This is a genomic window from Burkholderiales bacterium, assembly GCA_035518095.1.
Classification (GTDB): domain Bacteria; phylum Pseudomonadota; class Gammaproteobacteria; order Burkholderiales; family JAHFRG01; genus JAHFRG01.
In genome coordinates this window covers 1-194,458 of sequence record DATIXX010000005.1, presented here as the reverse complement: position 1 = coordinate 194,458, position 194,458 = coordinate 1, and the positions used below count along the sequence as shown (strand labels likewise).

The following is a 194,458-nucleotide window of genomic DNA, read 5'->3' as shown; positions in this document are numbered from 1 at the left end:
AACGGCGGCAGTTAGATGAAATCCGAGCTAATGCGAAAGCCGATTTCAAGGGAGAGCTAAGCGACCTGGAATCGGCGTTGGGTATGCTGGATATCGGCCACGATTTTGGCTGGAAAGTCCTCTACATCATCCATAGCAAGCGCACGATCCGCAAATACGAGGAAATTCTCGGCAACATCAAGATTCGGGAAATCTTCGACGAAACGGGGCCGAGCTCGGCAGATTATGGCAATGAGCTGGTTGTGCTCGACTACGTCGAATCCATGCCGCCCGAAATTCTTGAGTGGATTCTTGCTAAGCATCCGCAATTTGAGAATAGGGAATCGAAAACTGCCGAGGCTAATTACTACATGAACACTTGCTTATGCGGGGCGCATTTCGGTGATTTTTTCTTGCACCACGAGCCAGGTGGAGCGTTCTTCCCCAATACTGAGAAAGAGGCAGGCTTGATTAGTATTGAGGAACTGCCGCTAAAAGGGGTATTCGACTTCGACTGTGGGTATGGAGTCGGTATTGGTTATTTTATTTTTGAGCATGCTAGACGGCTTCCTTAAGTTTAGGCGCGTAAAAACTGGGTAATTGGCGAGAATATTGGGCAGGTCGCCGGATATTAGGCAGTGCCATTGGCTGCTATCACGTAACTAATTCAATTTTGGTAGGTCGTGGCGGATTCGAACCGCCGACCAACGGATTAAAAGTCCGCTGCTCTACCAGGCTGAGCTAACGACCCGAATAATGAAACGTTGGATTTTATATTTACGGCCCTCTAACCGCAAATCGAATTGTTCCCCAAAATCGTGCCGAATCCGCGAATCAGGATTCGTGCGGCATTTTCCAGTATTGGTATTTCATCGTCAGTGCAGCACCCGTGACGATGGCGAAGAACGTGATGATCGAGCCCAGCGCCAGCGTGGAAAAGCCGGTGATTCCCTGCCCTATGGTGCATCCCAAGGCCGTCACGCCGCCAAACCCCATAAGCACTCCTCCCAGCATGTGGTTGGCGGTGTCCTTGGCGTCGCGAAAACCTTGCATGCGGAAATTCTTGCTAAATGTGGCGTGCGCGAAAGATCCGGCAATAACGCCTGCGACTGCTGCAATTCCAAAGCTAACGTGCAAAGAACTGTCGCTCCAAAGCATCAGCAGTTCAAGGCTGTATCCCAGCGGCGCGACAAACGTCAACGATTCGGCCGCACGCGTGTTGGTGCCGAAGAAAGTCATCTCCAGCGTATCGGGATTCTCTGCATAGCCGATATGACCGGTTACATACCAACCGCCCACCACGACCAGGCCCACGGCCAGCCCGGCAAAAACGTAATTGCGGTTGCTACGGAAGCGATAGTCCTTGAAAACGAAGGCAAGAATCACCGCGGCAACAATTCCCGCTACTGCAATTTGCAGCGTTTGCTTGCCGATTCCGATCACTCCAGACAATAGTGTCGGCAGATCCTGCCCGTTTATTCCGTAAGCAAGAAAATTGACCGCCACCGGTTCGATGTAACCCGTCCGCCACACGCCGAACAGCCCTTTCAGCGTCATGTACGAGGAAATTCCCAGGAACGCAAAAACAACCAAAGATCTCAAATCGCCAGCGCCTAGGCGTATCAGGGTCTTGCTGCCGCAGCCGGAAGCAAGCGTCATTCCGACGCCGAAGACTAGGCCCCCGAGAATATGCGCGAGCCAGGTGAAATCAGGTGCGAGGTAAATGGACTTGGACAAATCGATGTACCCCAGCGCCTGCAGCCCGTTGGCGCCGAGAATAGCGATCGCGATGGACAAGAGCCACATGCGCATGCGCGACCAATCGCCCATGTTGACCATGTCGGATACGGCGCCCATGGTGCAGAAATTGGCCTGGTGTCCGACTGCGCCGAAAATAAACGCCAGCACAAAGCCGCCCCACGCAACGATATTTGCCAGATGAGCGCTTGATTGCACAACAAGGAATTCTAAAGCAAATGCTGCGTGCTTGAGAGATCTTTAGCGTGCATTCCGGTAGCGCGCAGGATCATTCAAGCCGGCGGCCGCAAAACCATCGCGTCTTAAGCGGCAGGAATCGCACTGGCCGCATGCGAGCCCGTCGTCCGTTGTCTGGTAGCATGAGACAGTCAGGGCGAAGTCCACGCCCAGCCTCAGACCCCGGCGGATAATCTCAGCTTTGGACAAGGCGATAAGAGGCGCATGAACGGAGAGCTTGCTGCCCTCGACTGCCGCCTTGGTCGCAAGATTTGCCATTTTCTCGAAGGCGGCAATGTATTCGGGCCGGCAATCCGGGTAGCCGGAATAATCGACCGCGTTCGCGCCGATGAAAATATCGCTACTTGAGATTGTCTCGGCCCAAGCCAGGGCCAGCGACAGCATTATGGTGTTGCGCGCCGGCACATACGTTGCCGGAATCCCGGTTGAAGGCGCAAGCGGAACATCGATCGTCCTATCAGTCAGCGCCGAGCCACCGAATACCGTCAGATCAACCTGAAACACCCGGTGCTCGAACACTTGCAGCGCTTTGGCAATGCGTTTTGCCGCCTTTAGCTCCACGCGGTGGCGCTGGCCATAATCCACGCTGAGCGCATAGCACTGGAATTCCTGATCTTGGGCGACGGCCAGCGTGGTAGCCGAGTCCAGCCCGCCAGACAGAAGGACTACCGCTTTTTTCATTGGAATATTGGGAACCGGAGATCAAAAAAAAGTGATTGTAAAAATGAGAATTTGACTTTGAGGCGAGGCGCGAGCTTTGATCACCGCGGAGAGTATATGATCAATATATAAGCATTCGAGCGAATCAAGCAACAAAGTATCGGAGCCAAGGATGCAGCTTTGCTCAATGCCCCGGCACTTCGCCCCACAGGTATTTATGCAATTGAATCTGCATCCGCACCGGAAGTCGGTCGCGCAAAATCCAGTCTGCCAAAGTTTTTTCGGCCAGTTTCTTATAAGCGGGAGAAAACAGAACCGGGCAGACATTCGCGAGATTGCGTTTGCGTACCTGTTCCACCGCCCAAAGATAATCCGGCGCATCGCATATTACAAACTTAATTTCATCCTGTCGCGTGAGATGCGCAAGATTGCTCCACAAATTCTTCCCGACTTCTCCCGAGCCGGGCGTCTTGATGTCAAGGACTTTCGCCACCCGGACATCTAACCCGGAAACATCCAGCGCGCCGCTGGTTTCGAGCGACACTAAATAACCCGCGTTGCAAAGTTCATGCAGCAACTGGGGGCAATTTTTCTGCGCCAATGGCTCGCCGCCGGTGACGGTCACGAACTGCGCATGGTGCGAGGCGACCTGCGCCATGATTGCAGCAAGCGACATGGTCTCGCCCCCGTGAAACGCGTACTCAGTGTCACAATAGTCGCAGCGCAGCGGGCAGCCGGTCAGACGGATAAAAACCGTCGGCATACCTACTCGACTGGTTTCGCCCTGCAAGGAATAGAAAATTTCGGTGACCCGCAACCGCGTTTCCAGCAGGCGCGCATCGGAAATGGAATTCATGACAGAGATTACTTGATCGCGCTGAGCCGCTTCTTCGCCTTGTCCGCGGCGTCGCTTACCGGATATTTGGCAATCAGTTCCTTGAGCGTTTTTTTTGCCGCCGTGTCATTCCCGAGTTCCTGCTGTGAGCTCGCTATATTGAGCATTGCATCAGGCGCCTTCGAGCTGTCAGGGTAGACATCTAGAAGTTTCTGCTGGCTGGCAATTGCGTTCTTGAAGTCGCGCTGCGCAAAATAGGCATTGCCGATCCAGTACTGTGCGCTTGAAGCAAGATTGCTTGAAGGGTACTCCTTAATGAAATTCTGAAACGCCGTTACGGCTCCCGCGTAATTCCCAGCCTTGAAAAGATTATAAGCGGTCTCATAACTCTTGGTTTCCGTTTCAGCATTGGCGCCGCCCGGTTTTCCAGGCTTCGCACCCCCGGTCTCCGGCGCCGGCGCGAGCGTCTGCGAACTCTGTTCCAAGCGGCGTAGCCGCGTGTCCAAGTCGACGTAAAAGTCCTTTTGTCGCTTTTCAATTGATTCAATATCGTTCGCCTGGACTTCGATTTGACCCCTGAGCTTGTCGAGATCGACTTTTAACGCTTGTATTTGCGTGAGCAGGTCGAGAAGACCCTGGTTTTTCGCGGCCTGCTCGAGCCTCATGACGCGCGTTTCTAAAGCATGATTTTGAGTCTGCAGCTCAACAATCTGCTGTTGTTGCTGATCGATTCTCCTGCGCGCTTCGTCGTCCGTTGTTAAACCGGCACAACCCGCCGCAGCCGCGACGAGCGCGGCGCTAAACAAAACCGAGAATCGCAAAACGGGTTACTCGCCTTGATAGACGATGTCGGCCCGGCGATTGCGCCACCAGCACTGCTCGTTATGCTCGGTGCAAACCGGTTTTTCCTTGCCAAAGCTAACGGTCTGGATGTTACTTCCAGAGGCACCCGCCGCTATCAGCGCTTGCTTGACCGAATCGGCGCGGCGCTGGCCGAGCCCCAAATTGTATTCGCGGCTGCCGCGCTCATCGCAATTACCCTGTACGGTGACTCGGGCAGAGGCGTTACCGGCCATATATTCCGCATTTGTCTGCACCACCAGTACGTACTCCTGCTTGATGTTTGACTTATCGAAGTCAAAATGAACGCTGCGGTCAGTCGGCATGCCGGGCGCTTGAGCTACGGGCTGGGCCGCTGGCTGCTCGCCAAAGGTCTGGGTTGTGCCCTTGGCAACGCCCATCTCGGGTTGTGTTTCCTGCGATTCTTGTTTCGCTTCTTTGCTGGCGCAAGCGGCAAGCAGGCCCGCCAGCAATATAATGAACACGGATTTCTTCATTTTGTGTCTCCTTTCGTTGATTTAAAACGGGAAGTTGCTATTGCGCTTTCAAAAAAGGGCCCCACGAGGGTTCGCGTATGTCTCCAGTCTGAACAGTGAGACGTTCTTTCACTCTACCATCACTTGAAACCGCTGCCAATATACCACGCCCGTTGTTTACCGTTGCGTAAAGGATAATTTTGCCGTTCGGAGCGTAGGTCGGCGATTCATTGAGCAAGGAATTCGTCAGCACCTGCACTTGACGCGTCGCCAAATCTTCTACCGCCACATTGAAACGCCCATCAGTGCCTTCCTGGATAAAGACAAAACTTTTCCCATCCGGGCTGAAGCGCGGAGACACGTTGTAATTGCCTTCGAAAGTAAGGCGCTCAGGTGTCCCGCCGCCTGCGGTCATACGGTATATTTGCGGCGATCCACCGCGGTCCGAGGTGAATATGATCCATTTGCCGTCGCTTGAAAAATTGGGCTCGGTGTCAATTGCGTCGCTGTACGTGATGCGCCGCAAACCGCTGCCATCGGGATTCACCAAATAGATTTGCGACGGGCCGTCCTTGGTGAGCACGATCGCGAGACGCTTGCCGTCTGGAGCCCAAGCCGGCGCGCTATTGCTGCCCGGATAATTCGCTATCAATGTACGTTGTCCCGTTAAAAGCGATTGCACGTAAACGATCGCCCGTCCGCGCTCGAACGACACATAGGCGATCCGCGTGCCATCAGGCGACCATGCAGGCGAAATGATGGATTCGTGCGAAGTGACTATAGTCTGGGAATTGTAGCCGTCAGCATCGGCAATTTGCAGTTCGTACTTATTGGGCTGTCTTAGCACATAACAGATTTTGGTGCTGAAAACGCCCGGATCCCCGGTGAGTTTCTCATAAACCACGTCGGCGATTTTGTGCGCCGTAAGACGCAATTGCGCAACGACGACGCTGTAGCTGTATCCCGCGAGTTGCACTTGCTTGGTCACATCCAAAAGACGGAATCGCACTTCCAGCTTGCCGTCGGGCTGCGGTCTGACCGAACCGATGACCAACGCATCTGCGTTCCGCGCCTTCCAGTCGGAAAAATGTACATCGCTGAATTCCGCCGGCAACGGGGTGATGCCGCCCGTGTCCACTAGCTTGAACAGCCCGCTGCGCACCAGATCGGCACCGACAACTTGGGTAATGTTTTGTGGCAGCCCCTGTTCTCCCGCAAACGGGACTATCGCGATTGGAATCTGCGTCGCCCCACCACCGATGATCTCAATGGTGAGTTCCGCGCGAAGCGGGCCCGCGCAAAAAAACAACAGTGGGAAAATTATTATTGCCAAAGCGCCACTCAGCGCGGACCTCGCATGAATGCGCTTGATGGTTTTAAAGGTCATTGCGCGCCATTATAGCGTAGAGGAACAGCCTCTGACACACTGAAACGGATTTGCCCTACAGGAAAGCAATGGACGCGCAACGCCAAGCGCGTTTTATGCTGGAACATCGATCGAGCCAAGTAACAAAGCAAGCGCGCTTTTTTTGCCGCAACCCTGCGGAGCGGCACGGTTTTCACCCCGTGCCCCAGCCGCTTGGCGCTTGTTGGAGAGCAATCCAACTTCGCCGCCCGCTGCGCAGCCTGTACCCGAAACCGACGCCGTGGCACGATTCGCTTCACCGTGTTAGAGGCTCTCAATCGTTGGGGCGGAACCGCAAATCAAGGACACGGAAATTTGGGAACTGGGTAGGATCGGAAGGAAGCGGCAGCGGCTGCGCATTATATATGGCGCGCTCAATCGAGTTGTCATACGCGGGGAAACCGCTGCTTTTCTCCATTTGCGCGCTTAATACTTCGCCGTCCGGAAGCAGAACCACCTTGTATACTGCCTGTGGGTTGCCTTTCATGTCGGGCGGCACCACGACATAGCTTCGAATCTTGGCCTGGATTTTATTTATGTAGTCTGCAATCAGGCGACTTTGTGCGGCTTGTTGATCGGCCTGCAGTTGTTGAATTGCATTCTCCTTATCCCGCTGCAACTGCAAAGCCTCATCTTCCTTGGCCAACTGCTCTTTGACAAAGCTTTGTTGCTCAGCTTCGATCTTGCGCTTGTTTTCGGCGATTTTCTGCTGCTCGAGCTTAAGTTTCTCCGCTTCTTCTTTTTCCGCTTTTTCCTTTTCGGCCTTTTCTTTTTCAGCTTTTTGTCTTAAAAGAATATCTGGATTGATCGGTTCCGGCTTCGGCTCCGGTTTTGCTTCCGGCTTTGCCTCGGGCACAGGTTCAGGCTTCACTTGCGGTTTTGGCGGAGGAGCAGCTTCGATTTCATGAGGAGGTTGCGGCAGCACGACCGGCCGGGGCGGCGCAGGAAGATTGCTCCATAGATCAACGGTGGTCACTTGTGGATATCTGCTTTGCCAGCTCAGGCCGAATACCAGCAATCCTAGAAACAGGACGTGCATGAGTATCGCGAGAAAAGCTGCGGCGCCCCGACCCGGCTCCGGCTCGCCAGTGAAACGCATCACCCAGACCTCGGCTTTACCAACAGTCCGATTTTTTTCACCTGATTTTGCTGCAACATATCCATTACCTTTAATACGTCTTCGTACCGCACGTTCTTATCCGCTGCGATTACCACCGGCTGGTCGGGATTTTTGCTCTGCTTCACTTTGATCGCCTGAATCAGTTCTTCCCTGGACACCACGCGTTCCGATGGAGAAATCGACCGGTCGCGCAAAAGTAGCGTGTTATTGGCCTTAATGCCAACTTCCAATGGCGCGACCGGCGGAGTCAGCGATTTGCCGATTTGCGGCAGGTCGATTTCCCCGGGATTGATGAGCGGCGCGGTAATCATGAAGATGACCAGCAGGACCAGCATCACATCAATATAAGGGACGACGTTAATTTGATTCATCAGGCGGAGTCCCTGGCGACGTTCCCTCATACGTGCGTCTGCCTCTGCAGAATATTCGAAAACTCTTCCATGAAGCTTTCAAAGCGGATCGCAAGGCGTTCAATGTCGCGCGCATAGCGGTTGTAAGCCACCACCGCAGGTATCGCGGCGAACAACCCCATGGCGGTGGCCACAAGCGCTTCCGCTATCCCGGGTGCCACGTGCGCAAGTGTGGCTTGCGCCACATTGGAAAGACCACGGAAAGCGTTCATGATTCCCCACACAGTGCCAAACAGCCCGACATAAGGGCTCACCGATCCCACCGTTGCGAGAAACGACAAATGGGTTTCCAGGCGGTCTATCTCCCTTTGGTAGGTTGCGGTCATGGCGCGCCGCGTGCCGTCCATCACCACGCTGATGTCCACGCCCCTCTGGTGCTTGAACTTGGCAAATTCGCGGAAGCCCGCTTCAAAGATTCTTTCCAGGCTGCCCGCGCGGCGCCGCGCGTTCACTACGGCTTGATATAGGCTGTTCAAGTCCTTGCCGCTCCAGAAGTCCTTTTCGAAATCCTCGGTGCGCCGGATAGCGCGACTGATGACGAACATCTTGATGAATATGTACCACCAGGATATCAGCGACACCAGCAGCAGTAGCAGCAAGACCAGCTGTACCAGCACGCTGGCGTTAGCAACCATTCCGAATAAAGTCAAATCCTGAGTAATATTGAGTTTCACAGGTACATTCCAAGTTTTTCGATTATGGCGGCCGGTATTTTAACGGGCTTGAAGGAAGTGGACCCTACGCATGCCAGCCTTACGCGCGCGTCTGCCAGCAACACCTGCCCGCGGCGCACGCTTTGCGCCAGCGCGATCTGGCCTTTTCGGATTTCTTCAAGTTCTACCGTTACCCCAAGCAAGTCGTTGAACAGCGCGGGCTTGAGATAATCCACAGTGATTGCCCGCACTACAAAAATCACGCCTTGTTCATGCAGCAAGTCAGTTTGTTCGAAACCAAATGAGCGCAGCCACTCGGCGCGGGCCCGCTCAAGAAATCTGAGATAGTTGGCGTAGTACACCACGCCGCCGCTGTCGGTGTCCTCGTAATAGACCCGTATCGGCCAACTAAATGTCCCGCTCGGCGTCACTCCTTCCACAGCTCGCCGGTCGCATTATTTGTGGGCCTTGCCAGGCCGAAGTGCCGGTATGCGATGGCGGTCGCCATGCGACCGCGCGGCGTGCGCTGCAGATAACCCTGCTGGATCAGATACGGCTCCAGCACGTCTTCAATCGTGTCGCGCTCCTCTCCTATAGCCGCGGCAAGATTATCCACCCCAACCGGGCCGCCGGCGAATTTCTCCATAACCGCGAGCAGCAGTTTGCGGTCCATCACATCGAGCCCAATGGCGTCCACGTCCAACATTCTCAAAGCCGCGTCGGCGATTTCGCGGCTGATTGCTCCCTTGGCCTTTACTTCCGCATAATCGCGTACTCGGCGCAGCAGCCGGTTGGCAATTCGCGGGGTGCCCCGCGCGCGGCCGGCGATTTCCTGCGCGCCGTCAGCGCTGATTTCCACGTTCAGCAGCCGCGCGGAGCGAACTACGATCTGCATCAATTCCTCGGCCGAATAAAATTCCAGTCGCGCCACGATGCCAAAGCGGTCACGAAGCGGATTGGTCAGCATGCCCGCTCGGGTGGTGGCCCCGATCAAGGTAAATGCCGGTAAATCAAGTTTCACCGAACGGGCCGCCGGGCCTTCACCTATCATAATGTCTATCTGGTACTCTTCCAGAGCCGGGTAAAGAATCTCCTCGACCACAGCACTCAAGCGATGGATTTCATCGATAAACAGAACATCGTCCGGCTCAAGATTGGTAAGTATCGCTGCGAGATCGCCAGCGCGTTCTAGCACTGGGCCCGAGGTGTGGCGCAGGTTTACTCCCATTTCCCGCGCGATAATGTGCGCGAGCGTGGTTTTGCCCAGTCCGGGCGGTCCAAACAACAAAACGTGATCCAGCGACTCGCTGCGCTGGCGTGCAGCCTTGATGAAGACTTCCAGTTGCGCGCGGATTTTTTCCTGGCCGATATATTCGCTTAAGCTTTTAGGGCGAAGAGTTCGCTCCAGCGCTTCTTCCTGGGGAGACAGGGGTGCAGCGGTAATCAGGCGGTCGGTCTCGATCATTCCGCAAGGGGTCTGGCGTAAGGGGTGGGTGGCAAAAGCATCTGCGGGTGCATTTGTATTCTGCTCCTTGACTCTTTGCTCGTTGCGTCTCACCCCTTCGACAATAATTTCAGCGCCTGGCGTATGCCATCCGCGACCGGCAAATTGTCGGACAATTGCTCGATTGCCCACCCAGCTTCGCGCTCATTATAGCCCAACGCCAGCAGCGCATTGAGAACATCCTGGCTTCTGATTACTGGCGGAGCACCTTCGGGGCTTAGGATAAATTCCAGTTTTCCGCGCAATTCCAGAAGCAGTCGCTCCGCCGTCTTTTTGCCGATGCCCGGAATCTTGGTGAGCCGCGCGCTGTCTTCCGCGCGAACCGCATGCTGCAAATCGGCCACGCTCAAGCCGCTTAAAACCGCGAGCGCAGTGCGCGCGCCCACTCCGGATATTTTAAGCAACTGGCGAAAAGCGGTGCGCTCCGCTTCGCTGCCGAAACCAAATAGCAAATGCGCGTCTTCGCGCACCAGCAAATGCGTGTGCAGCGTTACCTCGCTGCCGATCGAGGGCAATTGGTAAAAGGTGCTCATCGGCACGTCAATTTCATAACCCACGCCCTGCACGTCAAGCAAAACCAAAGGCGGGTGCTTTTCGATTAATGTACCGGTGATGCGTCCTATCACACCAACCTCCCTTTTTTGATTCTGTGACCCGTGGCCCCAAGTTTGCCGAAACCCGCATGCGCATGACAAATGGCGCAAGCTAAAGCGTCCGCCGCGTCGAGACTGGGGATGCCGGTCAGGCGTAGAAGCCTGCTTACCATTTCCTGAACCTGTTCTTTTTTAGCATGGCCCGTACCGACCACCGCCTGCTTAACCTGCAAAGCCGTGTATTCCGACAACGGTAAATCCTTTTCCACCACAGCACAGATCGCGGCGCCGCGTGCTTCGCCTAAAAGCAGCGTTGATTGCGGATTAGCGCTGACGAATACTTTTTCCACCGCCACCTGATGCGGTCGGTATTGGGTAATTACCTCATTCACGCCGTCCAGTATGGTCTTGAGGCGTGGGGCGAGTTCGCCTGCCGCCGTTTTGATGCGGCCGCTGGTAACATAATTGAGCTTTGCTCCGCATTTATCCAGTATGCCGAAACCGGTGGCTCTCAATCCCGGGTCAATGCCCAGAATACGTACGGACTGAGCGGAGAGCAGTAAGGCGTTCTGCGTGACTGGATTTTTCGGTTTCATCTTCGGTTTCCGCGTACTCCTTACTGCTCACTGATTACCGCGTTCGTATAAACCTCCTGCACATCGTCGAGAGCCTCGAGCGCTTCTAGAAGTCTTTGCATGCGCGCTGCATCGCCTCCTTTAAGCGGATTTTCATTGAGCGGCTTCATGATGATCTCGGCCAGTTCCGACTTGAAGCCGTGCTTTTGCAGCTTATCCTTGACCGTGGCGAAATCTTGCGGTGCACTGATCACTTCGATGCTTCGGTCGTCATTGGTGATCACGTCCTCCGCTCCGGCATCCAGCGCCGCTTCCATCAGTTTGTCTTCATTGGTGCCGGGCGCGAACACCAGCTGCCCGCAATGCTTGAACAGATACGCGACGGAGCCGTCCGTTCCCAGATTTCCGCCATTCTTGGCGAACGCATGGCGCACGTCTGCCACAGTGCGCACCCGGTTGTCAGTCATGCAGTCCACGATAACCGCAGCGCCTCCCGCGCCATAGCCTTCGTAACGCACCTCTTCGTAATGCACGCCTTCCAGATCGCCGGTGCCGCGTTTGATAGCCCGCTCGACGTTATCCTTGGGCATGTTATTTTCGCTGGCCTTGTCAATCGCCAGGCGCAGCCTTGGATTCATCGCGGGGTCACCGCCACCAAGCCGCGCCGCCACCGTGATTTCCTTTATCAGGCGCGTGAAAATTTTGCCGCGCTTGGCATCTGCAGCAGCTTTTTTATGCTTGATGTTCGCCCATTTGCTGTGGCCAGACATGGTTACCTCGATCCCGTCTTTCTCCTTCTAAACCGGGTAATGGTAACATTGCGACCAACCTTTTTAAAATTACTGCGGAGGCTGCCATTAAATCCATCCCCAGCGGGTCTATTACGCAGGAAATATCTACGGGCTCGAAGGGTAACGTGGGCAAGCCGGCGGCCGGAAAATCGATACTCACGCTGATTGAATACGGCGCCGACAATTGCCGAGAAGAGCAGCTCGCGTCCATTGCGCAAGTTTCCGTAACCTCCGATCGGACGTTCTGGCTAAACCTGTATGGCCTGAACGATCCTGTGCTGCTAGACGAAATCGGTAAGCGCTTCAACCTGCACCCGCTGGTGCTCGAAGACATCGTCAACACTGACCAGCGGCCGAAAATGGAGGATTACGGCGCTTATCTTTTCTTCGTCGCCAAAGCTGTTGAATACGACGCTGCAAGCCATATCATTACGACAGATCAGGTAAGCATCGTGCTCGGCACCGGATATGTGCTTTCTTTTCAGGAAAAACCGACAGGTACCTTCGCCACATTGCGCGAGCGGTTGAAAAATGCCAAGGGTCAGATCCGCAAAAAAGGCGCGGACTATCTCGTTTATGGGCTGCTCGACTCCGTTGTCGACCGTTATTTCGCCTGTGTCGAAGGACTGGCGGAACACGCGGAGGCGCTGGAAAGCTTGGTGGTCACGCGCCCCACGCAGAAGCTATTGAGGGAATTGCACGGCATTCGCAGAAAAACCTTGTTTCTGCGCCGCGCGGTGCTGCCACTGCGGGAAGTGGCGGCCCAGCTTGCGCGCGGCGAGAACATGCTGATTGCACATGATACCCTGCCTTTCCTGCGAGATATCTACGACCATACCGTTTACGTCGTCGAATCTCTGGACGCGATACGCGATCTGCTCGCGGGGCTGATGGATATTTACGTCACCAGTCTCAGCAACCGCATCAACCTGCAAATTCGTCTCTTAACCGTAATTACCACCATCTTCATGCCGCTGACATTGCTGACCGGCATCTTCGGCATGAACTTAAAGCACATGCCGTTCCTGGAATGGGAGGGCAGCTTCTATGTGCTAATGGTATTCATGCTCGCCATCGTACTTGGCCTGCTTTTCGTGTTCTGGCGAATCAGATGGCTGCGCTAAAGGCTTTTCGCGCGGACATATGAAAAGAAAACAACGGCGGCTCAACGGCCTTCAATCCAAGCTGCAATTTTTTCGACTACTTCGCTCTCCAAGCCGTTAAATCCATGATGGGCAAAAGCTTCGCAAGGATCGCCGCGATCATCGCCGCCGTGCATGGTGATGAGTTCTTTCCTGTTGCCGGAAGGCAGTTTGTCCATGAGGCGCGGTATATTAGAATAAGCGCAAAGCTTGCAACCGTCTTGCTCATGATGCACAACCAAGACGGGTATCGAGATTTGTTCAAGCGCCATATCCGTGACCGGACGACTTTGGTTGTCTGTCAAAATCGTGGAGGTGAGCACCAATCCGTCGGGGCCGCCGTTAGCGGGGCTGAGTTGAGTGGCAATATACGCAGCCGATTGGGTTCCACGGCTTGTACCGATCAGCCATACCGGGAGATTGTTTTGCTGCTTCAGCCAAGCGATGACGGCCTTTATGTCTGCAACATGTTCCGGTTTCTGGCGAAATCCGGTGAGGTAAGGGTAGCTTTGGCGGTCGGAAGGAGCATCGACGACAGCGACGGCCAGCCCCTTGTCGGCGAACAGCTGGCGCGTACGAACCAAAAAATTGCCTGCTCCCCACTTCAAGGTGCCTTCCGAAGAAATCCGTAGTCCGCCGTCTCCGCCGGCGAAAAGTACAACCGCAGCTTTGGGGCTGGCGGGCGAGATGTAAATAAATCTTTGCGTTACACCGGGGCGAGTTGAAATATCAACTACTCTCGACGCTGTTTCCCCATGGGCCGGTTGGACCAAACCGATTTGAACAGCAAATAATAAATAAGCAAGCCGCAGTCTCACATGGCCTCCCCTTTGAAGAAATTGTTGCTAAGCCTGACTACGGTCAGCAGCGTCTCATGTAAGTGAGCCAAACGCTGCTTGCACGAGTCGGCTGGGTAGTTAATTTATGTTTCATAGACCGATGATCCGCACACGCTTTCCAACTGTTGACGGATGCCACGAGTGTACGAGACCCTTCCGATGTTCGGTCGGCTCAGAATAAGTGATATTTACGGCAATGCGCCCGACATAGTAAAACCACCCCGCATAGACTATCTGGCCGTTGAGGGAGGCAGTCTTCACGTAAGTTCGGCGTACACGCTTTCGCGACGGTTCGTTGAGTTCATTGTAATACACGAGGTGTACCTTTGGATGAGGTACCTCGTGAAGAATAGCGCTGGAGAAAACTGAAACGTCAAGCGGGATTGAATGTTCGACGATGAGGCACCCGAAAAGCTTCAGGAAAAAAAGGTGCACTCCGAGCATCGACCGTCTTATGGACCCAGGGAACACTTTTTCTAGATGAATAAGGGTACCGTGCCGAATTGGCGGGTTCCTAGACCGCAAATAGCCCGAAAGCCGTTCCCATGCACGGTCATGTGGCTGGGTTCGTTCGTTGTTGCAGCTTCTGCAAATTCGGGCGTTGTATTTTAGTTTATCCGATTTGATACCTACGATAGGCTGATTTCTGTGATCACTGGCATGGAAATAGAAAGGCTTCTTCTGGGTGACACTCCCGAACACCGACCTTAAATCCGACGCTTTGATCAAGTGTTCGCGTGAATCGGCCTCGTCACCGCAGATCCAGCAGTTCATGGGCTGACGTGAAACGTGCCTTTAAAATCGGAAGTACATGTGGGGTAAACATTACCCAGAAATGGAAGTTAATTCTTAAGCGGTAATTTAGCACACTGCGGGTCTATGCAAAACGTTGCGAGCAGGCCGAGATGCTAGGCGCGGGCGAGCGAAAGGCGAGACAGTACAAGGAAAGTACGGCGAGCCTTGAGCGAGCGCGCAACACCGCAGATCGGCCGCGCAGTAGTTTTGCTAAACATTAAATCGGAAGTAAATGACGTCTCCATCTTTTACCACGTAATCCTTGCCTTCCAGACGCATTTTTCCCGCCTCGCGCGAACCGTGCTCGCCTTTGCAAGCGACATAATCGGTATATGCAATGACCTCGGCGCGGATAAAACCTCTTGCGAAGTCGGTGTGAATTTCGCCCGCCGCCTGTAATGCGGTGTCACCCTTGTGGATGGTCCAGGCGCGCACTTCCCGTGGGCCGGCGGTGAAGAAAGTATGCAGACCCAGTAAATCAAATGCGGCGCGGATTAAGCGGTTCAATCCCGGCTCCTGCATGCCCATGTCCGCAAGAAAAACCTTCTTGTCTTCCTCGCTGAGATCGGCAATCTCGGCTTCCAGCTCCGCGCAAATCGCGATCACCGGGGCGTTCTCCGAATTGGCATGCGTGCAAACTTTGTCCAAAAGCGGGTTATTCTCGAATCCATGTTCCGCGACATTGGCCACATACATCGCCGGTTTCGCCGTCAACAAGAACATCGGCTTCAACATCGCCTGCTCTGTTCTGGCCAGCGGCACGCCGCGCGCGGGCCTACCTTGATTCAAGGCCGGTTCAATCTTGTCGAGCACGGCAATTATGTGCTGCGCTTCCTTGTCGCCGCCCGCTTTCGCTGCTTTGGCATAGCGCGCGTACTGTTTTTCCACGGTCGCCAAATCGGCGAGCGCAAGTTCAGTATTTACGATCTGGATGTCGGCAACGGGGTCGATCTTGCCCGTTACGTGCACCACGTTTTCTTTCTCGAAGCAGCGCACCACATGAACGATGCCGTCGGTTTCGCGGATATGAGCGAGAAACTGGTTGCCCAATCCTTCGCCTTTGGATGCACCTGCGACCAGCCCCGCAATGTCGACGAATTCCGTGAGCGCGGCGTGGACCTTTTGCGGCTTGGCAATGCCGGCTATCACCTTGAGCCGCGGGTCGGGAACCTCAACGACTCCGACATTGGGTTCAATGGTGCAGAATGGATAGTTTTCCGCAGCGACGCCGGCGCGGGTTATGGCATTGAACAGCGTGGATTTGCCGACATTGGGAAGCCCTACGATTCCGCACTTCAGGGACATAAGTCGGCTGCCTGCGAAACCTGAAGCTTGTGCTGTGTTCTATTATGTCTCACTCCTCGCCCCTTACCCCTCCCGCGTTTGTGTGCAGTTTGAGCATTGCAGCCTGATGCTTGTTCTCCGCCAGCAGCGGCCAAATTGCAAGGCTTCGCTGGATAGCCTGTTCGATGAGGCTTGCCTCTTCTTGTCGCGGCTTGTCCAGCACGTAATCGACGACCAGCAATTTTTCTCCGGGATGCCCGATTCCGAGGCGCAACCTCCAAAAATCGTGTGTACCCAAATGCGCCGCAATGTCCTTCAAGCCGTTATGTCCTGAAACCCCGCCGCCCAGTTTCAGACGCGCCACGCCCGGCGGCAGGTCGAGCTCGTCGTGCACTATGAGAATGTCCTGCGCGGGAGTTTTGTAAAACTTGACGAATGCTCCGACCGCGCGCCCGCTTGCGTTCATGAAGGTTTGCGGCTGCATCAGCCAGCATTCATTGCCATCGAGCATAAATTTTCCCAGCAACGAATGGAAGCGCGCCTCGACCTTGAGCGTAACTCGCGTCTCTTTGGCGAGCTGCGCAAGCCAGCGGTAACCGGCATTATGCCGGTCGGCCGCGTGTTCCCTGCCTGGATTCCCCAATCCGACGACCAGTTTCACGTTTTTCTCCGGACGAGTCCCGGACAAACAAAGCCCGCCAAGTTCAGAGCTTCGTTAACCGGCGGGCTGCGCAAGATCAAACGGCAAGGATTATTTCTTCTCCGGCTTGCCGCCTTCCTTCTTGCCGGCTTCAGGCGCTTTTGCCCCTTCTTTCTTGACTGCTTCACCCGTTGCGGCCTTTTCGCCCTCTTTCTTTTCACCGGCGGCCGCACCGGCTTCAGCCGCAGCCCCTTCCGCCGCCGCCGCCTCTTCAGCCGCTGGCGCAGCCACTACTTCTTCAACCACGACCACCTTCGGTATTTGAACGGTCGCCACTACCGCGTCGTTGCCTTTCGCCAAGGCCGGCGACTCCGTACCTTTAGGAAATTTGAGCTCCGATAAGTGCACCGAGTGGCCGAGCGCAAGGTCCTTAAGATCGACCTCGATATATTCCGGCAAATCGGCGGGCAAACAGGAAACTTCAACTTCGGTCATGACATGGCTAATGATGCCGCCGCCGACTTTCACGCCGGGCGCAATTTCCGCATTGAGGAAGTGCAGCGGTACTTTTATGTAAATTTTCTTGTCCTTAGCAACCCGCTGGAAATCTACGTGCAATACTTGCATTTTGAAAGGGTGCATGTGCAGTTGCCGCAGCAACACCTGTTGTTTTTTGCCGTCCAGGTTCATATTGAGAATCGAAGCATGGAACGCTTCAAGCTTAAGAAGGTGGTACAACGCATTATGATCCAGTTCGATTGCCTGCGGCTCTTGTTTTCCGCCGTACAGTATTCCGGGCACGCGCCCGTCACGCCGCATGCGGCGGCTTGCACCGGTTCCGTGCATGGTACGCGACGTTGCGTTCACTTCAATTTGCATTTTGCTCTCCAGATGTCCGGCCTGCTCCAAGTCACAGACCAAGAAATATTATTCCATAAACAACGAACTCACCGAGCTTTCGTTGCTGATGCGCAGCATTGTCTCGCCCAAGAGTTCCGCTACGCTCAGGCAGCGAATGCGTTTGCATTTCATTGCGGCTTCGCCCAGAGGGATGGTATTGGTCACCACCACTTCGTCCAGCACCGATTTATCAATGCGCTCGACTGCCTTTCCCGAAAGCACTGGGTGCGTGCAGTACGCCACCACTCTCTCTGCTCCTTGCGCTTTTAGCGCGTCGGCGGCCTCGCACAGCGTGTTTGCCGTATCCACCACATCATCCATGATGATACAGGTCCGGCCTTCGACTTCGCCGATAATGTTCATCACCTTTGCCACGTTCGGCTTGGGACGGCGCTTGTCGATAATCGCCAAATCCGCTTCCAGAGGCGTTGCCGCCGCGCGCGCGCGCACCACCCCGCCGACGTCGGGTGAGACCACCACCAAATTCTGATGATCATGTTTCCAAATATCTCCCAGCAAAAGCGGCATGGCGTAAATATTATCAACCGGTATATCAAAGAATCCCTGGATTTGTTCTGAGTGCAAATCCATGGTGAGCAACCGGTCCAATCCCACACTGGTAAGCATGTTCGCTACGACCTTGGCGGTAATCGGCACCCGCGCCGAATGCGGTCTGCGATCCTGCCGCGCGTAGCCGAGATACGGGATCGCTGCCGTGATGCGTCCTGCCGATGCGCGTTTCAGCGCATCGATCATCACCAACACTTCCATCAGGTTTTCGTTGGGCGGAAAACATGTGGACTGCAGTACGAAGACATCCTTGCCGCGCACGTTTTCCAGTATTTCCACCATCACTTCGCCATCGCTAAAGCGGCCGACGGTGGCACGCCCGATATGGATGTTCAGATGCTTTACCACCTGCTCAGCGAGCTTGCGGTTGGCGTTGCCAGTGAACACCATCAGATTCTCATAAGCCACTCCGCTGCCCCCGATCGTTCAGTATTATGCAAAAATCTGGCTGGGGAGGTAGGGATCGAACCTACGAATGCCGGAATCAAAATCCGGTGCCTTACCGCTTGGCGACTCCCCAAAGTGCTACTGTGCAAGATCCCGCAAGGGGTGCCGGTCCAGGCCCCGCGCCGCAAAACCGTTCATCTGCCTCGGTAACTGCGCGAGCACTTCGCGCGCTTCCCTTTCTGTCGCATATTCTGCGAAAACACAGGCACCGGAGCCGGTTACTCTGGCGTCGCCGAACCGTTTCAGCCACTCCAGATGTTGCGCCACCTGCGGGTATTTGCGGCAGACCACAGGCTCAAGGTCGTTATGAACTTGCCCTATGGAAAAGGCGGTTATTTTGATGCGATTCGTGTTCCGTGTCAATTCAGGATCAGCGAAAATCTCGGCGGTTGAGACGCTGACATTGGGCACCAAAACTACATACCAGGCCGGCGCCAGGCTGACGGGCTGCAGTATTTCTCCTACCCCTTCAGCAAACGCATTTTGACCGAAAACAAATACCGGAACATCGGCGCCCAGTTGCAAACCCAGCTCCTGCAGTTCCTCCCTCGGGAAACCCAGCTTCCATAAGCGATTGAGCATCATGAGCGTGGTCGCAGCATCCGAACTGCCGCCGCCCAACCCGCCGCCGAGAGGCAGCTTTTTTTCCAGGATGAGATCTGCGCCGAGCCGACAATCTGCTGCCCGCTGCAGCAGCCTTGCGGCGCGCACGCACAGGTCTTGTTCCTCCGGGACCCCTGGCAACTGGTAAGCACGCCGGATAATACCGTCTTCGCGCACCCGGAAGCCCAGGTAGTCGTAATAGTCCAAAAAGCGGAACACGCTTTGCAACAGGTGATAACCATTTTCCTTGCGCCCGACCACATGCAAGAACAAATTAAGTTTGGCGGGCGCCGGATAGCTCTGCAGGCTGCTCATTGCGCGAGCGGGGGAATTACCCAATCGTCGATAATCAAGTTGATTTCCAAATCGCCACGGGTCAACCTCATGCGTGCGGGCATCCCGCTTTCCTGTTCCGGCTTGTAGCGCAGATAAGCGATTTCCCAGGAATCCTGGTTTAAGCTTGCCAGGCGCTGCTGCGAGTCGCGTTGTGCGTGCGCTGCGCCTTGTGGCGCGGCGATTCCCAACACCCAATACTGCAATCCCGAAAGCGGCAAGCTCCAACCCAATACTTCGTGCGTCAGAGTCTGCGCATCTTGCGCGCGGTAGGTTTCTCGCTTTTCGGTCGTAAGGCTGACCCCGTTGACGTCGCGCACGATGCGCGCAACGCCACTTCCGAGCGGTGTAAGGATCCAGATTTCATCATCCCCCCCGTTATGCGTCCAGCGCACACCACCGGAATAATTTTTCTCATCAAATTTGACGGCTACTCTTCCGGAGAGTTGAAAACCACTGCTCTGAGCTAGCGCCAGGCTCTGGGCCCGCGACGGGGGTGTAGAACCGGGTTTAGGGGCAGGCGCAGCGCACGCGCCCAGCAGCAATAACAGCGCAAGCCAGCGCGCGCGGGAATCCCCGATGAGATTCCTCATTACTTGTTGACGAATTTCTTGATGACATTCTGCAACGCCTCGTTGCCGGGATTTTCCTTGAGAGATGCATTCCAGATCGTTTCCGCTTCCTCGTGCTTGCCTTGAACCCACAGCACTTCACCGAGATGCGCGGCAATTTCCGGATCGGGCCGGTCGGCGTAGGCGCGCCGTAAGTAAGCTGTTCCTTCCTTGAGATTCCCCAGCCGGTACTGCACCCAGCCCATGCTGTCTATAATGAACGGGTCTTCCGGAGCAAGTTTCAACGCCTGCTCGATGTATTGCTCGGCCTCGTTCAGACGGTTGGTGCGGTCAGCCAGAGTGTAGCCCAGGGCATTGTAAGCGTGCGCGTAATCAGGCTTCAGCTTGATCAGCTTGCGCAAGTTTTCTTCGAGCACGTCCAGCCGATTGAGTTTTTCGGCCGCCATCGCATAGTCATATAGCAGGTCCGGATAATCTGGATTTTTCTGTAGGGCGCGCCCGAGCAAATCAAATGCTTCCTGGTAATGCCCCGCTTCGCGCAGCAACTGCGCGTCGGTTAGAATTATCTGGATTCTTTGCTGGTTGTCCTGCACCGGAATCTGATGCAGGTACTTGCGCGCCTCCGCGAGCTTGCCTTGTTTCGCGAGCACGCTCGCATAACGCATCTGCGCGGGAAGGTATTGCTCGCCCCGTTCAACGCTGCCATACCAGTACAGCGCCTGGTCATAATGTTTGCGCTCTTCGTAAGCCTCGCCCAAATAATAACGAACACTGTCGCGGTCCTTGTAATTCTGACTTAACGCCTGTTTGAAGCTTTCCTCCGCGGCATCGAAATCATTGAGCTGCATCGACAGCAAACCTACAGCCAGGGAAACCTCCGCGTTATTCGGGAAATCCCTTCGCAGCCTCTGAAATTCGCTGCGCGCCTGAGGGTAATCTTTTTCCACAACCAGCAGTCTCGCATAATTCAAGCGTACCTCCTTCGCCTTGGGATAGCTGTTGAGGTAGTCGTGAAAATAGTCAGCGGCGAGCTTGTTGGACGTGTGCTGCAGGATCTGCCCTTGAAACAGCGCCGCCAGTTCCCATTCGGGACGCAGGTCCAGTGCCTTGCGCACCTCGCTCAGCGCCAAATCATACTCCCCGGCGCTCCAGGCCGCGTGGGCTACTGCAAAATGCGCTTCAGCAAGCTGCGGATAGGGTTGCGCGAGGCTCTGTACCAAATTCAGCGCTGCGGCCTTGTCCGGATACTTAGCCAGCAGCCCGTTCAATTGCATGAAACCCTGGCCCACATTTTGTCCTTCCGCGGAGAGCAGCTTTTCAATATGAGGACGGGCTTCTTCCAGTTTGTGCTCGTTAATCAGTAGCGCCACAAGTGTCTGCCGTGCCGGAGTCGAGTTTGGATCCACTTCGGCCCATACCCTCGCCGCCTGTAGCGCGGCCTCGGGCTGCCTAGCGTACAACGCTATTTCAGTGGCGCGTTGCGCAACCCGCGGGTCCCGAGTTGTTTTGGCCAAATCCACGTACGCCTTAGTCGCCACATCAAGCTGCCCGCGTTGGCCGGCTATCTCGCCCAGCAAGAACTCGTACAGCATTTTTTCCGTCAGTTCCTCATTGGGCAACTTTTCGGTCGCGACCGCGCCCGCGGACTGTTCCTGCTGCTCGTCTTCATTTACGGCGGGAACGTCGCTGGCAGATTTGTGCGGTTGTTGGGCACATGCCAAAAGAAATGCCGGCATGGCCAAGATCAGTAATTTACGGTTCATGGTTTTGCTGATAACTCAAGTACAGGGAATCATATACTCAGAACAGCGTCAAAGCGCATAGTTCTTCAAAATTACCCACATATTATGTATATTTTGGTTACACTACAAGAGAAATTGGACACATCCAACTGATCCAGCAAATGGCGCAACAAAATTCAACAACAACGGTTATTGCGCATCAGTTATCACGGTGGTTCGGCGCGCGCGGCGCGGTGCTGGAAATCAATTTAGAACTTAAAAAGGGCGAAGTGCTCGGTTTTCTCGGGCCAAATGGGGCCGGGAAAACCACGACCATGCGCATGCTGACCGGCAATCTGGCGCCCAGTGCTGGCAGCATCAAAATCTGCGGCATTGATTTGCTGGACCGACCGAAAGCCGCGAAGCAGCTGATCGGCTATCTTCCGGAAAGCCCGCCGCTGTACCGAGAGCTTAATGTCGATGAATATCTGTTGCTCGCCGCGCGACTGCATCGCGTAGCCAAATCCGCACTGAAAGTTAGCGTGGAGCAAGCCAAACAGCGATGTGGCCTGAATGAGGTCAGCAAGCAGCTGATCGGCAGCCTGTCGCGCGGCTATCAACAGCGCGTCGGCATTGCCCAGGCTATCCTCCATAAACCGGAAGTAGTGATCTTGGATGAGCCTACCGTGGGCCTCGATCCGATTCAAATGCGCGAAATCCGCATTTTGATTCGGGAGCTCGGCGGCACGCACAGTGTGATCCTCTCCACACACATACTGCCAGAAGTGGAAAGTGTGTGCGATCGAGTAGCAATCATGCACCTGGGAAAGAATGTGTACAGCGGCAGCATCGAAGCCTTAAAACACATACGCGAAGGACATTCGCTGCAGCTTGGTTTGCGCAATCCCCCGGAACTTGCACAGCTTCAGTTGCCCGGAGTAATTACCGTGGATAAGCTTAATGACACCTTGTTTAACATACAATTTGTCGCCGACGCCGACCCAAGCGAGGAATTGGTTAAAGCGGCAGCGGCGCAAGGCTGGGGGTTGTACCAGATAAATCGGCAGCAAGCGAGTCTCGAGGATGTATTCGTGCAACTTACGCAACAGTAACAAACGGCATGATCCTTACTCTTGCCGCTAAGGAACTGAAGTCGCTGTTTGCCGCCCCCCTTGCGTGGCTTGTTCTTTGCATCGTGCAGCTGCTCCTGGCATGGATTTTTCTGTCGCGCCTAGATACTTTTCTTTTGTTGCAACCACAACTCGAGCAGCTTGCCCAACCGCCCGGCGCCACTGAAGTGATCCTCGCTCCGCTTTTTGGCAGCGTTGCAGTGTTGATAATGATGGCGGTACCGCTTCTCTCGATGCGCCTGATCGCCGAAGAACGGCGCAATCAGACCATGCCTCTTCTGATGTCGGCACCACTATCCATGACCGAAATCGTGATCGGCAAATTCCTCGGTTTGGTGCTGTTTCTCGCCGCGTTGATAAGCCTTAGTGGGTTCATGGCAATTTCCTTGTATGCGGGCACCTCGCCCGATTTCGGCGTGCTGGCATCGAACCTGCTGGGGCTGTTACTGCTTAGCGCTTGCTACGCAGCGCTGGGATTATATATTTCATGCCTCACCTCGCACCCGGTGCTGGCAGCTGTCGGTACGTTAGGCGCGCTGCTCGGTCTTTGGGTTCTCGATGTCTCATCAAGTAATCCCGAAAGCCTGTCAAACTGGTTTTCACTGCTCAGGCATTTTGAAAGTTTCAACCGCGGCTTAATTGACAGCGCCGATGTTGCCTTCCTAGTGCTTTTTACTTTGACCTTTGTGGCGCTGGCAATCAGGCGTCTCGACGCCGACCGTCTGCGCGGCTGAAATTCATGCAAATTAATAAAAAGTTGCGCGTCCAGATGTTGCTGCAAAACAGCCTTTTCTTTGTGCTGCTGGTCGCCGCAGTTGTCCTGCTGTCACTGGTGGCGCGCGATCACCGCAAGCAGTGGGATGTGAGCCAGAACCGCCGCAACTCGTTGACTCAAGCCAGCCTGAATGTGCTTAACCAATTGCACGGACCGGTGATCATCACCGCGTTCGCAACGAAGCAGGATCCGCGGCTCGGGGACATACGCAAGTTGATCAGGGATTTTATGCAACCCTATGTTCGCGCCAAACCCGATATCCTTCTGGAATTTGTCGATCCTGCAGAGCAGCCAAAACTCACTCGAGAGGCCGGAGTGCAGGTCAACGGCGAAATGGTGGTCAAGTTCGGGGCTAAATCCGAGCATCTCACCACGCTCAACGAACAAACATTCACCAATCTGCTCATGCGCCTGGCGCGCACGCGACAACGGCTGGTAATGCAGATTGAAGGACACGGAGAAAGAAAAATCGATGGAAAAGCCAACTTCGACTTCGGCGACTTTGGAAAACAGCTCGCGGCCAAGGGATTTCAGACCACGAGCTTGAATCTGGCATTGGCACAGCAAGTTCCCGAGAATGCCAGCGTAGTCGTCGTCACGCAGCCACAAGTGGATTACTTTCCCGGTGAAGTTGCCAAACTCATATCCTATGTCGACAGAGGCGGCAATCTGTTGTGGTTGATCGACCAGGAACCGCTGCACGGACTGGAATCGCTTGCCGATTTGCTCAAGCTTAGGCTCACCCCCGGTGTCGTGATCGACCCGGCGGCGCAAGAACTTAACGCGCCCGCCACTTGGGCACTGGCAACCAGCTATGGCAAGCACCCAATTACCAATGACTTCAAACTCATCACGGTATTTCCTTTCGCCCGCGAGGTGAGCGTTGGTCAAAACCAGGATTGGCAGGTCATCAAGCTCATAGAAGTAGCTCAGCGCGGCTGGGTGGAAAACGGCAAACCGGACGAAACGGCGCGCTTCGACGAAAAACGCGATACCCGGGGACCGGTCACTATAGGCGTTGCGCTAACCAGGCAACTTAAAGGCCGCGAGCAACGCGTAGTTATAATCGGCGGCGGCGACTTTCTCGCGAACAGCTACCTTGGCAACGCCGGCAACCTGGATCTGGGCGTCAACATAATCAATTGGCTGGCGCAGGATGAGGATTTGATTACCATTCAACCTCGCGCCACTCTCGACAGCAATTTGTATCTTGGTCGGTCCGCGCTGACTATGATCACCTTTGGTTTTCTGATTGCGATGCCGCTGATCTTCCTGGTGACAGGCGCAGTGATCTGGTGGCGGCGTCGTAAACTATGAAATCGAGAATTTGGCTTAACACGGCACTTTTGCTTGCGGTCGCTGGCCTGGCTTCCACACTTTATTTCAAATTGCTAAACAACGCGTCGAGCGAATACCGGCTCTCAACACAGAAGGCAGAGGAAATCAACAGCATCACCGTAGACAAGCCTGCGGCGCTTACCCTAGTAAAACGCGGCCATGACTGGTTCATCACCCGTCCGCTTGCGGCGCGCGCCAATGCCTTTCAGGTGGATCAACTATTGGAAATTCTCTCCGCCACCAGTAGGCAGCGTTTCCCGGCGAATGATTTGACGCGCTTCGATTTGGACCGGCCGCAGGCGCTTTTGACACTGGGAAAGCAGACGTTCGGCTTTGGCGCGCTGAATCCATTGACCGCGGAACAATACGTGACGACGGCAGATAATGTCTATCTGGTGCCACCGCGTTACGGGGCTGCGGTTGCGATGCCCCTCAATGCTTTCCTTAATCACCTGCTGCTCGCGGAAAACGAGATACCGACCGGTTTCGATTTGCCGGGATACAAATTAAGACGAGTAGATGGGGCGTGGAACGTGTCGCCCGCACCGGCTGAACTTTCTCAAGATCAGTTAAACCGCTTTGCCGATGAATGGCACTATGCTTACAGCATCGCCAGCGTGCCCGCAAAACCCGCGCCTTATGCCGAGGCGATCAAAATTGCGCTTAACAACGGCGGCAGCGTAACGCTGCATATATTGCAGAAAAAACCGGAACTGATACTGCTGCGCGATGATGAAATGATTGCCTACCGCTTTCCGGAAGATGTGGCAAGACGTTTGCTCGACCCGTTTGCCGAAGCCCCTAAAACGGAGAAGTGACTGGCTTTAAATCATGCCTGAACTTCCGGAAGTGGAAATAACGCGCCGTGGTCTTGGTCCGCGCTTGCGCGCGAGGCGTATCGTGACGCTGGTCATTCGCAATCCGCAACTGCGGTGGCATGTCGCTGCGAATTTGCCGTGCTTGGTCAGCGGTCAAATAATCCGTAACGTCTCGCGGCGCGGCAAATACCTGCTTATTGGCTGCGGCGGGGGCACGTTGATCATGCATCTTGGAATGTCGGGCAGCCTGCGCTTCCTTGATCAGTCCGTCCCGGCGCAAACGCATGACCATTTTGATTTACTGCTGGATAACGGCAAACTGCTCAGAATGCGCGACCCGCGCCGTTTCGGCTCAGTACATTGGACCAGCAGCGAGCCACTCTCCCATCCGCTGCTCAGCAAACTCGGGCCTGAGCCATTGACTCACGCTTTCAGTGCCAATTGGCTGTACCGCGTTACGCGCAGCCGCGCTACGAGCATAAAGCAAGTTTTGATGGACAGCCACGTGGTAGCGGGAATTGGCAATATCTACGCGAACGAAGCGCTGTTCCGCGCTCGCATTCATCCCAAGCGAGCCGCATTGCGCATTGGTCACGAACGCTATGAAAAGTTAGTGCAAGCCTTGCGTAATACGCTGCGCCGGGCGATTAAAGCGGGCGGCAGCAGCTTGCGCGACTTTGCCAATTGCGACGGCGTCCTGGGAGATTTCCAACTGCACTGCCAGGTTTACGGTCGCGCCGGCAAACCCTGTAGAGTTTGTGGCACCCGCATCAGGCAGTTCAAGCAGGGGCAGCGCTCAAGTTTCTATTGCCCGCATTGTCAGATGTAGATAAGCGTGCGGTTGAGACGCAGGCCGCGACGGACCGACTAGGATGTCGGTACGCCTTTTTGCACGGTGAGCGCAAGGAATTTCTGTTGCAGTTGTTCCCTGCTTTCGACAAAATCCGGGTTTAGCGGGATGCAGTTCACTGGACACACTTCGACGCATTGCGGGCTGTCGTAATGTCCTACGCATTCGGTGCAAAGAGCAGGGTTTATAACGTAGATCTCTACGCCCTGCGAAATTGCGCCGTTGGGACATTCCGGTTCGCATACATCGCAATTAATGCATTCATCCGTGATCATCAGCGCCATCGCTGCATACTCACCCATTTACCTTTTTTTCATTTTGACATTCAGCTGTTCGGCAATCAAGGGCTGTACGAATTTTCCGACATTGCCGCCGAGAACCGCTATCTCGCGCACCATACTCGCTGAAATAAACATGTATTGCTCCGATGGCGTCATAAAAATCGTTTCCACATCGGGATGCATGTTACGATTCATCCCAGCCATTTGAAATTCATATTCGAAATCGGATAGGGCGCGCAGACCCCGCACTATGATGTTTGCACCCTGACCCCGCACAAAATCCATGAGCAATCCGGAAAATCCGATCACATGCACTCTCTCATAATCCGCTAACACCCTTTCCGCCATCTTTATCCGCTCTTCCAGCGTAAAAAAAGGTTGCTTACCGTGGCTGTCCGCAACCGCGACAATTACCTGGTCGAAGATGTGCGTGGCACGCCGCACCAAATCTTCATGGCCGCGTGTAATAGGATCGAATGTACCGGGATACACCGCTTTATTCATGTTATTTTCCATTTCAGCAGCCGATAATGAACTTTCCCCGCCCTGCCTTCGCGCCACACCTCCCAGTCCGGCGCGTCAAAAGCATTTCCGCTCTCAACATAAACCAGCCCTCCCTCTTCAAGGCGCCGCGGCATTTCCGCCAAAATGCCGCCAAGACCATTCTTGCGAAACGGGGGATCGAGAAAAATTACATGGTACGCGTTTCGGTCGACACTCAAGAATTGTAGCGCATTCGCGTGCACCAGTTCCAGGTTCTGCGCCCGAAGCTTCAGCGCATTATCGCGCAGCGCTTGGAATACATCGCGGTTTTTTTCCACCATCACCACCTTGCGCGCGCCACGGGATAGCGCCTCGAATCCCAATGCACCGCTCCCCGAGAACAAGTCCAGGCAGGTTTTGCCACTGAGATCCTGGCCCAGCCAGTTAAACAGGGTTTCCCTTACGCGGTCCGGAGTGGGCCGCAGGTCGGCCGCCGGCGGAAAGTGGATAATGCGGCTGCGCCACGTTCCTCCAATGATCCTGAGACGTCCGCGAGTCCGCATCAGGTTTCAGCTTGCGCCCGGTGCTCCTACAATTACGGTGACCATGTTGTCCGGGTCGATACGCCGCTGAAACGCGTTTTTAATCTGCGCTACGGTAACGCTCTCGACGTTAGGTATGAAGTCATCAAGATACGTAAGCGGCAAGCGATAAAAGCCGATTACCGAAAGATACTCGAGTATCTTCTTATTGGTATCTATGCGCAGCGGAAAACCGCCGACGAGATGCTGCTTGGCCGCTTTGAGTTCTTGCTCAGTCGGCCCGTTGGCTATGAAGTTGCGCAGCGTTTCGCGAACCACATTAATCGCCTCCTGCGCCTGCTCCTTTTTGGTTTGCAACCCGATTTGAAACGGGCCTTTCTGCTGCAGTGGATCAAAATAACTATAGACGCTATAAGCGAGTCCTCTCTTCTGCCTCACCTGCTCGACGAAGCGGGAAGAGAACCCTCCGCCGCCAAGGATGTAGTTACCGACAAAAAGGGCAAAATAGTCAGGGTCAACGCGCTTTATTCCCGGATACCCCATAAGAATGTGGCTTTGCGTCGCCGGATGTGGAATTTCGCGATCCTGCGCCTTTGCCGGAAGCGCGACTTCGGGCAGCACGGGTAAGGGCGATGCCTGTCGAGGCAGTTTCGCCGTAAGGTTCTCAGCGATTTCACGTGCCGCGTCGCGGCTTACATCACCAATGATGGCCACTACAGCATCATTTGCGGTGTAATAAGTGCGGTAAAACGCCTCTAGATCAGAGCGCTGGAGCGGCTCCACGCTGTCCACTTCTCCGGATATGCGCCGAGCGTATGGATGGCTGCCATAGAGAAGCGTGTAAAAGGCGCGCTCCGCGATGCTTTCGGGTTTGGTGGCCGAATCCTTGAGAACTGCCACGATGCGTGCTTTCTCCCGCTCCAGCACTTTTTCGGGAAATTCCGGCTGTTGCACGATGCGCGATAATATGTCGAGCGCCTGATTGCGCTCGCGCTCGCTGCTCAGCGTTCTCACGGTCACTCCGGCGCGGTCCTGATCGATGCGCCCGCCAAGCTGCGCTCCGACATCGGCTAGTTTTTCGCCGATTTCGTCCTCGGAAAGCCCGCCTGCGCCAAGGCTCAGCATATGCCGTGTGAGATTCGCCAGGCCGGATACAGCGGGCGAATCGCGGCCGCTGCCAGCCGCGAAATCAATGCTCACGTCAAGCATCGGCAGTTCGTGGCGTTCAACGAAATAGACGCTGGCCCCGCTCGAAGTCTGCCAATGTTGTATCGGCAATATGCCAAATGCAGGTCCTGTGCCTGCGAATAATCCAACCAAAGCCACGCCGCACCCCCTAACGACGCTAATCATGCCGTAACCCTGCCGGCGCCTTATGAGACTTTTCCTGATCAAGGGGCTGCGGGTCGAGCACAGCGATTGTAAGGCTGTCGTCTTGGAAATATTTTTTTGCCACAGCCTGCACTTGCGCAGCGCTTACCGCTCGCAACTTGCTCACTAAATTATCCAGTGATTTATATGACAGTCCGGCCATTTCCCACCCCCCGATCTGATGGGCTTGGGCCATTACTGAATCACGCTCAAATACTTTGTTGGCAATGACTTGGGCCTTCACCCGTTCGAGTTCGTCGTTGGTCACGCCGTCAACGATAATTTTTTGCAACTCACCACGCATGGCCGCTTCCAGATCTGCAACAGTTTTGTTTTCGCTGGGAACGCCTTCCAGGTAAAAGAGCCCGGGACCGCGTCCCGTAATGTCGTAATCCGCCCCAGCGGAAGAGGCAACCTGCGTTTCCCGCACCAAATTGCGGTTTAACCGAGCAGATTCGTTGCCGTCGAGCACGCCGGCAAGAACCTGGAGCGCGTAAGGTTCCCAGTCGCGTTCGGCGTCGCGCAACACCGGCGCATGGTAACTCATCATGACGTACGGCAACTTGGCCGGTGCTTTCACCGTCACGCTGCGGCTGCCACGTTGTTGCGGCTCTTCCTGCGGTTTCCGTACCGGTAATACTTTGGATTTAATTGCGCCGAAATAACGTTGAGCAAGTTTAAATACTTCTCCGGGCGTCACGTCTCCCACCACCACCAGCGTGGCATTATTCGGCGCATACCAGGTGTGGTACCAGTGCTCCAGATCTTGCGCGCGCATATTCACCAGGTCATTCATCCAGCCTAGGACGGGTCTGCGGTACGGGCTCGCTTCGAAAGTGGTTGCCATTAATTGCTCGTACACCAGCGCTTGCGGGTTATCGTCGGTACGCCAACGCCGTTCTTCCATTATTACCTTCATTTCCTTTGCAAAGCCATTTTGGGAGAAATTCAGGTTTTGCATGCGATCTGCTTCAAGTTTCATTGCCAGCGGGAGCTTCGACTTGTGCAGTAATTGGAAATACGCGGTGAAATCCCTACTGGTAAAAGCGTTCTCCCGGCCGCCGGCCTGGGCAATGATTTTGGAAAACTCTCCCTCTGGCACCTTTTTGGTGCCCTTGAACATCATGTGTTCCAGCGCGTGGGAGACACCGGTCGTGCCGTTCTCTTCATCTAAGCTCCCGACCTTGTACCACACCATCGACACGACAACGGGTGCACGGTGGTCCTCCTTGACAATCACCCGAAGCCCGTTGCTCAGCGTATGCTCGCTGGTCGACGCCCGAGCAACATGCGAGAGCGAACCAGACAAAACAACAGCGAGAAGAACATTTGGTTTTGCAAAAAGCCTAAAGATTGCCATCATTCTTTTAGCCTGGATCCGACGAATTGGGAATAGAATTATACCCGCAACGAATCGCAAATACGCGTTTTGTGACAGCACATCGCCATGTTTAGTTTCTTGAAGCAAGACCAGAACACGCGCACTGAAGATGCAGCAAACTGGGCGGCACGGCTAAAGCAAAACCTGTCGCGCACCCGCAATCAGTTGGGCGGACAACTGGCAAACCTGCTGCGCAGCGGCAAGATTGACGAGACACTTTATCAGGAATTGGAACACACGCTGCTCAGCGGCGACGTGGGCGCAGCAGCCACCGAGTATCTGCTGGAAATGTTGCGCGCGCGCGCCAAGCGTGAAAACCTGCAACGAGCGGAAGAGCTGCAAGCAGTTTTGCGGCAGTGCTTGCTGGATTTGCTCGCACCGCTGGGCAAACCCGTTGACATTGGCGCGATACGGCCGTTCATTATTATGTTGGCAGGGGTAAATGGCAGCGGCAAAACCACCAGCATCGGCAAGCTTGCAAGATATTTTCAGAAGCAGGGAAAATCGGTTGTGCTCGCGGCGGGCGATACGTTCCGTGCGGCGGCGCGCGAGCAGCTGCAGGCGTGGGGCGCAAGCGGCAGTGTCACCGTCATCTCCCAGGAACGCGGGGATCCCGGGGCTGTAATTTTCGATGCCATACATGCAGCCAAGGCGCGCTCCATCGATATCGTGCTGGCTGATACTGCAGGCCGGCTTCCCACGCAATTGCATTTAATGGAAGAGATCAAGAAAGTAAAACGCGTGATCGCCAAGGCGGAACCCTCGGCACCGCATGAAATCCTGCTGGTACTTGATGCCAACACCGGACAAAACATGGTGAATCAGGTTAAGGCGTTTGATGATGCTTTGGGTTTGACCGGACTTATTATTACCAAGTTGGACGGCAGCGCCAAGGGCGGGGCATTAGCCGCTATTGCCAGGGCGCGGCCGGTTGCGGTCCGTTTTATCGGCATTGGTGAGAAACCCGATGACCTACGACCGTTCGATGCCGTGGAGTTTGTGGAGACCGTGCTTGCATGATTAGCTTGAGCCAAGTCGGCAAGCGCTATCCGGGGGGCTACGATGTCCTCAGAAACATTTCGTTCACCGTGCAGCCGGGTGAAATGGTTGCCGTAACCGGTCATTCCGGCGCCGGCAAAAGTACCCTGCTTAAATTAATTGCCGCCATCGAGCGCCCCACCCGCGGCAGCGTTGTTGTAAATGGCCAAAATACCAGCAAACTGCGCGCTTCAGCAATTCCGTATCTGCGTCGCAATTTTGGCCTGGTGTTTCAGGATCACAAGCTGCTGTTCGAGCGTACTGTATTTGAAAACGTGGTGTTGCCTCTTCAAATCACCGGTTATGAACGCAAGGAGAGCGGTAAACGGGTACGCGCAGCGCTCGACAAGGTGGGTTTGCTGGATAAGGAAAAGACGTATCCGATCACACTGTCTGGCGGAGAGCAACAGCGTTTGTGCATCGCGCGCGCTATCGTTAACCGGCCGGCAATTTTGCTTGCCGACGAGCCCACTGGAAATTTGGACGCGGCCTATGCCAGCGACATCATGGGGCTGTTCAAATCATTCAATCAGGTGGGGGTGACGGTGATCATCGCCAGCCATGATAATGCAATGTTGCTGCGATTAAATCCGCGTCTGCTGAGGCTCGACCACGGGGAACTGGCTTCGTGAAGTATTGGCTTGCGCATCATGTACAATCCATGCGGCTTGCCCTGAGACGTCTTCGGCAAAACCCGTTTGCCAGCCTACTCAATATCAGCGTCATCGGCATTGCAATAAGCTTGCCCAGTGGACTTTACGCTCTGCTCAGAAACCTCGAAAGCTTGTCCGGACAAATCGGCGGCGAACCCCAGATAAGCCTGTTTTTGGGTACGCAGGCGACCCCAGCGGATGTCGCCCAAATACAGTTGCGGCTTAAAAACAATCCTTCAGTGCGTAATTTCCAATTCGTGCCACGTGACAAGGCGCTGCGTGAGCTCCAACGGTCAACCGGTATCGGCGATGTGGTGCAAAGCCTGACGCAAAACCCTTTGCCCGATGCATTTATAATTCACGCGAAAAATTCCTCTGCGGATGCCTTGGAAGCATTGCGAAACGAGATCAGTTCTTGGCCCAACGCCGCGCATGTGCAGCTGGACTCGCTTTGGGCGCAGCGGCTGGATGCGTTGTTGCGGCTTGGCAAACTGATCATATTGCTGTTGGCTATGTTGTTAAGCTTCGCCTTGGTGGCAGTGACGTTCAATACGATAAGGCTTCAAATTCTCACCCAACGCGACGAAATTGAGGTGGCGAAACTGATCGGCGCAACCGGCCGTTTCATTCGCCGACCATTCCTGTATATCGGAACTCTGCAGGGGTTGGCGGGCGGGGCGGTCGCCTGGGTCATCGTGGCGGGAAGCATTGAAGTGCTGAATAAGGCTCTCGCGGATTTGGCCCGGCTATATTCGATAAATTTCCAGTTAAATCACTTAGATATGAAAGACAGTGCAATCTTGATTTTATTTTCAGCATGGCTTGGCTGGCTGGGCGCTTGGCTATCGGTAAGCAGGCATCTGCGGCAAATCGAACCGCGTTAGCCAGAACTTTCCCTATGCTTGGCACTCTGAGATGGAGAGTGCTAAAATATTTTTTTGAGGGATTTCGAATGACGCAAACTATGGCTTTGCCTATCCCGTCGGTGACGGGAAGCCTGGAGAGTTATATCCAGGCGGTAAACCGCTTTCCTATACTCACGCAAGAGCAGGAGACGGAATTAGCACGACGCTGGCGCGCGGATAACGACCTGGAAGCAGCCAGACAGTTGGTGCTCTCACACCTGCGCGTCGTGGTCGCTATCGCTCGCGGTTACATGGGTTATGGGCTGCCGCAGGCAGACCTGATCCAGGAAGGCAACATCGGGCTCATGAAAGCAGTTCGACGCTTCGACCCGGAGCGCGGAGTGCGCCTGGTGTCGTTCGCCGTACACTGGATACGCGCCGAGATCCACGAATTTATCCTTCGCAATTGGCGCATCGTGAAAATCGCCACGACCAAGGCGCAGCGCAAGCTATTTTTCAATTTGCGCAGCCTGAAACAGGGGCTGGAACCTATGCGTCTTAAGCAAACAATGGATGTGGCCAATCTGCTTGGCGTGAAAAGTTCAGAGGTATCTGAAATGGAGACGCGCTTGAGCGGGCATGATGTCGCGTTAGAACCGGCGGTCGATGACGACGAAGCATATAGCCCGATCGCATACCTCAGCGATCCGGAAAATGAGCCATCGCTTATCCTGGAACGCGAACAGGACAGTCGTTTGCAAACCACGGATCTCAAGCGAGCGCTTGAGAGTCTCGATCCGCGCAGCCGCCGCATCATCGAAGAACGCTGGCTTCGGGAAAAAGATTCGGCGACACTGCACGATTTGGCTGCAGAGTTCAAGGTCTCGGCCGAACGCATCCGGCAGCTTGAAGAAAAAGCGTTCGCCAAAATGAAAGCGGCAATGGTGGCTGGTTAATTCTCGGCAAGCAGGAGTCTGACGTCGTGCAGAAAAACCGGCGCCCCCTGCCCATAGCTTACAAACAAGCGCAGTCTTCCTTTCTGATCGAATACATAGGTGCCGGCCGAATGGTCCATGGTGTAATCATCGGGACCACTGCCGGCAACTTTCTGGTAGACGATTTTAAACTCCTTTGCGGTTCTGGACGTCGCTTCGGGGTCACCGTACAGACCTAGAAAACTGGGGTAGAACGAGGGTACGTACTTCGCCAGCACTTGCGGTGTGTCGCGCTGCGGATCCACAGTCACGAACAATACTTGCACGTTCTCGGATTCCGGGCCCAATTGCTTCATCACCGTTGCGAGTTCAGCGAGTGTAGCCGGACAAACATCGGGACAATGGGTATAGCCGAAGAATAGCACCACCACTTTGCCTCTGAAATCCTCAAGGCTTCTGGACTTGCCATTGTGGTCCGTCAAATGAAAATCTTTTCCGAAACTTGCGCCAGTAATGTCAGTAGATTGGAAGTGTTCTACTTTGGCTGTTGTATCACATCCGACAAGCGCGCCCAAAATACCAGATAGCAGACCGGCCAGCAGAAATTTGGTCATAAGACGCAAGAAAAGTTGGCTTCAACGCCAGTGATCTAATAGTAGCGCGGCGAATAGCGCCGCGAGGTACACGATGGAATATCGAAACGCGCGCTGCGCCAGCGCGTCGCTGTAGTCCACAAAGATTCTCACTCCATAATATAAATAAATCCCTCCCAGCGCGCAGGCGCTTAATAGGTAGAGCCAGCCGCTCATCTTGGTTACAAACGGCAGCAGGCTCACGGCAACGAGAATCAGCGTATACAGAAGTACGTGCAAGCGAGTGTACTTATCGCCGTGGGTGACCGGCAACATGGGTAATCCTGCTTTGGCATACTCGTGTTTGCGATACAGGGCGAGAGACCAGAAATGCGGCGGAGTCCATGCAAAAATGATCAGAAACAGCAACAACGCATCGTAGGAAATTTCCCCGGTTACCGCGGTCCAGCCCAGCACGGGCGGCATTGCGCCGGATGCGCCTCCGATGACAATATTTTGCGGCGTCATGGGCTTGAGAATCACGGTGTAAATAACTGCGTATCCCAGAAAAGTCGCAAGGGTCAGCCACATGGTAACCGGATTGATGAATCGGTCAAGCAACCACAGCCCCGCGCCGCCTAGCGCGCCGGAAAAAACGAGTGTCTGCAGTGAAGTCAACTCCCCGCGCGGCAGCGGGCGGTAACGAGTACGTGCCATAACTGCGTCGATTTTTTGCTCAATCAGGCAATTCACTGCTGCCGCGGCGCCGGCTACCAGTGCAATTCCCGATGTGGCGAAGAGCAGCGTATTGAACTGGACCATGCCCGGCGTTGCAAGGAACATTCCAATAACTGCGGTAAATAGGATAAGCGACACCACGCGTGGCTTGCACAATTTGAAATACTGGTGAACGCGGGTACCCGCTCGCTCCCAGGTTAAGCTAAAGGCCATCGTCAACTCCCGAACTCGATAAATTAAAGTTTAACACCACCATGACGACCAGTAATAGCGCAGCAGCGGCATTGTGGGCCACCGCCAACGGCAAAGGCCGGCTTAACAAAACGTTGCCAATTCCAAGCGCGACCTGCAGGCAGACGATGGTCAGCAGCAACACCCCGTATTTTTGCAACCGTTTGATGCGCAGAACCGCAATTGCCAGAGACGCGAGATAACACAAAACAATTAACGCGCCGAGTCGATGTGTCCAATTTATGGACGCGAGCGCCAAATTGGACAGTGTGTTGCCGCTCGTCGTTCCCTCACTGCCAACCAGCTGAAAGCCTGCCGAGAAATCCATCTTGGGCAACCAGCTGCCGTTACATAGCGGAAATCCGCCGCAAGCGAGAGCTGCGTAATTGGCACTCACCCAGCCGCCCAGCGCGATCTGCACCGCCAACAGCCCAAGTCCCAGCCAGCCCCAGAATTTTAGCGAGTCCCGACTCACGGCATATACGGTTGGCCGCGCATATTGCCGCAACGCCAACCAGCACAGCAATGCCAGGGTGACCATGCCCCCCAGCAGATGCAGGGAAACCACAACCGGTTTCAATAACAAAGTTACAGTCCACATTCCAAGCAGCGCTTGCAACGCGACCAGCCCGGCAAGTAACAGTGACAGTAACGGCGATTGCTGCAACTCAGCGCGCTTGCGTGAAGCGTAAACGGCAATTGCCACTATCAGCAAAGCCAGCGTGCCTGCCAGATATCGATGCGTCATTTCAATCCATGCCTTGGCGTTATCGAGCGGCTTGTTCGGAAATTCTAAATGAGCAATACCGCGTGCTGGTGCGCTTTGAGGCACGGCGAGACGGCCGTAACAACCAGGCCAATCCGGGCAGCCCAGTCCGGCGTTTGAAAGACGCACGAAGGCTCCAAACACCACTACTGCATATGCGAGAATTGCGGCGGTTAAGACAAGTTTTCGAAACATCATCCGATCTGGGAGGCCATGAGCAGTCGGCTAATATCCTTGATCATTTTTCTGGGGTCCGCATTACGCGGAAAGCGCAACATCAGATTACCTCGTGGATCGACGACGTAAATATGGTCTTGTGGCGAATTGGCCGAGGGAAACACAGCGAGCAACGCGCCACTCGTATCCCGTATCAACCAGGTGCCGGCATATTCTTTTACCAGCTGTTGCTGCGGCGTACCACCGTCGTCAATTACCCATACGCGCTCGATGCGGTCCATGTCCTTACCCTGCGTGAGACGCAACTGCCGTAAAAAATACAATTTCTTGCGGCAGCTCTGGCTGCACGCGGCGGAATCCACTTGCAGCAGCAGCCATTTTCCACGAAGTTCGCTGATGCGAAATGGTCGCCCGTCTAGCGATTGCAATTCAGCGTCCGGTAATAGACGCGGCGGCAGAAGTTCACCGTAGTTCATGGTTCCCTGACGCGGCTCCCAGAAATAAAACGTGATATATGCTGCCGCCACTGGTGTGGCGCACAGTAGCACGATCAAAAGCAGCTTAATCCTTCCGCGGTGATACTCGTTTGACATTCAGCACCAAATATAAAATTATGATCGCTGTAGCCAGCATGAACCACTGGAACGCATAGCCGCGGTGCATGTTAACACCCACGTCCGGACGTTCCCAATCCCTCACCAATCCATCTGCAGTGTCATTTTCCTGTTCAATCACAATCGGCTGAATTTCGAACGGTACCGCTTTGCGATAGCGCTTCAGCACGAGGTTTTCCCAGATTTTTCCTTCCACCGTTTGCGAGGAGAGCTCGAGTATTTTCTTGCTGGGAACCACCGCAATGCCGCTGATTTTCACTGGCTGCCGCGGCGTCGGTATTACGGGCAAATCCAGACGTTCCGCGGCTCTTGGCACCCAGCCACGGTTAATCAGAATGTAAGTCCGGCTGCCTGCAATTTGCAGAGGCGTTATCACCTGGTAACCCGCAATACCATGATAAATGCGGTTGTCCAGATAAATGGTGTAGGAATCGGCATACCGTCCCTGCACTTCGACATTGCGAAACCGATATTCATCAGGATTGACCTGGGTCGCGGGAACGCTGACCGGCGGCTGCTTGGCCAGCTCCTCGAAGCGGTCTTCAAGTTTCTGCTTTTCACCCGCGCGCTCAAGCTGCCAGTGCCCGAGCCAGAGGGTCAGTAACAATACCGCGCCGGCGGCAATACTGGACCACAGCCTGGGCTTGAATTCAAAACCATAAAGCATCCCTGTTGGCAACGAAGTGGCGAATCGTCTAAACTGAATTTTTTACAAGGAAATGCAGCGTGAGAATCATCGTCTTCCTCTTCATCGCGATCATACTTATCAGCCTCGGTTCTGCGCTGTATTACCTGATCAAGGACAAAGGCAAATCCGAACGCACCGTTAAGGCGCTTACCGTGCGCATTACCTTTTCCATAGTGCTGTTCCTTATCCTCATGCTGGGCTTTTACTTCGGCCTCATTCCGCCCCAGGGGTTGTAATTCCTGCTTAAGAAAAAAAGGCGCCGCACAGTGATACCATGCGGCGTCAGTGTCCCTCTTTTTATTTGCATGGGGTTCCTCCTCCTTGTTGTTACTTGTGTGCTGCGTTTTCCTCCTTGAGCAGAATATGCCCGCGAGTTATAGCCAATAGACCAGAATAAACAGCAGCAGCCACACCACGTCAACAAAATGCCAGTACCACGACACCGCCTCGAATCCGAAGTGGTGCTCAGGCTTGAAATGTCCGGCTATGCAACGGCCCAAGATAGTGACCAGCATAATGGTACCGATGGTTACATGCAAGCCGTGAAAGCCGGTCAGCATAAAGAAGCTTGCACCGTAGGCACCCGTGGTAAGGTTAAGATTCAATTCTGTGTAGGCAAGCCAGTATTCATGCGCCTGCAGTGCCAAGAAGGTCCAGCCTAACAGGATTGTCAGTATAAGCCCGATGATAAGCTGTCTGCGGTCGTTGCGCTTCAATCCCCAGTGAGCCCAAGTGACGGTGGCGCCGGAGGAAAGAAGGATCAACGTGTTGATCGCGGGTATGCCCCACGCCGCCATGGGCGTGAACTGTTCCTTGAGTCCGGGCCCCGCTACCGGCCAGTGAGCGGTGAAATCCGGCCACAGAATCTTGTTTTCGAAATCCCCGAGCCAAGGTATCGCCAGCACGCGCATATAAAATAGCGCGCCAAAAAATCCCGCAAAGAACATGACTTCAGTGAAGATGAACCAGCTCATACCCCAGCGAAAGCTGAGATCAACTTGATTATTGAATTTTTCGCCTTCGCTTTCGCGGATCACGGTACCGAACCAGCCGAACAGCATAAAGATCAAAATGGAAAGGCCACCCACCAACACCCATGGCCCGATATTCGCATGATTGTTTATCCACAGCGTTGCGCCGATCGCCATGCAAAACAGTGCTAGCGAACCGAGAATCGGCCAGTGCGATGGCGATGGCACGTAATAATGTCGAGGCTGTTGCGTCATGAAGTCCTCTCTTTTTAGTGTACCCTGATTCCTACTTCTACAACTCGCTAAAAAGCATCTAGCTGGTCACAAAGTGCACCAGCAGCAGCAAACACAACACAAGCAACGCGGCACCGATGAGACCGGCAACAATTGCCTGCAAGGGCGTAATGCTCACTGCATCGGCGTCGCGGTCCGTTCCTTTGCGGACGCCGAAAAAAGCCCAAAATACCGCCTTTGCAGCTTGCAGCGCCGTGGCTTTCTTCCGCTCGCCCGCTTCCTGATGCATTGCATATCCGTCTAGCCCGTTTTTCCGCGGCTGCCGTCCACTTCAAAGAAAGTATAGGACGGTGTAGTGGTGCTTACGTCCCTGGGTAACTGCGGATCAATTACAAATACCACGGGTATTTTCCCTACTTCATTCGCTTTCAGGGTCCGCTGCGAGAAACAAAAGCATTGCACCTTCTTAAAATACAGCACCGCGAGCTGCGGTCCGTAACTCGGTATCGCCTGCCCGGTGACAGAATAGGGCAAGGTATTCTTAGCCTCATAAACCACGTGCGTCATATCCCGCAGATGGACTTTCACGCCGCCCTGCGACGGCTGGAAGTTCCAGGACAGCGAGTGGTGGGTATTCGCGTCGAATTCAACGGTGACGGTGCGCGAATAATCCACTTGGGAGTTCTTTGCCACTTCATCAGCCTTGAGGGTATTATTAAATCCGGTGACGTCACAGGTATTCTTGTAAAACGGTACCAGCGCAAACCCAAAGCCGATCATCGCCACTGAGACAATTACCAGTTTCCTGAGCATCGTACTTTTAGACCGGTTTACGCTCATCGCCAATGACTGATAATGAAACCAATTAGAAAAGCTGCGGCGATCGAAAGCATGATCAAAGCGGTTCGCACCCTGTTCTTCTGCGAACCCGGTTCAGCATGTCGCATCATCGCCGGTTCACCTCTCCTATTTGACCACGGGTGGCGTCTCGAAGCTGTGGTAGGGAGGAGGTGACGGCAGCGTCCACTCCAGCCCATGCGCGCCTTCCCACGGTTTGGCGGGCGCTTTTTCCCCGCTGCGGATGCATTTGATGACGAGATACACAAACACCAGCTGCGACAGGCCGAAGCCGAAAGCGCCGATGCTGGAGATCATGTTGAAGTCGGCAAATTGCGGCGCGTAATCGGGAATACGGCGCGGCATTCCCGCCAGACCCAGAAAATGCTGCACAAAGAAGGCGACGTTGAAAAAAATCATCGATAGCCAAAAATGCCATTTGCCAAGCGTTTCGTCATACATTTTGCCGGTCCACTTCGGCAGCCAGTAGTAAACGCCGCCGAAAATGCTGAACAGCGCGCCTGCCACCAGCACGTAATGGAAATGCGCGACCACGTAATAGGTGTCCTGCAGCTGAATGTCCACGGGCGTAATAGCCAGCACCAGTCCGGTAAAACCACCCAGGGTAAACAGGAAAATGAAGCCAATGGCGAAAAGCATCGGAGTCTCGAAGGTCATTGAGCCGCGCCACATGGTCGCAACCCAGTTGAAAACCTTCACGCCCGTCGGCACCGCAATCAGCATGGTTGAGTACATGAAAAACAATTGTCCCGCCGCCGGCATGCCCACGGTAAACATGTGGTGCGCCCAGACACAGAAGGAGAGAATCGCGATCGAGGCGGTGGCGTACACCATTGAGGTATAGCCAAACAGAGGCTTGCGCGAGAAGGTCGGAATGATTTGCGAAACGATGCCAAAGCCGGGGAGAATCATGATATACACCTCGGGATGGCCGAAGAACCAGAATACGTGCTGGAACAGCACCGGGTCGCCACCTCCGGCCGCGTTGAAGAAATGGGTGCCGAAATGGCGGTCCGTTAGCAGCATGGTTACCGCGCCGGCCAGCACTGGCATTACGGCGATCAGCAAATATGCCGTTATCAGCCACGTCCATACGAACAACGGCATCTTCATCAGCGTCATCCCGGGCGCGCGCATGTTGAGGATGGTAGTAATGATGTTGATCGCGCCCATGATGGAGGACGCGCCGAGCAAGTGGATGGCGAAAATAGTCAAATCCATGCCGGGACCCAACTCCACAGACAGCGGCGGGTAGAGCGTCCAGCCTCCGGCCGCGGCGCCGCCCGGCACGAAGAACGAAATGAGCAATAGAGACGCGGCGAACGGCAGGAGCCAGAAACTCCAGTTGTTCATGCGGGCAAACGCCATATCCGGCGCGCCGATCATCATCGGCACCTGCCAGTTCGCGAAACCTACAAATGCCGGCATGATTGCGCCAAAGATCATGATGAGCCCGTGCAAGGTGGTGAGCTGGTTAAAGAAGTCAGGTCGCAGGAATTGCAACCCCGGCTCGAACAGCTCGGCGCGAATGGTCATCGCCATGGTGCCGCCGATGAAGAACATGATGCAGCTGAAGGTCAAATACAGCGTGCCGATGTCCTTGTGGTTGGTCGTCATCACCCAGCGCATGATGCCGCTAGGATGATGTGCGTGATCGCCGTGGGCGTGCGTTGCTTGTGCTGCGTCCATGATGCTGTTCTCCTTATCCTCTTGGTCTGTTACTTACGCAATGCTTTGATTTGGCTCGGCTGTATCACGTCTCCCGTCTTGTTACCCCAAGCGTTGCGCTCATAGGTGATTACCGAAGCAAGCTCAAGGTCCGAAAGCTGCTTGCTGAACGCAACCATCGCCGTGCCCGGTTTTCCGTTCATCACAATATTCAAATGATCTGCTTTGGGGCCGTTGACGATTTTTGAGCCGTCCAGGGCTGGGAAGGTGCCGGGAATACCCTTGCCGTTGACCTGATGACAGACAGCGCAGGTTGTATTAAAAACCTTTTCCCCCTGAGCTTTCAACTCATCCAAGGTGAAAGTCTTGTTGATATTGACCGTCGTTGCCGCCTGTGCCTGCTTTTGCTCGGCGAGCCAAGTCTCATAATCTTTTTGTTCCTTCGCTACCACTACGATAGGCATGAAGCCGTGGTTCTTGCCGCACAATTCCGCACATTGGCCGCGGTAAATTCCGGGTTTCTCAACTTCGAACCAAGCGTCACGGATAAAACCGACGATCGCGTCCTGCTTCACTCCGAAGGCGGGTACCCACCAAGAATGAATCACGTCATCAGCCGTGATAAGCACGCGAATTCTTTTGTCAATCGGGACCACCAGCGGATTGTCCACTTCCAACAGATAATGTTCGTCCCTGGGCGCCCGGCCGTAAATCTGGTCCTCCGGCGTGGAAAGCGTACTGTAGAAACTGATGCCGTCTTGCAAGTAATCATACTTCCATTTCCATTGATAGCCGGTGACTTTAATGCTTATATCCGGATTGGAAGTATTTTTCATCGCCAGAACGGTTTTCGTGGCGGGATACGCTATAGCTACCAAAATGAAGAAAGGAATAATGGTCCAGATGATCTCGACGGTAGTATTTTCGTGGAACTGGCTGGCTTCATGGCCAAGCGATTTACGGTGCTTGAATATCGCATAAAACATCACGCCAAACACCCCGCAGAATATGACCACGCACACCCAAAGAATCAGGGTGTGCAAATCGTAAATTTGCTGGGCGATGGGCGTTTCAGGTTGTTGCAGGTTTAATTCATAGGCGCTTTGCGCCGCTCCGGCATAGAACATTGGAAGCAACAGCCCGATCCAGCACAGTAGTAACTTTTTTGCCATATTCACCCCAGGAAAGCACGAAGTTTAGCTTTTTTTGCCCTAAGAATCCGACGCCGCATCAAATTGATCGAAGCCATTAGCGCTGCCGGATTCTATCTTTAAGCTGCCGCGCGAGCTTTACACGTTCTTCTTCCGTCAGGTAAAGCCCGAATTCCACCTCTCGGCCGTGCGAACGCAGCGCCAAGCGACTTCCTTCGGTGTCGCACACCACCTGTGCCCAGTATCGGTTGAACTCGAAGTGCCCGAGCCTTCCGTGTTCCATGCGCTCGAGCACGAGTCGGTCGCCGTTCAAGGTGAGACGCTCATAATCGTCCGACCGACGCCCGATAAAGTAGAAAGCCAGAAACAAAACCAGCATTTCGAGGCCGGCGAATGGCAAAACCAGCCACGCTCCAAAAGCCGCAAACGCCGTGGAAATGCCGAATGAAACGACAAAAATAAAACCAAAAACCAGATACCGGCCCGACGTGCTAAGCGAGTTGTTGCGTTTTGCGGTAAGCGTGTAAGCCCCCGCATCATCCACATCTGCAAACTGCATGCTTGTGGCTCCCGACCCGCTCGGCCCGTTTTTCGCCAAGCGCGTAAATTAGCATACGGATAACAGCAAGGCAAGAATAAGCACTGCGTCTGCGTCCGGTGTTTGAATTCAGATCAAGGATTGTACAGCGAGCTCACGCGCCAGTTTTTCCGGCCGCGGATCGGGCTGAAACGCGAACACACTCAGTGGAGGTCGGTTAATCCGTTCCTCAAGCGCGAATAAATTCTCTCGCAGCGCGGCCATGTGCGGATCAATGCAGTTTGCGACCCAACCCGCGAGTTTCAGGCCGCGAGAGTGAATTGCGGCTGACGTCAGCAACGCGTGGTTGAGACACCCCAACCGCATACCCACCACCAGAATGACCGGCAGATCGAGCAAGCTGGCAAGATCGGCCGTGTCCTGCCGATTATTAAGCGGCACTTTGAAACCACCCACTCCTTCAACCACGACCACATCGGCCATTTTTTTCAACTGCTCGAACGCCTCTTTAATTAACTCCGTCTTGATTTCAATCCCGGCCTGTCGCGCGGCGATATGTGGCGCAATTGGCGAATTGAGCGCGTACGGATTCACAATATGCCGCGGCGCCTTGATTGTGCTCGCCGCAATCAGCTGTTCTACATCATGGTTACGCGGACCTTCAAGGCTTGCCTCGCAGCCTGTGGCCACTGGTTTCATTCCCACCACGCTAAATCCGCGTGACGCAATAGCGTGCAGCAATGTGCACGCAAGTATTGTTTTGCCGACAGAGGTATCGCTGCCAGTTACAAAAAAACCGCGCCTCATGAACTCTTGGCTTCCAGCCGGATAACTTTTTTTCCATCATCCATACGCGGGGATTCGGGTTTCCAGGCGTGTCCGTACACCACTTCAAAAGTCGCCGGTAGCCGCCCTTCACGACGAAACTGCTCGTAATTGCGAGCGACAGCCTGAAACTGCGTTTTTCCGGTTAATCCGCGGCGCCTGCCGCGGGACACGTTATGCGCGCCAATGCTCTTTAGGTCACGCATCAGCGAAGTGAGGTCGGAATAAGTCATGCTAATCCGTTCCATTTCCATGACTGGGTTGACAAACCGCGCAGCAACCAGCATGTCGCCGAGATCATGCATGTCTGCGAAGCGATGCACATGGCTGTAACGATCTATCCCCGTATACGCCTCGCGCAATTCTTTCAGCGTATCCGGGCCAAACGTACTGAACATGAACAAACCTTCGGGCCGCAATGCGCGATGCATTTCGACAAATACTCGGTGTGGATCATTTAGCCATTGTAGCGTCAGGTTGCACCACACCATGTCTATGCTTGAGCTTTTAACCGGCAGGCGTTCAATGTCTGCGCAAACGTGAGCGATGGTTCGGAAGAAAAATGGCAGCCAGCGCCTCGGCAGGTGCTTTTGCGAGCGCTGCAGCATGCCACGCGCGATATCCAGCGCCAGCACGCTTGCCTTGGGAAAGCGTTGCAGGAGTGCGCGGGTGCCCTCTCCGGTGCCGCTGCCGGCATCGAGTATCGATCGCGGAAGATATTTGATGTAGTCTAGGCGGCCGAGCATACGAGCGCCCACTTCGCGCTGCAATACTGCGGCTTCATCGTAAGTCGCAGCCGCGCGCTCGAAAGCAAGCCGCGCAAGGCGCTTGTCTATCGCGAATGGATCTTCATCATTCATTGATAAATTCTGAAACCACTTTCACAAATCTGGTGCCCTGGTCCAGGAACGGCACATGGGCGCAGTCCTCGAACATTTCCAATCGCGCCCGAACGAGAAGGTGCGCCAACCGGTATGCAGAGATTTCGGACACCAGCCGGTCTTTCTGCCCGTGCACCAGTAATGTCGGTTGACTTATTTCGCGGATTTCTCGGCGCAAATCGGTATCCAATAGCATTTGCAGGCCCGCTTGCAATGCCTGGAGGTTAGCGCCTTCGAATATGCGTTCGCAGAGCCAAGCACATTGCCTGCGCGCGTTCTTCGCCCCGCGCAATTGCAGTGATGCAAAGCGTCTGAGCGAGCGTTGCGCATCGCGCCGTAAATCTGCGGCGAAATCCTGCAATACCGACCCTTCAATTCCACTCGGCCAGCTGTTATCGCGCACAAACCGCGGTGTCGCTGCAACCAGCACCAGGCGCGTCACCTGTCCGGGAAAATCGTGGGCCCAACGTAGCGCTACCTGCGCACCCAGTGACCAGCCGCAAACACAAACGGATGTAGGTATCGCTATTGCCAGGCCTTGAGCAATTTTTTCAAGCGTATATGGCGAACAGGCCGGACTGTGGCGGTAGCCGGGCAGATCTACGAGATGAACGCGGAAACGGTTCGCCAAGTCCGCGCGCACTCCGTCCCACACGCCACTGTGCGTGCCCCAGCCGTGGAGAAGCACCAGATCCCGTCCGTTGCCTATGGTTTCGATATGCAATGACAATTCAAAACCCGTTCAGCACAGAGCGCAGAGGAATTCCAGAAAATTCTTAAAGACACGATAGCTACGACCATAAAAATTTACGCCGCGAGCGCCACCGTTAAACTGTTCTTTCCAATTCATGCAAAGCGTTTGCAAGCCGCTCTACGTCTTCTGCCGTGTGGGTGGCGGACAGCGAAATCCTCAGTCGCGCTGTGCCCGGCGGCACGCTGGGCGGTCTAATCGCAGGAACCAGAATTCCCATTTCCGCCAGCGCCGCGCCCACCTTTAGCGCCATGCGGTTCTCGCCGATAATTAAAGGCTGGATCGGGGTTTGCGAGGGCAGCAGTCGCCAACGCTCGAGGCGCAGGCAATTATTGAAGCGCGCAATCAAATTCGCAAGATGTGTTCTGCGTAGATCTTCAGCGCAAATCAAATCCAGGCTTTTGAGCAAGGCATGCGCAAGAAGCGGTGGTGTCGCAGTTGTGTAAATGTAGCTGCGGGAGCGCTGCATCAGTGTTTCGACGATTTCTTTTTCGCCGGCAACGAACGCGCCAAATACGCCGGCGGCTTTGCCCAGGGTCGCCATGTAAATGATGCGCGGCGAACTCACGTTGCAATGCGAGAGTACGCCCCGGCCCTGCGCGCCCAGCACGCCAAAGCCGTGCGCGTCGTCTAGTAAAAGCCAAGCATTATGCCGCTCGCACAAGGCAAGGAGTTCCGGCACAGGCGCAATGTCACCGTCCATGCTGAACACTGCATCACTCAACACAAGCTTGCGGTTGTTAGGCGACGCAGCGAGCAGCTTTGCCAGCGCTTGAATATCAAGGTGCGGATATCGCCGAAGTTTCGCTCTTGAAAGCAGCGCCGCGTCATTAAGCGACGCGTGGTTCAGCCGGTCGCCAAACAGTACACCGTCGCGGCCGCTAAGTACGGTCACCACCCCGAGGTTCGCCATATAACCGGTGGAAAATAACAACGCTTGAGGCTGTCCGACAAATTTTGCGAGTTTTTCCTCGACCGAGTGATGCGCGATATTGTGTCCGCTTACCAAGTGCGAGGCTCCGGCGCCGACTCCGTATAATTCTGCGCCTTCGCGTACAGCCGCGACCAGCGCCGGATGCGAAGCGAGCCCAAGGTAATCATTGCTGCAGAATGAAACGAAGTCGCGCCCGTCAAGTTTTACGTGAGAGTCGTGAGGCCCTGCCATCATCTTGCGGACGCGTAGTAGACCTTCACTTTCGAGGCGTTGAAGCTGATCGCGCAGGTGGGTAAAAAGCATCTGTACCAATGACAAGCCTGTCCCAGGCTTGTCCTCGGTTTATTGAAGAAAAATTACATCGGGCGCATGCCGAGCTTAAGCAACAATGCTTTATCCTGCGCCGCTTTTGGGTTGCCGGTAGTCAGCAGCTTGTCGCCGTAAAAAATGGAATTTGCGCCCGCGAGAAAACATAATGATTGAAGTTCCTCAGTCATGGATTCGCGTCCGGCAGAAAGCCGCACCATGGCCTTGGGCATGATGATGCGCGTAACGGCAATGGTACGCACAAACTCCAGTGCGTCCAGCTTCTCGGTTCCAAAGAGGGGCGTGCCTTCGACCTGTACCAGGTTATTGATCGGTACGCTTTCAGGATAAGGATCAAGGTTGGAAAGTTGCGCAATCATCGTGGCACGTTGGCGACGTGTCTCGCCCATACCTACGATGCCGCCGCAACACACCTTGATGCCGGCGCCACGAACCCGTTGCAGCGTCTCCAGCCGATCCTGGTAGTTGCGTGTGGTGATGATTTCTCCGTAATAGTCTGCTGAAGTATCGAGGTTGTGGTTATAATAATTTAGTCCGGCCTCGTGCAACTGTTCCGCTTGGCCCTCCTTAAGCAGCCCCAAGGTTGCACAGGTTTCCAGTCCCATGTGCCGCACCACCCTAATCATTTCGACTACTTGATCCAGTTCTTTCTGCTTTGGACCACGCCATGCAGCCCCCATGCAAAACCGCGTCGCTCCCTCTTTCTTTGCGGCGTTCGCCGCAGAAATCACCGCGCTCAGCGGCAGCATTTCGTGGTTTTCTACACCAGTGTGATAACGTGCCGCTTGCGGACAATAGGCGCAATCCTCGGGACAGCCTCCAGTTTTGATCGAAAGCAACGTCGACAACTGCACCGCATTGGCATCGAAGTATTGACGATGTATTTGTTGCGCACGGAAAATTAGATCGTTGAACGGCAGTGCGAATAAGGCTTCAACCTCTGCCGTGCTGTTCGCTCGCGGCGGATTGCCACGCTTTTTCTGATCGAGTGCGGACGGGGTCATGTTTCGATTATGTCAACATAGAATACGATGGGGTAACGCTTAAAATTGCATGCATCATCAAGTATTTCTATTGAGTTGTCAATTTCGGCAATGAATATTTTAAACAACTGCCTGGCGTTCGCGCACCGCATCCTGCAAAACGAATGCGTGCTTTGCGGCGCCGCAGTCCGTACCCAAAGCTTATGCACGGGCTGCCACGAACACCTGCCGCACCTGCGCCAGCCGCGTTGCAGGATATGTGCGCTGCCAATACCTGTTGGAGATCTGTGCGGCAGCTGTATGAGCGACCCTCCGGCATTTCAATGTACACGCGCCGCTTTTATTTACAGTTTTCCGGTTGACGCTTTGGTACAGTCGCTCAAGTATCAGGGAAATCTGGCGCTTGCTCCGGTTCTCGCTGTGGAGTTGCTGCGCAATTTAGACGACCGGCCTGATTACCTGATCCCCGTGCCGCTCTCTACTGCAAGGCTGCGCGAGCGCGGCTTTAATCAAGCGCTCGAGATCGCGAGAGTTATTTCAAAGAAGTTGGGCGTGCGTCTATTGACTGATGCGTGCCGCAGGGTTCTCGACAACCCGCCGCAAGCGGGCCTGCCTTGGAAAGACCGCGCCAAAAACGTGCGCGGCGCCTTTCTGTTTACTGCAGAACTTCGCGAAAAAAAAATCGCGCTGCTTGATGACGTGATGACTACAGGCGCGACGCTCAACGAGCTTGCCAAGGCGGCGCGCAAAAAGGGAGCGATTGAAATCAGTGCTTGGGTCGTGGCTCGTACTCTGCCGCCTTAGGCAGCTACTTTTTGGCGATCGCTATTTGCTTCAACTGCTGTTCGACAAACGCCTGCAATTCGCGAGTAATCCCGCCGGCTGTTATCACTTGTTGAAAAGCATACGCGCCCCGGCTAATTGTTGCACCGCCTGCAATGAAATCCTAGGCCCATGTACCACACCCATACCGGCCTGAGCCTCGACATCGTGTGAGGATGCCCGACTCCTTCGCGACGCCATGTCTGCCGCAATAGTGGTACCGAAATGCGAACCTGCCTTTCGCGTTGCGCGTCGCGAACGAGAGCGTTTCTTCGAAATTTCAACCACGTCGCCAATATTCGTTCTTTCCAGACCGAACGCACACGGCCGTGTCCCCGAGCTGACCTATTTTCGAGGTAAGGAACAGAGTGCCGTACGGGCGCAGGATTAGGTTTGGAGACATCCGAAATTCAAATCGGATTTTGGCCTGATCGGCGCACTTCGACTCCGAGCAGTTTGCACCGGAGGTTAGCGTTGGCATAGAAATATTTGACGTAAGTGGTGTTGAGCTGCTTGGCCACGCCTTCCGTTCTCTGCTCTTCGCCCGCAATGGAATCGCCAAGTAAATCTACCTCAGGGTTCGTGCTTTGCATTTGCTGCTCAAGCGCAATTTTAACCCGGTTCTGCTTGGCTGGTTAGAAGGCCGACTCGATTTCGCGTCTGCGGTTTCTTCCAGGCTTTGCCATAAAATAATTTTATAAATAGATAAAAGCGCTTTTGTAGCAAGCGTGCTGGGCGACCCCGAACGGCTCAATATATTTTTTTCTTATATGATACGAGGCGTATGTTCGATCTAGTCCTGTATCAGCCCGAGATTCCTCCGAATACCGGAAGCATCGTGCGCCTTTGCGCAAATACCGGCGTGTCGCTGCATCTGATCAAGCCGTTGGGCTTCAAACTGAACGACCGCCAGTTGCGTCGCGCAGGTCTTGATTACCATGAATTCGCGCGTGTTACGTTGCATGAAAGCTGGGACAGCTGTAAAGAATCCTTGTCCGGGCGCCGTCGGTTTGCCGTCACTACCCGTGGCAAGCGACGCTACGATCAAGTCACATTTTGTCCCGGCGACGTATTCGTTTTCGGCCCGGAGACACGAGGATTGCCGCAAAACCTTCTGGAAAGCTTTGCCGAGCCGAACCGAATCCGGTTGCCAATGCTAGCGCAAAGCCGCAGCCTGAATCTGGCGAATGCGGCGGCGGTGGTGATTTACGAAGCGTGGCGGCAGGCAGGTTTTAAAGGAGGTCAGTAGCTTTCAGCTTTGGGATCACGGTCCAACAGCTCCTGCAGCGCCACTTTTGCAGGAACGTCCTCATACAGCACACGGTGCACCGCGCGTGTGATGGGCAAATCTACTTTCAGTTCACTTGCGAGCTGTTGTACCTCACGCGCCGTAGTCACGCCTTCCGCGACATGGCCAAGCTTCCCGAGTATCTGTGACAGCGGTTGCCCGGCGGCCAGCATCAACCCGACTTGTCGATTGCGCGAAAGATCGCCAGTGCAAGTGAGAATCAGATCGCCTGCACCGGCCAAACCCATGAACGTTTCCGGCCTGCCGCCCATTTTCATGCCCAACCTCGTAATTTCCGCCAATCCCCTGGTGATTAGCGCAGCCCTCGCGTTGTGGCCTAAGCCCATGCCATCGGCAATGCCAGCCGCAATCGCCATTACATTTTTCACCGCGCCACCTACCGCCACGCCAATCACGTCGTTGCTTGAGTAAATACGCAGTTTCTGGCTGTGCAATTCCTTTGCTGTACTTTGCGCAAAGGTCTTGTCGGAAGAAGCAAGGGTAAGCGCAGCGGGCAGGCCTTGCGCCACTTCCTGAGCGAAGCTGGGTCCCGATAGAATTGCGTAGCGGGTTCCTTTTGCAAGTTCCTCCGCTGCGACTTGATTCGGCAAACATTGGCCGCCGGGTTCGAAACCTTTGCAGGCCAAAATTCCCGGCACGCGGCTGGACGTCATCGCCCGCATAGTCTGCCGCAAGCCCTGCATCGGCACTGCGATCAGCGCCAATTCGGCGCGCGCCAGCGCGTCAGTGATGGCCGAATGAAATTGTATTGTTTCCGGCAGGGAAAAACCCGGCAAGAAGCGTGAACTACGATGCGTTCGGAGGTGGGTAAAATGCGCAATATCGTGTTCCCAGAGGCCGACGTCGTAGCGCGAAGAAAAGGTGATGGCAAGCGCAGTGCCCCATGCGCCCGCGCCGAGAACCGCGAGCCTCATACGCCCCACACTTGATTGGTGCGTATATAACCGGTTTGTCCATCGCGATGCCGCACCTTGATCCAACCCGGATCTGACGATTCCACAAATTCCAGCAACACCGACTGCTCTGCCTGAAACACCACGGGAGCATTGTCATTTGGAGCCTGACGTATGTCGGCGAGGGGCACATTAACCATCACGCTACGCTTATCGCTTAGAGATTGTTTTTCCACCCAAGCAAGATCTCCGCTGGCATCGCGCACCTTGATCCAGTTCTCCAGCACCACCACAACTTCCACCGGGTAATTACGGCCGAGCACGTAAAGCTTTTGAGCTTTAAGCGACGGCGCGTCGTATAGCACTACCGCGTCTTCGTCAACAGTGCGGAATTCCGTCGCCCAAAGCGGCGGAACAGCCAAACACATTAAAACAACAATTAAGCAGTAACGCATGACTGAAAAGTTCAATGAGTAGTTGGCGCGTTCACCTGAGGCTGCTGCTGGCGATGCTGATACAGGGCTTCGAAATTCACCGGGTTAAGGATCACCGGCGGAAAGCCGGCGCGGCTGACAACATCAGAAATTACCTCGCGGGCAAATGGAAAAAGAATATTCGGGCAAGCGACTCCCAGAATTGGTTCAATTTCCTCTTTTGCCACGTTTCGGATGTTAAAAATTCCGGCTTGGGCCGCCTCCACCAAAAACAGGGTCTTGTCCTTGAGCTTGGCGGTAATAGTGACGGTCACGACGACCTCGAAAACCCCTTCATCAATCGGGTTGCCCTCAGTATGGATCTGCACATCCACCTGAGGTGCTTCGCGTTCCAGGAAAATGCGCGGTGCGTTGGGAATCTCTAGAGATAAATCCTTTACGTAAAGCTTTTCAATCGAAAATACCGCCTGCTGTTTTTCGCTCATTGCGTGTGCCTGTTTTCAAAAATTAAGTATTGCCGCCGCCGCACAGCATTTCGCCAAGCTTGCCGGAGTGTTCCAGTGCTGCGAGCTCTTCGTATCCGCCAACGTGACGGTCATTGATGTAAATCTGAGGCACGGTGCGGCGGCCGGTCTTTTGCACCATCTCGATACGCTTTTCCGGGTCGAGATCAACGCGAATCTTGGTTATCTGTATAACTCCTTTGGCGCGCAATAGACGTTCCGCCATCATACAAAACGGACATATTCCCGTTGCATACATGCGCACTGTAGACATCTCACGAGCCTTTTTCCACCGGCAAGCTCGCTTGTTCCCATGATGAGATTCCACCTTTCAGCCTGAATACCTCATTGAAACCATTTTTACGGAGAAGTGCGCAGGCTTTTGCAGCCACGGTGCTATTTTGGCAACTCACTAAAACCGGGCGCGCTTTGTACCTTTCAAGTTCACGCACGCTCTGATTTAACCGCGCCAAGGGGATATGCTTCGCATTCGGAATGTGCCCTGCCGCAAACTCAGTGCCCTCCCCCACATCCAGCACCACCGCATCACGGCGATTAATCAACTGTACCGCTTCCAGCGTGTCTATCTCGCTTCCACCGTAGACGCGGCCGGAAATTATCGGCCAAACCAGCATCGCCCCGCTCACCACTGCGAGTAGAATCAACCAAATATTATTTTGTACAAACTCCAATGTCTTTCGCCTTGATTTTCTGGTCAGACAATTTTAGCAGAGGCTCAAGGTTTGCGGGGTGCCGAGCTGTGAAAGTCGGTATATAAAATTCGCCGTTGGCCCGGGTAATCAAACATAGTACGCATAAACTACGTTATCGCTGGCTGCACTTGAATGTGGAATACCAGTAAAAATGCGGATTAATAAGCTTTTATGCTCAGCTAAACAAAATTCATCGCCATGCTTTTCTATTCGAGCTCATAAAGCGGTCGCTATAAATCAACGAGAGCGCTAGGGCCAAATTCGTCTTGAATTCTGCCCAGGCGGGGAGAAGGCCAGCGCGATACGGTTGCGCGCAAATCAAGTTCCGGGCCGCGAAGCATCTATTGTCAGAATTGCCACTTGAGGTCGTCCGCCACCGGTCTGAGGATACGGGTGGAAACGGCGCCACCCACTTCAACCCGGCATTCATTCGGTCACGCTTGTGTTGATATGCGGAAATTTGAGGAGTGCAACGGGGTGTTTTATCGTCAAGAGAAGTTGCCTAAGAAATGTAATAAAATAATACCGCATTTTCAATTTCTGACAAGTTTGTTTCTTTATGAAAAGATTGGTCCTGTTGCGCCATGGCGAGAGCACCTGGAACAAGGAAAACCGTTTTACCGGCTGGACCGACGTTCCGTTGTCGGACAAAGGAGTGCATGAAGCGAAGACGGCCGCGCTGCTACTCAAGCAAAAAGGTTTTGTTTTCGATGTCGCTTACACGTCGTTACTCAAGCGGGCCATCAAGACATTATGGATCGTGCTTGAGGACATGGAGCTGATGTGGATACCCGTAAACCTTTCGTGGAGACTCAATGAGCGCCATTACGGCGCCTTGCAGGGACTAAACAAAGCGGAGACCGCAGCAAAGTTCGGGGAGCGTCAGGTGCTGCTTTGGCGCAGAAGTTATGACGTACGCCCGCCGGCGCTTGAACAGGCCGACAACCGCAATCCGAGAAATGACCCGAGGTATCGTGGTATTCCGGGAAAAAACCTTCCTTTGACCGAATGTCTGAAAGATACAGTCGACCGGTTTCTGCCTTACTGGAACGACACGATTGCCCCTGCGATATTGTCCGGCCAAAACGTGATCATCTCGGCACATGGTAATTCTCTCAGGGCGCTGGTCAAACATCTCGACCATATCGACGATCACGAGATTGTGGAACTCAACATCCCCACCGGCATCCCGCTGGTGTACGAACTCGACGACAATCTGCAGCCGTTCGCGCATTTTTATTTAGGAGACGAGAAAACGGTAAGCGAAGCCATGCACGCGGTCGCCAATCAGGGAAAAACCGGAGCATAAATTTGCAGCTTAGGCGCTACGGTGCTTTCCTTCCAGCAAGCCCCAAAATTCAGACTTTCTGAACATCCCCGCCAATTGAACAAGGCTACCCACCGCGCGCGTGAACATCGACTCTTGATTTGTGCAGGCTTGGCCGTCCTATATTTTGCCCTCGTCGGAATCATCCACGCAGCACCCAAAGAAGAGCTCAAACAATTGCGCAGCCGCATAGAAGGGCTGCAAAAAGAACTCGCCGAATCTGAAGAGTCAAAATCAGAGGCAGCCGATGCGCTGCAAGAATCAGAACGTGCTATTTCAGATGCGAATCGCAAGCTCTACGAACTGAGCCGCAAGCAACGCGACGTCAACACCCAGCTTACCAGCCTGCAGGCGCAAAGCGCGCGGGCCCAAACCGGCATCCGTAATCAGCAAGCATTGCTTGAGAAATTATTGTATCAGCTTTACCTCGGGCAACAGCCTGATTATTTGGTGTTAATTTTAAACGGCCAAGATCCCAATCAAATCGCGCGCCAACTTTATTATTACAGCTACATCTCACGGGCGCGGACCGATTTCATCACAAAACTTCGCGACAATCTTAATGAACTCGACACGCTCACGTCCGAAGCGCGAAAAAAAGGTGACGAACTCAAGGAAATCCAGCTCGAGCAGGCTGGCGAGAAACGTGTTCTGGAAAGAGAAAAGCACACACACCAACAAGTGCTTGCCAGCATTTCCAAGCAAATTTCCCAACAACGCCGCGAGATTGGAACCTTGCAGAACAATGAACGCCGCCTCACGCGCCTGGTGGAAAAACTCGCGAAAATCCTCTACGAGAAAAAACCGCCGCCCAGACTCAGCAACAACCAGCTTCCCGATTCCTCGCTCGATGCCAACCCGTTCCAACAACTCAAAGGCAGACTGAATTTGCCGATCAAAGGGGAACTCATAAACCGTTTTGGCAGTCCACGTGCAGATAGTGGCTTAACTTGGAAAGGGCTGTTCATACTCTCGCCAAGCGGGCAGGATGTTAAAGCCATCGCGGCCGGGCAAGTGGTGTACGCCGACTGGCTGCGCGGGTTCGGCAACCTGATCATTGTAGACCACGGGGCGGGTTACATGAGCCTGTACGGCAACAACGAAACGCTTTACAAACAGGTCGGTGATTACGTCCACGCCGGGGACACCATCGCCGCGGTAGGAAACAGCGGCGGCAATGCCGAATCCGGTTTATACTTTGAAATGCGTCACCAGGGCAAACCGTTTGACCCTTTAACCTGGGTCACAGTAAAGTAGTCGCCCGGACAATCTTTGCAGACGTAAAGGAGAATTTTGATGGGCAACAAATTAGGGCAAATTGGGCTGATTGCGCTGGGCGCGGTACTCGGCGTGGTGCTGAGCCTAAACTATTCAGCCGTAGCGCAAAAGGAGGCCAGCGCGCCTTTGCCCGTTGAGGAGTTGCGCACCTTCACCGAGGTATTCGGGCGTATCAAGAACGACTATGTCGAACCTGTAGACGACAAGACGCTTCTCACCGACGCAATCAACGGCATGCTGACCGGGCTGGATCCTCATTCAGCGTACCTCGATGCCGAAGCATTCAAGGAGTTGCAGGTGGGCACCCAGGGTGAGTTCGGTGGCTTGGGTATTGAAGTTGGCATGGAAGACGGGTTTGTCAAAGTGATCTCGCCGATTGAAGACACACCGGCTTTTAACGCAGGAATTAAAAGCGGCGACCTCATCATCAAACTTGACGATACCGCGGTAAAGGGCATGACCCTCAATGACGCGGTCAAGCGCATGCGTGGCAAGCCCAATACACAGATCACGCTGACTATTGTACGCAAGGGCGAACCTAAGCCCTTGGTTATCACTCTTACCCGCGCGATCATCAAGGTACAAAGTGTCAAATCCAAGATGGTTGAGCCGGGCTATGGCTACATCCGAATCACTCAGTTCCAGGAACACACCGGTGAATCGCTGGCAAAAGCCATCGACAATCTATACAAACCCGGACCGCTGAAGGGCCTGGTCCTGGATCTACGCAATGATCCCGGTGGTTTGTTGAACAGCGCAGTCGCGGTGTCTTCGGCTTTTCTGGAACCGAATTCACTTATTGTTTACACCGATGGCCGCACCGAGGATTCAAAGATGAGGTTTAGCGCGAGTCCGGAAAACTACCTGCACGGCGATTTCAAGGACGATTATTTAAAAAGTCTTCCATCCGCGATAAAGACCGTGCCAATGGTGGTGCTGGTCAACAACGGCACGGCTTCGGCTTCGGAAATCGTGGCTGGCGCACTGCAGGACCACAAACGCGCAGTCATCATGGGCACTCAAAGCTTCGGCAAAGGTTCAGTGCAGACCATCTTGCCGCTGGGAAATAACACGGCCATCAAGCTGACCACCGCGCGCTACTACACGCCAAAGGGCCGATCAATTCAAGCCAAGGGCATCACTCCCGACATTGTAGTGCAAGAAGCAACGGTGAGCGGCATTGACGAAGGTCCGCAGTTGCGGGAAGCGGATTTGGAACACCATCTCTCCAATGACAAGCCGTCGGGCAACGAGAGCCCGACCTCAAAAGCGGTGCCATCCCAAACCATCCCTAAGCCCAAGAGCGGGGATGGGGGACAAGCTGGGCTTCCGGAGTTCGGCGGAAAAAGCGATTACCAATTGAACCAGGCGGTCAACTTGCTCAAGGGCCTGCAAATCCTGGAAGGGCAAAAATAAGCCTGCACGGGTGGCCGGCGTTTTTCCGTGGACGACAATCAGCTAATTCGCTACAGCCGGCACATCCTTTTGCCGCAGATCGGTATTGAAGGACAGGAAAAACTCCTCAATTCACACGCCCTGCTTATCGGCGCGGGGGGTCTTGGCTCGCCAATTGCGCTTTACCTTGCCGCAAGCGGCTTGGGTAAAATCACCGTCTGCGACGGTGAAACCGTAGACCTCACCAACCTACAACGGCAAATCGTGCATTACAGCTCTGCCGTGGGGACATTGAAAACCCAATCCGCGCACAAAACCATGGCGCTAATTAACCCTGAAGTGACCGTAATCGAGGTTCCAAAACGCGTTTCCAGCGACGATGTGATGGATCTAGTAAAAACTGCCGACGTGGTACTCGATGCGAGCGACAATTTTGCAACAAGGCACGCCGTTAACCGTGCTTGTGTTTGGCACCGCAAGCCCTTGGTTTCCGGGGCCGGCGTGCGCTTCGACGGCCAAGTCGCGGTATTCGATTTACGTGACAGTGCGAGCCCTTGCTACCACTGCCTGTTTCCCGAAAATGGCGAACCCGAGGAAACGCGCTGCGCGGTAATGGGTGTATTCGCACCGTTAACCGGCATCATTGGAACAATCCAGGCGGCAGAAGCGCTCAAGCTATTGACCGGCGCGGGGGAAACACTCAATGGCCGCTTACTCGTGCTTGACGCGCTGTTGATGGAATGGCGCGCTATCAAACTCTCCAAAGACCCGAAATGCTCCGTTTGCAGTGAAAGAACGCAAGCGGAAATCGCTTAACTTCTGATCAATTCCCGCCATTGGCCGGCCCAATGCTCCATCGGTTCGCGCTTGAACCCGCTTTTTGCATACTGGTGCCAGCGTCCCGTCACATAGCACATAAGCAGATTCGCCTGCGCCGCGGCATCCGTGTCGGCGGGTAACTCATTCTGGTTAGAAGCGAAGCGCAGCGCCTGTCTGATCGATGCTTCCAGGCGGTCGTGCAGTTGATTGATGCGCAACTGCAGTCGAGCGTCCTCGTTCACCAGCGCATCGCCAATCAGCACCCGCGTCATGCCCGGGTTCCTCTTCGCAAAGCTCAGGAGCATGGAAAGCATCGCCTCCAGTTGCTTCACTCCGCTTTTTTCGTCACTGGTGATTTTATTGATCAGGCCAAAGATCGATTCCTCGATGAATTCAATAAGTCCCTCGAACATCTGGGCCTTGCTGGCGAAATGGCGGTACAAAGCGGCTTCGGAAACATCGAGCTTCCCGGCCAGAGCGGCCGTGGTTATTTTTTCCCCGCGCGGATTTTGCAGCATTTCCGCGAGCGTCTGCAAAATCTGTAATTTGCGTTCACCGTGCCGGGCCGGCATAGCTCAATATCACGCTAAAGTTACGGCGCTCATCGCGCACCCGCACGAATCAGCGTACCCACGCCTTCGTCGGTAAGGACTTCGAGAAGAAGTGCGTGCTCCACACGACCGTCTATAATATGGCAAGTTTTCACACCGTTACGCACCGCCTCAAGTGCACAGTTCACCTTGGGCAGCATGCCGCCCGAGATCGTGCCGTCCTCGATTAAACTTTTCACCTTGGCCGCGTTTAAACCGGTTAGCACGTTTCCCTTCTTATCCAGCACTCCGGGTGTATTGGTAAGCAAAATCAGCTTTTCGGCTTTCAGCGTCTCGGCGATTTTGCCGGCCACCAAGTCGGCGTTGATATTGTAGGATTCGCCGTTGTCGCCAACACCGATCGGTGCGACGACGGGAATAAAATCCTGGCTATCGAGCAATGTAACTATTTGGGGATCAATTCCAACCACTTCGCCAACATGCCCCATATCTAGCCATTCTTCATGGTTCGCGCGGCTTCTCAACTTCAATTTTCTTGCGCGAATAAAATCTCCGTCCTTGCCAGTCAGGCCTATTGCTCTGCCGCCATGCCGGTTGATAAGGCTTACGATCTGCTTGTTGACCTGTCCACCCAATACCATTTCCACGACATCCATGGTTTCGCGGTCGGTAACCCGCATTCCCTGGACAAACTCACTTTCTTTTCCGACACGCTTCAGGAGTTCGTTGATGTGCGGCCCGCCGCCGTGCACCACCACCGGGTTCATGCCGACGAGCTTGAGCAGGACTACATCGCGGGCAAAGCCGTGCTTGAGGAATTCGTCGGTCATGGCATTGCCACCGAACTTGATGACAATTGTCTTGCCGTGGAAACGCTGAATGTACGGCAGCGCTTCGGCGAGGTCGTTGGCCTTCTGCCTTACATTGGTTGAATTGAGAGGCATGGATATTCTGCGCGGACGGGAAGAGCGTTATTCTACACTTTGCAGGCAAAAAAAAGGCGGCACTGGGCCGCCTTTTTTTCAACGCACATCCGTGTTAGCTAATGGTGAGCCTTTTTGCGGAAACCGCGGCTTTCTTCGGCAGTACCAGTTGCAATACGCCGTCAGTATACTTGGCCTCAGCCTTGCTTTCATCTACGTCCTGATTAAGCTGAAAGCTGCGCGAGAATTTCCCAAAGTACCGTTCGCTGCGTAGCACTCGCTGGCCGTCCTTTTCCTCGTGCTCCTTCCTCACTTCAGCATTGATGGCGATTCGATTGCCATCGATTGACACGTTAATGTCCTCTTTCTTCACACCTGGGAGTTCGGCCTTCACCTTGTACGCCTTGTCATCTTCAGTCACATCGACCTTGAGCGCCGGTTGCGACTGACCTTCAAAACTCACGGGCCGCACGAAGAAACCCTTCAAAAGATCGCCAAACACGTCGTCAAACGGGTCATAACGCGTGATGTTTGCCATAAATTGCCACCTCCATATTGGTTGATAATCAAATCGGCGCCTGTTAAGCGCCGTTTGCTTTAATATAGGTCTCCATCTGTGCTTTTCAAGAGCCCCGTCCCCTTGTATTTGCGACCGGAAGCGTCTAAATTTACTTAACTTTTTAACTGAGCCGCTTTTCCTCGTGGCGAAAAACGAGACTACATCGGGCGCGCTTTCGCTCGCGCTGCTTGAAGAATACCGCCCTTATCTGCTGCGTTATGCGCTGCTGCAATTACGCGATAACCCATCGGCAGAAGACGCGGTGCAGGAAACACTGCTCGCGGCGCTGGAAAACCGGGCCACATTCTCTGGCAAATCGTCGGCAAAAACATGGCTGACAGGCATCCTCAAACATAAAATTCTCGATCTGTACCGCAAACAGGCGAAAGAGGCAGGACAAGTCAGCCTTGAAGCCGAGTTGGATAGCGGGGCAGGTGACTTCGATACGCTTTTCCAGCCCGACGGCCATTGGCAGACGTGGCCGCAAGCTTGGGCCGACCCACTCAAAAATCTGGAGAACAAAAGATTCTGGGAAATATTTGAGATTTGCACGAAATTGATGCCGGCCCATACCGCGCGGGTATTTATGATGCGCGAGTTCCTCGGATTAAGTACCGAGGAAATATGTAAGGGCATGCAGATTACTGCGACCAACTGTTGGGTTATGCTGTACCGCGCGCGCATGAGCTTGAAATTATGCTTGGAGCATAATTGGTTCGGCGGTAAATTCGAGGGAACGTAATGCTCACCTGTAAGGAAGTTTCAATGCTGGTTTCGCAATCCCTGGATCGCCGCCTGAATTTGCTAGAGTGGGCGGGATTGAGAGTGCACCTCTTACTTTGCGACGGCTGCAGACGCTTTCGTCAACAAATGGCGTTTATTCGGCGCGCGTGCCGCCATTTCCCGGGTTGAAGTTTTGCAGACTTCGCCGCGAATAGCGGTGAAGTTAAATCAAGACATCAGTGCCGGCCCGGCTGCTGTGATTGCTGTTGGCATGGCTCGGTTGTTTCTCAGCAAAGGACGCGTATAGTATAATTTCGCTGATGCGAACGGCAAAACCTCTGTTACTGCTTTTTCTTCTGTTTCCATCCCCGCTTTTCGCCCAGCAATTGCCTGTCCCGCAACCGCCCTCAATTGCGGCAAAATCGTACCTGCTGACTGATTATTACAGCAAACAAATATTGGTCGGGCAGAACATAAACACAAGGATCGAGCCGGCATCGCTTACAAAGCTTATGACGGCTTATCTGACGTTTGCGGCACTCAAGCAGAAACAAATCACGCTCGAGCAGCAATTCGCGGTTTCAACCCACGCCTGGCACGCCGAAGGCTCGCGCATGTTCATCGAACCGGGCAAACCGGTAAAAGTGGAAGATTTGATACGCGGTATGGTCGTGGAATCAGGCAACGATGCCTGTATAGCGCTTGCGGAAGGTATTGCGGGAAGCGAAGAAGCATTTACGCAAATGATGAACAGTGAGGCGCAGCGTCTTGGAATGAAAAACACGCACTTCATGAATTCCACCGGCTTGCCCGATCCGCAGCATTATTCCACCGCGTATGACCTATCTTTGCTGGCCGCGGCGGTCATACGCGATTTTCCAGAATACTATTCGCTATATTCAATCAAGGAATATAAATACAACAATATCGAACAATTCAACCGTAATCGTCTTCTTTGGACCGATCCCTATGTGGACGGACTGAAAACCGGTTATACAGAAAATGCGGGTTATTGCCTTATCTCCACCGCCAAAAGAGGATCACGACGCCTCATTGCGGTGGTCTTGGATACTGCATCCGACAATCTACGGGCCACGGAAAGCCAGAAGCTTCTTAATTACGGGTTCCAGTTCTACGACACGCTGCACCTTTATACAAAAGGTCAACCCGTGACCACTTTCACCGTATGGAAGGGCGCTGAGAATACGGTCGAAGCTGGATTCCCGGAGGATGTTTATTTAAGCCTGCCCAAAGGCCAATCGCAAAGTTTGAAAGCGACCATGGAAAGCCGGCAACCGCTGATTGCGCCAATCAGCACGGGACAGACGATCGGGGTCGTGAAACTAACGATAGACGGCAAACCCGTAACACAACATCCGTTGGTCGCACTTGATAACGTGGAACCTGCCAATATCCTGGTTCGAGGGTGGGACAGCTTGCGGCTGTTGTTTAACTAAAGCGGCTTTTCAGTTGAACACGGTTTACTTAAACGGCAGATTCATGCCTCTCGACGAAGCACGTATCCCGGTGCTCGACCGCGGATTCATTTTTGGCGACGGGGTATATGAAGTCATTCCCTGCTACTCGAGAAAGCCATTCCGGCTCAAGGAGCACCTCCGGCGTTTGCAGTCGAATCTGGACAACATCTTCCTCAAAAATCCCTACCCGGATGTTCAATGGGCGGGATTATTCGCGCAACTTGTTACGCAGAACGAGGGCGAAGATCAGCATATTTATTTGCATATAACGCGTGGAGCCGCGAAACGCGACCACGCCTTCCCAAAACAGGCGCAGCCCACCGTATTCATGATGAGCATGCCGCTGCAAGCCACTTCTCCGGAAATCTTGAGAACGGGGGTAGTCGCCATTTCTGCTCAGGATAACCGGTGGCTGCGGTGCGACATCAAGGCCATTTCGTTATTGCCCAACGTACTGCTGCGGCAGTTGGCGGTGGACCGCGGTGCCGCAGAGACCGTCCTGCTCCGCGACGGTTTTCTAACCGAAGGTGCCGCAAGCAATATTTTCGTGGTCAAAAACGGCGTGCTGCTCGCCCCGCCGAAAAGCAATTTAATCCTTCCTGGAATAACCTATGATGTAGTCTTGGAACTTGCGCGGGCCCATGCCATTCCCCACGAGGTGAGAGCAGTTTCGGAAACCGAAGTTCGCACGGCGCAAGAACTCTGGATGACCTCGTCCGGAAAGGAAGTGTTGGCCATCACGACTCTGGACAAGCGACCGGTTGGTGACGGTAAACCGGGGAAGCTGTTCTGGCGCATGTATGACTTATATCAAGCTTATAAAGCGGCGGTCATCCGGCAAAGCGAGGCGCAACCCATATAAATCCGCGAGAGTAAATGGGCATTGAGATTTCATCAGTAGAATACCCATGTGCTTTCCCTATCAAGATCATGGGCAAGAGCGAAGCGGGATTTGCCCAGGCAATCCTGCAAATCGTCATGCGTCATGCTCCCGACTTCGATCCTGCTAGCATGGAAATGAAAACAAGTAAAAAAGGCAAATATCTGAGTCTCACCTGCATTATTCAGGCCAATTCGCAAGACCAACTGGATGAGCTCTACCGAGAGCTGTGTGATCACCCGATGGTGGTGATGGTTCTTTGAGCGAGGCTTAAGGCGTGGGACTTGAGGCCTATAAATACGAAGCAGCGTACGGTGCGGCGAAATGGTCGCGTGCGGCGTCTTGCATGTCATTGCGCGTCAGGCATATGGGCCTTACGGATTACGTCGACATCTGGCGAGCGATGCAGGTGTTCACTCAGCGGCGCAATGCCGAAAGCGAAGACGAGGTCTGGCTTCTGCAGCACCTGCCGGTTTACACCTTGGGACTGAACGTAAAACCGGAAAATCTACCTCAAGACGGCACCGTACCCATAGTTAAAACCGACCGCGGCGGTCAGATCACATACCACGGGCCCGGGCAGATCATCGCCTATGTGTTGCTCGATTTGCTGCGCTTGAGGATCGGCGTGCGCGGGCTGGTGAAGCGCTTGGAAGAATCGGTGATCGATTTGCTTGAAGCTTACCAAATAAATGCGGAAACCCGAATCGGGGCTCCGGGTGTATACGTTAACGGCGCAAAAGTCGCCGCGTTGGGATTGCGTGTAAGAAAAGGCTGTTGCTACCACGGTCTTGCGCTCAACGTCGACATGGATTTGCGGCCGTTTCGCACGATCAAGCCCTGCGGCTATCCGGGATTGCGGGTGACTCAGCTGCGCGACCTGGGGATTGACGATTCGCTGGATTGCATAACCAAGAGGCTGTCCGAAATGCTCACTTACCGCTTGCGCAAAATATGAACTCCGAATCCGCAGGTTTCAAACAGAAAGGAGCGGCTAAATTTGCGCGCATGCCAATCAAGATTGTGCCGCAGGAGAGGCTTAAAAAGCCAGCATGGATTCGCGTAAGGTCTGCGAGCAGCGCCCGATTTTACGACATCAAGCGAACGCTGCGCGAACACAATCTCCACACGGTCTGCGAGGAAGCTTCCTGCCCCAATATCGGCGAATGTTTCGGAAAAGGCACTGCGACGTTCATGATTCTCGGGGATCTGTGCACACGACGCTGTCCGTTCTGCGATGTGGCGCACGGTAAGCCGCTGGCTCCCGATTCTGAAGAACCGATCAATCTCGCCACAACCGTGGCTGCATTAAATCTGCGCTACGTAGTAATCACCAGCGTGGACCGGGACGATTTGCGCGACGGCGGCGCGCGCCATTTTGCAAATTGCATCCGCAGTGTGCGCGAATTATCGCCGCAGACCCGCATTGAAGCCTTGGTGCCCGATTTCCGCGGGAGACTGACTATAGCTCTGGATATATTAGGCACTTGCCCGCCGGATGTATTGAATCACAACCTGGAAACCGTGCCGCGGCTTTACAAGCATGTGCGGCCGGGCGCCGACTACTGGAATTCGCTTAAACTGCTCAGCGACTTTAAATCACGTTTTCCAGGCATTCCAACCAAATCGGGTTTGATGCTGGGATTGGGTGAATCCGACGACGAAATCATGGAGGTCATGCGCAATTTGCGTAATCATGGTGTAGAAATGCTCACGCTTGGCCAGTACCTGCAGCCGAGCAGCCACCATCTTCCGGTCATGCGCTACGCGGACCCGGAGCTTTTCAAGATGTTCGAAAGTTGCGCGCTGGAAATGGGCTTCACGCACGCCGCGTGCGCCCCGTTGGTGCGCTCCAGCTACCATGCCGATCAGCAAGCCCATGACGCGGGCCTAGCGAACGTACTTTAGCCGAACTTCGCAGATTGAAGAATTTTTGTTAAGCGCCCACTCGCGCCGCAAGCTTGTCCTCGATTAACCGGTCCAGCTGGGCGAAATCCGGCTCGCCGACGATGCGTTTGACGATGTTGCCGCGCTTGTCGATGATAAAGACAGTTGGAGTGAGCGTCACATCGCCGAATGCCCGCGCAATGGTTCCCTGCACATCCAGCGCAACATTGAAGGGCAACGAATTCTTTTCGGCGTAGTCAAGCACATAGTTGGGCGGGTCGTAGCTCATCGCAACAGCGACGGTTTCGAACCCCTGCGCCTTGTACTTGCGGTAGGTATTGATCAACTGCGGCATCTCATGCATGCACACGCTGCAGTCGGTAGCCCAGAAATTTACCAGCACCACCTTGCCGTGCAGGCTCTCGAGCGCGATTTTTTTGCCTTGGAGCGATGTAAATGTTACCCGGGGCGCAGGGGACCCGTGCGACAGACCTTGTGCAAACAGCAGAATCAGCACTGCAGCCAGCGCGAGTAATATCAAAAAACGTTTGTGTTTGAGCTTTTCCACGGTTCAACGGTTGGGCAGGTTAACCAGCCTGACTTGTGCGACTATGAGTCTGAGCTTTTTTGCCGACGTTGTCACCTGGGCTTCAATGCGCCTTCTCCCAGTTCGGTCCTGTCCCGACGTGTACCACCAACGGCACTTCCAATTTCGCAACGCTGCACATGAGATTGGGCAACTCAATCCTCAGCAACCCGAGTTCATCATCAGGTACCTCGAGTACCAGTTCATCGTGCACTTGCATGATCAGCCTGGCCTTGAGATTTTTGTGCTTAAGCCACTCGTGGACCGCGATCATGGCGAGTTTGATAAGATCTGCGGCGGTACCCTGCATCGGTGCGTTGATTGCAGCGCGCTCGGCGCCCTGCCGACGCGCATTGTTGGAACTATTAATGTCGGGAAGCCAAAGTCTTCTGCCAAGCACAGTTTCAACGAAACCTTGTTGTTTGGCAAGTTCGCGGGTGCGTTGCATGTAATCCGCAACCTTCGGGTAACGGGCGAAATAGCGTTCCATGTAAAGCTGCGCCGCGCCCCGATCAATGCCCAGCTGGCTCGCCAAGCCAAAAGCCGACATGCCGTAAATCAGGCCGAAGTTGATCACCTTGGCATAACGCCGCTGTTCAGCCCCGACTTCATTTGGCGCAATGCCGAATATCTCGGCTGCCGTAGCACGGTGGATGTCTTCGCCTTCGGCGAAGGCTTTAAGCAAGCTCGCATCGCGTGAAATATGCGCCATGATGCGAAGTTCAATCTGCGAATAATCTGCCGAGACGATCTGACGACCGGGGGCTGCTATAAATGCCTCGCGGATCCTGCGTCCTTCCTGGGTGCGCACCGGTATGTTTTGCAAATTCGGATCATTGCTGGCGAGTCTGCCGGTCACCGCGATCGCCTGGGCGTAATTGGTGTGCACACGTCCTGTCCCGGCGTTCACCATGCGCGGTAACTTGTCCGTGTAGGTGGATTTGAGTTTCGCCAATCCGCGATAATCGAGGATCAGCTTGGCCAAAGGATAATCCAGCGCGAGCTCCTGCAACACGTCTTCATCGGTGGAAGGCGCGCCTCCGGGTGTTTTCTTCACAACCGGGAGCTTGTGGCGCTCAAACAGGATTTCCTGAATCTGCTTGGGCGAATTGATATTGAACGGTTGCTCTGCGAGCCGGTAAATTTCGTTTTCGAGTTCGACGAGCCTGTTTCCCAATTCGCGGCTTTGCTCCTCCAAACGTTTTACATCCAGCAGCACGCCGTACCGTTCCATGTCGAAGAGCACATCGATGAGCGGCATTTCGACCTGCCGGTAAACTGCTTCTAGTTTGGGTTCGCCCGCAATCTGCGGATAAAGATTTTGATGCAGCTGCAGGGCGATGTCCGCGTCCTCCGCCGCGTAATCGGTTGCTTGCTCCACAGCCACCTGCTCAAAACCGATGCGGCCCGGACCTTTCCCGGTCACTTCATCATAAGTGACGGTTTTGACGCCGAGATGGCGCTGCGCCAGAGTGTCCAAGTCATGCGGTCGGTGGCTTTCCAGAACATAGGATTGCAGTAAAGTGTCATGCTCGATACCGCGCAGTGTGACACCGTGATTGGCAAATATATGCTTGTCATACTTGAGGTTCTGCCCAAGCTTGGATTTCCCGGCATCTTCCAGCCAGGGCTTGAGCTTCTGCAAAGCCCACTGCAAATCGAGCTGAGGCGGTGCCGCGGAATAGCGGTGTGCGAGGGGAAGATAAGCGGCATGATGCGCCTGCACAGAGAACGAGATGCCGACCAGCTTGCTCTGCAGCGGATCGAGCCCCGTGGTTTCGGTGTCTACTGAAACCAGGGCCGCGCTGTTAATTTTTTCCAGCCATGCGCTCAGCTGGTCAGCGGTAAGCAAAGTTTCGTAGGTCCTGGGTTGAGTGCCCAGTGCTCGAGGTTCAATACTAAAGTCGATGCTCTCCGAAACGTCGGCTGCCAATCCTGAACCCTGAGCTTTTGCTCTTGACGCACGGATCTCTTCGAGCCATTTTTTCAAATCGAAACGCTCGAACAACATAGTGAGCTTTTCAGTGTCAGGCGATCGCGGGGTGAGATCATCGAGACTTACAGGCAAAGTTACGTCGCATTTCACGGTAAGCAGCTGTCGCGCCTGCGGCAGCCAGTCGAGAGATTTGCGCAAATTCTCGCCGACGACGCCGGGAATTTCGCTTGCATGCGCCATCAGGTTGTCGAGCGTTTGATACTGTGACAGCCATTTCACCGCGGTTTTCGGCCCAACCATTTCCACGCCGGGCACGTTATCCACGCTGTCGCCAATCAGCGTCAGATAATCCAAGATGCGTGAAGGCTCAACACCAAACTTGGCAAGCACTCCTTGCTCGTCCAATTTCTCATTGTTCATAGTGTTTATCAGACTAACCTGACGGTTCACTAATTGCGCAAGATCCTTGTCACCGGTGGAAACAATGCTGTTGATGCCCTCGCGCGCGGCGTGCGTCACCAGCGTGCCGATGACATCGTCCGCCTCAACGCCTTCAATGATAAGCAATGGCCAACCCAGGGCACGAATACATTGCTGTAATGGTTCGATCTGAATTGCCAGATCCTCCGGCATCGCAGGCCGGTTGGCTTTGTATTGAGGATAACGTTCTTCGCGGAAGGTTTTGCCTTTCGCGTCAAACACGCAGGCGATATAATCGGCGTTGTACTCTCTGCGCAGGCGGCGCAGCATATTGAGCACGACGTGAATTGCGCCCGTGGGCTCGCCCCGGCGGCTGCGCAAATCCTTCTGCTCCATTGCGTGAAATGCGCGGTACAGGTACGAAGAACCGTCGACCAAAAGCAGCGTCTTACTTCCGCTTGACTGCGGTTCGGTGCCGGAATTTGCGGGCGCACTTTTCATTTCGGCACACCGCACCAGCTAAACTTTAAATTCACTAAACGGATTTCTAACATGGACCTTCCAGAAAAATTGCAGCAATCCATAACCCCGGAGTTTCTTGAAAAAACATGGTCAGCCCGCGAATCCTGGCGCGTAATGGCGATTATGTCAGAATTTGTGGAAGCGACCGAACGCCTGAGGGCGGTCCGCCCTGCCGTAAGCATATTCGGCAGCTCGCGTTGTACGCAAGACCACCCCTATTACAAACTTGGCGAAGCGATCGCACGCCAGCTGTCTGATGCGGGTTTCAGCGTGATATCGGGCGGCGGGCCCGGCATTATGGAAGCCGCCAATAGGGGCGCTTTTTTCGGTAGCAGCCCCAGCGTCGGTTTGAATATCCAGCTACCGCATGAGCAACGTAGTAACGCCTACCAGGACATCAGCCAGACATTCCAGCATTTCTTTGCACGCAAGGTAATGTTTGTCAAGTTTGCCAGCGCTTATGTGGTGCTGCCCGGCGGGTTCGGCACGCTGGATGAACTGATGGAGGCGCTCACTCTGGTGCAGACCGGCAAGACGCGTAAAATGCCCATCATTTTAGTGCACGAACCATTTTGGCGCGGTATGCTGGACTGGTTCAGGCACACCCTGGTGGCTGAAAAGATGATTGACGCCGAGGATATGCATTTAATCCACGTAATAAATGAACCCAAAGCGGTTGTAGATGCGATTTTCAATCATTACGAAAAGCGCGGCTTCGAGCCTTCCGCGAAAGAGAGGGAAATTCAACTTAACCTGTAATCGCTGGTCCAATGGTAAACTAATGCACTTTCGTTTGCGGGCTGTTAATTCAGTAAATATGCGATTGCTGGCTATTGCCATGTTATGTTTTGCGCTGACCGCGTTTGCACAGAGCGATCGGCCTAAAGATTTGCAGCCTGTACCAGAGGCGGCTCCTCCTCCACCGCCACAAGGGGACCAGTCGCTGGAGCCGGAAGTGACAATCAAAAAGCGTGGCAAAGAGACTATTGAGGAATACCGGGTGCACGGCAGACTCTACATGGTCAAAGTCACTCCAGCCACCGGTGTTCCTTATTACTTGATTGATGAGAACGGCACCGGCACGTTCGTGCGCGACGACACGGCTAATCCCGTCAAAGTGCCGATGTGGCTGATATTCCAGTTCTAGAGCGTTACCTGTCAGGCGTTACAGGATTCGATCCGAACAGAATGCCGCCGCCAGAATTCTGATTTGCCGCGGCTGACTCGCATAGTCTATGTCCGTTTTCACCACCGTTACCCCGGATCAGCTTTCGGCATGGCTGAAAAATTACTCGCTGGGCACCCTTACCGCTCTGCACGGCATTGCCGCCGGCATCGACAACACCAATTATTTTGTGGATACGACCCACGGCCGATACGTGCTCACTTTATTCGAGAAGCTGCACGCCGAAGAGTTGCCGTTTTATCTCAACCTGATGTCACATCTGGCGAGCCATGGCATACCGTGCCCTGACCCGATTGCCAACCTTCAGAATTGCTTCTTAGCGGAACTCAACGGCAGGCCGGCGTGCATTGTCACTCGACTTGCGGGAAGTGATCTGGACAAACCCACCCCGGCGCATTGTGCTGAAGTCGGCGAGTTGCTTGCAGACATGCATCTTGCGGGTCAAACCTATGCGGCGCGGATGGATAACCCGCGTGGTACGCGTTGGTGGAATGCAACTGCTCCGCAGCTTATGCCTTTCCTGTCGCCAATTGAAGCCGAAATTCTCAGGGAAGAGCTGCGCTTTCAGTCTCTCTACCGTTACCAGGATCTGCCACGCGGCGTGATACACGCGGACTTGTTCCGCGATAACGTGCTTTTTCGCGGCGACGCAATCAGTGGAGTTATCGATTTCTATTTCGCTTGCAACGATGTATTGCTATATGATTTGGCCATTGCGGCCAATGATTGGTGCATCGATACGGACTTTAAACTGGATCCCGGACGCACCTTGGCGTTGCTTACAGCGTATCATGCCGGCCGTTCTTTCACGTCAAACGAGCACAAGGCTTGGCCGGTGATGTTGCGCGCCGGCGCACTGCGCTTCTGGGTTTCGCGTTTGTACGACTTCCACCTTCCGCGGCCGGGAGAGTTGACGCACGCAAAGGATCCCCATCATTTTATGAATATCCTCAAGCAGCACGTCAACGGCAAATCAGACTTCGTCTGGCCGTAAGCCGTGCAGCATGGCTTCAAATCTTGTGCAAATCGGTATAATTTATAGCCCTAAATAACGATTTTTCTAGGGAGCGTGTCATGGAGCCGCGTCAGGTTGCCGTCGGCCAAGGTTGGCAATGGATCGTGCAGGGATTTGATCTCTTTAAAAGAAGCCCGATAATCTGGGTGGTCCTGATCATTATTCTGTTCTTGATAGCATTTGCGCTGCATTATATCCCGATACTTGGGCCCCTGATATTTTATATACTCTCGCCCGTTTTTCTCGGCGGATTGATGATCGGTTGCCAGGCACAGCAGAGAGGCGAAGAACTGGAAATCGCGCACCTATTTGCCGGCTTCACGAAAAACACTAACTCGCTTATCGCACTGGGCGGCGTCTATCTTGTTGGACAAATCATTATACTCGGCGTGATGTTCCTGCTCGGGGGCGGCGCCCTGTTCAACCTCATGACAGGGAACAAGCCCGACATTGCCGCGATGAGCGCGACGCTGAGCGGTACTATGCTTGCAATGCTGGTCGGTCTTGCACTCTACGTGCCGCTTGCGATGGCTCTGTGGTTCGCCCCGGCGCTTGCGGTGTTAAACGACATGCCGCCTTTCGCCGCGCTGAAATCAAGCTTTGACGCCTGCATGAAAAACGTCGTCCCGTTTTTGATTTATGGCATCGCGTTGTTCATATTATCGATAATTGCCAGTATCCCGCTGCTACTTGGTTTCCTGATTCTGGTCCCGGTTACTCTTGCATCCATGTATGCCAGCTTCCGGGATATTTACGCCGGCGCTTAGGCATATCAACGAAACTTCACTTCAAGCTGGAATCAGCTTAGCGTACTCCAGAGCCAGCCATTTCACTCCAGCTTTGTGAAAATTGACCTGTACCCGGGCGTCCGACCCGCGCCCTTCGGCATTAACGATTACTCCAGCGCCGAATTTTGGATGCAGCACATTTTGCCCTACATGCCACGATGACGGCAGCTCAGCGCTAAAATTTAAGGGTTGAGGGCTCAGACCCCGCGCAGTCTTGTCTTCAATGCTAAGCACTGAATTTCCGACACCCGATTTCGGGTTGACCCGCTTAATCAGCTCGATCGGAATTTCTCCCAGAAAGCGCGAAGCGATGCTGTAGCGCGTTTGCCCATGCAGCATTCGGTTCTGCGAAAAGCTCAGGTACAGCCTGCGCCGGGCGCGGGTAAGCGCTACGTACATCAGCCTCCGCTCTTCTTCCAGTCCACCGGGTTCGATCAGACTTTGTTCGTGCGGAAATAATCCCTCTTCCAACCCGCTGATGAACACCGTGTGAAACTCCAGGCCCTTGGCGGAATGCGCGGTCATCAGTTGCAAAGCGTCCGCGCCTTCCCCCGCTTGGTGTTCGCCGGCTTCCAACGCGGCATGTGCTAGAAATTCCACCAGCATGTTTTGCACGCTTGATTCAGCGCTTTCAATAACGAAACCGGCCGCGGCATTACTGAGTTCCGCCAAATTTTCCAGACGATCAGCGCCGTCCTTCTGCCCCTGGTAATGTTGTTTGAGACCGCTTTGTTCGATGACGTGTTCGATTACTTCCGGCAAGGCCAGCGCGGTGCAGGTTAAGCGCAGCGATTCGACCAGGGCGACAAAACTTTCGATGCCTCTTTTCTGTGGAGGGCCGCTTCCCGGCGCTTTAGCTCGCGCTTTGCGCAGCGCCGCTTGCCACAAACTGCAGTGCTGCTCCAGCGCTTGTTCCTGCATTTGCTCCAGGCTGCGGCTGCCTATGCCGCGCGCTGGAAAATTGATCACCCGCAAAAGCGCGCCGTCATCCTCGGGATTTGCCACGAGTCGAAGGTAAGCAAGCGCATGCTTGATTTCCTGGCGCTCAAAAAAGCGCAGGCCTCCGTATACCCGGTATGGAACTGCAGCGGAAAATAACGCGTGCTCCAGCAATCTGGACTGGGCGTTGGAACGGTACAGCACCGCCATGTCCGAAAGTTTACTGCCCCCGGCGGCCAGCGCTTTCACCTCCTCCACGATATGTCCTGCTTCCTCGAGATCAATTGCGGCTTCATAAAGGCGCAGAGGTTCGCCGTGCCCCTCGGCAGTCCACAGATTTTTTCCGAGGCGCGCTTGGTTGTGGCGAATCAGCGCATTTGCGGCATCCAGGATATTTGCATGCGAGCGGTAGTTTTGCTCGAGTTTGATTACGGTGGCCGCCCCGAAATCCTGCGCGAAACTCAGCATGTTTCCTGCGCTTGCGCCGCGGAAAGCGTAAATTGACTGGTCGTCATCTCCGACAGCAAAAACCGAATTTTTTGGACCGGTGAGAAGCCTGAGCCAAAGGTATTGCAAGCGGCTGGTGTCTTGCAATTCATCTACCAGAATATGCTGAAAACGAGCGCGATAATGCTCGCGCAGGAATTCGTTGCGCGACAGCAATTCATATGAGCGCAGCAGCAATTCGGCAAAGTCCACTACGCCCTCGCGCTGACACTGCTCGTCGTACGCTTGGTAAAGCTCATTGAGCTTGCGCGAATAATCATCCGCAGTTTCAACCTCGGCAGCCCGCAAGCCTTGTTCTTTTGCGTCGTTGATGAAGTACTGCAGCTGTTTCGCCGGGTATTTCTCATCGTCCACATTAAGGCTTTTCATGAGGCGCTTAATCAATGCCAGTTGATCCGCGCTGTCAATTATCTGGAAAAGCTGCGGCAATCCCGCATCGCGATGATGCGCGCGCAGCAGGCGATTGCATAACCCATGAAATGTGCCGACCCACATGCCACGAGTGTTGATCGGCAGCATGGCCGAAATGCGTGCCAGCATCTCCTTCGCCGCTTTGTTGGTGAAGGTAACCGCCAGGATGCCCATTGGCCCCGACTGGCCGGTCTGAATCAGCCAGGCAATACGTGTGGTGAGCACGCGCGTTTTGCCGCTGCCCGCACCGGCAAGAACCAGCGCCGACTGTTTGGGAAGCGTGACAGCTTCCAGCTGCTGAGGATTTAACCCTGAGAGGATGGACATGCAGAACTGCTCGGCGCTTGTTCGCTAAATAAATTATTATATGCGATCGCCGTTATTTGACCGAAACGGAATCAGGCAAGCTTCTTCTTTTCCATCAGTTCGAGAATGAGCGGAGTTAAGATGAGTTGCATCGCCAGGCCCATTTTGCCGCCGGGCACTACAATGCAGTTGGGCCGCGACATGAACGAATCATGGATCATGGCCAGCAGATACGGAAAGTTGACTCCCTTGGGATTGCGGTAACGGATTACCACGAAGCTTTCATCCGCCGTAGGAATATCGCGCGCGATAAACGGATTGGAAGTGTCCACCGTCGGCACGCGTTGGAAATTGATGTGGGTGCGGGAAAACTGCGGCGTGATGTAATAGACGTAATCATGCATTCGCCGTAGGATCGTGTGCGTCACAGCCTCGATCGAGTAGCCGCGGTCCTTCATGTCGCGGTGAATCTTCTGTATCCATTCCAGGTTGACAATCGGCACCACGCCGATAAGCAAATCGACATATTTGGCGGCATTGACGTTTTCGGTCACGACCCCGCCGTGCAAGCCCTCGTAAAACAAAAGTTCACTGCCTTCCGGCAGCGGCCCCCATGGCGTAAAGGTACCGGGCGCTTGGTTAAACGGCGCGGCTTCTTCCTCGTTGTGCAAGTAGCGCCTCACCTTGCCGGTGCCGTGCTCGCCGTACTGCCGGAACAATGTCTCCAGTTCAGGAAATAGGTTCGCCTCCGGGCCGAAATGGCTGATTGGATGCTGGCCGTTTTTTTCCGCCTTTGCGATCTCCAGCTTCATTTCCTCGCGGTCATAGCGATGAAAGCTGTCGCCTTCGATCGTAATGGCGTTAATCGACTCACGGCGGAAAATGTGCTGGAAAGTTTGTGTGACCGAGCTGGTGCCGGCGCCGGAAGAGCCCGTTACCGCGATGACTGGGTGTTTGCGAGACATTGAGATATTTATCCGGATAGCGACCCAAGTTATTCTAGACGTTATGCCGCGCGTATAGTACAAAATTATAAGCGATTGTTACATTATTTTATTTACGCAATTAGTGATTCTTACGCAGCGCAAAAATTGCTTTTGCTTCATCGATAAAAACTGGCGCACGAGACCGGAGTGCAACAAAAAACTTTCGCGCATCGCTAGCTACGTGTTGTCACCCCGTTTTCCGGCACGTGATCGGGTATACTTTCAAAGGTATACACTGCGGAAAATTAAGACCTAAATTCTTTTTTATGCAAGCGCAATATCAGCCCCAACAAATAGAGCGGGACGCACAGCAAATCTGGGAAGCGCGCAAGGCATTCCGCGCCGAGGAACGCTCTGACCTGCCGAAGTATTACTGCCTTTCTATGTTTCCCTATCCTTCAGGCAAGCTGCACATGGGGCACGTGCGCAATTACACGATTGGAGATGTCCTTAGCCGCTACCACCGCATGCGAGGTTACAACGTGCTGCAGCCGATGGGTTGGGATGCGTTTGGCCTGCCGGCGGAAAATGCGGCAATGGCGAATAATCTTCCACCCGCGAAATGGACTTACGACAACATCGCGTACATGAAAAAACAACTTCAGTCATTGGGTTTCGGCATCGACTGGCAGCGCGAGTTTGCCACCTGCAAGCCCGATTACTACCGTTGGAACCAGTGGTTGTTCCTGCGCATGCTGAAAAAAGGGCTCGCCTTCAAAAAGTCCGGCATCGTCAATTGGGATCCGGTGGACCAGACGGTGCTCGCAAATGAGCAGGTTATCGACGGGCGCGGCTGGCGCACCGGCGCACTCGTTGAAAAACGCGAAATACCGATGTATTACCTGAAGATCACCGCGTACGCCGACGAATTGCTCGAAGCATTGGAACAACTTCCGGGCTGGCCGGAACGAGTGAAGACCATGCAGGCGAATTGGATCGGTAGGAGCGAAGGCGTCGAGATCGCGTTTCCCTACGCCGACGATCCCGGCCAGACACTCAAGGTATTCACCACGCGCGCTGATACTTTGATGGGTGCAACCTATTGTGCTGTCGCCGCAGAACATCCGCTGGCAAACCGCGCAGCAAAGAATAATCGGCAGCTTGCAGCATTTGTTGAAGAATGCAAGCGCGGCGCAGTCATGGAAGCCGAACTCGCAAACCAAGACAAGATCGGCATGGCTACAGGCCGGTACGTCATTCACCCGCTCTCGGGGGATAAACTACCGGTATGGGTGGCGAATTACGTATTGATGGGCTATGGCGAGGGTGCGGTCATGGCGGTTCCTGCGCACGACCAGCGTGATTTTGAATTTGCCACTCGGTATCAGTTGCCCGTTAAGCCCGTAATCAAGCCCTTCGGGGCTCCATTCGCGCTGCCGCTTGCAGAAGCTTATGTCGAGCACGGTATCACGTTTGATTCGGGCGAATTTTCAGGACTCAATTATCAGCAGGCGGTCGATTCCATCGCAGCGGCGCTGAACAAAAAGGGCTTGGGCCGAAAGCGCGTCCAGTACCGCCTGCGCGATTGGGGAATTTCTCGCCAACGCTACTGGGGCTGCCCGATCCCTATAATTCATTGCGAAAACTGCGGCGATGTGCCGGTGCCCGATGATCAGCTGCCTGTGGTATTGCCGGAAGACTTGGTGCCTGACGGGACCGGTAATCCGTTGACCAAGACACCCGCATTTTACGATTGCCAGTGCCCTAAATGCGGAAAGAAAGCCAAGCGCGAAACGGATACGATGGATACATTTGTGGATTCATCCTGGTACTACATGCGTTACGCCTGTCCGGACCAGAACCGTGCGATGGTTGATGAGAGGGCCAGCTATTGGCTACAAGTAGACCAATACATCGGCGGCATCGAACACGCCATTTTGCATCTTCTGTACTCGCGTTTCTGGACCAAAGTCATGCGCGACATTGGTATTATCAAGATCGACGAGCCGTTTGCCAACCTGCTCACCCAGGGCATGGTGCTCAATGAAATTTTCTTCCGTAAAAGTGCGAACGGCCGCATCGTTTACTTCAGTCCTGCGGAGGTTGAAATCGAGTTTGATAAGAACAACTCCAGGACGGGCGCGAGACTCAAGTCGGACGGGAGACCGGTGGAATCCGGCGGCATGGGTACCATGTCCAAGTCCAAGAACAACGGCGTCGATCCACAGGCACTGATTGAAGAGTACGGCGCCGATACCGCAAGGCTATTCGTTATGTTTGCGTCTCCGCCGGAGCAAACACTGGAATGGTCTGATGCCGGAGTTGAAGGCGCGAGTCGGTTTCTTCGCAGGTTGTGGTTGTTTGCTGCGGGACCGGGGAGGGACGCTCTCAAGCACGCCTCGATTTGCCCCGGCAATCCGATTAAGGATTGGTCTACGCAACCGCCTCGGATACGCGAATTTCGCAGGGGCATCCACCTTGCATTGAAACAGGCATCCTATGACTACGAGCGAATGCAGTTTAATACCGTCGTATCCGCCTGCATGAAAATGCTCAATCTGCTTGAAGGCTTTTCCGGAGGACCCGGAGTCGCCGACGTAAACGCGCTGTCACAGGTTACTTCGGAATCGTTGAGTATCTTGTTACGCGTGCTCTATCCGGTGACGCCACATATTACCTATGCGCTGTGGAAGGAGCTGGGCTATGACGCCCAGCATGGCGATTTGATTGACGCGCCTTGGCCTGCCGTCGACGAGACGGCGCTGGAACTGGAGGAGATTGAGCTCGTGTTGCAGGTCAACGGCAAGCTGCGCGGCAATATGCGCGTTCCACGGGACTGCGCGCGCGAAGCTATAGAAAAATTAGCGGTGTCACATCCCTGTGTGCAAAAATACATAAATGGCCAACCCGTTAAGAAAGTGGTCGTCGTGCCTGGACGATTGGTCAATGTAGTGGTGTAACAATGTTCACTCCGGTCAATAGAGTCCTGCTCGCCGTATTTTGCCTCGCGGTTGCGTCATGTGGCTTCCATTTGCGCGGACAAGCTACCCTGCCCTTCGATACCGTTTATGTCAACGCCGACACTGATCCTTCGTTTGCCGCGGAACTGAAGCGCGCATTGCTTGCCGGCACCAACGCCCGTGTAAGCGATAATCCCAACAACGCAGACGCCATTTTTCAGCTCCTGGGCGAGACCAGGGGAAAGGATATCCTTACCGTGAATACCGGCGGCACTGTGGCCGAATATGAACTGCAGTTACGCGTCGTGTTCCGCGTGTACAACAACAAAGGCCGCAACTGGGTGCCGCAAACCGCAATCGTTCTGAAGAGGGTCCTTTCATACAGTGATACGGCCGTGCTGGCCTTCAACGACGAAGAAGCACAGATGTACAAGGACATGCAAAGCGACGCGGTGCAGCAGGTGGTGCAGCGCATGAGCGGGGCCAACGCCCCCGGTTGACGATGCGGGTCGCGGCCGAGCAAATCAAGCTGCATTTGCAGCGCGGACTCGAATCGCTGTACACGATTTACGGCGACGAACCGCTGCTGGCACTGGAGGCCGCCGACTCCATACGCGCGGCGGCAAAGCAGGCGGGATTTGCCGAGCGCGAAATACTGACCGCGGATGGCGGATTTGACTGGCAGCGCCTGACAATGAGCAGCCGAAGCCCCTCGCTGTTTGCCGACAAAAAACTGATCGATCTGCGCGTCCCCTCGGGTAAACCCGGCGTTGAAGGCGCACAGGCAATTGAAGCTTTCTGCTCCGCGGTGGGACCTGAACTCCTGGGCTTGGTGCAGCTTCCGAAGCTGGACCGGCAAGCGCAGGGGTCAAAATGGTTCGGGGCCCTGGCTCACCGAGGTATAGTGGTTAGCGCCAAGGCGGTGGAGCGCGGGCAACTTCCACAATGGTTAGCTCGACGACTCGCGGCACAGAAGCAAAGCGCAGATCCTGATACGTTGCAGTTTATTTCCGACCGGGTTGAAGGCAACTTGCTCGCCGCGTTTCAGGAAGTGCAAAAACTTGCGCTGCTGTTTCCGCCTGGGAAACTGAGCTTCGAGGACGCCAAGCAATCGGTGCTGGAGGTCGCGCGCTTCGATGTATTTAAACTCAGTGAAGCGATTTTGAGCGGAGATGCGACTCGTTTGGCCCGGATTGTCGAGGGTCTGCGCGGCGAGGGGGTGCCGCCACTGCTCGTTCTCTGGGCGGTGAGCGAAGATGTCCGGGCATTGCTTAAAATCGTTAGCGGTATGGAGCAGGGCAGGACGTTCCCGCAACTGTTTCGCGACGTGCGGGTGTGGGGCGCGCGCCAGGACCTCATGCAGGCGGCCGCCAAGCGAACGCGCAAAAGTATGCTCGAAGACGCGCTTTTGCATTGCGCGCGCCTTGACCGCATGATTAAAGGCTTGGGTTCGGGCCAAATATGGGACGAGTTCCTGAACTTGGGATTGCGATTCTGTTCCGGCTCGGTCGGAGTTAAAATGCACTGATATGGATATTCTCGACATCAAAAAGTATATGCAGGGCGTTGGGCGCGAAGCGCGCGCCGCGTCCCGGTTTATGGCCCGCGCCAGCACTGAATCCAAGAACCAGGCGCTCACGTCCGTGGCGCAGGCGATAAGGCGCGAAGTCAAGGGCCTGCTTGCTGCAAACAACAAAGATATGGAATCGGCTCGCGCTAACAAGCTGGATCACGCACTGCTGGATCGTCTTGCACTAACTGCAAGAGCGATAGACGACATGGCCGAGGGCTTGCTGCAGATAGTGCAACTGCCTGACCCGGTAGGCGAAATAAGCGAACTCCATTACCGCCCTTCGGGAATCCAGGTTGGGAAAATGCGCGTGCCGCTGGGCGTGATAGGGATTATTTATGAAGCGCGCCCCAATGTAACCGCGGATGCGGCCGCGCTATGCCTCAAGGCCGGAAATGCGGCTATCCTGCGTGGCGGGTCGGAGGCAATGCATTCCAACCAGGCCATTGCGGCACTGGTGCGCGAAGGTTTAAGAGCTGCGGGACTGCCGGAAACCGCAGTACAGGTAATTGAAACCACCGACCGCGCAGCGGTCGGCGAATTGCTTACCATGAAGGATTTTGTCGATGTCATCGTTCCGCGCGGCGGCAAAAGCCTGGTTGAGCGCATTTCAAGCGAAGCGCGCATTCCGGTTATCAAGCATCTGCACGGCGTCTGCCACGTCTACATCGACGAGCGGGCCGATTTGGACAAGGCGGTGCGCATAGCCGATAACGCCAAGACGCAGCGCTACGGGACGTGCAACACTATGGAAACACTGCTGGTAGCGGAAGCGATCGCGCCCAAGGTTTTGCCAACACTTTGCAAAATTTATGTGGAAAAAGGCGTCGAGCTGCGCGGCGATCCGGCTGCGTGCGGGCTGGTGCCGCAAATGAAACCTGCGACCGAGGAAGACTGGTATACGGAATACCTGGCCCCGATCTTGAGTGTGCGCGTGGTGAAAAGCCTCGATCAGGCAATCGAGCACATCGCGACTTACGGATCGCAACATACCGACGCAATCGTAACCGAAGACTACAGCCATGCCATGCGTTTTCTGCGTGAAGTGGATTCAAGCTCGGTGATGGTTAATGCCTCGACCCGATTCGCGGACGGCTTTGAATACGGGCTGGGCGCTGAAATCGGGATTTCCACCGACAAGATTCACGCGCGCGGCCCGGTAGGGCTGGAAGGACTCACTTCGCAAAAGTTCATCGTGCTCGGCGACGGACAAATCCGGCAATAGACTTTAAGGCAGCAACGCGAAACACAATATAGACAGGAGCAACAGGATGTCTCAGGTTTCACTTAGTTCGTCCTGTTAATTGGCTGTTATGCTAGGCCGCCTCTCTACGTGACTAATCTAGGCTTCTATGAACCAGCTTGTTGAAGTCAAAATACCCGATATCGGCGATTTCAAAGATGTGCCGGTAATCGAAGTCCTGGTGAAACCCGGCGACAGCGTAGCCCAGGAAGATCCGCTGGTCACGCTGGAATCTGACAAGGCGACCATGGATATTCCCGCTCCGCAAGCGGGAGTGGTGAAAGAGCTCAAGATTAAAACCGGCGATAAGGTTTCGGAGGGTTCACTGATTCTCACGCTGGACGCTTCGGTTTCGGCTAAATCGCCCCCAACACGTCAGGTCTCGCCCGCCGTTCCGTCTACAGGGAGCGGCGCCGACCTCCGCGCAGAAGTTGTGGTGCTCGGTTCCGGCCCGGGCGGATACACTGCGGCATTTCGCGCTGCCGATTTGGGCAAACAGGTCATTTTGATCGAGCGCTATCCCGATTTGGGCGGGGTTTGCCTCAACGTCGGTTGCATTCCATCGAAGGCATTACTACATGTCGCCAAGGTCATGAGCGAAGCCGAGGAGATGGCCCGTTACGGCGTGACTTTTAGCAAGCCGACAATCGAAACCGAGAAACTTCGCACCTGGAAGCAAAGCGTGACCGGCAAACTGAGCAAAGGCCTCGCGGGACTCGCTAAACAGCGCAAGGTGCAGATCGTGCAAGGTGTGGCCCGGTTTGCCTCACCCAAAACGATGCAGGTGGATACGCGCGATGGCAGAAAAACTGTGTCCTTCGACTACTGCATCATAGCAGCGGGGTCGCAAGCGACCAAGATTCCGGGCTATCCCGACGACCCGCGCATCATGGATTCAACGAGCGCATTGGAGATCCAGGATATCCCACAAAGATTGCTGGTAATAGGCGGCGGTATTATCGGTCTGGAATTGGCGTGCGTGTACGACGCGTTGGGCTCAAAAATTAGCGTGGTGGAATTGCTGGACGGATTAATGCTCGGTGCGGATCGCGATCTTGTCAAGCCTCTGCAAAAACGCGTTGAAAAACGCTACGAGGGAATCTATCTTAAAACCAAAGCTGCAAAAATCGAACTGCAAAAGGACGGATTGAAAGTGCATTTCGACGGCAGCAACGCGCCCAAGTCGCAGCTTTTCGATCGTGTCCTAGTGGCGGTTGGAAGGCGGCCCAACGGCAACACGATCGGCGCGGAGAGCGCCGGTGTTCAAGTGACTGACAAGGGGCTCATCCCGGTGGACAAGCAGATGCGCACCAATGTGCCGCACATTTTCGCAATTGGCGACATTGTTGGAGAACCGATGCTCGCACACAAAGCGACGCATGAAGGCCGGGTCGCCGCGGAGGTTATCGCGGGACACAAAGTGGCGTTCGACGCGCGTAGTATTCCATCGGTGGCCTACACCGACCCGGAAGTGGCGTGGATGGGGCTGACCGAAACTCTAGCCAAGGAACAAGGCACCGAATTTGAAAAGGCAGTGTTTCCCTGGGCGGCGAGCGGGCGGGCGCTCGCGCAGGGACGCGACGAAGGCATGACCAAGCTCTTGTTCGACAAACGCACCAACAGACTGCTCGGCGCCGGCATTGTAGGACCGAACGCCGGCGAACTCATTTCCGAAACCGTACTCGCACTGGAAATGGGAGCCGACGCGGAGGATATCGGGCTCACTATCCATCCCCATCCTACCCTTTCTGAAACTGTGTTCTTCGCCGCAGAGATGGCGCAAGGCACCATCACTGATCTTTACATTCCGAAAAAGTGAATGCCTTAGCGTGGAGCAGCAGGCTGCTGCAATAAACCTGCAAACTGCATCAGCTCGGTCGCATTTAGGTCGGACACGGCCCAAAACTGCATTCCCGAATTGCGCCAGTGGATCAGACTATAGCCCCGCTCGCTTTCGCTTCGCGCCACGCTATTCTCGCCTGACTCTACGGGCCAAACGAAAAGATTAATGTAATGCTTGCGGTGCCTGTAGACTAGCGCCGCCACCGGCCTGTCGTTGATGTAATCGAGCCGGCCGCCGACCAGCGGAAAATCTTGCGCGGTCAAATCGAGGACCTCCGGTGAAAAATCCAGCTTGCCGTTGAACCAGGGCTTTACCGTATGCTGGTCGGATGAAGCCACATCTGCCAAATGATCCCCCATGAGCGACCGCACATGGCCTGAGATGATTTCATCGGTAAGGCGCTGCTCTTGATTAGCTGCATTAAAATGCAGTGCCACGCCCCAAGTAATTACCGCGGCAAATGCCATTGAAGCGGCAAATCGCAGCCAGCCTAAGCCGGGTTGTCCGAAAACAATTGTTTTTTTGCGGGGTTTTGGCAGCGCAGCGCGTATACGCGCTTCAAGATATTTCGGCTCAGCATAATAGCTCGCGCGCTCGCGAATAGCCGATCGCATAGCGGTTCCTTGAGAGTAAAGCGCTTTGCATTCAGCGCAGTCCTCAAGATGTTTTTCAATTTCCACAGCACGCACTAAGTCGATTTCCTTATCAAGATGGCCGTGTATCAGATACCGGGTTTCATCGCAATTCATTTCACTTCTCCTGCATAATCCGTTCAAGCGAGCGGCGTAGCATGTCCCTCGCGCGGGCGAGCCGTGACATCACCGTGCCCAGCGGAATGTCGGCTACCGTCGCGATTTCCTTATAGGAAAGATCCTCAAGCTCCCGCATAATCAGTATTTCTCTGAACTCGAGCGGCAGCGCTTCAAGCGCACTGTCAAGCAGCCGCTTATCCGCATTTTGCAGCATCGAGACTTGCGGGTCGCCGCTGCTGTCCGCCTCGGCATGCACCTGCTCGTCAAAAGAATCATTCAGCTCCTGGACACGATTCTGCTTCAACCAGCTATAACAAGTATTGCGCACGATGGCGAGCAGCCAGGCGCGTCCGTCTTCGCCCCGGAAGCTGTCGAAAAACTTAAACGCACGCAAGTACGCTTCCTGCACCATATCCTCCGCGTCGTGATCGTTGCGGGTCAGCCAGCGCGCCAAATTATAGGCGGCGCTAAGATGCGGCAGTGCTATTTCTTCAAAGCGCCGGTTCTTATCAGCCAAGGTTTTTCCTATATTGTGTTACCGGGTATCGGCCCATTTTATTCCCGAAACTAAATAAAATGAATTTTGGGAATATTCCTCACGCCTCCTAGGTTATGCAGGGTGTAGACGGTTTGATTGGCAAATCGTCTCGACCAACCTTCATATAGGAGATTCAAAATGTTTACAAACAGAAATAAGTTATCGGCTCTTGCATTAGGCACCCTGCTTTCGATCGCTGCACTTCAGCCTGCACTAGCGGCGAACAGCACCGAGCGCGCGGATAACGATGCAAGCAAGTGGTTTGAGCAACAGCTGGGCAGCGATGGCTTCCCTGCATCTGCGTTTGAGGACCGTTCTAGCTCTTATAATCAGGGAACCGGCATGACTGTCCGCCAGCCCGTAGGTATCGAATCCAACAAGTGGTTTGAGCAACAGCTGGCAAGCGATGGTTCCCCCACGCCCGTATTTGAGGACCGTTCTACATCTGTTTATCAAGGTGTCAGCATGACTGCCCCGCAAGGCGTGGATACCAACGCAAATACTTGGCTTGACCGGCAATTGCGGTCTAGCGACGGCAACCCTGACGGCCAGTAATACCTTTCGTTTGGATGTTTTTTCCTGAATTCCCCGAAGGCACCTTCGGGGAATATTTCGGCTGTGAATCCGGTAATACAAGTCAACGACCCCTAACCTTGATTCAAGGAGACCCAAATGAGCAAATTCAGCCCCGCCGACCCTAGCCACAATCCCGCGCGCCGCCAGGCATTGAGCTGTCTCGCCGCCTGGACCGGCGCCGCCGTCGTCTGGACGGTGGCCGGCGGCGTACCGCGCGCGCTTGGCGCGACAAACGCGGGCACCCTCACAGCGGCCGCGCAGAATGCGCTGACGTTTGTGCAGATTAGCGATACCCATGTCGGCTTTCACAAAGCGGCCAATCCCGACGTTGTCGCCAGCCTGCGCCGTGCGATCGCCGATATCAACGCACTATCGCAAGCACCTGCCTTCGTGGTGCATACCGGCGATGTGAGCCATTTGTCGAAGCCCGAGGAATTCGGTCGGGCGCGTGAAGTGCTTCAGGAAATCCATGTTGATCGCGTGCACACGATTCCAGGCGAACACGACACGATCGATGAAGGCATGAAAGGCTATCTCAAGTTTTTCGATCATGACGGCAATGGCAAGTCCTGGTACAGCTTTGACCAGGGCGGCGTGCATTTCATCGGTTTGAACAACGTGCTGAACTTCAAGATGGGCACGATGGCGGCGCTCGGCGACGAACAAATCGCCTGGATGAAAAGTGACCTCGCGCGCGTCTCGCATTCAACACCCATCGTGGTGCTCGCGCATATTCCGCTGTGGACGATTTGGGAACCCTGGGGTTGGGGCACGGCCGATTCCGCGCAGGCGGTCGCGCTGTTGCGTCCGTTCGGATCGGTCACAGTCTTGAACGGACATATTCATCAAGTGCTGCAGAAGGTCGAAGGCAATATCGCGCTGCACACCGCAATGTCGCTAGCCCACCCGCTGCCCACGCCCGGACAGGAAGGCATCGGCGAACCTGGTCCGGTAACAGTGCCCGCCGGCGAACTCGGCAAGCTGCTCGGCACGCGCCAGCTCAGCGTGGTCCGCGGACAGCAGGAACTTGCGCTGATCGACAGACCCCTCGATCGCTAATTTGCATACGACCGGTTCGTAAATCTGCACCGGCTGTTACGCTATGCTGTTACATCAAGCTCAAAGGTGGTCAATGCATTACGAACCGCAGCACGATGCCCAAGTTTGCGAAATTTGTCATACCTAAATGGAGACTGCCATGAGCTACGCTTTTTCTTGCAACGCCACTTATCCGCTTCGTGTCCGCGCCGTTCTCGGGCTGGTCTTGTGCGCAGCCCTTATAATGCCTGCGACTTTCGCAGCGGCGGCTCCACCCGTGCCGACCGTCGATGTCAATATCGCGAAGTTCGCGTTCGTACCGAAGGAAATTACGATTGCGCCCGGCACCAAGGTGATTTGGACCAATCGCGACGAAACGCCACATACTGTGACCAGCAACGACAAGAGTTTTGCCTCGAAAGGCTTGGATACCGATGACAAGTTCGAGCATACTTTTGCCAGCGAAGGTGACTTTAGTTACTTCTGCACCTTGCATCCGTTCATGACGGGCGTCGTGCACGTGCGCCAGCAATAGCCGGAGTTCGGGCACTTTGGGGCATAGCATCGAGATAAGGAGTCAAAGACGCGACAGCGGACTGATTCCCGTGGTTAAGCTCGATGCCTCATCCATATCCTTTCGGGTGATCGCCGAATCGACCGGATCCATGTCCCGCTCGACTACGCGATTTTCGGAATTACGCCTGTATAATGGCGGCCTTTAACGCAAAGACAAGCGATGCAGGCATTTCTCGCCTCGGTGGGACTGGTCGCAGCGGCGGAAATGGGCGACAAGACACAGCTCCCTTCTTTGGTGCTGGCAGCGAGGCTGCACCGCCCGTATCCCATTATCGCCGGAATAATATGTGCAACACTCTTGAACCACACACTTGCGGGCTCGCTGGGTGTGTGGTTGGCACAGTGGGTTCCGCACACCGTACTCTACTGGATCGCGGCATTTTCATTCATCGTTTTCGGCATTTGGGCCTTGCGCGCCGACTCCCTGGTAAAAGATCCGCGGGTCTATCCAACTGGCGTATTTGTCACGGCGTTCGTTGCATTTTTTCTTGCCGAGATGGGCGATAAAACGCGGCTTGCCACTGTGGCACTTGCCGCCCGTTTCGATGCGCTTGGCGAAGTCGTCCTGGGTACCACCCTGGGAATGCTCATTGCGGATTTGCCTGCCGTATTTTTCGGCGAGGTGCTGGCAAAACGCATTCCCACGCGCCCGATACGATGGCTGGCCGCTTTGCTTTTCGTCGCAATGGGTATCGCAACGTTTTTAGGAAGACTTGCGCCGTCCGTCTAGTCACAGGTCGGATCATTCAAGCTCAACCCGGTCCGAATCAGGTATGCTAAATGTCTCTGGAGTTTTAATGAAACCGTTTATCAGAACTGCACTTCTTTCCGTCGTGCTGGCGTGCTTTTCATCCCCCACGTTTGCCGCAAATGAGACCGAATTGTTGCTCGACCAAGCAATTGCGGGCAACCAGCGCGACGCAAAAAGCAAGGCGCGCGATAGATATCGTCATCCCAAGGAAACCTTGCTGTTCTTTGGGCTTAAATCCAACATGACAGTTGTGGAAATCTGGCCGGGGGCGGGTTGGTACACTGAAATCCTCGCGCCGGTTTTGCGCGATAGAGGCAGGCTGTATGAGGCAACCTACGCCTTACAATCGAAAGCCACGCCTGAAATTCGCAGGGAAATCGGGCGGGAATACCTAAAAACACTCGCGCAACATCCCGGAACTTACGACAAGATCATCCTGACCGAGCTGCAGGCGCCCGAATACACTTCGATTGCCCCGCGCGGCTCGGCCGACATGGTGCTCACATTCCGCAACGTGCACAACTGGGCAAAAGACGGCAACGCCGAAGCTACTTTTAAGGCATTTTATGAAGCATTGAAGCCGGGCGGCATTCTCGGCGTCACAGATCATCGCGCCAAGCCGGGCACAACTCTGCAAGACATGATACGCAGCGGCTATGTGACCGAAGACTATGTGATCGAGCTTGCCCAGCGCGCCGGATTCCGCCTGGTAGCAAAATCGGAAATCAACGGCAATCCTAAAGACAGCAAAAACTACCCCAAAGGCGTATGGACTTTGCCGCCGACGCTGCGCCTCGGTAATCAGGATAGGGAAAAATATCTCGCGATCGGCGAATCAGACCGCATGACGCTGAAATTCGTCAAGCCGAAATAGCTGGAGAGCCTCTGATTAAGTCCTCCACTGATTGCATACCGTCGCAAACGTGCGGCACTTAATCTAAGGTTCCCTGTCGCAATCCGGCGGGAATCAACCAGCGATCGAGCAGTTCAAATCCACCTTGCAGCACGAGCGCCAGCACCGCGGCGGGAATCGCCCCGGCGAGCATGGTTGCGGCATCATTTAAGGCCAAGCCCTGGACAATGCGTTCGCCGTAACCGCCCGCGCCCACAAAAGCGGCAATAGTCGCCGTTCCAACATTTATCACCGCGGAGGTTTTAATGCCGCCAAGGATGGCCCGCGAGGCGAGCGGCAGCTCTATCAATCGCAGGCGCGCGAAGAAGGGTAACCCAAGCGATTGCGCTGCTTCCTTGAGCGAGGGCTGAATATCGCTAATGCCAGCAAATGTATTTCGCACAATCGGCAGCAGCGCATATAGAAACAGCGCAATCAGCGCCGGGATGACACCGATCGTCCCGAGCATGCTAATCAGGAACGCGAGCAGCGCCAGTGACGGCAGCGTCTGTATCACGCCCACCAAGGACAGAATCGGTTGCCTGAACGCAGGCAAGTACGCGGCGCAGACGCCGAGCGGCAGGCCCACCACGATCGCTCCGCCGAGTGACACAAATACCAGCAGCAAATGTTGAACCGTCAATCGCCAGAAGTCCGAGCCAAAGGTAAGATCCAGCAGATTTCTGCCGGAACTTGCGCTCCGCTTTTGCGCCGTTCCCGAAGCGAGGAAATCGGCCGCGATGGCGGCAAAAGACCTGCCTTCAAGCTCAGCTTCAGCATTCATCCGCGCCATCTGCTTTTCAGAAATCCGGCCCTCCAGCTTGTGCAGCGCCGCCCAGGTTTCTGGAAAGCGACGCGGCACATCGCTGCGATAAAGAATTAGCGCATGGTAAGCGGGGAAAGCGTGCTTGTCATCGCGCAGCACGCGCAAACCATACTTGGCAATTTTGGCATCTGTGGAATAAATATCCATGACATCGATCTTGCCTTCGGCCAGTGCCTCATAAGCCAGACCGTGATCGATGCCCATCGGCTCAAACGCTAGCGTGTACACGCTTTTGACCAGCGGCCATCCATCCTTGCGGTTCAAAAATTCCTGCGACAATCCTAATTTCAGTTCAGGCTCGTGAGCAAGATCGCTGATACTTGAGATGCCGAGCTGCATCGCGCGCGCGTCGAGCATCGCGAGCGCATAGGTGTTGTTGAACCCCAGCGGCAACCCGGCCGTCAGACCCAGGGGAGCAAGCTCGCGGTTGAGCGCCGCGAGATCGCCAGCCGTGTTTTTTTTCAGCAGCTCGAACCAGATAGTCCCGGAATATTCCGGATATAAATCGATATCGCCGCTTCGCAACGCCGCAAACAGTATCCCGGTATTACCCAGTCCCTGATGGTAATCAACCGTCGTTTCATGCGCACTTCTTGCGGTCTGATCCAGGATTTCGCCGAGGATGTAGGATTCAGTGAAGCGCTTGGAGCCAATGTTGAGCGTAGCGTCGGCGGAGACTGCGGGCGCAAGCAGCGGCAAACAGATCCACAGTACTCCATTTTTCATCACCGCAACTCCGCGACCATCGGGCGCTGCACCTGGATGAACTGCTTTACGTACGGTTCGGCCGGATGACGCAGCAGTTCGCCGAGCGCACCGCGCTGCACTACCCGGCCCTCGCGCAGCAGCACAATGTCGGACGCCAAGTACGCTGCCTCGTTGATATCGTGCGTCACCAAAATGACTGTCTTACCGAGTTGGCTAAATATGCTCTTCAGCTCGGCTTGTAATGCACTGCGCACGACCGGGTCGAGCGCGCCTAATGGCTCGTCGAGCAGCAGCACATCGGGATCAAGCATCAACGCGCGCATTAATCCGACGCGCTGGCGCTGGCCTCCGGAAAGTTCGCGCGGAAAGCGAGCAAGCGCCTCGCGCGGAAGCCGCACGAGCTCCGCCAAATTATTCACCCGCTCGTTAATCCACGACGCGTTGCGCTTTAAGAAGATCGCGAGCAAAACCACGTTCCCGCGCGCTGTCAAATGAGGAAACAAGCCCGCGTCTTGTATTACGTATCCGATGGCATGACGCGCACTTTCTACGTTACTGGCGGTCATATGTTCGCCGTTGAAAATCACCCGTCCCTCGTCGGGCTGAATCAAACCCAGCATTAAGCGAAGCAATGTGGACTTTCCGCAACCGCTTGGACCGATGAGCGCCGTAATGCCGCCCGTTGCGAAGGTAAGGCTGGTACGGGCGAGAGCCAGCTGTTTTCCATAAGTTTTGGAAACGTTTTCCAGGGCAATCATCTGATTAGCACATATTGATGACGCGAGGTAGCCTAACATTACAATGACGGTTACGCCACTGCCGTTCACGGCATTAACAGGTTAGAATGACAGCGCCGATTTTTACGGGGAGTTTCAAATGGACTCGCATTCGTTGAGCTTTAAGGCCAAAACCGAATTCACCCGCCGCGAGTTTGTGGCAGGTATGTTGGCCACCGGTTTTGCCCTCGCTGTGCAGCCCGTATCCGCGCAAGCCATTCACACCGATGACAATGGATTAACCGCCGGCGAAGTGAAGATTCCGGTGCCGGACGGCGAAATTCCAGCATATCGCGCGATGCCCGCCGCGGGGGGCCGGTTTCCCGTGGTCCTGGTCGTTCAGGAAATTTTCGGCGTGCATGAGCACATTAAAGATGTCTGCCGTCGGCTCGCCAAAATCGGCTACCTGTCAGTCGCGCCGGAACTCTACGTACGCCAGGGTGACGTATCGAAACTCTCGGACATTCAGCAAATAATCGATCAAGTGGTATCCAAGGTTCCGGATGCCCAGGTCATGTCGGATCTTGATGCGAGTGTGGCCTGGGCGGAAATATCCGGCAACGGCAATACCGCGAAGCTTGGAATCACCGGTTTTTGTTGGGGCGGGCGCATCGTCTGGTTGTATGCCGCGCACAGCAATAAGCTTAAAGCGGGTGTAGCCTGGTATGGACCGCTCGCCGGCAATACCAGCGCATTGAAGCCCAAGAATCCGCTAGACCTTGTAGCATCGCTTAAAGCTCCAGTACTGGGTCTGTATGGCGGGGCTGATCAGGGTATACCGCTGGAAACCATAGAGCGCATGCGCAAAGCGCTTAAAGAAGCGGGCAGCAAGTCGGAAATCGTGATTTATCCGAATGCGCCCCATGCCTTTAATGCCGATTACCGCCCGAGTTATCGCAGAACTGAAGCGCGGGATGGATGGCAAAAATTGCAGGCCTGGTTCAAGACGCACGGCGTGGCATAGGTATGGGAATTGTGATGCGGCCGGTTCCCATCCTTATCCTCGGGTTGGCGTTGAGCCTGCCCGTATACGCCGTTGATCTAAGCACCCTCAGCAACAAGGACGCTGTCGGCGGACTAAAAGAAGCCTTGGACGAAAGTTGCCGCGCCGCAGTGGGAAAACTGGGTATCAAGGACGGCTTTCTCGGTAATCCGCGAGTCAAGATTCCTTTGCCGGGCGAACTGCAAAAGGCCGCGAATGTAATGCACAAATTTGGCCTCGGCAGCTATGCGGATGAACTGATTGTCACCATGAACCGTGCCGCGGAAGCTGCGGTCCCCGAAGCCAAACCGATACTCCTGAATGCCGTAAAAAAGATGACCGTGCGCGATGCCAAGGGAATACTCGCCGGGGGCGAGGACGCAGCCACGCAGTATTTCCGCAAAACCACTGAAAACTCGCTGCACGCCAAATTCCTGCCGATTGTCAAGGAAGCGACGCGCAAGGTAGGCCTGGCGGAAAAATACAATGAATTCGCCGCCAAAGCGACGCAATTCGGATTGACCCGCGCACCTGACCTGGACCAATATGTGACGCAAAAAACGCTCGACGGCCTGTTTCTGGTGATGAAGGAGCAAGAAAAAGCGATACGGGCGCATCCCGCCGCATACGGCGGCAAGCTGCTGCATGAGGCTTTTGGCGCCGTAGCGCGCTAGTTGGATTTATGGCCTGTGAACTCGACAAGAACAGGGCTGCGCGAGCAAGCGGATCCCCACCGGACCAACCTGGCCGAATGGGGCGAGATTGCTGTTTACCCGCTCAGGCAGGCGGGCGTTATCACAACGATTGGCATTTTTTGCAACCGAATCGGTAGAACAAAGCATGGCACTACGGCACGGCACCCGTTACTGGCTTTCAACACAGAACTGCATTCATCTGTGCAAATTGCGCTTGTCGCGCATTGAAGAGGCGATACTCAATGCTGCCCATGCCACTTCCTGAGATACGGTCCGGAACCACTACGACGTTGAAGGATGCCGCGTCCTGCAGACGCTGGATTGAGCAATTACCGCTTACCAACTCAATGCAAGTGCAGCAGCAATTGACCTCGGAACTTAAGCGACTCCTGCAATTCCGGGCAGTTCCCCTGGAGCGACTCAAGACGCTTGAGGAGTTGCGCGAGACAGTGGAATTGATACAGAGCGAGTGCTCGAGGAAATACGCCGGGAAACCAGTGCCGCCGACCGCAGCGGAGGTGGCGCTGTGGAAGCAGGTGCTGGAACTGTGGCAGACTCTTCGGGCGACTTATCAGCGTTGCCTGCAGGATGCTGTCGAAAGCGGTGGAGAAGCGAAGAAAGACTTCGCGCTCATATGCCAGCGCTGCATTCGGTATACGGCCTTGTCCATTTTGGAGTACTACCTTACCAGCCAGGAAGTGTTCCCGGATTTGTGGCGGCACCTGCACGCGCTATATCTGTTTGCCGAAAAACACGGTTGCGCCGACGCCCCGGTGCAAGACGGCATCGACCACGAGCCAAATAACACAAGCTGTGCGGCAACCTATGCCCAAGCCCTGTTGCTCGGTCTCGGCAATCCGTATTCGCTCACTCCCAAGCAACTCGAACTCGCCAAGCGCTGGGTGGGGAAATGGGGTGGCAAAATAAACATCGTAGCAGAACCGTCAGAGGGCGCCTTTGTAGTCGCAGTAGATCTTGAAAGCAGTCAAGGCGCGATGCCTGTGTTGCGTGAAAGCAATTCCCCATCGACCCGCTACCTTGTTGTTGATGACCTTGCGAAAAACCTGCTGAAACGAATCCTGCTGCTCGAACAAGGCCAGCAGCCCACGGATATCGGTCTTGGCACGGACTTCACGCAGCCCGGAGGTGAAACTCTTCTCAGGCTGCTCTACCAACAGTGGTGCAAGCCGGGCACTGGAGCGGTAAGTTCCCGCCGTCAGGTAGAAAATGTAATGCAGGTTTGCACCGGCATTCCGGCCATTCATTATCATATTACGGGCAAACCGTTCAAGCAGCCCGGAGCTCCGCGGCTTTCTCGTGAAGAGGAAGAAGAGCTTGCAACGTTTGGCCACCTAAGCAAGCAACGCGAAGAACAGCGGGCTTCGCAAATGGGTTTTGCATTGGAATCATGGAAAACGATCAATGAGGGAGCCGACGGTTTCGGCTTGGTGCGCGCATCGGACGGCGGCGCGTCGCGAATGCATCTTCGCCAGCTCATCGGAACCTGCCCGCCAGGCGCAAAAACTTTTTTATTGTGCGTTGTGCAATGGCTTACTCTTAAGCAGGACGGGCAGTTGCGCATGGGCGTGCGTACTTTGCCCGGAATTCCAGAGCCCGTTTCGGTACGGCCAGCAGGGGGAGGTATGCCTCCTCCTTATGTGCAGGCCTTTCTGCTGCCGGACGTGGCGGACCAGAACATCGAGCCTTCGCTTATTCTTCCGGGCGGATTGTTTCAGACGGGACGCGTGATAGAGGTATTCACCAGCGAGCCGCAGCGCGTCAAACTCACGAGGCTAATGGAAAAAGGCAGCGACTTCGAGCAGGTCGACTTCAGCAGTGCATGAACATCGGCAACGCCAGCTCAGAAAAACCATTCCGTCAACATTAGTTTTTGTTTTTTCCCAACTCGGTTATGATGATTTTCCGAAATCGACGGCAAATTCTGTGCGCATAGATCATGGCAGAGCACGGCAAAGTAGTTCCTACCCCGACTGAAATCAAGCTGCATCAGAAATCGAGGGTACTGGAAATTTCATTTTCAGACGGAAAAATCTTCCAGCTTTCGTACGAATTTCTGCGCGTATTTTCTCCTTCGGCCGAAGTGCGCGGCCATGGGCCCGGCCAGGAAACACTTCAGGCCGGTAAAAAAAACATTGAAATTACCGCGCTTGAGCCGGTGGGCAGCTACGCGGTGCAGCCGCGTTTTTCGGATGGACATGACACCGGCATCTATTCGTGGGATTACCTTTACCTGCTGGGGGAAAACCAGGAACGGATGTGGCACGAGTACTTGACGCGCATCGAAGCCGCAGGTGCAAGTCGCGAGCCGGTTGCCGGTGCGTATGAGTCGCGCCCCAAATCGAAATAGGCGTTTCGGGAAAAGCTATTTAGACGGGGGCTTTTTGGCGCTCATGGAATGCTTGAATATCATTGCCTCAAAGCCTTTTTCGCGGAGTCGATTGATTAAGGTCTCGCTATGAACCCATCTACCGATTTCGGTTTTCAAAGAGTTGCCGAAGAGGAAAAAACCTCGCGGGTTGCAGGCGTATTCAACTCGGTCGCGAACCGCTATGACCTGATGAACGATTTGATGTCGCTGGGCGCGCACCGGCTGTGGAAGCGTTTTGCCGTCGAACTGAGCGCAACCCGGGTGGGCGATCATGTGCTCGATATCGCCGCAGGCACCGCCGATATGAGTTTGCTCTTTGCTAAGCGTATGGGCAAGAACGGCACGGTCTGGTTCACTGATGTAAACAACAGCATGCTCAGGCTCGGCCGCGACCGGCTGCTCGACCGCGGCTTGACGTTGCCGACCGCACAATGCAATGCGGAAAAGCTTCCTTTTCCAAGCGATTGCTTCGATTGCGTGAGCGTGGCATTTGGACTCAGGAACATGACCCGCAAGGATTTGGCGTTGCGTGAAATGCTGCGCGTGCTGAAACCCGGGGGACGGCTTTTAGTGTTGGAATTTTCCAAAATCTGGAAGCCGCTGCAGCCAATTTACGATGCTTATTCGTTCAACGTTTTGCCGGCCCTGGGTAAGCTCGTGGTCAACGATCCCGACAGCTACCGCTACCTTGCAGAGTCCATCCGTGTGCACCCCTCACAGGAAGAACTCAAGCAGATGATGGAACAGGCCGGTTTTGAGCGCGTCGAATACTTTAATCTCAGCGCCGGCGTAGTGGCGCTGCATCGCGGCTATAAATATTGACTCATGCTAGCTACTGTTGCCTTCAGCCCGCAGGGCTCACAATCGCGTTCCGCACGCGGATTCAAGATCATTCTGATCAACCTGTACGAGCTGGGGCGGCAGCCCTTCGCCCTGGCCGAATCCGCGGCCTGGCTGAGGCGCGCGGGATTTGAAGTACGCTGTATAGATCTGTCCCTGCAAAAACTCGACGCGCACGAGCTGGCGGAATCTTCGCTGGTCGCCGTTTACGTTGGCATGCACACCGCAACACGCATCGCTCTGGACGCATTGCCGCGCATCAAGCAACTCGCGCCCAGGGCGCACCTGTGCGTGTATGGTTTGTACGCGCCCATGAACGAAATGCTCTTGAGAAGCCTGGGTGCGCAAAGCGTGCTCGGCGGTGAATTTGAGCCCGGGCTGCTGAATCTTGCACAACGGCTTAAAAACGGGCGCGCATCGGCGAAGCAAGCCGAGCCGGTGGTTAATCTCGACAAAATTAGATATATGGTGCCCGAACGTTCACTGCTTCCCGGCCTGCACCGATACGCGCGGCTGGAGCTGCCCGACGGGAGCACGCGAGTGGTCGGCTTTGCCGAAGCCAGCCGCGGCTGCAAGCATTTATGCCGTCATTGCCCCGTGGTGCCGGTGTATCAAGGCAGGTTTCGCGTCGTGCAGGCGGAGGTCGTGCTTGCGGACATCCGCCAGCAGGTGGCGATGGGCGCGCAACACATTTCTTTCGGGGATCCCGATTTCTTCAATGGGCCGACACATGCGCTCAAAATTGTGCGCGCGCTACACGATGAATTTCCCGAAGTCACTTACGACGCGACCATTAAGGTGCAGCATCTTATCAATAATGCTGCGCTACTTCCGGAACTAAAAAGATGCGGATGCCTGTTTATCACCTCGGCAGTGGAATCGGTGGATGACCGCATTCTCGAATATTTGGCGAAACACCACTCCAGCGAGGATTTCGATCGCGTGGCGGTGTTGCTAGGTAACGCCGGCATCGCTTTCGCCCCGACTTTTGTCGCGTTCACTCCGTGGACCACAGTAGAAGGTTATATCGATCTGCTGCGGCGCATTGCAGATCTCGATCTCGTGGAGAGCGTGCCACCGGTGCAGCTGTCCCTGCGATTGTTGATTCCCGAAGGCTCACGCTTGCTGCAATTGCCGGAATTTCGCGATCGGGTCGAAGATTTTGACCCGGTTCTCTTGGGTTATCCCTGGCGGCATCGAGATCCGAAGGTGGATCTGCTGCAAGCTGAGACACAGTCGCTGGCCGAACAATCCAATACGCTTGACCGCAGCGAGGTTTTTGAGCGCATCTGGCGGCTGGCGCACGGCATGCAGGGGGTTACAGTTCCCGCGTTGCCCCGATCAAAAAGCCCGAAATCGATTCCCCGATTGTCCGAGCCTTGGTATTGCTGCGCTGAGCCCACGCGCCAGCAGTTGCAGAGTTTCTAGAGCCTGACCCGGCGTCTATGTAGCTGGGCAGCCGGGGATTGAAAACGTGCGGCGCATACTGCTTCTTCTTCCCACCACCTCTTACCGCAACAGCGATTTTCTCGCGGCTGCCGAAGCGCTTAAAATTGAAATTATCGGCGCGGCGGATTACTGCCATCAGCTCGCACCACATTGGGGATTAACAGCGATCATGTCGGTGCATTTCGATATGCCGGAACAGGCGGCGCAAACCATACTACAAGCACTCGCGTGCAGGCCCGATGCCGTGTTGGCCGTGGACGATCACGGACTTGAGCTGGCGGCATTGCTCAATGAGCGACTTGGACTGAGCGGAAACCGGCCAGAAGCGGTCCGAAGACTGCGCGACAAACTGGAATTCCGCAAGCTATTGAACGCCCACGGTTACAACTGCCCGGAGTTTCATCATTTGCAGGACGGCGCAGACCCCGCCGGCCTGATTCCAAGTTTGCGTTTTCCGGTAGTGGTCAAAGCAAGACGGCTTTCCGCGAGCCGGGGCATAATCCGTGCCGACCATGCGCAGCAATACCTGCAGGCCGCTATCCGGGTGCGCGCGATCCAGAGCAAAGCCGACCGCGATGCCGCGGGGCTCGGCCTGGTGATCGAAAGCTTCGTTCCAGGAATGGAATATGCGCTTGAAGGCGTACTGCAAAATGGTCGTCTCAAAACCCTGGCGCTATTCGACAAGCCTGATCCGCTGGACGGCCCTTATTTCGAGGAGACGCTTTACGTCACGCCGTCCCGTCTTGCGCAAGAAACCCAGAAGCAGATAGAGCATACGGTTCAGGACGCCTGCCGGCTCGCGGGCCTCGCGACCGGTCCGGTGCACGCCGAAATGCGCTTGAACGGCTCGGGCGTTTGGCTGCTGGAGATTGCGGCGCGTTCAATCGGCGGGTTGTGCGGACGGGTGCTGCGCCATGCGCTGGGCATGAGTATCGAGGAACTGATTTTGCGCCAAGCGATGGGTGAATCGCTGCCAGCGTTTCGCGGTGAGACATCTGTAGCAGTAATGATGATACCTATTCCCCGGCGCGGGATTTACCAAGGTGTGCGCAATCTTGACCTTGCGCGGAAATCACCCGGGATTACCGATATCCGGATCACTGCCGAAATCGGACAGATCATCCTTCCACCGCCGGAAGGCGCGAGCTACCTTGGTTTTATTTTTGCCAGGGGCGCGAACTCCATGGAGGCGGAATCTGTCATAAGGTCGGCACACCGGCTTTTGCAGTTCGATATTCAGCCCGAATTCCAGGTGATAGAATCTTGAACATGAATCAGAGCGCCTTAAATAAATCTTTCCTGCTGCTCGTGCTGGTCTTGTTTAGTTTCGGACAGACTGTTTTTGACGTACAAGCCGCCAAACACCGCGGCCACGGGAGCAGCATCGCCAAGCGGCATGATTCGACAAGGCAGCAGACTCCGCCCAGCGCCGCCCAGCGACCGGCTCAACAGACCATGCCCTCGCCTGCAGCGGCCATTGAAACCAGGCCTGCCGCAGCATTGACTGCAGGCGGACTTCTGGCAGCCGTGTTCACCGGGACCGCTTTCGACGGAATCCGCTTGGCCGACATCGCGATGCTTGCGCTGCTGTTCGGCGCCGTTTATTTCATCTTCCGCATGCTGCGGAAAAAGCCGGCAAATAATGCGATGCAGTACGCGGTGCTGGGGGCTGAAACCACGCCCTCGCTGCCACCAAGGATGTTCGGCGGCACGGCACAACCCGCTCCGTATCCGCTTGGTTTCGAGATCGAACCTTTTCTGCGCAGCGCCAAGGAAGGCTATTTCCGTTTGCAAGCGGCGAATGCTTACAAGGACCTCGATGTAATCCGCGATTACACGACGCCCGAAACATTTCAAGAGCTGAGCAAACAGATCGCGGCGCGCGGCAACGAGCGGCAAGAATGCGATATCATCACCCTGGATGCCGAATTGCTGGAGCTCGCAATCGAGCACAATATCGCCCATGCCAGCGTCAGGTTCAGCGGGCTGAGCCGTGAACCCGCCGGTGCTCCGGCCCGGCCGTTCTATGAAATCTGGGACGTGCAAAAATTCCTGAATGACTCCGACTCGGTCTGGCTGCTTGCCCGCATCAAGCAGGTTGGATGATCCCTAAACATGTTCGACGCCGCATTGAACCATTTACTGCGCGGTGAGTCGTGGTCGCGCGAGCGCCTTAAGCCTTTTGCCGGCAAGACCGTGCGATTCCAGGTGCCGCCGTTTTGTTTGTCTCTTACCGTTACTTCCGGCGGCGAAGTGACCTCTGCGGCCGCTGAATCGGCGCCGGACGCGAAATTTTTCCTCACTCCTCCGCTCCTGCTGCGCCTTTTAGTACGCGACGAGGCGGCATACAAGGACGTTGAAATCACCGGGGACAGCGAATTTGCCGGAGAAATCGCATACGTCGCGAAAAACCTGCGCTGGGATGCAGAGGAGGATCTAAGCCGTTTCGTCGGTGATATCGCTGCCCGGCGCCTAGTCAGCGCCGCTAGAAGTTTCAGCACCTGGGGCAGGCAGACGTTCGACGGCTTTAGCCGCTCTTTTTCGGAATATTGGACTGAAGAGCGGCCGCTGATCGCCAAATCCGAGCACGTCAGGCAATTTATCGCGGAAGTTGATGCCCTGCGCGATGATGTCGAGCGTCTGGAAAAGCGGCTGCAAGACATCTCTCCTCGCTGACAACTAGCCGGTACCGCATCTGGCGGTTACAATCCGCGCATGCGGTTTTTCCGCCTTCTTAAAATCACCAGCATCAGTCTGCGCTTCGGACTCGACGAGTTCGTTCTTGGGCACGAGCGTGTGCGTGCCCTGCGCGTACTGCTTAGGATTTTTCTGTTTTGGCGTACGCTCAGAAAGCCACGCGCCGAACGGCTGCGCCTGGCACTGGAAGCGCTGGGGCCAATCTTCGTCAAATTCGGACAGGTACTGTCTACGCGGCGCGACCTGCTACCCGCGGATATTGCGGATGAGTTGGCGAAACTTCAGGACCAAGTTCCTCCATTCCCCTCTGCGCAAGCCATTGCAACATTGGAGAGAGTTTACGGCAAACCTCTGGACCTGGTGTTTGAGAAATTCGACTCGCAACCGATTGCAAGCGCGTCCGTCGCGCAAGTGCATCTTGCTGTACTCGATAACGGGACCGAGGTCGCGGTCAAAGTCCTGCGCCCCGGCATAACTGAAGTGATTGCCAAGGACTTGGCCTTGCTGGATATCGGCGCGTCGCTCATCGAAACGCTGTGGGCAGACGGGAAGCGTTTAAAACCGCACGAAGTGGTGGCGGAATTCAAGAAACATCTATATAACGAGTTGGACCTTTTGCACGAGGCGGCCAACGCCAGTCAACTCCGCCGCAATTTCGAAAATTCCCCTCTGCTGCGGGTTCCCGAAGTATTTTGGGATTACTGCTCGACCGAAGTCATGGTCATGCAGCGCATGCGCGGTACGCCGATCAGCCAGGTCGAAGCGTTGAGGAAACAAGGCGTGGATATTCCCAAACTGGCTCGGGCCGGTGTTGAAATATTTTTCACGCAGGTCTTGCGCGACGGCTTTTTTCATGCCGACATGCATCCGGGGAATATTTTTGTAACACCGCAAGGGCAATATGTCGCGCTCGATTTTGGAATCATGGGCACGCTTGACGATGTTGACAAGAATTACCTTGCGCAGAATTTCCTTGCGTTTTTCCGACGCGACTACAAGCGGGTGGCGCAGGCCCACATCGAGTCAGGCTGGATCCCCAAGGATACGCGGGCAGACGAGTTCGAGGCCGCGATCCGGGCCGTATGCGAACCGATTTTCGACCGGCCGCTCAAGGACATTTCCTTTGGCAAACTGTTGTTACACCTGTTTCAGACTTCGCGTCGCTTTAACGTCGAAATCCAGCCGCAGCTGGTGCTGCTGCAAAAGACTTTGCTAAACATAGAGGGGTTGGGCCGCGAGCTTGATCCCAACCTGGACTTGTGGAAAACCGCCAAGCCGTTCCTCGAGCGCTGGATGAGCGAGCAAGTAGGCTGGCGCGGTCTTTTGCGCCGCATCCGCCAGGAAGCGCCGTTCTGGAGTACGCTGCTGCCGCAACTGCCCCGCCTCATGCACCGCGCGCTTACTGAAGATCGCACGCAAACACTGAAGCAGGAACTGGAGCAGTTGCAGGTTGAGCACCGGGAGCAGACCATGTGGCTGGTCGCTATCGCTGCTTTGCTCGCCACCCTGCTGGCTCTCCTTGTTTTGCACACCTGAATGCTGGCCTGGCCGCTGGGTCAACAACGCTTCTTTGACGGAAATCATCGTCGCCAATCCGATTCGATGCTTCCACATATTTGTTAGAATACCCCGTTTTTTATCGGCTTGAGCGTACATGGCGCTACTCGAAATCCGCAACGTTACCCGCCGCTTTGGCACTCTGGTCGCGGTGGACAATGTAAGCGTCAACATCGAGGCCGGAGAATTTTTTACCCTGTTAGGGCCCTCAGGTTGCGGCAAAACCACCTTGCTTCGGATGATCGCAGGATTCGACCTGCCGGACGCCGGACAAATCTTGCTTGACGGCAAGGACCTTGCCGGCACGCCGCCCGAGAAACGCCCGATACACACTGTTTTCCAGAGTTACGCGCTGTTTCCGCACATGACCGTCACGGGGAATATCGCTTTCCCCCTCAAGATGGCGGGAAAAAGCCCGGACGAAACTGCGGTCAAAGTCAGAGAGGTGTTGGAGCTGGTTCACCTCTCAGATAAAGGCGAAAGTTTTCCGCATGAGCTTTCCGGAGGCCAGAAGCAGCGCGTTGCGCTTGCTCGCGGACTGGTCAACCGTCCGCGGCTGCTGATGCTCGATGAACCACTCGGCGCACTGGACGCCAAACTGCGCGAGGAGATGCAAATTGAGCTCATAACGTTGCAGCGCGACGTCGGCATTACGTTCGTATTTGTGACGCACTCGCAGGCTGAAGCGCTTGCGCTTTCACATCGCATCGCGGTGATGAATGCCGGCAGGATCGAGCAGGTAGATGTGCCCTCGAAAATTTACAGTTTTCCCGCAAACCGTTTTGTTGCGGACTTCATCGGCCGTATCAACATGCTGGAAGCGGAAGTACTGGAGACAGACTCTGATTATCTGCGGGTTCGCATCCCCGGCATGGGCGAGGTTCGGGCGCCGGTCAAAATCGGCGCAGCGCGCGGACAGCGAGGTGTGCTGGCTCTGCGCCCGGAGCAAGTGCGAATCGCCGCAAAAATTGAGGAGGCGGCAGGTGAGAACCACTTTCCCGGAAAAGTGCGCGATTTATTGTACGTAGGCGATATTACCACTTACATCGTCGACCTCACAAACGGGGCCCGCATTGAAGCGCTGCTGCCTAATTCGGCTCCGGGGCGCGGCAAGTTTTTCGAAAGCGGAGATAAAGTCGAAGTGGCATGGTCAAAGGACGCAGGACTATTTCTGCATGAATAAATTTCTGACTTCTGCGCGTGTCACCAAGTGGCTGGTGAGCGGGCCGCCTTTTCTTTATTTGGCAACATTTTTCCTGCTTCCCAGTATCATCATTCTGATTGCCTCCTTCCGCTATCCCGGCGACTACGGCGGGCTCGCTCCGATATTCGGAGCCCAATTCGGAAAGCAATCCGGGCTGACGCTGGAAACGTACAAATTTTTCTTCAGCGATTTCATCTACACGCAGGTATTCATCAAATCCTTTGGCGTAGCAATGGCCACGACATTGATCTGCCTGCTAATGGCTTATCCGCTGGCTTTGTTGATTGCCCACAGCCCGAAAAAGCACCGGGACTTCATGGTATTGTTGGTAATATTGCCTTTTGCCAGCAACTTCCTGATCCGGGTTTATGCCTGGATGATCATCCTGGGTCCACAGTCGGCTTTCAGCCTCGCGGTCAACAATTTCCTCGGATGGTTTGGCGTTGCGCCTGTGCCGCTGCTGTTTTCGCCGTTCGCGGTCCTGGTGGGTATGGTATACGTACATTTGCCGTTCATGGTGCTGCCGCTGTACACCAATCTGGAGAAACACGACCCGGTATTGCTTGATGCCGCCCAAGATCTCGGCGCAAATGCCTGGAATAGATTTTGGAAAGTCACCTGGCCATTGTCGCTGCCCGGCGTGTACTCCGGCTCCGCTTTGGTATTCATTCCGGTGCTCGGCATGTTTGCTATTCCGGATATCCTTGGCGGCACCGGCGATATCCTGATCGGTAATCTTATTAAAGACCAGTTCCTTGGAACTCGCGACTGGCCTTTTGGCAGCACGCTTTCGATCATGCTCACTATCGCGGTACTGTCGCTTGCAGGCATTACGGCGCTGATCAGCCGTCGAGGTGTTAGAAATGCGTAGGCGCTCCTGGCTGTGGTCGGTCTCAGTCCTGGTGTATGCGTTTCTCTACGTGCCGCTTATCATCGTCGTGGTGTATTCTTTTAACGACTCGCGGCTGAACGCGGAATGGGTGGGCTTCACGCTCAATTGGTATCGCGTGCTGTCCCACGACAATCAGATGATCAGCGCCGCGGTCAATTCGCTTACCATTGCAGTTGTTTCCAGCTTGGTCGCCACGGCTTTGGGCACCATGGCGGGTATCGCCATCCACCGCTACAAACCGAAACTGCTTCCATTCATGGTCATCACACCGGTGGCGATGCCGGAAATCCTGTTGGGCGTTTCGCTGCTTTTGTTTTTCATACAGGTGATGAACCTCACACTAGGCATGCTGTCGATCATGATAGCTCACATCACGTTCTGCATCGGCTTTGTCGCCATCGTGGTGCGCGCGCGGTTGGCAGGAATGGATGAAAGCATATTTGAGGCGGCGCGCGATCTAGGCGCCACACCGTGGCAAACCTTCAGGCTCGTCACATTCCCGCTGATCATGCCTGGCGTGATTGCCGGCATGCTGATGTCATTTACCCTTTCGATCGATGATTTCGTTATTACTTTCTTTACCGTAGGCGTCGGGGTGTCAACTCTCCCGTTGCAGATTTACTCGATGATCAAGATCGCGGTAACGCCCGAGGTGAACGCTGTCTCCACCCTGCTCATGGCGCTGACGCTGACGACCATTATCGTCGCCTCCAGATTCGCGCCCGATGCTCTGCGGGGAGCTATGAAATGAAGCGCTGGCTTTTTATCTGGGGGTTGCTCATCAGCGCCAGCGCTTTTGGCGAAGACGTGTTGCATCTCTACAACTGGAACAACTACATCTCGGACGACACGGTGGAGCGGTTTGAGAAATTCTGCAATTGCAAGCTGGTGCAGGATTATTACGGGGATAACGAGGAAATGCTGGCAAAGCTTGCCGCAGGCGCTACCGGCTACGATGTCATCGTGCCGACCCAGAATGCCGTGGATTCCCTGATCAAACAAGATGCGCTGCGCCCACTCGACAAATCACTTCTGCCTAATCTCAAGAACATAAAACCGGAGTACCTGAACCGCGATTTCGACCCCGGCAATAAATACTCCGTACCCTATGCATATTCGACCACGGTGATAGGCTACAACGAGCAAAAAATGCAGGAACTCGGTCTGCCCACCGATACCTGGGCGGTGATTTTCGAGCCGAAATACCTAAAAAAGGTAAAGGGCCGGGTCACCGTGCTTGATTCGCAACGGGAGCTGATGGCGGCTGCCATGAAATACCTCGGCTATTCGATCAACGACACGGACGAGGAAAAATGGAAGCAGGCGCGCGATCTGATCATCCGTGCCAAACCGTACTGGGCCGCATTTAACGCGCAGAGCTATATCAAGGAGCTCACGGTCGGCAACATTTGGCTTGCGCACGGCTACTCCAGCGATTTTTTCCAGGCCGCGCAGGACGCGAAAAAGGCGCATCGCAATTTCACCATAAAGTGGACAATTCCCAGGGAAGGTGCGGTGATAGGAATGGACAGCATGGTCATACACAAATCCGGACCGCGGCCGGACCTTGCGCATAAATTCATCAATTTCATGCTCGAAGGCCAAAATTCTGCGGAGCTGACCAATCTTATTGGCGCCGGCAATCCCAATGCCGCGGCACTTCCGTACATCAGGCCGGAGATTGCGCAAAACCCGGCGATCTTCCCTGACCCGGAAACGATCAAGCACCTGGAATACATGAAAGATCTCGATCGAACGCACCGGCGGATCATGTCCAGAATGTGGACCGAGATCAAGTTGAAGCAGGGCGAAAGTGACGGTCTGTTTTGGAAAGTATTAGCGGCGCTGCTGGGCGTAATCGCCTTGTTGGTACTTGCGCGCTCCGCTTATCGCCGGTTCAGAGCGGCGCGGTTTCCTAGCGGCGCAAAATCCACAGTATCAACGTAAGCAACGCCGAGACAATCAGCCCGCTGGTGAGCGGGAAATAGAACACGAAGCCCTTGCGTTCGATGCGGATATCCCCGGGAAGATGGCCCAGTCCCACTTTTGCAAGCCACGGCCAGAGCAAGCCTGCGACGACCAGAATCAGACCCAGAACGACCAACCAACGTCCCATACCCAGTGTCATTCCACTTCGATGGTGCCGCTGATGACAACGCTAATCTGGCTGGTGCCTGCCTCCACATTAGGCGCTGAGACCTCCGGCGAGGCCATTGCGCGGGCAAGCATTGGGCGCGGATGAAACGCGCTGGTATTGATGCTCATTTTTCGCAGCTTGTAGCCGCGTCCGTTAAGCGAGTGCTTAATGATATCGGCACGTTCGCGAAAATTGGAAATGGCTTGGGCGATCAGCTCGTTCTCCGCCTGCCGCCTCGCATCAGGAGATACCGTAAAAACAAGAGAAGAAAGACGCATCGTAGACTGCAGCTTGCCGATGAGATTGGAAGCGGCGCTGAAATCCCGACTCTCAATGCGGATCTCGGAGCGCACTCTCCACGCTTCCAATCTGGCAGTCTTGCTGTAAACCGGATAAGTCTGATAGCCTTCTGTGCTCGCCTTCACGCTTTTAACCTCCTGCGCGGCGCGCAATGCTTCATTCACGATTTTATTCACCGCATCGGAGACTCGCGCGGGATTTTCGCCGCTTTGTTCAACGTATAAGGATGCGGTCATCAAATCGTTCTGGACATCGCGCTGCGCTTCCGCCTGCAACTCCACCATGTTATAGCTCGGGGGCTCCTCCGCAGCGCGAGCGAAGTCGGTGGCGGCCAGGACAGCCAGTGTAAAAAGCGAAGCAAGCTGAACCGTTTTCATCCCGGGGCTTTCAAATCTGTGAAGTACAATTCGGACACCGTTTGGCTTTTATCGGGATGGTGGAAAAGCATTGCGGGCATTCTTTGGTCGTCGGCGCAGCCTGTTCCTTGCGCTTCAACTGATTGATGGCGCGAACCAGCATAAAAACCGCGAACGCCACAATAACAAAGCCCACAACCGCGTTAAGGAACTTGCCGTAGTTTATGGTGACCGCGCCTGCTTTCTGCGCTTCCGCCAGACTTGCATAAGGCGCGGCCGCAGCGCCTTGTTTGAGCACAATAAAAAGATTGGAAAAATCCACATTGCCGAGAATCAACCCAATCGGTGGCATGATTACGTCGGCCACCAGTGATTGAACGATGGCACCAAAGGCGGCGCCGATAATGATGCCCACGGCCATGTCCACCACGTTGCCGCGCATCGCGAACTCCCTGAACTCCTTAAGCATAACCCTGGCTCCTTTCAATTCTGGGCTACCCGGTTTCATCCTGCTTCAACAGGTCTCCCACCGCAGATGGTAATTTTCCCTGAAAACAGCGCGACGTCCTCAGCTGAAATCTACACCGTCGCCTTATGCAGCGTTCTTTTGAGGCGATGGATCGTACGCCGGATGCTTTTGAGCTGCCCGTGGTCATGCGCCGCAAGAAACTCATCGCGTCTTTTCTTCAATGCCCGGATTTGGGTCTTGATGGCCGTTTTGTTGACCCCCACCACCTCGTGATGCCCGTGCGTAGGGATATTCAGGGCCTTGCACAAGGCGACCAGCAGATGGTCCTTGTTCAACTGGGAATAGCCCTTCACCGCCTCGTGTTCGACGCCTTTGGCGATTTCGCGAAGCTCAACCACGGTTTTGCCTTTCAGCTCTTCAAAAGTGTAAGCCATAGCTTTGTTCCTACTTGGTGAATACCCCTCATATTATGCCTCAAGTGCCCGTGGTCATAGTTAATCGACCTTGACCTCGTATTTGCGAATTTCAATTCTTTTCTGCGCCGCCGAGCAATGAGGTCAAATCCGGGAATCCGTGCCAGAACAGGCTGAGCGCGTGGCGCGAGCCGCCCGGCCGACCGCATTGCAACGCTAGAGCAGAATATCCTTTACTTTGCTTTCCTTCCTTTCGGCAAGCAAAAGAAAGAAACGCGCTTCTGGTCCGCCCCCGGCTATCTATCGTAACCCAAAACCGGCGCAAGCCATTTCTCAACGACCGCCAAACTCAGTCCTTTTCGTCGAGCGTAGTCCTCCGCTTGGTCCTTGCCGATTTTGCCGACTGCAAAATATCGAGACTCTGGATGAGAAAAATAAAAGCCGCACACCGCCGCTGCCGGAAGCATAGCGAAGTTTTCAGTCAGGATAATGCCCACTTCGGTCGCTTTCAACAGAGCGAATAATCCCCCTTTTTCGGTGTGATCCGGGCAAGCAGGATATCCCGGCGCCGGCCGGATGCCTCGGTATTTTTCGGCAATCAAGGCGTCACTATCCAGGTTCTCATCCGCCGCATAACCCCAGAATTCTTTCCGCACACGCAAATGCATGCGCTCGGCGAAGGCCTCGGCAAGACGGTCGGCCAGCGCCTTCAGCATAATGGCGTTGTAATCGTCGTGCTTTTCTTCAAATGCCTTCACTCGCGCATCGATACCGATACCGGCCGTCACGGCGAATGCCCCGATATAATCCCGTGACCCGGAATCCACGGGTGCAATGAAATCGGCAAGACAAAGGTTGGGATTGCCTTGCGGCTTCATGTTTTGCTGGCGCAAGTTATGAAGAACCATGGCGGTCTTGCCCCGCGATTCATCGGTATAAAGCTCGATGTCGTCGCTATTCACCGAGTTGCAGGCAAACAAGCCGATCACCGCATTCGCCTTGAGCCAGTTCTCCGCGATGATGAGCTTGAGCATCGCCTGCGCGTCCTGGAAAAGATTGCGCGCGGCTTCGCCTATGACTTGGTCCTGCATGATCGCCGGATAGCGCCCCGAGAGCTCCCAGGTCTGGAAAAACGGCGTCCAGTCGATGCATGGGACCAGTTCCTGCAATGAATAATCCTTAAACGTTTTTAAACCTATCAAGCGGGGTTTTGGCGGAATATACTGCTTCCAATCCGTTTTCAACCCGTTTTTTCTAGCTTCGGCAAGCGCGAGCAGCGGTTGGCCTTTCTTCTCCCGGTGCTGCACACGCACCGATTCATATTCCTGCTTGATGCTTGCTATGTAGCCCGTGCGCTGTTCCTCGGAAAGCAGGTTGCTACATACGCTCACGCTGCGCGACGCATCGGGCACCCAGATGGTGGCGCCGTTATACCCGGGTTCGATTTTCACCGCGGTATGCACTCGCGACGTGGTTGCTCCGCCGATCAGAAGCGGAATGGTAAGACCCTCGCGCTGCATCTCCTTCGCCACGTGCGCCATTTCTTCAAGAGAAGGCGTAATCAAGCCCGACAGCCCAATGATGTCGGCTTTTTCGTCCCGTGCCGTATCCAGGATTTTCTCGCACGGCACCATCACTCCGAGATTAATGACCTCGTAATTGTTACACTGCAACACCACCGCAACGATGTTTTTGCCGATGTCGTGCACGTCGCCTTTAACCGTCCCAATTACGATCTTACCTTTGGGCTTTTGTATTTCCCCTGATTTCTGTTTTTCCGCCTCAATGTAAGGCACCAGATGGGCCACTGCCCGCTTCATAACGCGCGCGGACTTCACAACTTGTGGGAGAAACATCTTTCCCGAGCCGAACAAGTCGCCCACGACATTCATGCCATCCATCAGCGGGCCCTCTATTACCTGGATCGGGTGCTGGTATTTGCGGCGCGCCTCCTCGGTGTCCTCGATAATAAATGCGTCAATACCTTTCACCAGTGAGTGGGTAAGGCGCTGTTCGACGCTGCACTTGCGCCAAGACAGGTCTTCGGCCAACACTTTGCCTTGTCCCTTTAGTGTTGCCGCGAATTGCACCAGGCGCTCCGCTGCATCGGGACGGCGGTTCAAAACAATATCCTCGACCCGCTCCCGCAAGTCGTTGGGAATTTCTTCATACACTCCGAGCTGTCCTGCGTTGACAATACCCATGGTCATGCCGGCTCGAACGGCGTGATAAAGGAATACGGTGTGAATCGCTTCACGCACTGCATCATTGCCACGGAATGAGAACGAAACATTTGAAACGCCGCCGCTTACTTTCGCATGCGGCAGGGCGCGCTTTATTGCACGCGTCGCTTCGATATAATCCACCGCGTAGTTGCTGTGCTCCTCAATCCCCGTGGCAATCGCAAAGATGTTGGGATCGAAGATAATATCTTCGGGCGGTAAGCCCGCGTCTTTTACCAGGATGTGATAGCTGCGCGTGCATATTTCAGTTTTGCGGGCCAGCGAATCGGCCTGGCCTTTTTCGTCGAATGCCATCACCACAATCGCCGCGCCGTAACGCCGCGCCAGCCTGGCGCGTTTGATGAATTCCGCGTCGCCTTCTTTGAGGCTGATGGAATTTACAACGCATTTCCCTTGTACGCATTTCAGTCCGGCTTCGATCACGTCCCATTTTGAGGAGTCGATCATCACCGGCACGCGCGAAATATCGGGCTCGGACGCGATGAGGTTTAAAAACTTCGTCATTGCCTGCTTGGAATCAAGCATCGCTTCGTCCATGTTCACGTCTATTATCTGCGCGCCGTATTCCACCTGCTGGCGTGCGACGCTCAGCGCTTCCCCGAAATTGCCATTGAGTATCAAGCGCGCAAAAGCCTTGGAGCCGGTGACGTTGGTGCGCTCGCCGATATTGACGAAAAGCGAATCGTCCCCGATGTTGAGCGGCTCCAATCCGGACAGGCGCAGTTTCTTTTCGATTTTTGGAACGGCGCGCGGCGCTATGTCCTGCACCGCGTCGCGAAGGGCTTTGATGTGCGCCGGTGTGGTGCCGCAGCAGCCGCCGACGATGTTGATAAATCCGCTGCGCGCGAATTCCTGAAGAAACCCTGCGGTATCTTCAGGCCCCTCCGGAAAGCCGGTGGGAGAAAGCGGGTCTGGAAGTCCGGCGTTGGGGTAGGCGCAAACATAAGTGTCTGCTATGCGCGACAGCTCTTCAATATACGGGCGCATCAGTTTCGCGCCGAGAGCGCAGTTAAGCCCAATGGAAAGCGGCTGTGCATGACGCACCGAGTTCCAGAAAGCCTCGGTGGTCTGCCCGGTAAGCGTGCGCCCTGATTGGTCGGTAATGGTCCCTGAAATCATTACCGGTACACGAATCCGATGCGTATCAAAAAATTGCTCGACGGCAAATATCGCCGCTTTTGCGTTAAGCGTGTCGAAAATGGTTTCTATTAGAAGAATGTCGACTCCGCCGTCAAGCAAGCCGCGCACCGCCTCGCTGTAAGCCGCGACCAGCGCCTCGAATGTGATATTGCGGAAACTCGGGTCGTTGACGTCCGGCGAGATGGAGGCGGTCTTGTTCGTAGGTCCCAAGGCGCCCGCAACAAAGCGCTGCCACCCCGGGATTTTGGCAGTGAATTCGTCCGCCACTTCCCGTGCCAGCCTGGCCCCACTTAGATTCAGTTCGTAAACCAGATGCTCCAGATGGTAATCCGCCTGCGAGGGCGCATTGGAGTTGAAGGTATTGGTTTCAATGATGTCCGCCCCGGCCTCCAGGTACGCGATATGAATTCCGCGGATTATCTGCGGCTGGGTCAGGTTGAGTAAATCATTGTTGCCCTTCAAATCATGCGGAAAATCGGCCAAGCGTGTACCTCGATAATCCTTTTCGTTGAGTTTGTAACTCTGGATCATCGTGCCCATTGCGCCGTCCAGAATTAGGATGCGCTGCTTAAGCAATTGTTCAATGGTCTGGGCTCGTGAGGCTGGCATGTTTGAATCACCGCATTAGAAACAAAAAAACCCGTACTGCTTGCGCGGACGGGTTGTGTCTCGCTTTAGCAGAATTTTTTATGCGCCCGCAAGCTGAATATCAAATCGGCGCAATCGGGCGACAAGTTACCCTGTAGTCTCGAGCTTGTCAACACTCATATAGCCCCGCTGGCGGAGCGCTTTTTTGAAAATCAATCGGCGCTACGCAAGACTCACGCCCAAGGCTTTGCCAATGAGGTAGGTTGCGCTGGCCGCAGCTGCGCCAATTACCAGCATGCGCAAACCGCTGTACAGCGCGCGGCGTCCCGTAAACAGGCTCAGTATTGCGCCAACAGTGAAAAGGGCGATCGCGCTAATCAGGGCGCAAAATAACAGGATCTCGTCAGCCGCGGCAAACGTAAAAGGAAAAAGTGGAATGGCACTGCCAAATGCAAAAGAAAAGAACGAAGAAAGCGCCGCGCCTTGCGGCGAGCCGAGTTCTTCCGGGTTGAGCCCAAGTTCCTCGCGCGCCAGCGTGTCCAGTGCCTTTTGTGGATCGGTCAAAACACCCTGCGCAAGACGTTGCGCTTCGCCTTTCTGCAAGCCTCGCGCCTCGTAAATCAGCGCCAATTCGGCCGCTTCCTCCTCTGGGTATTGCTGAAGCTCTTCGCGCTCGAGCCCGATCTGGTACTCGTACATTTCGCGCTGCGAGCGCACCGAAACGTATTCGCCGGCCGCCATGGAAAATGCGCCCGCGAGCAACCCCGCAACTCCGGAAAGCAAGACCACGGCGTTATCCGCGGTCGCACCCGCCACGCCCATGATCAGACTGGCGTTAGATACTAAGCCGTCATTCACTCCGAAAACCGCCGCACGTAGATTCCCACCGCTTTGCACGCCGCGATGGCGGCGCCCGACCTCTTCAAGGCTTAGCGGAATTGCATGGCCCGGCTGCTCCTTGGTGTACAGCGACATTCCACGCACTTTCATTGCCGCAAGTGCCGGGCGCATGCGGCGCGGACCAAATAAATTCAACAAAAAAGCTACTACGCGCGTGCGTAAGTCGGGGGCATATTCTTGCGGGACGCTCGCGCCACATTCGCGGATTTTTTTTGCCCAAATTTCAGCCTGCTTTTCCGCCGCCGCTGCAAGTTCCAGAAATAGTCCGTGCCGCGCGTTGCCTTTCTCGGCTGCGGCAACCAAACGGTAAAGATACGCGGAGCGCTTTTCCTCGCGCCAATTTTCAATCTCGCCTGAAGCATTCTTGACCATTTATTCTATCCAGGGTGTGGTAAGAATTTGGATCTTACCGACAGGCGCATTTTGAATTGGATAATGAGTTTCAACCACCTGCCCAACCAGTGTGGTTTTGAGCACATTCAGAGCTGTCATTTCATTGAGCAAGGCCGCAGTAGTATAGATAACCATGAATCTTTCATTAGCCGTACGCGGGTTCACCTTGATGTCGAATTCGATGCTGGCGTGGTTCATGCTGTTGCCCGACGGAATGGGCTTTACCACACCCTGTTCAAGCTTGCGCGTGACACGATATTCCGCATCAAGCAGCATTATCACAGGACTGAATACGTACGGCGAACGGGAAAGGTTATCCTTGTCCACGAAATGGCTGCTGACAACGATAAAATAGGACCGGCTCTGCACGGGGAGGCGGAATGCCTTGAAATAGCTTTTGCCGCTATCGAAGCTAAACACCGGGCTGCTTGTGTCTATTGTAATATCTTGAGTGCTTTCGAACTTGAGCGGCTGGAAATCAAAGTTTTCATAACCCGCGCAGCACACTGCCGCTTTTTCGAGCTCGCGTGTCGCCGGTCCCATGGGTTTGTTCGTTGCGCAGGAAAATATCAAAACGGCTACCGGCAACAACAAGGTGAGATGGGCTTTTTTCATTGCGCCAACTTTAGGCGGATATCAGGTCTGCAGTCAAATCAAGCACCGGTCCGGTCAAAGTAACGGCGGTATTGCACGGCTTCCGCAATGTGTGCGGCAACGATCTTCGGCGCTTCTGCCAAATCGGCGATGCTGCGCGCGACCTTCAATATCCGATGATAGGCGCGTGCCGAGAGACTCAAACGGCTGATGGCCTGCTTTAATAGGTCTAGGCCCGCAGTGTCCGGTATACAAATGCCGTCGATTTCTTGTGTAGTCAGCTGCGCATTTGGTTTGCCTTGCCGTGCCAGCTGCTGGCGATACGCAGATTCGACGCGCGATCTGATTTGACTTGAAAGCTCTCCGCTCGCATGACGGGTCAGCTCCTCTTCCGGCACTGCAGGGACTTCGATTTGAATATCTATGCGGTCGAGCAGCGGCCCGGATATTTTGCTGCGGTAACGCACAACTTGATCCGGCGTGCACTTGCACTTGCCGCTGAAGTGTCCGAGATACCCGCAAGGGCACGGATTCATCGCCGCAAGCAACTGGAACTGTGCGGGAAAATCTGCTTGGCGGGCGGCCCGCGATACGGTGATGTGCCCCGACTCCAGCGGTTCGCGCAGCACTTCTAATACTTTTCTGTCAAACTCCGGCAGCTCATCGAGGAACAGCACGCCGTGCAGCGCAAGCGAAATTTCGCCCGGACGCGGGTTCCCGCCTCCACCCACCAAGGCAACGGCCGAAGCAGTGTGGTGCGGGGCACGGTAAGGTCGTTTTTTCCAATGTTGTATTTTAAATCCGCCACTCGCCAGCGACTGAATTGTCGCCGATTCAAGCGCCTGTTCTTCGGTCATCTCTGGAAGAATGCCTGGAAAACGTGCAGCCAACATGCTTTTCCCGGTGCCGGGCGGTCCCACCATCAGTACGCTGTGGCTTCCGGCTGCAGCGATTTCCAGCGCTCGCTTGGCGTGCGCCTGGCCTTTTACCTCCTGCATATCGTCATAGCTCGGTGAGACAGTCCGCGGTTTTTCCAGGTATCGTTTGAGCGGCTCATGCCCATTGAAATGCGCGCATACCTGCAGCAGCGAAGTTGCCGGATATACTTCGGTCCCTTCAACCAGCGCAGCTTCTCCCGCATTCTCCAACGGCAGAATAAATGCGCGCCCCGAACGGGAAGCTGAATACGTCATGGCCAGCGCGCCCCTGATCGGCCGAAGTTCGCCGGTTAATGCGAGTTCCCCCGCAAGTTCGAAACGGTCGAGCTGGCTGGAAGGAATTTGTTTGGACGCAGCAAGTATTCCCAAGGCAATCGGCAGGTCAAAACGCCCGCTCTCCTTGGGAAGATCCGCCGGTGCAAGATTTACCGTAATGCGCCTTGCCGGAAAGTCAAACCGGCAGTTCACGAGTGCCGCGCGCACGCGGTCCTTGCTTTCCTTCACTTCGGCTTCTGGAAGTCCAACGATGGTAAAACTTGGTAAACCCGCGCCAAGATGCACTTCCACGGTAACCAAAGGTGCTTCCATGCCGGCAAGCGCGCGGCTATAGAGGACGGCAAGCGACATCAATTAAACGCCAATGAACAAGGATTAGGATTCCACCCGGCTACAATAAAATTGCCTGATCCCGCGAATCCTGAAATATCCTGTCAACCCTGTCTATTGTTTTTCTGCGTCAAGGCCCTCTCCAGCTCGGCCACGCGCTTTTCCATTTCGGTAAGTTTCTCGCGGGTGCGCTTCAAGACGTTCTGTTGCACTTCAAATTCTTCACGGGTAATTAAGTCGAGGCGTGCAAACAATGAAGCGAGCAAAGCGCGCGCATTTTTTTCGATGTCCTTGACCGGACTTTGCGCGACGACTTCGCTCAATTTTTTACTCATCTCATCGAGCATTTTTGGACTCAGCATTTTTTTCCTGTGCCTTCTGAGCAAGAGTGTAGCAAATTTGCAGCGACATGCGCACCGTATCTGTGCGCAACTGGATTAACCGGCTTTAAAGTGGTGCACCGGATTTTTGTAACGACCCCAGGCCAGCGCATAACTTTCTGATTCCCATGATGATTAAATCTGGCACACGGCGTGCTAATAAGAACCTGCATTTTTACGTTCCTATTTTAGAAAGGGAAAGAAAATGAGAAAACTCACTCAAGCTTTGATAACAGCAAGTTTGCTGGGAATGCCGGCATTGGTTTTCGCGGATGAAGCAGCCGCTCCTGCAAAACCGAAAATTCCGATACCCGAGCTGCAGGACGTGTTGGACGCATGGGGTCTTACGCTCAATGGCTACATTGACGCTTCTTATTCGCATCTCAGCGGCAGCGGTACCTTCGTCAGCGGCACAAACGACCGGGTGTTTGATTTTCAGCATGATGCATTCACGCTGCATCAAGCGGCATTCACTCTCGCCAAGCAGCCGAAAGAAGGGTTTGGCGGACTGGTCAATGTCACTTTTGGCCAGGATGCCGATACGATTGCGGCGTACAACCAGAATCCGGGCAGCACCAGCAAAGTGGATCTGACTCAAGCGTTCGTGCAATACGCCAGGGGTGCGTTTACCGGCATTGGCGGTAAATTCGTAACGCTTGCCGGGGCGGAAACGATCAATCCCACGACAGATACCAACTTTTCGCGTTCGATCCTGTTTGGCTACGCGATTCCGTTTACCCATACCGGAGTGCGCGGAACCTACGCGGTCAACGACAAGTTGAGCCTGATACTTGGCCTCAACAACGGTTGGGATGACATGCAGGATACCAACGGCAACAAGACTATTGAAACGGGCGCTTCGTATGCACCACTCAGTAATCTCAGTTTCTCAGCTGCCGGCTATTTCGGTAACGAGAAACTCTGCGGCAGTTCCTGCGGCGGCGCAGGCGAGCCTAGTGCGGCTGCCTCTCCCGGCGGCTACCGTGGCTTGGTGGACTTAATTGGAAATTACAGCGCCACCGATAAGCTGAGTTTCGTGCTGAATTACGATTACGGCTGGCAAGATAATGCGGGTTCCATAAACCCCGTCACCCTCGCCCCGTTCGATGCGAATGGCAATGGCGTTGCCACATGGTATGGCATTGCGGGCTACGGCAATTATCAATTCACCGACCAATGGCGCGGCTCGGTACGGTTCGAGTACTTCGACGACAAAGACGGCTACCGAACCGGCGTAGTCCAGCAATGGAAAGAAATGACCTACACCGTGGCCTATATGCCGTACAAAAACATAGAGCTGCGCGGCGAATACCGTTATGACTGGTCGAACGGACATCTCCCTGCTCCCACCGGTGGTCAGTTCGACGCGTTCAATAACAGTAACGGGGGAACGAGCAAAAACCAGTACTCGTTCGGTCTGGAAGCGCTGCTCAAGTTTTAATCAGCATCTACCTACTTCAAGGAGTCAACATGAAATTAGTTACAGCCATCATCAAGCCGTTCAAGCTTGACGAGGTGCGGGAGGCCCTGTCCACCATCGGTGTGCAAGGCATTACCGTCACCGAAGTCAAGGGCTTCGGGCGGCAAAAAGGGCACACCGAGCTCTACCGTGGCGCGGAATATGTCGTGGATTTTTTGCCCAAGGTAAAAATCGAGGCGGCTATCAAAACGGAAATGCTCGAGCAAGTGATCGAGGCCATCGAGAAAGCAGCCAACACCGGCAAGATCGGTGACGGCAAGGTATTTGTCTTCGATCTTGAACAAGTAATTCGCATCCGCACCGGTGAAACCGGCGCTGATGCGCTATAAGGAGAACAGAATGAAACGTATATTTACTTCGCTGCTCTTATTTGCAGCGCTCGGCTTCAGCGGACTGTCGCTAGCGGATGAACAAAAGGCGCCTGAAGCCGCGCCGGCTGCGGCCCCTGCTGCGGCGCCTGCGGCACCCACGGCACCGACGGTTGTTGACGTTTCCAAAATCAACTCAGGTGACACAGCGTGGATGCTGGCTTCAACGGCCCTGGTGCTAATGATGACCGTTCCCGGGCTCGCACTCTTTTACGGCGGCATGGTGCGCAAGAAAAACGTGCTGGCAACGGTCATGCAAAGCTTTGCCATTACCTGTTTGGTAACCGTAGTGTGGATGGTTATCGCCTACAGTCTTGCCTTCACACCCGGGAGCACGCCTTATTTCGGCAGTTTGAGCCGCTTATTTCTGAACGGCATGATCTTCGTGAACGGCTCTAAGGTCGCGGTCTCGCACTTGGGAGTCACGGTTCCTGAGTCGGTGTATATGTGCTTCCAAATGACTTTTGCCATTATCACGCCGGCGTTGATCTGTGGCTCATTCGCCGACCGCATGAAATTCTCGGCCCTGCTGTGGTTCATGGGCATCTGGCAGATAGTCGTATATGCGACCGTCGCACACTGGGTGTGGGAGCCCTCGGGTTGGCTTGCGCAGCTGGGCGTGCTCGACTTTGCGGGTGGCACGGTGGTGCATATCAATTCGGGCATTGCGGGTCTTGCTGCCGCGCTGGTGCTGGGCAAACGCGTGGGTTATGGCAAGGAAGCCATGCCGCCGCACAATTTGGTGCTCACCGTCATCGGTGCGTCGTTATTGTGGGTCGGCTGGTTTGGCTTCAACGCCGGTTCTGCGGTGGCGGCTGACGGCCGCGCCGGCATGGCTATGGCTGTTACCCAGATCGCAACGGCCACTGCCGCACTTGCCTGGATGTTTGCAGAGTGGATCGTCAAAGGCAAACCCTCCGTTCTCGGCATCTGCTCGGGTGCGGTAGCGGGACTGGTTGCCATCACACCCGCGTCGGGCTTCGTGGCTCCGATCGGTTCTCTTTGGATCGGCGCTGCTGCCGGTGTGATCTGCTTCTGGGCCGCGACCTGGCTTAAGAATACGCTGGGTTACGACGACTCCCTGGATGCCTTCGGCGTGCATTGCATCGGCGGCTTCACCGGCGCGCTGCTCACCGGGGTGTTCGCGGTAAAGGATATCGGCGGGACTGCCGGCGTGCTGGAAGGGAATCCCCATCAGTTCCTGATCCAGTTCATCGGTGCGGCCTCGACCCTCATTTTCAGCTTCGTCGTGAGCTACATCATCTTCAAGGTGCTCGATATGGTTATGGGTATAAGAGTCACTGAAGAACAGGAACGCGAAGGGTTGGATATCGCCCTGCACGGCGAGCAAGTATTGTAATCGTCATACCGGAAACTTCTCCTCCTAGGGGGGCGCGCGAGCGCCCCTTTTTTTCGTCCGCGCGAGGCCGCGGTTTCCGTTACAATAGTCCTTCCTTTTTCAATTCCGCTCCCCCATGGCCGTTCCCCATTTAACCGCCGCGCTTCCCGGGCATGCGCCCAAACTGGAAATTAAACTCGTGGAGAAGGTCTCTGCCATAGAACACTGGCTGCGCAGTCAGTGGCAGGAGCACAGCGTGCCGTTCTACGCTTCGGTGGACTTGCGCAACAGCGGCTTCAAGCTCGCGCCGGTGGACACCAATTTGTTTCCGGGCGGGTTCAACAACATCAAACGGGATTTTCTGCCTTTGTGTGTGCAGGCAGCGATGGTCGCGGTGGAAAAAGTCTGCCCCGACGCGAGAGGCGCGTTATTGATTCCGGAAAATCACACACGCAATGATTATTATTTGCAAAACGTCGTGGCTCTGCAGTCTATCCTACGCCAGGCTGGAATGAACGTGCGAATTGGCAGCTTGCTGCCTGAAATCACCAAACCTACCGAGCTAAAGCTCGCGAACGGCGAGACTCTCACCCTGGAGCCGCTGCTGCGCAAAGGCAACCGCCTCGGGCTTGCCGATTTTGATCCGTGTGTCGTGATCTTGAATAATGATTTATCGGCGGGCATTCCGGAAATTTTAAAAAACTTGGAGCAATCGCTACTGCCACCTTTGCACGCCGGCTGGCCAAATAGACGCAAATCGAACCATTTCAGCGCTTACAACCGGGTAGCCGAGGAATTCGGCGAACTCGTCGGCATAGATCCATGGCTGATCAATCCCTATTTTGCGACCTGCGGAGAAATCAATTTTCAAGAACGCCGGGGCGAGGAATGCCTGGCGACGTGGGTGGAGCAGATCCTAAGCGACATCCGCGCTAAGTACCGGGAATACGGAATCGAGGAGCAGCCTTTCGTTATCGTCAAGGCGGATGCCGGCACGTACGGCATGGGCATTATGACGGTGAAGAGTGCGTCCGACGTACGGGACCTCAACCGCAAACAGCGCCAGAAAATGGCCGTGATCAAGGAAGGCTTAGTGGTTACCGAAGTAATGGTGCAGGAAGGCGTGTACACCTTTGAAAGCATCGAGGATGCAGTAGCCGAACCGGTTGTGTATATGATCGATCATTTCGTGGTTGGCGGCTTTTACCGCGTACACACCAGCCGCGGCACGGACGAGAATCTCAATTCGCCCGGAATGCATTTTGTTCCGTTGGCCTTCGAAAGTCCCTGCTCGCTTCCCGACCCGACACAACCCGGCTGTGTGCCCAATCGATTTTATGTCTACGGTGTCATAGCACGGCTCGCGCTGCTCGCGGCTGCCATCGAGCTTGAGCAAACCGAAAAAACGTTTGAGAAAGCGACTGCCTGACGCTGTTCCATGAAATTTGCCTTTATTCTCGACCCGCTCGATTCAATCCATACATATAAAGACTCAAGTTTTGCCATGATGCGTGAAGCCGCGGCACGCGGCCATGAGCTTTACGTCATGGAGCAGCAGGATGTCGTGCTGCAACTGGGCAGGGTGCTGTGTCAGGCACGCAAGCTTGCGCTGACCGGGGACGAGGATGATTGGTACCGTGCCGGCGAAATTGAGGTGATGCCGCTCGAGCGCTTTGAAGCCGTGCTCATGCGCAAAGACCCACCCTACGATATGGAATATATCTATAGCACTTATTTGCTCGAACTTGCGGAAACACAGGGAGCCAGGGTTTTCAACAAGCCGAGGGCATTGCGCGATTTCAATGAGAAACTCGCCATCGCCAAGTACAATTCGTTTACCGCGCCGAGCCTGGTAACGCGCCGGGCGGAACTAATTCTAAAATTCCTCGCGCAGTATCATGACGTGATTCTCAAACCGCTCGACGGAATGGCAGGCCGGTCGGTGTTCCGCATACGTGAACAGGACGTGAATCTAAATGCAACCATAGAAACGCTTACCCAACACGGAACCCGGACAATTATGTCGCAACGCTATATCCCCGAGGTTGTTAACGGTGACAAGCGCATTCTGCTAATTGATGGAAGACCGGCGCCTTATGCTCTGGCACGCATCCCGAAACCGGGAGAAACCCGCGCAAATCTTGCCGCCGGAGGTAAAGGAGTGGCGCGCCCGCTTTCGCCGCGCGACCAGGAGATCGCCGATGCTCTGGGACCACAACTTGCCAAGGAAGGCCTGATCCTGGTGGGGCTTGATGTGATCGGCGATTACCTCACTGAAATCAACGTAACCAGCCCTACCTGCATGCGGGAGATTACCGACCAGACGGGCTTCAATGTCGCAGGGATGATGATAGACGCGCTGGAGAAAACCGTCACACGAAGAGCGTAACAACGGGGGCAATTCCATCGTAACGGCCCCACGGCTTACTGTTTCCGGTATAAGGCACCGGTTTTCCTATTGCTGCTTTGTTGAAAATCGCGGAGTAAAATCAAATTAAGATCTACTTGTTATTCGAGGAGGGAATATGGTAGGTATTTTGATCGTTGCGCACGGCACGCTGGGTGAAAGTTTGATTCACTGCGCAAGCCACGTGATGGGCAGCCGCCCGTCGCAGCTCATGCAAATCGGAGTGACGGTACATGATGACCCGCAGGCAATCCTGCCGCAGGCGCTCAAGCTACTGAAACAGCTCGACCAGGGACAAGGCGTGTTGGTGCTATGCGATATCTATGGGGCGACACCGTGCAACCTTGCTTCCAAGCTGTTAATTCCCGGAAAAGTGGAGGGCGTGGCGGGCGTCAATTTGCCGATGCTGATTCGCGCGCTCACCTACCGCAACCAGCCCCTGAACGTAATGCTGGAAAAGGCACTGTCGGGCGGCTGCGAAGGCGTTCTGCACATCAGCACGGAAGGCTATGATGCGGCAACGGGAAGCTGAAATCATAAACAAACTTGGGCTTCACGCGCGCGCGGCTGCGAAGCTCACGCAACTCGCCGGCCGGTTTAAATGCGATGTTTGGCTATCGCGAAATGGCCAGCGGGTCAACGCAAAAAGCATCATGGGCGTGATGATGCTGGCCGCCAGTAAGGGAAGTTCGATAGGCATTGAAACCAGCGGCGAAGACGAAAACGAAGCACTGCAGGCTATTTTAGATTTAATAAGAAATTATTTCGGGGAAGAGGAATGAGCTTCACCATGCACGGCATTGGCGTATCCGAAGGCATCGCCATCGGGCCGGTGCATTTGCTTTCGCACGATACGCTAGAAGTCGCGCATTATACCGTGCGCGAGCACGAAGTGGCGGACGAAATCGCTCGCTTTGCTTCAGCGATCAAGGAAGTGCAGGCGGAACTGCAAACCGTGCGCGAAAATATGGCAGCTGACGCGCCCGCGGAACTCTCGGCTTTCCTCGATCTGCATCAGATGATTCTCTGTGATCCTATCATTTCTAAAGACGCGCCGAAGCGCATCGAAGAACAGCATTGCAACGCCGAGTGGGCGCTGAAACAACAATTGGATGAACTTCTCGAGCGGTTTAACCAAATCGAGGACAATTACCTGCGCGAGCGCAAGGCTGACGTAATCCAGGTCGGTGAGCGGGTATTGAAGTCACTGCTGGGCCACCCGGGACATATGCCTTCGCCCACGGACCTCGAGCAGAATAATATTCTCGTCGCACACGACCTGAGCCCGGCGGAACTCATACTATTCAAGCAGCATCGCTTTGCGGCTTTTATTACCGATATCGGCGGACTGATGTCGCACAGTGCGATCGTTGCGCGCAGCCTGAACGTACCCTCAATTGTGGCGCTGCACCAGGCACGGCAGCTGATGCGCGAACAGGACATGCTTGTAGTCGACGGCAGTCAGGGCGTGGTAATTGTTAATCCTGACAATCAGATACTTGCAGAGTACAAGCTGCGCCAGAACCAGAGGCAACTCGAGCAGCATAAACTTAAGCGCCTGAAACTTACCCGGTCAACGACCTTGGACGGCACCGCGGTGGAATTGCAAGCCAACATCGAACTGCCGCAGGATATCGACCAGGTAAAAGAGAACGGCGCGATGGGCATCGGCTTGTTCCGTACTGAATTTCTGTACATGAACCGTCTGGATTTACCCAGCGAGGAGGAACAGCTTGACGCTTATCGCAAAGTTGCGCAAAAAATGCACGGCCTGCCCGTCACCATACGCACGCTTGACCTAGGCGCTGACAAGAGTATGAATGGTGCAGAACGCGGACCTAACCCCGCATTGGGCCTGCGGGCGATCCGGCTCTGCCTTGCCGAGCCTTATATGTTCCATACACAACTGCGCGCCATTTTCCGCGCCACCAATTACGGCAACATCCGCATTCTCATTCCGATGCTTTCCAGTGTCGCAGAGCTCAATCAAACGTTGCAGTCCATCGAGCTGGTAAAAACCAGCCTAGACAAAGACCGGATACCATACAATCATCGAATCGAAATCGGCGGCATGATTGAAATTCCCGCGGCCGCGCTGGCACTCACCTTGTTCTTAAAAAAACTCGATTTTCTTTCTATTGGCACGAACGATTTGATCCAGTATACGCTGGCGATCGACCGCGCCGACGATGCCGTTGCCCATCTCTATGATCCGCTGCACCCTGCAGTATTGCATTTGATTGCCCACACTATCAGCACTGCAAACAAAGCCGGGGTGCCGATTGCGGTGTGCGGCGAAATGGCGGGCGACGTTTCGTTCACGCGGTTATTGCTTGGCTTAGGTTTGCGCCAGTTCTCCATGCACCCGGCATACCTTCTTAGCGTAAAGCAGCAAGTGCTCAAAACAAGCCTGCCGGATATTACAGGACTCACGCAAAAAATCCTGAAAGCAGACGAGCCGGATAAAGTACGCGAGCTGTTGTTCCGACTCAACAGCTAGTCATTACAAAAGCATCACTTCGCCGTGACTCGGGCGAACCTGTTTGCTTGACAAACTCCTGCCTCCAAAGTACCCTGCAATCAAGCGCCGATTTGTACCGGCTTGCGGGCGCTCAATAAATGCAGCTAAAAGATGATGCCCGCTCGCCAAGCAAGCGGGTTTTTTATTTGTGCATGCCCGCCGTACCGCCGAGTTAAACACAACTTGCAAGCTTCTTAAGATGTCGTTAAAGCGTTGCCTGTTCCTGTCCGGAGCCTGCAGCGCCGAATGACCCGAGATGAAAGTACACGAAATGGACCCGAGCGTCTCCGAACGAATTTTTGATCCTGCAACCGCGGATCGGCATGCAAGCGAGAATTCGATCGGAATCGTCGCACCACAGAAGGCGCATTTCGACACGCCGCTCGCGTTCCGATGCGGCTCGGTTCTAGACAGCTACGACCTCGTTTATGAAACCTACGGCACTTTGAATGCATCCAAGTCCAACGCCGTGCTGGTTTGCCATGCGCTTTCCGGCGCTCACCACGTGGCGGGCTATTATGCCGATGACCCGAGCAATGTCGGCTGGTGGGACAACTTGGTCGGACCCGGAAAGCCTCTCGACACCAACCGTTTTTTTGTGATCGGCGTAAACAATCTCGGTGGCTGCCACGGCTCTACTGGGCCTTCCAGTGTTAATCCCAAAACCGGAAAACCTTACGCTGCGGATTTTCCTGTGGTCACCGTGGAGGACTGGGTTGAAGCGCAGGCGCGGCTTGCCGACTATATCGGTATTGATTGTTTCGCGGGGAGTATCGGCGGCAGCCTGGGCGCGATGCAGGCTTTGCAATGGACGCTTAGCTACCCTGATCGCATGCGTCATGCGCTGGTAATTGCTGCGGCGCCCAAACTCTCGGCGCAGAACATCGCGTTTAGTGAGGTGGCGCGTCAAGCCATCATGACCGATCCGGATTTTCATGGTGGAAATTATTACGCGTACGGCGTGATGCCCAAAAACGGTTTAAGCGTGGCGCGCATGCTCGGGCACATTACTTATCTGTCTGACGATGTCATGATGGAGAAATTTGGCCGCGCGCTGCGTTCGGGAACGTACAATTTCCATTTTGATATCGAATTCGAAGTGGAATCCTACTTGCGCCATCAGGGTGAGAAGTTTGCCTCGCGCTTTGATGCCAATACTTATTTGTTGATGACCAAGGCGCTGGATTATTTCGACCCCGCGCATAACTACAACGGCGATCTTGCCGCGGCACTTAAGCGCGCCAGGGCCGGATTTTTTGTTGCTTCCTTCACCTCGGACTGGCGCTTTCCTCCCGCGCGATCCAGGGAAATTGTGAAGGCTTTGCTCGACAACGATCTCGAGGTAAGCTACGCGGAAATCAATGCGCAGCACGGGCACGACGCGTTCTTGCTTGACGACCCTCACTACCACGCGCTGCTGCGTGCCTATTTCGACAACATCAAGATATGAGCGTCGAACTCGACGAAACAATTCTGCATGATCCGGCGCTGAAGGAACGTACTGATTTTGCCGCCGTAGCCACATGGATCAGGCCCGGCTCGAAAGTTCTGGATCTCGGCTGCGGGGACGGTGCGCTGCTCCGCTATCTCAAGCAATCGCTCTCAGTACGCGGCTACGGTGTCGAAATTGATGACGCCAGCATTCTCGCGAGCGTCCGGAACGGAGTAAATGTGATACAAAATGACCTTGAAACCGGGCTTTCCGGGTTCGAGTCGAATTCTTTTGATTACGTGATCCTGTCGCAGACGTTGCAGGCGATGCGCCATACCGAGCGCATTGTAAAGGAAATATTGCGCGTGGGACGCGAGGGCGTTGTTACATTTCCTAATTTCGGCTACTGGCGCGCGCGTTGGCAGGTGTTCTTCGGCCGCATGCCGGTGTCCAAGAATCTTCCGTACCAGTGGTACGATACACCCAACGTGCACTTATGCACCATTGATGATTTTGAGGCTTTTTGCGCGGAACACGCAATACGAATCCTGGAACGGGTAGTGATAACAGGAAAAAACGTAGTTAAGCTGTTTCCCAACCTGCTAGGGAGCATCGCCGTGTACCGTTTTGAGAAAGGAGCGTAATAAACTAGCTGTCCCTTTTTTCGATGACTGGAATCTGCTTGCGCAGCAGCCAGAGCAGCCACAGGCCGGGCAATGCAGCAATAAAGGTAATAAAAAAGAATTTCGGCCAGCCCAGGAGCACCACAGTTTCCCCCGTAATCGGCCCGAACAGTACCCGTCCAAGCGATGCTAGAGCCGAGAGCAGCGCGTACTGGGTCGCGCTATAACTGTGGTTGCATAGGCTCATGGCGAACGCGACAAATGCCGCAGTACCCATGCCGCTCGCAAAATTCTCAAACCCCACCGCAAAAACCAGCCAAGGGTAGCTCTTACCCGCCCAAGCAAGAAACATAAACGAGAGACAGGATATTGCCTGAAGCCAGCCGAACCACATCAGCGCGCGGTAAAGGCTCATGCGCGTGAGCAGCATTCCTCCAATCAGCGCCCCGATCAGCAGCGCTGCAAGCCCCAGTCCTTTGTTGATCACTCCGACCTCGGTTGGCGAAAAGCCGACGCCGCGTATAAGAAATGCGGTGGTAAGGGTTGATGCCAAGGCGTCGCCAAATTTGTAAAGTATTATTAAAAGTAGCAACAGCAGTGCGCCCTCTCGCGAGAAAAAATCCTTAAGCGGTTCCACGACAGCGGCTTGCAAAGTACGCGGTGTTGCGGCCGGCGTTTGCGGCTCGGGTGCAAACAGCGAAGTCAATACACCTACACCCATAACGAGCGCCATCAGAAAATAAGTGACTCGCCAGCCGATTTGGTCGGCAAGAACCAAAGCGACTCCACCTGACACCAATATCGCAACCCGATAACCGAGCACACTTACCGCCGCGCCCATGCCGCGTTCGGACGGGTTCAACAGGTCAGTACGGTAGGCGTCCACTACGATGTCTTGCGATGCGGATGCAAGCGCCACGTACAGCGCGATCAACCCCAACAGCAACAGCGAGCGCTCAGGAGAAGTCAGGCCCATGGCAACGATGCCGAGTGCCAATCCGAGCTGGGTTGCCAGCATCCAGCCGCGCCGGCGTCCAAGCCACGGCGGTACGAAGCGATCCATGAGCGGCGACCATAGAAACTTAACGAGATAAGGCACGCCGATCCAGGAAAACCAGGCAATGGTTTGGATATCAACGTTGGAAACTGCCAGCCACGCCTGTAAGGTGCTACCTGTCAGTGCAAGCGGGAGCCCCGAAGAAAATCCGAACAAGAACACTACCGCAATACGAGGGTTGCGAAAGATCTCAAGATAGGCGTTGCCGTTTTTAGACGATGACCCCACGATTTTCAATACGGTTGATTAAAGTCGGTAATCGTAATCGATGGTAAGCGGCGCATGGTCTGAGAAGCGCCTGCTTTTATAGATGCTTACCCGCTTCGCCTTGCTTGCGATTCCCGGCGTAGCTATATGGTAGTCGATGCGCCATCCTACATTCTTGGCCCATGCCTGGCCGCGGTTCGACCACCACGTGTATTGTTCCGGCTGTTTATTCAAAACCCTAAATACGTCCACCAGGTGGAGTTCGTCGAATACACGTGTAAGCCATGCGCGTTCCTCGGGAAGAAATCCTGAATTTTTTTGATTTCCGCGCCAGTTTTTCAAGTCGATTTCCTTGTGCGCAATGTTCCAGTCACCACATAAAACAAATTCACGACCGCTCTCGGCGATCTCGCGCAGGTGCGGAAAAAACCTGCGCATGAAGCTGAACTTCACGGCCTGCCGATCTTCCGAACTCGAACCGGACGGAAGATAAACAGAGACCACACTTAAATTTCCGAAATCGCAGCGCAGATATCTTCCTTCTGAATCTATGTCGGCAATGCCCAGTCCAGTGATTACCTTATCCGGCTCGGGCGCGCAGTACATTCCCACGCCGCTGTAACCCTTCTTCTCCGCGTAGTGGAACCATCCGTTGTAGCGCGCGGGGTTAAGCGTCTGGCGCGGCATGTCCTTTGCTTGCGCTTTTATTTCTTGCAGGCAAACAATGTCACCTTGAGATTTTACAAGCCAGCGGAGAAATCCCTTGGTAACAGCTGACCGGATTCCGTTGAGGTTTAATGTGATTATGCGTAACATTATGCGGTCGTCGATTGGCTTGTTAAGCGCCTTGGAATGTCCGACTTCAGACAGGAATTCATCCGCTTCGCGGTAAGCAAAAATGTGCTGCGCTTTGGTGAATTCAAAACCCGAGCCGGACGTTTATCGCCATATTTCTTCAATGCCGGTTCGTTTCATGATGGCGAATCGCTTTTTGGGCTTGCGCAATTTTACGCCAAAGCCATACTCTCCGCTAAGGTACAGTTTGACGTCCTGTTTGGACCCGCCTACAAAGGCATTCCGCTGGTCGTGGGTACTGCCATCGCGCTTGCCCAAAATGGTCATAATGTGCCGTTTTGCTTTAACCGCAAGGAAGTCAAGGATCACGGTGAAGGCGGCGCCTTGATCGGGGCGACGCTGAACGGACGGGTATTGATCGTTGACGATGTAATTTCCGCAGGCACGTCGGTGCGCGATTCGGTGCAACTCATTCGCGCAAATCGGGCAACGCCCTGTTGCCTGGCGATTGCTCTGGACCGAATGGAGCGAGGCAGCGGCGAGCTATCGGCGGTCCAGGAGGTAAAGCTGAAATATGATCTCCCCGTCATCAGCATCATCACACTGGACGACGTGCTTAATTACCTTCAAACCAGGGAAGAGATGGTCCATAATTTGCTAGCGGTGCGGAAGTACCGCCAAATATATGGTGTCGACGCAAATGCAGCTTAGATTATTGTGCATAATGTCCTACGCAGCCTTGCTGCTGTTCTCAGTCATACTCGGCGCTCCGGCATTTGCCGTAATGTATAAATGGGTGGATGAAAACGGCGTCACCCACTATGGTGATACCATTCCCCCGGAATACGAAAACCGTCCTAATGAAGAGTTGAACAAACGGGGCGTGGTCATCAAGAAGAATGATGCCGCGCTGACACCGGAACAAATCAAGGCCCGAGACGAAGAGATAGCAAAGCGTAAAAAAAGGACAGAAGAGAATCGCAGGGACGCGATTTTGCTGGGAACTTACTCGAGCGTCGAAGAAATTGATCTTGCGCGCGACCGCAATCTGGGGCAAATCGAGAAGGTAATCAAAGATTCCGAAGCGCAGCTAAAATCCGTGGAAGATCAATTAGACGCGAGTCGCAAAAATCTCGCAGCTTATGAACGAGAAAAACAGCCAGTGCCCGACACATTACGCGGCGACATTGAGATACTGGAAAAGAACAAGCAAGACCTTGAGGTGGCTATCGTGCAAAAACGCAGCGACGCCGACGACATGCGCGCGCGCTTTGAAGATGACAAGAAGCGCTACATCGAGCTGACCCAACCCGCCGCTCAAGCCGGCGTCAAAAAATAAAATTTCCGCCTTAACTCGCCAGTTTACGTTTCAATATTTCATTTACTTGTTGAGGATTCGCCTTGCCCTGGGTTGCTTTCATTACCTGGCCAACAAGTGAATTGAAAGCCTTTTCTTTTCCAGCTCGATAATCCGCGACCTGCTTTGCGTTTGCGGCAAGCACCTCATCGACGATTTTCTCGATTGCCGCAGAGTCGCTGATCTGCTTCAGTCCGCGCTTTTCGATAATCTCCTCAACCGAGCCCTCTCCATGCCACAGTGCAGGCAGCACGACGCTTACTGCGGTTGTATTTGATATAGTTTTGTTGGAAACAGGCTCCCAAAGTGCCTTGATTTGTTCCGGAGACACTTTACTGTCTTCAATGTCGCGATGCTCTTGCTTGAGCAGGGCGCTGAGCGGACCCAAAATTAGGTTCGAAACATTCGGCCTATCTGCTGGTGGCACGATGGCAAACGTAGTCGACGCAAAGACCGTTGATTGGGGAGTTGCAGCATGCTGAATAACCTGATACTCGGGTATTTCTGGAAACTGTCTGATTTCAGCTTCCCTCTCTTCCTGACTCTTAGGCATTGAGGCGCGGACTCGCTCTATCCACGATTCCGAGACCTCAAGCGGCAGCAGGTCGGGATCTGGAAAGTAGCGGTAGTCGTGCGCTTCCTCTTTGGTACGCATTGAGCGCGTTTCGTTCTTGTCCGGATCGTAGAGCCGGGTTTCCTGCTCGATCACGCCACCGTCTTGCAGAATTTCAATCTGCCGCGCAGCCTCGTATTCAATTGCGTGCTCAAGAAAGCGGAATGAGTTGAGGTTCTTGATTTCGCAGCGGGTGCCGAGTTTGTCGGAACCTTTCCTGCGCACCGATACGTTAGCGTCGAAACGAAAAGAACCTTCCTGCATGTTGCCGTCACAAATCTGGTAATCAACCACCAATTTGTGGAGCTTTTGAACATAGGCAACAGCTTCTTCGGCTGACCGCATATCGGGTTCCGAAACAATTTCGAGAAGCGGGGTGCCGGCGCGGTTTAGATCAATCCCAGACATATCCTTGAAATTTTCGTGCAGCGATTTGCCAGCATCTTCTTCCAGATGCGCACGAGTCAGCCGCACGGTTTTTTTGACGCCGTCAATTTCAATCGGCAATTGCCCGCCCTGCACGATGGGAATTTCGTACTGGCTGATCTGGTAACCCTTGGGCAAATCCGGATAAAAATAATTCTTGCGTGCAAATACCGAGCGTCGGTTGATCTTTGCATCAACCGCCAAGCCGAACATGATAGCTTTTTCCACAGCAGCCTTGTTCAGTACCGGGAGCACACCGGGCAATGCAATATCCACTGCGCACGCTTGGGTGTTGGGCGCCTCGCCAAATGCAGTAGATGCGCCAGAGAAAATTTTGGACTTGGTCAATAGCTGCACGTGTGTTTCAAGCCCGATCACGACTTCCCAGTTCACATCAGATCCCTTCAGGCATACGGTCATGCCAATCGGTCGCCAACTGGTACTGGTGGGCGATATTCAGCATCCGCGCCTCACTGAAATATTTGCCAATGATATGCAAGCCCACAGGAAGTTTCCTAGTGCCGAAGCCGCAAGGAATTGACATGCCCGGGAGGCCTGCGAGGTTTACCCCGATTGTGTAAATGTCGGAAAGATACATTTGCACCGGGTCGCCCGATTTTTCGCCTAAATTAAACGCAGTCGTTGGGCTGGTCGGTCCCATGATGACATCGCACGTTTCAAAAGCCTGCGCGAAATCCCGCGCGATGAGCCGCCGCAGCTTCTGTGCCTTAAGGTAATAGGCATCGTAATAACCGTGCGACAACACATAGGTACCGATAAGTATCCGGCGTTTCACTTCGGAGCCGAAGCCCTGGGCGCGGGTCTTGCAGTACATGTCGAGGAGATCATCGTATTGCGGCGCGCGGTAGCCGTAACGCACGCCGTCATAGCGCGAGAGATTGGATGATGCTTCCGCGGGAGCAAGCACGTAATACACCGGTATCGAAAGCTTGGTGTTGGGGAGCGAGATTTCGACCGTGGACGCGCCGAGTTTTTGATATTGTCCTATGGCAGCCTCCACCGCCCGCGCCACGTCCTCGCTCAAACCTTGTGCAAAATATTCACGCGGTAAACCGATTTTGAGCCCGCTCAGCGGCTTGGTCAGGTCGCGAGTGTAATCTTCTGGAGGACGGTTCAGGCTCGTGGAATCACGCTCGTCGAATCCGGCCATGACGTTCAACATTAGCGCGAGATCTTCCGCGCTTTTTGCCATCGGACCGCCCTGATCCAGGCTGGACGCAAAAGCAATCATTCCGTATCGCGATACTACACCGTACGTTGGCTTTATTCCTGAGATTCCACAAAGAGCTGCGGGCTGGCGAATCGATCCTCCGGTGTCGGTGCCAATCGCTGCCGGCGCCATGCGCGCCGCAACCGCGCACGCTGAACCGCCGGAACTGCCACCCGGTACCGTTTGCGCATCCCAGGGATTTTTCACCGGACCGTAGAAAGAAGTCTCGTTGGAGGAACCCATCGCGAATTCATCCATGTTGGTTTTGCCCAGGTTCACCATGCCAGTACCGTTAAAGCGCTCTACTACATGCGCATCGTAAGGCGCAACGAAATTGGAAAGGATTTTCGAGCCACAGGTGGTTCGCCATCCCTTGGCGCAGAAGATGTCTTTTTGGGCAATGGGAATGCCCGTTAACGGCTGTCCCAGGCCTTGCGCGATCCTGGAATCGGCAGCGTGCGCCTGCTCCAAGCTCGCTTCTTCATTAACGGTTATAAATGCGTTGTAATGCGGGTTGAGCTTTTCGATGCGTCGGAGAAATTCTTGGGTGAGTTCCACACTGGAAATGTTTTTCGATGCAACCAGGTCGGAGAGTTGCTTTAGACTGTAGTTAAGCATGCAATAATTTTGCGAAAGGACCTAAGCGAAAGTAAACGGCCGGTCGCTGGTTCAATAATTCACTCTATGACCTTGGGAACAAGATACAAGCCTGCTTGCACCTTGGGCGCGACGGATTGAAATAACTCGTGCTGATCGGATTCGGTTACGACGTCGTCGCGCAATCGTAATACCACATCCTGGGCGTGCGACATGGGCTCGATGCCCGCGGTATCCACCACCTGCATTTTTTGGATGAGCGCAAAAATTCCAGACAGCTGTTTGAGCATCGCAGCCGCCTCGGAGCTGTCGATTGCAATACGTGCCAAGTACGCGATGCGTTTGACATCGTCTAGGGACAGAGGCCTATTTTGGTTACCCATAGGTTTAGCGCGAGGACGCCTTTTCTCCGAAATATATGCGGAATACGGCCTTTTAAACCTTTAAATCTTCAAGCATAATAGAGTATTATAATTTATTCGGTCGGAGCTCTCACCTTTATAAAATGGAATTTCTCACATGTTCGGATTCTTAAATAGCTATTTTTCAAACGACCTGGCGATAGACCTGGGAACTGCCAATACTCTGATCTACGTGCGCGGCAAAGGAATCGTGCTCAATGAACCCTCAGTGGTAGCCATCCGCCAGGAAGGCGGACCGAATGGGAAAAAGGTCATCCAGGAAGTGGGCTTGGCAGCCAAGCAAATGCTCGGGCGCACGCCCGGTAACATCACCGCGATACGCCCCATGAAAGACGGCGTCATTGCCGATTTCACGATAACTGAGCAGATGCTCAAACTCTTCATCAAGAAAGCGTACGACTCTCGATTGTTCAGTCTTTCTCCGCGCATCATCGTCAGCGTTCCCTGCGGGTCTACCCAGGTTGAACGCCGCGCAATTCGGGAATCAGCGATCGGAGCGGGTGCCAGCAAGGTATACCTTATTGAAGAGCCGATGGCGGCAGCAATCGGCGCTGACCTGCCAATCGCAGAGGCAACCGGATCGATGGTGGTGGATATCGGCGGCGGGACGACCGAAGTCGGCGTAGTTTCGCTCGGCGGAATTGTCTACGCGGGTTCGGTACGCGTGGGCGGCGACAAATTCGACGACGCAATCATCAGCTACATACGCCGCAACTACGGCATGCTGATTGGGGAAACCACGGCTGAACTGATAAAAAAGGAAATCGGCTCGGCCTTCCCGGGCAGCGAGGTGCGTGAAATGGAAGTCAAAGGACGTAACTTAGCGGAAGGCATTCCCAGGAGCTTTACCATTTCCAGCAATGAAATTCTGGAGGCGCTAACCGATCCGTTAAACGCAATCGTCAGTGCAGTCAAATCTGCCCTTGAACAAACTCCTCCGGAACTTGGCGCGGATATCGCGGAAAAAGGCATGGTGTTGACCGGCGGCAGTGCGCTGCTGCGCGAGCTTGACCGCCTGCTGATGGAAGAAACCGGATTGCCGGTGATCGTTGCCGACGATCCGTTAACCTGCGTGGTGCGCGGCTCGGGACGGGCGCTGGAAAGAATGGACAAATTGAGCAACATTTTTGCAGAGGATTAATGTTCGGCCCAACTTCGAGTTCCGCGTTTCATATTAAATTTTACGCAAACTTTGGCGTATAACCGATGGGGGATTCAAAACACATAGCTCGAAACTGATGGACACTCAGCTTCCGCCTCTTTTTAGACGCGGTCCCAGCCCTTTCGCACGACTCGTTTTTTTCACGCTGCTATCCCTGCTGCTGTTCGTTTCCGATGCCCGCTTCAAATACCTGGAAACATTCCGGCTCTCGCTGTCGGTCGTCATCTATCCTTTGCAAAAACTCGCCACTGCGCCAAGCCTGATTTTGGGTCGTGTAAGCGATTTTTTCGCGACCCAATCCAACCTGATGGACGAAAATTCCAAGCTCAAACAGCAGGAACTGCTAAATGCCGGGCAGCTACAACGTTATCAAGCGCTCGAAGAGGAAAATAATCAGTTGCGGCGGCTGCTCAAGGCGCGCGATAGTCTTCAAGATAGCGCGGCGCTGGCGGAAATTCTTTACTCCGGCCATGACTTGTTTTCGCGCCGCATTGTCATTGATAAGGGCAGGCAGGACGGAATCCGGCCCGGTCAAGCAGTGGTGGATAATCTTGGAGTCATCGGCCAAGTAACACGCGCGTACCCATTCGTGAGCGAAGTCACGTTGGTTACCGACAAGGACCAGACAGTGCCCGTAGAGGTGGTGCGCAACGGTCTGCGGGCGGTGATGTTTGGCGCGGGCGAACCCGGGGGACTGGAACTGCGCTATATGCCAGTCAATGCCGATATTCAAACAGGTGACCAACTCGTCACATCGGGCATCGATGGAACGTATCCATATGGACTGCCGGTCGCGGTAGTTTCCAGAATTGAACGCAATGCTGCTTACGCGTTTGCTCGCATCTTCTGCACGCCCAGCGCAGGGGTGAACAAGTACCGGCAAGTATTGGTGTTAACGTCGCCAAACCAAGGTCCCGAAACAAAAATAGCAGACCCCTCAGCCAAAAGCCAGGCCAAGACCAAAAAAAATAAGAGAGGTAACTAATGCCCAGTCAAGCTGCACAAGCACAGGAAATTCTGCTTCCGGTAAAGACCAGCGTCATCGTCCTCTCCCTCGCGATCGCGTTATTCCTTAACCTGTTGCCATGGTCGGGCTTTGGGCTGCTCATCAGACCTGACTTTGTAGCATTAATCCTGCTTTACTGGTGCATGCATTGGCCGCGCAAAGTGGGGTTCGGCACCGCGTGGGGAATGGGGCTGCTCATGGACGTGGCGGACGCTACATTGCTGGGGGAACACGCTTTTGCCTACTCCTTACTTGTCTACCTTGCAATAATTGTGCGCCGCCGCGCCCTGGTGTTTAGCCCACGCGAGCAAGTTTGGCATGTGCTTTCATTATTGCTCATTTCACAGCTCGCAATCCTGCTGGTCAAAGTTTACAGTGGGGCAGAATTTATCGGATGGGGGTATTTTTTGAGCAGCGTGACCGGGTCTCTTTTATGGCCCGCGCTTTCAGCCCTGCTGGCGGTAGTGCTGCGGCTCAAGCCTGAACCCGACCAGGTATGAACGGCGACATCGAGCTCAAGAACCAGCAGCGCGAACTGCAGCACTTCAGGTTCCGCCTCGCGATTGCTGCCGGCGCCGGACTTCTGCTGTTTTTTTTGCTGTTCGCGCGGTTTTATTATCTGCAAGTAATACAGCACGATTATTACAGTACACTTGCCGAGAATAACCGTATTTCGATTCTACCTGTTGTACCCAACCGCGGCCTGATTCTCGACCATAATGGCGTGGTACTGGCGAACAATTTTCCCGCATACACTTTGGAAATTACTCCATCCAAGGTGGACGACCTCGACGAGCTTATCAACCAACTTAACAGTGTCGTGGAAATCACGCCCAAAGATCGCAAGCGATTCCGCAAGCTCATGGAACAAACCAAGAACCTCGAGAGCTTGCCGATACGCACGCGACTAAACGACGTCGAGGTGGCGCGGTTTGCGGCGAACCACTACCGTTTCCCGGCTGTTGATATCAAGGCGCGCCTGTTTCGGCATTATCCCCTCGGTGCGATGACGTCGCATGTCATCGGTTACATCAGCAGGATCAATGATGATGACATGGATTGGTTGGAGGAAAAAGGAGAGCTCGCAAATTACCGCGGCACGGAATACATCGGCAAATCCGGAATCGAGCAGAGCTATGAAATGCAGCTGCACGGGAAAACCGGATTTGAGCAGGTGGAAATTGACGCCAACGGGCGCGTGGTACGCACTCTGAGTCGTATCCCGCCGATTTCCGGCGATAATTTGCTGCTTACGCTCGACGCGCGGCTTCAGGAATTCGCCGATAAAGCATTCGGCAACAATCGTGGCGCGCTGGTGGCAATTGAACCGTCCAGCGGAGGGGTGTTGGCATTCGTGAGCAAGCCAGGCTTTGATCCCAACCTGTTCGTCGACGGCATCGACCCGCAAAACTGGGATGCATTGAATAATTCGCCGGACAAACCGCTTACCAACCGTGCGCTGGACGGTCAATATCCGCCCGGCTCGACTTTCAAGCCGTTCCTGGCGCTTGCCGGACTCGAACTCAACAAGCGTACTCCGCAGTACAGTATTTTCGACCCCGGATACTTCACCCTGCCCGGCAGTACCCACCGCTATCGAGATTGGAAAGCCGGCGGCCACGGTTGGGTGGACTTACACAAATCGCTGGTGGAGTCGTGCGATACTTATTATTACGGCCTTGCCTACGATCTTGGAATAGAAAATATTCATAGTTTCATCAGCCGTTTCGGCCTGGGCCAAAAAACCGGGATTGATGTTGAAGGCGAAGGGACAGGTCTGTTGCCTTCGGAGGAATGGAAGCTAAAACGCTACAGGGAAAAATGGTTTGCGGGTGATACAGTGAGCGTGGGCATCGGCCAAGGCTATGACTTGGTTACTCCGTTGCAGCTTGCCAATGCCATGGCCCTGATCGCCAACAACGGCATCGCTTTTCGTCCGCATCTAGTGCGCTATATTCAAGACAGCAGGACCGGCCAATTAAAAAGTATTGCAAGCGAGGTGCTGTACGACCTTAATCTCAAACCGGCTAATTTGGCTCTTGTTCAAAAAGCCTTGGTTGATGTGACCCGTCCGGGCGGCACCGCAGCTCGCGCCGGTGCAAACAGCGCCTACCCGATTGCCGGCAAGACTGGAACCGCTCAGGTCATCGCTTTTAAACAAAACGAGAAATACGACGAGAAAAAAGTTGCTGAGCGACAGCGCGACCATGCTTTGTTCATCGCTTACGCGCCAGCGGATAATCCGCAGATTGCACTTGCGGTAATTGTGGAAAATGGCGGCCACGGCGCCAGTACCGCGGCGCCTCTGGCGCGCGAGGTCTTGGACTTTTATTTGCTAGGTAAGCGGCCGCAAAATTCTCTGCCGAGTCCCAGCGTAAAACAGGAATCCAATGATTAAGCGCCTATGGCTCTATGTCACCGCGCACATAGACGGCTTTCTGCTCGGGGCAGTCTGCATACTGATGTTGCTCGGATTGTTCGTGCTGTACAGCGCCACCGGACAGGATCTTGCCAAAACCAGCAACCAACTTTTGAGCATGTTGATTGCGCTTGGCGTAATGTGGGCGGTATCCCAAATCTCTCCCCAGAATCTGATGCGCCTGTCGGTGCCGATGTATGTCGCGGGAATCCTGCTACTGATTGCGGTCGCTCTGTTTGGCGACGTAGTCAACGGCGCAAGGCGCTGGTTACATGTTGGAGTGACCCGAGTCCAGCCCGCCGAAATCATGAAAATTGCTGTACCTCTAATGCTTGCCTGGTATTTCGACAAGCACGAAGCCGCGCTACGATTAAAAAATTATGTTGTAGCGACGTTGTTGCTGCTGGTCCCAGTGGCCCTGATTGTCCGCCAGCCGGATCTGGGGACGGCGATACTGATAGCGGCTTCCGGTTTCTACGTGCTGTTTCTGGCCGGATTGAGTTGGCGTATCATGCTGACCTTCCTAGTGCTGGGACTCGCCAGTCTGCCGGTACTGTGGTCGGTGCTACGCGATTACCAGCGGCAGCGGATTCTCACGCTGCTGGATCCGTCGACAGACCCATTAGGCGCCGGCTATCACACTATTCAATCCACGATTGCGGTGGGCTCGGGCGGAGTTACCGGTAAGGGTTGGTTGAACGGCACGCAGTCGCATTTGGAATTTTTGCCTGCACGTCACACTGATTTCGTGTTCGCGGTATTCAGCGAAGAATTCGGATTGCTCGGAAATCTCGTGCTGCTGGTCCTGTACATGCTCGTCATTGGCCGTGGCTTGATTATCGCATCCAATGCCTCGACTCTTTTCGCCCGGCTCATGGCAGGAGCTGTTACCCTTACATTCTTCACCTACGCCTTTGTCAATATGGCGATGGTGAGCGGAATTCTTCCGGTAGTCGGAGTTCCCTTGCCGCTGGTAAGCTACGGCGGAACGGCTCTGGTGACAATCTGCCTGGGCTTTGGTATTTTGATGAGCATTGAGACACACAAGAAATTGGTTAAAACCTGAACTTGCGAGGTGTACCGGGTGAAGAGAAAAAGGTGGAAACAAAAGCCTGTACCTATTAGCTCTTCTCTTCGCTTATTGTGTGTGTCCGTTCTGGCGCTTGGTCTCGCCGCATGTGGCAGCGCTCCGACGCGCCCATCGGGAAACGGTTATTATCTCGGAGATGGCCCGGGCGATAATCCGCCCTCCAATCTCGCTTCGCTTCCCGACGCGAGACCGCGTGTTGAGCCACTAAACAAATATGCGAACCGCCCGTACACAGTGCTCGGCAAAACTTTTGTTCCCGAGACCCGTGTCGTTCCTTATAAGGCCCGCGGGATTGCTTCGTGGTACGGCAGAAAATTCCAGGGCCAGAGAACCGCGTCGGGAGAGCCTTACGATATGTATGCGATGACAGCGGCGCATCCCATCTTACCGATTCCCAGTTATGCCCGGGTCACCAACTTAAGTAACAACAAATCGGTCATTGTGCGCGTCAATGACCGCGGGCCTTTCTACGGCGGGCGCATCATGGACCTCTCCTATGCGGCCGCGTACAAGCTAGGCATTGCCGCTCAAGGCAGCGGCATGGTTGAAATCGATAGCGTGCTGCCCGGGAGTGAAACGCTAATGGCACAAGCGCCAAAACCTGCCGAGCCCGACCCGCCGCCGACAGCCGCTCCCGCTCAGGTGGTGCCGGCCTCCGCTGAAGCAGGCGGTATCTATCTACAGCTTGGCGCGTTCGCTTCGAAATCCAACGCCGAACAGTTTCTGGCACGGCTGCGCGTGCAGCTTGCCGGTCTTAACGAAACGCTCTCACTTTTCGCGAAAGGCGGATTGTTTCGGGTGCATGCGGGTCCTTATGCCAATCGCAGCGAGGCGCAGCGTGCGGCAGATTCGCTCGGGGCGAATCTCGGCTTCAAGCCGCTGCTTTCAATCCGGTAAGAACAGTAAAAAAAGTTCACGGCCCGCTTGCCAAGCGAAAATTAAAGACCACTGATAAAAAATCTGTGGGGTACCGGGTTTCATGGAAAGTAATTCATGAAGCAGTGGTGCGTCGTTCTAACTCGATGGCAACACCTAGTCGAGCGCCTGCTGTGGCCGTTGTCGATTATAAAACACCTCGAAGTACTCAAGGACGACGCTCTTAGGCTCCTCTCGGGTCTCAGGGCGTAAATGATGAACAAGCTCGTCCTTCAACGTACTGATGAAGCTCTCGGAGCAAGTCTTGGCAAAGCAATCACCTTTGCACGACATGCTGCGGCTCATATCGTGGGCGATGAGCCTGAAGAAAAACGATATGCTGGACATGAAAAATACAAACAATATGGATCCGCGGGGCATGCAAGGCAGGGTCAGCTGCAATATAGCGAGTCAGCGGGTGCTTCCGATTGACCCTCATTTGCTGCTGCCGTAGAATCCCTACCGCCATGTTGCGCCATATCGATCGCAAACGCGTCGCCGCGATCGCGCTGTTCGCGGTAATGTTCAGCGCGCTGTCGCCTGCGCTTGCCGCGTTCCGATATCGGGCGCAGCCCGCCGTGCTCGCGCAAATTTGCACCTTTTCCGGGCTGAAAACTATTGTGCTCGACGAGCCGTCGCTGCCGAGCAAGCCCCACACCAAGCACCCGATTCGTTGCGCATGGTGTTCGGCGAGCACTTCGCAGCCCGGCATTGGTATAACTCTGGATTTGGCTGCCGGACCGGAAGTTTTTGCCGAAGATCGGCCGACAGTCGTTCCAATGATGGCGGCGGCCTCCCGGCCTGCGCCTGCCTATCTATCTCAAGCCCCTCCAGTTTTTGACTAAAGCCAAGTTTTAAAGCAGACACCCGGTATCGGCTGGGCCGCATTTATGACGTCGTGCGGTCATTGGGAATTGCAAGGAGGGTTCATGTTGCTTTCAGGCAAGACCGTAAGAAACACCATTCTGGTGTTCTTGTTTTCGTTTGCTTTCTCACCCGCTAAAGTATTTGCGTGCGCAAGCTGCGGTTGCACTCTGAGTTCGGATTTTCAGAGCCAGGGGATTATTACTTCGACCGGATTTAAAGTTGACTTCAGATTTGATTACCTGAATCAAAACCAACTCCGAAGCGGTACGGGCACCATTTCGCCGACTGTAGCTGGGAAAGAAGGCTATGAGGTGGAACTGTATACCAAGAATGAATATTTTACGCTTGGGTTGGATTACGCTCCAAACTCCACTTGGGGTATCAATGTTCAAATACCCTACATTGATAGAGATCACGCCACGCTGGGTACCGATACGGACGGGATCACGCCGGGCGATGGCGCCTACGTTTCTCACACCTCCAGTTTCGGCGATGTAAAGATTGTGGGGCGCTATCAAGGGTTATTGCCAAGCAAAAATTGGGGTATCCAGCTGGGAATAAAACTGCCCACCGGCAGTTACAACAACGTCGCTGACGATGGTACGACTTTAATAGACCCGGGCTTACAACCGGGCACTGGGTCGACCGACATCATCGTTGGTTCTTACTATCATGATTCCTTAAGCCAGAATTGGGGTTACTTCGGCTCGGTCGCTTACCAGGTGGCTGTTGAAAGTCGGGCCGAGTACCGGCCGGGCAATTCAGTGAATCTAAGTGCCGGCGTGAATTACTTTGCGTTTGCCTACGTTACGCCCCAGCTTCAGATCAACTTTAGACACGTTGCAACGGATTCCGGAGCCCTTGCAGACACGGTCAGCACCGGGGGCACGCTGGTATACGTAAGCCCCGGGTTCTTTGCACCGGTCACCAAGAAAGTCGCGGTTTACGGATTCGTGCAACTGCCGATATATCAGGATCTGACCGGCGTTCAGCTGGCCCCCCGGTACGTAATTTCGCTCGGGACCCGCTTCTCATTTTGAGCAAAGCATTAAATGTTACTTTGCGATGAGAGGCGCGACGGTATCCTCAAGGATTTTGGAATTCATTAGCACTGGATCGCCCTCGAAGCCATTGCGCCGCACGATGCCGGCACGATCGATTACTACTGTTATGGGTATCCTCCAGACGCGGCCGTAACCGTCCATTTCAGTCTCGGATTGCATCATCGCGGGGAAACTGAATGCTTGCATGACTTTCTGAACTTTCGGCAGGTCGTCATCGGTATCCATGCTTATGGCGATGACTTCAAACCCCCTGTCGCGATATTTTCGGTAAAAAGCATCAATTGCGGGCATCTCCTCGCGACACGGATCACACCAGCTGGCCCAAAAATTAACGAGCACCACCTTTCCGTTGTAATCGCTCAGCTTAAACGGTTTGCCGTTAATCATGACCCCCTCAATTTGTGGCGCGGGTTTGTCTAATTCGAGCCCTTTCGCGAAGACAGCGCCACTCACAACGCAAGCGGCAAAAATTAGGCAATAGCGATACATTTTGTAATTGGATATTTTGTATTGAGGAGCCCGTGGGTAATGCTTGCAGAATTCTATATCTCGATTCCGATTACGAAAAATAATTTGGTATCGCCTCAAACTGCGGCATTCTCTTCGCAGCGCGAATTATATTCGTCAAGGCGACCTGATCGCCTGCGCAAAGACCGTGTACCGGATCTGGAGGATCAATTTACTCGCCCAATATTATAGCAGCGATGAACCCGGGCATTACGTTTTTCAGCCGGTTCTTTGCCGACTCCATGCACAGAGGCGGCCATATGCCGTTTCACAAGCGCAGGGCACGGTCAACTCGGCTCGAAATTCCCGTTTTTTGGATCGACTCGTTTTCGCTGGTCTTGGCGGTCGCAGACTATACGTCAAACCCATCAGCGCACTTATCAAGAAAAATACGCGTACAGCATATTCATTAGATAGCGACGTAAAATTCAGCCCATTTCACTAGGGCAATGCGGAGTACCGGAAACAAGTAATTTTGTGCGCCTGCGGTTTTTTGATTTGCAATGCTGCGTCCATAGCAAAATGAGCCGCAACCCACACGTTTAGTCCGAAATGCGGCACAGCAAGCCTTTCAGATACAGACCTTCCGGAAAATTTAGAGCCACCGGATGATCGGGCCCCGCAAAGAAAAATTCTACGATTTGGGCTTCGGCACCCGCATCGAGCGCGGCGCCAGCAATTATTTTCTGAAATAGTTCGGCGGAAATACCGCCGGAGCAGGAAAATGTTGCGAGCAAGCCGCCCGGCCGTAGCAGTTTGAAGGCTAGCAAATTAATGTCCTTGTACGCGCGGGCTGCTTTTCCAACATGCGCAGCAGTTGGCGCAAACTTCGGGGGATCGAGTATAACCAGATCGAATTGCCTCGCCTCGTCGCGCAGGCTTCGGAGCTTTTCAAAAACATCGCCTTTGCGCCATACTGTTTTAGCCTGCGGCGCATTGTTCAAATCGCAATTAGCGCGCGCAAGTTGCAGCGCTTCCTCAGAGGAATCCACGGCTAAAATAGACTTGGCGCCGTTGGCGAGCGCGTGCAAAGCAAAACCGCCGCTATGGCAGAAACAGTCCAGCACTTCCTTATCCCGGGCAAATTCGCCAACCCGCGCCCGGTTGACCCGCTGATCGAGATAAAAACCGGTTTTCTGACCGCTTTTTACGTCGACCCAGAATTGCAGCCGTCCTTCATCGACTTTGATGCGCGGCGGAGGTGTCGAACCCCGCAGCACTCCTACCCTGGGGAGCAAGCCTTCAAGGTGCCTGACTTCCGCGTCCGACCGTTCGAATACGCGCGCTGCGCCGGTCAATTCCAGTGCAATATCGGCGCAGGTTTGATACCAGCGTTCGGCGCCTGCACTTAATACCTGCATGATCAAGGTGTCACCGTAACAATCGAGGACCAGGCCGGGCAGACCATCCGATTCACCGTGTACCAAACGCATCGCATTGGTTTCGTGAACCAGCGCGCTACGCTCGGCCAGCGCGCGGCTCAAGCGGCTATGAAAAAATTCCGCGTCGATGCGGCTGTCGCGGTTCCAATCCCAAACGCGCGCCGCGATTTGAGAATGCGCACTGTAGGCCGCATGGGCTAGGAATTTTCCCTTTGCAGTAACGACTTCAACGGTATCGCCGGATTCGGGTGTACCCTGCATTCGCTCAACCGCGCCTGAAAAGATCCATGGATGGCGACGCAAAAGTGATTTCTCCCGCCCCGCTTTCAAAATCAGTTTAGGCATGGAACAAAGCGACAGCGGGTCACGATCTCTTTTTTGCGCGCGGATGAGCTTTGTCGTAGGCTTTGGCGAGGTGCTGAAAGTCCAGGTGGGTGTAAACCTGGGTCGTCGAAATGCTTGCATGTCCGAGCATTTCCTGCACCGCGCGCAGATCACCGCTCGATTGCAACACGTGCGAAGCAAACGAATGGCGCAATACGTGCGGATGCACGTTGCCCGTAACGCACTGCTTTAATGCCCATCGCCTCACGCAATATTGAATGGCGCGCTGACTGAGCGGAGCGCCATTTTTGCCCGGAAACAACACGCCGTGGCTGCAGATCGACGTATTACGCGCTTCAAGCCAGGCACGTATGGCGGCGATGGCGTGACTGCCGACCGGCACGATGCGGGTTTTGTTGCCTTTGCCCGTAACGCGCACTGTGGCGTCCTCAAGGCTTAGGTCTTCCACCCGCAGCCCGCACAGCTCGCTCAAACGCAGACCGGAAGAATAAAACAGTTCCAGAATCGCCTTGTCGCGCAAGTCCTGCGTTAGTTGCACCGGTATGTCCACCAGGCGGCTCGCTTCGTCGGGGGAGAGTGCGTGAGGCAGGCGTTTTGCAGATTTCGGTGCGCGTAGACCTTGGCAAGGATTGTGTGCAAGATCGCGGTCACGCGCCAAATAACGGTAATATCCGCGCCACGCAGAAAGCATGCGCGCAAGTGTCTTACCGCTTAAACCGCCATTGTGTAGCTGCGCTATGTAGCGCCGGATATGCGCAGCCTGCAAACTCTCGAGCGGCGTCGTGCCGGCAAGCTCAAGCAACGCGTTAATATCGCGTGCATAATTGTCACAGGTATGGCGGCTCAGGCGCCGCTCGGTTGCAAGGTGCGATAAATAGCGCTTGAGATGATCATTCACCGGGCATTCAACATGCGGCGCGCCCTCTGTTTTCACTTCCTGCTCCTTAGGTCAAGTAGCGCATCACGGCAGCCGCGATCAGTTCACCCAGCCGTTTTAAATACAGCGTACCCATTTCTGGATAGAACCGCTTGGCATCTTCACTTGCGAGCGCGATCAAACCAAACACCTGCTCGGACCGAAGCGGGACCAACGCAAACGAGCGCAGTCTGGGCCCGTCCTCACCGAACCAGTCTGCGCCTTCAAATTGAGCACAGCAATGGGGGTTGGTCAGCGTCCCGGAAAAAACTCGCAACTTTTCACTTATCGGGCTGAACTCGGGCAATTGCCGAGTGGCGTTGACCCCCCAGAGCCGAAGAGCTACATGGGGTACAGCGAAATCCTCGCGCAGGTTGAAATAAATTGAGTGCAGCAGCGATTCCAGACTGCGGGCATTAACCAATGCAAGTGTGATGCGGTGCACGCGCTCGCCAATGGCGTCGTTTTCTTCGCCGAACTGGATCAACTCTCTGAGCTTTGCCTCGAGCTGGTGATTCCTTTCGCGCAGAGTCAGAATCTGCCGCTCGCTGATCGGGATGGCCCGCCCGCCGTGCGGATGCGGAATATAAATGTCGGCGAGAAGATCTGCATATTCCTCGAAAAATTCCGGATGCGCCTCGAGGTAAGCCGCAACCTCCGCTGGTCTTGTTTTCATTCTCATCCTTTCTTAGGGAACTTCTAATAAGTCCTTCGTGATCCGCGTTGCTGGCCAAATGCGAATGGGTGCGCGGCGCGACGAAGCGCTTGGCTTGGACTACGACGAGGCCCCGCGCAGCGAGGTGCTTGCGAAGCTGTGCAGCCAAGCGGGCTACAGCTCCCTATTTTGCGTTGGCTTGGGCGGACCGGCGTTCGCCTCCACGGTCGCGCGTCATGACGCTCCACACTCCGGCGAGCACGACGCAAACGTCACATTTTACCGCAACCCAAACATTGCGAGGTTTGTCCCTGCGCCCTGCTTCCTCGCTGCGTTTGCGTAGGATTGTGTCTATTGGCGGCGCCTCACGTCGCCTATTTCGCGCCGCAAAGCCGAGGTTGCCGCCGCGCGGGACTTAATCAAAGGTTTTCTAGATATCAATAATGCCTTCAAATACCGTTGCCGCGCCTGCGGACATCCAGACCGGCTTTCCCTCACCGTCCCACCGCACGCTAAGTTCTCCTCCCCGCGTTTCCACGACCACGGAGTTGTCGAGCCGCCCACGCTGAATTCCGGCAACTACCGCCGCGCAGGCTCCGCTGCCGCAGGAAAGTGTCTCGCCTACTCCGCGTTCGTATACCCTGAGCTTGACGCGGCGGCGATTTACAACCTGCATATAACCGGCATTTGCCTTCTCTGGAAAGCGCACGTGCTTTTCAATCAGGGGCCCTTGGCTCGACACTGGCGCCGTATCCACGTTTTTCACGACCTGTACTGCATGCGGGTTACCCATGGATAACGCATTGATCTCAACCCGCCGGTTTTTAACGGAGAGCGAGTAAGTTAGTGCACGCTTCTTCGCTTTGAACGGAATTTCTTCAGGCGCGAAGCGGGGCACACCCATGTTTACTATCACGTTGTCACCGTCATCCATGCGGGGAACAATGATTCCGCTTGCCGTTTCAACACGAAGCTCCCGTTTATGCGTAAGCCCCTTTTCCAGCACAAAGCGCAGAAAGCAACGCGCACCGTTACCGCATTGTTCGACCTCGACGCCGTCGGCATTGAAAATCCGATATCTGAAATCAGCGTCTTCACGAACAGCTCTTTCAACTAACAGGACCTGGTCGCAACCGACGCCAAAATGGCGGTCCGCCATTTTGGAGATCTGATCGGAAGAAAGGGCAATACGTTGTGAAATCCCGTCTAAAACAACGAAGTCATTGCCCAATCCTTGCATTTTAGTGAATTTTATGAGCATTTAGCGACAAATCGAAGCAATTCACGGCACTTGGCCCGGCGTCTTAGACCAAGGGAAAACCGGGTTTGTCCTCGTCTGCCACGACCTCCGACATACAAAATTAGCGAGTGCCGACATGCTCTCGCAAGAATAACAGGATTCAACATCACGAATTCTGGAAATGCTGTTATTGATGGACAGAACTGCGCGCCGATATAGATTTTTAGTATTAATTTAATAAGGCTTTGATTCTCCCTGAGGACGCGTCTTAAAGCGCTTGTGCAACCAGAAATATTGCTCCGGCATCTCCAACACACGCTGTTCGATAAACGCATTCATGCGCCGGGTATCGTCTTCGATACTCGCACCCGGGAAATGGTCCCACGCCGGATAAAATTTGAGAACGTAGCCCTCGCCACCCTGAAGCTGGCGCGTAACGCACGGCACGACTTTGGCACCGGTTATGCGCGCCAGCCGCGATAGGGTCGGAATCGTTGCGGCCGGCACACCGAAGAAGGGCACAAACAGCGATTCACGCGGCCCGTAATCCATGTCAGGAAGGTAATAGAATGGCACGCCATCGTGTAATGCCTTGATCACCGGGCGTATCCCTTCGTGGCGTGAAACCAATATGGAGCCACCGAAACGCGTCCGCCCGTGCAGAAGCAACGCGTTCACCAGTGAATGTTTCTGCTGACTATACATGGAGATCCCTGAGAATTCTGCGTGAAGACGCGAACCGCCCATATCAAGGCCGACGAAATGCGGCGCCAGCCAGATAACCGGTTTATCCTTAGCCGCCTGCCAATTTTCCAGGCCTTCGATGCGCACCAGTTTTTTAATTCGCTCGCGCGATGACCACCACAGAATGCCATGTTCCAGAAGATTGCGTCCAAACGCGCGAAAATGTCTGCGTAATATGTACTCCCGTCGTTCCTCGCTCAATTGCGGGAAACACAGCCGCAAGTTGGTGCGCGCGACCTCACGCCGTTCATGCCCGAGCCTAAGCAACAACACGCCTGTCCACTCACCAAGCTTGGCCAAAACTCGAAGAGGCAGAAAGTGTAAGAGCCACACGAGAGCGACGCCGATTCGAACTATCATTTTTCCCACCGTCTAACGCTTGCCGCTAACCCAAAGATCGCCCATCGCGACGCGAATACAGAGGGAAATCGTCTTTCGTTATTGAGGCTTATTTGGTATCCTAGAAATCCTTTTATCGGCGGAGCGGATAAAGAGATCACCATGAATGAATACCTGTTTACTTCCGAATCAGTTTCGGAAGGGCACCCAGACAAGATCGCGGATCAAGTGTCGGACGCCGTTTTGGACGCTATCATAGCTCAGGACCCGCGCGCGCGGGTAGCTTGTGAGACGCTGGTTACGACTGGCCTGGTGCTGATGGCCGGGGAGATAACAACGCACGCAACTGTCGACTACAATGCTGTAGCCCGCCAAACCGTGAAACGCATCGGCTACGACAGCTCGGAAATTGGCTTCGACTATCGGAGCTGTTCGGTGCTTGCTTCATTCGGCAAACAGTCCGGCGACATCGCCCAGGGCGTTGATGAAGGACATGGGCTGGATCTGGAACAGGGCGCGGGCGACCAGGGACTGATGTTCGGATATGCTTGCGACGAAACGCCGGCGCTGATGCCCATGCCAATTTATCTGGCACACCGACTGGTGGAGCGTCAAGCAGAGGTACGCCGTGACGGACGGCTCCCGTGGCTAAGACCCGATGCCAAATCGCAGATCACAATTCGCTACGTCGACAACAAGCCGAAGCTAATTGATACCGTCGTGCTTTCCACGCAACACGCGCCAGACATTGAACACCCGCGCGTCTGTGAAGCGGTTGTCGAGGAAATCATCAAGCCGGTGCTGCCCAAAGCCATGCTCAAAGATACGCGCTACCTGGTTAATCCCACGGGGCGTTTCGTAATCGGCGGGCCGATGGGCGATGCGGGGCTTACCGGGCGCAAGATTATCGTTGATACTTACGGCGGCGCAGCGCCGCACGGCGGTGGCGCATTTTCCGGCAAGGACCCTTCGAAAGTAGACCGTTCTGCTGCTTACGCCGCGCGCTACGTGGCAAAAAACATCGTGGCGGCAAAGCTTGCAAGCAAATGCTTGGTACAAGTCGCTTATGCAATTGGCATGGCACGTCCCGTGTCGCTGGCGGTCAATACGTTTGGCACCGGCACGATTAGCGACGACAAAATCATTAAGCTTATCCAGGCACATTTTGACCTGCGCCCGAAAGGGATTATCCATGCGCTCGATCTATTGCGCCCCATATATCACAAGACCGCTGCCTACGGACACTTCGGCCGTGACGAACCTGAATTTACCTGGGAGTACACCGACAAAGTCGAACTGCTGCGGATGGATGCCGGCCGCACACTTGAAACCCAGGTGGCTTAGCACGCAGTGCGGCACGCATGGCAAGGAGCAGACCGAATGAGCGCGGTACTTGATTCCGGATTCACCGATTACCGGGTTGCGGATCTTTCGCTGGCCTCGTGGGGCCGCAAGGAAATCGCAATTGCTGAAACCGAGATGCCTGGACTGATGACGGTGCGCGAGGAATTTCGCGCGCAGCAGCCGCTGAAAAACGCACGCATTGCAGGGTCTTTGCACATGACTATTCAGACTGCAGTGTTGATTGAGACGCTGAAAATCCTCGGTGCACAGGTGCGCTGGGCTTCATGTAACATCTATTCCACGCAGGATCACGCGGCGGCGGCGATGGCAGCCGCAGGCACGCCGGTGTTCGCTTTCAAAGGCGAATCGCTGGATGAATACTGGGAATTCACGCACCGGCTTTTTGAGTGGGGCGACGGTGGTTTTCCGAACATGATCTTGGATGACGGCGGCGATGCCACGCTGCTGGTCGTGCTAGGTGCGCAAGCGGAAAAAGATCCTTCAGTCATCGCCAAACCGGCGAGCGACGAAGAACGTGCCTTGTTTGCATCAATAAAAAAGCGGCTTGAAGCCAAGCCGGGCTGGTACGGTAGGGCTTTGGCGAATATCAAGGGTGTGACTGAAGAAACCACGACCGGCGTCAAGCGCCTATATCAGATGCAGAAGGAAGGACGCCTGCCTTTCACTGCAATCAATGTCAATGACTCGGTAACCAAATCCAAATTCGACAACCTGTACGGCTGCCGCGAATCGCTGGTGGATGGCATCAAACGTGCTACCGACGTTATGATCGCAGGCAAAATAGCGTTAATCTGCGGCTACGGCGACGTAGGCAAGGGTTGTGCGCAGTCACTCGGCGGCCTCGGGGCGAGAGTTTGGATTACCGAAATTGATCCTATTTGCGCGTTGCAAGCGATGATGGCGGGGTACAGCGTGGTGACGATGGAGGATGCAGCCGACAAGGCCGATATTTTCGTCACTGCCACCGGCAACTTCCATGTCATCACCCACGAGCATATGAAACGAATGAAACATAACGCAATCGTCTGCAACATCGGCCATTTTGATTCGGAAATTGACATTGCATCACTGCGCCAGTACAAGTGGGAAAACATCAAACCGCAGGTAGATCATGTTATTTTTCCGGACGGCAAGCGCCTCATCGTGCTCGCCGAGGGAAGACTTGTGAATTTGGGGTGCGCCACCGGGCATCCCAGCTTCGTAATGTCCAACTCCTTCACCAACCAAGTGATGGCCCAGATAGAGTTGTGGCAGCACGGTGCGAAGTACGAGAGAAAAGTTTACGTGCTGCCCAAGCATTTGGACGAGAGGGTAGCGCGGCTGCATTTAAATAAAGTCGGCGCCAAACTCACCGAACTTACCGAACAGCAGGCCAGATACATCGGTGTCAACAAGGGTGGTCCGTTCAAGCCCGAACATTATCGTTATTAATTTTGGGCCGCTGCAAAGCCTGACATAAATCGCTTATCTCCGCTTCTTCCCGCCGTCGGGGTAAAAGATGCAATCGCAAAAACAATTTCCCCGCATGTTTAGTTTCGAATTTTTTCCACCACAGACGCCGCAAGGAGTGGAAAAACTGCGCGCAACCCGCAAGCAGCTCGCGCAGCTTAAGCCGGAATTCTTTTCGGTAACCTTCGGTGCTGGAGGCTCAACCCGCGACCGCACGCTGGAGACGGTGCTGGAAATCCAGCGCGAGGGCTTAAATGCGGCACCGCATATCTCATGCATCAGTTCTGCGCGGCAAACGATCCGCTCGGTCCTTGACCAGTACCGCGCCATCGGAATCAAGCGCATCGTCGCGTTGCGCGGTGACCTGCCTTCCGGCATGGCGTCGACTGGGGAATTCCGCTACGCCAACGAATTGGTGGAATTCATCCGCAAGGAATACGGGAATGCGTTCCACATCGAAGTAGCCTGCTATCCTGAATTCCACCCCCAGGCGCGCTCTGCCCAGGAAGACATCCGAAATTTCAAACGCAAGATTGAAGCAGGAGCCGATTCCGCAATCACCCAGTATTTTTTTAATGCGGACAGCTACTATGCATTTGTCGACGCATGCGAAGCTTCGGGACTCAATATTCCGATTGTCCCCGGCATCATGCCTATTAACAAGTTCGCTCAGCTTGCGCGCTTTTCGGATAACTGCGGCGCGGAAATTCCGCGCTGGATTCGCAAGAAGCTGGAAGGTTTTGGCGACGATACCGCTTCCATCCGCGCCTTCGGTCTCGATATTGTCACTCAACTCTGCGACCATCTGCTCTCCGCCGGTGCGCCAGGCCTGCACTTCTATACGCTGAACCAGGCCGGTCTTACCACCACAATCTGGCAGCGTCTGGGTTTGTAACCCATGTCGCATGCGGCATTGCTTGGAGGATTTTTTTAACCTCATTGCGTTGGCGATGCTTGATGGCGTTGCGATGGCTATTTTCCAGTGTCCGCATCCACGCTTGATTCGCCGCTTAAAGAACCTAGGGCGGGCGAGCATGTACTGCACATTCTCAAGCGAATTCTGGATCCGCGCGCAGTCAAGCGGTTAATTGACTGGGGGCAAACCGTGCGATTGCCGAGCGGTCAAATGCTGGGTTTCACGGTCATTGGCAATCCCGTCACCCCGCGGGCTTATCGAAATATCGAAAGCCGCGCCAAGGACGTGAGGCGGATCCTGGTTTGCAGCGACAGCGCAAGCTACTCGAGCCGGGCGTTTGACTATGCCGGCCCGGAACTTATCGAGTCAAAGGCGTGCGCAGAAAGTCAACCTGTTTGAGCCCAAATAAGTTGACAGACGGGGTGAGTGGATTATGCTTGCGCTTTTTTATTGTTCGCGGAATACGGCTACACGTTGCTCCGCACCGAACTTGAGGACGCGCCATTCACCAACGCCAAGACCAATCCCATCCCGCCCGAACCAAGCACGGTGGAAATTGTCGCGAGTCAGGGCGCCTGGATACAGGTGAAGGAACAGCAGCAAAACTGGTTGCCCCCGCTGGGTTTGCGCATTTGCGTAGGCCAAATAATTGGCGGGGGGCGCGTTACGAACCCTATGGACTGCCGCTGGTATTGGAGACACTTGCAAATCTAAATACGCAGGGCAGCTCCCCTGCGCTGATGTCCAACACTCATTCTGCGCGTGTAGCGCGTCAGGACGCGCCGGGCTAAGCGCTGGCGGAGAATCTTGACAAGTGTGGGACACACCTGAGCTGTCCGCACGCTTTGTAAGAGCCCTCGAGCCCGAGCTTGAAAATCGTAAGTGAGCACTCGCATCTAAAGTGGGGATCGATTGAATGAAAATGCGTACCGCGCGCCGCCTGGACCTCGGCTTAACAAGAGCTGAGTACGCCATCCTTAGCAGGCTTTCCACGCCGCACAAAATACAGAATTTTGTCAATGGGCTTCGCATAAACTTCGAGCGCAACGGGGACACCTGTCTTTCGGTGCGCCAGGTTCTGACGCGACGCCATGCACATTGCCTCGAGGGGGCCATGCTTGCGGCTTGCGCTCTGTGGATTCACGGCGAACCCCCATTATTGCTGGATCTCAAGGCCGCGCGTGATTTCGATCATGTTGTCGCGCTGTTTCGCCGCGGCGACTATTGGGGTGCGATTTCAAAGTCCAATCATGCGCAATTGCGCTATCGCAATCCGGTGTATCGGACACTGCGCGAGCTTTCGATGTCTTACTTTCATGAGTACGCTAACAAGAGAGGCGAGCTTACGCTGCGTAGTTACTCTCGGGCTTTCAATCTGCGCACCATAGACCCGCGGGTTTGGGTGACCAACGGTAGCAATTGCTGGGATATTCCCAAACTATTAGATGGAATCCGGCACTATCCGCTTGTCACCAGCAAACAAGTGCGTCTCCTGTACCGCCGCGATGCAATGGAGCGCAAGGCCGGAGCGTTGCTGGAGTACCGGCCACGACGGCGCAGCTAACGGCTCTTTTCGCGAAGTTATGTTGATTCGGGGCTCAATTCTTTTTATTGCACGCTGTAACCGCTGCACCACGCGAATAGCCGAATCAATTGACCCGCCCTAGTCATCCGCCCGTGTTGCCGTGAGCAGCGGCCGCATGGCAGTGAGCAAATTGGCGAATATTTTGCTGTTGGCCGCCTCGAACTGCGCCAACCTCTGCTTCATTTGCCAGCGCTGCATGGGCATGGCAAAACACGCCGGGCAGTTTTCGGCTATAACCGGCAGACCTGCACTCTTGGCGAACGCTGCCGTCTGGCGCTCGCGCACGTAAATAAAAGGGCGAATCACCCGGACATCCCCATCTTCGTTGACATAATGCGCGCGCATGGTGCGCAGCTTTCCCCCGAACATCGCGCTCATCATGAAAGTTTCGGCAAGGTCATCCAGATGTTGAGCCAGCGCCAGCACGTTATAGCCTTCGCGTCGAGCCGCCCCGTACAGCATGCCGCGCCGCATGCGCGAGCAAAATGCGCAAAATGAATCGTTGCCCATTTTTAGTTTAGCAAGCTCCAGTACCGGATAACTTTCATAAAAATACGTAACCCCCAGTTTCTTCATTAAGGCCTTGAGCGGTTCCGGATGATATTCCGGCGACTGTGGATCCACAGTCGCGGCAGCCAGGTCAAATTTCACAGGCGACTTGTTCTTGAGATTAAGTAATACATGCAACAGCGACAAACTGTCCTTGCCACCGGAAAGCCCGAGTAACACGCGATCGCCCGGGCGTATCATGGCGTAGTCGGCGATGGCTTGGCCGGCCAGACTCAGCAAGGAGCGCGGTGGTTTGATCGGTTCAGCATGCATATTTGGCCCTGCTCCGCAAATTCGCGACTCGTGATATTTGGCATGGCTATGCTCCCGCCATTGGTCAATGCGCGACAACACTGAGCAACTGAGCCCAGAGGCGGGTGAGCGGCGCAAGCGACGCGTAGCGAACCGTTAAGGGCGAGACCTGAAGTTTGCTCATATATTGATACTCCTGCCGCCGTCGACAGCAATGATTTGTCCGGTGATGTAAGGCGCGTCGGCAATCAGGAAATAGACCGCCTTCGCGATGTCTTCTGGTTCCCCGACCCGCTTTAAAAGCGTGGAGTTGATAATGCGCTGGCGCGATAATTCGTCAGACCATGCTTCATCCTCAGGCCAGATGATTGCGCCCGGCGCCACTCCGTTTACCCGAACTTCAGGGGCGAGCTCGCGCGCCAGAGAACGTGTCAGGTTTACCAGACCGGCCTTCGCGGTACTGTACACCACGTAATTTTTCATCGGCCGCTCTGCGTGGATATCCACAATGTTGACAATGCAGCCGTGATTCTTTTTCAGTTGCGCCGCCGCCGCCTGCAGCAGGAACAGCGGCGCTTTCAGGTTAGTGCCGATAAGATCATCCCAGGCCTTGTTATTGATTTCACCTACCGCCGTGGGGAAAAAACTGGAAGCGTTATTGATTACTACGTCCAGTTTTCCAAAATGTTTCACGGTATCGCCTACCAAGTTTGGAAGCATTGGTAAATTTAGAAGATCTGCTTGGACCAGCGCCACCGAATCAGCGCGCTGAAGATTGAGTTCCGCTTGCAGGGCGCGGGCTTCCTTTGCCGAAGTGCGATAGTGCACCATGATGCTGGCGCCGTGCGCGTGCATGTATCGGCAAATTGCTGCCCCCACCCGCCTTGCTCCCCCGGTGATCAGGACGACTTTGCCTTGCACCCTGTTTCTCCGTTATATTCTGATGGTGCTGATAAGCAGAATTTTACAGCAATTTCCTGACGGTAAGCGCTTGCCCATTGTTCCCTGATCAGTCCCGCGTGACGTCATTGCCACAGCCCAGCGCGCAGCTATTGGAGCACAGCGAACGTGTGGTGCATATGATGATCAAGGAAATTGCAGCGAGCGGCGGCTGGATTTCCTTTGCCCGCTATATGGAGCTAGCGCTGTACGCTCCGGGGCTCGGCTATTACAGCGCAGGCGCGGAAAAATTTGGGATTGCAGGCGATTTTGTCACCGCCCCCGATATGTCCCCGCTGTTCGCCAAGTGCTTATCGAGACAAGCATCACAGGTGCTATCGCTTGTTGCGGGAGATATTTTGGAACTTGGAGCCGGAACGGGGAAACTTGCGTGCGACCTGCTGCGCGGGCTCGAAGAGCAGAACGTCGCTCCCGAGAATTACTTGATACTCGAGGTGAGCGGCGAACTGCGAAGCCGCCAGCAAGCGTTGATCAGTACGCTTCCTGAAAAGCTTGCGCGGCGCGTGAAATGGATCGACACATTGCCGCAGCAATTTGGCGGACTGATCCTGGCGAACGAGGTCTTCGACGCGCTTCCGGTGCATGTCGTAGCTTGGCGCAGGCAGGCCATTTTCGAGCGTGGCGTCGCTTATGCAGACGGAAGTTTCAGCTGGAAAGAACGCCTGCTCGAACATGAAGAATTGTTGGACTCCGCATCAAAGCTGCACCTGCCGGAGGACTATATCAGTGAAATTCACCTTGCCGGACGAGTTTTGATGCACAGTCTTGCAGCGCTCCTGGAGCAGGGCGTAATACTCGTAGTGGATTATGGATTCGGCGCGCAGGAGTATTATCACCCGCAACGCAACCGCGGCACCTTAATGTGCCATTACCGCCAGCGCGCACACGACGATCCGTTTTACCTGCCGGGACTGCAAGACATAACCTCCCATGTTAATTTCAGCGCATTGGTGGAGAGCGCCGGAAACTTGCGTCTGCTCGGATACACCACCCAGGCTCAGTTTCTGGTTAATTGCGGTATCACGGAAATTTTGAGTAAAACCGCGCCTGTCGATGCTGCCTACCTGCCTTTGGCATCGGTGGCCCAAAAGCTGCTCAGTCCGGCTGAAATGGGGGAGTTATTTAAAGCACTGGCTTTGGGCAAAGGCATTTCCCAAACTCTCGTCGGTTTTACCAATGGAAACAAAAGCCGCATGCTGTGAGTGTCAGTTGATCGCTTTTGGGGCACGCGAAAGCGAATGGTATGCTGGCATATTTCGCAACCGCCCGATATTCATGCTTCGATCATATTGCAATAATAAAATCCGCCCTGCTGTGTCACTGCGCCCTTGGCAAACCGCAACCGGTCCTTGAATAGCGGACCATCGTAAATAAAGCTTGTGAATTCGCTGTTCTCGCCGCAAGGGTCTACCTTCCCGGGTAACTCCCTGAAAAATTCGCTGTCGATCTCTCGGCCGGCGAATGAAGCATCAAGGGTACGGCCGTCCACGCCGACGGCCACACCCTTAAATCCCAGTTCCATGAACTCGCTCGCAAGCGCGCGGCTGTCGCTTTTCCAAAGCGGAAAAAGACACTGGATACCGTACTTATTCGACAGGCTCTCGGCGAATGCTCGCATGTCCTCGGCAAAAATGCCGCCAAATGCGACGCTGTTCACGTTCCTGCGTTTGAGCCGGAGCATCAGTCCGCCAAATATTCTCTGTCGCACTGCATCGTCGGCACCGCTTGGCACGTCATAGATGTAAAGCGGGAAACCCAGAGCGCAGGCTTGCGTTTCGAGCAGGGCGCGCGGTACGTCGCCGATTCGGCCTTTGCTTTCGCCTGCGGCTATTGCAGCCACCAGTGCCAAGACCTCATGTTCGCCTTGCTCGAGTAGCCGGTGCAGCATTAGCACGCTTTTCATGCCGCCTGTCCAGGATAAAATGATTTTCCCGTTCATGAGGTCGATGCCGTTTCCTGTGGTCGGCTGTCAGGAGACAGTACAGGCATTGAGTAATCGCGCTTCCAACGTCAGGAACAAATTATTGAGAGCTTCTGCGAGAGTGGGGTGGGCGAAAATTGCTTCCTTAATTTTCGCGTAATGTACGCGCCCCATCATTGCCATTTGCAGCACCGCCATGACTTCACCCCCCTCGATTCCCAGTATTGTGCAGCCGAGAACCTGTCCGGTGTCAGAATCGACTAACGCTTTCATGAAGCCGCGTTTCACCGACCTCAATCGCCCGCGCCACGCTCGTCATCGGCAGTTTCGCGACCCGGTAATTGCGGCCTTGGGCCCGCGCCTCGGTCTCGCTGAGCCCCACACTCGCCAGCTGCGGATCAATGAACATCGCGCTGGGCACCAGCCGGCCCTCTAGCGTGGAATTTCCGGCTTCCAGCCAGTTCGATCGTAGGATGCGAAAATCGTCGTAGGAAATATGCGTGAACGCGGGGCCGCCCTTGACATCGCCAATGGCGAAAATGCCGGGAACGCTGGTTTCGAGTTTGTTGTTGACCTTGATGTATCCCTGTTTGTCGGTCTCGATTCCCGCTGCACCGAGATTCAAGTCAGGCGTGTTGGGCACGCGTCCCAGTGCGGCAAGCAAGTGCGAGCCCGTAACTGTCTGTTCTGTATCGTGCACCTTGCTGACCACTTCAACGCCGCCGTTCGCCAGCTTGGAGATCTGCATGGCGTGCGCGCTTAACGCAATCTCAATGCCATCCTGGCGCAGGATCTGGCGCACTTCCTCCGAGACATCCGGATCGTCGCGCTCGAGCAGCCGGTCGCCGCGATGAATGATGGTGACGCGGCTGCCGAAGCGGCGGAACATCTGCGCAAACTCGAGTCCGACGTAGCTTCCGCCCAGCACCAGCAGATGTTCCGGAAGATGCTGCAGTTCCATGATGGTGGACGAATTCAGCGGTTGAGCTTCTCTCAATCCGGGCAAACGCGGCAGCGCGGGTGAACCTCCAGTGTTGATGACGATTTTGTCTGCTGTCATTTCCAGCTTTCCACCGTTATTCAAACGCACCTCGAGCGTGCGCCTATCACTAAATCGCGCCGCGCCGAAAATGAGCTCTAGATTGGGTGTTTTTTTCAGCCTATCCTGTCCGCCGCTGCGAAAACGTTCAACGATCGCCTGTTTCCGAGCGTATATCTTAGCCATGTCCACGCTCACGTCCCCGGCGTTGATTCCGTAGCTCGCGGCGCCGCGCGCCAGATACGCGATACGCGCGCTCGCCACCATGGTCTTGGTCGGCGTGCAGCCGACGTTTATGCAGGTACCGCCGACGTGCTCGCGTTCAATCACTGCGGTTTTCCAGCCGGCGCCCGCGAGGGCTCTTGCAAGTGGGCTGCCAGATTGTCCGGTGCCGACGATAATGGCGTCGTAACGGTCGGTCGATGGCATGAATGCTCCCTCCGGATTTGTTGAAAACTGGTCGCCTTGCAGGTTAGCACAATATAATCACCGTGACTTGCACGCGCCGCGCATGATCGGCAATCAATCGTGAGCCTATATCGCTGTTATTTGTACTTCGCAGTGCTGCTATTTTCGGCTAGCCAGGCAACGGCCATCGAGCCGCCGCAAGACCGCGCCGCCGTCAATAAATGGGAGCAAGGTCCGTACGGCTTGATGCTGCGCCGCGTACTTCCGCCCGGCCCGGACCCCAGGGAATTGCCGCAACCGGACTCTGCCGGTGCGCAGGCTTTAACGCGTTATTGCGTGCAGTGTCATTACTTGCCCAGCCCTTATATGCACACGCCCGAAAGATGGCGGGTGGTGGTGGATCGCATGGACCGACGTATGCGCGGCGAAGGCAATATGGGCACGCTAATGAAGGAGCTGATGGAAGGGGTAAAAGCGCCGTCGCAGCATGAACTCGATTCGCTGCTCGCGTACCTGGGCAAATACGGCCAAAATGCCATAAATCCGGCACAATATCCGGACCTCAAGACCACGATTTCGGGGCAGACCTATAGTGAAGCCTGCGCCCAATGCCACGAGCTTCCCGATCCGAAGCGGCATACCGCAAAAGAATGGCGCAAGGTGGTGGAACGCATGCAGAAAAATATGGCGTGGGTGGGGGTCGTCAAGGGCAGAACCCGGAATCCTCATGAACTCAAGATCGAGGATATCCTCGATTTCCTGGAACGCCACAGCAGGGCGAACTGATAGATGCCTTGGAGCGCGCCGCGAATCTTGCGGCCATAGTAACGCTCAGTGTCTGCTCAGGGTGCGCCCGGCACCTGCATGCCCCGCTGCACTGCGGGGCGCGCGGCGATCATATCGAACCAGCGTTTCACGCTTGGATAATTCTCCAGCCTGATTTTATGCCACTCAAAGCGCGCGACCCACGGAAAAGTTGCGATATCGGCGATCGAATATTCGCCCGCAAGATATTCGTGCTCGGAAAGCCGGCGCTGCAGCACACCGTATAGACGGGCGGTTTCATTGGTGTAGCGCTCGATGGCGTACGGCACCGCCTCGGGCGCGAAACGCAGGAAATGGTGCGCCTGACCAAAAAACGGGCCGACATTGCCCATTTGGAACATCAGCCACTGCAGAATCTCATAACGCGCTACCGCGGCATTCGTCAGAAACCTGCCGGTTTTTTCCGCAAGGTAAATCAAAATCGCGCCGGATTCGAACATCCTGTATGGGGCGCCGTTCGGTCCTTGTTCGTCGATAATGGCGGGTATTTTGCCGGACGGCGAGATCGCTATAAATTCCGGCTGGAACTGTTCGCGCTTGGAAAGATCAACCGCATGCACACGATATGGGAGCCCAGTCTCTTCCAGCATAATAGAAATCTTGCGACCGTTGGGTGTAGACCAGGTGTACAGATCTATCATTCGCGATACTATTTCGCGTGAGATTCGCGTTTCAAAAATAACGAGACTCTGGGAATTGATTCCGCAGGCGTTTGGTTAGTTATTCCATGAGTCGGACTGCGAACTCGTGGACTTCTGCTCGCTTTTGGCTTGCATGTAGCTGTGGATTTCTTCAAGCGTGAATGTCGCGTCCTTGTCGGCGTCTATGGCATCGAAGTTTTGATACACGTGGGGCATGGCCCTGGCTTCCTCTCGCGTCAGCGTGCCATCGTGATCCTCATCGGCCTTTTTGAATTGCTCCCTGGCCCGCTGCTGTGCGTTTTTTTCTCGGGATTTCCCGTGGGCGCGGATTTCACCCAAGGAAACGGTGCCATCCTTGTCGCTATGCATGGCACGGAAATTTTTACACGCATAAGGGATGGCCTTGGGCTCTTCCATGGTAAGCGTGCCGTCATGATCCTTGTCGGCTTGCTTGAAGCGATCCTCAAGTCGCTACTGGTTTTTTCCAGGCTCATTCGTGGAATCCGCCAGCGCAAATGCGGGAGCCCGCAAAAGCAAAATGTACAAAACGCGTTTAAACACGGTGCTCTCGTGGCATATCGAAATTAAAGCGCTTTAATTGCTTCAAGTTTGGCAGCGGTTCCGACAGCCTGTTGCAACTGGTCTTTGACCGCTGCAATTCGCGCCGCGCGCACTTTGGCGGCAATTAGCGCAGGGTTGCGCAGCCGCTTGGCTATTGCGCCCGCATTCACGCTTTGCGCCGCATGCAAAGCCTGTTGCAGGATTTCAGCTTGCGCAAATGGCTTGGTTTCAAACCCCGGACGGCCGTGAAAATCGCAGCTGCAGGCCTCAAGAAATTCGACAAATCGCTTCGGCTTGCGGAATGCATCCAGCGCCTGAAGCAACCGGATGACTGTCGCGGGCCTGAGCTCGCGCGCACGCCGTGCCTCGCCATGATGCCGGGCAGCGAGAAGCGCCAAATCGCGGCAACCGGCAGGAACCCTGATGCGCCTGCAGAGTTTTTCTACCAACTCCTCGCTTCGCGCCTCATGGCCGGGATGGTGAGGCCATTTGCTGCGCGGCGTCACGCCCTTGCCAAGATCGTGTACCAGCGCGGCAAAGCGCACCGGCAGCGAAAAATTCTTCGACGCGGCATAGTCGACAACCAGCATGATATGCACCCCGGTGTCAATTTCCGGATGGTATTCGGCAGGCTGTGGTACACCGAACAAATGGTCTATTTCCGGGAGAATTTTGCTGAGTGCGCCGCTTTGTCTCAGCACTTCAAACATGCGCGAGGGCTTCGTTTCCATCAAGCCTTTCGCCAGCTCCTGCCACACACGCTCAGCAATCAACGCGTCGACTTCGCCGTTTTGCACCATTTTACGCATCAGTTCGAGCGTTTCCCCGGCGACCTGAAAACCAAAGCGCGCCGCGAATCGCGCTACTCGCAAAATGCGCACCGGGTCTTCAGCAAAAGCCGGACTCACATGTCGCAAAACGCCGGCCTTGAGGTCTTTCACGCCGCCATACGGATCAATGGTCCGCCCATTTTCATCCTTGGCGATGGCGTTGATGGTGAGATCGCGCCGCGCCAAATCGTCCTCCAGCGTGACATCAGGGGCGGCGTGAATCTTGAACCCTTTGTAGCCTCGGGCCGTCTTGCGTTCGGTGCGCGCCAGAGCGTATTCCTCATGGCTTCTGGGGTGGAGAAACACCGGGAAATCCTTGCCTACCGGCTTGAAGCCCAAACGCAGCATTTCCCGCGGCGTAGCGCCGACCACCACGTAATCGCGATCCGTTACTTTGAGACCCAAAAGTTCGTCGCGTACTGCGCCGCCGACCGCATAAATTTTCATTGGCCCATGCGATTCAAGCCGGCTCACGCCTTAGCGCCGCGCCTTGAAACGAAACATGCGATAGCGTTCGCGCGGTGTGCCGCCGGTGAGATACAGCGGCACCAAGGCTTGCAGCGCCGCCGGTTTGAATCCGAAAATTTCAGGAAAATCGCAATCACACACGCTGTCTACTTTCATCGAATAGTAGCTATCGCGAGTCAGCGGTAATTCTTTCCTCATTACTTGCGGCAGAAGTTCCATTGCCCACGCCTGCAGGTACGACAGTGAATCGCTCAAGCCGATGATGCGGCGCCGTTGCCCCGTAACTTGCGCCACATATTCCACCAGTTCGCGCAGCGTATACACCTTAGGTCCGCACAAATCATAACTCTTGCCAAAGGTCTCCAGCCGGTCGAGGCTGAACACGATGGCGCGCGCCACGTCCTCCACGAAAACCGGCTGAAACCGCGCCTGCGGGCTCCCGAGAAACAGCACCGGAAAGTATTTCAAAAGTTTGGCAAACAAATTGAGAAAATTGTCCTCCCGGCCGAATATCACTGAAGGACGAAACACGCTAAGCTGAGGGCCTTGGGTCGTTTGCTTGAGCGCAGCTTCCGCTTCGCCTTTGGAGCGAAGGTAGGCGCTTGGCCCGTTGGGATCCGCTTTTAGGGCACTCATGTGCACCATGCGCTTCACCCCCAAGCTAGCGCAAATTCTGGCGATCCTTTGCGGCAATTCGACGTGCACCCGCTTGAAATCTCCGTTGCGCTCCTCGTGCAAAATACCCACCAGATTGATTGCCGCGTCCATGCCAGTAAGCGCTTGCTTAAGCTCGTCATCAACATGGACGTTGGCTTGGACTACATCGACGGTCGGCAGAACGATGAGTTCTTTGGCGCGCTCGCGGTTGCGAGCCGGTACGCGTACACGGCGTCCCTGTGCAGCAAGCAAGTGTGCAATATGCCCGCCCACAAACCCGCTGCCCCCTATGACACAAACCTTGTTGATCTGCATGCGTTGCGCGAACAAACTCCATCAAACAGATACGCCGCCGCCCGCTACCTTTCGACCTGCATCGCTCGATCTTGCGAGCGCGGCGGAATAGTGCCAAGCAGGGCTTTGAGCGAAGGAATTTCTTTGCCAAAGGTACTGGCGTAATATAGCGTGCTGCTCAACACGTTTTTTACGTACTCGCGCGTTTCATTAAGGGGAATGTTTTCCACATAAACCGCGCCTTCCATCGGTACATCCATGCTCCATTGGCGAGCGCGCGTAGGCCCCGCGTTATAGGCGGCTGTAGCAAGCACCAGCTGACCGCCGCAAATGTCCAGTATGTGTTTCAGGTAATACGTGCCCAGATTAAGGTTGGTATCCAAGTCGTCAACCCGCGAGCGATGGAAGCCCTTTTCACCGATGCGCGCAGCGACCCATCGCGCGGTTGCCGGCATGAGCTGCATCAGCCCGATCGCGCCAGCGTTAGAACGCGCCGTGATGGAGAACCGGCTTTCCTGGCGGATGATGCCATACAGCCACGCTTCGTCGAGATTAGACTGGTGCACATACTCCTGCATCAGATTTCGGTATGGAGCAAGATAGCGCATGCTGAAATCATGCAGCTGCACCGTTCTATTGGCAGTGAAAATAGCGCGTTCGTACAGCTCGTTGCGCCTTGCCACTTCCGCAGCGGCAAGCAGCTGCTTGTCATCGAAGTCGCGGATATCCCATTCCCATTCCAGATTCCCTTCATAACGCAAACCCAGCCGATACAAGGCCAGTGCGCGCTGTATGCCGGGCAGTTGCTCCACCGCGGAAACTTCCGCTTCGCTGGGCCGGTACGCAATAGTGGGCGCCCGGTATTCATTTCCCAGCTCCTCGGCTGCCAATTGCCCGTAATAATGGTGCTCGCTGCTCAGCGACTGAAAAATCGCGTCTGCTTCAATATTTTTTCCCAGAGCTCTAAGCGCGCGCGCCTCCCAGTAACGCCAGTTCGGTTGGCGGCGTTCCAGCGGTGACAGGGCATCGATGCTTGCGAGCAGCGTGTCCCACCTCTGTGTCAGCAGTGCCGCGCGCGCTTTCCAGGCAAGCTGCTGATCGTTAAGCAGCCCGGCCCGAACTTCGCCGTACAAAGAAAGCGCATCGGGATCGTGCTTTTGGGCTGCGTTGCAAGCAATCTGCGCCCAGGCATAATCTCGCTCTTGCTCGTTGAGCCGGTCTTCAAGCTTTTGCAGGTAACCTGCCGCTTGCTGTGGATCGCTGCGCGCTAAGCGATATAAGGCAAACAGCCTGAGTTCACGTCCCGCGCGCGTTTTCAGGTCATCGTCGGGTCTTGCCAGATAACGCTCAGGCTTGTCGGCGATGCTTTTGATGAGCCGAAGATTGGGCGCTTCTTTCACCGGTAAGTACTGGATGATGCGCTTTGCAGCAGCGAGGTCGCCCGCTTCCAACGCGAGACGCAGGCGTTGCCATACGTCTTCCGGTCCAAGCACCTTACGCTTGAACATGGTTTCGAATAATGGATAGCAGCTGTCCGGCTGAATTTGCGCTGAAAACCACAACGCCCGCGCCTCAAGGAGGGCGGTACCGTCGTCATTACGCTCCCGCCCCTGCAACGCATAACAGGTCAGCTCTACGCTTTCGTTGAGGAGCAGAGGAAATTCTGCGCTAAACAAATTCCACTCGTCCTTTTTGGCGAGTACTTTGAGCCATTCTCCACGTAAACGGTCGGCAAGCAATGTGTCGTCGTAGCGCAGGATAAACGCACTGACGGTCTCGGGGGTAGCACTCTCAAGCCGGGCGCGCATTTGCCAGTAAGCGACATAAGGCTCGAGAACGTAGTCTTGCAGACGTTTGGCGTAGGCGTCGAGGCGGCCGATATTTCCCGCCACATACGCTTCGCGCGCGGCCAAGAAATCCTCTCCCTGGTCCGCGTGCACCGGCAGGACAGACCAAAAAATAATGCAAAGCGCGAACAAAGACTTTTGCATTCCTGCTATATTCCGCGTATCAGCCAACTGGAGGCCTAAGGATACCACAGCCTCGCCTTTCTAACAGCAGGATTGCGTCGTGCGTTAAATGGATACTGCTCAACTCAAAGTCTGGCGCAAGCAACTGCGCGCCGAACTAATTGCAAAGCGCCTCGCAGTTGCTGCTGAGGATCGGCGCTCGTGGAACGAAGCCATCAACAGCCACTTGCAGCGCGCATTTCCCAATTTGGCGCACGGCGTGATCGCATTCTGCTGGCCGCACCAAAATGAATTTGACGCGCGCTTCCTGATGCGCGAGATGCGAAATCGCGGTGCTGTAACCGCCTTGCCGGTGGTCTTGGCTCCAAAAACGCCGATGATTTTTCGCGAATGGCACCCCGGCGTCCCCATGGCCAGGGGTGTCTACGACATTCCCTACCCCGCGCAATCGCAAGAATTGACGCCTGATACCATACTGGTACCAATGAACGGGTATGACGAGCAGGGCCATCGCCTCGGCTACGGCGGAGGTTATTTCGACCGAACCCTGGCCAGTCTGAAAAATCGCCCTTGCGTCATCGGGATCGCGTATGAGCTGGCTAGAGTCACAACTATCGAGCCGCAGCCCTACGATGTTCCGATGGATTATATCGTCACCGAGCGCGGAGTCTACCGGCGACGCGACGGAAAAATCGAATTGCTCGCCAGAAATGGACCAGAATCAGAGCCCGGGCAATACAGCTCGCCGGCGTGTTACGTTCACGAGTTTGCCGACGATTATTTCGGAGGCAAACAAGACTAAACCGGTTATTTAGCCCAAGAACAGCTTGTACGCCGGGTTGCGTGATTCGTCCCAATATGCGTAGCCAAGCTTGCCGAGAAATCTGCGGAATTCCGCCATCTCTTGCGGGGGTACCTGCATTCCCACCAGCACGCGCCCGTAATCGGCGCCATGGTTGCGGTAATGAAAAAGGCTGATGTTCCAGTCGGAACGCATGCTGTTCAGGAACTTCATCAGCGCGCCGGGCCGTTCCGGAAATTCAAAGCGGTAAAGCAGCTCGTTGTCGGCAAGCAGCGCGTGGCCGCCCACGAGATGGCGAACATGGAGTTTGGCCATTTCGTTGTCGGAAAAATCCAGAGTGCGCAGGTGATGGCGCTCCAGCAGGGTAACCAGTTTCGCGGTTTCTTCGCTGTCATGCACCTGAATGCCGACAAAAATGTGTGCTTCCTCTGGGTCAGCGATACGGTAGTTGAACTCAGTGATGTTGCGTTTGCCCAGCAGCGAACAGAATTGCTTGAAACTGCCGGGATGCTCGGGAATGGTCACGGCAAGAATTGCTTCTCGCTTTTCTCCAAGCTCTGCGTTTTCCGCAACAAACCGCAGTCGGTCGAAATTCATGTTGGCTCCGCAAGCGACCGCAATCAGGGTTTTGTCTTTCAGCTTTCTCCGATCGGCGTACGCTTTGGCGCCGGCAATCGCCAGCGCGCCCGCGGGTTCTAGTATGCTGCGGGTGTCCTCGAACACGTCCTTGATTGCCGCGCAAACAGCGTCAGTATCCACCAGCACCATGTTATCAACGTATTTTCGGCACAGGCGGAAGGTTTCGCTGCCTACTTCCTTGACCGCGACACCATCCGCGAACAAACCCACTTGACTGAGTTTCACACGCCGGCCGGCCTTCAACGAGCGCGTCATCGCGTCCGCATCCACCGGCTGTACGCCGATAATTTTGATTTCCGGGCGCAATCGTTTCACATACGCCGCGATTCCTGAAATCAGGCCTCCGCCGCCCACCGCGACAAAAATTGCGTAGATCGGGCGCGTCCATTGACGCAAAATTTCCATGCCGATCGTGCCCTGCCCGGCGATTACGTCTGGATCATCGTAGGGGTGAACAAACGTAAGCTTGCGCGCGCGCTCCAGCTGGCGCGCGTGAAAATAGGCCTCATCATAGGAATCGCCGTGCAAAACCACCTCGGCGCCGCGCGCCGCCACCGCCTGTACCTTGATCTGGGGCGTAGTCGCCGGCATGACGATGATCGCTTTGCAGCCGAGCTTTTGCGCTGCAAGCGCCACGCCTTGCGCGTGGTTGCCTGCGGAGGCCGCAATTACACCGCGCTTCAGCGCTGCTTTGGGAAGCTGCGCCATTTTGTTGTAGGCACCGCGCAGCTTGAATGAAAATACCTGCTGTACATCTTCGCGCTTGAGCAGCAGGCGGTTGTGCATTCGCCGCGAAAGATTGGGCGCGAGTTCAAGGGGGGTTTCCTGCGCTACTTCATAGACGCGGGATGCGAGAATTTTTTCCAGATAATCTTTTTGCATCGTGGTTAAACTAATCGGCAAAGCGAAAGGGTATCAGGATTGACGAAAAACAAGAAGTGGGCGCCGGTGTTATCGGTGCGCCAATTGTGGAATGCAGCGCTTATGGGTATTCTAAGCAAAGGGTGTACTAGGGACCTGCTACATGACCCAGGATGAATTAAAGCTGGCTGCAGCGCGCGCCGCTATTCAATATGTGCCCGATGGTTGCACCGTTGGCGTTGGCAGCGGCTCGACCACAAACTACTTCATTGCCGAGCTCGCCAAGATCAAGCACAAGCTCGAAGGCGCGGTCGCGAGTTCCGTGGCTACTGCACAGAAATTGAAAGGCCTCGGCATTCCGGTGCTGGATTTGAACAGTGTGAATGAGCTGGCGGTTTATGTGGATGGAGCAGATGAGATCACCCGGCATCTGCATATGATAAAAGGAGGGGGCGGCGCGTTGACGCGCGAAAAAATCGTCGCCGCGACGGCACGTAAATTCGTATGCATTGCTGACCAAAGCAAATTGGTTGACGTGCTCGGTAAGTTTCCGTTGCCGGTCGAAGTAATACCGATGGCGCGAGGCTATGTAGCGCGCGAGCTGGTTAAACTCGGCGGATTTCCCGAACTACGCATCGGCTTCACGACCGACAACGGCAATATCCTTCTTGACGTGCGCGGCATGCAGATTCTCAACCCGCTCGATTTGGAGGCCAATCTCAATCAGATAACGGGCATGGTGTGCAACGGCATTTTCGCCAAGCGGCCCGCTGATGTTCTGCTGCTAGGCAGCGCAGACGGGGTTAAAACCTATACCTGAACAGCTTACTTACTTCGACCTGGGGGCACATAACCGGCGGCGACGTCGGCACCGGTCCCGAAGAAATGTTTCTCCATTTGCTCCGCGAGATATTTTCTGGCGTTAGGATCAGCCAAGTTCAGCCGGTTCTCGTTGACCAGCATTTTTTGGTGTTCGAGCCAGACCTTCCACGCCTCTTTCGATACGTTCTCAAAAATACGCTTTCCCAGCTCCCCGGGATAGGGTAGATAGTCCAGACCCTCGGCCTCGCGTCCCAGCTTGACGCACTTCACCGTTCTCGCCATTTTAGTCCCCGCGGCTGTTGACTATTTTTGAATCCGGCAGGACATTTTCGTCCATCACAAAGTTGGAGTGCGGCATCTCAAGAAAATATCCCTGTACCATGTCCACGCCAAAGTCTTTCAATATTTCCAGGGTCTTAAGATCCTCCACGGATTCAGCTACCGTGGTCTTATGCATGCCGCGTGCCACATCGACGATGGCCTTGACAAATACCTGGTTGTCTTGATCATCGGGCAAACTCCGTACAAAAAGGCCATCTATTTTCACAATATCGACGTCCAAATGCCTGAGGTACGCAAACGAAGAGAAACCGCTTCCGAAATCATCCAGGCAGACCAAACAGCCGGTTTGATGCAGGGCTTTGGTGAAGCGCTGCGCTTCGTGCAGATCTGCCACCGCGGACGCCTCGGTTATCTCCATCATCAGCCGACTTGGGTCGACATCCAAACTGCGCAATGTACTCTCGATGTAAAGCGGCAAATCCGGGTCAGCGAGCGACCGTCCCGATACGTTCACTGCGATCGCGGGAACTGCCGGGGAACTTGCGAGCAGTGTAATGATTTTATTGATTACCCAACGGTCAATTTCCAGGATCAGATCGGTTTTTTCCGCTAGCGGAATGAATGCCGCGGGCATGATTACGCCGCCGGTCTCGTCCTTCATTCGCAACAGTGTCTCAATATGTGAACGCCCGCCGTCCGCGGCGCGAAATACCCCCTGAAAATCGAAGTACATTTGGTCGTTGTGCAAAGCGTCAGCAATGCGCTCATTCCAGGCAACGCGCGACAGCATTTGCCGCGAGCTGTCGCTGTCGGGACGGTACACGCGCCAGGCGTTTCTGCCGGCCTCTTTGGCGAGGTACATTGCCGCATCGGCACGCGCCACAAGTTCCTCTGCGTTCGCGGAATGATCGGGAAACATCGCTATGCCCAGACTGGTGCTTAGGCGCAAGATATGACCTTCGTATTGCAGCCGGATATTCGATATGGAACGCACGATCCGTTCAGCCACGACGCGCAGCTCGTCTTCTACTACATCCGGGACCAAAATCGCAAATTCATCGCCTCCCAAACGGCTGAAGATTTCATTGCGTCGTACTTGCGCATTGACTTCACCGGCAACGCGGATAAGTATCGCATCCCCGGCGCGATGGCCGTACGCATCGTTTATTTGCTTGAATTCATCAAGGTCAAAAAACAGCAGTCCCAAGGCGGAACCTCGACGTTCCGCTTCTGCGACCATGCGCCCCAGTTCTTGCTGGAAACGGTGGCGGTTATACAAGCCGGTGAGCGCGTCGCGCTCTGCAAGATAGATCAACTGCTCCGCGTTACGCCGCTCCTGCGTTATGTCCTTATAAACCCACAGCCTGCCTATAACCTGCCCATTATCTCCGCGTGTTAGATAGGTCGATTCCAGCAGCATACGCCCGTCGGCCAGCGTAAATTCATATTCCTTGGTATTTTCATCGGTTGCAACCACCTGCAGCACATGCTGCGCATATTCTTGCGGACGGGCCACCTGCTTGGTCACTACGGCCAGCAAATTCTCGGTATTCATTCCCTGCAAATGAATGTCCGGGGTGAAACCCCACACGCGCATCAATGTCGGGTTGCAGTAAACCACCCCGTCCGTGCCGAGAAACAGGATGCCCATGTCCATCGCCGTAAGCAGAGAAATTAGACGGGACCGTTCTTCCTGCGCGTGCACGAAATCCAGGCGTTCACTGCCTTGCGCACGTTCCAGCCGCCTTATCGTCGCCTGCAAGTTGAACTCTTCATCCTTGCGCTCGGTGATATCGCGAATGCTGCAACGAACCCCTAGATATTCATTTCGGTTGCCGTAAACCGGTTGCCAGGTGGCCGCCGCCCAGAAACTCGATCCGTTTTTGCGCCGTACGCGGAATTCAATGCCGCTGCCTCTCGTGCGCTGGGCAAGCTGCAATGATAATTCACGCGAACGCTGGCTGTCTTCCGGCTCGATTATCGCTGCAGGAAAATCCTTCATTTCGAGACATTCAGTCGGAGAATAACCGGTCAGACGCTGCACCGAAGGGTTCACCCAGATCACTTTGCCCGCGGGATCGGCCCACATCTCCCAGTCATGACTGTAATCGGCAATGGCGCGAAATTTTGCTTCACCCTCGCGCAAGGTCTTAACCTGATTCTGCACTGCTTCGGCCATGGTGTTGAACGTGGTGGTGAGTTTGCCCACTTCATCGGCGGAATCCACCGCCACGCGCACCGCGTAATTTCCGCTTGCCATGGCCTTACCGGCCTCTGCAAGCTCTCCCAAATGCCGGGCCAGCCAGTATCCCAGCGCCAGAAACAACAGCAAGGACAAAGCGACCTCGCCCCCGGCGATCACCAGGCTCTCCCAGAACAGCCTGTGCTTTGCCACATCCAGGAATGCGGTGGACACGCCCATTCGCAAATTGCCGTAAGTTTTGCCGTCACGCTCTATTGGAAACCAGGTATCGTAAACCTCGGGCGGGTCGGCTGCGGACACGGGGTGCCCTTCCGCAACGAGCAACTTGCCTTTGTTGTCATACAGGAGCGCGAATCTGAGCCCTTGTTCGGCTTGGGCGCTGCCGAGAATCTGTTTGATCAAGATCTCATCGCCTTGAGCAATTGGCGTGGCAAGAGACGCACTGAGTATCGGCGCAAGCAGCTTCATGCGCTCTTTTACCTGCTCGTCCAGTGCGCTATCGATCAGCAGGATACTGTTGGCAACCAGCAGCGACAGCATCAAGGCCTCCACCAGCACGCTGATCAACACCAGCTTCACGCGCAGCGATTTAGTTTGCAAAAACCAGTTCACGATTTACAGCTTTCCTGTTCAGCCAACAGCCGTCATTATTTTTAAAGTCTCCTTACCAATACCTTGGAGCGGCGTTGGTAATTGTAAAGCAGCTGCTTCTGCTCCGGCAGCTGCTCAATTGTCCCTTCTTTAAACCCGCGCTCGATAAACCAATGTGCCGCGCGTGTGGTCAGCACGAACAGCCTGCGCATGCCGGCGTCGACTGCTTGTTTCTCAATGCACTTGAGCAGAGCGTCGCCGTAGCTCCGCTTGCGGTAATTCTCATGTACCACCAGGCAAGCCAGCTCGCCGGCGTTATCGCGCGGAAAAGGATATAGTGCGGCGCAACCGACAATCACGCCGTCGTGCTCGATAAGGCTGAAGCGGCTCATTTCCATTTCCAGCAGCTCGCGCGGGCGCCGCACCAGCATGCCTTCATTTTCAAGCGGCTCGATCAGCGCCAGTATGCCGCCGGCATCTTCGATTTGCGCCTGGCGCAGCTTTTGCAATGCGGCCGGTGCCACCATGCTGCCTATTCCCTCGTGGGTAAACAGTTCCAGCAGCAAGGCACCGTCAACATGGCGCGACAGCAGGTGCGCGCGCGCGACGCCTTCGCGGCAGGCGTGCACTGCACGCGGCAGATACAGCCTCGCATCGCCCGATAATCTTGTCTGTTTGGACAATAATTTCTCTGCTTCCGGAACGGTAAGTTCTTTCAGCAGCCTTCCGGAAGCGTCGGTGACGCCATCCTCTTCCGTCAGAAATATCAGTTTGTCTGCGCACAGCGCGGTGGCCGCAGATGTCGCGACGTCTTCCAGAGCGAGATTGAAAATCTCGCCGGTCGGCGAATAACCCAGCGGTGAAAGCAACGCAATTTCCCCCTCACCCAGGCGTTTCTGTATTGCGGCAGCATCAATCTTCCGCACCTCCCCGGTATGCTGCAGATCCACGCCTTCAATCACGCCCATGGGTCTGGCAATCACAAAGTTGCCGCTGGCGACGCGGATTTGAGCACCCGCCATGGGTGAATCGGGCAATCCGGTGGACAGCAGCGCCTCTATTTCCACGCGGATACGGCCGACCGCCTCTTTGGCGCATTGCAGAGCCGTATTGTCGGTAACGCGCAGACCTTTGACGTATCGGCTCGCATGATCCAGTGCCTTGAGCCTCTCTTCGATTTGAAGACGCGCGCCGTGCACCAGCACCAAGCGTATCCCGAGGCTGTGCAATAAATTGAAATCATGCGTCAGCGCGATAAATCCGCCATCGCTTACCACCTCGCCGCCGAAGGCAATAACGAAAGTGCGTCCGCGGAACGCATGTATGTAGGGGGCAACCGAACGCAGCCATTGCACGAAGGCTATGGCATCGGTGGGAGTCGTGTTGCGCATGATTAAACGGGGGAAGGATGATACGACCGAATGTTTTGCCTTGCGTAGCATCATAATCGATAAGTACTTCCAGGAAAAGCCAGCGAACCTCTGTTTAACCCCCACGCGTCCACGGCGGTGTGTAATCCGCGACCGGGCGCGGCAACGCTGTTTGACGGTTGCAAATTGGCGACGGGAAAAAAGCCATGCGGGCCGTCTGAGCTCTTTAGTGTTACAATGCGCGACTTTTGTCAAACCGGAAGCTCGGCATGCCTCGCGCAATTCGCAACATCGCCATTATTGCCCACGTGGATCACGGCAAGACCACGCTGGTGGACAAGCTGCTCCACCAGGCGGGGACATTCGCCGCCCATCAGCAGGTGGCTGAGCGGGTCATGGACAGCAATGATTTGGAGCGAGAGCGCGGCATCACCATTCTCGCGAAGAACACGGCAGTCAATTACCAAGGCACGCACATCAACATCGTTGACACGCCGGGTCATGCTGATTTCGGTGGCGAAGTTGAGCGCGTGCTGTCAATGGTGGATGGCGCGCTGCTCCTGGTCGATGCGGTTGAAGGGCCCATGCCCCAGACTCGTTTTGTGACGCGCAAAGCGCTGGCCCAGGGTTTGAAATTTATTGTGGTTGTAAACAAGATGGATCGCCCCGGCGCCCGCCCGGACTGGGTCGTGAACCACACTTTTGAGTTATTCGACAAACTGGGCGCCTCCGAAGAGCAACTGGATTTTCCGGTCATCTATGCCTCCGCGCTCAATGGTTGGGCGGTGCTCGATCTTGCGGACGCGCAGAGCAGTGGAGCGGGTGAGGAACAGTCTATGCGGCCGCTGTTCGACGCCATACTCAACCATGTGCCGGCTCCTGCCGGCAATCCGGATGAGCCGCTGCAGCTTCAGATCAGCGCGTTGGATTACTCAAACTTCGTTGGGCGCATCGGCATCGGGCGCATCCGCCGCGGGCGTCTCAAAGCCGCCCAGGACGTCGTTATTCTGAACGGTCGCGACGAACCGAAAAACGCGCGCGTGAATCAAGTGCTGTGCTTCCAGGGCTTGAACCGGGTACCCATGGAGGTCGCCGAAGTTGGCGACATCGTACTGGTGAACGGCATCGAGGAGATCGGCATTGGCACGACCCTCGCCGACCCGGGGCAACCGGACGCTTTGCCGCTGCTGGCAGTGGACGAACCCACGCTCACCATGAATTTTCAAGTCAACACCTCGCCCTATGCCGGACAAGAGGGAAAATTCGTGACCAGCCGTCGACTGCGCGAACGCCTGCATAAGGAAGTGCTGACCAACGTGGCGCTGCGCATCGAGGAGACTGCGGACACGGATATTTTCCGGGTCTCCGGCAGGGGCGAACTGCATCTCACCATTCTGCTGGAAAATATGCGCCGGGAAGGTTATGAGCTAGCGGTGTCCCGCCCGCGGGTTGTAATTCGGGAAATCAACGGCGAGAAATGTGAACCGTTTGAAATGCTCACCGTCGACTTGGAAGAAGGCCATCAGGGCGCGGTTATGGAAGCTTTGGGCGAGAGGCGCGGCGAGCTTCAGGACATGGCGCCTGGCGGCCGGGGCCGCGTGCGGCTCGATTACCGAATCCCGGCGCGAGGGCTGATCGGCTTCCAGTCGGATTTCATGACGTTGACCCGCGGTACCGGGATCTTAAGCCACGTGTTTGATTGCTACGCTCCGATGAAAGCGGAAATCCCCGAACGGCGCAACGGAGTTTTGGTGTCGGCCGAGGACGGCGCCGCGGTCGCCTACGCGCTGTGGAAGCTGCAAGAGCGCGGCCGGATGCTCGTGAACCCCGGCGATCGCGTGTACGAGGGCATGGTGATCGGCATTCACAACCGCGACAACGATCTGATCGTGAATCCGATCAAAACCAAACAGCTCACCAACGTACGCGCCGCCGGAAAGGACGAGGCCATCATGCTCACGCCGCCGATTACGCTTACCTTGGAGCGGGCCGTCGAGTTTATCGCCGACGACGAACTGGTGGAAATTACCCCCAAAACCATCCGCATCCGCAAGCGCCACTTGAACGAACTCGAGCGCAAGCGGGCTGCGCGCGAAGCCGCCTGACAACCCCGGACAACATTTAGACTTTGACCTGCATTCTCGCCGCGATTCCCGCCTTTCCAGGAGCGCAATAAGCGTGTGGCATGGCTCGGCTGCAATGTCCCACGCCTATGTTGCCCTGTTTGTCTAATGTGATGATGCCCATGCCCGCGTGCGGCTCCAGCACCAGTAGCGACAGCACTTCATCCACGGCTTGCTGCGCATTCCTGCCTTGCGCCAGCAAATCGCACACCGATTTGGTCACGAGATACCGCAGTGCCACCTCACCCAGGCCGGTGGCGGATGCCGCCCCGAAAGACGTGGCGTAATTCCCTGCTCCCGGCACAGGAGTGTCCCCGACCCGCCCGGGAAGTTTCAGCGTCAATCCGCCGCTGGATGTCGCGGCAGCAAAACAGCCGCGCCGATCCAAAGCCACTGCGCCCACTGTTCCGCCGCGCAGGCCGGCATAGTGTTTTATCAGCCGCTGCAGGCTGCTTTTACCTTTTGCCGCAGATAGCGCCTGGCATTTCTTCTGCCAAATGGCGCGTTGTTCCCGAGTTACCGGATCAAAGTCGGTAAAACCCATTGCGCGCGCAAAACTGAGCGCCCCTTGGTCAGCCAGCAATACATGATTGGTTTTCTCCATGACCTTGCGTGCGACCCGCACCGGATTCTTTACGCGGCTCAGGCACGTGACGCCGCCCGCGCGCAGCCTGTCGCTTACCATGACGCTTGCGTCCATCTGGGCTTCACCTTGCAGGTTCAGCACCGAGCCTGTGCCGGCGTTGAATACCGGATCGTCCTCCAGCGATTCCACTGCCGCGGTTACCGCATCGAGCGCGGATTTTCCCTGTGCCAGCAAGGTTACTCCGGCTTCCGCCGCCCGCCTCACACCTTGTAGCGCTGATCGTTCATAGTGCGTTCTCCAAGCGCCCGCACCTCCATGAACAACGATGGCGTACATTCAAAAGTCTCCCCATAAGGTCTGGATCGCGGCAAGGGCAGCAAGCCCCGCAGTTTCAGTGCGCAAGACGCGCCTTCCCAATGTGACCGGAATAAAACCGGCGTCACGAGCCGCCCGGCTCTCTTCTGACGTCAAACCGCCCTCCGCGCCTACCAGAACGGTTATCGCGCGATCCTTGAATTCAAGCCGCTTGAATGATGCACCGCCTTCGGGAGAAAGCATTATCCGCAAGCCTTTACCTGGAATAGCGAGAAACTTTTTAAGAGAAATCATTTCTGCAATTTGCGGGATGCGGTTGCGCCCGCATTGCTCGCAAGCGGCGATCGCGACCTTGCGCCAGTGCTGTACGCGCTTTTGTGCGTGCGCAGCGCTGGTGCGTCCCACGCCGCGTTGACTGGCAAGCGGCTGTACCAGGGCCGCGCCCAGTTCCACTGCTTTTTGCACCGTTAAATTCATCTTCTCGGCGGACGACACAGCTTGCGCGAGAAGTATTTGCAATAATGGTTCGCGCTCGATGTTTTGCCAATCTCCGGTTAGCACCGTCACTCCATTTTTGACGATACCGATGATCCGCGCCGGATATTCTCCGCCCATGCCGTTGAACAATACGACTGCGTCGTCCTTCTTAAGGCGCAACGCACTTACTGCGTGGCGCGCAGCCGCGTCATCAAGACAAATTTCGCGACCGGAGGCCAAGTTTTGGGAATGAAAAAGGCGCGCTATAGTCATAAGGGTAAAGAGTTAAATGTCAACCGCATGATAATATAAAGACCGAACAAAGGATCAATGGAGCGAACTATGGTAAGCCTGCAAACCCCGATTTGCGATTTTGGCTGGAAAGCAGTGGATTTCGAACTCCTGGGCGTAGACGGCAAGCGTTACAGCCTGAAAGATGTACGCGGCGAAAAAGGGCTACTGGTGATGTTTATTTGCAACCATTGCCCATACGTAAAGGCGGTGCGCGAGCGCATCGTCCGCGACTGCAAGGAACTTAAGGAACACGGCATAAACAGCATCGCCATCATGTCCAACGACCCGACCGACTATCCGGAGGACTCGTTCGACAATATGGCAAAGGTCGCGCGCCAATTTAATTTCCCCTTCCCTTACGTGCTCGACAAAACACAGGACGTAGCCAAAACCTATGGCGCGGTTTGCACGCCGGATTTTTTCGGCTTCAATACCAAGCTGGAACTGCAATACCGCGGACGTCTGGACGCCTCACGCACCAATGCCGTACCCGATGCTAGGCGCGAACTGTTTGAAGCGATGCTGGGGGTTGCGCGCACCGGTCAGGGACCCCGAGAACAGATTCCCAGCATGGGTTGCTCCATCAAGTGGAAGCATGGAACCGCTGCTTAAGGCGGTCATTCGCGCCGTGCGGGAAGTAGCGCAGGCCGAAATCATGCCGCGTTACCTGCAGGTGGCCCAGCAGCGGAAAGCCGACGGTAGTCTCTACACCGACGCCGATATCGCAGCGCAGGAAGCACTCGCGATCAAGCTTCGTGAAATTCACCCAAGCCCGGTCCTCGCAGAAGAAATGAGTCGCGATCAGCAGGCGGAACAATGGCTGGCAGGAGATTCCGGATTGTGGTGCGTGGACCCGATTGACGGCACATCGAATTTCGTCAGCGGCCTTCCGTATTTTGCGGTTTCAGTGGCGCTGATGAACAAAGGGCGCAGCGTCCTCGGGGTTGTTTACGACCCGGTGTCGCATGAAATGTTTTATGCCGAGAAGGGCGGCGGCGCCTACCTAAACGGTGAGAGGCTGCCCATCAATGAATCGGATAAAGACTTACGTCAGTGCATGGCAAGCGTGGACTTTAAGCGCATCAGCCGCAATCTGGCGCAGGAACTTGCCGGAACGCCGCCTTATTCCTCGCAACGCAATTACGGTGCAAGTACCCTGGAATGGTGCTATGTCGCCGCCGGGCGTTTTGACGTGTATTTGCACGGCGGTCAGAAATTATGGGATTACGCAGCGGGCTCGCTGATACTCGAGGAGGCGGGGGGCATGATGTGCTCGCTAAAAAAGGATGATTTTTGGGCGGACGATTTATGGAAGCGTTCAGTGATCGCGGCGCGCAACCCGGCCTTGTTCAACGCCTGGAAAGACTGGTTGCGCGCGCGCCAAAATAACACCATCGGATAGCGCTGCCGCACCCGCGATTGCTTTGCCGCGCACGAGGATAATTGATAAGCGCGCCGTTTCAGACGCCTGTTTTCGCATTTGTGAAGGTCAGGCGAGACGATTACAATGTAGCTATGACAAGCGTTAACCTGACGAACCACTTTCTGATCGCCATGCCCAACATGGCAGATCCCTATTTTTCCAAAAGCTTGACCTATATCTGTGAGCACAACGAGCAGGGCGCATTAGGCGTGGTGGTCAACCGCCCCATTGATATGACCCTGCAGGCGTTGTTCGAGCAGATCAGCATTCCGCTGGGCGAACCCCGCCTGCGCGGCATTGCCGTGTATTTCGGAGGACCGGTGCAAATCGACCGTGGTTTCGTGTTGCACAAGCCCCTGGGCGAGTGGCAATCCACTCTTGCGGTCAACAAAGAACTCGGACTTACTACGTCCAAGGACATCCTGCAGGCGGTGGGGCGCGGCAATGGGCCGCGACAGATTCTGGTTACTCTGGGATATGCCGGATGGGCGCCGGGGCAGCTGGAGCACGAGCTCGCACAAAACGCGTGGCTTTCGGTGCCTGCGAAGACAAATGTCATTTTCGACTTGGCCGCGGAAGAGCGTCTGGCAGCGGCGATGGATTTGCTGGGTGTGAGCTTCGCCACTCTTTCCGAAGGCGCAGGTCACGCGTAATTCTCAGTAAGGGGTTCATGATTGAACAGCGTGCTCAAGCCTCCGGCTACGTATACCCCCGAAAAACAGGTGTAGTTTTAGCATTCGACTTCGGCACAAAGCGTATCGGCGTTGCGGTAGGCGATCTGGCGCTGCGCATCGCGCATCCGCTGACGACGCTGGAGTCGCCGCAAAATGAAACGCGCTTCCACGCAATTGCTGCGTTGGTTAAGGAATGGCAACCCGTGCTCCTGGTGGTCGGACTCCCGACTCAAATGGACGGCGGCGAGCATGAGATGAGCAGATTGAGCCGCGGCTTCGCGCTGCGACTGGTAAAACGCTTCAAGCTCCCTACGGTATTGGTTGACGAACGCCTGACCTCGCGCGCGGCAGAGCAGTCGCTGGCCGAGAGTGGAGCAGCGCGCAAAAAGGCTTTTATTGACCAGCTGGCGGCGCAACACATTTTGCAGAGCTTTTTCGATGACCCTGAAACTTCCTGACGCGGAACAGCTGGTTTCCGCTCTTGCCTCGCAGATCCGGCAACGAAATGATTCCAATACTGCGCTGATCGGGATACATACTGGCGGCGCCTGGATCGCGCAAAAACTGCAGCAGGAACTGGGGCTCACCACCCCGATCGGGCTGCTCGATATTTCATTTTACCGAGACGACTTTGCGCGCATCGGGCTGCATCCGCAGGTCAAGCCGTCAAGCATTCCGTTCGATGTCGAAGGACGCCGCATTGTTCTCGTGGACGACGTACTCTATACCGGGCGCACGGTGCGCGCCGCCATGAACGAACTGTTCGATTACGGGAGGCCGGCAAGCATTGAGCTTGCTGTGCTGATCGACCGTGGCGGGCGAGAGTTGCCCGTATTTGCGCGCTACGCCGGCGCTACGCTGGAACTCGCCGAAAACCAGAACATAGAACTTAAAAAAGACAAGGAGGGACGGCTCAGCTTACACCTTAACCAGGTCTAGGCCGAACCCACGGCAAGCGCGGGTAGGTCTAAGTCATCGATGGTATAATCCGCTCCGCCTACATGCACAGCAACCCGCAGCTCAATAAGAGGGGTGAACTTCAGCACTTGCTTACTATTGAAGGGCTGCCTGCAACGCTTCTGGTACAGATACTCGATACCGCGCAGTCCTTTATCGGCGTCACCGAGCGTGAAGTCAAGAAACTTCCGCTGCTGCGCGGCAAAGCGATATTCAATCTTTTTTTCGAACCGAGCACCCGCACCCGCACTACTTTCGAAATCGCCGCCAAGCGCCTATCCGCGGACGTCATCAATCTGAATATCAGCACCTCCTCGCAAAGCAAAGGCGAAACTCTGCTCGACACCATCGATAATCTGGAAGCGATGCACGCCGACATGTTCATCGTGCGGCATGCGCAAAGCGGAGCGGCGCACCTAATCGCGCAACACGTGTCGCCGAACGTGCATGTCATCAACGCCGGCGACGGACGACACGCGCACCCCACGCAAGCGCTCTTGGACATGTTCACCATCCGCCACTATAAGCGTGAATTTAATAACCTACGCGTTGCGATCGTGGGCGATATCCTGCATTCGCGTGTGGCGCGCTCGCAAATCCATGCGCTCACCACCCTTGGCGTGCCTGAAGTGAGAGTCATAGCGCCCAAAACGCTGTTGCCTACTGGGGTCGAAAATCTTGGCGTACACGTGTACTACGATATGCGGCGCGGACTTAAAGACGTAGACGTAGTGATGATGTTGCGCCTGCAAAGCGAACGCATGCAGGGTCCGCTACTGCCGAGTGCGCAGGAATTCTTCAAGAACTACGGCTTGAACGCGGATAAGCTCGCAGCCGCCAAGCACAACGCCATCGTGATGCACCCCGGGCCGATGAACCGCGGCGTAGAAATTGATTCCAGCGTGGCCGACGGCCCGCGGTCGGTCATTTTGCCGCAAGTCACGTTTGGCATCGCGGTGCGCATGGCGGTGATGAGCATGCTGGCGGGAAACTGAATGAAGATCCAGATAAAAAACGGTCGCATCATCGACCCCAAGAACGGCACAGATGCGGTGCGGGATTTGTTTATTGCGGCAGGCAAGGTGCTTGCGGTTGGGCGCCAACCGGACGGCTTCCACCCCACTCGTGTCATCGATGCCAGCAATTGCGTCGTTTGTCCCGGTTTGATTGATCTTTCGGCGCGCCTGCGCGAACCCGGTTTCGAATACAAAGCGACGCTGGAATCGGAAATGCTTGCCGCCGTTTCGGGCGGGATTACAAGCCTCGCATGCCCTCCGGATACCGAGCCCCCTCTAGATGAACCGGGGCTGGTGGAAATGCTGAAACACCGTGCAAAAAGTCTAAATCAGGCGCGGGTCTATCCGCTCGGCGCATTGACGCAGGGGCTCGCCGGCGCGCGCATCACTGAAATGGCGGAACTGCGTGACGCCGGCTGTATTGCTTTCTCTCAAGGCAACGCGCCGCTCAGCGATACCAATGTATTGATGCGCGCCATGCAATATGCTTCTACTTTCGGCTATACGGTGTGGTTGCGTCCACAGGACGCCTACCTTGCTCAAGGCGGCGTCGCTCACGATGGGGTGGTGGCTACGCGGCTTGGGCTACCGGGGATACCCAGCTGCGCCGAAACCGTCGCACTTTCCACTATTTTGCAGCTCGCCAAGGAAACCGGAGCGCGCACTCACTTGTGTAGGCTCTCTACCGCTGAAGGCGTGGAGATGGTACGTCACGCCAAAAGCCAGGGTTTGGCGATAACCTGTGACATTGCCGCTACGCATGTTCACCTGACTGAAATGGACTTGGGGTTTTTCGATGCCAACTGCAACCTGATACCGCCGCTACGCGGGCTCCGCGACCGTGATGGACTTCGCATGGGGCTCAAAGACGGCACCATAGACGCTTTGTGCTCGGATCATACCCCCGTGGACGATGATGCCAAGGTACTGCCTTTTGGCGAGGCCGAGAGCGGCGCGACGGGCCTGGAATTACTTTTGCCGCTCACCCTCAAGTGGGCCGCCGAAGCTGAAATTGCATTGTCCGGAGCACTCGCCAGAATTACCCAAATCCCAGCACATATCCTGGGCATCGACGCAGGCCATCTTACTCCCGGGCATGTTGCAGACGTGTGTATATTTAACCCCCAGCAATATTGGAGAGTTGAGGCCATCGCATTGAAAAGCCAAGGGAAAAATACGCCATTCCTCGGGTTGGAGATGCCGGGTCGTGTATGTTATACGCTGGTCGAGGGCCACATCGTCTACGAAAGTTAGCCCACTGGCTGTATAATAACGCCAGAAATTTCAGAATCCCTTTCATTATGAACCCCTTGCTCGACTTTTCTGGGCTGCCGCGCTTTGCAGAAATTACGCCTCAGCTGGTTGCCCCCGCAATCGATGAATTGCTGAAGGAGAACCGCCTGTTGATTCGCCGCTTGCTCAGCGACGGCGCGCCAGCAACCTGGGATGATTTTGTACAACCGCTGGAAGATGCCAGCGAGCATTTGAACCGCGCTTGGGGCCAAGTGGCGCATTTGAACGCGGTGATGAACAGCCCGGAGCTGCGCGAGGCCTACAACGAAAACCTTCCGAATATTACTCAATACCAGTCCGAGCTCGCGCAAAATCAGGGTTTATACGAAAAATTCAAGGCGCTGAGGGCCGGAAGTGAATTTGAGCGTTTGAGCCGCGCACAGCGGCAAATCGTAGAAAACGAATTGCGGGATTTCCGCTTGGGCGGAGCCGAACTGCCAGAAGAAAGGAAAGTGCGTTTCCTGCAAATCCAGGAAGAGCTGGCAAAGATCTACGCCCGGTTCGAAGAGAATCTGCTCGACGCCACGAACGATTTCGCACTGTACGTCAACAGTCGCGACGAGGTTGCGGGTCTGCCTGACGATATTCTCGAGGTGGCCCGGGAAGCAGCGGCCCACGATGGCAGGCCCGGTTGGAAACTCACGCTGCACGCGCCGTCCTGGATACCCGCGATGATGTACGCCGAAAACCGTCCGTTGCGCGAGACGCTTTACCGCGCCTATGTGACGCGCGCCTCCGAGTTTGGAAAACCGGAATGGGATAACACGCCATTGATCCCTGAAATTCTTCGGCTGCGGCAGGAGAAGGCTGTTCTCTTGGGCTATCGTTCCTATGCCGAAGTTTCGCTTATCCGCAAAATGGTGAAATCTCCGCGCGACGTGCTCGATTTTCTTGCAGAGCTCGGGTCAAAGGCGAAGCCTCATGCCGAGCGCGATTACCAGGAGCTCAAACAATTTGCGGGCGACGAGCTCAAAATTAAGGATTTTCAGGCTTGGGATATTGCTTTCGCTTCTGAAAAATTGCGTACGCAGCGCTACGCGTTTTCCGAGCAGGAAGTCAAGCAGTACTTCCCCGAATTTCAAGTAATACAGGGCATGTTCAACCTAGTTGAAGCGCTGTACGGCATTTCCATCAAGCAGGCGCAAGCGCCCGTGTGGCACCCTGACGTGCGTTTTTTCGATATCCGCGATATGGCTGGGAATTTGATCGGTCAGTTTTACGCGGATCTTTACGCGCGGCCTTCAAAACGCAGTGGCGCATGGATGGACGAAGCTATTGCGCGCAGGCGCAAGGAATCCGGCATTCAAATTCCGGTTGCCTATCTGAACTGCAATTTTTCTTCTCCGGTGGGTGGCAACCCCGCGCTTTTCACGCACGATGAAGTCATCACGCTATTTCATGAATTCGGCCACGGACTGCATCATCTGCTCACCAGCGTGGACCAGCTCGGCGTGTCCGGCATCAACGGCGTGGAGTGGGATGCGGTGGAACTGCCCAGCCAGTTCATGGAAAATTTTTGCTGGGAATGGGACGTTCTCAAGCATTTAACTCTTCACCTCGACCGCGCGGAACCAATGCCGCGGTCGTTGTACGACAAAATTCTCGCCGCCAAGAATTTTCAAAGCGGCATGCAGACCGTGCGTCAGCTTGAGTTTGCGCTGTTTGACATGCATCTGCACCACGACTTCGACCCCCAAGGCGACAAGACCATGTTGCAATTGCTGCATGAAATCCGCAGCCAGGTAGCGGTCGTGGTCCCGCCCGAATACAACCGTTTCCCGAACAATTTCTCCCATATCTTCGCCGGCGGCTATGCGGCGGGCTATTACAGCTACAAATGGGCGGAAGTGCTGTCGGCGGATGCCTACAGCTTGTTCGAGGAAAACGGCATTGTCAACCGCGACATTGGGCGGCGGTTCAGAGAGGAAATTCTGAGCGTTGGCGGCAGCCGCCCGGCGCTCGAATCGTTCGTTGCTTTTCGCGGACGCCGACCGCAGATCGATGCGCTGCTGCGTCACAACGGCATGGCGAGCGCTCCGCGCTGAAGCGGAACGTGCTGAAAGATTTCCGTTGGATAGGCATGCACTGAATGTTCGGATGTTAAGCTGCCTGCTGGCGTTTTCAGCCGGAACGTGCCTTGCTGGAGATCTCTTTCGCTGGCTGGATGGCGACGCCACAGTGCACTATTCGGATCGGCCACCAACACCGTCAGCAAACGATATTCAGGAAAAAAACACTGGGTGCCAATGTGATTAAAGGTAACCCATCGTACCAGATGGAACAAGCTACTAAGAATTTTCCCGTAATGCTTTATGTCACAGATTGCGGGGCTGATTGCAGTAAGGCGCGGCGCCTGTTGCATGAGCGCCGCGTGCTGTATAGCGAAAAAAACCCAACCAAGCAGCGCGAAACTGCGGACGCTTTAAAAAAAATCGCCGCAGATCTCCTGGTCCCGGTACCGGTAGTGGGCAATTCGCAGACTCTTAAAGGCTTCGACGAAAATGCCTGGAATAACGCTCTGGATGCCGTCGGCTACCCCAAAATTCCTGTTCCCGCCCCCGCGCCATCCGCGGCGGCAACAAAATTCGCCGCGACAATACTCGTACCACCAAGCATGTCGGCCACTCCTGCCGCGACAAAATCAAATTACTCGTTTTAATGCGGCTTGCGGCCTGGAACGTCAACTCACTTAAGATCCGACTGCCGCAAGTCGTGGGCTGGCTTTCGGCCAATCAGCCCGACGTGCTGTGTCTGCAGGAAACCAAGGTCGAAGACGACATGTTCCCGTTGGCAGAAATCGAATTGGCGGGATATTGCGCCGTATTTTCGGGCCAAAAAACCTACAACGGTGTCGCAATCCTAAGCAAACAGCAAGCAAAGGAGGCCACCCGCGAAATACCTGAGTTCAATGACACACAGCGGCGCGTGCTCGCCGCCACGATTGAAAATATGCGGGTGATTTGCGTTTACGCGCCGAATGGTCAAAGCGTCGATTCGGATAAGTACCGCTACAAACTGGAATGGTTTGCGGCGGTCAACAAATGGCTAAAAGCCGAACTCGCGCAATATCCGAAACTCGCCGTACTGGGCGATCTGAACGTCGCGCCGGAAGATCGGGATGTCCATGACCCACAAGCCTGGGAAGGGAATGTTTTGGTCAGTCCTAAGGAACGGCAGGCTTTCGGCGAAATGCTCAAGCTGGGCTTGAAAGATAGTTTCCGCCTTTTTGAGCAACCGGAGAACTCGTTTAGCTGGTGGGATTACCGGCTGAGCGCCTTCCGGCGTAATTTGGGGTTGCGCATCGATCATATTCTGCTGAGTAGCGAATTGGCCCCGTGCTGCAAATCAAGCACGATCGACACCGGGCCGCGGCGAGCTGAGCGCCCCTCCGACCACGCGCCGGTAGTCGCGGAAATTCAAGCGGGTCCTTAATCGGCCTTTTCAGGCCGGTCTTCGAGCCCGAGTTCCTGGATCTTGCGGGTCAAGGTATTGCGGCCCAGCCCGAGCAGGCTCGCCGCCTCGATGCGCCGTCCGCCGGTATGCGCGAGCGCCCTGCTAATCAACGCTTTTTCAAACTGGCGGGTAAGCTCGCTCATGATTCCCTGCTCGCCGCGGCCAAGCGCCCGCTCGACTTCGATCTGCAGCGCATTGAGCCAATCCGTAGCTTGGGCCGGGGCCTCAGCGCGCAAATCTGGAGGCAGGTCCCGGATTTCAATATCTTGGCCGGGTGCCATCACGGTCAGCCAGTGGCACAGATTTTCCAGTTGCCGCACGTTTCCCGGAAATTCCTGCGAAGAAAGATATTTAGTGGCGGCATTTGACAAGTGTTTCGTTTCCACTCCCAGCTCTTTTGCAGTTTTCTGCAGAAAATGTTTGGCCAACAGAGGAATGTCCTCGCGGCGCTCGCGCAACGGCGGCAGGCGCAGCCTGATCACGTTAATGCGGTGAAACAGGTCTTCGCGAAACAACCCCTGTTTGATCTTTAGTTCCAGATCCTGATGCGTGGCGGCGATGACGCGAACATTGGTGTTTATCGGCTGGTGGCCTCCAACACGATAGAACTGGCCTTCCGACAGCACGCGCAGCAAACGGGTCTGCAAGTCAGGCGGCATATCGCCGATTTCGTCTAGAAACAGCGTGCCGCCTTCAGCCTGCTCAAAGCGTCCGCGCCGCATGCTTTGTGCCCCGGTAAAAGCGCCTCGCTCATGCCCGAAGAGTTCCGACTCGAGCAAGTCCTTGGGAATGGCTGCAGTGTTGATGGCGATAAACGGCTGGGTGCCGCGCGGACTGTGGCGATGTAGCGCGCGGGCGACGAGTTCTTTGCCGGTCCCTGACTCGCCAGTGATTAATACCGTGGCCTGCGACTGGCTGAGCCTGCCGATGGTGCGAAATACCTCCTGCATGGAGGGCGCCTGCCCGAGGATTTCCGGCGCAGACGTGTCAGATTCGGATTTATCCTCTCCGCGCAGACTTTGGTGCATCGCGCGCCGTATCAGCTCCACGGCGTGGTCCACGTCAAAAGGCTTGGCGAGGTATTCAAAAGCGCCACCCCGGAATGCCGCCACCGCGTTTTCCAGATCCGAATAAGCGGTCATGATGATGACCGGAACCTGCGGACACCGCTCTTTGAGGGTCTGCAACAGCTCCAAGCCGGACCGACCTGGCATGCGGATGTCGGTCACCACCACCTGGGGCGGAGCTGCCGGTACTGCGGCCATCGCCTCCGGCGCTGCGGCAAAAGTTTTGAATGCGATGCCTTCGCGTGTCAGCGCCTTTTCAAACACCCAACGGATGGAACGGTCGTCATCGATAATCCAAACAGGTCTCATCAGCCGGGTTCCGTATGCGCGGGACTGTCTTCAGCGAGCGGCAGGAGCAAGGTGAAGCAGGTGCGCCCCGGCCGGCTCTCGCAGTCGATAATACCACGGTGCTGGTTAATGAAAGTCTGAGCGATCGTGAGACCCATACCGCTGCCGCCTTCCCTGCCAGATACCAGCGGGTAAAAAATCCTTTCGCGAATGGCCTCGGGTACGCCCGGGCCATTGTCGCTGATCTGCACCATTAGCGCGTGGCGGTAACGTTTCTTCGCCAGCGTTATCTGTCGCACAACACGGGTGCGCAGCGTAATTTTGCCTTTGCCCTCGAGAGCCTGCGCAGCATTGCGCATGATATTCAATGTGGCTTGAGTCAGGTCCTCTCGGTCGCCGGTGAGCGTTGGCAGGCTGCTGTCATAATCTCGCTCGATTTCAATACCCTGCGGAAATTCGGCAAGCAGCAGCGTTTTCACCTGTTCCAGGACTTCATGAATATTAACCTCGGCAAGTTGCGGCAAGCGATGTGGTGCGAGCAGGCGGTCCATGAGGGTTTGCAGGCGATCGGCTTCCTTGATAATGACCTGGGTGTATTCAAACAGTCCGGGCCGCTCAAGCTCACGTTCGAGCAATTGCGCCGCGCCGCGGATACCGCCTAGCGGATTCTTAATCTCATGTGCCAGGTTGAGAAGCAGCTCGCGATTTGCCTGTTGCTGATCCAACATGCGCTCCTCCTTGGCAATTTTCAACTGCTTGTCCATTTGCCTGAATTCGAGCAGCACGCGCGCATCCCTTGTTTCCAGCGGAGTTACTGCGCAGCTTAATTGCAATTCGGTGCGGCCGATTGCGGCGAGCCGCAGGTCGTGTTCGATGTAACTGCAGCTATTCACAAGCGCGTAATTCACCGCAGTCGTTAAAGTGCCTGCATTGGCAAATATGTCGCTCAACGATCGGCGGGTCATGCTCCTGGTGCTCAGCTCGAACAGATTCTCAGCCGCGGGATTGGCATATATCATGAGCAAATCGTGGTCGAGGAGAATCACCGCAGCGGCAAGTAACTCAAGGCCTTGAAATGCAGCAGGTATCATGCGGTGGAGGATAAGTCAGCGAGGAGTTCCGGTGATGCAGGCGCGGCCAGACCGCGGCGGGCGGTAGCGGAATGAGTTGGGGCTGCAGCGCCTGGTCGCACCCAACGCGCAAGTTTCATTGCAGGCATGGAATGCGCTGGATGGCGTTCCAGGCTTTTGCCAAATTGCCTATTTTAATCCCGCGAGTTCCTCTTTTAGCGCATCGACATTCTTCTGGTGCTCGGCAACCGCGTCCTTAAATGGTTGCACACGGTCCAGAAATTTCTGGTAGTTGCGCTCGCTGCCCAGACGGGTCGATTCGGCTTCGGCGAGCGCTTTCTTGGCTTCCTCCAGCTGCGCCATTTCCTGGGACAATTCATTTTCTAGAATCTCGCGGCGCGTATCATCGCGGCTTTTTTGTGTCTCAGCGTCAACTCGGGGGAAGTTGCTGGGAGTCTCGGTATTGCCACTGCCCGAAGGCACGGTATTCAGCGGCTCAAGATTCAGCTTTTGCCCGCCTTTGATTGGAACGTTGGAATAGGTGACCCGGCCGTCTGCATCCACTTTCTTGTAGATGTCAGCCTCGGCATACACAAACCCAAGCATCAGCACCACCGCCAGTACAACTCTCATGACCCCGCCGCTCTTACGGCTGATTGAGGACTACCCCAATTTCGACTCCCTTGGCGCGTTCCCACCATACACCGGTTGAAGTGTAAGCCATGGCGGGATAATTTTCAATGCAATCAACGCGCCACGTCACGTGTTGCTGGGCCAAGAAAACGGGGCTGATATCAACGCGCCCTTATCTTTTTGTCAGTGAGCTTAGAGAAGCGGCAACCCGTCGAGCGCCGCTAGAGCGAGGCGCGAGGCTGGACCAAGAGCGGACTATACAAGTAAGTAAATGAGCATCTTGGGCCGGACTCGCAACAAAGCAATAGCGAGCACAAACGTCGAGTGCGCTTACAGGCCGTAGTACATGTCGAACTCAACCGGGTGCGTCGTCATGCGGAAGCGTGTCACCTCCTCCATTTTGAGCGTGACATACGCGTCGAGCATGTCGTTCGAGAATACACCGCCGCGCGTCAAGAAATCGCGGTCCTTGTTGAGACAATCCAGCGCTTCATCAAGCGATGCACAAGGATGAGTGATCTTTTTCATTTCCTCGGGGGGCAGGTCGTAGAGGTTCTTGTCGATTGGATCGCCGGGGTGAATCTTTTTCTGGATGCCGTCCAGTCCGGCCAACATCATGGCGCTAAACGCCAAATAAGGATTGGTTGTCGGATCGGGAAAGCGCACTTCGATGCGCCGCGCTTTCGGATTCGGAACCAGCGGCACGCGCACCGCCGCGGAACGGTTGCGTGAGGAATAAGCCAGATTGATCGGCGCTTCGAATCCCGGGACCAGCCGCTTGTAGGAATTGGTGCCTGGGTTGGTAATCGCATTTAGTGCCCTGGCATGCTTGATGATGCCACCGATGTAATAAAGCGCCAGTTCCGAAAGTCCGGCATAACCGTTGCCGATGAAAAGGTTCTTGCCATCCTTCGCCAAAGATTGGTGTACGTGCATCCCGGAACCGTTGTCGCCCACAATGGGTTTGGGCATGAATGTCGCAGTTTTGCCGTAGGAGTGGGCAACATTCCAGACCGTGTATTTGAGTATTTGCATCCAATCAGCACGCTTTACCAAGGGCTGATATTTGGTCCCCATTTCGTTTTGTCCAGCGGCGGCCACTTCGTGGTGGTGCACCTCGCACTCCACACCTTGTTCTTCCAGCGCAAGCACCATGGCATTGCGGATATCATGCAGACTGTCGGTCGGCGGTACTGGAAAGTAGCCGCCCTTTATCGGAGCACGGTGTCCCGTGTTTCCGCCTTCAAACTCCTCGCCAGAAGACCACGGCGCTTCCTCAGATTTGATTTTAACGAAACAGCCGGACATGTCCACGTTCCAGGTCACTGAATCAAAGATAAAGAATTCAGGCTCGGGACCGAAGTAGGCGGTGTCAGCGATACCCGTCGACTTGAGATAGGCCTCGGCGCGCTTGGCAATCGAACGGGGGTCGCGGTCGTAGCCTTTGCCCTCCGCAGGCTCGATCACGTCGCAGGTGATGTTGAGAACCGCCTCGTCAGTGAATGGATCCATGCGCGCAGTCTCGGGATCAGGCATAAGTACCATGTCGGAGGATTCAATGCTTCTCCACCCGGCAATAGACGAACCGTCGAAATAATGACCGTCGGTAAACTTGAGCTCGGTAAAAGCCTTCACCGGCACCGTGACATGTTGTTCCTTGCCGCGCGTGTCCGTAAAGCGCAGATCCACAAACTTGACCTCTTTTTCCTTGATTATTTTGAATACATCAGCGGGCGACGCCATATTTTTCTCCTCAGATTGAAAATGCAGGGTAGTTTTAACCAGGGATATCGGTAGACAGCGTTTAGCATTAAGCGTGCCATTACCGATGATGTCTAAGGTATTGTGCCACAAATCGTTCCGCGTTGAATAGCGCAATAAAATGCACCAAACCGGGACAAAAAAACTGCGATCGCACCATTACTGTGCCAATTATTAAGCATCATTCATCTCCGTGAATGAAATCAGCGAAATGGCAAGGAATTGTTGGATTGCGGATATAATGGTTCTAATGCTCGTTGAATGATTCGGTTCTCCCATGGGAAAAGTTGATGAGATACTCAAGGCGGCGAAAGAGCGCGCGACAGAAATGAATTTGCCCTACGCGGGCGCGCTCCTTCCGAAGGAAGCGTACCTGCTCATGACCGAAGCACCAAATGCCAAACTGGTTGACGTGCGCTCGCGCGCCGAATGGGATTGGGTCGGGCGCGTGCCTGGTAGCGTGGAGATCGAATTGCTCGCTTACCCCGGATCGCAACCCAACCCGAACTTTCTCAACCAGCTTAAACAACAGGTCAAGCCGGATTCGCTGGTGATGTTTATCTGCAGAAGCGGGCAACGCTCGCACAACGCCGCAATAGTGGCGACGCAGACCGGATACGAAAGTTGCTTTAACGTGCTCGAAGGTTTTGAAGGAGCCAAGGACAGCGCACAACACCGTAATACGATTGGCGGCTGGCGCGTGGCCGGATTGCCGTGGGTGCAAAATTAAGTTGGGCGGCAATGACCAGCGCGGGCGATTTATATCTTCTCGTTCGCGGGCAGCATTGACCTCGCGCTTAGCTTCAGTCCGGTTACTAATCCTGCCAACGCCGTCGTCGCCGCGGCGGAAACGAACACCGGTGTCGCCGAAAAATGTTCGACCATGACACCGCCCGCTGCGGTACCGGCGCTGATGCCGACAAGCAAGCATGTCGCCATCCAGGTAAAGCTTTCAGCGATCATCGCGCGCGATGCCAGCCTTGAGATCAACGTTGACGTTGCCGCCAACACCACCGACATCGGAGCACAGCCGATCACAGCAATTACCGCGAACGCGTACAGATTATTTACCGGAATCACCATTAAAATACCTCCGGCCATGGCCGCAAGTGCCAGCAGCAACTGCCGGGTCACTGGAGCGGTCCAATTGTGGCTGCCATAGACGAAAACGCCAAGCGCGCTGCCTACGCTTGCCAAGCCCAATATTGTGCCCGCCGCTGCGGGCGTGCCCCGGTAGGTCGCAAAGCCCGTAACCCCGACCTCGAACAACCCGAATGCCGCTGAATACAGACATGTGGCCATGAACAAAGCCAGCAGCCTCGGATTATGCAGCGGGCCGAGCAGGTCGCGACTTGAACCGGGCCCGTGCAGCGTCCAGAATTTGATCGCCCGCGAGCGCAAGAAGACAATGCTGCCCAGCGCAGCGCACCCCGCTGCAAACAATACGGCACCCTGAGTTAAGTGCGCTGCCACAAAGACGGCAACCAAGTTTGGGCCGAGGATAAATATCGTCTCGATCAATGCCGAGTCCAGCGAATAAGCGGCTTGCACTAGGTTCTCGTCTTTGAGTAACTGCGGATAAAGCGCGCGCATACATACCGTAATCGGCGGCATGGCCGCGCCCGCAACAACTGAACACGCCGCGACCCATAATGAGGGCGCGGATTGAGCAACGAGCAGCACCAGCGCAATGAGCGCGACCGGATACGTCACCGCGCTCACGCTTAATACCGGCTTCGGCCCCAAGCGGTCAATCAAGCGGCCAAGAATTGGTGCGAGCAGCCCCAGTCCCAGAACATAAAGCGCGCTTATCATTCCCGCCAAAGCAAACGAGCGCGTTTTTGACTGAATGAAAAGGAGAAGCGCCAGACCGGTAATGCTCATGGGCATCCGCCCGATTATTGAGGATAAAATCGCATCGCCAACGTAGTGCGCGCGAACAAGCTGTTGATAGCGCTGCAGTGAAATCATGGTTTATTGCACCAACGGCCGCGCCGGGCCTTTACCAAATGATGGAGTTTAGCAAAGGTTGCCGAAACAAGATTCCGGCGCACCCATTCTTTGGTAGAATTCTCTCAAGACCGCTTGTCACAATGCCCGCGACAATAACAGCACGTCACGGCGCGGGCAGATGCGGGCTTTCTTGGACGAGATCATTACGCCAGGTACCGTATTCGAAGATAAGGTGCCTGGCAATTCACCACGGTAATACGACAAACAGGAGGATCTATGCAAAGTCAGCGCAGAAAGTTTCTCAAAGGCGCCGCCGTTTCCGGCGCCGGCGCCGCGATCGCTGGTTTTCCGATGATCGCGCGAGCAGAATCAAGCAAGACATTCAGCTGGCGCATGACCACTGCGTGGCCCGTGGGTTTGCCGTTTTACCAGAGCGGCCCGGGAAGCGCCGAATCCTTTGCTGAAAAATGCGATCAGATGTCCGATGGGCGGCTGAAGATTAAAGTCTTCGCCGCAGGGGAACTACTCCCCGCGTTTGGCGGCTTCGATGCCTGCTCGGCGGGCAACGTGGAAATGAATCACGCCGCGTCCTACTACTGGTCGGGAAAGACCTTCGCAGCCCAGTACTTCACCACCGTTCCTTTCGGGATGGAATACCTGGGCCACTACTCCTGGCTTTATTACGGCGGCGGGATGGACCTGTGGCGCGAGGTCTACAAGCCCTTCCACCTGGTCCCCTTCCCGGCCAACTGCTCGGGCGTACAAATGACCGGCTGGTTCCGCAAGCCGCTGCACAGTCTCGCCGACCTCAAGGGGTTAAAGATGCGCGAGGTTGGGATCGCAGCGAAAATCTACGCGCAGCTCGGGGTGGCCGTCAGCTCGCTGCCGGGCGGCGAAATCTTTCCTGCGCTCGAGCGCGGCGTGATCGACGCCGCGGAGTGGGTCGGTCCGTTTCTCGACAAGCGGCTCGGCCTGCAAAACGCCGCCAAGTACTACTACACCACCGGCTGGCACGAGCCCTCGACTACCGGCGAGATCACGGTCAACGAAATGGCGTGGAACTCGCTGCCCAAGGATCTCCAGGCGATGATCGCGCAGGCCGCGGCGGCTACCAGCATCGAGGGCATCATGTACCTCGAGTCGCAAAACATGGCGGCGCTCGAGGACCTGAGGACCAACTACGGCGTGATGACCGCGCCGCTGCCGGATGAGATCATCAAGGGCCTCAAGACGGCAACCTTCGATACGCTGGCGAGCTACGTGGCTAAGGACCCCTTGGTCAAAAAAGTGCACGAGTCGTATTTCGGCTACAAGAAAGTCCACGACAAGTGGTCGGCCATCAGTGAGACAGAGTACCTGACGCACGTGCAGCCGGTCTGACGATCGATTCGAGCGTCGCGTAGCCGTTCCGCGCTGACGATTGGGCGCGCGACCGTCACCCGATTATTGTGTCTGTCGCACTCTAGCAAGGAGCGAAGATGGATGGCCTTCTGTTGCGCCTGTCCCGCGTGATTAGCGCGTTGATCGACCGCATCGGGCGCGTTGTCTCGTGGATGGTGCTCGGCCTGGTGCTGCTGATCGCCGCCGAGGTTCTGATGCGCTACGGCTTCGACGAAAGCAGCATTGCAGCCCAGGAACTGGAATGGTGGGGCCTCGCCATTATTTCGCTGCTCGGAGTCTCCTTTACCCTAAAGGAGGGCGAGCACGTTCGGGTCGACGTCCTTTATCAGTACTACAGCGAGAACGCCCGACTGTGGTTCGACTTCCTGGTTGCGCTGTTAGTGATGTTTCCCATCTCCCTTTACCTGTCGTATCTGTCGCTGCAGTTCGTGGGACAGAGCTATGCCGACCATGAAGTTTCGCAGAGTCCCGGAGGGCTCCCGTACGTTTGGGTCCTGAAGTCCTTCGTTCCGCTAGGACTCCTGCTGCTGGGTCTCCAGAGTCTTGCCTTAGCCATGGAGAAGGCGGCGATGATCCTGCGCAAGAGCAGACGAGCCAACGATGGCCAATGAGATCCTGGCAGGGCTCGAGGTTTTCGCCTTTGTGGCACTGCTCCTGGCCGGCGTGCCGGTAGGGTTTGCCATCGCTGCAGCAGGAATCTTGTTCGGATTCCTGGGGTTTGGCCACAACCTGTTCAGCCTCGTGCCGCTGCAGATCTACGGGATGGCGACCAACTACACGCTGCTGGCCGTCCCGCTGTTCGTCTTCATGGGCGTACTGCTGGAGAAATCGCGGATCGCCGAGGAGATGTTGGATGTCATGGGTCTTATGGCCGGGAAAGTCCCGGGCGGGATGGCGATCGGCATCATCATCGTCGGCATCCTGATGGGAGCCGCAACGGGCATCGTCGGAGCGACGGTGGTGACGGTCAGCCTGCTCTCGCTTCCGACGCTGCTCAAGCGCGGCTACAACAAGGGCTTGGCCTGCGGCACTATCTGCGCATCCGGAACCCTGGGTCAAATCATTCCACCCAGTCTAATTCTCATCCTGCTCGCGGACTTGGTGGGGGAGTCTATCGGCACGTTGTTCGCAGCCGCTCTGATTCCTGGAATCATGCTCGGGGGCCTGTATATCGTTTACATCCTGATTCTTGCCAGAATCAAGCCGAGCCTGGCTCCGCCTATCCCGCATGAGGAGCGTTCCCGGGTCACGCGGCGCGCGCTCGCCAAGCGCGCGGTCAAGGGCGTAGCACCGCCGATTCTGCTCATTATTGCAGTGCTCGGATCCATCATGGGCGGGATTGCAGCACCCACAGAGGCCGCGTCGATGGGGGCTCTGGGCGCACTGCTCATCGTGTCGTTCGCGCGCAGGTTCAACTTGAGGATTCTCAGGGAAACCATGAAAAGCACGCTCAACGTGAACGCCATGATCATGCTGATCCTGTTCGGCTCGCGGACGTTCAGTGTGACCTTCCGCGGGCTCAACGGCGACGACCTGATCGACCGGCTACTGAGTTCGATTCCAGGCGGGTATTGGGGAACCCTCATTTTCCTGATGGGAGTCCTGTTTCTTCTCGGCTTTTTTATGGAATGGATCGAGATCTGCTATATTGTTCTGCCGCTGTTTCTGCCGTTCTTTTTGCACCAGCACACCAACATGGTGTGGTTGGCAACAGTGATCTGCGTCAACCTGCAGACCTCCTTCTTAACGCCTCCGTTCGGCTGGGCACTGTTCTTCATCAAAGGCGTCGCGCCGCCGGGGGTGACGACCGGCGACATCTATCGGGGCGTCATCCAGTTTATCGTGGTGCAGCTCATCGGTCTCGCGTTGGTGATAGCTTTCCCCCAAATTTCGCTGTGGCTGCCCACGGCGATCGGCTGGATCAAGTAGCGTGAAATAACGTGGTTCTCGATTGTGGAGCGGGGCCGCGCAGCTTGGGCGCAGTCGCCGTATTCTAGCTGGCGGACCAGTTTACCAGGCCGGTGTACGAAGTCGCCAATACCGCCAAGCCAAATGCGATGCGGTACCACGCAAAGGCGCTGAAGTCGTGACTGCTGATGTAACGCAAAAGACCGCGCACCGCGTAAAACGCACTCACGAACGATGCTGCGAAACCCACCGCGAACATCCCGTAATCGCCGCCGTTGAGCAAATGCCGGTGTTCATATAGTTCGTAAAACGTCGCGGCGAACATCACGGGAATAGCGAGGAAAAATGAGAACTCGGTTGCCGCGCGGCGCGACAGGCCGAAAAACAAACCCCCGATGATGGTGGCGCCCGAGCGAGAGGTGCCGGGAATCAGTGCCAAACATTGAGCGAGGCCGACCTTAAGAGCATCCTGCCAGCGCATCTCGTCCACGATCTGAATCCTGATCCGGTGTTTCCTGCGCTCGGCCCAAAGAATCAGCACCCCGCCTATGATAAATGCCAGCGCCACGGGCACGGCGTGAAATAAATACTTCTTGATAACCTTAATGAAAAGCAGGCCCAGAATTGCCGCGGGCAGGAAAGCCACAAAAAGATTCAGCAAAAAGCGCTGTGCGTCTGCTCGTGTCGAAAGTCCGCGCGCAACCTCGATGAGTTTCACGCGGTATTCCCAACACACTGCGAGTATTGCCGCAAGCTGGATGGCGATTTCAAATACCTTGCCTTTTTCATCGTTGAAATTGAGCAGTTCGCCGGCGAGTATCAAGTGGCCGGTGCTTGAAACCGGCAGGAATTCAGTCACGCCCTCGATCACGCCGAGAATAAATGCTTTCAGAAGCAGCAGATCCATATGTCGGCTGAGTAAGTAGGCTGCGCGAGTTTAGCCTTGCTGCGCTCTATAAACAAGCGCGCCAGCAATCGAACGTGATTTTATTTAATTAGCAGTTCGCCGCACGCGCGCGATAACAAACGGCCGGTTAAAGCGCCGAGAATAAATTGACAATGGCCGCGCTACTGCTTCAATTCCACGTGCGTCAGCTCACTTCGGTATTCCCTAAGCTTTACCTTGATCCGGTTGGCATTCTCGGTTCCCATTCGGATCATAATCTTTTGGCCTGCGGAAAGCGCTTCCAAATTCGGGTCTGCGTACTGATAGAGCACGCCCGGTTGGACCAGCTTCACCGGCCCTTTGACCTCAGGCGTGGCAAGCAGGTTGTCGATAGCCTCAATCAAACGGTCATTGAAATTCCCTTTTGGATATCCGAGGTCCCGGTACGCCTGTTGGAACAACGGATAAAAATGGACGTAGACTGCGACCGCCTTTTTGACGCTCACAGCCTCCGCCGACCGGACGTAAGGCGCATAGCGTGAGTAGTTCCTGGGGCTGATAACCGGATTTTCGTCCTCGCCGGTTACGCGAAATCTTCCGGCGACCGGCTTAACTGGAATAAACCGTTGCGACACTTTTTGTCGCGGCAGATTATCAACCGTGACGACAATGCGGCGGATGATCTCGTCCAAGTAAAAGTATTTTGCAAACGCGCGCTTTCCAAACAGGTCTTCGAGCGCTTCCCGCATCGCTGCGTCGCTTTCGCCAAGCGTAGGCAAAGGTTTCTCTTTTTCAGTTTCAGGTACCGGGTACTGAATCTTTGGTGCAGGCTGAGTTTCCGGAACCGGTTTGGTTTCAACGGGTGCTGGCGGTTGCTGTACCGGTTGAGGTTGAGGCTGCGGCGCAGGCGCTTCCCTAAACCAGTGATAGTAAACGATAGCCGCAGCGCCAATGAGCGCCACGATGATAATTACCCACTTTATTGGATTTTTCACGGCCTAGACTCCGCGCTGGATACGTTTGCTAAGAGTTTACCGCGCGCCGCATTGTTCCGCGAGATGTAAATTTTCAACCCCGGTGCTTTTAAAACCGAGTGTATGAATTAAAAAATTGGCCCAACAGCGGCCCCAACAATAGTTGACATTACAATACTTGACTTGACAATAGTTGCTTAGGCAATTAATATCTCGCTATCATATTTGTGAATCGGGGGTGCCCAACATGGCGGCGGTCTATGATCCGAAAAATTACGACGTGCAGCAGAGCATCCCTTACCTGATGGGCCGAGTACGGATGTCGCTGCACGACACGCTTGATAAAGAACTGGCCCAGTTTGACCTCACTGCTGCGCAATATCTCGTCCTGCTGTTCCTTGCCAATGGCATGGCCTCGACTGCATCGAATATCTGCGACATCTTGAGGCAGGACCCCGGCGCCATGACGCGCATGCTGGACCGGCTGGAAAGCAAGGGCTTCGTGCGCCGAACGCCCGATCCGGACGATCGGCGCACCGCCCGGCTGGAATTGACGCCGGAAGGCAAGGCGGCCTACCCAAAAATTCTTGCCGCCGGTGTTGGCGTGTTGAACCGCATTCTTCGCGGCTTCAGCAAAGGGGAAATACGCCAGATGGAAGATTTTTTGAAGCGCATGCTGGCGAATGTCTAGAATTTTCGAAGAGGGGCGCCTCATGAATAATTCGCATGTAATTCCCCGAACCCACCTGCAAAAAGAACCGGCGGGGCAAGGCAACCGCGGCAAATCCATTTTCGTTGTCCTAGTTGCCGCCTTGTGTGCGACCGGCTGCGCGAGCATGCACAA

199 protein-coding genes, 2 tRNA genes and 5 pseudogenes are annotated in these 194,458 nt (G+C 55.0%); 100 read left to right on the top strand and 106 right to left on the bottom strand.

The genetic code is table 11. The features are described 5' to 3' along the window. Window positions 1-554, top strand: a 554-nt coding sequence (locus tag VLV32_01325; GenBank protein ID HUL40539.1) for a hypothetical protein, incomplete at its 5' end; no start/stop codon positions are given. A 99-nt stretch (window positions 555-653) separates the two neighbouring features. Here the strand turns inward: VLV32_01325 and VLV32_01320 are convergent. The 15 genes and pseudogenes from VLV32_01320 to VLV32_01250 all read right to left on the bottom strand — a co-directional run bounded on the left by VLV32_01320 (window position 654) and on the right by VLV32_01250 (window position 11,815). Continuing rightward, window positions 654-730 (bottom strand) — tRNA-Lys (locus VLV32_01320). A gap of 83 nt (window positions 731-813) precedes the next feature. Further along, a complete protein-coding gene (locus VLV32_01315) occupies window positions 814-1,935 on the bottom strand; it encodes a YeeE/YedE family protein (GenBank protein HUL40538.1) in 1,122 nt (373 codons plus the stop codon). A gap of 42 nt (window positions 1,936-1,977) precedes the next feature. Continuing rightward, window positions 1,978-2,655 carry a 7-cyano-7-deazaguanine synthase QueC gene (gene queC, locus VLV32_01310; GenBank protein HUL40537.1) on the bottom strand — a complete coding sequence of 226 codons (678 nt, stop codon included), beginning with the start codon at window positions 2,653-2,655 and terminating at the stop codon, window positions 1,978-1,980. 163 nt (window positions 2,656-2,818) lie between these two features. Beyond that, complete coding sequence (queE, locus tag VLV32_01305) at window positions 2,819-3,490, bottom strand: 7-carboxy-7-deazaguanine synthase QueE (GenBank protein ID HUL40536.1); 672 nt, start codon at window positions 3,488-3,490, stop codon at window positions 2,819-2,821. An 8-nt stretch (window positions 3,491-3,498) separates the two neighbouring features. Continuing rightward, complete coding sequence (ybgF, locus tag VLV32_01300; GenBank protein ID HUL40535.1) at window positions 3,499-4,290, bottom strand: tol-pal system protein YbgF; 792 nt, start codon at window positions 4,288-4,290, stop codon at window positions 3,499-3,501. A gap of 6 nt (window positions 4,291-4,296) precedes the next feature. Beyond that, a complete protein-coding gene (pal, locus tag VLV32_01295; GenBank protein ID HUL40534.1) occupies window positions 4,297-4,806 on the bottom strand; it encodes a peptidoglycan-associated lipoprotein Pal in 510 nt (169 codons plus the stop codon). 37 nt (window positions 4,807-4,843) lie between these two features. Beyond that, window positions 4,844-6,172: a Tol-Pal system beta propeller repeat protein TolB gene (tolB, locus tag VLV32_01290; GenBank protein HUL40533.1), complete on the bottom strand. Its 1,329-nt coding sequence runs from the start codon at window positions 6,170-6,172 to the stop codon at window positions 4,844-4,846. Between the two features lie 292 nt (window positions 6,173-6,464). Next, a complete protein-coding gene (gene tolA / locus VLV32_01285; protein HUL40532.1) occupies window positions 6,465-7,289 on the bottom strand; it encodes a cell envelope integrity protein TolA in 825 nt (274 codons plus the stop codon). After that, complete coding sequence (locus VLV32_01280) at window positions 7,289-7,711, bottom strand: ExbD/TolR family protein (GenBank protein HUL40531.1); 423 nt, start codon at window positions 7,709-7,711, stop codon at window positions 7,289-7,291. The genes tolA and VLV32_01280 overlap by 1 nt, the downstream gene beginning before the upstream one ends. Beyond that, window positions 7,708-8,355: a protein TolQ gene (gene tolQ / locus VLV32_01275; protein ID HUL40530.1), complete on the bottom strand. Its 648-nt coding sequence runs from the start codon at window positions 8,353-8,355 to the stop codon at window positions 7,708-7,710. The genes VLV32_01280 and tolQ overlap by 4 nt, the downstream gene beginning before the upstream one ends. A 35-nt stretch (window positions 8,356-8,390) precedes the next feature. Beyond that, window positions 8,391-8,813 (bottom strand): tol-pal system-associated acyl-CoA thioesterase, encoded by a 423-nt coding sequence (gene ybgC / locus VLV32_01270; GenBank protein ID HUL40529.1) that lies wholly within the window; start codon window positions 8,811-8,813, stop codon window positions 8,391-8,393. Continuing rightward, entirely contained in the window at window positions 8,801-9,838 is a 1,038-nt protein-coding gene (gene ruvB, locus VLV32_01265) for a Holliday junction branch migration DNA helicase RuvB (protein HUL40528.1), read from the bottom strand. The genes ybgC and ruvB overlap by 13 nt, the downstream gene beginning before the upstream one ends. 89 nt (window positions 9,839-9,927) lie before the next feature. After that, a complete protein-coding gene (gene ruvA, locus VLV32_01260) occupies window positions 9,928-10,503 on the bottom strand; it encodes a Holliday junction branch migration protein RuvA (protein ID HUL40527.1) in 576 nt (191 codons plus the stop codon). Between the two features lie 50 nt (window positions 10,504-10,553). Further along, window positions 10,554-11,066, bottom strand: a pseudogene (ruvC, locus tag VLV32_01255) (crossover junction endodeoxyribonuclease RuvC). Window positions 11,067-11,086: 20 nt separating this feature from the next. Further along, window positions 11,087-11,815 (bottom strand): YebC/PmpR family DNA-binding transcriptional regulator, encoded by a 729-nt coding sequence (locus VLV32_01250; GenBank protein HUL40526.1) that lies wholly within the window; start codon window positions 11,813-11,815, stop codon window positions 11,087-11,089. A gap of 146 nt (window positions 11,816-11,961) precedes the next feature. Here VLV32_01250 and corA point away from each other — a divergent pair, with 146 nt between their 5' ends. Next, the gene (corA, locus tag VLV32_01245; protein HUL40525.1) at window positions 11,962-12,960 is read left to right on the top strand and encodes a magnesium/cobalt transporter CorA; all 999 of its coding nucleotides are present in this window, start codon (window positions 11,962-11,964) and stop codon (window positions 12,958-12,960) included. Between the two features lie 41 nt (window positions 12,961-13,001). Here the strand turns inward: corA and VLV32_01240 are convergent, their stop codons facing one another. From VLV32_01240 to VLV32_01200, 9 genes are all read right to left on the bottom strand, one after another. Next, the gene (locus tag VLV32_01240; protein HUL40524.1) at window positions 13,002-13,796 is read right to left on the bottom strand and encodes an alpha/beta hydrolase; all 795 of its coding nucleotides are present in this window, start codon (window positions 13,794-13,796) and stop codon (window positions 13,002-13,004) included. Window positions 13,797-14,822: 1,026 nt separating this feature from the next. After that, window positions 14,823-15,917 carry a redox-regulated ATPase YchF gene (gene ychF, locus VLV32_01235; protein HUL40523.1) on the bottom strand — a complete coding sequence of 365 codons (1,095 nt, stop codon included), beginning with the start codon at window positions 15,915-15,917 and terminating at the stop codon, window positions 14,823-14,825. Between the two features lie 49 nt (window positions 15,918-15,966). After that, window positions 15,967-16,557: an aminoacyl-tRNA hydrolase gene (gene pth / locus VLV32_01230; protein HUL40522.1), complete on the bottom strand. Its 591-nt coding sequence runs from the start codon at window positions 16,555-16,557 to the stop codon at window positions 15,967-15,969. A gap of 90 nt (window positions 16,558-16,647) precedes the next feature. Next, window positions 16,648-17,409, bottom strand: a complete 762-nt coding sequence (locus tag VLV32_01225; protein ID HUL40521.1) for a 50S ribosomal protein L25/general stress protein Ctc — start codon at window positions 17,407-17,409, stop codon at window positions 16,648-16,650. A 54-nt stretch (window positions 17,410-17,463) separates the two neighbouring features. Then, window positions 17,464-18,414: a ribose-phosphate pyrophosphokinase gene (locus tag VLV32_01220; protein ID HUL40520.1), complete on the bottom strand. Its 951-nt coding sequence runs from the start codon at window positions 18,412-18,414 to the stop codon at window positions 17,464-17,466. Window positions 18,415-18,451: 37 nt separating this feature from the next. Then, window positions 18,452-18,526 (bottom strand) — tRNA-Gln (locus VLV32_01215). A 5-nt stretch (window positions 18,527-18,531) separates the two neighbouring features. Then, window positions 18,532-19,371 (bottom strand): 4-(cytidine 5'-diphospho)-2-C-methyl-D-erythritol kinase, encoded by an 840-nt coding sequence (gene ispE / locus VLV32_01210; GenBank protein HUL40519.1) that lies wholly within the window; start codon window positions 19,369-19,371, stop codon window positions 18,532-18,534. Further along, on the bottom strand, window positions 19,368-19,982 hold the full coding sequence (gene lolB / locus VLV32_01205; GenBank protein HUL40518.1) for a lipoprotein insertase outer membrane protein LolB: 615 nt from the start codon (window positions 19,980-19,982) through the stop codon (window positions 19,368-19,370). Before lolB ends, ispE begins: the two co-directional genes overlap by 4 nt. Next, the gene (locus VLV32_01200) at window positions 19,982-21,724 is read right to left on the bottom strand and encodes a tetratricopeptide repeat protein (protein ID HUL40517.1); all 1,743 of its coding nucleotides are present in this window, start codon (window positions 21,722-21,724) and stop codon (window positions 19,982-19,984) included. The genes lolB and VLV32_01200 overlap by 1 nt, the downstream gene beginning before the upstream one ends. Window positions 21,725-21,864: 140 nt before the next feature. Here VLV32_01200 and VLV32_01195 point away from each other — a divergent pair, with 140 nt between their 5' ends. From VLV32_01195 to mutM, 5 genes are read left to right on the top strand one after another with little or no spacing between them, the layout of a single operon-like run. Then, window positions 21,865-22,794, top strand: a complete 930-nt coding sequence (locus tag VLV32_01195; GenBank protein HUL40516.1) for an ATP-binding cassette domain-containing protein — start codon at window positions 21,865-21,867, stop codon at window positions 22,792-22,794. 8 nt (window positions 22,795-22,802) lie between these two features. Beyond that, the gene (locus VLV32_01190) at window positions 22,803-23,546 is read left to right on the top strand and encodes an ABC transporter permease subunit (GenBank protein HUL40515.1); all 744 of its coding nucleotides are present in this window, start codon (window positions 22,803-22,805) and stop codon (window positions 23,544-23,546) included. Window positions 23,547-23,551: 5 nt separating this feature from the next. Then, window positions 23,552-24,904: a GldG family protein gene (locus VLV32_01185; protein HUL40514.1), complete on the top strand. Its 1,353-nt coding sequence runs from the start codon at window positions 23,552-23,554 to the stop codon at window positions 24,902-24,904. Then, the gene (locus tag VLV32_01180) at window positions 24,901-25,743 is read left to right on the top strand and encodes a DUF4340 domain-containing protein (protein HUL40513.1); all 843 of its coding nucleotides are present in this window, start codon (window positions 24,901-24,903) and stop codon (window positions 25,741-25,743) included. The genes VLV32_01185 and VLV32_01180 overlap by 4 nt, the downstream gene beginning before the upstream one ends. 13 nt (window positions 25,744-25,756) lie before the next feature. Next, window positions 25,757-26,572 (top strand): bifunctional DNA-formamidopyrimidine glycosylase/DNA-(apurinic or apyrimidinic site) lyase, encoded by an 816-nt coding sequence (gene mutM, locus VLV32_01175; protein HUL40512.1) that lies wholly within the window; start codon window positions 25,757-25,759, stop codon window positions 26,570-26,572. A 38-nt stretch (window positions 26,573-26,610) separates the two neighbouring features. Here the strand turns inward: mutM and VLV32_01170 are convergent, their stop codons facing one another. The 5 genes from VLV32_01170 to VLV32_01150 are packed head-to-tail and all read right to left on the bottom strand — an operon-like array spanning window position 26,611 to window position 30,633. Beyond that, a complete protein-coding gene (locus VLV32_01170; GenBank protein HUL40511.1) occupies window positions 26,611-26,877 on the bottom strand; it encodes a YfhL family 4Fe-4S dicluster ferredoxin in 267 nt (88 codons plus the stop codon). An 18-nt stretch (window positions 26,878-26,895) separates the two neighbouring features. Continuing rightward, on the bottom strand, window positions 26,896-27,378 hold the full coding sequence (gene coaD, locus VLV32_01165) for a pantetheine-phosphate adenylyltransferase (GenBank protein HUL40510.1): 483 nt from the start codon (window positions 27,376-27,378) through the stop codon (window positions 26,896-26,898). Further along, window positions 27,375-27,920 carry a 16S rRNA (guanine(966)-N(2))-methyltransferase RsmD gene (gene rsmD / locus VLV32_01160; GenBank protein HUL40509.1) on the bottom strand — a complete coding sequence of 182 codons (546 nt, stop codon included), beginning with the start codon at window positions 27,918-27,920 and terminating at the stop codon, window positions 27,375-27,377. The genes coaD and rsmD overlap by 4 nt, the downstream gene beginning before the upstream one ends. Before the next feature lie 6 nt (window positions 27,921-27,926). Then, the gene (locus VLV32_01155) at window positions 27,927-29,252 is read right to left on the bottom strand and encodes a pitrilysin family protein (GenBank protein HUL40508.1); all 1,326 of its coding nucleotides are present in this window, start codon (window positions 29,250-29,252) and stop codon (window positions 27,927-27,929) included. Then, window positions 29,245-30,633 (bottom strand): pitrilysin family protein, encoded by a 1,389-nt coding sequence (locus VLV32_01150; protein HUL40507.1) that lies wholly within the window; start codon window positions 30,631-30,633, stop codon window positions 29,245-29,247. The genes VLV32_01155 and VLV32_01150 overlap by 8 nt, the downstream gene beginning before the upstream one ends. A gap of 84 nt (window positions 30,634-30,717) precedes the next feature. Between VLV32_01150 and ftsY the strand changes: the two genes are divergently transcribed. The 4 genes from ftsY (at window position 30,718) to rpoH (ending at window position 34,143) form a co-directional block, all read left to right on the top strand. Next, the gene (ftsY, locus tag VLV32_01145; protein ID HUL40506.1) at window positions 30,718-31,671 is read left to right on the top strand and encodes a signal recognition particle-docking protein FtsY; all 954 of its coding nucleotides are present in this window, start codon (window positions 30,718-30,720) and stop codon (window positions 31,669-31,671) included. Next, the gene (gene ftsE, locus VLV32_01140) at window positions 31,668-32,321 is read left to right on the top strand and encodes a cell division ATP-binding protein FtsE (protein ID HUL40505.1); all 654 of its coding nucleotides are present in this window, start codon (window positions 31,668-31,670) and stop codon (window positions 32,319-32,321) included. Before ftsY ends, ftsE begins: the two co-directional genes overlap by 4 nt. Continuing rightward, a complete protein-coding gene (gene ftsX, locus VLV32_01135) occupies window positions 32,318-33,226 on the top strand; it encodes a permease-like cell division protein FtsX (GenBank protein ID HUL40504.1) in 909 nt (302 codons plus the stop codon). The genes ftsE and ftsX overlap by 4 nt, the downstream gene beginning before the upstream one ends. A gap of 68 nt (window positions 33,227-33,294) precedes the next feature. Further along, the gene (gene rpoH / locus VLV32_01130; protein HUL40503.1) at window positions 33,295-34,143 is read left to right on the top strand and encodes an RNA polymerase sigma factor RpoH; all 849 of its coding nucleotides are present in this window, start codon (window positions 33,295-33,297) and stop codon (window positions 34,141-34,143) included. Here the strand turns inward: rpoH and VLV32_01125 are convergent. Genes VLV32_01125 through VLV32_01105 form a run of 5 tightly spaced genes read right to left on the bottom strand, consistent with a single transcriptional unit; the run spans window position 34,140 to window position 37,887 of the window. Further along, the gene (locus VLV32_01125; protein ID HUL40502.1) at window positions 34,140-34,736 is read right to left on the bottom strand and encodes an SCO family protein; all 597 of its coding nucleotides are present in this window, start codon (window positions 34,734-34,736) and stop codon (window positions 34,140-34,142) included. The genes rpoH and VLV32_01125 overlap by 4 nt on opposite strands. 21 nt (window positions 34,737-34,757) lie before the next feature. Continuing rightward, entirely contained in the window at window positions 34,758-35,645 is an 888-nt protein-coding gene (cyoE, locus tag VLV32_01120; protein ID HUL40501.1) for a heme o synthase, read from the bottom strand. Further along, on the bottom strand, window positions 35,635-36,627 hold the full coding sequence (locus VLV32_01115) for a COX15/CtaA family protein (GenBank protein HUL40500.1): 993 nt from the start codon (window positions 36,625-36,627) through the stop codon (window positions 35,635-35,637). The genes cyoE and VLV32_01115 overlap by 11 nt, the downstream gene beginning before the upstream one ends. Next, complete coding sequence (locus VLV32_01110; GenBank protein ID HUL40499.1) at window positions 36,624-37,199, bottom strand: cytochrome C oxidase subunit I; 576 nt, start codon at window positions 37,197-37,199, stop codon at window positions 36,624-36,626. Before VLV32_01110 ends, VLV32_01115 begins: the two co-directional genes overlap by 4 nt. Then, window positions 37,168-37,887, bottom strand: coding sequence for an SURF1 family protein (locus tag VLV32_01105; protein ID HUL40498.1), 720 nt, complete (start codon window positions 37,885-37,887; stop codon window positions 37,168-37,170). Before VLV32_01105 ends, VLV32_01110 begins: the two co-directional genes overlap by 32 nt. A gap of 59 nt (window positions 37,888-37,946) precedes the next feature. Here VLV32_01105 and VLV32_01100 point away from each other — a divergent pair, with 59 nt between their 5' ends. Beyond that, a complete protein-coding gene (locus VLV32_01100) occupies window positions 37,947-38,144 on the top strand; it encodes a twin transmembrane helix small protein (GenBank protein HUL40497.1) in 198 nt (65 codons plus the stop codon). 138 nt (window positions 38,145-38,282) lie between these two features. Here VLV32_01100 and VLV32_01095 read toward each other — a convergent pair whose 3' ends face one another. The 11 genes from VLV32_01095 to bioB all read right to left on the bottom strand — a co-directional run bounded on the left by VLV32_01095 (window position 38,283) and on the right by bioB (window position 48,050). Beyond that, window positions 38,283-39,134 (bottom strand): cytochrome c oxidase subunit 3, encoded by an 852-nt coding sequence (locus VLV32_01095; GenBank protein ID HUL40496.1) that lies wholly within the window; start codon window positions 39,132-39,134, stop codon window positions 38,283-38,285. A 58-nt stretch (window positions 39,135-39,192) separates the two neighbouring features. After that, on the bottom strand, window positions 39,193-39,402 hold the full coding sequence (locus VLV32_01090; protein HUL40495.1) for a DUF2970 domain-containing protein: 210 nt from the start codon (window positions 39,400-39,402) through the stop codon (window positions 39,193-39,195). 11 nt (window positions 39,403-39,413) lie between these two features. Beyond that, window positions 39,414-39,953, bottom strand: coding sequence for a cytochrome c oxidase assembly protein (locus tag VLV32_01085; GenBank protein HUL40494.1), 540 nt, complete (start codon window positions 39,951-39,953; stop codon window positions 39,414-39,416). Between the two features lie 126 nt (window positions 39,954-40,079). After that, window positions 40,080-41,660 (bottom strand): cytochrome c oxidase subunit I, encoded by a 1,581-nt coding sequence (gene ctaD, locus VLV32_01080; GenBank protein ID HUL40493.1) that lies wholly within the window; start codon window positions 41,658-41,660, stop codon window positions 40,080-40,082. A gap of 29 nt (window positions 41,661-41,689) precedes the next feature. Beyond that, a complete protein-coding gene (gene coxB, locus VLV32_01075; GenBank protein ID HUL40492.1) occupies window positions 41,690-42,766 on the bottom strand; it encodes a cytochrome c oxidase subunit II in 1,077 nt (358 codons plus the stop codon). Between the two features lie 121 nt (window positions 42,767-42,887). After that, on the bottom strand, window positions 42,888-43,349 hold the full coding sequence (locus tag VLV32_01070) for a DUF2244 domain-containing protein (GenBank protein HUL40491.1): 462 nt from the start codon (window positions 43,347-43,349) through the stop codon (window positions 42,888-42,890). A 108-nt stretch (window positions 43,350-43,457) separates the two neighbouring features. After that, window positions 43,458-44,135, bottom strand: a complete 678-nt coding sequence (bioD, locus tag VLV32_01065; GenBank protein HUL40490.1) for a dethiobiotin synthase — start codon at window positions 44,133-44,135, stop codon at window positions 43,458-43,460. Then, a complete protein-coding gene (bioC, locus tag VLV32_01060; GenBank protein HUL40489.1) occupies window positions 44,132-45,013 on the bottom strand; it encodes a malonyl-ACP O-methyltransferase BioC in 882 nt (293 codons plus the stop codon). The genes bioD and bioC overlap by 4 nt, the downstream gene beginning before the upstream one ends. Further along, window positions 45,006-45,764: a pimeloyl-ACP methyl ester esterase BioH gene (gene bioH, locus VLV32_01055; GenBank protein ID HUL40488.1), complete on the bottom strand. Its 759-nt coding sequence runs from the start codon at window positions 45,762-45,764 to the stop codon at window positions 45,006-45,008. Before bioH ends, bioC begins: the two co-directional genes overlap by 8 nt. 97 nt (window positions 45,765-45,861) lie before the next feature. Beyond that, the gene (bioF, locus tag VLV32_01050) at window positions 45,862-47,037 is read right to left on the bottom strand and encodes an 8-amino-7-oxononanoate synthase (GenBank protein HUL40487.1); all 1,176 of its coding nucleotides are present in this window, start codon (window positions 47,035-47,037) and stop codon (window positions 45,862-45,864) included. A gap of 38 nt (window positions 47,038-47,075) precedes the next feature. Continuing rightward, window positions 47,076-48,050, bottom strand: coding sequence for a biotin synthase BioB (gene bioB, locus VLV32_01045; GenBank protein HUL40486.1), 975 nt, complete (start codon window positions 48,048-48,050; stop codon window positions 47,076-47,078). 90 nt (window positions 48,051-48,140) lie between these two features. On the opposite strand from bioB, the gene VLV32_01040 reads away from it, so the two are divergent. Next, window positions 48,141-48,833 carry a ComF family protein gene (locus tag VLV32_01040; protein HUL40485.1) on the top strand — a complete coding sequence of 231 codons (693 nt, stop codon included), beginning with the start codon at window positions 48,141-48,143 and terminating at the stop codon, window positions 48,831-48,833. A gap of 428 nt (window positions 48,834-49,261) precedes the next feature. Here the strand turns inward: VLV32_01040 and VLV32_01035 are convergent, their stop codons facing one another. Continuing rightward, entirely contained in the window at window positions 49,262-49,444 is a 183-nt protein-coding gene (locus VLV32_01035) for a hypothetical protein (protein ID HUL40484.1), read from the bottom strand. Between the two features lie 191 nt (window positions 49,445-49,635). On the opposite strand from VLV32_01035, the gene trmL reads away from it, so the two are divergent. Further along, complete coding sequence (trmL, locus tag VLV32_01030; protein ID HUL40483.1) at window positions 49,636-50,100, top strand: tRNA (uridine(34)/cytosine(34)/5-carboxymethylaminomethyluridine(34)-2'-O)-methyltransferase TrmL; 465 nt, start codon at window positions 49,636-49,638, stop codon at window positions 50,098-50,100. Here the strand turns inward: trmL and VLV32_01025 are convergent. The 5 genes from VLV32_01025 to VLV32_01005 are packed head-to-tail and all read right to left on the bottom strand — an operon-like array spanning window position 50,094 to window position 52,682. Further along, a complete protein-coding gene (locus VLV32_01025; GenBank protein HUL40482.1) occupies window positions 50,094-51,074 on the bottom strand; it encodes an NAD(P)H-dependent glycerol-3-phosphate dehydrogenase in 981 nt (326 codons plus the stop codon). The genes trmL and VLV32_01025 overlap by 7 nt on opposite strands. After that, window positions 51,071-51,508 carry an SH3 domain-containing protein gene (locus VLV32_01020; GenBank protein ID HUL40481.1) on the bottom strand — a complete coding sequence of 146 codons (438 nt, stop codon included), beginning with the start codon at window positions 51,506-51,508 and terminating at the stop codon, window positions 51,071-51,073. Before VLV32_01020 ends, VLV32_01025 begins: the two co-directional genes overlap by 4 nt. Before the next feature lie 11 nt (window positions 51,509-51,519). After that, on the bottom strand, window positions 51,520-51,972 hold the full coding sequence (gene secB, locus VLV32_01015; GenBank protein HUL40480.1) for a protein-export chaperone SecB: 453 nt from the start codon (window positions 51,970-51,972) through the stop codon (window positions 51,520-51,522). 22 nt (window positions 51,973-51,994) lie between these two features. Next, window positions 51,995-52,264 carry a glutaredoxin 3 gene (gene grxC, locus VLV32_01010; GenBank protein ID HUL40479.1) on the bottom strand — a complete coding sequence of 90 codons (270 nt, stop codon included), beginning with the start codon at window positions 52,262-52,264 and terminating at the stop codon, window positions 51,995-51,997. Between the two features lies 1 nt (window position 52,265). Beyond that, complete coding sequence (locus tag VLV32_01005; GenBank protein HUL40478.1) at window positions 52,266-52,682, bottom strand: rhodanese-like domain-containing protein; 417 nt, start codon at window positions 52,680-52,682, stop codon at window positions 52,266-52,268. A 580-nt stretch (window positions 52,683-53,262) separates the two neighbouring features. On the opposite strand from VLV32_01005, the gene gpmA reads away from it, so the two are divergent. The 4 genes from gpmA (at window position 53,263) to VLV32_00985 (ending at window position 57,519) form a co-directional block, all read left to right on the top strand. Beyond that, the gene (gpmA, locus tag VLV32_01000) at window positions 53,263-54,012 is read left to right on the top strand and encodes a 2,3-diphosphoglycerate-dependent phosphoglycerate mutase (GenBank protein ID HUL40477.1); all 750 of its coding nucleotides are present in this window, start codon (window positions 53,263-53,265) and stop codon (window positions 54,010-54,012) included. A gap of 75 nt (window positions 54,013-54,087) precedes the next feature. Further along, entirely contained in the window at window positions 54,088-55,287 is a 1,200-nt protein-coding gene (locus VLV32_00995) for a peptidoglycan DD-metalloendopeptidase family protein (GenBank protein HUL40476.1), read from the top strand. Between the two features lie 39 nt (window positions 55,288-55,326). Continuing rightward, on the top strand, window positions 55,327-56,724 hold the full coding sequence (locus tag VLV32_00990) for a S41 family peptidase (GenBank protein HUL40475.1): 1,398 nt from the start codon (window positions 55,327-55,329) through the stop codon (window positions 56,722-56,724). Window positions 56,725-56,751: 27 nt separating this feature from the next. Further along, entirely contained in the window at window positions 56,752-57,519 is a 768-nt protein-coding gene (locus VLV32_00985) for a HesA/MoeB/ThiF family protein (GenBank protein HUL40474.1), read from the top strand. On the opposite strand, the gene slmA is transcribed toward VLV32_00985, so the two are convergent. From slmA to VLV32_00970, 3 genes are all read right to left on the bottom strand, one after another. Further along, entirely contained in the window at window positions 57,516-58,094 is a 579-nt protein-coding gene (gene slmA, locus VLV32_00980) for a nucleoid occlusion factor SlmA (protein ID HUL40473.1), read from the bottom strand. The two genes, VLV32_00985 and slmA, sit on opposite strands and share 4 nt — an antisense overlap. Window positions 58,095-58,123: 29 nt before the next feature. Next, on the bottom strand, window positions 58,124-59,017 hold the full coding sequence (gene argB, locus VLV32_00975) for an acetylglutamate kinase (protein HUL40472.1): 894 nt from the start codon (window positions 59,015-59,017) through the stop codon (window positions 58,124-58,126). Window positions 59,018-59,111: 94 nt separating this feature from the next. Continuing rightward, complete coding sequence (locus tag VLV32_00970; GenBank protein ID HUL40471.1) at window positions 59,112-59,534, bottom strand: Hsp20/alpha crystallin family protein; 423 nt, start codon at window positions 59,532-59,534, stop codon at window positions 59,112-59,114. 163 nt (window positions 59,535-59,697) lie between these two features. On the opposite strand from VLV32_00970, the gene VLV32_00965 reads away from it, so the two are divergent. From VLV32_00965 to lipA, 6 genes are all read left to right on the top strand, one after another. Beyond that, window positions 59,698-60,297, top strand: a complete 600-nt coding sequence (locus VLV32_00965; GenBank protein ID HUL40470.1) for a sigma-70 family RNA polymerase sigma factor — start codon at window positions 59,698-59,700, stop codon at window positions 60,295-60,297. A 301-nt stretch (window positions 60,298-60,598) separates the two neighbouring features. Next, window positions 60,599-61,735 carry a D-alanyl-D-alanine carboxypeptidase family protein gene (locus VLV32_00960; GenBank protein ID HUL40469.1) on the top strand — a complete coding sequence of 379 codons (1,137 nt, stop codon included), beginning with the start codon at window positions 60,599-60,601 and terminating at the stop codon, window positions 61,733-61,735. A 43-nt stretch (window positions 61,736-61,778) separates the two neighbouring features. Then, window positions 61,779-62,618, top strand: a complete 840-nt coding sequence (locus VLV32_00955; protein ID HUL40468.1) for a D-amino acid aminotransferase — start codon at window positions 61,779-61,781, stop codon at window positions 62,616-62,618. A gap of 14 nt (window positions 62,619-62,632) precedes the next feature. Beyond that, window positions 62,633-62,899 carry a DUF493 domain-containing protein gene (locus tag VLV32_00950; protein HUL40467.1) on the top strand — a complete coding sequence of 89 codons (267 nt, stop codon included), beginning with the start codon at window positions 62,633-62,635 and terminating at the stop codon, window positions 62,897-62,899. A gap of 83 nt (window positions 62,900-62,982) precedes the next feature. After that, a complete protein-coding gene (gene lipB, locus VLV32_00945; protein ID HUL40466.1) occupies window positions 62,983-63,594 on the top strand; it encodes a lipoyl(octanoyl) transferase LipB in 612 nt (203 codons plus the stop codon). After that, window positions 63,591-64,544 (top strand): lipoyl synthase, encoded by a 954-nt coding sequence (gene lipA / locus VLV32_00940; protein ID HUL40465.1) that lies wholly within the window; start codon window positions 63,591-63,593, stop codon window positions 64,542-64,544. The genes lipB and lipA overlap by 4 nt, the downstream gene beginning before the upstream one ends. 28 nt (window positions 64,545-64,572) lie before the next feature. Here the strand turns inward: lipA and VLV32_00935 are convergent, their stop codons facing one another. Then, entirely contained in the window at window positions 64,573-65,049 is a 477-nt protein-coding gene (locus VLV32_00935; protein ID HUL40464.1) for a TlpA disulfide reductase family protein, read from the bottom strand. 124 nt (window positions 65,050-65,173) lie between these two features. After that, window positions 65,174-67,966 carry a DNA polymerase I gene (gene polA, locus VLV32_00930; GenBank protein HUL40463.1) on the bottom strand — a complete coding sequence of 931 codons (2,793 nt, stop codon included), beginning with the start codon at window positions 67,964-67,966 and terminating at the stop codon, window positions 65,174-65,176. Window positions 67,967-68,101: 135 nt separating this feature from the next. Here polA and VLV32_00925 point away from each other — a divergent pair, with 135 nt between their 5' ends. From VLV32_00925 to VLV32_00910, 4 genes are all read left to right on the top strand, one after another. Further along, entirely contained in the window at window positions 68,102-68,746 is a 645-nt protein-coding gene (locus VLV32_00925) for a TIGR00730 family Rossman fold protein (GenBank protein HUL40462.1), read from the top strand. Continuing rightward, window positions 68,670-69,134, top strand: a complete 465-nt coding sequence (locus tag VLV32_00920; GenBank protein ID HUL40461.1) for a DUF2782 domain-containing protein — start codon at window positions 68,670-68,672, stop codon at window positions 69,132-69,134. Before VLV32_00925 ends, VLV32_00920 begins: the two co-directional genes overlap by 77 nt. Before the next feature lie 88 nt (window positions 69,135-69,222). After that, window positions 69,223-70,167: a homoserine kinase gene (locus tag VLV32_00915; GenBank protein ID HUL40460.1), complete on the top strand. Its 945-nt coding sequence runs from the start codon at window positions 69,223-69,225 to the stop codon at window positions 70,165-70,167. A gap of 80 nt (window positions 70,168-70,247) precedes the next feature. Continuing rightward, entirely contained in the window at window positions 70,248-70,955 is a 708-nt protein-coding gene (locus VLV32_00910; GenBank protein HUL40459.1) for a BPSS1780 family membrane protein, read from the top strand. A 21-nt stretch (window positions 70,956-70,976) separates the two neighbouring features. Here VLV32_00910 and VLV32_00905 read toward each other — a convergent pair whose 3' ends face one another. Together VLV32_00905 and VLV32_00900 are read right to left on the bottom strand one after the other, a co-directional pair. Next, window positions 70,977-73,160 (bottom strand): UvrD-helicase domain-containing protein, encoded by a 2,184-nt coding sequence (locus tag VLV32_00905; GenBank protein ID HUL40458.1) that lies wholly within the window; start codon window positions 73,158-73,160, stop codon window positions 70,977-70,979. A 71-nt stretch (window positions 73,161-73,231) separates the two neighbouring features. Continuing rightward, the gene (locus tag VLV32_00900) at window positions 73,232-74,104 is read right to left on the bottom strand and encodes a phosphoribulokinase (GenBank protein HUL40457.1); all 873 of its coding nucleotides are present in this window, start codon (window positions 74,102-74,104) and stop codon (window positions 73,232-73,234) included. A gap of 287 nt (window positions 74,105-74,391) precedes the next feature. Between VLV32_00900 and leuS the strand changes: the two genes are divergently transcribed. The 5 genes from leuS to lpdA all read left to right on the top strand — a co-directional run bounded on the left by leuS (window position 74,392) and on the right by lpdA (window position 81,657). Then, window positions 74,392-77,025, top strand: a complete 2,634-nt coding sequence (gene leuS, locus VLV32_00895) for a leucine--tRNA ligase (GenBank protein ID HUL40456.1) — start codon at window positions 74,392-74,394, stop codon at window positions 77,023-77,025. 2 nt (window positions 77,026-77,027) lie between these two features. After that, window positions 77,028-77,525, top strand: coding sequence for an LPS assembly lipoprotein LptE (gene lptE, locus VLV32_00890; GenBank protein HUL40455.1), 498 nt, complete (start codon window positions 77,028-77,030; stop codon window positions 77,523-77,525). A gap of 2 nt (window positions 77,526-77,527) precedes the next feature. Then, the gene (gene holA, locus VLV32_00885; protein HUL40454.1) at window positions 77,528-78,553 is read left to right on the top strand and encodes a DNA polymerase III subunit delta; all 1,026 of its coding nucleotides are present in this window, start codon (window positions 77,528-77,530) and stop codon (window positions 78,551-78,553) included. 1 nt (window position 78,554) lies between these two features. Beyond that, on the top strand, window positions 78,555-79,820 hold the full coding sequence (locus VLV32_00880; protein HUL40453.1) for a glutamate-5-semialdehyde dehydrogenase: 1,266 nt from the start codon (window positions 78,555-78,557) through the stop codon (window positions 79,818-79,820). A 127-nt stretch (window positions 79,821-79,947) separates the two neighbouring features. After that, complete coding sequence (gene lpdA / locus VLV32_00875) at window positions 79,948-81,657, top strand: dihydrolipoyl dehydrogenase (GenBank protein HUL40452.1); 1,710 nt, start codon at window positions 79,948-79,950, stop codon at window positions 81,655-81,657. Window positions 81,658-81,662: 5 nt separating this feature from the next. Here the strand turns inward: lpdA and VLV32_00870 are convergent, their stop codons facing one another. Both VLV32_00870 and VLV32_00865 read right to left on the bottom strand, forming a co-directional pair. After that, a complete protein-coding gene (locus VLV32_00870) occupies window positions 81,663-82,430 on the bottom strand; it encodes an anti-sigma factor (protein ID HUL40451.1) in 768 nt (255 codons plus the stop codon). A 1-nt stretch (window position 82,431) separates the two neighbouring features. Continuing rightward, window positions 82,432-82,950: a sigma-70 family RNA polymerase sigma factor gene (locus tag VLV32_00865; GenBank protein HUL40450.1), complete on the bottom strand. Its 519-nt coding sequence runs from the start codon at window positions 82,948-82,950 to the stop codon at window positions 82,432-82,434. Between the two features lie 159 nt (window positions 82,951-83,109). Here VLV32_00865 and VLV32_00860 point away from each other — a divergent pair, with 159 nt between their 5' ends. From VLV32_00860 to VLV32_00840, 5 genes are all read left to right on the top strand, one after another. Then, window positions 83,110-83,526 carry a hypothetical protein gene (locus tag VLV32_00860; protein HUL40449.1) on the top strand — a complete coding sequence of 139 codons (417 nt, stop codon included), beginning with the start codon at window positions 83,110-83,112 and terminating at the stop codon, window positions 83,524-83,526. Between the two features lie 117 nt (window positions 83,527-83,643). Continuing rightward, window positions 83,644-84,606 carry a metallophosphoesterase gene (locus VLV32_00855; GenBank protein ID HUL40448.1) on the top strand — a complete coding sequence of 321 codons (963 nt, stop codon included), beginning with the start codon at window positions 83,644-83,646 and terminating at the stop codon, window positions 84,604-84,606. A 139-nt stretch (window positions 84,607-84,745) separates the two neighbouring features. Further along, window positions 84,746-85,120 carry a cupredoxin family copper-binding protein gene (locus tag VLV32_00850; protein ID HUL40447.1) on the top strand — a complete coding sequence of 125 codons (375 nt, stop codon included), beginning with the start codon at window positions 84,746-84,748 and terminating at the stop codon, window positions 85,118-85,120. Window positions 85,121-85,321: 201 nt separating this feature from the next. Beyond that, a complete protein-coding gene (locus VLV32_00845) occupies window positions 85,322-85,891 on the top strand; it encodes a TMEM165/GDT1 family protein (GenBank protein HUL40446.1) in 570 nt (189 codons plus the stop codon). Between the two features lie 67 nt (window positions 85,892-85,958). Beyond that, the gene (locus VLV32_00840; protein ID HUL40445.1) at window positions 85,959-86,786 is read left to right on the top strand and encodes a methyltransferase; all 828 of its coding nucleotides are present in this window, start codon (window positions 85,959-85,961) and stop codon (window positions 86,784-86,786) included. Window positions 86,787-86,844: 58 nt separating this feature from the next. Here VLV32_00840 and VLV32_00835 read toward each other — a convergent pair whose 3' ends face one another. Beyond that, entirely contained in the window at window positions 86,845-88,356 is a 1,512-nt protein-coding gene (locus tag VLV32_00835; GenBank protein ID HUL40444.1) for a glycine betaine ABC transporter substrate-binding protein, read from the bottom strand. Then, a complete protein-coding gene (locus tag VLV32_00830) occupies window positions 88,356-89,165 on the bottom strand; it encodes an ATP-binding cassette domain-containing protein (GenBank protein ID HUL40443.1) in 810 nt (269 codons plus the stop codon). The genes VLV32_00835 and VLV32_00830 overlap by 1 nt, the downstream gene beginning before the upstream one ends. A gap of 49 nt (window positions 89,166-89,214) precedes the next feature. On the opposite strand from VLV32_00830, the gene VLV32_00825 reads away from it, so the two are divergent. The 14 genes from VLV32_00825 to VLV32_00760 all read left to right on the top strand — a co-directional run bounded on the left by VLV32_00825 (window position 89,215) and on the right by VLV32_00760 (window position 103,766). After that, window positions 89,215-90,078, top strand: coding sequence for a dienelactone hydrolase family protein (locus VLV32_00825; protein ID HUL40442.1), 864 nt, complete (start codon window positions 89,215-89,217; stop codon window positions 90,076-90,078). Next, a complete protein-coding gene (locus tag VLV32_00820; GenBank protein HUL40441.1) occupies window positions 90,033-90,770 on the top strand; it encodes a DUF4197 domain-containing protein in 738 nt (245 codons plus the stop codon). The genes VLV32_00825 and VLV32_00820 overlap by 46 nt, the downstream gene beginning before the upstream one ends. A 263-nt stretch (window positions 90,771-91,033) precedes the next feature. Next, window positions 91,034-92,635 carry a hypothetical protein gene (locus VLV32_00815; protein HUL40440.1) on the top strand — a complete coding sequence of 534 codons (1,602 nt, stop codon included), beginning with the start codon at window positions 91,034-91,036 and terminating at the stop codon, window positions 92,633-92,635. Window positions 92,636-92,748: 113 nt separating this feature from the next. Further along, window positions 92,749-93,159: a DUF971 domain-containing protein gene (locus VLV32_00810; protein ID HUL40439.1), complete on the top strand. Its 411-nt coding sequence runs from the start codon at window positions 92,749-92,751 to the stop codon at window positions 93,157-93,159. Window positions 93,160-93,267: 108 nt separating this feature from the next. Continuing rightward, on the top strand, window positions 93,268-94,002 hold the full coding sequence (ubiE, locus tag VLV32_00805; protein ID HUL40438.1) for a bifunctional demethylmenaquinone methyltransferase/2-methoxy-6-polyprenyl-1,4-benzoquinol methylase UbiE: 735 nt from the start codon (window positions 93,268-93,270) through the stop codon (window positions 94,000-94,002). Window positions 94,003-94,005: 3 nt separating this feature from the next. Continuing rightward, window positions 94,006-95,448 carry a CUAEP/CCAEP-tail radical SAM protein gene (locus tag VLV32_00800; GenBank protein HUL40437.1) on the top strand — a complete coding sequence of 481 codons (1,443 nt, stop codon included), beginning with the start codon at window positions 94,006-94,008 and terminating at the stop codon, window positions 95,446-95,448. A 46-nt stretch (window positions 95,449-95,494) separates the two neighbouring features. Beyond that, a complete protein-coding gene (locus VLV32_00795) occupies window positions 95,495-96,736 on the top strand; it encodes an ATP-grasp domain-containing protein (GenBank protein ID HUL40436.1) in 1,242 nt (413 codons plus the stop codon). A gap of 2 nt (window positions 96,737-96,738) precedes the next feature. Then, complete coding sequence (locus VLV32_00790) at window positions 96,739-97,575, top strand: Tim44-like domain-containing protein (protein HUL40435.1); 837 nt, start codon at window positions 96,739-96,741, stop codon at window positions 97,573-97,575. Between the two features lie 9 nt (window positions 97,576-97,584). Next, the gene (locus tag VLV32_00785) at window positions 97,585-98,145 is read left to right on the top strand and encodes an SCP2 sterol-binding domain-containing protein (GenBank protein HUL40434.1); all 561 of its coding nucleotides are present in this window, start codon (window positions 97,585-97,587) and stop codon (window positions 98,143-98,145) included. Window positions 98,146-98,184: 39 nt separating this feature from the next. Next, entirely contained in the window at window positions 98,185-99,702 is a 1,518-nt protein-coding gene (gene ubiB / locus VLV32_00780; protein HUL40433.1) for a ubiquinone biosynthesis regulatory protein kinase UbiB, read from the top strand. Between the two features lie 118 nt (window positions 99,703-99,820). After that, window positions 99,821-100,906: an ABC transporter ATP-binding protein gene (locus tag VLV32_00775; protein HUL40432.1), complete on the top strand. Its 1,086-nt coding sequence runs from the start codon at window positions 99,821-99,823 to the stop codon at window positions 100,904-100,906. Then, window positions 100,899-101,798, top strand: coding sequence for an ABC transporter permease (locus tag VLV32_00770; protein HUL40431.1), 900 nt, complete (start codon window positions 100,899-100,901; stop codon window positions 101,796-101,798). Before VLV32_00775 ends, VLV32_00770 begins: the two co-directional genes overlap by 8 nt. After that, window positions 101,791-102,570 carry an ABC transporter permease gene (locus VLV32_00765; GenBank protein HUL40430.1) on the top strand — a complete coding sequence of 260 codons (780 nt, stop codon included), beginning with the start codon at window positions 101,791-101,793 and terminating at the stop codon, window positions 102,568-102,570. The genes VLV32_00770 and VLV32_00765 overlap by 8 nt, the downstream gene beginning before the upstream one ends. Beyond that, the gene (locus VLV32_00760) at window positions 102,567-103,766 is read left to right on the top strand and encodes a spermidine/putrescine ABC transporter substrate-binding protein (protein HUL40429.1); all 1,200 of its coding nucleotides are present in this window, start codon (window positions 102,567-102,569) and stop codon (window positions 103,764-103,766) included. The genes VLV32_00765 and VLV32_00760 overlap by 4 nt, the downstream gene beginning before the upstream one ends. On the opposite strand, the gene VLV32_00755 is transcribed toward VLV32_00760, so the two are convergent. From VLV32_00755 to VLV32_00715, 9 genes are all read right to left on the bottom strand, one after another. Then, complete coding sequence (locus VLV32_00755) at window positions 103,735-103,935, bottom strand: DUF2905 domain-containing protein (GenBank protein ID HUL40428.1); 201 nt, start codon at window positions 103,933-103,935, stop codon at window positions 103,735-103,737. The genes VLV32_00760 and VLV32_00755 overlap by 32 nt on opposite strands. A gap of 8 nt (window positions 103,936-103,943) precedes the next feature. After that, complete coding sequence (locus VLV32_00750) at window positions 103,944-104,633, bottom strand: SIMPL domain-containing protein (protein ID HUL40427.1); 690 nt, start codon at window positions 104,631-104,633, stop codon at window positions 103,944-103,946. Between the two features lie 10 nt (window positions 104,634-104,643). Continuing rightward, complete coding sequence (gene mscL, locus VLV32_00745; protein ID HUL40426.1) at window positions 104,644-105,081, bottom strand: large conductance mechanosensitive channel protein MscL; 438 nt, start codon at window positions 105,079-105,081, stop codon at window positions 104,644-104,646. A 110-nt stretch (window positions 105,082-105,191) separates the two neighbouring features. Next, window positions 105,192-105,515 carry a hypothetical protein gene (locus tag VLV32_00740; GenBank protein ID HUL40425.1) on the bottom strand — a complete coding sequence of 108 codons (324 nt, stop codon included), beginning with the start codon at window positions 105,513-105,515 and terminating at the stop codon, window positions 105,192-105,194. A gap of 275 nt (window positions 105,516-105,790) precedes the next feature. Next, the gene (gene metH / locus VLV32_00735) at window positions 105,791-109,486 is read right to left on the bottom strand and encodes a methionine synthase (protein HUL40424.1); all 3,696 of its coding nucleotides are present in this window, start codon (window positions 109,484-109,486) and stop codon (window positions 105,791-105,793) included. A gap of 201 nt (window positions 109,487-109,687) precedes the next feature. Continuing rightward, complete coding sequence (locus VLV32_00730) at window positions 109,688-110,737, bottom strand: VIT1/CCC1 transporter family protein (protein HUL40423.1); 1,050 nt, start codon at window positions 110,735-110,737, stop codon at window positions 109,688-109,690. Next, window positions 110,738-111,373 carry a MalM family protein gene (locus VLV32_00725; protein HUL40422.1) on the bottom strand — a complete coding sequence of 212 codons (636 nt, stop codon included), beginning with the start codon at window positions 111,371-111,373 and terminating at the stop codon, window positions 110,738-110,740. A gap of 38 nt (window positions 111,374-111,411) precedes the next feature. Further along, a complete protein-coding gene (locus VLV32_00720; GenBank protein HUL40421.1) occupies window positions 111,412-112,917 on the bottom strand; it encodes a YifB family Mg chelatase-like AAA ATPase in 1,506 nt (501 codons plus the stop codon). 83 nt (window positions 112,918-113,000) lie between these two features. After that, a complete protein-coding gene (locus VLV32_00715; protein HUL40420.1) occupies window positions 113,001-113,258 on the bottom strand; it encodes an accessory factor UbiK family protein in 258 nt (85 codons plus the stop codon). 223 nt (window positions 113,259-113,481) lie between these two features. Between VLV32_00715 and VLV32_00710 the strand changes: the two genes are divergently transcribed. The 10 genes from VLV32_00710 to metW all read left to right on the top strand — a co-directional run bounded on the left by VLV32_00710 (window position 113,482) and on the right by metW (window position 123,467). Next, window positions 113,482-114,717 carry an outer membrane beta-barrel protein gene (locus VLV32_00710; protein HUL40419.1) on the top strand — a complete coding sequence of 412 codons (1,236 nt, stop codon included), beginning with the start codon at window positions 113,482-113,484 and terminating at the stop codon, window positions 114,715-114,717. Between the two features lie 29 nt (window positions 114,718-114,746). After that, window positions 114,747-115,085 carry a P-II family nitrogen regulator gene (glnK, locus tag VLV32_00705; protein HUL40418.1) on the top strand — a complete coding sequence of 113 codons (339 nt, stop codon included), beginning with the start codon at window positions 114,747-114,749 and terminating at the stop codon, window positions 115,083-115,085. Between the two features lie 10 nt (window positions 115,086-115,095). Continuing rightward, the gene (locus VLV32_00700) at window positions 115,096-116,484 is read left to right on the top strand and encodes an ammonium transporter (protein HUL40417.1); all 1,389 of its coding nucleotides are present in this window, start codon (window positions 115,096-115,098) and stop codon (window positions 116,482-116,484) included. A 115-nt stretch (window positions 116,485-116,599) separates the two neighbouring features. Beyond that, complete coding sequence (gene gshA / locus VLV32_00695) at window positions 116,600-117,892, top strand: glutamate--cysteine ligase (protein ID HUL40416.1); 1,293 nt, start codon at window positions 116,600-116,602, stop codon at window positions 117,890-117,892. Window positions 117,893-117,901: 9 nt separating this feature from the next. Beyond that, window positions 117,902-118,852, top strand: coding sequence for a glutathione synthase (gene gshB, locus VLV32_00690; GenBank protein ID HUL40415.1), 951 nt, complete (start codon window positions 117,902-117,904; stop codon window positions 118,850-118,852). A 136-nt stretch (window positions 118,853-118,988) separates the two neighbouring features. Next, window positions 118,989-119,402, top strand: coding sequence for a PTS fructose transporter subunit IIA (locus VLV32_00685; protein HUL40414.1), 414 nt, complete (start codon window positions 118,989-118,991; stop codon window positions 119,400-119,402). Continuing rightward, window positions 119,383-119,652 (top strand): HPr family phosphocarrier protein, encoded by a 270-nt coding sequence (locus tag VLV32_00680; GenBank protein HUL40413.1) that lies wholly within the window; start codon window positions 119,383-119,385, stop codon window positions 119,650-119,652. Before VLV32_00685 ends, VLV32_00680 begins: the two co-directional genes overlap by 20 nt. Further along, window positions 119,649-121,370 (top strand): phosphoenolpyruvate--protein phosphotransferase, encoded by a 1,722-nt coding sequence (ptsP, locus tag VLV32_00675; protein ID HUL40412.1) that lies wholly within the window; start codon window positions 119,649-119,651, stop codon window positions 121,368-121,370. Before VLV32_00680 ends, ptsP begins: the two co-directional genes overlap by 4 nt. A gap of 277 nt (window positions 121,371-121,647) precedes the next feature. Beyond that, a complete protein-coding gene (locus VLV32_00670; protein ID HUL40411.1) occupies window positions 121,648-122,841 on the top strand; it encodes a homoserine O-acetyltransferase in 1,194 nt (397 codons plus the stop codon). Then, the gene (gene metW, locus VLV32_00665) at window positions 122,838-123,467 is read left to right on the top strand and encodes a methionine biosynthesis protein MetW (GenBank protein ID HUL40410.1); all 630 of its coding nucleotides are present in this window, start codon (window positions 122,838-122,840) and stop codon (window positions 123,465-123,467) included. The genes VLV32_00670 and metW overlap by 4 nt, the downstream gene beginning before the upstream one ends. A gap of 4 nt (window positions 123,468-123,471) precedes the next feature. Here the strand turns inward: metW and VLV32_00660 are convergent, their stop codons facing one another. After that, complete coding sequence (locus tag VLV32_00660) at window positions 123,472-124,731, bottom strand: MFS transporter (protein ID HUL40409.1); 1,260 nt, start codon at window positions 124,729-124,731, stop codon at window positions 123,472-123,474. A gap of 18 nt (window positions 124,732-124,749) precedes the next feature. After that, the gene (locus VLV32_00655; protein HUL40408.1) at window positions 124,750-125,526 is read right to left on the bottom strand and encodes an exodeoxyribonuclease III; all 777 of its coding nucleotides are present in this window, start codon (window positions 125,524-125,526) and stop codon (window positions 124,750-124,752) included. A gap of 36 nt (window positions 125,527-125,562) precedes the next feature. Between VLV32_00655 and pyrE the strand changes: the two genes are divergently transcribed. Then, window positions 125,563-126,216, top strand: a complete 654-nt coding sequence (gene pyrE / locus VLV32_00650; protein HUL40407.1) for an orotate phosphoribosyltransferase — start codon at window positions 125,563-125,565, stop codon at window positions 126,214-126,216. 13 nt (window positions 126,217-126,229) lie between these two features. Next, on the top strand, window positions 126,230-126,844 hold the full coding sequence (locus VLV32_00645) for a DUF4124 domain-containing protein (protein ID HUL40406.1): 615 nt from the start codon (window positions 126,230-126,232) through the stop codon (window positions 126,842-126,844). Window positions 126,845-126,854: 10 nt separating this feature from the next. On the opposite strand, the gene gatB is transcribed toward VLV32_00645, so the two are convergent. From gatB to gatC, 3 genes are read right to left on the bottom strand one after another with little or no spacing between them, the layout of a single operon-like run. Beyond that, the gene (gene gatB / locus VLV32_00640) at window positions 126,855-128,294 is read right to left on the bottom strand and encodes an Asp-tRNA(Asn)/Glu-tRNA(Gln) amidotransferase subunit GatB (GenBank protein ID HUL40405.1); all 1,440 of its coding nucleotides are present in this window, start codon (window positions 128,292-128,294) and stop codon (window positions 126,855-126,857) included. 1 nt (window position 128,295) lies between these two features. Then, window positions 128,296-129,750 carry an Asp-tRNA(Asn)/Glu-tRNA(Gln) amidotransferase subunit GatA gene (gatA, locus tag VLV32_00635; protein ID HUL40404.1) on the bottom strand — a complete coding sequence of 485 codons (1,455 nt, stop codon included), beginning with the start codon at window positions 129,748-129,750 and terminating at the stop codon, window positions 128,296-128,298. A gap of 59 nt (window positions 129,751-129,809) precedes the next feature. Then, on the bottom strand, window positions 129,810-130,112 hold the full coding sequence (gene gatC / locus VLV32_00630) for an Asp-tRNA(Asn)/Glu-tRNA(Gln) amidotransferase subunit GatC (GenBank protein HUL40403.1): 303 nt from the start codon (window positions 130,110-130,112) through the stop codon (window positions 129,810-129,812). Window positions 130,113-130,248: 136 nt separating this feature from the next. Here gatC and VLV32_00625 point away from each other — a divergent pair, with 136 nt between their 5' ends. The 6 genes from VLV32_00625 (at window position 130,249) to VLV32_00600 (ending at window position 136,725) form a co-directional block, all read left to right on the top strand. Beyond that, window positions 130,249-131,292 (top strand): rod shape-determining protein, encoded by a 1,044-nt coding sequence (locus VLV32_00625; protein ID HUL40402.1) that lies wholly within the window; start codon window positions 130,249-130,251, stop codon window positions 131,290-131,292. A 97-nt stretch (window positions 131,293-131,389) separates the two neighbouring features. Continuing rightward, window positions 131,390-132,298, top strand: coding sequence for a rod shape-determining protein MreC (mreC, locus tag VLV32_00620; GenBank protein HUL40401.1), 909 nt, complete (start codon window positions 131,390-131,392; stop codon window positions 132,296-132,298). Continuing rightward, entirely contained in the window at window positions 132,298-132,819 is a 522-nt protein-coding gene (gene mreD / locus VLV32_00615; GenBank protein ID HUL40400.1) for a rod shape-determining protein MreD, read from the top strand. Before mreC ends, mreD begins: the two co-directional genes overlap by 1 nt. Then, the gene (mrdA, locus tag VLV32_00610) at window positions 132,816-134,717 is read left to right on the top strand and encodes a penicillin-binding protein 2 (protein HUL40399.1); all 1,902 of its coding nucleotides are present in this window, start codon (window positions 132,816-132,818) and stop codon (window positions 134,715-134,717) included. The genes mreD and mrdA overlap by 4 nt, the downstream gene beginning before the upstream one ends. Continuing rightward, window positions 134,710-135,804, top strand: a complete 1,095-nt coding sequence (rodA, locus tag VLV32_00605; GenBank protein HUL40398.1) for a rod shape-determining protein RodA — start codon at window positions 134,710-134,712, stop codon at window positions 135,802-135,804. The genes mrdA and rodA overlap by 8 nt, the downstream gene beginning before the upstream one ends. Before the next feature lie 81 nt (window positions 135,805-135,885). Further along, window positions 135,886-136,725 (top strand): septal ring lytic transglycosylase RlpA family protein, encoded by an 840-nt coding sequence (locus tag VLV32_00600; protein HUL40397.1) that lies wholly within the window; start codon window positions 135,886-135,888, stop codon window positions 136,723-136,725. A gap of 156 nt (window positions 136,726-136,881) precedes the next feature. Here VLV32_00600 and VLV32_00595 read toward each other — a convergent pair. Continuing rightward, a pseudogene (locus VLV32_00595) lies at window positions 136,882-137,040 on the bottom strand (IS3 family transposase). On the opposite strand from VLV32_00595, the gene VLV32_00590 reads away from it, so the two are divergent. From VLV32_00590 to VLV32_00580, 3 genes are all read left to right on the top strand, one after another. Further along, window positions 137,009-137,197, top strand: coding sequence for a hypothetical protein (locus VLV32_00590; GenBank protein ID HUL40396.1), 189 nt, complete (start codon window positions 137,009-137,011; stop codon window positions 137,195-137,197). The pseudogene VLV32_00595 and the gene VLV32_00590 sit on opposite strands and share 32 nt — an antisense overlap. A gap of 13 nt (window positions 137,198-137,210) precedes the next feature. Continuing rightward, the gene (locus tag VLV32_00585) at window positions 137,211-137,588 is read left to right on the top strand and encodes a hypothetical protein (GenBank protein HUL40395.1); all 378 of its coding nucleotides are present in this window, start codon (window positions 137,211-137,213) and stop codon (window positions 137,586-137,588) included. A gap of 84 nt (window positions 137,589-137,672) precedes the next feature. Next, entirely contained in the window at window positions 137,673-138,650 is a 978-nt protein-coding gene (locus VLV32_00580; protein HUL40394.1) for a TonB-dependent receptor, read from the top strand. Between the two features lie 15 nt (window positions 138,651-138,665). Here VLV32_00580 and VLV32_00575 read toward each other — a convergent pair whose 3' ends face one another. The 4 genes from VLV32_00575 to VLV32_00560 all read right to left on the bottom strand — a co-directional run bounded on the left by VLV32_00575 (window position 138,666) and on the right by VLV32_00560 (window position 142,500). Then, window positions 138,666-139,163 (bottom strand): TlpA disulfide reductase family protein, encoded by a 498-nt coding sequence (locus VLV32_00575; protein ID HUL40393.1) that lies wholly within the window; start codon window positions 139,161-139,163, stop codon window positions 138,666-138,668. 560 nt (window positions 139,164-139,723) lie between these two features. Beyond that, the gene (locus tag VLV32_00570) at window positions 139,724-140,908 is read right to left on the bottom strand and encodes a class I SAM-dependent methyltransferase (protein ID HUL40392.1); all 1,185 of its coding nucleotides are present in this window, start codon (window positions 140,906-140,908) and stop codon (window positions 139,724-139,726) included. 19 nt (window positions 140,909-140,927) lie between these two features. Then, window positions 140,928-141,842, bottom strand: a complete 915-nt coding sequence (xerC, locus tag VLV32_00565; protein ID HUL40391.1) for a tyrosine recombinase XerC — start codon at window positions 141,840-141,842, stop codon at window positions 140,928-140,930. 10 nt (window positions 141,843-141,852) lie between these two features. Beyond that, window positions 141,853-142,500 carry a DUF484 family protein gene (locus VLV32_00560; GenBank protein ID HUL40390.1) on the bottom strand — a complete coding sequence of 216 codons (648 nt, stop codon included), beginning with the start codon at window positions 142,498-142,500 and terminating at the stop codon, window positions 141,853-141,855. 37 nt (window positions 142,501-142,537) lie between these two features. On the opposite strand from VLV32_00560, the gene VLV32_00555 reads away from it, so the two are divergent. After that, entirely contained in the window at window positions 142,538-142,822 is a 285-nt protein-coding gene (locus VLV32_00555; protein ID HUL40389.1) for a hypothetical protein, read from the top strand. 87 nt (window positions 142,823-142,909) lie between these two features. Here the strand turns inward: VLV32_00555 and dapF are convergent, their stop codons facing one another. After that, the gene (gene dapF / locus VLV32_00550; protein HUL40388.1) at window positions 142,910-143,740 is read right to left on the bottom strand and encodes a diaminopimelate epimerase; all 831 of its coding nucleotides are present in this window, start codon (window positions 143,738-143,740) and stop codon (window positions 142,910-142,912) included. Window positions 143,741-143,953: 213 nt separating this feature from the next. Beyond that, entirely contained in the window at window positions 143,954-144,823 is an 870-nt protein-coding gene (locus VLV32_00545) for a lipid A biosynthesis acyltransferase (protein HUL40387.1), read from the bottom strand. 141 nt (window positions 144,824-144,964) lie between these two features. Between VLV32_00545 and metK the strand changes: the two genes are divergently transcribed. From metK to VLV32_00515, 6 genes are all read left to right on the top strand, one after another. Beyond that, a complete protein-coding gene (gene metK, locus VLV32_00540) occupies window positions 144,965-146,146 on the top strand; it encodes a methionine adenosyltransferase (protein ID HUL40386.1) in 1,182 nt (393 codons plus the stop codon). A gap of 36 nt (window positions 146,147-146,182) precedes the next feature. Next, a complete protein-coding gene (ahcY, locus tag VLV32_00535; protein HUL40385.1) occupies window positions 146,183-147,598 on the top strand; it encodes an adenosylhomocysteinase in 1,416 nt (471 codons plus the stop codon). Window positions 147,599-147,692: 94 nt separating this feature from the next. Beyond that, window positions 147,693-148,511: a methylenetetrahydrofolate reductase [NAD(P)H] gene (gene metF, locus VLV32_00530; protein ID HUL40384.1), complete on the top strand. Its 819-nt coding sequence runs from the start codon at window positions 147,693-147,695 to the stop codon at window positions 148,509-148,511. 87 nt (window positions 148,512-148,598) lie between these two features. Further along, a complete protein-coding gene (locus tag VLV32_00525; protein HUL40383.1) occupies window positions 148,599-148,931 on the top strand; it encodes a hypothetical protein in 333 nt (110 codons plus the stop codon). A gap of 27 nt (window positions 148,932-148,958) precedes the next feature. Then, the gene (locus VLV32_00520) at window positions 148,959-149,246 is read left to right on the top strand and encodes a hypothetical protein (protein ID HUL40382.1); all 288 of its coding nucleotides are present in this window, start codon (window positions 148,959-148,961) and stop codon (window positions 149,244-149,246) included. Window positions 149,247-149,448: 202 nt separating this feature from the next. Beyond that, window positions 149,449-150,096: a hypothetical protein gene (locus VLV32_00515; GenBank protein HUL40381.1), complete on the top strand. Its 648-nt coding sequence runs from the start codon at window positions 149,449-149,451 to the stop codon at window positions 150,094-150,096. Window positions 150,097-150,195: 99 nt separating this feature from the next. On the opposite strand, the gene VLV32_00510 is transcribed toward VLV32_00515, so the two are convergent. Together VLV32_00510 and VLV32_00505 are read right to left on the bottom strand one after the other, a co-directional pair. Then, on the bottom strand, window positions 150,196-150,939 hold the full coding sequence (locus VLV32_00510; GenBank protein HUL40380.1) for an ATP-binding protein: 744 nt from the start codon (window positions 150,937-150,939) through the stop codon (window positions 150,196-150,198). A 159-nt stretch (window positions 150,940-151,098) separates the two neighbouring features. Continuing rightward, entirely contained in the window at window positions 151,099-151,839 is a 741-nt protein-coding gene (locus VLV32_00505; protein HUL40379.1) for a pteridine reductase, read from the bottom strand. Between the two features lie 98 nt (window positions 151,840-151,937). On the opposite strand from VLV32_00505, the gene VLV32_00500 reads away from it, so the two are divergent. Further along, on the top strand, window positions 151,938-153,080 hold the full coding sequence (locus tag VLV32_00500; GenBank protein HUL40378.1) for an SAM-dependent methyltransferase: 1,143 nt from the start codon (window positions 151,938-151,940) through the stop codon (window positions 153,078-153,080). Window positions 153,081-153,151: 71 nt separating this feature from the next. On the opposite strand, the gene VLV32_00495 is transcribed toward VLV32_00500, so the two are convergent. Both VLV32_00495 and VLV32_00490 read right to left on the bottom strand, forming a co-directional pair. After that, window positions 153,152-153,817, bottom strand: a complete 666-nt coding sequence (locus VLV32_00495; GenBank protein HUL40377.1) for a hypothetical protein — start codon at window positions 153,815-153,817, stop codon at window positions 153,152-153,154. Between the two features lie 30 nt (window positions 153,818-153,847). Further along, window positions 153,848-155,267 (bottom strand): annotated as a pseudogene (locus VLV32_00490) (mercuric reductase). Between the two features lie 99 nt (window positions 155,268-155,366). Between VLV32_00490 and VLV32_00485 the strand changes: the two are divergent. Next, window positions 155,367-156,032: a hypothetical protein gene (locus VLV32_00485; GenBank protein HUL40376.1), complete on the top strand. Its 666-nt coding sequence runs from the start codon at window positions 155,367-155,369 to the stop codon at window positions 156,030-156,032. Window positions 156,033-156,103: 71 nt separating this feature from the next. On the opposite strand, the pseudogene VLV32_00480 reads toward VLV32_00485, so the two are convergent. The 6 genes and pseudogenes from VLV32_00480 to VLV32_00455 form a co-directional block, all read right to left on the bottom strand. Next, window positions 156,104-156,712: pseudogene (locus VLV32_00480) on the bottom strand (glutathione S-transferase N-terminal domain-containing protein). Window positions 156,713-156,787: 75 nt separating this feature from the next. After that, window positions 156,788-157,081, bottom strand: coding sequence for a hypothetical protein (locus VLV32_00475; protein HUL40375.1), 294 nt, complete (start codon window positions 157,079-157,081; stop codon window positions 156,788-156,790). 42 nt (window positions 157,082-157,123) lie between these two features. Further along, a pseudogene (locus VLV32_00470) lies at window positions 157,124-157,177 on the bottom strand (hypothetical protein). Between the two features lie 119 nt (window positions 157,178-157,296). After that, window positions 157,297-158,550 carry a multifunctional CCA addition/repair protein gene (locus tag VLV32_00465; protein ID HUL40374.1) on the bottom strand — a complete coding sequence of 418 codons (1,254 nt, stop codon included), beginning with the start codon at window positions 158,548-158,550 and terminating at the stop codon, window positions 157,297-157,299. 30 nt (window positions 158,551-158,580) lie between these two features. After that, on the bottom strand, window positions 158,581-159,543 hold the full coding sequence (locus VLV32_00460) for a complex I NDUFA9 subunit family protein (GenBank protein HUL40373.1): 963 nt from the start codon (window positions 159,541-159,543) through the stop codon (window positions 158,581-158,583). Between the two features lie 44 nt (window positions 159,544-159,587). After that, window positions 159,588-161,513, bottom strand: a complete 1,926-nt coding sequence (locus VLV32_00455; GenBank protein HUL40372.1) for a transglycosylase SLT domain-containing protein — start codon at window positions 161,511-161,513, stop codon at window positions 159,588-159,590. 88 nt (window positions 161,514-161,601) lie between these two features. On the opposite strand from VLV32_00455, the gene VLV32_00450 reads away from it, so the two are divergent. Continuing rightward, window positions 161,602-162,294, top strand: a complete 693-nt coding sequence (locus VLV32_00450; protein ID HUL40371.1) for a 5-formyltetrahydrofolate cyclo-ligase — start codon at window positions 161,602-161,604, stop codon at window positions 162,292-162,294. Between the two features lie 9 nt (window positions 162,295-162,303). Here the strand turns inward: VLV32_00450 and ilvA are convergent, their stop codons facing one another. Further along, window positions 162,304-163,815, bottom strand: a complete 1,512-nt coding sequence (gene ilvA / locus VLV32_00445) for a threonine ammonia-lyase, biosynthetic (protein ID HUL40370.1) — start codon at window positions 163,813-163,815, stop codon at window positions 162,304-162,306. 142 nt (window positions 163,816-163,957) lie between these two features. Here ilvA and rpiA point away from each other — a divergent pair, with 142 nt between their 5' ends. After that, the gene (gene rpiA, locus VLV32_00440; GenBank protein ID HUL40369.1) at window positions 163,958-164,614 is read left to right on the top strand and encodes a ribose-5-phosphate isomerase RpiA; all 657 of its coding nucleotides are present in this window, start codon (window positions 163,958-163,960) and stop codon (window positions 164,612-164,614) included. 5 nt (window positions 164,615-164,619) lie between these two features. On the opposite strand, the gene VLV32_00435 is transcribed toward rpiA, so the two are convergent. From VLV32_00435 to argA, 3 genes are read right to left on the bottom strand one after another with little or no spacing between them, the layout of a single operon-like run. Then, entirely contained in the window at window positions 164,620-164,898 is a 279-nt protein-coding gene (locus VLV32_00435) for an oxidative damage protection protein (GenBank protein HUL40368.1), read from the bottom strand. Between the two features lies 1 nt (window position 164,899). After that, window positions 164,900-167,713, bottom strand: a complete 2,814-nt coding sequence (locus VLV32_00430; GenBank protein ID HUL40367.1) for an EAL domain-containing protein — start codon at window positions 167,711-167,713, stop codon at window positions 164,900-164,902. Between the two features lie 41 nt (window positions 167,714-167,754). Continuing rightward, on the bottom strand, window positions 167,755-169,083 hold the full coding sequence (gene argA, locus VLV32_00425) for an amino-acid N-acetyltransferase (protein ID HUL40366.1): 1,329 nt from the start codon (window positions 169,081-169,083) through the stop codon (window positions 167,755-167,757). 248 nt (window positions 169,084-169,331) lie between these two features. Between argA and typA the strand changes: the two genes are divergently transcribed. After that, entirely contained in the window at window positions 169,332-171,167 is a 1,836-nt protein-coding gene (gene typA / locus VLV32_00420; protein ID HUL40365.1) for a translational GTPase TypA, read from the top strand. Window positions 171,168-171,183: 16 nt separating this feature from the next. Here the strand turns inward: typA and VLV32_00415 are convergent, their stop codons facing one another. Continuing rightward, window positions 171,184-172,107 carry an isoaspartyl peptidase/L-asparaginase family protein gene (locus VLV32_00415; protein HUL40364.1) on the bottom strand — a complete coding sequence of 308 codons (924 nt, stop codon included), beginning with the start codon at window positions 172,105-172,107 and terminating at the stop codon, window positions 171,184-171,186. Further along, window positions 172,108-172,836 (bottom strand): 16S rRNA (uracil(1498)-N(3))-methyltransferase, encoded by a 729-nt coding sequence (locus tag VLV32_00410; protein HUL40363.1) that lies wholly within the window; start codon window positions 172,834-172,836, stop codon window positions 172,108-172,110. It abuts the gene before it with no gap. 57 nt (window positions 172,837-172,893) lie between these two features. Here VLV32_00410 and VLV32_00405 point away from each other — a divergent pair, with 57 nt between their 5' ends. The 10 genes from VLV32_00405 (at window position 172,894) to xth (ending at window position 181,652) form a co-directional block, all read left to right on the top strand. After that, window positions 172,894-173,469 carry a thioredoxin family protein gene (locus tag VLV32_00405; protein HUL40362.1) on the top strand — a complete coding sequence of 192 codons (576 nt, stop codon included), beginning with the start codon at window positions 172,894-172,896 and terminating at the stop codon, window positions 173,467-173,469. Next, on the top strand, window positions 173,453-174,259 hold the full coding sequence (locus VLV32_00400) for an inositol monophosphatase family protein (protein ID HUL40361.1): 807 nt from the start codon (window positions 173,453-173,455) through the stop codon (window positions 174,257-174,259). The genes VLV32_00405 and VLV32_00400 overlap by 17 nt, the downstream gene beginning before the upstream one ends. A gap of 113 nt (window positions 174,260-174,372) precedes the next feature. Next, window positions 174,373-174,933, top strand: a complete 561-nt coding sequence (locus VLV32_00395) for a YqgE/AlgH family protein (GenBank protein HUL40360.1) — start codon at window positions 174,373-174,375, stop codon at window positions 174,931-174,933. 17 nt (window positions 174,934-174,950) lie between these two features. After that, window positions 174,951-175,412, top strand: a complete 462-nt coding sequence (gene ruvX / locus VLV32_00390; GenBank protein HUL40359.1) for a Holliday junction resolvase RuvX — start codon at window positions 174,951-174,953, stop codon at window positions 175,410-175,412. Then, window positions 175,393-175,893: a bifunctional pyr operon transcriptional regulator/uracil phosphoribosyltransferase PyrR gene (gene pyrR, locus VLV32_00385; protein HUL40358.1), complete on the top strand. Its 501-nt coding sequence runs from the start codon at window positions 175,393-175,395 to the stop codon at window positions 175,891-175,893. Before ruvX ends, pyrR begins: the two co-directional genes overlap by 20 nt. A gap of 62 nt (window positions 175,894-175,955) precedes the next feature. Further along, window positions 175,956-176,906: an aspartate carbamoyltransferase catalytic subunit gene (locus VLV32_00380; protein HUL40357.1), complete on the top strand. Its 951-nt coding sequence runs from the start codon at window positions 175,956-175,958 to the stop codon at window positions 176,904-176,906. Then, window positions 176,907-178,181, top strand: coding sequence for a dihydroorotase (locus VLV32_00375; protein HUL40356.1), 1,275 nt, complete (start codon window positions 176,907-176,909; stop codon window positions 178,179-178,181). A 47-nt stretch (window positions 178,182-178,228) separates the two neighbouring features. Further along, window positions 178,229-180,265: a M3 family metallopeptidase gene (locus VLV32_00370; GenBank protein HUL40355.1), complete on the top strand. Its 2,037-nt coding sequence runs from the start codon at window positions 178,229-178,231 to the stop codon at window positions 180,263-180,265. A 92-nt stretch (window positions 180,266-180,357) separates the two neighbouring features. After that, the gene (locus VLV32_00365) at window positions 180,358-180,879 is read left to right on the top strand and encodes a glutaredoxin family protein (protein ID HUL40354.1); all 522 of its coding nucleotides are present in this window, start codon (window positions 180,358-180,360) and stop codon (window positions 180,877-180,879) included. Further along, window positions 180,879-181,652, top strand: coding sequence for an exodeoxyribonuclease III (gene xth, locus VLV32_00360; protein HUL40353.1), 774 nt, complete (start codon window positions 180,879-180,881; stop codon window positions 181,650-181,652). The genes VLV32_00365 and xth overlap by 1 nt, the downstream gene beginning before the upstream one ends. Here xth and ntrC read toward each other — a convergent pair. The 4 genes from ntrC to glnA form a co-directional block, all read right to left on the bottom strand. After that, complete coding sequence (gene ntrC, locus VLV32_00355; protein HUL40352.1) at window positions 181,649-183,049, bottom strand: nitrogen regulation protein NR(I); 1,401 nt, start codon at window positions 183,047-183,049, stop codon at window positions 181,649-181,651. The two genes, xth and ntrC, sit on opposite strands and share 4 nt — an antisense overlap. Beyond that, on the bottom strand, window positions 183,049-184,119 hold the full coding sequence (gene glnL, locus VLV32_00350; protein HUL40351.1) for a nitrogen regulation protein NR(II): 1,071 nt from the start codon (window positions 184,117-184,119) through the stop codon (window positions 183,049-183,051). Before glnL ends, ntrC begins: the two co-directional genes overlap by 1 nt. A 168-nt stretch (window positions 184,120-184,287) precedes the next feature. Continuing rightward, the gene (locus VLV32_00345; protein ID HUL40350.1) at window positions 184,288-184,731 is read right to left on the bottom strand and encodes a DUF4124 domain-containing protein; all 444 of its coding nucleotides are present in this window, start codon (window positions 184,729-184,731) and stop codon (window positions 184,288-184,290) included. 330 nt (window positions 184,732-185,061) lie between these two features. Continuing rightward, window positions 185,062-186,474, bottom strand: coding sequence for a type I glutamate--ammonia ligase (glnA, locus tag VLV32_00340; GenBank protein HUL40349.1), 1,413 nt, complete (start codon window positions 186,472-186,474; stop codon window positions 185,062-185,064). Between the two features lie 295 nt (window positions 186,475-186,769). Here glnA and VLV32_00335 point away from each other — a divergent pair, with 295 nt between their 5' ends. After that, window positions 186,770-187,222: a rhodanese-like domain-containing protein gene (locus VLV32_00335; GenBank protein ID HUL40348.1), complete on the top strand. Its 453-nt coding sequence runs from the start codon at window positions 186,770-186,772 to the stop codon at window positions 187,220-187,222. Between the two features lie 29 nt (window positions 187,223-187,251). Here VLV32_00335 and VLV32_00330 read toward each other — a convergent pair whose 3' ends face one another. Then, window positions 187,252-188,463, bottom strand: coding sequence for an MFS transporter (locus VLV32_00330; protein ID HUL40347.1), 1,212 nt, complete (start codon window positions 188,461-188,463; stop codon window positions 187,252-187,254). 258 nt (window positions 188,464-188,721) lie between these two features. Between VLV32_00330 and dctP the strand changes: the two genes are divergently transcribed. The 3 genes from dctP (at window position 188,722) to VLV32_00315 (ending at window position 191,775) form a co-directional block, all read left to right on the top strand. Further along, window positions 188,722-189,825: a TRAP transporter substrate-binding protein DctP gene (dctP, locus tag VLV32_00325; protein ID HUL40346.1), complete on the top strand. Its 1,104-nt coding sequence runs from the start codon at window positions 188,722-188,724 to the stop codon at window positions 189,823-189,825. Window positions 189,826-189,923: 98 nt separating this feature from the next. Beyond that, window positions 189,924-190,457: a TRAP transporter small permease subunit gene (locus tag VLV32_00320; protein HUL40345.1), complete on the top strand. Its 534-nt coding sequence runs from the start codon at window positions 189,924-189,926 to the stop codon at window positions 190,455-190,457. Then, window positions 190,447-191,775 carry a TRAP transporter large permease subunit gene (locus tag VLV32_00315; protein HUL40344.1) on the top strand — a complete coding sequence of 443 codons (1,329 nt, stop codon included), beginning with the start codon at window positions 190,447-190,449 and terminating at the stop codon, window positions 191,773-191,775. Before VLV32_00320 ends, VLV32_00315 begins: the two co-directional genes overlap by 11 nt. Window positions 191,776-191,839: 64 nt before the next feature. On the opposite strand, the gene VLV32_00310 is transcribed toward VLV32_00315, so the two are convergent. Together VLV32_00310 and VLV32_00305 are read right to left on the bottom strand one after the other, a co-directional pair. Next, window positions 191,840-192,661: an undecaprenyl-diphosphate phosphatase gene (locus VLV32_00310; GenBank protein HUL40343.1), complete on the bottom strand. Its 822-nt coding sequence runs from the start codon at window positions 192,659-192,661 to the stop codon at window positions 191,840-191,842. Window positions 192,662-192,822: 161 nt separating this feature from the next. Next, on the bottom strand, window positions 192,823-193,635 hold the full coding sequence (locus VLV32_00305) for a DUF3014 domain-containing protein (protein HUL40342.1): 813 nt from the start codon (window positions 193,633-193,635) through the stop codon (window positions 192,823-192,825). A gap of 226 nt (window positions 193,636-193,861) precedes the next feature. Between VLV32_00305 and VLV32_00300 the strand changes: the two genes are divergently transcribed. Continuing rightward, window positions 193,862-194,305, top strand: coding sequence for a MarR family transcriptional regulator (locus VLV32_00300; GenBank protein HUL40341.1), 444 nt, complete (start codon window positions 193,862-193,864; stop codon window positions 194,303-194,305). Window positions 194,306-194,458: the final 153 nt, after the last annotated feature.

Excerpts from the sequence above, each read along its gene's own strand:
- queC (HUL40537.1), bottom strand. The coding sequence starts at position 2,655 with ATGAAAAAAGCGGTAGTCCTTCTGTCTGGCGGGCTGGACTCGGCTACC.
- queE (HUL40536.1), bottom strand. The coding sequence starts at position 3,490 with ATGAATTCCATTTCCGATGCGCGCCTGCTGGAAACGCGGTTGCGGGTC.
- pal (HUL40534.1), bottom strand. The coding sequence starts at position 4,806 with ATGAAGAAATCCGTGTTCATTATATTGCTGGCGGGCCTGCTTGCCGCT.
- tolB (HUL40533.1), bottom strand. The coding sequence starts at position 6,172 with ATGACCTTTAAAACCATCAAGCGCATTCATGCGAGGTCCGCGCTGAGT.
- tolA (HUL40532.1), bottom strand. The coding sequence starts at position 7,289 with ATGCGTTTCACTGGCGAGCCGGAGCCGGGTCGGGGCGCCGCAGCTTTT.
- VLV32_01280 (HUL40531.1), bottom strand. The coding sequence starts at position 7,711 with ATGAGGGAACGTCGCCAGGGACTCCGCCTGATGAATCAAATTAACGTC.
- tolQ (HUL40530.1), bottom strand. The coding sequence starts at position 8,355 with ATGGTTGCTAACGCCAGCGTGCTGGTACAGCTGGTCTTGCTGCTACTG.
- ruvB (HUL40528.1), bottom strand. The coding sequence starts at position 9,838 with ATGATCGAGACCGACCGCCTGATTACCGCTGCACCCCTGTCTCCCCAG.
- VLV32_01250 (HUL40526.1), bottom strand. The coding sequence starts at position 11,815 with ATGTCTGGCCACAGCAAATGGGCGAACATCAAGCATAAAAAAGCTGCT.
- ychF (HUL40523.1), bottom strand. The coding sequence starts at position 15,917 with ATGTCCCTGAAGTGCGGAATCGTAGGGCTTCCCAATGTCGGCAAATCC.
- ispE (HUL40519.1), bottom strand. The coding sequence starts at position 19,371 with ATGAGCAGCCTGCAGAGCTATCCGGCGCCCGCCAAACTTAATTTGTTC.
- lolB (HUL40518.1), bottom strand. The coding sequence starts at position 19,982 with ATGAGGAATCTCATCGGGGATTCCCGCGCGCGCTGGCTTGCGCTGTTA.
- VLV32_01200 (HUL40517.1), bottom strand. The coding sequence starts at position 21,724 with ATGAACCGTAAATTACTGATCTTGGCCATGCCGGCATTTCTTTTGGCA.
- VLV32_01195 (HUL40516.1), top strand. The coding sequence starts at position 21,865 with ATGGCGCAACAAAATTCAACAACAACGGTTATTGCGCATCAGTTATCA.
- VLV32_01190 (HUL40515.1), top strand. The coding sequence starts at position 22,803 with ATGATCCTTACTCTTGCCGCTAAGGAACTGAAGTCGCTGTTTGCCGCC.
- VLV32_01185 (HUL40514.1), top strand. The coding sequence starts at position 23,552 with ATGCAAATTAATAAAAAGTTGCGCGTCCAGATGTTGCTGCAAAACAGC.
- VLV32_01180 (HUL40513.1), top strand. The coding sequence starts at position 24,901 with ATGAAATCGAGAATTTGGCTTAACACGGCACTTTTGCTTGCGGTCGCT.
- mutM (HUL40512.1), top strand. The coding sequence starts at position 25,757 with ATGCCTGAACTTCCGGAAGTGGAAATAACGCGCCGTGGTCTTGGTCCG.
- VLV32_01170 (HUL40511.1), bottom strand. The coding sequence starts at position 26,877 with ATGGCGCTGATGATCACGGATGAATGCATTAATTGCGATGTATGCGAA.
- coaD (HUL40510.1), bottom strand. The coding sequence starts at position 27,378 with ATGAATAAAGCGGTGTATCCCGGTACATTCGATCCTATTACACGCGGC.
- rsmD (HUL40509.1), bottom strand. The coding sequence starts at position 27,920 with ATGCGGACTCGCGGACGTCTCAGGATCATTGGAGGAACGTGGCGCAGC.
- VLV32_01155 (HUL40508.1), bottom strand. The coding sequence starts at position 29,252 with ATGATTAGCGTCGTTAGGGGGTGCGGCGTGGCTTTGGTTGGATTATTC.
- VLV32_01150 (HUL40507.1), bottom strand. The coding sequence starts at position 30,633 with ATGATGGCAATCTTTAGGCTTTTTGCAAAACCAAATGTTCTTCTCGCT.
- ftsY (HUL40506.1), top strand. The coding sequence starts at position 30,718 with ATGTTTAGTTTCTTGAAGCAAGACCAGAACACGCGCACTGAAGATGCA.
- ftsE (HUL40505.1), top strand. The coding sequence starts at position 31,668 with ATGATTAGCTTGAGCCAAGTCGGCAAGCGCTATCCGGGGGGCTACGAT.
- rpoH (HUL40503.1), top strand. The coding sequence starts at position 33,295 with ATGACGCAAACTATGGCTTTGCCTATCCCGTCGGTGACGGGAAGCCTG.
- VLV32_01125 (HUL40502.1), bottom strand. The coding sequence starts at position 34,736 with ATGACCAAATTTCTGCTGGCCGGTCTGCTATCTGGTATTTTGGGCGCG.
- cyoE (HUL40501.1), bottom strand. The coding sequence starts at position 35,645 with ATGGCCTTTAGCTTAACCTGGGAGCGAGCGGGTACCCGCGTTCACCAG.
- VLV32_01115 (HUL40500.1), bottom strand. The coding sequence starts at position 36,627 with ATGATGTTTCGAAAACTTGTCTTAACCGCCGCAATTCTCGCATATGCA.
- VLV32_01110 (HUL40499.1), bottom strand. The coding sequence starts at position 37,199 with ATGTCAAACGAGTATCACCGCGGAAGGATTAAGCTGCTTTTGATCGTG.
- VLV32_01105 (HUL40498.1), bottom strand. The coding sequence starts at position 37,887 with ATGCTTTATGGTTTTGAATTCAAGCCCAGGCTGTGGTCCAGTATTGCC.
- VLV32_01095 (HUL40496.1), bottom strand. The coding sequence starts at position 39,134 with ATGACGCAACAGCCTCGACATTATTACGTGCCATCGCCATCGCACTGG.
- VLV32_01090 (HUL40495.1), bottom strand. The coding sequence starts at position 39,402 with ATGCATCAGGAAGCGGGCGAGCGGAAGAAAGCCACGGCGCTGCAAGCT.
- VLV32_01085 (HUL40494.1), bottom strand. The coding sequence starts at position 39,953 with ATGAGCGTAAACCGGTCTAAAAGTACGATGCTCAGGAAACTGGTAATT.
- ctaD (HUL40493.1), bottom strand. The coding sequence starts at position 41,660 with ATGGACGCAGCACAAGCAACGCACGCCCACGGCGATCACGCACATCAT.
- coxB (HUL40492.1), bottom strand. The coding sequence starts at position 42,766 with ATGTTCTATGCCGGAGCGGCGCAAAGCGCCTATGAATTAAACCTGCAA.
- VLV32_01070 (HUL40491.1), bottom strand. The coding sequence starts at position 43,349 with ATGCAGTTTGCAGATGTGGATGATGCGGGGGCTTACACGCTTACCGCA.
- bioD (HUL40490.1), bottom strand. The coding sequence starts at position 44,135 with ATGAGGCGCGGTTTTTTTGTAACTGGCAGCGATACCTCTGTCGGCAAA.
- bioC (HUL40489.1), bottom strand. The coding sequence starts at position 45,013 with ATGAATGATGAAGATCCATTCGCGATAGACAAGCGCCTTGCGCGGCTT.
- bioB (HUL40486.1), bottom strand. The coding sequence starts at position 48,050 with ATGACCCCGTCCGCACTCGATCAGAAAAAGCGTGGCAATCCGCCGCGA.
- VLV32_01040 (HUL40485.1), top strand. The coding sequence starts at position 48,141 with ATGAATATTTTAAACAACTGCCTGGCGTTCGCGCACCGCATCCTGCAA.
- VLV32_01035 (HUL40484.1), bottom strand. The coding sequence starts at position 49,444 with ATGCAAAGCACGAACCCTGAGGTAGATTTACTTGGCGATTCCATTGCG.
- trmL (HUL40483.1), top strand. The coding sequence starts at position 49,636 with ATGTTCGATCTAGTCCTGTATCAGCCCGAGATTCCTCCGAATACCGGA.
- VLV32_01025 (HUL40482.1), bottom strand. The coding sequence starts at position 51,074 with ATGAGGCTCGCGGTTCTCGGCGCGGGCGCATGGGGCACTGCGCTTGCC.
- VLV32_01020 (HUL40481.1), bottom strand. The coding sequence starts at position 51,508 with ATGCGTTACTGCTTAATTGTTGTTTTAATGTGTTTGGCTGTTCCGCCG.
- secB (HUL40480.1), bottom strand. The coding sequence starts at position 51,972 with ATGAGCGAAAAACAGCAGGCGGTATTTTCGATTGAAAAGCTTTACGTA.
- grxC (HUL40479.1), bottom strand. The coding sequence starts at position 52,264 with ATGTCTACAGTGCGCATGTATGCAACGGGAATATGTCCGTTTTGTATG.
- gpmA (HUL40477.1), top strand. The coding sequence starts at position 53,263 with ATGAAAAGATTGGTCCTGTTGCGCCATGGCGAGAGCACCTGGAACAAG.
- VLV32_00990 (HUL40475.1), top strand. The coding sequence starts at position 55,327 with ATGGGCAACAAATTAGGGCAAATTGGGCTGATTGCGCTGGGCGCGGTA.
- slmA (HUL40473.1), bottom strand. The coding sequence starts at position 58,094 with ATGCCGGCCCGGCACGGTGAACGCAAATTACAGATTTTGCAGACGCTC.
- argB (HUL40472.1), bottom strand. The coding sequence starts at position 59,017 with ATGCCTCTCAATTCAACCAATGTAAGGCAGAAGGCCAACGACCTCGCC.
- VLV32_00970 (HUL40471.1), bottom strand. The coding sequence starts at position 59,534 with ATGGCAAACATCACGCGTTATGACCCGTTTGACGACGTGTTTGGCGAT.
- VLV32_00960 (HUL40469.1), top strand. The coding sequence starts at position 60,599 with ATGCGAACGGCAAAACCTCTGTTACTGCTTTTTCTTCTGTTTCCATCC.
- VLV32_00955 (HUL40468.1), top strand. The coding sequence starts at position 61,779 with ATGCCTCTCGACGAAGCACGTATCCCGGTGCTCGACCGCGGATTCATT.
- VLV32_00950 (HUL40467.1), top strand. The coding sequence starts at position 62,633 with ATGGGCATTGAGATTTCATCAGTAGAATACCCATGTGCTTTCCCTATC.
- lipB (HUL40466.1), top strand. The coding sequence starts at position 62,983 with ATGTCATTGCGCGTCAGGCATATGGGCCTTACGGATTACGTCGACATC.
- lipA (HUL40465.1), top strand. The coding sequence starts at position 63,591 with ATGAACTCCGAATCCGCAGGTTTCAAACAGAAAGGAGCGGCTAAATTT.
- polA (HUL40463.1), bottom strand. The coding sequence starts at position 67,966 with ATGAAAAGTGCGCCCGCAAATTCCGGCACCGAACCGCAGTCAAGCGGA.
- VLV32_00925 (HUL40462.1), top strand. The coding sequence starts at position 68,102 with ATGGCGATTATGTCAGAATTTGTGGAAGCGACCGAACGCCTGAGGGCG.
- VLV32_00920 (HUL40461.1), top strand. The coding sequence starts at position 68,670 with ATGCGATTTTCAATCATTACGAAAAGCGCGGCTTCGAGCCTTCCGCGA.
- VLV32_00915 (HUL40460.1), top strand. The coding sequence starts at position 69,223 with ATGTCCGTTTTCACCACCGTTACCCCGGATCAGCTTTCGGCATGGCTG.
- VLV32_00910 (HUL40459.1), top strand. The coding sequence starts at position 70,248 with ATGGAGCCGCGTCAGGTTGCCGTCGGCCAAGGTTGGCAATGGATCGTG.
- VLV32_00905 (HUL40458.1), bottom strand. The coding sequence starts at position 73,160 with ATGTCCATCCTCTCAGGGTTAAATCCTCAGCAGCTGGAAGCTGTCACG.
- VLV32_00900 (HUL40457.1), bottom strand. The coding sequence starts at position 74,104 with ATGTCTCGCAAACACCCAGTCATCGCGGTAACGGGCTCTTCCGGCGCC.
- leuS (HUL40456.1), top strand. The coding sequence starts at position 74,392 with ATGCAAGCGCAATATCAGCCCCAACAAATAGAGCGGGACGCACAGCAA.
- lptE (HUL40455.1), top strand. The coding sequence starts at position 77,028 with ATGTTCACTCCGGTCAATAGAGTCCTGCTCGCCGTATTTTGCCTCGCG.
- holA (HUL40454.1), top strand. The coding sequence starts at position 77,528 with ATGCGGGTCGCGGCCGAGCAAATCAAGCTGCATTTGCAGCGCGGACTC.
- VLV32_00880 (HUL40453.1), top strand. The coding sequence starts at position 78,555 with ATGGATATTCTCGACATCAAAAAGTATATGCAGGGCGTTGGGCGCGAA.
- lpdA (HUL40452.1), top strand. The coding sequence starts at position 79,948 with ATGAACCAGCTTGTTGAAGTCAAAATACCCGATATCGGCGATTTCAAA.
- VLV32_00870 (HUL40451.1), bottom strand. The coding sequence starts at position 82,430 with ATGAATTGCGATGAAACCCGGTATCTGATACACGGCCATCTTGATAAG.
- VLV32_00860 (HUL40449.1), top strand. The coding sequence starts at position 83,110 with ATGTTTACAAACAGAAATAAGTTATCGGCTCTTGCATTAGGCACCCTG.
- VLV32_00855 (HUL40448.1), top strand. The coding sequence starts at position 83,644 with ATGAGCAAATTCAGCCCCGCCGACCCTAGCCACAATCCCGCGCGCCGC.
- VLV32_00850 (HUL40447.1), top strand. The coding sequence starts at position 84,746 with ATGAGCTACGCTTTTTCTTGCAACGCCACTTATCCGCTTCGTGTCCGC.
- VLV32_00845 (HUL40446.1), top strand. The coding sequence starts at position 85,322 with ATGCAGGCATTTCTCGCCTCGGTGGGACTGGTCGCAGCGGCGGAAATG.
- VLV32_00840 (HUL40445.1), top strand. The coding sequence starts at position 85,959 with ATGAAACCGTTTATCAGAACTGCACTTCTTTCCGTCGTGCTGGCGTGC.
- VLV32_00835 (HUL40444.1), bottom strand. The coding sequence starts at position 88,356 with ATGAAAAATGGAGTACTGTGGATCTGTTTGCCGCTGCTTGCGCCCGCA.
- VLV32_00825 (HUL40442.1), top strand. The coding sequence starts at position 89,215 with ATGGACTCGCATTCGTTGAGCTTTAAGGCCAAAACCGAATTCACCCGC.
- VLV32_00820 (HUL40441.1), top strand. The coding sequence starts at position 90,033 with ATGGCAAAAATTGCAGGCCTGGTTCAAGACGCACGGCGTGGCATAGGT.
- VLV32_00815 (HUL40440.1), top strand. The coding sequence starts at position 91,034 with ATGCTGCCCATGCCACTTCCTGAGATACGGTCCGGAACCACTACGACG.
- VLV32_00810 (HUL40439.1), top strand. The coding sequence starts at position 92,749 with ATGGCAGAGCACGGCAAAGTAGTTCCTACCCCGACTGAAATCAAGCTG.
- ubiE (HUL40438.1), top strand. The coding sequence starts at position 93,268 with ATGAACCCATCTACCGATTTCGGTTTTCAAAGAGTTGCCGAAGAGGAA.
- VLV32_00800 (HUL40437.1), top strand. The coding sequence starts at position 94,006 with ATGCTAGCTACTGTTGCCTTCAGCCCGCAGGGCTCACAATCGCGTTCC.
- VLV32_00790 (HUL40435.1), top strand. The coding sequence starts at position 96,739 with ATGAATCAGAGCGCCTTAAATAAATCTTTCCTGCTGCTCGTGCTGGTC.
- VLV32_00785 (HUL40434.1), top strand. The coding sequence starts at position 97,585 with ATGTTCGACGCCGCATTGAACCATTTACTGCGCGGTGAGTCGTGGTCG.
- ubiB (HUL40433.1), top strand. The coding sequence starts at position 98,185 with ATGCGGTTTTTCCGCCTTCTTAAAATCACCAGCATCAGTCTGCGCTTC.
- VLV32_00775 (HUL40432.1), top strand. The coding sequence starts at position 99,821 with ATGGCGCTACTCGAAATCCGCAACGTTACCCGCCGCTTTGGCACTCTG.
- VLV32_00770 (HUL40431.1), top strand. The coding sequence starts at position 100,899 with ATGAATAAATTTCTGACTTCTGCGCGTGTCACCAAGTGGCTGGTGAGC.
- VLV32_00765 (HUL40430.1), top strand. The coding sequence starts at position 101,791 with ATGCGTAGGCGCTCCTGGCTGTGGTCGGTCTCAGTCCTGGTGTATGCG.
- VLV32_00760 (HUL40429.1), top strand. The coding sequence starts at position 102,567 with ATGAAGCGCTGGCTTTTTATCTGGGGGTTGCTCATCAGCGCCAGCGCT.
- VLV32_00755 (HUL40428.1), bottom strand. The coding sequence starts at position 103,935 with ATGGGACGTTGGTTGGTCGTTCTGGGTCTGATTCTGGTCGTCGCAGGC.
- VLV32_00750 (HUL40427.1), bottom strand. The coding sequence starts at position 104,633 with ATGAAAACGGTTCAGCTTGCTTCGCTTTTTACACTGGCTGTCCTGGCC.
- mscL (HUL40426.1), bottom strand. The coding sequence starts at position 105,081 with ATGCTTAAGGAGTTCAGGGAGTTCGCGATGCGCGGCAACGTGGTGGAC.
- VLV32_00740 (HUL40425.1), bottom strand. The coding sequence starts at position 105,515 with ATGGCTTACACTTTTGAAGAGCTGAAAGGCAAAACCGTGGTTGAGCTT.
- metH (HUL40424.1), bottom strand. The coding sequence starts at position 109,486 with ATGCCAGCCTCACGAGCCCAGACCATTGAACAATTGCTTAAGCAGCGC.
- VLV32_00730 (HUL40423.1), bottom strand. The coding sequence starts at position 110,737 with ATGGTCAAGAATGCTTCAGGCGAGATTGAAAATTGGCGCGAGGAAAAG.
- VLV32_00725 (HUL40422.1), bottom strand. The coding sequence starts at position 111,373 with ATGAAAAAAGCCCATCTCACCTTGTTGTTGCCGGTAGCCGTTTTGATA.
- VLV32_00720 (HUL40421.1), bottom strand. The coding sequence starts at position 112,917 with ATGTCGCTTGCCGTCCTCTATAGCCGCGCGCTTGCCGGCATGGAAGCA.
- VLV32_00715 (HUL40420.1), bottom strand. The coding sequence starts at position 113,258 with ATGCTGAGTCCAAAAATGCTCGATGAGATGAGTAAAAAATTGAGCGAA.
- VLV32_00710 (HUL40419.1), top strand. The coding sequence starts at position 113,482 with ATGAGAAAACTCACTCAAGCTTTGATAACAGCAAGTTTGCTGGGAATG.
- glnK (HUL40418.1), top strand. The coding sequence starts at position 114,747 with ATGAAATTAGTTACAGCCATCATCAAGCCGTTCAAGCTTGACGAGGTG.
- VLV32_00700 (HUL40417.1), top strand. The coding sequence starts at position 115,096 with ATGAAACGTATATTTACTTCGCTGCTCTTATTTGCAGCGCTCGGCTTC.
- gshA (HUL40416.1), top strand. The coding sequence starts at position 116,600 with ATGGCCGTTCCCCATTTAACCGCCGCGCTTCCCGGGCATGCGCCCAAA.
- gshB (HUL40415.1), top strand. The coding sequence starts at position 117,902 with ATGAAATTTGCCTTTATTCTCGACCCGCTCGATTCAATCCATACATAT.
- VLV32_00685 (HUL40414.1), top strand. The coding sequence starts at position 118,989 with ATGGTAGGTATTTTGATCGTTGCGCACGGCACGCTGGGTGAAAGTTTG.
- VLV32_00680 (HUL40413.1), top strand. The coding sequence starts at position 119,383 with ATGCGGCAACGGGAAGCTGAAATCATAAACAAACTTGGGCTTCACGCG.
- ptsP (HUL40412.1), top strand. The coding sequence starts at position 119,649 with ATGAGCTTCACCATGCACGGCATTGGCGTATCCGAAGGCATCGCCATC.
- VLV32_00670 (HUL40411.1), top strand. The coding sequence starts at position 121,648 with ATGAAAGTACACGAAATGGACCCGAGCGTCTCCGAACGAATTTTTGAT.
- metW (HUL40410.1), top strand. The coding sequence starts at position 122,838 with ATGAGCGTCGAACTCGACGAAACAATTCTGCATGATCCGGCGCTGAAG.
- VLV32_00655 (HUL40408.1), bottom strand. The coding sequence starts at position 125,526 with ATGTTACGCATAATCACATTAAACCTCAACGGAATCCGGTCAGCTGTT.
- pyrE (HUL40407.1), top strand. The coding sequence starts at position 125,563 with ATGTCCGACTTCAGACAGGAATTCATCCGCTTCGCGGTAAGCAAAAAT.
- VLV32_00645 (HUL40406.1), top strand. The coding sequence starts at position 126,230 with ATGTCCTACGCAGCCTTGCTGCTGTTCTCAGTCATACTCGGCGCTCCG.
- gatA (HUL40404.1), bottom strand. The coding sequence starts at position 129,750 with ATGCTTAACTACAGTCTAAAGCAACTCTCCGACCTGGTTGCATCGAAA.
- gatC (HUL40403.1), bottom strand. The coding sequence starts at position 130,112 with ATGGGTAACCAAAATAGGCCTCTGTCCCTAGACGATGTCAAACGCATC.
- VLV32_00625 (HUL40402.1), top strand. The coding sequence starts at position 130,249 with ATGTTCGGATTCTTAAATAGCTATTTTTCAAACGACCTGGCGATAGAC.
- mreC (HUL40401.1), top strand. The coding sequence starts at position 131,390 with ATGGACACTCAGCTTCCGCCTCTTTTTAGACGCGGTCCCAGCCCTTTC.
- mreD (HUL40400.1), top strand. The coding sequence starts at position 132,298 with ATGCCCAGTCAAGCTGCACAAGCACAGGAAATTCTGCTTCCGGTAAAG.
- mrdA (HUL40399.1), top strand. The coding sequence starts at position 132,816 with ATGAACGGCGACATCGAGCTCAAGAACCAGCAGCGCGAACTGCAGCAC.
- rodA (HUL40398.1), top strand. The coding sequence starts at position 134,710 with ATGATTAAGCGCCTATGGCTCTATGTCACCGCGCACATAGACGGCTTT.
- VLV32_00585 (HUL40395.1), top strand. The coding sequence starts at position 137,211 with ATGTTGCGCCATATCGATCGCAAACGCGTCGCCGCGATCGCGCTGTTC.
- VLV32_00580 (HUL40394.1), top strand. The coding sequence starts at position 137,673 with ATGTTGCTTTCAGGCAAGACCGTAAGAAACACCATTCTGGTGTTCTTG.
- VLV32_00575 (HUL40393.1), bottom strand. The coding sequence starts at position 139,163 with ATGTATCGCTATTGCCTAATTTTTGCCGCTTGCGTTGTGAGTGGCGCT.
- VLV32_00570 (HUL40392.1), bottom strand. The coding sequence starts at position 140,908 with ATGCCTAAACTGATTTTGAAAGCGGGGCGGGAGAAATCACTTTTGCGT.
- VLV32_00560 (HUL40390.1), bottom strand. The coding sequence starts at position 142,500 with ATGAAAACAAGACCAGCGGAGGTTGCGGCTTACCTCGAGGCGCATCCG.
- dapF (HUL40388.1), bottom strand. The coding sequence starts at position 143,740 with ATGCTCATAAAATTCACTAAAATGCAAGGATTGGGCAATGACTTCGTT.
- VLV32_00545 (HUL40387.1), bottom strand. The coding sequence starts at position 144,823 with ATGATAGTTCGAATCGGCGTCGCTCTCGTGTGGCTCTTACACTTTCTG.
- metK (HUL40386.1), top strand. The coding sequence starts at position 144,965 with ATGAATGAATACCTGTTTACTTCCGAATCAGTTTCGGAAGGGCACCCA.
- ahcY (HUL40385.1), top strand. The coding sequence starts at position 146,183 with ATGAGCGCGGTACTTGATTCCGGATTCACCGATTACCGGGTTGCGGAT.
- metF (HUL40384.1), top strand. The coding sequence starts at position 147,693 with ATGTTTAGTTTCGAATTTTTTCCACCACAGACGCCGCAAGGAGTGGAA.
- VLV32_00515 (HUL40381.1), top strand. The coding sequence starts at position 149,449 with ATGAAAATGCGTACCGCGCGCCGCCTGGACCTCGGCTTAACAAGAGCT.
- VLV32_00510 (HUL40380.1), bottom strand. The coding sequence starts at position 150,939 with ATGCATGCTGAACCGATCAAACCACCGCGCTCCTTGCTGAGTCTGGCC.
- VLV32_00495 (HUL40377.1), bottom strand. The coding sequence starts at position 153,817 with ATGAACGGGAAAATCATTTTATCCTGGACAGGCGGCATGAAAAGCGTG.
- VLV32_00475 (HUL40375.1), bottom strand. The coding sequence starts at position 157,081 with ATGCATAGCGACAAGGATGGCACCGTTTCCTTGGGTGAAATCCGCGCC.
- VLV32_00465 (HUL40374.1), bottom strand. The coding sequence starts at position 158,550 with ATGAAAATTTATGCGGTCGGCGGCGCAGTACGCGACGAACTTTTGGGT.
- VLV32_00460 (HUL40373.1), bottom strand. The coding sequence starts at position 159,543 with ATGCAGATCAACAAGGTTTGTGTCATAGGGGGCAGCGGGTTTGTGGGC.
- VLV32_00455 (HUL40372.1), bottom strand. The coding sequence starts at position 161,513 with ATGCAAAAGTCTTTGTTCGCGCTTTGCATTATTTTTTGGTCTGTCCTG.
- VLV32_00450 (HUL40371.1), top strand. The coding sequence starts at position 161,602 with ATGGATACTGCTCAACTCAAAGTCTGGCGCAAGCAACTGCGCGCCGAA.
- ilvA (HUL40370.1), bottom strand. The coding sequence starts at position 163,815 with ATGCAAAAAGATTATCTGGAAAAAATTCTCGCATCCCGCGTCTATGAA.
- rpiA (HUL40369.1), top strand. The coding sequence starts at position 163,958 with ATGACCCAGGATGAATTAAAGCTGGCTGCAGCGCGCGCCGCTATTCAA.
- VLV32_00435 (HUL40368.1), bottom strand. The coding sequence starts at position 164,898 with ATGGCGAGAACGGTGAAGTGCGTCAAGCTGGGACGCGAGGCCGAGGGT.
- argA (HUL40366.1), bottom strand. The coding sequence starts at position 169,083 with ATGCGCAACACGACTCCCACCGATGCCATAGCCTTCGTGCAATGGCTG.
- typA (HUL40365.1), top strand. The coding sequence starts at position 169,332 with ATGCCTCGCGCAATTCGCAACATCGCCATTATTGCCCACGTGGATCAC.
- VLV32_00415 (HUL40364.1), bottom strand. The coding sequence starts at position 172,107 with ATGTACGCCATCGTTGTTCATGGAGGTGCGGGCGCTTGGAGAACGCAC.
- VLV32_00410 (HUL40363.1), bottom strand. The coding sequence starts at position 172,836 with ATGACTATAGCGCGCCTTTTTCATTCCCAAAACTTGGCCTCCGGTCGC.
- VLV32_00405 (HUL40362.1), top strand. The coding sequence starts at position 172,894 with ATGGAGCGAACTATGGTAAGCCTGCAAACCCCGATTTGCGATTTTGGC.
- VLV32_00400 (HUL40361.1), top strand. The coding sequence starts at position 173,453 with ATGGAACCGCTGCTTAAGGCGGTCATTCGCGCCGTGCGGGAAGTAGCG.
- VLV32_00395 (HUL40360.1), top strand. The coding sequence starts at position 174,373 with ATGACAAGCGTTAACCTGACGAACCACTTTCTGATCGCCATGCCCAAC.
- ruvX (HUL40359.1), top strand. The coding sequence starts at position 174,951 with ATGATTGAACAGCGTGCTCAAGCCTCCGGCTACGTATACCCCCGAAAA.
- pyrR (HUL40358.1), top strand. The coding sequence starts at position 175,393 with ATGACCCTGAAACTTCCTGACGCGGAACAGCTGGTTTCCGCTCTTGCC.
- VLV32_00380 (HUL40357.1), top strand. The coding sequence starts at position 175,956 with ATGCACAGCAACCCGCAGCTCAATAAGAGGGGTGAACTTCAGCACTTG.
- VLV32_00375 (HUL40356.1), top strand. The coding sequence starts at position 176,907 with ATGAAGATCCAGATAAAAAACGGTCGCATCATCGACCCCAAGAACGGC.
- VLV32_00370 (HUL40355.1), top strand. The coding sequence starts at position 178,229 with ATGAACCCCTTGCTCGACTTTTCTGGGCTGCCGCGCTTTGCAGAAATT.
- xth (HUL40353.1), top strand. The coding sequence starts at position 180,879 with ATGCGGCTTGCGGCCTGGAACGTCAACTCACTTAAGATCCGACTGCCG.
- ntrC (HUL40352.1), bottom strand. The coding sequence starts at position 183,049 with ATGAGACCTGTTTGGATTATCGATGACGACCGTTCCATCCGTTGGGTG.
- glnL (HUL40351.1), bottom strand. The coding sequence starts at position 184,119 with ATGATACCTGCTGCATTTCAAGGCCTTGAGTTACTTGCCGCTGCGGTG.
- VLV32_00345 (HUL40350.1), bottom strand. The coding sequence starts at position 184,731 with ATGAGAGTTGTACTGGCGGTGGTGCTGATGCTTGGGTTTGTGTATGCC.
- glnA (HUL40349.1), bottom strand. The coding sequence starts at position 186,474 with ATGGCGTCGCCCGCTGATGTATTCAAAATAATCAAGGAAAAAGAGGTC.
- VLV32_00335 (HUL40348.1), top strand. The coding sequence starts at position 186,770 with ATGGGAAAAGTTGATGAGATACTCAAGGCGGCGAAAGAGCGCGCGACA.
- VLV32_00330 (HUL40347.1), bottom strand. The coding sequence starts at position 188,463 with ATGATTTCACTGCAGCGCTATCAACAGCTTGTTCGCGCGCACTACGTT.
- dctP (HUL40346.1), top strand. The coding sequence starts at position 188,722 with ATGCAAAGTCAGCGCAGAAAGTTTCTCAAAGGCGCCGCCGTTTCCGGC.
- VLV32_00320 (HUL40345.1), top strand. The coding sequence starts at position 189,924 with ATGGATGGCCTTCTGTTGCGCCTGTCCCGCGTGATTAGCGCGTTGATC.
- VLV32_00315 (HUL40344.1), top strand. The coding sequence starts at position 190,447 with ATGGCCAATGAGATCCTGGCAGGGCTCGAGGTTTTCGCCTTTGTGGCA.
- VLV32_00310 (HUL40343.1), bottom strand. The coding sequence starts at position 192,661 with ATGGATCTGCTGCTTCTGAAAGCATTTATTCTCGGCGTGATCGAGGGC.
- VLV32_00300 (HUL40341.1), top strand. The coding sequence starts at position 193,862 with ATGGCGGCGGTCTATGATCCGAAAAATTACGACGTGCAGCAGAGCATC.